Annotated in this window: 187 protein-coding genes and 2 tRNA genes (2 of these 189 running past the window's edge); 77 read left to right on the top strand and 112 right to left on the bottom strand. The window is 69.9% G+C overall.

Going from position 1 to position 229,851, the window contains the following annotated elements:
• Together ACH3VR_RS14115 and ACH3VR_RS14110 are read left to right on the top strand one after the other, a co-directional pair.
• Positions 1-281, top strand: partial view of a hypothetical protein gene (locus ACH3VR_RS14115; RefSeq protein ID WP_397556944.1) — the 3' portion only. The gene continues 190 nt to the left of window position 1, outside the view; the window shows 281 of its 471 coding nt (coding positions 191-471); its start codon lies beyond the left edge, outside the window; its stop codon occupies positions 279-281.
• 37 nt (positions 282-318) lie between these two features.
• Positions 319-765, top strand: coding sequence for a single-stranded DNA-binding protein (locus ACH3VR_RS14110; protein ID WP_397556943.1), 447 nt, complete (start codon positions 319-321; stop codon positions 763-765).
• Between the two features lie 84 nt (positions 766-849).
• On the opposite strand, the gene ACH3VR_RS14105 is transcribed toward ACH3VR_RS14110, so the two are convergent.
• Complete coding sequence (locus ACH3VR_RS14105) at positions 850-1,110, bottom strand: hypothetical protein (RefSeq protein ID WP_397556942.1); 261 nt, start codon at positions 1,108-1,110, stop codon at positions 850-852.
• Between the two features lie 115 nt (positions 1,111-1,225).
• Between ACH3VR_RS14105 and ACH3VR_RS14100 the strand changes: the two genes are divergently transcribed.
• A complete protein-coding gene (locus tag ACH3VR_RS14100; RefSeq protein ID WP_397556941.1) occupies positions 1,226-1,513 on the top strand; it encodes a hypothetical protein in 288 nt (95 codons plus the stop codon).
• A 13-nt stretch (positions 1,514-1,526) separates the two neighbouring features.
• On the opposite strand, the gene ACH3VR_RS14095 is transcribed toward ACH3VR_RS14100, so the two are convergent.
• Both ACH3VR_RS14095 and ACH3VR_RS14090 read right to left on the bottom strand, forming a co-directional pair.
• On the bottom strand, positions 1,527-4,544 hold the full coding sequence (locus tag ACH3VR_RS14095) for an AAA family ATPase (RefSeq protein WP_397556940.1): 3,018 nt from the start codon (positions 4,542-4,544) through the stop codon (positions 1,527-1,529).
• Positions 4,545-4,798: 254 nt separating this feature from the next.
• Positions 4,799-7,015, bottom strand: a complete 2,217-nt coding sequence (locus tag ACH3VR_RS14090) for a KAP family P-loop NTPase fold protein (RefSeq protein WP_397556939.1) — start codon at positions 7,013-7,015, stop codon at positions 4,799-4,801.
• 85 nt (positions 7,016-7,100) lie between these two features.
• Between ACH3VR_RS14090 and ACH3VR_RS14085 the strand changes: the two genes are divergently transcribed.
• The 3 genes from ACH3VR_RS14085 (at position 7,101) to ACH3VR_RS14075 (ending at position 10,433) form a co-directional block, all read left to right on the top strand.
• The gene (locus ACH3VR_RS14085) at positions 7,101-8,843 is read left to right on the top strand and encodes a DNA integrity scanning protein DisA nucleotide-binding domain protein (protein WP_397556938.1); all 1,743 of its coding nucleotides are present in this window, start codon (positions 7,101-7,103) and stop codon (positions 8,841-8,843) included.
• Positions 8,844-9,006: 163 nt separating this feature from the next.
• A complete protein-coding gene (locus ACH3VR_RS14080; protein ID WP_397556937.1) occupies positions 9,007-9,825 on the top strand; it encodes a GNAT family N-acetyltransferase in 819 nt (272 codons plus the stop codon).
• Between the two features lie 149 nt (positions 9,826-9,974).
• On the top strand, positions 9,975-10,433 hold the full coding sequence (locus tag ACH3VR_RS14075; RefSeq protein ID WP_397556936.1) for a DUF488 domain-containing protein: 459 nt from the start codon (positions 9,975-9,977) through the stop codon (positions 10,431-10,433).
• Here the strand turns inward: ACH3VR_RS14075 and ACH3VR_RS14070 are convergent.
• Entirely contained in the window at positions 10,430-11,254 is an 825-nt protein-coding gene (locus ACH3VR_RS14070) for a hypothetical protein (protein ID WP_397556935.1), read from the bottom strand. The two genes, ACH3VR_RS14075 and ACH3VR_RS14070, sit on opposite strands and share 4 nt — an antisense overlap.
• 123 nt (positions 11,255-11,377) lie before the next feature.
• Between ACH3VR_RS14070 and ACH3VR_RS14065 the strand changes: the two genes are divergently transcribed.
• Positions 11,378-12,346: a hypothetical protein gene (locus tag ACH3VR_RS14065; protein WP_397556934.1), complete on the top strand. Its 969-nt coding sequence runs from the start codon at positions 11,378-11,380 to the stop codon at positions 12,344-12,346.
• A gap of 111 nt (positions 12,347-12,457) precedes the next feature.
• On the opposite strand, the gene ACH3VR_RS14060 is transcribed toward ACH3VR_RS14065, so the two are convergent.
• Both ACH3VR_RS14060 and ACH3VR_RS14055 read right to left on the bottom strand, forming a co-directional pair.
• Positions 12,458-12,706, bottom strand: a complete 249-nt coding sequence (locus tag ACH3VR_RS14060) for a DUF2188 domain-containing protein (RefSeq protein ID WP_397556933.1) — start codon at positions 12,704-12,706, stop codon at positions 12,458-12,460.
• Positions 12,707-13,087: 381 nt separating this feature from the next.
• Positions 13,088-14,500, bottom strand: a complete 1,413-nt coding sequence (locus ACH3VR_RS14055; RefSeq protein ID WP_397556932.1) for a ParB/RepB/Spo0J family partition protein — start codon at positions 14,498-14,500, stop codon at positions 13,088-13,090.
• Between the two features lie 261 nt (positions 14,501-14,761).
• Here ACH3VR_RS14055 and ACH3VR_RS14050 point away from each other — a divergent pair, with 261 nt between their 5' ends.
• Positions 14,762-15,118 (top strand): hypothetical protein, encoded by a 357-nt coding sequence (locus ACH3VR_RS14050; protein WP_397556931.1) that lies wholly within the window; start codon positions 14,762-14,764, stop codon positions 15,116-15,118.
• Positions 15,115-16,122 carry a zeta toxin family protein gene (locus tag ACH3VR_RS14045; RefSeq protein ID WP_397556930.1) on the top strand — a complete coding sequence of 336 codons (1,008 nt, stop codon included), beginning with the start codon at positions 15,115-15,117 and terminating at the stop codon, positions 16,120-16,122. Before ACH3VR_RS14050 ends, ACH3VR_RS14045 begins: the two co-directional genes overlap by 4 nt.
• A gap of 32 nt (positions 16,123-16,154) precedes the next feature.
• On the opposite strand, the gene ACH3VR_RS14040 is transcribed toward ACH3VR_RS14045, so the two are convergent.
• The 4 genes from ACH3VR_RS14040 to ACH3VR_RS14025 all read right to left on the bottom strand — a co-directional run bounded on the left by ACH3VR_RS14040 (position 16,155) and on the right by ACH3VR_RS14025 (position 18,038).
• A complete protein-coding gene (locus ACH3VR_RS14040) occupies positions 16,155-16,364 on the bottom strand; it encodes a hypothetical protein (protein WP_397556929.1) in 210 nt (69 codons plus the stop codon).
• Positions 16,365-16,374: 10 nt separating this feature from the next.
• The gene (locus ACH3VR_RS14035) at positions 16,375-16,629 is read right to left on the bottom strand and encodes a hypothetical protein (RefSeq protein WP_397556928.1); all 255 of its coding nucleotides are present in this window, start codon (positions 16,627-16,629) and stop codon (positions 16,375-16,377) included.
• 112 nt (positions 16,630-16,741) lie between these two features.
• The gene (locus ACH3VR_RS14030) at positions 16,742-17,788 is read right to left on the bottom strand and encodes a hypothetical protein (RefSeq protein WP_397556927.1); all 1,047 of its coding nucleotides are present in this window, start codon (positions 17,786-17,788) and stop codon (positions 16,742-16,744) included.
• Positions 17,781-18,038 (bottom strand): glutaredoxin family protein, encoded by a 258-nt coding sequence (locus tag ACH3VR_RS14025; protein ID WP_397556926.1) that lies wholly within the window; start codon positions 18,036-18,038, stop codon positions 17,781-17,783. The genes ACH3VR_RS14030 and ACH3VR_RS14025 overlap by 8 nt, the downstream gene beginning before the upstream one ends.
• A gap of 110 nt (positions 18,039-18,148) precedes the next feature.
• On the opposite strand from ACH3VR_RS14025, the gene ACH3VR_RS14020 reads away from it, so the two are divergent.
• Both ACH3VR_RS14020 and ACH3VR_RS14015 read left to right on the top strand, forming a co-directional pair.
• The gene (locus ACH3VR_RS14020; protein WP_397556925.1) at positions 18,149-18,751 is read left to right on the top strand and encodes a hypothetical protein; all 603 of its coding nucleotides are present in this window, start codon (positions 18,149-18,151) and stop codon (positions 18,749-18,751) included.
• Positions 18,752-18,985: 234 nt separating this feature from the next.
• Complete coding sequence (locus ACH3VR_RS14015) at positions 18,986-20,143, top strand: tyrosine-type recombinase/integrase (RefSeq protein WP_397556924.1); 1,158 nt, start codon at positions 18,986-18,988, stop codon at positions 20,141-20,143.
• Positions 20,144-20,156: 13 nt separating this feature from the next.
• On the opposite strand, the gene ACH3VR_RS14010 is transcribed toward ACH3VR_RS14015, so the two are convergent.
• Positions 20,157-20,248 (bottom strand) — tRNA-Ser (locus ACH3VR_RS14010).
• 152 nt (positions 20,249-20,400) lie between these two features.
• Here ACH3VR_RS14010 and ACH3VR_RS14005 point away from each other — a divergent pair.
• Positions 20,401-21,264 carry a hypothetical protein gene (locus ACH3VR_RS14005; protein ID WP_397556923.1) on the top strand — a complete coding sequence of 288 codons (864 nt, stop codon included), beginning with the start codon at positions 20,401-20,403 and terminating at the stop codon, positions 21,262-21,264.
• Positions 21,265-21,307: 43 nt separating this feature from the next.
• Here ACH3VR_RS14005 and ACH3VR_RS14000 read toward each other — a convergent pair whose 3' ends face one another.
• A complete protein-coding gene (locus ACH3VR_RS14000; RefSeq protein WP_397556922.1) occupies positions 21,308-22,594 on the bottom strand; it encodes an LCP family protein in 1,287 nt (428 codons plus the stop codon).
• A 105-nt stretch (positions 22,595-22,699) separates the two neighbouring features.
• The gene (locus ACH3VR_RS13995) at positions 22,700-23,074 is read right to left on the bottom strand and encodes a DUF2255 family protein (RefSeq protein WP_397556921.1); all 375 of its coding nucleotides are present in this window, start codon (positions 23,072-23,074) and stop codon (positions 22,700-22,702) included.
• A 124-nt stretch (positions 23,075-23,198) separates the two neighbouring features.
• Between ACH3VR_RS13995 and ACH3VR_RS13990 the strand changes: the two genes are divergently transcribed.
• Both ACH3VR_RS13990 and panD read left to right on the top strand, forming a co-directional pair.
• Entirely contained in the window at positions 23,199-24,386 is a 1,188-nt protein-coding gene (locus tag ACH3VR_RS13990; protein WP_397556920.1) for an MFS transporter, read from the top strand.
• Positions 24,387-24,482: 96 nt separating this feature from the next.
• On the top strand, positions 24,483-24,863 hold the full coding sequence (gene panD, locus ACH3VR_RS13985; RefSeq protein WP_397556919.1) for an aspartate 1-decarboxylase: 381 nt from the start codon (positions 24,483-24,485) through the stop codon (positions 24,861-24,863).
• Between the two features lie 12 nt (positions 24,864-24,875).
• Here the strand turns inward: panD and ACH3VR_RS13980 are convergent, their stop codons facing one another.
• Together ACH3VR_RS13980 and ACH3VR_RS13975 are read right to left on the bottom strand one after the other, a co-directional pair.
• Entirely contained in the window at positions 24,876-25,613 is a 738-nt protein-coding gene (locus ACH3VR_RS13980) for an anti-sigma factor (RefSeq protein ID WP_397556918.1), read from the bottom strand.
• Positions 25,600-26,187: an RNA polymerase sigma factor gene (locus tag ACH3VR_RS13975; RefSeq protein ID WP_397556917.1), complete on the bottom strand. Its 588-nt coding sequence runs from the start codon at positions 26,185-26,187 to the stop codon at positions 25,600-25,602. The genes ACH3VR_RS13980 and ACH3VR_RS13975 overlap by 14 nt, the downstream gene beginning before the upstream one ends.
• Before the next feature lie 195 nt (positions 26,188-26,382).
• Between ACH3VR_RS13975 and ACH3VR_RS13970 the strand changes: the two genes are divergently transcribed.
• Together ACH3VR_RS13970 and ACH3VR_RS13965 are read left to right on the top strand one after the other, a co-directional pair.
• Positions 26,383-26,976 (top strand): fasciclin domain-containing protein, encoded by a 594-nt coding sequence (locus ACH3VR_RS13970; protein ID WP_397556916.1) that lies wholly within the window; start codon positions 26,383-26,385, stop codon positions 26,974-26,976.
• Positions 26,977-27,069: 93 nt separating this feature from the next.
• Positions 27,070-27,873: an LLM class flavin-dependent oxidoreductase gene (locus ACH3VR_RS13965; RefSeq protein WP_397556915.1), complete on the top strand. Its 804-nt coding sequence runs from the start codon at positions 27,070-27,072 to the stop codon at positions 27,871-27,873.
• Between the two features lie 4 nt (positions 27,874-27,877).
• Here the strand turns inward: ACH3VR_RS13965 and ACH3VR_RS13960 are convergent, their stop codons facing one another.
• Entirely contained in the window at positions 27,878-28,759 is an 882-nt protein-coding gene (locus tag ACH3VR_RS13960) for a hypothetical protein (RefSeq protein WP_397556914.1), read from the bottom strand.
• 212 nt (positions 28,760-28,971) lie between these two features.
• A tRNA-Ser gene (locus ACH3VR_RS13955) sits at positions 28,972-29,056 on the bottom strand.
• Positions 29,057-29,119: 63 nt separating this feature from the next.
• Between ACH3VR_RS13955 and ACH3VR_RS13950 the strand changes: the two genes are divergently transcribed.
• The 3 genes from ACH3VR_RS13950 (at position 29,120) to ACH3VR_RS13940 (ending at position 31,158) form a co-directional block, all read left to right on the top strand.
• The gene (locus tag ACH3VR_RS13950) at positions 29,120-30,142 is read left to right on the top strand and encodes an alpha/beta fold hydrolase (RefSeq protein WP_397556913.1); all 1,023 of its coding nucleotides are present in this window, start codon (positions 29,120-29,122) and stop codon (positions 30,140-30,142) included.
• 43 nt (positions 30,143-30,185) lie between these two features.
• Entirely contained in the window at positions 30,186-30,851 is a 666-nt protein-coding gene (locus ACH3VR_RS13945) for a class I SAM-dependent methyltransferase (RefSeq protein WP_397556912.1), read from the top strand.
• Between the two features lie 91 nt (positions 30,852-30,942).
• A complete protein-coding gene (locus ACH3VR_RS13940; RefSeq protein WP_397556911.1) occupies positions 30,943-31,158 on the top strand; it encodes a hypothetical protein in 216 nt (71 codons plus the stop codon).
• 47 nt (positions 31,159-31,205) lie between these two features.
• On the opposite strand, the gene ACH3VR_RS13935 is transcribed toward ACH3VR_RS13940, so the two are convergent.
• The 3 genes from ACH3VR_RS13935 to serS form a co-directional block, all read right to left on the bottom strand.
• Complete coding sequence (locus ACH3VR_RS13935) at positions 31,206-32,228, bottom strand: LacI family DNA-binding transcriptional regulator (protein ID WP_397556910.1); 1,023 nt, start codon at positions 32,226-32,228, stop codon at positions 31,206-31,208.
• A gap of 187 nt (positions 32,229-32,415) precedes the next feature.
• Positions 32,416-33,324, bottom strand: a complete 909-nt coding sequence (locus tag ACH3VR_RS13930) for an HAD family hydrolase (RefSeq protein WP_397556909.1) — start codon at positions 33,322-33,324, stop codon at positions 32,416-32,418.
• Positions 33,321-34,586, bottom strand: a complete 1,266-nt coding sequence (gene serS, locus ACH3VR_RS13925) for a serine--tRNA ligase (RefSeq protein WP_397556908.1) — start codon at positions 34,584-34,586, stop codon at positions 33,321-33,323. Before serS ends, ACH3VR_RS13930 begins: the two co-directional genes overlap by 4 nt.
• 48 nt (positions 34,587-34,634) lie before the next feature.
• Between serS and ACH3VR_RS13920 the strand changes: the two genes are divergently transcribed.
• Positions 34,635-36,026 (top strand): diacylglycerol kinase family protein, encoded by a 1,392-nt coding sequence (locus tag ACH3VR_RS13920; RefSeq protein ID WP_397556907.1) that lies wholly within the window; start codon positions 34,635-34,637, stop codon positions 36,024-36,026.
• Between the two features lie 130 nt (positions 36,027-36,156).
• Here the strand turns inward: ACH3VR_RS13920 and ACH3VR_RS13915 are convergent, their stop codons facing one another.
• From ACH3VR_RS13915 to ACH3VR_RS13895, 5 genes are all read right to left on the bottom strand, one after another.
• Entirely contained in the window at positions 36,157-37,122 is a 966-nt protein-coding gene (locus ACH3VR_RS13915; RefSeq protein ID WP_397556906.1) for a carbohydrate ABC transporter permease, read from the bottom strand.
• A complete protein-coding gene (locus tag ACH3VR_RS13910) occupies positions 37,119-38,090 on the bottom strand; it encodes a carbohydrate ABC transporter permease (protein WP_397556905.1) in 972 nt (323 codons plus the stop codon). Before ACH3VR_RS13910 ends, ACH3VR_RS13915 begins: the two co-directional genes overlap by 4 nt.
• A 91-nt stretch (positions 38,091-38,181) precedes the next feature.
• Complete coding sequence (locus ACH3VR_RS13905) at positions 38,182-39,549, bottom strand: ABC transporter substrate-binding protein (RefSeq protein ID WP_397556904.1); 1,368 nt, start codon at positions 39,547-39,549, stop codon at positions 38,182-38,184.
• A gap of 62 nt (positions 39,550-39,611) precedes the next feature.
• Entirely contained in the window at positions 39,612-41,279 is a 1,668-nt protein-coding gene (locus tag ACH3VR_RS13900) for a glycoside hydrolase family 13 protein (RefSeq protein WP_397556903.1), read from the bottom strand.
• Between the two features lie 252 nt (positions 41,280-41,531).
• Complete coding sequence (locus ACH3VR_RS13895) at positions 41,532-42,539, bottom strand: LacI family DNA-binding transcriptional regulator (RefSeq protein WP_397556902.1); 1,008 nt, start codon at positions 42,537-42,539, stop codon at positions 41,532-41,534.
• 109 nt (positions 42,540-42,648) lie between these two features.
• Between ACH3VR_RS13895 and ACH3VR_RS13890 the strand changes: the two genes are divergently transcribed.
• Positions 42,649-44,004 (top strand): cryptochrome/photolyase family protein, encoded by a 1,356-nt coding sequence (locus ACH3VR_RS13890; protein ID WP_397556901.1) that lies wholly within the window; start codon positions 42,649-42,651, stop codon positions 44,002-44,004.
• 88 nt (positions 44,005-44,092) lie between these two features.
• Here the strand turns inward: ACH3VR_RS13890 and ACH3VR_RS13885 are convergent, their stop codons facing one another.
• From ACH3VR_RS13885 to ACH3VR_RS13870, 4 genes are all read right to left on the bottom strand, one after another.
• The gene (locus ACH3VR_RS13885; protein ID WP_397556900.1) at positions 44,093-45,424 is read right to left on the bottom strand and encodes an ABC transporter substrate-binding protein; all 1,332 of its coding nucleotides are present in this window, start codon (positions 45,422-45,424) and stop codon (positions 44,093-44,095) included.
• Between the two features lie 71 nt (positions 45,425-45,495).
• The gene (locus ACH3VR_RS13880) at positions 45,496-46,395 is read right to left on the bottom strand and encodes a carbohydrate ABC transporter permease (RefSeq protein ID WP_397556899.1); all 900 of its coding nucleotides are present in this window, start codon (positions 46,393-46,395) and stop codon (positions 45,496-45,498) included.
• Entirely contained in the window at positions 46,392-47,321 is a 930-nt protein-coding gene (locus tag ACH3VR_RS13875) for a carbohydrate ABC transporter permease (RefSeq protein WP_397556898.1), read from the bottom strand. Before ACH3VR_RS13875 ends, ACH3VR_RS13880 begins: the two co-directional genes overlap by 4 nt.
• On the bottom strand, positions 47,318-49,330 hold the full coding sequence (locus ACH3VR_RS13870) for a beta-galactosidase (protein WP_397556897.1): 2,013 nt from the start codon (positions 49,328-49,330) through the stop codon (positions 47,318-47,320). The genes ACH3VR_RS13875 and ACH3VR_RS13870 overlap by 4 nt, the downstream gene beginning before the upstream one ends.
• Positions 49,331-49,465: 135 nt before the next feature.
• Here ACH3VR_RS13870 and ACH3VR_RS13865 point away from each other — a divergent pair, with 135 nt between their 5' ends.
• From ACH3VR_RS13865 to ACH3VR_RS13855, 3 genes are all read left to right on the top strand, one after another.
• The gene (locus tag ACH3VR_RS13865) at positions 49,466-50,494 is read left to right on the top strand and encodes a LacI family DNA-binding transcriptional regulator (protein ID WP_397556896.1); all 1,029 of its coding nucleotides are present in this window, start codon (positions 49,466-49,468) and stop codon (positions 50,492-50,494) included.
• Between the two features lie 126 nt (positions 50,495-50,620).
• Entirely contained in the window at positions 50,621-51,682 is a 1,062-nt protein-coding gene (locus tag ACH3VR_RS13860; RefSeq protein ID WP_397556895.1) for an LLM class flavin-dependent oxidoreductase, read from the top strand.
• A gap of 483 nt (positions 51,683-52,165) precedes the next feature.
• Positions 52,166-53,971 carry an HNH endonuclease gene (locus ACH3VR_RS13855; protein ID WP_397556894.1) on the top strand — a complete coding sequence of 602 codons (1,806 nt, stop codon included), beginning with the start codon at positions 52,166-52,168 and terminating at the stop codon, positions 53,969-53,971.
• Here ACH3VR_RS13855 and ACH3VR_RS13850 read toward each other — a convergent pair.
• Both ACH3VR_RS13850 and pheA read right to left on the bottom strand, forming a co-directional pair.
• Entirely contained in the window at positions 53,884-54,729 is an 846-nt protein-coding gene (locus ACH3VR_RS13850) for a PhzF family phenazine biosynthesis protein (RefSeq protein ID WP_397556893.1), read from the bottom strand. The two genes, ACH3VR_RS13855 and ACH3VR_RS13850, sit on opposite strands and share 88 nt — an antisense overlap.
• Positions 54,730-54,732: 3 nt before the next feature.
• Positions 54,733-55,692, bottom strand: a complete 960-nt coding sequence (pheA, locus tag ACH3VR_RS13845) for a prephenate dehydratase (RefSeq protein ID WP_397556892.1) — start codon at positions 55,690-55,692, stop codon at positions 54,733-54,735.
• 88 nt (positions 55,693-55,780) lie between these two features.
• Here pheA and pgm point away from each other — a divergent pair, with 88 nt between their 5' ends.
• Positions 55,781-57,424 carry a phosphoglucomutase (alpha-D-glucose-1,6-bisphosphate-dependent) gene (gene pgm, locus ACH3VR_RS13840; protein WP_397556891.1) on the top strand — a complete coding sequence of 548 codons (1,644 nt, stop codon included), beginning with the start codon at positions 55,781-55,783 and terminating at the stop codon, positions 57,422-57,424.
• A gap of 48 nt (positions 57,425-57,472) precedes the next feature.
• On the opposite strand, the gene ACH3VR_RS13835 is transcribed toward pgm, so the two are convergent.
• On the bottom strand, positions 57,473-58,342 hold the full coding sequence (locus ACH3VR_RS13835) for a glycerate kinase (RefSeq protein WP_397556890.1): 870 nt from the start codon (positions 58,340-58,342) through the stop codon (positions 57,473-57,475).
• A 13-nt stretch (positions 58,343-58,355) separates the two neighbouring features.
• Complete coding sequence (locus tag ACH3VR_RS13830) at positions 58,356-58,493, bottom strand: hypothetical protein (protein ID WP_397556889.1); 138 nt, start codon at positions 58,491-58,493, stop codon at positions 58,356-58,358.
• Between the two features lie 131 nt (positions 58,494-58,624).
• Here ACH3VR_RS13830 and galE point away from each other — a divergent pair, with 131 nt between their 5' ends.
• Positions 58,625-59,599: a UDP-glucose 4-epimerase GalE gene (gene galE / locus ACH3VR_RS13825; RefSeq protein ID WP_397556888.1), complete on the top strand. Its 975-nt coding sequence runs from the start codon at positions 58,625-58,627 to the stop codon at positions 59,597-59,599.
• A gap of 671 nt (positions 59,600-60,270) precedes the next feature.
• Here galE and ACH3VR_RS13820 read toward each other — a convergent pair.
• Positions 60,271-61,245: a LacI family DNA-binding transcriptional regulator gene (locus ACH3VR_RS13820; RefSeq protein ID WP_397556993.1), complete on the bottom strand. Its 975-nt coding sequence runs from the start codon at positions 61,243-61,245 to the stop codon at positions 60,271-60,273.
• Positions 61,246-61,329: 84 nt separating this feature from the next.
• On the opposite strand from ACH3VR_RS13820, the gene galT reads away from it, so the two are divergent.
• Positions 61,330-62,490, top strand: a complete 1,161-nt coding sequence (galT, locus tag ACH3VR_RS13815; RefSeq protein ID WP_397556992.1) for a galactose-1-phosphate uridylyltransferase — start codon at positions 61,330-61,332, stop codon at positions 62,488-62,490.
• Positions 62,487-63,659 (top strand): galactokinase, encoded by a 1,173-nt coding sequence (gene galK / locus ACH3VR_RS13810; RefSeq protein ID WP_397556887.1) that lies wholly within the window; start codon positions 62,487-62,489, stop codon positions 63,657-63,659. The genes galT and galK overlap by 4 nt, the downstream gene beginning before the upstream one ends.
• Positions 63,660-63,708: 49 nt before the next feature.
• On the opposite strand, the gene ACH3VR_RS13805 is transcribed toward galK, so the two are convergent.
• The gene (locus tag ACH3VR_RS13805) at positions 63,709-65,073 is read right to left on the bottom strand and encodes a DUF4190 domain-containing protein (RefSeq protein WP_397556886.1); all 1,365 of its coding nucleotides are present in this window, start codon (positions 65,071-65,073) and stop codon (positions 63,709-63,711) included.
• A gap of 149 nt (positions 65,074-65,222) precedes the next feature.
• Here ACH3VR_RS13805 and ACH3VR_RS13800 point away from each other — a divergent pair, with 149 nt between their 5' ends.
• Positions 65,223-66,077, top strand: a complete 855-nt coding sequence (locus ACH3VR_RS13800) for an alpha/beta fold hydrolase (RefSeq protein WP_397556885.1) — start codon at positions 65,223-65,225, stop codon at positions 66,075-66,077.
• Between the two features lie 175 nt (positions 66,078-66,252).
• Here ACH3VR_RS13800 and ACH3VR_RS13795 read toward each other — a convergent pair whose 3' ends face one another.
• Both ACH3VR_RS13795 and ACH3VR_RS13790 read right to left on the bottom strand, forming a co-directional pair.
• Positions 66,253-68,511: a glycoside hydrolase family 3 C-terminal domain-containing protein gene (locus tag ACH3VR_RS13795; RefSeq protein ID WP_397556884.1), complete on the bottom strand. Its 2,259-nt coding sequence runs from the start codon at positions 68,509-68,511 to the stop codon at positions 66,253-66,255.
• 20 nt (positions 68,512-68,531) lie between these two features.
• Positions 68,532-69,839, bottom strand: coding sequence for an MFS transporter (locus ACH3VR_RS13790; RefSeq protein WP_397556883.1), 1,308 nt, complete (start codon positions 69,837-69,839; stop codon positions 68,532-68,534).
• Between the two features lie 98 nt (positions 69,840-69,937).
• Here ACH3VR_RS13790 and ACH3VR_RS13785 point away from each other — a divergent pair, with 98 nt between their 5' ends.
• Both ACH3VR_RS13785 and ACH3VR_RS13780 read left to right on the top strand, forming a co-directional pair.
• Positions 69,938-70,549, top strand: a complete 612-nt coding sequence (locus ACH3VR_RS13785) for a TetR/AcrR family transcriptional regulator (protein ID WP_397556882.1) — start codon at positions 69,938-69,940, stop codon at positions 70,547-70,549.
• On the top strand, positions 70,542-71,999 hold the full coding sequence (locus ACH3VR_RS13780; RefSeq protein ID WP_397556881.1) for a carboxylesterase/lipase family protein: 1,458 nt from the start codon (positions 70,542-70,544) through the stop codon (positions 71,997-71,999). The genes ACH3VR_RS13785 and ACH3VR_RS13780 overlap by 8 nt, the downstream gene beginning before the upstream one ends.
• 66 nt (positions 72,000-72,065) lie before the next feature.
• On the opposite strand, the gene ACH3VR_RS13775 is transcribed toward ACH3VR_RS13780, so the two are convergent.
• The 3 genes from ACH3VR_RS13775 to ACH3VR_RS13765 form a co-directional block, all read right to left on the bottom strand.
• Positions 72,066-75,602 (bottom strand): S8 family serine peptidase, encoded by a 3,537-nt coding sequence (locus ACH3VR_RS13775; RefSeq protein WP_397556880.1) that lies wholly within the window; start codon positions 75,600-75,602, stop codon positions 72,066-72,068.
• Between the two features lie 169 nt (positions 75,603-75,771).
• Entirely contained in the window at positions 75,772-76,776 is a 1,005-nt protein-coding gene (locus ACH3VR_RS13770) for a DNA-methyltransferase (protein WP_397556879.1), read from the bottom strand.
• A complete protein-coding gene (locus ACH3VR_RS13765) occupies positions 76,755-77,804 on the bottom strand; it encodes a lipoyl protein ligase domain-containing protein (protein ID WP_397556878.1) in 1,050 nt (349 codons plus the stop codon). The genes ACH3VR_RS13770 and ACH3VR_RS13765 overlap by 22 nt, the downstream gene beginning before the upstream one ends.
• Before the next feature lie 293 nt (positions 77,805-78,097).
• On the opposite strand from ACH3VR_RS13765, the gene ACH3VR_RS13760 reads away from it, so the two are divergent.
• A complete protein-coding gene (locus ACH3VR_RS13760) occupies positions 78,098-79,705 on the top strand; it encodes a DEAD/DEAH box helicase (RefSeq protein ID WP_397556877.1) in 1,608 nt (535 codons plus the stop codon).
• 440 nt (positions 79,706-80,145) lie between these two features.
• Here the strand turns inward: ACH3VR_RS13760 and ACH3VR_RS13755 are convergent, their stop codons facing one another.
• The gene (locus ACH3VR_RS13755) at positions 80,146-81,699 is read right to left on the bottom strand and encodes a glycoside hydrolase family 6 protein (RefSeq protein WP_397556876.1); all 1,554 of its coding nucleotides are present in this window, start codon (positions 81,697-81,699) and stop codon (positions 80,146-80,148) included.
• 166 nt (positions 81,700-81,865) lie between these two features.
• Positions 81,866-82,714, bottom strand: a complete 849-nt coding sequence (locus tag ACH3VR_RS13750) for an alpha/beta hydrolase (RefSeq protein ID WP_397556875.1) — start codon at positions 82,712-82,714, stop codon at positions 81,866-81,868.
• Positions 82,715-82,803: 89 nt separating this feature from the next.
• Here ACH3VR_RS13750 and ACH3VR_RS13745 point away from each other — a divergent pair, with 89 nt between their 5' ends.
• Positions 82,804-83,280 carry a MarR family winged helix-turn-helix transcriptional regulator gene (locus tag ACH3VR_RS13745; protein ID WP_397556874.1) on the top strand — a complete coding sequence of 159 codons (477 nt, stop codon included), beginning with the start codon at positions 82,804-82,806 and terminating at the stop codon, positions 83,278-83,280.
• 5 nt (positions 83,281-83,285) lie between these two features.
• Positions 83,286-84,623 carry an MFS transporter gene (locus tag ACH3VR_RS13740; protein ID WP_397556991.1) on the top strand — a complete coding sequence of 446 codons (1,338 nt, stop codon included), beginning with the start codon at positions 83,286-83,288 and terminating at the stop codon, positions 84,621-84,623.
• Positions 84,624-84,752: 129 nt separating this feature from the next.
• On the opposite strand, the gene ACH3VR_RS13735 is transcribed toward ACH3VR_RS13740, so the two are convergent.
• A complete protein-coding gene (locus tag ACH3VR_RS13735) occupies positions 84,753-87,179 on the bottom strand; it encodes a glycoside hydrolase family 2 TIM barrel-domain containing protein (RefSeq protein ID WP_397556873.1) in 2,427 nt (808 codons plus the stop codon).
• 71 nt (positions 87,180-87,250) lie between these two features.
• Between ACH3VR_RS13735 and ACH3VR_RS13730 the strand changes: the two genes are divergently transcribed.
• From ACH3VR_RS13730 to ACH3VR_RS13705, 6 genes are all read left to right on the top strand, one after another.
• Positions 87,251-89,062: a sulfatase gene (locus ACH3VR_RS13730; protein WP_397556872.1), complete on the top strand. Its 1,812-nt coding sequence runs from the start codon at positions 87,251-87,253 to the stop codon at positions 89,060-89,062.
• 212 nt (positions 89,063-89,274) lie between these two features.
• Positions 89,275-90,810, top strand: coding sequence for an ABC transporter substrate-binding protein (locus tag ACH3VR_RS13725; protein WP_397556871.1), 1,536 nt, complete (start codon positions 89,275-89,277; stop codon positions 90,808-90,810).
• 79 nt (positions 90,811-90,889) lie between these two features.
• Positions 90,890-91,831: an ABC transporter permease gene (locus ACH3VR_RS13720; protein ID WP_397556870.1), complete on the top strand. Its 942-nt coding sequence runs from the start codon at positions 90,890-90,892 to the stop codon at positions 91,829-91,831.
• Positions 91,828-93,651 carry a dipeptide/oligopeptide/nickel ABC transporter permease/ATP-binding protein gene (locus tag ACH3VR_RS13715; RefSeq protein ID WP_397556869.1) on the top strand — a complete coding sequence of 608 codons (1,824 nt, stop codon included), beginning with the start codon at positions 91,828-91,830 and terminating at the stop codon, positions 93,649-93,651. The genes ACH3VR_RS13720 and ACH3VR_RS13715 overlap by 4 nt, the downstream gene beginning before the upstream one ends.
• Positions 93,648-94,541 (top strand): ATP-binding cassette domain-containing protein, encoded by an 894-nt coding sequence (locus ACH3VR_RS13710; protein WP_397556868.1) that lies wholly within the window; start codon positions 93,648-93,650, stop codon positions 94,539-94,541. The genes ACH3VR_RS13715 and ACH3VR_RS13710 overlap by 4 nt, the downstream gene beginning before the upstream one ends.
• 26 nt (positions 94,542-94,567) lie before the next feature.
• Positions 94,568-96,076 (top strand): sulfatase family protein, encoded by a 1,509-nt coding sequence (locus tag ACH3VR_RS13705; protein WP_397556867.1) that lies wholly within the window; start codon positions 94,568-94,570, stop codon positions 96,074-96,076.
• 214 nt (positions 96,077-96,290) lie between these two features.
• Here ACH3VR_RS13705 and ACH3VR_RS13700 read toward each other — a convergent pair whose 3' ends face one another.
• From ACH3VR_RS13700 to ACH3VR_RS13685, 4 genes are read right to left on the bottom strand one after another with little or no spacing between them, the layout of a single operon-like run.
• Positions 96,291-96,647 (bottom strand): DUF202 domain-containing protein, encoded by a 357-nt coding sequence (locus tag ACH3VR_RS13700; protein WP_397556866.1) that lies wholly within the window; start codon positions 96,645-96,647, stop codon positions 96,291-96,293.
• Entirely contained in the window at positions 96,644-97,006 is a 363-nt protein-coding gene (locus ACH3VR_RS13695) for a YidH family protein (protein ID WP_397556865.1), read from the bottom strand. Before ACH3VR_RS13695 ends, ACH3VR_RS13700 begins: the two co-directional genes overlap by 4 nt.
• Positions 97,003-97,974: a formylglycine-generating enzyme family protein gene (locus tag ACH3VR_RS13690; RefSeq protein ID WP_397556864.1), complete on the bottom strand. Its 972-nt coding sequence runs from the start codon at positions 97,972-97,974 to the stop codon at positions 97,003-97,005. Before ACH3VR_RS13690 ends, ACH3VR_RS13695 begins: the two co-directional genes overlap by 4 nt.
• On the bottom strand, positions 97,971-98,633 hold the full coding sequence (locus ACH3VR_RS13685) for a TetR/AcrR family transcriptional regulator (protein ID WP_397556863.1): 663 nt from the start codon (positions 98,631-98,633) through the stop codon (positions 97,971-97,973). The genes ACH3VR_RS13690 and ACH3VR_RS13685 overlap by 4 nt, the downstream gene beginning before the upstream one ends.
• A 252-nt stretch (positions 98,634-98,885) precedes the next feature.
• Between ACH3VR_RS13685 and ACH3VR_RS13680 the strand changes: the two genes are divergently transcribed.
• Genes ACH3VR_RS13680 through ACH3VR_RS13660 form a run of 5 tightly spaced genes read left to right on the top strand, consistent with a single transcriptional unit; the run spans position 98,886 to position 108,647 of the window.
• Positions 98,886-101,366, top strand: coding sequence for a beta-glucosidase H (locus tag ACH3VR_RS13680; protein ID WP_397556990.1), 2,481 nt, complete (start codon positions 98,886-98,888; stop codon positions 101,364-101,366).
• On the top strand, positions 101,363-102,490 hold the full coding sequence (locus ACH3VR_RS13675) for a serine hydrolase domain-containing protein (protein WP_397556862.1): 1,128 nt from the start codon (positions 101,363-101,365) through the stop codon (positions 102,488-102,490). The genes ACH3VR_RS13680 and ACH3VR_RS13675 overlap by 4 nt, the downstream gene beginning before the upstream one ends.
• A 27-nt stretch (positions 102,491-102,517) precedes the next feature.
• The gene (locus ACH3VR_RS13670) at positions 102,518-104,020 is read left to right on the top strand and encodes a glycoside hydrolase family 43 protein (protein WP_397556861.1); all 1,503 of its coding nucleotides are present in this window, start codon (positions 102,518-102,520) and stop codon (positions 104,018-104,020) included.
• Complete coding sequence (locus ACH3VR_RS13665) at positions 104,017-106,872, top strand: alpha-L-rhamnosidase (RefSeq protein WP_397556860.1); 2,856 nt, start codon at positions 104,017-104,019, stop codon at positions 106,870-106,872. Before ACH3VR_RS13670 ends, ACH3VR_RS13665 begins: the two co-directional genes overlap by 4 nt.
• 20 nt (positions 106,873-106,892) lie before the next feature.
• On the top strand, positions 106,893-108,647 hold the full coding sequence (locus ACH3VR_RS13660; protein ID WP_397556859.1) for a DUF5605 domain-containing protein: 1,755 nt from the start codon (positions 106,893-106,895) through the stop codon (positions 108,645-108,647).
• Between the two features lie 8 nt (positions 108,648-108,655).
• Here ACH3VR_RS13660 and ACH3VR_RS13655 read toward each other — a convergent pair whose 3' ends face one another.
• The 3 genes from ACH3VR_RS13655 to ACH3VR_RS13645 all read right to left on the bottom strand — a co-directional run bounded on the left by ACH3VR_RS13655 (position 108,656) and on the right by ACH3VR_RS13645 (position 115,283).
• A complete protein-coding gene (locus ACH3VR_RS13655; RefSeq protein WP_397556858.1) occupies positions 108,656-109,660 on the bottom strand; it encodes a LacI family DNA-binding transcriptional regulator in 1,005 nt (334 codons plus the stop codon).
• Between the two features lie 75 nt (positions 109,661-109,735).
• A complete protein-coding gene (locus tag ACH3VR_RS13650) occupies positions 109,736-112,564 on the bottom strand; it encodes an alpha-L-rhamnosidase (protein WP_397556857.1) in 2,829 nt (942 codons plus the stop codon).
• 37 nt (positions 112,565-112,601) lie between these two features.
• The gene (locus ACH3VR_RS13645) at positions 112,602-115,283 is read right to left on the bottom strand and encodes an alpha-L-rhamnosidase (protein WP_397556856.1); all 2,682 of its coding nucleotides are present in this window, start codon (positions 115,281-115,283) and stop codon (positions 112,602-112,604) included.
• Positions 115,284-115,539: 256 nt separating this feature from the next.
• Here ACH3VR_RS13645 and ACH3VR_RS13640 point away from each other — a divergent pair, with 256 nt between their 5' ends.
• From ACH3VR_RS13640 to ACH3VR_RS13630, 3 genes are all read left to right on the top strand, one after another.
• On the top strand, positions 115,540-116,865 hold the full coding sequence (locus ACH3VR_RS13640; RefSeq protein ID WP_397556855.1) for an ABC transporter substrate-binding protein: 1,326 nt from the start codon (positions 115,540-115,542) through the stop codon (positions 116,863-116,865).
• Between the two features lie 83 nt (positions 116,866-116,948).
• The gene (locus tag ACH3VR_RS13635; RefSeq protein ID WP_397556854.1) at positions 116,949-117,881 is read left to right on the top strand and encodes a carbohydrate ABC transporter permease; all 933 of its coding nucleotides are present in this window, start codon (positions 116,949-116,951) and stop codon (positions 117,879-117,881) included.
• Positions 117,878-118,786 (top strand): carbohydrate ABC transporter permease, encoded by a 909-nt coding sequence (locus ACH3VR_RS13630; protein ID WP_397556853.1) that lies wholly within the window; start codon positions 117,878-117,880, stop codon positions 118,784-118,786. Before ACH3VR_RS13635 ends, ACH3VR_RS13630 begins: the two co-directional genes overlap by 4 nt.
• Before the next feature lie 10 nt (positions 118,787-118,796).
• Here ACH3VR_RS13630 and ACH3VR_RS13625 read toward each other — a convergent pair whose 3' ends face one another.
• On the bottom strand, positions 118,797-119,579 hold the full coding sequence (locus ACH3VR_RS13625; protein ID WP_397556852.1) for a nucleotidyltransferase domain-containing protein: 783 nt from the start codon (positions 119,577-119,579) through the stop codon (positions 118,797-118,799).
• A gap of 160 nt (positions 119,580-119,739) precedes the next feature.
• On the opposite strand from ACH3VR_RS13625, the gene ACH3VR_RS13620 reads away from it, so the two are divergent.
• The 8 genes from ACH3VR_RS13620 (at position 119,740) to ACH3VR_RS13585 (ending at position 128,038) form a co-directional block, all read left to right on the top strand.
• Positions 119,740-120,126, top strand: coding sequence for an L-rhamnose mutarotase (locus tag ACH3VR_RS13620; protein ID WP_397556851.1), 387 nt, complete (start codon positions 119,740-119,742; stop codon positions 120,124-120,126).
• Positions 120,123-121,289: an L-rhamnose isomerase gene (gene rhaI / locus ACH3VR_RS13615; protein WP_397556850.1), complete on the top strand. Its 1,167-nt coding sequence runs from the start codon at positions 120,123-120,125 to the stop codon at positions 121,287-121,289. Before ACH3VR_RS13620 ends, rhaI begins: the two co-directional genes overlap by 4 nt.
• A gap of 5 nt (positions 121,290-121,294) precedes the next feature.
• Positions 121,295-122,314, top strand: a complete 1,020-nt coding sequence (locus ACH3VR_RS13610; RefSeq protein WP_397556849.1) for an alpha/beta hydrolase fold domain-containing protein — start codon at positions 121,295-121,297, stop codon at positions 122,312-122,314.
• Between the two features lie 24 nt (positions 122,315-122,338).
• A complete protein-coding gene (locus tag ACH3VR_RS13605; protein ID WP_397556848.1) occupies positions 122,339-124,375 on the top strand; it encodes a bifunctional aldolase/short-chain dehydrogenase in 2,037 nt (678 codons plus the stop codon).
• A gap of 91 nt (positions 124,376-124,466) precedes the next feature.
• Positions 124,467-125,906: a rhamnulokinase gene (locus ACH3VR_RS13600; RefSeq protein WP_397556847.1), complete on the top strand. Its 1,440-nt coding sequence runs from the start codon at positions 124,467-124,469 to the stop codon at positions 125,904-125,906.
• Entirely contained in the window at positions 125,903-126,877 is a 975-nt protein-coding gene (locus tag ACH3VR_RS13595; RefSeq protein ID WP_397556846.1) for a serine hydrolase domain-containing protein, read from the top strand. The genes ACH3VR_RS13600 and ACH3VR_RS13595 overlap by 4 nt, the downstream gene beginning before the upstream one ends.
• 63 nt (positions 126,878-126,940) lie before the next feature.
• The gene (locus ACH3VR_RS13590) at positions 126,941-127,144 is read left to right on the top strand and encodes a hypothetical protein (RefSeq protein ID WP_397556845.1); all 204 of its coding nucleotides are present in this window, start codon (positions 126,941-126,943) and stop codon (positions 127,142-127,144) included.
• Between the two features lie 48 nt (positions 127,145-127,192).
• On the top strand, positions 127,193-128,038 hold the full coding sequence (locus tag ACH3VR_RS13585) for a hypothetical protein (protein ID WP_397556844.1): 846 nt from the start codon (positions 127,193-127,195) through the stop codon (positions 128,036-128,038).
• A gap of 1 nt (position 128,039) precedes the next feature.
• Here ACH3VR_RS13585 and ACH3VR_RS13580 read toward each other — a convergent pair whose 3' ends face one another.
• From ACH3VR_RS13580 to ACH3VR_RS13520, 13 genes are all read right to left on the bottom strand, one after another.
• The gene (locus tag ACH3VR_RS13580) at positions 128,040-128,486 is read right to left on the bottom strand and encodes a hypothetical protein (protein WP_397556843.1); all 447 of its coding nucleotides are present in this window, start codon (positions 128,484-128,486) and stop codon (positions 128,040-128,042) included.
• Complete coding sequence (locus ACH3VR_RS13575) at positions 128,483-129,358, bottom strand: phage tail protein (protein ID WP_397556842.1); 876 nt, start codon at positions 129,356-129,358, stop codon at positions 128,483-128,485. The genes ACH3VR_RS13580 and ACH3VR_RS13575 overlap by 4 nt, the downstream gene beginning before the upstream one ends.
• Positions 129,348-131,909 (bottom strand): putative baseplate assembly protein, encoded by a 2,562-nt coding sequence (locus ACH3VR_RS13570; RefSeq protein ID WP_397556989.1) that lies wholly within the window; start codon positions 131,907-131,909, stop codon positions 129,348-129,350. The genes ACH3VR_RS13575 and ACH3VR_RS13570 overlap by 11 nt, the downstream gene beginning before the upstream one ends.
• Positions 131,910-131,911: 2 nt before the next feature.
• Positions 131,912-132,358, bottom strand: a complete 447-nt coding sequence (locus ACH3VR_RS13565) for a GPW/gp25 family protein (RefSeq protein ID WP_397556841.1) — start codon at positions 132,356-132,358, stop codon at positions 131,912-131,914.
• A complete protein-coding gene (locus ACH3VR_RS13560; RefSeq protein WP_397556840.1) occupies positions 132,355-132,699 on the bottom strand; it encodes a hypothetical protein in 345 nt (114 codons plus the stop codon). The genes ACH3VR_RS13565 and ACH3VR_RS13560 overlap by 4 nt, the downstream gene beginning before the upstream one ends.
• A gap of 1 nt (position 132,700) precedes the next feature.
• Positions 132,701-134,245 carry a phage baseplate assembly protein V gene (locus tag ACH3VR_RS13555; RefSeq protein ID WP_397556839.1) on the bottom strand — a complete coding sequence of 515 codons (1,545 nt, stop codon included), beginning with the start codon at positions 134,243-134,245 and terminating at the stop codon, positions 132,701-132,703.
• A complete protein-coding gene (locus ACH3VR_RS13550; protein ID WP_397556838.1) occupies positions 134,242-135,096 on the bottom strand; it encodes a hypothetical protein in 855 nt (284 codons plus the stop codon). The genes ACH3VR_RS13555 and ACH3VR_RS13550 overlap by 4 nt, the downstream gene beginning before the upstream one ends.
• Positions 135,096-136,097 carry a hypothetical protein gene (locus tag ACH3VR_RS13545; RefSeq protein ID WP_397556837.1) on the bottom strand — a complete coding sequence of 334 codons (1,002 nt, stop codon included), beginning with the start codon at positions 136,095-136,097 and terminating at the stop codon, positions 135,096-135,098. Before ACH3VR_RS13545 ends, ACH3VR_RS13550 begins: the two co-directional genes overlap by 1 nt.
• Positions 136,090-136,593: a phage tail protein gene (locus tag ACH3VR_RS13540; protein ID WP_397556836.1), complete on the bottom strand. Its 504-nt coding sequence runs from the start codon at positions 136,591-136,593 to the stop codon at positions 136,090-136,092. Before ACH3VR_RS13540 ends, ACH3VR_RS13545 begins: the two co-directional genes overlap by 8 nt.
• Complete coding sequence (locus ACH3VR_RS13535) at positions 136,590-137,864, bottom strand: phage tail sheath family protein (RefSeq protein WP_397556835.1); 1,275 nt, start codon at positions 137,862-137,864, stop codon at positions 136,590-136,592. The genes ACH3VR_RS13540 and ACH3VR_RS13535 overlap by 4 nt, the downstream gene beginning before the upstream one ends.
• A gap of 12 nt (positions 137,865-137,876) precedes the next feature.
• Positions 137,877-138,611: a carboxypeptidase-like regulatory domain-containing protein gene (locus tag ACH3VR_RS13530; RefSeq protein WP_397556834.1), complete on the bottom strand. Its 735-nt coding sequence runs from the start codon at positions 138,609-138,611 to the stop codon at positions 137,877-137,879.
• A gap of 159 nt (positions 138,612-138,770) precedes the next feature.
• On the bottom strand, positions 138,771-139,667 hold the full coding sequence (locus tag ACH3VR_RS13525) for a hypothetical protein (protein ID WP_397556833.1): 897 nt from the start codon (positions 139,665-139,667) through the stop codon (positions 138,771-138,773).
• Positions 139,668-139,716: 49 nt separating this feature from the next.
• Complete coding sequence (locus ACH3VR_RS13520; RefSeq protein ID WP_397556832.1) at positions 139,717-140,595, bottom strand: hypothetical protein; 879 nt, start codon at positions 140,593-140,595, stop codon at positions 139,717-139,719.
• Positions 140,596-140,697: 102 nt separating this feature from the next.
• Between ACH3VR_RS13520 and ACH3VR_RS13515 the strand changes: the two genes are divergently transcribed.
• The gene (locus ACH3VR_RS13515; protein WP_397556831.1) at positions 140,698-142,341 is read left to right on the top strand and encodes a DHA2 family efflux MFS transporter permease subunit; all 1,644 of its coding nucleotides are present in this window, start codon (positions 140,698-140,700) and stop codon (positions 142,339-142,341) included.
• 3 nt (positions 142,342-142,344) lie between these two features.
• Here the strand turns inward: ACH3VR_RS13515 and ACH3VR_RS13510 are convergent, their stop codons facing one another.
• Genes ACH3VR_RS13510 through ACH3VR_RS13500 form a run of 3 tightly spaced genes read right to left on the bottom strand, consistent with a single transcriptional unit; the run spans position 142,345 to position 145,932 of the window.
• Positions 142,345-143,190, bottom strand: a complete 846-nt coding sequence (locus tag ACH3VR_RS13510; RefSeq protein ID WP_397556830.1) for a transglutaminase family protein — start codon at positions 143,188-143,190, stop codon at positions 142,345-142,347.
• 55 nt (positions 143,191-143,245) lie between these two features.
• Entirely contained in the window at positions 143,246-144,178 is a 933-nt protein-coding gene (locus tag ACH3VR_RS13505; protein ID WP_397556829.1) for an alpha-E domain-containing protein, read from the bottom strand.
• On the bottom strand, positions 144,172-145,932 hold the full coding sequence (locus tag ACH3VR_RS13500) for a circularly permuted type 2 ATP-grasp protein (RefSeq protein ID WP_397556828.1): 1,761 nt from the start codon (positions 145,930-145,932) through the stop codon (positions 144,172-144,174). Before ACH3VR_RS13500 ends, ACH3VR_RS13505 begins: the two co-directional genes overlap by 7 nt.
• 58 nt (positions 145,933-145,990) lie before the next feature.
• Between ACH3VR_RS13500 and ACH3VR_RS13495 the strand changes: the two genes are divergently transcribed.
• The gene (locus tag ACH3VR_RS13495; RefSeq protein ID WP_397556827.1) at positions 145,991-147,577 is read left to right on the top strand and encodes a molybdopterin-dependent oxidoreductase; all 1,587 of its coding nucleotides are present in this window, start codon (positions 145,991-145,993) and stop codon (positions 147,575-147,577) included.
• A gap of 55 nt (positions 147,578-147,632) precedes the next feature.
• On the opposite strand, the gene rocD is transcribed toward ACH3VR_RS13495, so the two are convergent.
• The 5 genes from rocD to ACH3VR_RS13470 all read right to left on the bottom strand — a co-directional run bounded on the left by rocD (position 147,633) and on the right by ACH3VR_RS13470 (position 151,566).
• Positions 147,633-148,862 (bottom strand): ornithine--oxo-acid transaminase, encoded by a 1,230-nt coding sequence (gene rocD, locus ACH3VR_RS13490; RefSeq protein ID WP_397556826.1) that lies wholly within the window; start codon positions 148,860-148,862, stop codon positions 147,633-147,635.
• 11 nt (positions 148,863-148,873) lie between these two features.
• Entirely contained in the window at positions 148,874-149,746 is an 873-nt protein-coding gene (gene ddaH / locus ACH3VR_RS13485; protein WP_397556988.1) for a dimethylargininase, read from the bottom strand.
• Between the two features lie 144 nt (positions 149,747-149,890).
• Positions 149,891-150,910, bottom strand: a complete 1,020-nt coding sequence (locus ACH3VR_RS13480) for an NAD(P)-dependent alcohol dehydrogenase (RefSeq protein ID WP_397556825.1) — start codon at positions 150,908-150,910, stop codon at positions 149,891-149,893.
• 3 nt (positions 150,911-150,913) lie between these two features.
• Positions 150,914-151,132, bottom strand: a complete 219-nt coding sequence (locus tag ACH3VR_RS13475) for a helix-turn-helix transcriptional regulator (RefSeq protein WP_397556824.1) — start codon at positions 151,130-151,132, stop codon at positions 150,914-150,916.
• Complete coding sequence (locus tag ACH3VR_RS13470) at positions 151,132-151,566, bottom strand: hypothetical protein (RefSeq protein WP_397556823.1); 435 nt, start codon at positions 151,564-151,566, stop codon at positions 151,132-151,134. The genes ACH3VR_RS13475 and ACH3VR_RS13470 overlap by 1 nt, the downstream gene beginning before the upstream one ends.
• Before the next feature lie 216 nt (positions 151,567-151,782).
• Between ACH3VR_RS13470 and ACH3VR_RS13465 the strand changes: the two genes are divergently transcribed.
• Complete coding sequence (locus ACH3VR_RS13465; protein ID WP_397556822.1) at positions 151,783-153,345, top strand: alpha/beta hydrolase; 1,563 nt, start codon at positions 151,783-151,785, stop codon at positions 153,343-153,345.
• Positions 153,346-153,486: 141 nt separating this feature from the next.
• Here ACH3VR_RS13465 and ACH3VR_RS13460 read toward each other — a convergent pair whose 3' ends face one another.
• From ACH3VR_RS13460 to ACH3VR_RS13410, 11 genes are all read right to left on the bottom strand, one after another.
• A complete protein-coding gene (locus tag ACH3VR_RS13460; protein WP_397556821.1) occupies positions 153,487-154,497 on the bottom strand; it encodes a LacI family DNA-binding transcriptional regulator in 1,011 nt (336 codons plus the stop codon).
• Positions 154,498-154,512: 15 nt separating this feature from the next.
• Entirely contained in the window at positions 154,513-155,895 is a 1,383-nt protein-coding gene (locus tag ACH3VR_RS13455) for a glycoside hydrolase family 5 protein (RefSeq protein ID WP_397556820.1), read from the bottom strand.
• A gap of 46 nt (positions 155,896-155,941) precedes the next feature.
• Positions 155,942-157,447, bottom strand: coding sequence for an arabinosylfuranosidase ArfA (arfA, locus tag ACH3VR_RS13450; protein WP_397556819.1), 1,506 nt, complete (start codon positions 157,445-157,447; stop codon positions 155,942-155,944).
• A gap of 53 nt (positions 157,448-157,500) precedes the next feature.
• Positions 157,501-158,427, bottom strand: coding sequence for a carbohydrate ABC transporter permease (locus ACH3VR_RS13445; RefSeq protein ID WP_397556818.1), 927 nt, complete (start codon positions 158,425-158,427; stop codon positions 157,501-157,503).
• Positions 158,424-159,350, bottom strand: coding sequence for a carbohydrate ABC transporter permease (locus ACH3VR_RS13440; RefSeq protein WP_397556817.1), 927 nt, complete (start codon positions 159,348-159,350; stop codon positions 158,424-158,426). The genes ACH3VR_RS13445 and ACH3VR_RS13440 overlap by 4 nt, the downstream gene beginning before the upstream one ends.
• A gap of 75 nt (positions 159,351-159,425) precedes the next feature.
• Entirely contained in the window at positions 159,426-160,790 is a 1,365-nt protein-coding gene (locus ACH3VR_RS13435; protein ID WP_397556816.1) for an ABC transporter substrate-binding protein, read from the bottom strand.
• Positions 160,791-160,984: 194 nt separating this feature from the next.
• Complete coding sequence (locus tag ACH3VR_RS13430; protein WP_397556815.1) at positions 160,985-161,938, bottom strand: 3-hydroxyacyl-CoA dehydrogenase family protein; 954 nt, start codon at positions 161,936-161,938, stop codon at positions 160,985-160,987.
• On the bottom strand, positions 161,935-162,384 hold the full coding sequence (locus ACH3VR_RS13425) for a ribose-5-phosphate isomerase (protein WP_397556987.1): 450 nt from the start codon (positions 162,382-162,384) through the stop codon (positions 161,935-161,937). The genes ACH3VR_RS13430 and ACH3VR_RS13425 overlap by 4 nt, the downstream gene beginning before the upstream one ends.
• A 15-nt stretch (positions 162,385-162,399) precedes the next feature.
• Entirely contained in the window at positions 162,400-162,933 is a 534-nt protein-coding gene (locus ACH3VR_RS13420; RefSeq protein ID WP_397556986.1) for a DAK2 domain-containing protein, read from the bottom strand.
• Between the two features lie 54 nt (positions 162,934-162,987).
• Positions 162,988-164,250, bottom strand: coding sequence for a dihydroxyacetone kinase family protein (locus tag ACH3VR_RS13415; protein WP_397556814.1), 1,263 nt, complete (start codon positions 164,248-164,250; stop codon positions 162,988-162,990).
• Positions 164,247-165,224, bottom strand: coding sequence for a sugar phosphate isomerase/epimerase family protein (locus ACH3VR_RS13410; protein ID WP_397556813.1), 978 nt, complete (start codon positions 165,222-165,224; stop codon positions 164,247-164,249). The genes ACH3VR_RS13415 and ACH3VR_RS13410 overlap by 4 nt, the downstream gene beginning before the upstream one ends.
• A 169-nt stretch (positions 165,225-165,393) precedes the next feature.
• Between ACH3VR_RS13410 and ACH3VR_RS13405 the strand changes: the two genes are divergently transcribed.
• Entirely contained in the window at positions 165,394-166,419 is a 1,026-nt protein-coding gene (locus tag ACH3VR_RS13405) for a LacI family DNA-binding transcriptional regulator (protein WP_397556812.1), read from the top strand.
• Between the two features lie 95 nt (positions 166,420-166,514).
• Here ACH3VR_RS13405 and ACH3VR_RS13400 read toward each other — a convergent pair whose 3' ends face one another.
• Both ACH3VR_RS13400 and ACH3VR_RS13395 read right to left on the bottom strand, forming a co-directional pair.
• A complete protein-coding gene (locus ACH3VR_RS13400; protein WP_397556811.1) occupies positions 166,515-168,746 on the bottom strand; it encodes an alpha/beta hydrolase-fold protein in 2,232 nt (743 codons plus the stop codon).
• Positions 168,747-169,140: 394 nt separating this feature from the next.
• The gene (locus ACH3VR_RS13395) at positions 169,141-172,866 is read right to left on the bottom strand and encodes a bifunctional proline dehydrogenase/L-glutamate gamma-semialdehyde dehydrogenase (RefSeq protein ID WP_397556810.1); all 3,726 of its coding nucleotides are present in this window, start codon (positions 172,864-172,866) and stop codon (positions 169,141-169,143) included.
• A gap of 88 nt (positions 172,867-172,954) precedes the next feature.
• On the opposite strand from ACH3VR_RS13395, the gene ACH3VR_RS13390 reads away from it, so the two are divergent.
• Positions 172,955-173,875, top strand: coding sequence for a LysR family transcriptional regulator (locus ACH3VR_RS13390; RefSeq protein WP_397556985.1), 921 nt, complete (start codon positions 172,955-172,957; stop codon positions 173,873-173,875).
• Positions 173,876-173,963: 88 nt separating this feature from the next.
• Positions 173,964-175,370 carry a collagen-binding domain-containing protein gene (locus tag ACH3VR_RS13385; RefSeq protein ID WP_397556809.1) on the top strand — a complete coding sequence of 469 codons (1,407 nt, stop codon included), beginning with the start codon at positions 173,964-173,966 and terminating at the stop codon, positions 175,368-175,370.
• A 53-nt stretch (positions 175,371-175,423) separates the two neighbouring features.
• Here ACH3VR_RS13385 and ACH3VR_RS13380 read toward each other — a convergent pair whose 3' ends face one another.
• Positions 175,424-176,062, bottom strand: a complete 639-nt coding sequence (locus tag ACH3VR_RS13380) for a hypothetical protein (protein ID WP_397556808.1) — start codon at positions 176,060-176,062, stop codon at positions 175,424-175,426.
• Between the two features lie 119 nt (positions 176,063-176,181).
• Entirely contained in the window at positions 176,182-176,742 is a 561-nt protein-coding gene (locus tag ACH3VR_RS13375; RefSeq protein ID WP_397556807.1) for an acyl-CoA thioesterase, read from the bottom strand.
• Between the two features lie 173 nt (positions 176,743-176,915).
• Here ACH3VR_RS13375 and ACH3VR_RS13370 point away from each other — a divergent pair, with 173 nt between their 5' ends.
• The gene (locus tag ACH3VR_RS13370) at positions 176,916-177,422 is read left to right on the top strand and encodes a GNAT family N-acetyltransferase (protein ID WP_397556806.1); all 507 of its coding nucleotides are present in this window, start codon (positions 176,916-176,918) and stop codon (positions 177,420-177,422) included.
• A 61-nt stretch (positions 177,423-177,483) separates the two neighbouring features.
• On the opposite strand, the gene ACH3VR_RS13365 is transcribed toward ACH3VR_RS13370, so the two are convergent.
• The 6 genes from ACH3VR_RS13365 to ACH3VR_RS13340 all read right to left on the bottom strand — a co-directional run bounded on the left by ACH3VR_RS13365 (position 177,484) and on the right by ACH3VR_RS13340 (position 184,052).
• Positions 177,484-178,368, bottom strand: a complete 885-nt coding sequence (locus ACH3VR_RS13365) for a hypothetical protein (RefSeq protein ID WP_397556805.1) — start codon at positions 178,366-178,368, stop codon at positions 177,484-177,486.
• Positions 178,365-179,075 carry a LuxR C-terminal-related transcriptional regulator gene (locus ACH3VR_RS13360; protein WP_397556804.1) on the bottom strand — a complete coding sequence of 237 codons (711 nt, stop codon included), beginning with the start codon at positions 179,073-179,075 and terminating at the stop codon, positions 178,365-178,367. Before ACH3VR_RS13360 ends, ACH3VR_RS13365 begins: the two co-directional genes overlap by 4 nt.
• Positions 179,063-180,349 (bottom strand): sensor histidine kinase, encoded by a 1,287-nt coding sequence (locus ACH3VR_RS13355; protein ID WP_397556803.1) that lies wholly within the window; start codon positions 180,347-180,349, stop codon positions 179,063-179,065. The genes ACH3VR_RS13360 and ACH3VR_RS13355 overlap by 13 nt, the downstream gene beginning before the upstream one ends.
• A gap of 78 nt (positions 180,350-180,427) precedes the next feature.
• On the bottom strand, positions 180,428-182,086 hold the full coding sequence (locus ACH3VR_RS13350) for a cytochrome b/b6 domain-containing protein (RefSeq protein ID WP_397556802.1): 1,659 nt from the start codon (positions 182,084-182,086) through the stop codon (positions 180,428-180,430).
• Positions 182,087-182,289: 203 nt separating this feature from the next.
• Complete coding sequence (locus ACH3VR_RS13345) at positions 182,290-183,264, bottom strand: electron transfer flavoprotein subunit alpha/FixB family protein (protein ID WP_397556801.1); 975 nt, start codon at positions 183,262-183,264, stop codon at positions 182,290-182,292.
• A gap of 11 nt (positions 183,265-183,275) precedes the next feature.
• Positions 183,276-184,052: an electron transfer flavoprotein subunit beta/FixA family protein gene (locus ACH3VR_RS13340; RefSeq protein ID WP_397556800.1), complete on the bottom strand. Its 777-nt coding sequence runs from the start codon at positions 184,050-184,052 to the stop codon at positions 183,276-183,278.
• Between the two features lie 132 nt (positions 184,053-184,184).
• On the opposite strand from ACH3VR_RS13340, the gene ACH3VR_RS13335 reads away from it, so the two are divergent.
• Positions 184,185-184,721, top strand: coding sequence for a MarR family winged helix-turn-helix transcriptional regulator (locus ACH3VR_RS13335; protein WP_397556799.1), 537 nt, complete (start codon positions 184,185-184,187; stop codon positions 184,719-184,721).
• Here the strand turns inward: ACH3VR_RS13335 and ACH3VR_RS13330 are convergent.
• The 4 genes from ACH3VR_RS13330 to ACH3VR_RS13315 form a co-directional block, all read right to left on the bottom strand.
• The gene (locus ACH3VR_RS13330) at positions 184,654-185,787 is read right to left on the bottom strand and encodes a phosphotransferase family protein (RefSeq protein WP_397556798.1); all 1,134 of its coding nucleotides are present in this window, start codon (positions 185,785-185,787) and stop codon (positions 184,654-184,656) included. The genes ACH3VR_RS13335 and ACH3VR_RS13330 overlap by 68 nt on opposite strands.
• Entirely contained in the window at positions 185,784-186,968 is a 1,185-nt protein-coding gene (locus ACH3VR_RS13325; RefSeq protein ID WP_397556797.1) for an acyl-CoA dehydrogenase family protein, read from the bottom strand. The genes ACH3VR_RS13330 and ACH3VR_RS13325 overlap by 4 nt, the downstream gene beginning before the upstream one ends.
• Positions 186,965-187,732, bottom strand: a complete 768-nt coding sequence (locus ACH3VR_RS13320; RefSeq protein ID WP_397556796.1) for an SDR family oxidoreductase — start codon at positions 187,730-187,732, stop codon at positions 186,965-186,967. Before ACH3VR_RS13320 ends, ACH3VR_RS13325 begins: the two co-directional genes overlap by 4 nt.
• Before the next feature lie 199 nt (positions 187,733-187,931).
• Entirely contained in the window at positions 187,932-188,708 is a 777-nt protein-coding gene (locus ACH3VR_RS13315; protein ID WP_397556795.1) for an enoyl-CoA hydratase, read from the bottom strand.
• A 101-nt stretch (positions 188,709-188,809) separates the two neighbouring features.
• On the opposite strand from ACH3VR_RS13315, the gene ACH3VR_RS13310 reads away from it, so the two are divergent.
• Positions 188,810-189,868, top strand: coding sequence for a hypothetical protein (locus tag ACH3VR_RS13310; protein ID WP_397556794.1), 1,059 nt, complete (start codon positions 188,810-188,812; stop codon positions 189,866-189,868).
• Between the two features lie 83 nt (positions 189,869-189,951).
• Here ACH3VR_RS13310 and ACH3VR_RS13305 read toward each other — a convergent pair whose 3' ends face one another.
• The 3 genes from ACH3VR_RS13305 to ACH3VR_RS13295 all read right to left on the bottom strand — a co-directional run bounded on the left by ACH3VR_RS13305 (position 189,952) and on the right by ACH3VR_RS13295 (position 198,705).
• Entirely contained in the window at positions 189,952-191,124 is a 1,173-nt protein-coding gene (locus tag ACH3VR_RS13305; protein WP_397556793.1) for an acyl-CoA dehydrogenase family protein, read from the bottom strand.
• A gap of 149 nt (positions 191,125-191,273) precedes the next feature.
• On the bottom strand, positions 191,274-197,333 hold the full coding sequence (pulA, locus tag ACH3VR_RS13300; protein WP_397556792.1) for a pullulanase-type alpha-1,6-glucosidase: 6,060 nt from the start codon (positions 197,331-197,333) through the stop codon (positions 191,274-191,276).
• 193 nt (positions 197,334-197,526) lie between these two features.
• On the bottom strand, positions 197,527-198,705 hold the full coding sequence (locus tag ACH3VR_RS13295; protein WP_397556791.1) for a thiolase family protein: 1,179 nt from the start codon (positions 198,703-198,705) through the stop codon (positions 197,527-197,529).
• Positions 198,706-198,809: 104 nt separating this feature from the next.
• On the opposite strand from ACH3VR_RS13295, the gene ACH3VR_RS13290 reads away from it, so the two are divergent.
• Complete coding sequence (locus tag ACH3VR_RS13290; protein WP_397556790.1) at positions 198,810-199,301, top strand: Hcp family type VI secretion system effector; 492 nt, start codon at positions 198,810-198,812, stop codon at positions 199,299-199,301.
• 97 nt (positions 199,302-199,398) lie between these two features.
• Positions 199,399-199,626 carry a hypothetical protein gene (locus ACH3VR_RS13285; protein ID WP_397556789.1) on the top strand — a complete coding sequence of 76 codons (228 nt, stop codon included), beginning with the start codon at positions 199,399-199,401 and terminating at the stop codon, positions 199,624-199,626.
• Positions 199,627-199,629: 3 nt separating this feature from the next.
• On the opposite strand, the gene ACH3VR_RS13280 is transcribed toward ACH3VR_RS13285, so the two are convergent.
• The 5 genes from ACH3VR_RS13280 to ACH3VR_RS13260 all read right to left on the bottom strand — a co-directional run bounded on the left by ACH3VR_RS13280 (position 199,630) and on the right by ACH3VR_RS13260 (position 204,480).
• Positions 199,630-200,085, bottom strand: a complete 456-nt coding sequence (locus tag ACH3VR_RS13280) for a hotdog fold thioesterase (protein ID WP_397556788.1) — start codon at positions 200,083-200,085, stop codon at positions 199,630-199,632.
• Complete coding sequence (locus ACH3VR_RS13275; protein ID WP_397556787.1) at positions 200,082-201,254, bottom strand: bifunctional 2-methylcitrate synthase/citrate synthase; 1,173 nt, start codon at positions 201,252-201,254, stop codon at positions 200,082-200,084. Before ACH3VR_RS13275 ends, ACH3VR_RS13280 begins: the two co-directional genes overlap by 4 nt.
• 10 nt (positions 201,255-201,264) lie before the next feature.
• The gene (gene prpB / locus ACH3VR_RS13270) at positions 201,265-202,164 is read right to left on the bottom strand and encodes a methylisocitrate lyase (protein WP_397556786.1); all 900 of its coding nucleotides are present in this window, start codon (positions 202,162-202,164) and stop codon (positions 201,265-201,267) included.
• A gap of 121 nt (positions 202,165-202,285) precedes the next feature.
• Positions 202,286-203,812, bottom strand: a complete 1,527-nt coding sequence (locus ACH3VR_RS13265; protein WP_397556785.1) for an MmgE/PrpD family protein — start codon at positions 203,810-203,812, stop codon at positions 202,286-202,288.
• Positions 203,809-204,480, bottom strand: a complete 672-nt coding sequence (locus tag ACH3VR_RS13260; RefSeq protein WP_397556784.1) for a GntR family transcriptional regulator — start codon at positions 204,478-204,480, stop codon at positions 203,809-203,811. Before ACH3VR_RS13260 ends, ACH3VR_RS13265 begins: the two co-directional genes overlap by 4 nt.
• A 188-nt stretch (positions 204,481-204,668) precedes the next feature.
• Here ACH3VR_RS13260 and ACH3VR_RS13255 point away from each other — a divergent pair, with 188 nt between their 5' ends.
• Genes ACH3VR_RS13255 through ACH3VR_RS13235 form a run of 5 tightly spaced genes read left to right on the top strand, consistent with a single transcriptional unit; the run spans position 204,669 to position 208,855 of the window.
• Positions 204,669-205,235 carry a hypothetical protein gene (locus ACH3VR_RS13255; protein WP_397556783.1) on the top strand — a complete coding sequence of 189 codons (567 nt, stop codon included), beginning with the start codon at positions 204,669-204,671 and terminating at the stop codon, positions 205,233-205,235.
• A gap of 53 nt (positions 205,236-205,288) precedes the next feature.
• Positions 205,289-206,212, top strand: coding sequence for an ABC transporter ATP-binding protein (locus ACH3VR_RS13250; RefSeq protein WP_397556782.1), 924 nt, complete (start codon positions 205,289-205,291; stop codon positions 206,210-206,212).
• The gene (locus ACH3VR_RS13245; RefSeq protein ID WP_397556781.1) at positions 206,209-207,828 is read left to right on the top strand and encodes an ABC transporter permease; all 1,620 of its coding nucleotides are present in this window, start codon (positions 206,209-206,211) and stop codon (positions 207,826-207,828) included. The genes ACH3VR_RS13250 and ACH3VR_RS13245 overlap by 4 nt, the downstream gene beginning before the upstream one ends.
• Before the next feature lie 8 nt (positions 207,829-207,836).
• Complete coding sequence (locus ACH3VR_RS13240) at positions 207,837-208,295, top strand: GbsR/MarR family transcriptional regulator (protein ID WP_397556780.1); 459 nt, start codon at positions 207,837-207,839, stop codon at positions 208,293-208,295.
• 29 nt (positions 208,296-208,324) lie between these two features.
• Positions 208,325-208,855 (top strand): ribonuclease H family protein, encoded by a 531-nt coding sequence (locus tag ACH3VR_RS13235; RefSeq protein ID WP_397556779.1) that lies wholly within the window; start codon positions 208,325-208,327, stop codon positions 208,853-208,855.
• A 36-nt stretch (positions 208,856-208,891) separates the two neighbouring features.
• On the opposite strand, the gene ACH3VR_RS13230 is transcribed toward ACH3VR_RS13235, so the two are convergent.
• The 3 genes from ACH3VR_RS13230 to ACH3VR_RS13220 all read right to left on the bottom strand — a co-directional run bounded on the left by ACH3VR_RS13230 (position 208,892) and on the right by ACH3VR_RS13220 (position 211,391).
• Positions 208,892-209,374 carry an NUDIX domain-containing protein gene (locus ACH3VR_RS13230; protein ID WP_397556778.1) on the bottom strand — a complete coding sequence of 161 codons (483 nt, stop codon included), beginning with the start codon at positions 209,372-209,374 and terminating at the stop codon, positions 208,892-208,894.
• A gap of 111 nt (positions 209,375-209,485) precedes the next feature.
• Complete coding sequence (locus tag ACH3VR_RS13225; RefSeq protein ID WP_397556777.1) at positions 209,486-210,502, bottom strand: aldo/keto reductase family protein; 1,017 nt, start codon at positions 210,500-210,502, stop codon at positions 209,486-209,488.
• Positions 210,503-210,638: 136 nt separating this feature from the next.
• A complete protein-coding gene (locus ACH3VR_RS13220; RefSeq protein WP_397556776.1) occupies positions 210,639-211,391 on the bottom strand; it encodes an SDR family oxidoreductase in 753 nt (250 codons plus the stop codon).
• Positions 211,392-211,471: 80 nt separating this feature from the next.
• Between ACH3VR_RS13220 and ACH3VR_RS13215 the strand changes: the two genes are divergently transcribed.
• Positions 211,472-211,954, top strand: coding sequence for an RrF2 family transcriptional regulator (locus ACH3VR_RS13215; protein WP_397556775.1), 483 nt, complete (start codon positions 211,472-211,474; stop codon positions 211,952-211,954).
• Here ACH3VR_RS13215 and ACH3VR_RS13210 read toward each other — a convergent pair.
• The 3 genes from ACH3VR_RS13210 to ACH3VR_RS13200 form a co-directional block, all read right to left on the bottom strand.
• Positions 211,951-213,555, bottom strand: coding sequence for a DUF4407 domain-containing protein (locus ACH3VR_RS13210; RefSeq protein ID WP_397556774.1), 1,605 nt, complete (start codon positions 213,553-213,555; stop codon positions 211,951-211,953). The two genes, ACH3VR_RS13215 and ACH3VR_RS13210, sit on opposite strands and share 4 nt — an antisense overlap.
• A gap of 44 nt (positions 213,556-213,599) precedes the next feature.
• Complete coding sequence (locus ACH3VR_RS13205; protein ID WP_397556773.1) at positions 213,600-215,621, bottom strand: DUF4082 domain-containing protein; 2,022 nt, start codon at positions 215,619-215,621, stop codon at positions 213,600-213,602.
• 234 nt (positions 215,622-215,855) lie between these two features.
• Complete coding sequence (locus ACH3VR_RS13200; RefSeq protein WP_397556772.1) at positions 215,856-216,818, bottom strand: zinc metalloprotease; 963 nt, start codon at positions 216,816-216,818, stop codon at positions 215,856-215,858.
• Positions 216,819-216,920: 102 nt separating this feature from the next.
• On the opposite strand from ACH3VR_RS13200, the gene ACH3VR_RS13195 reads away from it, so the two are divergent.
• Together ACH3VR_RS13195 and ACH3VR_RS13190 are read left to right on the top strand one after the other, a co-directional pair.
• On the top strand, positions 216,921-217,508 hold the full coding sequence (locus ACH3VR_RS13195; RefSeq protein ID WP_397556771.1) for a dihydrofolate reductase family protein: 588 nt from the start codon (positions 216,921-216,923) through the stop codon (positions 217,506-217,508).
• Positions 217,509-217,559: 51 nt separating this feature from the next.
• The gene (locus tag ACH3VR_RS13190; RefSeq protein WP_397556770.1) at positions 217,560-218,975 is read left to right on the top strand and encodes an HNH endonuclease signature motif containing protein; all 1,416 of its coding nucleotides are present in this window, start codon (positions 217,560-217,562) and stop codon (positions 218,973-218,975) included.
• A gap of 18 nt (positions 218,976-218,993) precedes the next feature.
• Here ACH3VR_RS13190 and rlmN read toward each other — a convergent pair whose 3' ends face one another.
• Positions 218,994-220,253, bottom strand: a complete 1,260-nt coding sequence (rlmN, locus tag ACH3VR_RS13185; RefSeq protein WP_397556769.1) for a 23S rRNA (adenine(2503)-C(2))-methyltransferase RlmN — start codon at positions 220,251-220,253, stop codon at positions 218,994-218,996.
• 280 nt (positions 220,254-220,533) lie between these two features.
• Here rlmN and ACH3VR_RS13180 point away from each other — a divergent pair, with 280 nt between their 5' ends.
• Entirely contained in the window at positions 220,534-224,151 is a 3,618-nt protein-coding gene (locus ACH3VR_RS13180; RefSeq protein ID WP_397556768.1) for an adenylate/guanylate cyclase domain-containing protein, read from the top strand.
• Positions 224,148-229,851: the 5' portion of a hypothetical protein gene (locus tag ACH3VR_RS13175; RefSeq protein ID WP_397556767.1), read on the top strand. 1,337 nt of this gene lie beyond the right edge of the window; 5,704 of the gene's 7,041 nt are visible here — the first part of the coding sequence; its start codon is at positions 224,148-224,150; its stop codon lies beyond the right edge, outside the window. The genes ACH3VR_RS13180 and ACH3VR_RS13175 overlap by 4 nt, the downstream gene beginning before the upstream one ends.

The raw sequence follows: 229,851 nt of genomic DNA, 5'->3' as shown, positions 1-229,851 counted from the left end.
GCGTTCCTGCCAGCGTCGTGCCGAACTGCTGGTGGAAGCACGGACCTCTCGTCGAAGAGCTCTCCGCCCTTCATACGGCGCACCTCGCGGCCTTCGACTCGAGCGACAACGGGCTCGGGCCGATCAGCTGGCATGAGCGCCTCGCCCAGGCCCTTCCGCGTCTCAGCCGGTCCGGCGCCGGATGCACGAGCGTACACAGCGACACGAGACCCCGCTCTTGGACGGCCGCGACCGACGACGCGGAATGGGACGCGTGGACCAGCCAGGCCCACGCTCACTGAGACGCCACGCCGCGTCTCCCGACTGGAAGGAAGAAGGATGACCACAAGAATCCCGGTCACCATCGAGGGCAACCTAACCGGTGATCCCGAGCACGGCACGAGTGAGGGCGGCAACGACTACGCCCGATTCACCGTCGCCGTCAACGACCGGCGTCTCAACGAAACGACGAACCGATGGGAGGACGCTGGCACGGTCTTCCACCGCGTGGTGGTGTTCAGCCAGCAGTCACGACACGTCGCCGACTCGCTGCGCAAGGGCGACAGCGTGATCGTCGCCGGCGATCTCCGATTCGGCACTTACGTCGACAAGGAGACCGGTCAGACCCGCGAGACCCGTGATGTCGTGGCGGACAACGTTGGGGCGTCGCTCAAGTTCGCGAGCGTCGCCGTCGACCGCGCCCCAAAAGCCACGAGCCCCGGAGCTGACGCCTCGGGGCCGGTGGTAGCGCCGGTCTCTTACACCGGCGCTGGGATCGCTCGCTGACCCATCGCAACAGGGGCGGGCAGGAGTCACAGTACTCCTGCCCGCCTTGTCCTGTCTGCACGGGATGCCGCTGATCGGCCTGCGTCAGGCGTAGGCGTGATGAACATGCCAGTCGTCCTCGCCGCGGTAAACGTCGAAGACATACGACTCCCCCGCCTCATCGGTGCCCTGGAACCGCCATCCGTAGAGACCTCCGCCGCCGGACGACCCTGCACGCCAGATCGAATCGCGCAACCGCGTCGGCATGTCGGTGACACGCCACCGCCGGCCCGCGTAGAACATGCGCGCCGGGATGTCGTCGACCAGCCATAGGGTCACTTCGTGTTCTACCTCGACGGCGCTCATGTTTCGAAAGTGTAGAACATATCTTCGAGCTACTCTAGAGCCGTGCATAACCGGGTGAGGGGATGTCCGGGCGATGTCGAGCTCAAAGAGATACGCCGACCATTACGACCGGCTCATGGATGAGCGCATCCTTCGCCGCATCGCGTCCCAGAGCCCATTGCAGACGCTCACCGACAAGGAGCTGCAACGCGACGTTCTCCCGATCACCCGCGACCCCCAGCCCAAGCCCTGCAAGGCATGGGTGAGATTCGGCCCCCACGCGGTGCGAGTCGATGCGGTCGTCGTCGCATGGAATGACGTCGCGTGCGGCATCCAATTCTCGATCGGGGATCGCCCAGCTCGGTGCTGGGTCTGGGCCAATGCGGTGACTCCGGTTCCGCAAGCAAGAGCACCGGACGAGTAATGATGGCAGCGGGCTATAGCGAGCGGCTTGGGCCACCAACGCCGGTGGGGCCCGTGGACGGACCCGACGATTGCGCGAGCGACCTCGCTCGCTCCTCTGTCTGACAGCGCAAGGGATCCATCCTTCGTCGCGCTCCGCGCTCGGCCTCCGCGAGATCAGTCGCGCGAGTCTGCGATGTGTAGGTGCTGCCGAGGGCTTCGTACTCCGACCGCCTCAGCGAAAGGAGATCGGCAAGCCGATCGCGGGAGCCCGCAGGCGCCCTCTCGGGTCCCGGTTCAACTCCGCGACCGTGACCATTGGCGTCGAGAGCGGCGATCCTTGCGTCAACGCGAGCGAGAGCGCGCGCGCCGTCGATCAGCCAGTCCCTCAGATCGCCCAGGCGCTCGAGCGCATCCCGATCGCGCTCCCGGCTTGCGCTGACCAATTGGTCGATGGCAGTCACACCGCCGTATGGTCGACGGGTCCGATCATTCCACGCGGGCAGGTCCGGCTCTCCGATCGGCGCGCGCGCCGCGCGTCCGAGTTCGTTCCGTGCTGCTCGCATCGAGTCGTCGATGCTCACCTCGAGCGTGCCGCGCATCATGCTATCTGCCACGTGCTCCCGCGCCGCCCCAGCACTGCGAGCGATCGCGATCGCTTCGTTATGCGCGCGCCCGCGCGTCATGCCGACATAGAGCCCTGATGCATCCACCCCAGGACCGACGATCGAGGCGTCGGTGGTCTCTCCCTGGATGCCGTGGACAGTCGAGGCGTAGGCCAGGTGCACGTGGGCCGCTGCATACTCCAGGCTCACTTGGCGTAGATCACCGCTGTCGCTGATGCTTACGAGCTCCAGCGCGTCGGGGAGGATACGCCGGATCGTCCACAGCGCGCGGTTCTCGACATCCGCGTTCCGGTCGTTAAGTCGGGTCTGGACGATGTCGCCCTCGAGCAGACGCTGCTCGCCCTGACCGACTGCGAGTCGGACCTGCCTGAGCTGGCCGAGTTCGAGACGACGCTGCTGGATCGCCTCGTTGATCGCGTCCGCTTCTTCGTTGGTGCCCGTCACGATCGCGATGCGCTTGCGCTCATTCGCCCAGCGGAAGTACCCCTCGACCATCACGTCGCGCGCGTGCGCGGCATCCGTCACTCGGTGGATGAGCCCCTTCTCGTCGAGCTCCCGTGCAACAACGAGCGCTTCGTCCTGGGATGCCGGTTCGCGCATGCGGAGCGTCAGCGATGCATAGTCCGGGTCTCGGAAGCGGTGGACTGCCGTCAACTCCACGACCGCGCTCGCGCGCCTGGTCATGCAAGCCATCGCCCCCGCATGGCCCACCGGCATCGCCTGAAGGTGATCGCCAACCATCGCGATTCCTGCGCCGGTCTCTTCGGCGATCATGGCCAGCGCGCGCGCCGTGTGAAGATCGACCATTCCTGCTTCGTCGACGACCACGCGGTCGCCCTCGGCCAGCACGAAGCGACGGGGACCTTCGTAGAGGCGTCCGGTGACAGCATCCGCGTCTCCCGGGTAGAGGCGGGTCCACACCTCGGCGCCCGCTTCGTCTCTGCCCCATCGCCAGCCGTGGTCTGCGAGCAGCGCGTGCAGGCTTGAAGCCGGCGCGCCGATCTCGCGGCCGGCAACCGACGCGGCCTTCTTGGTGGGCGCGACGACGAAGAGGTGGCGTCCCTGTTGACTGAGTGCCACCCGCGCCACGCGTAGCATCGTCGTCTTTCCTGCGCCTGCGGGTCCCGTCACCGAGACGAGGCGATCCGTGCCGGCGATCGCCGAAGCTGCGGCAACCTGTCCGTCGTCGAGCGTGGTCTCGCCGTCGAGGACTTCAGCAGCGTGGTCGATGATCTCGCTCTGCTGGACCGGCCTTCCGGCCTGGGTGAGCGCGTCGAAATGGGCAGCGAGCTCGACCTTCAGCGCGGCGGTCGAAGCGGCCATAAAGCCTTTGATGTGCGAAGGACGATCCACCTCATCCCCGAGCAGATCAACGCTGAGCAGGTGTGCACGGGCGACGACGTCATCGATCAGCTCCTGAACAACGGACCGTTCTTCGACGATTCCGGATGTCGCGACCGCCCGAGTCGCACCGGCGCGGACGTCGTACAGGCTGAAGCGGCCACCACAACCTGTCGAGCGGGCGTTGGCGTCGACGATCGCCATCGCCGCGAGCAGGTCTCGATCGAGGACCCCGATCACTCGTCTCCGCGGCGCCAAGGCCGCTCGCGTCCGAAGCATTCCAAGATCGATCGCGAGGAGCTCCGCGCGGATGAGCTCTTCCCATTCCGACTCATCCAAGACGTCAGGCTTGTTCGGCCGATTCTTCGACCACGCGAGCCGATCGACCTGTTGCAGAACGTCGTGGTCGGGCTCCTGACCCGGGTGCTCCGCACGCCAGTCGAGAAGCAGCTTTGCCCGGTTCGCCTCTATCTGGTTCGACCTGCGGGACAGCGGACGCACAGCATCCGCAAGTTGAGCAATCTCGCCATCTTCGTTCAACGTGAAGCCGTGCTCGGCGAGCGCGCGCAGCCATCGCGGATCGGTTCGGGCGGCGAGTTCTCCCTCCGCGTTGATGAGCGTGTGGAGCTTCATCGCGACTCGCGAATCGACGTTCGACCACTTGCCGTCTTCGCCTTGCACCTTGACGTTGAGCCACAGGTGCCGGTGGATGTGCGGGTCGAGCGCCCGCGACCGTCGGTGCCGAAGTTCGACCACCTCGATCTTGTCAAGTGCTTCACGGATGCTGCCGCCGGCGCCGCGCCGGGCATTCAGCTCGCGCTGCCAGGTGGTGATGATGCGGTCTCGCAACCGGTCCTGAAGGGCCTCGAACTCCCTCGCGAGCTCGGGGCTGATCAGGGCCGCGATGCTGTACGACTTGGGCGCGTTGATGGTTCCGTCAAGGATGAGGTCGGCATTCGGCGACTTCAGCTCGCGGCCGCGCTGCTCGTCGGTGAGCGGGTCGTGACCATCGACCCATGCACGGAGTTGCTGGGCATTGAGCGCATCAACAGCGATCTCGCCGGCCGTAACCGTGAAGCGAGCCACTCGCGCATCGTCGGCTCCGCTGTACCCGGCGAGCGCCTCAACCCCCGTCGCCGTCCGGAGGTGTGAGTCGCAGCTCCCCTTGAAGGCGTAGGCCATCGCCTGCCGAACACCTTGTGAGTCGACACCCCGCTTCCACCGCTCGAGGCCTCCGCGCACGTGGCCAGGGTACGCCGATTCTGTCTAACTATCGAGTGCTTACACAGAAAGTGCCTGCGTGCATTGCTTCTATTGCTTCTCGCACTGCCCTCGTCCTGCTAGCGTGATCCGGTTTCGGTCTCGTCGAGGTTGGGCTCATGCAGAGCGGCCTCCTCTTCCAGCATCGTCGCTTGGAAGTGCGACTGTAGAGTCGCTAGAACGAAGGCCCGCCTGTTGTCAGGGGTTGCTGGGGCCTCCCGTTCTATCGAGGGCAGAGCCCGTTGGATTTCGTTCGCAAGGTCCGACTGCACCCTCGCCAAACCAACCACGCGATCAACGAACTGCAGATCCAGGCCGTCGATTCGCGCCACCGGATCGCGGACTCCCAACGGGATTATGGTCCCCACCATGCGGGCGAGCAGATCGAGGACGGGCCAGTCCCCTTGAGTCAAGCGGAGATCGGCCCACCGCTGCACCGCACCAGAATCCAACCGCTCCCAGGTACGAATGAGGTACCAGACGTCGTCCGGGTAGTCGAGGGGATTTGCCGCGGCCTGTGCCTCAAAGGCGCCTGCTATCAATCGGCCGAGGCGTTGTTCGGACGGGAGCGAGCCGGACGCACGAGCTTCGCCCTGTTCCTCACGGCGCAGGTGTGCCCCATCAACGAGGAACGCACAGAACTGCAGGATCTTTGGATCGCTCCCGACGCCCGCAATGAACGCGTCCGCGTTGCGCTCATCAAGACCGACATAGAGGTCCCGACCGAACCACCGAGCGCGCATCCTCGAGTCGGCGATCTCTTTGTGCTCCGGCAGTTTTTCGAACTGGCGTGCCAGCCACGTCAGCCCTGGTAGAACGGCGGTGTCACCCGGCCGCCAGAGCAGACTGAGCTTTCCAATTACTAGATTTGCGCGCTCCGGCCAAGCAGCCTCGACAATCTGCCGTTCCAGTCCATCGCGGCGCTCGAGGATTTGTCGACTCGCTTCGGCGACCACGCGGTCCGAAAGATCCTCTTCAGGAACGCCCAGCGCAAAGAACCTGTCAAAGTAGTCGGGATTGGAGATTCGTCCGGGCCCGGGCTTCCACCCCGAGAAGACTTGCGGCGTGTCTGACCACTCGTGCGCGAATCGGGGGAACAACAAACCGACCAGTTCAGCCACGCCGGCGGTGCGGCTCGGGTCAACACGTGCCGTCGAGAAGAAGTCGCGCCAATAGCGATGGTCCGCGTCCACATCGCGGCCCCGATTGCGGCTCCCCAAAGTAGCCCAATCAAACTCGCCGAGTAAACGGCTTCGGTTGTCGATAAGGCCGCGATAGATCAATGGCTCAGACGCGCGGAGCCAGCTCAACACGAGAAAGTCCACGAAGTCGACCTCGCCCCGCACCTGGCTCAAAAAGGCATCGACCTGAGCGAAGTACCTCTTGATGGCGCGGGGAGTGGTCAGCCGAGCTCGAAGGTGGCCGAAGTAGGCCCTTGAAAACCGCGACTCAAACTCGGAATCGATTTCGACGGAATGACGCTCCGCGAGCGCCTCAACCTCATGGTCGACCCACGTCGAGACCTGCTCGCCTCGTAGCGGGGGAACGTCGAGACGTATCTGGACAATCTTCTCCAGGTAGTCGATCGCCCTCCGCGGAGTATCTGCGCCGATCAATCCCGTACGTCCCAGTGCATCCAGGAGGGTGTCCTCGTCATAGGCGAGCAGGTAGTAGACGTTTTTCAGACGCCCGGCGAGTCGAATGAGCTTGAAGAGGAGCAACAGCTCGGCAGGGTCGAGGCGGTCGACATCGTCGATAACGACGAGGATCGGGCGGTCCGCCTTCCGCAGCTCAGACTCAACGGCAGTCTTCACGCTCTCGATGCTTGTTCCGCCCCGAATCAGTGAAGACACACCACCGATGGCACCGGACGCATCAACACCGACCACGGCGCCCAGACTTCCCAAGGGCGCAAGCGCGTCCCCTAGGTCGGCGACTCGCTGGCGAAACTTTCTCCATGATCGGTTGTTGGGCACCGAAGAGGAGAGCTCACGGAAGAATCCCGACTGCAACGACGCCAAGTCCTGGTAGTACCACGGGTTGAACTCCGTGATCACCCATCTCCGCTCTGTCCGCTCAGTCGACCGCATACGGTTGGCGATGCCGTTCAGGATGGACGACTTTCCGGAGCCCCAAGGCCCGATCAATCCGAGGACTGATGAATTCTGCTGACGTCCCACCTTCTCGAGCAGCGCCACGATTGATTCAACGAACGTCTCCCGGTTCAGATGACCGCCGTCACTGTCGGGGGGTAGCGGGTCATCGGAGAACCACGTTCCATCATCACGTTCTTCCACGTGGATTGCTTAGCAGGGTTCTCGTCAGCCCGTCGCTGAGGCGCGCTCGGTCCATCGATGCCCGGCCACTCGGTAACGTGTGGTGATGGCAAGGTTCGGCCCGGATGGCAATTGGTACATTGACCAGTTCATGTGGGGCTACCAGGGAATCTTCCGGCGGAATCTGGCCTACCGAACAGACCAGGCCTTCAAACAGATAGGGCTCAGCCTCGATCCCGAGGCAATGCTCGTTGGTTTCGCCGCTCCAGGTCGAGATGGGTACCCGATCTGCGTCGAGCCCGAAGATGGACCGTGGCAACCGGAGCATTTCTCGCAAGTCCTCCAAGCAGCCGACGACCTCTTCGCGACCGATGACGACCGCCGCCGGATCGTTACGGGCGATGGCCAGCAAGCAGCGTTCGATAGCTCGTCCTTGGACCGCGTTCGACGGGTCGCGCTGCATAGCGCATTGATGGCCGCCCAGATCTATCCGGATCGCCTCTACTTCGTGGGCGGCTCTCAGATCGTCGGCGGGTACCGAACCTTCCCGATACTCGCTGTTTCGGCGAGGGAGTGGGATGCCGTGCCAGAGCTGCCGCCATACGACCAGACGTCGATGCGCATCAGCAATTCCCTAGCCGACGAACTCATGTATCGCGTGCTCCAGAATGCTTCGATCAGTCTGTCGGTGGGAAGCAATCCGTCGGAGCTTCTCTCGATCGCTCGAAGGCCGGCCGGTGAACTGGCAGGCATAGCGGCCAGCGTCTTCGCCGATGGTGTCGCTACCCGTGTCGGTGGAATGCCAAGCGAGCTATTCGAGCATCTCACGGCGATTGCAATTGCCCCATACGAAGGCCGCCGTGCCGTAGGCCGCATTGCCTTCGTCAAGCCCGACGCGAGTCATTCAATGACCTTCCACTTCGGGTCACCGGTTCCCCTCAGCCGGACTCGATCCGCTCGCAAACTGCTCGAGATGAGCGGACGACAGACGGTGCTGCTAAGCGACGGGGCAGAGCTGTTTGGGGTGGTTGAGTCGATCGGCGAAGACCACTTCGAGGCGACGTTCGATGGCCGGGGTTCATGGACGCTGTCATATGCCGCAGTCGACTACCTAACTGTCAGCCAGGGTACGGGTCGTCTTCCCGCTCCACCGCTCGATCAGGAGCTCTTCTCCGATGTGCTCGCCCGCCTCTTTCCAGAAGCCGACACTGAGCCCGAGTCACTGTGGGAGTTGTCGCTAGTTGCGGCCCGTCAGGCTCACGGCACGATGCTCGTCATCCATCGCAGAGCCGACGAAGAAGCAGCACGATTGGCCGGGCAGTCGGTGCCGATCCAACCGATCAGGCTCGACAGCGCAGGCCTCGACGCCGCGTCCACAATCGATGGAGCCGTACTCGTAGCTCCCGACGCCAGATGTCACGCCCTCGGTGTCATCCTCGACGGCGTGGCGAGCGACCGCGGCGACCCGGGGCGCGGCGCTCGATTCAATTCGGCATCTCGTTACGTCGGAGAACATCGGCGCGATTGCGTGATCGTCGTTGTAAGCGAGGACGGCTCAATTGAGATGGTTCCGCCGCCGCGCCGACGCATCTCTCGATCGCTTCTCGCTCAGCTCGTGAGTGACGTCGTGGCCGCCAGCAGTGGCGATGTGGATTTCGAGCGATTTCACCGGCTGGAGCGGAAAGCCCTTGACTTTGCCTTCTATCTCAGTCAATCGCAGTGTGATGCACTTCATTCCGCTCGCGAGACTGTCGAGCGAACACGGTGGAGTCGATCTCAGATTCGGATGGGGGCTCCCACGCTCAGCCCCCACCCCGACATGGATGACTCATATTTCCTTGACGACTGACCCCAGCGCAACTCATACGCCGGGCGCCGTCCACCGCGCTCGCGCTCGTCGACTATGCGCAGTGCGCCGGCACCGCCTCATCCGTCTCGGTCTCGCGCGGTTCGCGGCAAGTGCCCTTGGGGCGCCGCTTGTCGGGCTGCCCGGTAATCTGGGGCGCTGCACGATGAGGGATCGTCAGCGGCCGCGGGACAACATCTGTGTCGGTGGTGTGGGTGACGATATCGGCGTGCTATTCAGTTCTCGTCCCAGGCCGGCAACTCCAACCGATCTTCCCTCCATCCTTGCCCTCGCGCGAGCGGAGTTCGATGATGCGAGCGCCGTGACGGCTCATGAAATTGCGGGGTGGGTCGACCACAAGACGCCCACGCTGGTCGTTCACGACGACACGGGGGACGTGATTGGCTACGCACGCGCGAAGCCAAATGAAGCGTTCGGCGTATCTCGATCGGCCGGCCAGACCGCCATCTTGGCTCACGTCGCGGTCGTCCCGAAGCACCGTGGCCTCGGGATCGGGCGATCGCTTCAGGAGCGAACTATTCGGACGTTGGCCATGCTGGGTTTCAGTCGAGTGTTCGCGCAGGTTCCGAATGAACTGGCGCCCTGGTACGCCGGACTCGGTTGGACGGTCCACCCGCCTGGCGAGGTCGTTGCCTGGGTCGAACCCCCCAACGTCCAGGACGACGAGCTCTTGCCCAGCGCCACATCGAGGACCTACGCGCCGATCTTGTGCATCGAACTTCTCCCCGACTACCCAGTGCTCGCCGAGCGGTGGATTGGGGATGGCCGACCTCTATTGAACTGGACTTTGGATGGACGCGTTAGTCCCGAAATGCTCCAGCATCGCGTTAGCAAAGCCCTGGCTGAACTGCTCGCGCTCGAGCCACAGCTGGCCGGGAGATTGCCGCAGGCGCTATGCGACGTGATTATTGATATGGACGCTGACAGTCCTCTGGCGAGGACCCTCGTGACGCTGGGGCGCTAAGGAGGGTCGAACGGGCTACTGCCCGGTTCCGGATCGGCATACCCCGCCGGCGGGTGGCCCGGACTACCCCCGTCCAGATGCGTCCGTTCTCGAATGAATCGGCCGACCCCGCTCCGATACCTTCCGGACGGCCCCGGTAGCCTGGGGGCATGTGGACGGAGCGCGGCGGAGCAATGGGCATCGGCTACGAAGGACGAACGATCGCCGAACTAGTCGGCGAGCTCCGAGGCCTTCGGGTGACGACCCTTGTGGACGTGCGCCTGAATGCCATCTCACGCAAGCGCGGGTTCTCGAAACGTGCGCTCGCCGAGGCGCTTCGGGCGGCTGGTATCGAGTACGTCCACCGCCCGGATCTCGGCAATCCCCAGGACAACCGGGCCGGTTATGCCGAGTCGTGGCAGTCCGAGACAGGCCGGGAGGCGCGCCTTCGATACACCGACTACGCCATCGCGACAGAGGCCGGCCACGCCGCGATCGCACAACTTGTCGACCTCGCAATTCAGCAGCGGATCGCGTTGCTCTGTTTCGAGGCGTCCGAGCTGCACTGCCACCGACGAGAAGTCCTCGCCGCTCTGCACGAGCGGCTCGAGCAGCTGGTCCACGCCTAGAACAGCGGCTGCTTGGATGCGACCTCAACGGGCGGGTAGTAGGTCCCAAGAACGCTGAACCGGCTCCGCTTGATCGCCGCCTCAAAGTTGCCCATGTAGAACGCGGTCGACCGCTTCGGATCGAACATCATCCGGCCGAATCGATCCTCGACCATCTCGCGTAGCCGCGGCATCGGGACCCGTGCATGCCTGTTCTGGAAGGCCGTAAGCTCCCAGTCCAAGTTCTGCCCCTGATGGCCGGGACATCCGGCCTCTTGGCATCGGTACCGGTACCGGAGCTTGAGCCGAGGCGCGCGCAGCGCGGGGGGCTTCGTTGGGGAACCGAACAGATCCAGCTCGCTCATGCTCATCGACTGCGCGATCTTCGCTCGCTCCTCCGCCGACCACCCCAAGTGATCCTCGAGCTCGATGCCGTCGAGGATCGCAACCCGGATGAGGCCAAGGGAGGGGGCGTCGTGGCGTGCCGCCGCAGCAGCCATCAACGCACACGTCGTTGTCGTCGGCACCAGGCCGAGGTAGTCACCACGGTGCGGCCACCCCTCCACCTTCTCGACAACGCGAATCGAGTCGACATCGGGCACATAGCTCTCGGGCCGACTGTCCTGCGTGCGCCGACGAACCGACGCTTCGATGATGTCGTACTTCGCGAACTGCCCGTCCGCCGGCATCCATCGAAACGGCACGGGATAGAGGCGGATCCACCGATAGGGCTGCACGTCGATACGGATGCCGGCGACGCAGACGGTGTCCCCGTACTTCGCCGAAGGCTGAGGTGTCGCCTTGACGACGACGAGGACCCGTGCGGACTCTGGGAGGGCCATGCCGCCGAGAGTAGTCATGGAGGCGCACATGGCCTGTGCGACGCGCCTCCGCGCCCATGACCACTGGCCGAGCCCTCCGCTATGGTCGCCATCATGACCGGCAGTCAACCGCCAGAAGTCGCAGTGACGCTCACCCTCGACGGCTTTGCCGAGGCGGATCACGAGCTGCTCGGCGGCCTCAAGGTGTTGCTTCTCGAGCAGGGGCTCTACGGGACTCTCGTCGCCGGCATCCTGGAACTCCTCCCGGACCCGTCCACGTGGCGACTCACCATTACGAACGACATTGTGGGCACCGTCAACCGCTTATCTGAACCAACCGAGGACGGCCCCTACACGACAGATCGAGGCGCGGGATACGTCGGAGCGATCACCGTCCCTTCCCCGGACGGTACCTTCGACATCGCGATGTCCGTGGAAGGTCTCCTTCTGACAGCACCAGAGAGCGCGAGCACTGTCGAGGAGTACCGCGACTACGTGCTCGAAGTCGCGCGTCACCTCAGCCGCCACGAAGCCGGACACGCCCTCCTCAGGCTCCGCAACGAGCACGCCACCGCCTTCAGCGACGCCGGTATCAGCGACCTCACCGAAGCATGGTGGGCGCTGCCACTCGCGAACCACATCGAGGAGAACCGGATCGAGCAGTACACCGCGACACATGCTCCGTCTCCGCGACTTCAGGTGGATCACCTCGCGGACGCTCTGGGACACCTCCGCGCCGAGCTCAACGAGGCGAAGCGCACCTGGTCCACCGATATCCGAGCGGCCGCCGACCGGACGAACATCGCGATCAACGACCTCATTCGGGTGCTCGCATACCTCGCGCCCGAGCTCGGGCTCGACGACAACGGTCGGCCAAATCGACCCCATCCACGGCCCGAAGGCTGGAACGAATACATCGAGGAAAGTTGGGATGCGTGGAGCCTCACGCTCCATGAGCTCAAGCCTGTCGACACTCCTATGACCGCACTCGAACTCCAAGGCATCCTCAAGTTGCTCTGCAGGCTGGTCGTGGTCTGGATGGACTCGATCGGCGTCGACGCCCTCATCACGGAAGAGGGTCAGTCGATGTACTGGACCGCGGACGCATACTGACAAGGAGACCCGAGCCGCACCGAGCTCGCCGGCTCCCGGCGCATCCCGGTCGCCGCTCGCCGCTGTCGAGTGCGACTGCCTCGACCCGGACGGGGCCGCTCGGCATGGCGCCTAATGTTCGCGGTCTCTAGGTGGGTTCGGGTCGTTGCCAGGCGCGACGGTGTCCTTACTTCGGATCCGCCCGTCACGCCCGTGCGTCACGACCTCCCCGCCTCCAGCGTTGCCCACGATCTGCTTCGCACGCCGCTCGGCATCCGCCTGCGTCCGCTCATGCCCCGACCGGCGCGCAGCCCCGGGCGCAGTGATGTCCCACCCGCCGTCAGGATTCGGCACGACATCCCGTCGATTGTTGTTCCCCATGATCAACCTCCTCGTCCGCCTCGACGCTAGCGGCCTCACACCACACCAACGAGGGGTTGACCGCCATGTCCGAAGCGCACGAAGATCCGCGCCCCGCCGCCAACGCTGCGCGAGCTCGGCGGCTGCGGTGGAGTGCAGCATTGCAGGTCCTGCCCCGGCTCCCGACTCGCCTCGGCCTATCCCGTACCCCGAGCCATCACGGTCGGCCACTACGTCGACGTCGGCGCACTCTACGCTCGCCTTGCCGCCGCGCTTCGGACCGCCTAGCACCAGTCGCTCCAGCTCCGGCCGCGCGGCGCACGCGACGTTCGCTCCGCAGCGAAGCCGGGAGAAGCGCAGAGGATGCGCGGCCCCCGTGGTGCCGCGCATCCTCTGCGACGCCTACTCGATCGACGCTTGCTCGACGTCGCCTTCCGGGTCAACCGATTCCACGGCTTCGACGGCGTCGCGGCCGTTGGCTTTCACGACGATTCGCTCCACGTCGCTGAGGGTGTATCCCCAGTCGGACAGCATGGCGAAGTAGTCCGCATCACGGCCGGTGGGGCGACGCCAGGTTTCGCGACTAGTGGCGGACTCGATGCCGCCGAGGATGATCGCCAGGGTGACGTGCTGAGCCCGCGTCGGGTGCTGCGCGAGGAGGTCGGCGATGTTGTCCTGGCCGGAGTAGGGCGCGGAGGGGTCGAGGCAGAGCAGGTCGTGCGCGAGGACGTTGCCTGCGCTGATCGCCGCGCCGATGGTGTGCCGGTGGAAGGTGAGCGCGCGCGCGACCCAGGCTGCGGCATCCTTCGGAAGCGTCTTCCGGGACAGCAATGTGGCCAGCCACTCGCGACGCACAGTTTCAGCGGATGCCCATGCCTTGCTGTTGGCGATCAGGGTGCGGCGTTCTTCCTTCTGCTCGTCGGTCAGCGGTCCGTTCCCGGAACCGGAGCCTGACCCCTTCTTGAAGCCGGCTGCTTTCGGGTCGGCGATCAGGTAGGTGACTTGCACTCCCCCGTCCCAGCCGGCCCACACTGACGCGGCGCGCCCGTCGGCGTCTGCGATGTCGTCGGCGGTGACCCGCTCTCCTTCGGCGGTGATCAGTTCGCTGATACGGGTGTACTCGCCGTCGTAGAAGTAGTCCTTCTCGAGGATCGTGAACCCGCGCGCGGTGAGGTCTGCTTCGGCGTCGGCCTTCGCCTTCGCCCGCGCCTTCTCGTCCCGGACCCGCTGCGCCGCATGCGCGAACTGCGCGGGGTCGGTGGTTGCCACCTCGATCAGCTTCTCGCGCGCGTCCGGGTCGTCGTCGAACTCGATGAGCATCGCGGCCTGGTCGAGGGTGAGGGCGTGCTGCTGAGCCGCGGATGCCGCGGCCGGATTGTCGGCGACGGCGAGGCCGGTCTTCACTTCGGCCTGCTTGGTCCCGGTGCGCTTGGCGATGGTGGCCACGCCGAGTCCTTCGAACACGAGTTGCTGGAACGCGGCCGCCCGGTCGGCGGCGTTGAGGGATTCGCGGTGGTCGTTCTCGACCATCTGCTGGATGATCCGCTCTGCCGTGGCGTCGTTCGCGTCGACCACGTACACAGGGATCGCCTCGACGCCGGCTTCGATCGCGGCGAGGGTGCGGCGCTGTCCCGCGCGGACGATCACCTGCTCCCCGCGGCGGCGGGCGAGGACCGGGGTGAGCACGCCGTTCTCACGGATGCTCTGCACGAACTCCTTGGTCAGGGGCGCGCTGGGCCGCACGTTCTCTTCGATCGCCAGTGTGTTCGGGTTGAGGTACTCGATGGTGCCCCGAAGGGCGGTGGGGGTGGACATCTGATCCTTCTCCGTTCAACTGTTCTTGTTCGCCTGTCTGGCAGGAGGATCGAGAGTGAGCGGAGGCGGCGGAGTGCCGGGACCGTGGAATACCGGACTGAGCGAAGCGAGGGAGGATATGCCGCGAAAGCCCGGCAGGGAGCCGATGCAGCGAACTATGATCGGCCGGCCAGGCAGACGGACACCGGCGACCTCGCTTGGTCTCGAACACTCACTGGTAACTAGCCATGAGTCGCCCGTCACGCGGATGGCGATGCGGGTGTGCTGGTCGGAGACCTCGGAAAGAACATCGCGCTCAAGGCCGAACCGGGCGCGGCAGGCGGCCTGCGCAACCTAAGTAGACTCCTGGTCGGAGGCTCGATGATTGCCGATCGATCGGCGTGGCGCGCGAACGACGCCGTCGCATACGACGCTCTAACCGATGCGGCGAGCGCGGCGATCGCGACGCTGTTTGAACTGGCAGACGAGGGCATCCTCGAACTCACTCAGGCCGTGCGCGAGGCGACAGATATCCGACGCGAAGTCTTCGACGTCGACGGGTACGACCGGGACGCAGTCGACGCACAGCGGGAGAGTCTCGAGCAGCGGACATCTGAGCTGAGGGGCAGGTCGTCATGACCGAATGGACTCCCTCGGAACCGGAGCAAGTGCGAATCTTCGAAGAACGCATTGCTCCCGTCGTGTTCGCTCATTCGACCGCTGATAGCCCCACGCTGGTCGTGCTCGACGGACAGGTCGGTAGTGGCGCGCCTGCAGCAGCATCCCGACTGGCGACTGAGTACTCCGACGGCATCGCGATCGTCAGCAATGAAGGCCTCACCGCCTTCCACCCTCACTTCCTGGAGCTCTCAAGATCACGTTCCCCCGAAGCGACGCGGCTGCTAGCTGAACCGACCGCGGGTTGGATGACGAGGTCCCTGCGTCATGCACGAACGACGGGCCGTTCCATGCTTCTGCAAGGCACATTCCATACGCCGAGCGCCGTACTGGCCGCCTGCGATGTCTTCGCGCAGAGCGGGTTCGCAACACGGGTGGTCGTTGTGGCTACGCCGCGCGCCGAGAGCCTTCTGGCCGCGGCATCCAGGTACATGCTCGATGTGCGAGCGGGTCGCGGAGGTCGGTTCACGAGCGTCGAGTCTCACGACGTCGGCTTCGATACCACGGGCGCACTAACGGCCACCCTTGAAACGTCACCGAGCGTGGATCGTCTGACGATCTTGGGGACCGGCGGGGCAGTGCTGTTCGAAGCGGAGAGGACGGATGCCTCGAGCTTTGCGGGCGCGACGCAAGCTCTGAGACGAGGTCAAGCTCAATCGATGTCGGCCCCTCGGTCGATGCGTTGGCTTTCGGAACTTCGGGCTGTGACCGACTTCGCACTCTCGATGGGCCGGCCATCCAGCCCGGTCGGCGAGCTGCTTATCGAGCTGCACACTGTCGCCCTGGCGGAAGTGCTGCCCAGGATGCCGCTCCCCACCGACTCGCAAGCAAGAACAGCCGGGGAGGCGACCCTGACACGTCAGCTCGTCGAGCTTCGCAGGACGGTTCCTGTCGAGCGGCCCGCAGTCGATGTCGCTGCACCGGTTGTCGCTCCGCCGGGTCCGGATCGCGGGATCTCGCGCTAGGAGTTCGCGACCTTCAGGGAACGCTCGCGGCTTCAGCGTCCGGTGCCCACGCCGAGAGGAGATCCGACTGCGAGCGCGGCAAGGAAGACGACCACGGCGACCACGGCCATGAGGGTGATGATCCGAACCACGGCGCGCGCGCTGCCGCGGATTGCCGCAGCGCCGAGAACGGGGAGCGAAAGGATAAGGACGACACCGCCGACAGCGGTGACAAGAAGTCCCACCGTATAGTCCATTCCCATTTCGCTCTCCTCAGTCGTCCGCAGCCACTGCGAGTCGGCGCACGAGTGCCTGGCGCGCGCGAGTCGGATCGACGATCGTCGCGCGGATGAGGCCCCGCAGGACTGATCGCTCAGGCTCTGTCACTCCGGCGAGGGGTTGCATGCACCAGTCGAGGTCCTCGTCGATCGTGTACCCCGGCTCGGCGTCCGCCCTCCCCTCGTAGTGCGTGACTGCGGTGACAGCGGTGCGGTAGAGCGCCTCTTCGGTGTGAGCTCGGTCGGTCATGAGGGTCTCCGTTCGTTTGTGATTCTGGTGCGCGCGGCTGAGATGCGCCGTCGATCTGGCGGCCGGTGGAAATGGGCGTCGAACCCGTTCCCGGGGAGGATTTGTGAACCGGTCATCGCGACAGCCCCGTGCTTGGACCTTGTCCGTCGAGGTGGAGCGGTGCGGCAGGATCTCTGACTGTGCCGCTCAGCCGCGGGAACTGGCGAAGCCGATCGTTGACTTGCCGACCAATCTCGTCCAGTCGCTCGTTCTCCACGCGGTCCCGCTCAGCGTCCAGTCGTCGGCGCAGCCGATCACGAATCCGATCCGCCGCGAGCCGGTCTGATAGGCGATTCGCCCGATCCCGCGGAGGGATCGTGTAATACGAGCGCGCCCGAGCACGAGCGCAGTCCCGCTCCCACGCGTCGAGCAATTCGGGTGGCGTAGGTGGGCCAGCGCTCATCCGCTCGATCTGCGATGCAGGAAGCTCCCGCTGGAAGAACTCGTCTGCGGCCTGCTTGTTGGCGAGCGCCTCATCTGCGGTCGTTCGATGCAGCCGCCGGGAGGGTAGTCCGTCACGGCGACGCTGCGCCTCGCGGGCCCGATACCGCCGCTGCTGCTCGCGGCTGCCTTCAGGGTCTTCTGCCCACTTCTCATGCTTGCGCTTGAGAATTGTTGCGGCGTTCTCGGCATAGTAGGCCCGCATACGGGCGGTGCGCTCGACGGCATTGGCGCGGTAGCGCTTGCGATCCTTCGCGTTCTGCTCTTCCCGATGGTTGTCGCGCCAGCGCTTCAGCGCCTCACGCTTCACGGCGCGGTAGCGCTCAGGATCCGCTTCGCGCCGCTTGGCGCGGTACGCACGTTGCCGATCCAGGACGCGCTGGGGGTCGTTCGCGTACTCAGCCCGCGACTTCTGTCGTCGCGCCTCCGCGCGTTCGAGTCGGGCAGCCTCCCGCTTCTCTTCGGCCTCACGTTGCGCACGTGCAGCATTCCGTTCCGCCTGCACACGGGCGTTGTAGTCGTGTTGCTGGGCCGCGATCTGCTCGCGATGCTCCGCGCGATACTTCGCGCGATACGCGGCGATCTCTTCCGCGTGAGTGCGGCGGTACTCGGCCTTATAGGCGCGGACCTCCTCCGCGCGCCGCCGGCGGCGCTCGTCGCTCGACTCGTCGTCAGCCATGACGCTGCCCGAGGCGTTGCGCGAGCCGGTCGATGAGATCGGGGCGGAAGCCCGACCAGTGGTCGTTCTCGTCCACGACGACGACCGGTGCTTGCGAGTAGCCCAAGTCATCGGTGACGTAGTCGCGGGCGACAGCGTTCACGGGGTCGGTCAGATCGACGTCGGCGAACTCAAGCCCCGCCGAGGTCATGACCTGCTTCGTCATCCTGCACTGCACGCACCCGGACCCGGTCGTATACACGGTGATCATCAGAGCCGCCTTGTCTATCCGAAAAGCCCTTCTACCTTAGAGAAGCACTAAGTGATACGCTTCCACAAGATCGACTGCAGAAGCGCCGTGCGGTTAGACAAACTAGGGAGGTGAAGGTCGACGTGAAGACACTCGATGGCGAAGACGTGACGGTCGCTCATGCCACCCAGCCGGTCGGGTCCGCACTGCGCATTGCGCCCGCATTCAGGGCAACGACGACCGATGCCGCGCTCGGCATCGAAACAGCCATCACGGCGCACTATCTGCGGCGCGATGGGCGGTACGTGATCAAGAGCGTGACGAACACCGCGACGCGCGACGATGTCCAACTGAACTACCTCACTGTTGCCAAGGTCGGCATGCAGGCCATCGTCCAGACGGCGGCGCCGCGTTGCATTTTCGTCACTCTCGACGACGAGCAGGATCCGCTCGCCACCTGGTTGAGCGTGGACGAATTGACGACAGCCGAAGGTCGCATTCTCCCGCCCTCGCTCGCGGCCGAGGTCGTTAAGCGAGGCGGCGGTGAGGCTCGCATGGAGGCGGTCGAACTGCTCTACGGCAGCGCAGCTCTCGCCGGGCTGCCGCCGGCACAACTCCTGCAGAAGGAGCTCGGCATCCCGCACCGCACTGCCTCCCAGTGGATCATCGATGCACGCAAGGCAGGACGGCTGGACGGAATGAACTTTCACGCCGGCCGACCCGCGAATGGCTAGGACGACAAGACGCCCGCTCCCCAGCGAAACGATCGCGCCGGCGGAGCCCGCTTCCTCGCCGCTGAAGTGTCTCTTCTGTTCCGAGACGGAAGCAGCGGAATTGCTCGGCATCCACCGAACAACACTGCGCGCACTCGCTCTCGCAGGGACCGCACCGGTCACACCCATTTCCATCACTGAGCATCGACGTCTCTACGCTCGAGCGGAGATCTTCCGGCTCGCGGGACTTGAACCATGAGCATTGAGCGCCGCCTGAATCGCGCAGGCGAGCCGCGCTACACGGCTCGGATCAAGCACATGGGTCGCTCGGTGGCGGCAGAAACCTTCGCACGAAAGGCGGACGCTGAGGCGTGGGAGCGAGAGCAGTACCGCGCCATCCAGTTCGGGGAGTTCATCGCCCCAACGCAGAGCAAGAAGACTTTCGCGGAAGTGATCGACGAGTTCCTCGCCGCTAGGGAAGGCCAGGTTGTCCCGCACACCTGGCGCACTGATCGAGACAACCTTGCGAACACGCCTGCATCGTGGGCGAGGATGCCCATCGGCACCATCAGTGAGTCAGACGTCCTGAATCATCTGACGGAGCAGCTGCGCACCAAGGCGCACTCCACGGTTTCTCGCGCTCGGACCACACTGAGCGCTCTGTTCCAGTTCACCGTGCGCGAGAAGATGCGCTTGCGAAATCCGGTGCGCGACGTCCCAATGCCGTCTGGTGAGCAACATCAGCACGTTCACGACGAGATCAACGCTTTCACCGAGGCTGAGCTCGCAGACACGCTCGAGGCCCAGCGCAAGCTGAACCCAGCGATGGCCGAGGTCACGGAGTTCCTCAGCCTCACTGGGCTCAGGTGGTCGGAGCTGCGGGCGAGCCGGATCGCTCACCTGCAGGACCTGCCTTACCCGCTCCTTGTGGTCACCCGGGCACAGTCCGACGGGTACGCGGAAAAGGGAACGAAGTCAAAGCGCAGCCGACGAGTTCCCCTGACCCGTCGCGCGTACGAAATCGCCAAGCAACGCGCCGGCGGCCGCCGACCGAACGAGTACCTCTTCGTCTCAAAGACCGGCCTCCAACTCCGCGGCAACCTGTTCCGTCGGTATGTGAAGTGGACGCACACGTCGAACGACCACACAATCCATGACCTCCGGCACTACGCAGCCTCGAGTTGGCTTCGCGCGGGCATCCCGGTGCACCAGGTCGCAGCCTGGCTGGGGCACCGAAACCCGAGCACGACGCTCCGCATCTATGCGCATGTTCTAGGCGAGGAACAGGAGATGGCGGCGATATCGCGGTTGGACGGCAAATCACCGGTACACAAGGAGTACACAAGCGATGGGGTCGATCCGAACCTGAGAGCCGCGCAGGAGATCGACCCGGGCGAGGAAAATGTCCTCTGATCAGGAATTCGTTTGGCGGAGACGGAGGGATTTGAACCCTCGGTCCCCGTAGGGGGACTCCACCTTAGCAGGGTGGTGCACTAGGCCTGACTATGCGACGTCTCCAGGTGTCCGCTCACCGAAGCACGCGGACACGCCCAGCAATCATAACCCGACGAGATGGTCGGTCCGAACGCGGAGCGGTCGGCAGAGTACGACTTCGAGCGCGCGATCACAAGCCCGGTGTCTGCACGCGCGGGCAGCGCGAGGCTTCAACCATGAGTACAGACATTCCTCCTCGACGAGAGACGGCCTACGACGCCGACGCGACGAGGCCGGTCACGCGGGCCGACGGCACAAGCGTCGCGGGCGAAGGCGACACCCGGGTGATCCGCGGCGATGACGACACCCGCGTCCTCCCAGAAGACCGAGCCACTCGAGACGCCGACGGCCATGTCGTCGAGGACGACGGGCTCGTGCGCGACTCCGACGGACGCATCGTGCGCGACGGCGACGTGCGGCGACCCGTGGCCGCCGAGAACGTGCGTCACGTGCGCGATGCCGACGGGCCCACGCTCCGCGAGAACGTCCTCGCTCGCGAACAGGAGCGCTTCGGCGGGATGAAGTTCGGCTCGGCGTTCTTCGGCTGGATCGCCGCGATGGGACTGGCTGTGCTCCTCACCGCCCTCGTCGCCGCGATCGGCGGCGCCATCGGTCTGACCTCACCGCAGACCGCCGAGGATGCTGCGAACGCCGCCACCCAGAACCTCGGCGTGGCGACCATCATCGGCGCCGTCGTCATCGCAATCGTGCTGTTCGTGTCGTACTTCGCGGGCGGCTATGTCGCAGGACGCATGGCGCGGTTCAACGGCGCCCGTCAGGGTCTCGCCGTCTGGATCTGGGCTGTCGTGGTCGCGGTGCTGGTCGCCATCATCACGGCGATCGCCGGAACGCAGTGGGATTTGCTGGCGACCCTCAACACGTTCCCGCGCATCCCGGTGTCATCCGACACCCTGACCATCACCGGCATCCTGACCGCCATCGGCGCCGCGATCGTCGCACTCGTGGGTGCAGTCCTCGGCGGCGCAGCCGGCATGCGGTACCACCGCCGCGTCGACCGCGTGGGCCTCGGCGACTATTGAGCGATTCGTGAGGGCCTCGCCGCGGCGAGGTCCTCACGCAGGCCTACTTGCTCTTGACGTTGCCGTTTGAACAGGTGTTCTGCGCCGCCGTCTGGCCTGCGATGGCAGAGGGCAGCTCGGCCGCCGTCTCGGTCGGGGCCGGCGTCGCGGCGTCCGTCGCAGCCGGGGTGGGCGTGGTGGCCTCCGGCGCAGCAGTGTCGGTGGGGGCGGACGGGTCCACGACCACGCCGCTCCCCTGGCTCAGGTCGCCCGTGAGCTGCAGCGGCTGGTTCGCGGCGAGCGCCGTCAACAGCGCCTCGGCCGCCGACTTGTTCGGCACGACGCGGTTCGCGTCGCTCGGGTCGTCGAGCACGGGGTACTGGATGAAGACGATCTGGTCGAACGGCACGTTCTTGACCGCGAGTGCGATCTGCACGAGCGTGAGGGGGTTCGTGAGGCTCTGCGACGGCGTGACGTTGTCGACGGCGGTCGTCGCGAGCTTGTAGAGCGTGCTCGGGTTCGAGAGCACCTCCTCGCTCACGAGCTTGCGAGCGAGACGAGACATGTACTGCTGCTGGTTCGAGATGCGCCCGAGGTCGCCGCCGTTGCCGACGCCGTGACGCGTGCGGAGGAATTCGAGCGCATCGATTCCCTGGATCGTGCGGTTGCCGGCAGGCCAGTCGATGCCCGTGTAGGGGTCCTTGATGCCGTTCGCGAGACACACCTCGACGCCGCCGATGGCGTTCGTGATCTCGATGACGCCGCCCCACGTGATCTTGGCGGCGTACTGGATGTCGAGACCCGTGAGCTGTTTCACGGTCTGCACGACGCAGTTCAGCCCGCCGTAGGTGTATGCCGTGTTGAGCATCTGCTTGCTCATGGCCGACGACTGCGAGCCATCCGGCTTCGTGCAGGACGGGATCGGGATCATGAGGTCACGCGGGAAAGAGATGACCGTGACGCGACGCGGGTTGTCCGAGATGTGCACGAGCATGTTGACGTCGTTGAGCTCGCCGCCCGCGTCTTTGCCTGTGCAACGGTCGCCGAAGTATCCCGCGTAGGCCGCCTCGCAGGCATCCGTTCCCGCGATGAAGAGGTTGACGCCTCCCTCGATCGCGCCGATGTCGGGCGGGACCGACTCCTGACCCTCGAGTGCGACGGCGTCCTTCGTGAAGTTCGAGGTGATGTCGTACGCCGCATAGGCGGCGACGCCCGCTCCCGAGACGAGCACGACGGCGAGCGCGATGCCCACGATCTTCATGACCTGGGCGAACGGATTCGGCGACTTCAGAACTCCGTGCCGCGCGACCGTGCGACGGCCGCGCTTAGCGGGCTTGGTCGTCTCGCTCACTCGGATCCTCTCGGACGGGGTACGGGGACAATCTCCCCATGCTCTCATGGGCGTCTGTGCCGCCGCTGAACGCCCCCGCCCCGGACCGAGCTGCCGGTTCCGCCGTCAGCGCGAGCCGACTGGATCGACGCGAAGCGTCGTCTGCTTCGCGGCGGCGCTCGTGATGGCGCGCGACGGCGAGCCGTTCCCGTACTTGGCGAAGTAGGCGGCATCGACTTCCGCGTCGCGGGAGCCGTCGCGCGTATAGGTGACGGGCCGCGCGCGACCGTTCCAATCGACGAAGCCCTCGAAGTGACGGGCGACGCCCTTGTACCACTCCCCCTCCGGACCCTTGACGGATCGCACGTAGAGGACGCCCTCGACCACCACCTGCCACACGATCACGAGAGTCCGCCACGATCCGTCAGCGCGCCGGCCGGCGACCCGCATCTGATACGCCGCCGCGAGATCACCGAGTTCGGCTGCCGTCCATCCACTCATGCTTGTCTCCTCCCGTTCCGGCATCCACTCCACTCCCCTCCCGTCGAGCGAGGAAGTCCCTGTCGTGCCCGGTACCGGCAGGGCCTCTCTCATGACGGGATGCGGCGCGTACGGTCGAAGCAGGATGCCACGATCACCACGCCACGCGACGATGCTCGCGCAAGCGGCCGCGCTGGCGTGGGGGCTTCAGTTCGCCTTCCTCACGCCCACCCTCGCGCTGCTGCTCACCGACCTGCTCGGCGCGACCGCCGCCCAGGTCGGACTCGTGCTCGCCCTCTACAACGCGAGCGGGTTCGTCGCCTCGCTCATCGTGCCGGCGTGGGCCGACCGCCGCCACGAGTACCTCACGCCCATGGTCGTGTGCGGCATCCTGACCCTCGCCCTGGCCGTGGCGCTCGCGCTGGCCGGCACGATCCCGATCGCCGCGATCGCCCTCATCGTGCTCGGCGGCCCGGCGGGCACCGGCGCATCCCTCTTCTTCGCGCACCTGCGCGCAGCCGGGTGGGGACGCTCCGCCGTCATGGGCGCCCGGGCGATGATCTCGGTCGCGTGGGTCGCGGGGCCTCCGCTCGCGATGCTCCTCGCCGGCACCTTCGGAACCCGGTCCATCCTGGTCGCGCTCGTCGTCATCGCGATCGCGGGAATCGTGCTCATCGTCGCGATGCGCCGGGGCGGCACCGATCCCGGCACCGCTGCCGTGCAGGCGGATCAGCAGTCGACTCCCCTGTCCCGCGTGCGCATCACGGGCGTCCTCGCCGCGTTCGTCGCTCTGCAGGCCACGAACGCCGCGATCACGTCGGTCATGACGCTGTTCGCCGTCGACGACCTCGGGCTGAACCCGATCTGGGGCGGCATCGCACTCGGCGTCGCCGCGCTCGCCGAGATCCCGGCGCTGTTCCTGCTCGGCCGCCTCTCCACCCGCTTCGGCCCCGTCGCACTCCTCATCGTCGGAAGCACAGTGGGCATCGCGTTCTACGCGGTCATGGCGGTGGTGCACGACCCCGTCACGCTCGTGCTCGCGCAGCTGCTGAACGCGTGGTTCTTCGCCACCGTCGCGGGCGTCGGGCTCACGTGGTTCCAGGACATCATCCCGAGACCGGGGCTCGCCTCGGGCCTGTTCACGAACACGCGGCGCATCGGCTCGATCCTCGCGGGCGGCCTCATCGCCCTGGCCGGCACGAGCGCGGGCTACTCCGGCACGTTCGTGGCCTGCGCGGCCGTCACCGCGACCGCGCTGGTGCTGATCGTCGCGGTGGGTCTGCGCCGGGCTCCGGGCCGAGATGGAGTTCCGGGCGAGCCGGCGACCGGCTGACTCCGTGTTGCACGCGATTTCTGGACTGGGTGCAGAAAGGCTAGCGTCGATGCGGCGCCCTGTCCCCTTCGTCGGCGCCGGGAGGCGAGACGAGCCATGCGCCGAACCATGCTCAAGTCGAAGATCCACCGGGCGACCGTGACCGGCAGCGATCTCAACTACGTCGGATCCATCACGATCGACTCCGACCTGCTGCGCGCCGCCGACATCCGGGAGTTCGAGCAGGTGCACGTCGTCGACGTCGACAACGGCGCCCGCTTCGAGACCTACACGATCGCCGGAGAGCCCGGATCCGGCCAGATCCAGGTCAACGGCGCCGCCGCGCGGCTCGTGCACTCGGGCGACACGATCATCGTCATCTCCTACGCCGACTACGACGAGTCCGAGCTCGACTCCTACGAGCCGCGGGTCGTGCACACCGATCGCGCGAATGCGATCATCGGCATCGACGAGGCCGTTGCGACGCTGCTGACGTGATCCGGCTCGCGCCTAGGCGAAGCTGAGCCGTCCTCGCACGATCGAGTCGCCGGAATGCGCGGGGTTGCCGTCGACGGGCTCGAACGAGATGTCGACGAGGTCGTACTGCGACAGGTCGACGCCGTCGGGGATCGCGAACGACCCTGACGACCCCTCGAGCACCCCGAGGCTGATGAGCGCGCCGCCGTCGTTGCGGATCAGCCACACCTCGCGGTACTCCGACGACTTCGCCTCGCCCTCGAGGGTCACGGTGAGCGTGCGCGCCCCGTCGCGGGATTCGTCGACCTGGGCGGTGCCCGACGCCTTCGGGTGGTCGGGGAACGCGTCGAGCGCCGCCGTCGCGATCGAGTCGGGTCGCAGCATCCCGATCCCGATCCACACGGCTCCGCCGATGGCGAGGACGAGGACGAGGGATGCCGCGAGCACCCAGATCCACCGCGATCGACGTCGGGGGGCGGAGGGTTCAGTGGCAGGTCGTTCCGGCGAGGTGACAGGGGATGCCGAAGCCGCCGTCTGTGCGGAGGCGCCGGCCAGGCCCAGTTCGGCGACGATGCCGTCCCACACGCGCGCGGGCGGAGCATCCAGTTCCAGCTCGTCCATCGTGGACCGCGCTACGAGGGCCGCGTGCGAGAGCTCGGCCAGCTCGGCGCGGCAGACGGGGCACGAGGCGAGGTGCTCGCGTTCCTGATCGGAGGCGACGGGCTCGCCGAGCGCGATCAGGGCGAGCTGTTCGGGATCAAGGTGTGACACGGGTCACCTCCAATCTGTTGCGCATGCGGGTGAGACTTCGCCGGATGTGGCTCTTGACGGTGCCGAGCGGCATCCCGAGCCTGCTCGAGATCTGCTCATGCGTCATATCGTCGAAGAAGGCGAGTCGCATGACGGCCTGGGCGTCGGGTTCGAGCTGCTGCAGCTCGTGGGCGACGAGCAGCGTCTCGGACAGGTCGGGCGGCTCGTCGACAAGGTCGTCGGGGTTGGTCAGACGCTCGATCTCGGCCTGGATCGCGCGCACCTTCGCGCGCGACTCGTGCATGTCGGCGATGCGGCGACGCGCGATCGCGACGAGCCACGTCGAGATCCGGGCCTTCGTGTGGTCGTAGGAGGCCCGAGACGTCCAGGCCGAGACGAAGGTGCGCTGCGTCACGTCCTCCGCATCGCCGCGGTCGCCCAGCGAACGCAGCGCGAGAGTGAAGACGACTGGTGACCACCGGCGATAGACCTCGGCGAGCGCGCGCTCATCGCCCGCGACGAACCGCGCATCGAGCAGCAGCTCGGCTTCGCGCGCCGGGTCGGGCTCGGCATCGCGTGCGGCATCCGGCTCCACGTGTCCTCGCCTTCCGTCCGGTCGTCGCGACCAGGCTAACCGCGCTGCGCGGCAACCCTCTCAAGTGCATTCCCTTCGCGGCGTGGATCCGGATGCAGCGACTTTTCTTCGGGATGCCTGCATCCGTGGAGCGCGTCGCCGTGGAACAACTCTTCAGCGCACCGATCCGGTGCGTCCCATCGAAGGAGATGAACGATGAACAAGATCACGCGCACTTCGATCGCACTGCTCGCGGCGGCGGCGCTCGCCCTCGCCGCCGCTCCCGCGCACGCCAACGGAGGGGGCTCTCCGTCCGGCAACATCGTCGACGTCGCCGTCGCGGCGTCCGGCGGAGGCACCGCCGACAACAACCCGTGGGACTACGACATCCTGGTGCAGGCGGTGCTCGCGACGGGCCTCGCTCCCGTCCTGTCCGACCCGGGCGCGACATTCACGGTCTTCGCCCCCAACGACCGCGCGTTCATGCGCACCGTGCAGGACCTCACCGGCACCGCGCCGGCCTCGGAAGCCGACGCGCTCGCGACCATCACGAGCGCGTTCACGCTCGATCAGATCAAGAACGTGCTGCTCTACCACGTCGTCGCAGGCAAGAAGCTCGGCCCGGTGGGCGTGCTGACCGCCCACCCGCTGACGATGGCCAACGGTGGCAAGGTCTGGCCGCGCGGCATCAACCTCCGCGACGAGACGCCGTCGGTCGCCGACCCGCGCCTCGTGCTCTGGAAGATCAACATCCAGGCGTCGAACGGCGTCATCCACACGATCGACCGGGTGCTGCTGCCGGCATCCTGACCCGCCCCTCGCCGGCACCGCCGTCCTCGTTCTCGGGGGCGGCGGTGTCATGTGATGGCGGCATCTCTCTTCGCGGGCGATACCCTGCCCCACGTGAGCGATGCGACTGTCGGAGAACTTGGAATCGGCCTTCCCGGGGAGACACCGCCCGGGACGGTGGCGCGAGTTGCAGCGCTCGCCGAGGAGCTCGGGTTCGCAAGCTTCTGGCTCAATGACACCCCGCGCGGAGATTCGCTGGCCGGCCTCCACACCGCCGCGGGTGCGACCCGTCGCATCCGGCTCGCCAGCGGCGTGATCCCCATCGACCGGCGCAGCGGCGCCGAGATCGCGGACGACGTTCGGAGGCTCGAGCTTCCCGACGAGCGACTGGTCATCGGGATCGGCTCGGGCGGTCTGTCCCGCCCCCTCGCAGCGGTCGCGAAAGAGGCGGCCGAACTTCAGTCGACCGTGCGTGCGCGCGTCGTCATCGGAGCGCTCGGTCCCCGGATGCGGCTGCTGGGGGCGACGGAGTCCGACGGCGTGCTCCTCAACTGGCTCACTCCCCCGATCGCCGCCGACACGGCGCGCGAGATCCGCGACGCTGCCGCCGCCGCGGGGCGCGACGGGCGCACGATCCTCTATCTCCGGACGGCGATCGACCCCGACGCGCAGGTGGCGCTCGAGCAGCAGACGGCGCTGTACGACCGCATCCCGGCCTACGCGAGCAACTTCGCCGCGCTGGGGATCTCCGCGATCGACGCGACGATCAGCCCTCGCGATGACTTCTCATCGCGGCTGGGCGAGTATCGGCGGAGCGTCGACGAGGTGGTGCTGCGCGTCGTCACGGCGGATGCGTCGGAGGCGAGCTACCTGGACTTCGTGAAGCGGGCTGCCGAGATGGCGCGGCCGGTGGCTTAGCGGATCAGCCGCAGTCCGAGGATCCTCGTGACCGCCAGCCGGTTGATGCGGTCGACGGCGAGTCGCACAGACTCGGACCGAGAAAGGCGTGCTGGTAGAGGTCCTCGACATAATCCGGTTCTATGCCCATCACCTGGACGGCCGCCGGCACGGCGACGGACGACTCCTCGCCAGCATCCAGAACGCGCAGAGAAAGGTGGACAGCGCAGGCGTGCACCTGGTTCGGATCGCTCCCTTCTTGGAACTCCGGCTCGAGCTTGATGACGACGACCACCTCCTCGTCCTGTGCGAGCTCGATCGTCCGATCAGGGAAGTACGCACTCGCGTTCCCGGACTCGTCATAGATGAGGGGTTCCGGGTCTGCGTCTTCGACATCGATCGTCATGCTCTCCGAGTCGACGCCGGCACCGCGGCCGGGAATCATCCGAACGAGCGTGCCGCGATCCGGCTCCGTGCAGTCACTTGTCGTGTCCACACCCGTGACGCGAACCGGATCGACCCTCTGACTGCGCAGAGTCAGCGTCAGCGTTCGGGTGCTGGTGATGACGCCCTTCTTGTGCTTGGCCAACCATGTCGTCGCAGCCTTGGGCGTCATGTCGTAAAGCGCGGCCAACTCGTCGTCCGACAATTCCTCGCCGGCCGGGATGCTGACGTCGTCCTCTGAAGGCTCGACCGAGACGTGGATGCCGATCGGGTTGGGGTCGGCCAATGCATCGTCGAGGAGATCGTTGGCCGGACCGCTGAGCCGAGGGACCAACACAGAGGTGGCGACACCCACGACTACGGCTGTGGCAGCGGCTGCGAGGGTCGTCACCAGCCAGATCGGCACTCGTCGCGGCTTGCGACCATTGCCGTCGGTTCCCGCTGGGGATGGTTCGTCCGCCATACGCAGCTCCTACCCGATCGTGGCTTCGATGGTAGATCTGGCACCGCGTCGCCGCGACTGATGCTCGCGCGAGCTCGCACTGTTTCCATCGGCTTCGCCACAATTGGCTTCTGCTGGGTGTGGTGGCACCCGTCGGGCACGTCAGGCCCGGAACGGAGCGCCTCGGCGCGGGTCAGCACGAGGACGACCAACGGATCTCGAGGCGTGTGAAGCGGAGGGTGTGGGATTCGAACCCACGGGACATTGCTGCCCACTGGTTTTCAAGACCAGGTCCATCGGCCGCTCGGACAACCCTCCCGGGCGGATGCCGAGGCATCCGTCGACCGGCGTCGAGTCTAGCCCGTCGCCTAGCATGGGGGCGTGCAGCAGCGCATCGGGCGCGTGACGACGGGCGACGGCGCCGAACTCGCGTACGCGTCGATCGGCGAAGGGCGCACGCTGCTCTACGTGTCGGGATGGCTCAGCCACCTCGAGCTGAGCTGGCAGCTGCCGGAGGAGCGCGCCTTCTACGAGGGCCTCGCGGAAGGCTGCCGGCTGGTGAGGTACGACCGCGCGGGATGCGGGATCTCGGCGCCGTCCGATCACGCGCCGTCGCTCGCGTTCGAGCTGGAGCAGCTCGACGCCGTCGCGGCGCTTCTCGCGCCGGAGCCGTTCGACCTCGTGGGTGTCTCGATGGGAGCGCTCGTCGCGGCCGCATGGGCCGCGGCTCATCCGGACCGCGTGCGGCGGCTCGTGCTGTACGGCGGCTGGGTATCGGGAGCGGAGCTCGCGCCGGCCGACGTGCGCGACCACGTGCTCGGGCTGATCGAGTCGCACTGGGGATTGGGCTCCGACGTGCTGACCGACATCTTCGCGCCCGACGCCGGAGCGGCGGCGCGTGCGCAGTTCGGCCGCTATCAGCGGGCCTCGTCGACGGCGGCCACGGCGCGAGCGCTTCTCGCGCTGAGCTACGAGCTCGACATCGGCGATGTGATCGACAAAGTGCGGACGCCGACGCTCGTCGTGCACCGGGAGCAGGATCGCGCGGCGCCCGTCGCACAGGCGGTGGCGCTGGCGGCAGGCATCCCTGGCGCGGGGCTCGTGCGGCTTCCCGGCCGCTCCCACCTGCCGTACGCGGGCGACACGCACGCCGTCGTGGCGCCGATCCGGCGCTTCCTCGGCCTCCGCGCGACGCGGAGCGGCGGTCGCCTGCTGACTCCGCGGCAGATCGAGGTCGCCGCGCTCGTGAGCGAAGGCCTCAGCAATCGCGAGATCGCGACGCGCCTGGGCATCGATGAGCGGTCGGCCGAGGGCCACATCGAGCGCATCCTGCTGCGCCTCGACGCGAGGTCGCGGGCGCAGATCGCGACCTGGTACGCCGCGCATCGCGACGAACTGGGGTAGTTCCACGCCTGGAATCTCGGATGCCGCCGCGCAGGCTGAAGGGATGACCCAGACCGACACCACCTCGATCCGAGAAGCAACGTTCGAGCAGCACGCCTTCCGGGGCTGGTTCAACGCGGAGTTCTTCCGCCGCATGGACCCGTACATCGAATCCAAGCTCGGCCCGCACAAGCAGCGCGTCTTCGCGGGGCTGCCTCGCGAGGTCGTCGAGATCGGCCCTGGCGCCGGCGCAAACCTCCCGTACCTGCCGGAGAACACGGCCCTCGTCGCGATCGAGCCCAACCGGGCGATGCATGAGCCGCTGCGGTCCGCCGCTGGACAGCACCACGTGACCATCGACCTGCGAGAGCGGATGGCGGAGCGCACGGGCCTCGCGGATCACAGCGTCGACGCCGTCATCTCGTCGCTCGTGCTGTGCTCCGTGCAGGATCCGCACGCTGCGCTGGCCGAGATCCGCCGCATCCTCCGTCCCGGCGGAACCTTCCGGTTCCTCGAGCACGTCGTCGCGCCGGACGGGACCGCGACCCGCGCTGCGCAGCGCATCCTTCGCCGACCATGGGCTTGGACGTTCGAGGGATGCTCGTGCGAGCGCGACCTCGAACGCGACATCCGCGCTGCCGGCTTCGCGGACGTGCAGGTGGAGAACTACCGGATCCGCAGTCCGTTCCTGCCGTTCAACACCCACATCGCCGGCGTGGCCACGGCGTAGCGCCTCCCGGGCGCATTGTTATCGGGTCGTTCCCAGCCGTCGGCCACTTTGTTCTCGCGAACATCTCCGGTGGCGGGCATAGCGTCCATCCATGCCCTTTCACGACGACAGTTCAGACCCCGAGGCGGAATGGATCCTCGCAGCCTCGGATCAGCTCAGAGCATGGGCGCTCGTCCTCGAGACGGACCGAGGAGCAGACGAGACGGGCACGCTCGCGCTGACCCTGCTCGCACTCTGCGAGGCGCAGTCGCGGATCATCGGCGAGCTGGCGTCTCGCGTCACCACCTTGGAGGTGGAGCACCGCTGATGCGGCTCACCGAGCCCCGCGTCATCCGTGCCGCACGAGTCTTCGCGCTAGCCGCCGACCGGTGCGACGGATTGACGCATGATGAGCTCGGCGTCGACGCGCACGCGGTCGGGGGTCGGGCGCCCCTCGATCAATCCGTGCACGACTCGGATGATCTCATGCCCGAGCCGATCGAAGTTCTGGTTGACGGAGGTCAGCGGGGGTGCGAAATGGCGCGCTTCGGGCGAGTCGTCGTAGCCGACGATGCTGATGTCGTCAGGCACGCGCAGCCCCCTGCTCTTGACTCCGTGGAGGAGTCCGAGGGCCATCTGATCATTGGACGCGAAGACGGCCGTCACTTCTTCGATGAGGGGATGCTCGGCACCGACCGTGAAGCCCACGTCCGAGGTCCAGTCGCCGATCAGGAGATTCGGCCGCAATCCGTGACCATCCATCGTCTGCCGCCAAGCCCGCTCTCGAGCAAGCGCGTCGACCCAGTTGAGAGGACCGGCCAGATGCAGGATCGAGCGATGGCCGAGAGCGACGAGGTGGTCGACCGCGGTTCTCGCTCCCTTCGCCTGATCGACGGCGACCGTCGTGATCGCCGACTGGGAGTCGTCATCGCCGACGACGACCGCCGGAACCCACAGCGGTCCCTTGGCAACCGCCCCGAGTGAGGAGAAGCGGGGGGCGACGAGGCACAGCGCATCGACGGCATGATCCCTGAGCTCGGCGAGTCCGAGGTCCACCGCTCCCGATCGGAAGCCCGGCACCGAATAGGCGGTCATGACGTGGCCGAGGTCGCGAGCGGCGCGCTCGATCGCCTGGAGTGTGCTCCTGGGCCCGTACTGCTCGGCTCCGTCGACGATGACTCCGATCCGGAGCCTGTCTTCGGACTCGAGCTGCCGAGAGGCACCTCGTGGCAGGTAGCCGATCTCGATCATGGCGTGCAGCACCCTTTGGCGCGTTCCGTCCTTGATGTGCGGATAGCCGTTGATCACCCGGGACACGGTCATGTGCGAGACGCCCGCGACCTGCGCGACGTCGTAGATGCTCGGGCGACTCTTCCCTGAGCCGCTTCCCTGCGTCATGGAAGCTCCAATCGAGCGCACGAGCGTTCGAACGAAGCGAGGGGATGGAGCTCGGCGAGACAAATGTTAGCGCGCACATTTCGCGATGGTCAACACGGGGCCCACCGGGCGGGCGCCCAGGCGTGCGGCGGACGGCGTCGAGTCCATCCGGCCGCGGGTCCGACCGGACGCGCGTGCCGCACCCGAGTCAGAGCTTGCGGAGCACCTCGGCCACGCCGCCGGCCTCGACCGACGCGGTCACCTCGGACGCGGCATCCCGGACCTCCTGCGGACCCTGCGCCATCGCGACGGCGCGCCCGCCGTGCTCGCGCGCCCACGCGAACATGCCGACGTCGTTGCGGCCGTCGCCGATCACCAGCACGTGGGCGGGGTCGAAGCCGGTCCACTCGCGCACGCGCTCGAGCGCCGTGCCCTTGTCGACGCCCATCGGGGCGATGTCGAGCCACGCGGTCCAGCCGATCGCGTAAGAGACCTGGTTGAGGCCGATGCGCGAGACGAGGTCGACGAAGTCGTGCTCGTTCTTGCCGGGCGAGACGACCACGACGCGGCATACGGGCTGTGCCGTGAGCTCGTCGAACGAGACGCGCCGGGCGTTCACGAGGTTCCAGTCGTCGAGGTACTCGGTGTACAGGCGGCTGCCGTCGGCGAGCTCGACCATGTAGCGCCCGTCGTCGAGGTGCTCGTGGAGGAGCCGCAGCACCTCGGTCGCGTCGAACGTCTCGACGTGGAACCGCTCGTAGTGCGCCTCGGAGGCGTCGACGCGGCGCATGATGACGGCGCCGTTGGAGCAGACGACGAACTCGGGCGAGATGCCGAGCACGTGCAGGAGGCCGCGCGTACCCTCCCACGAGCGTCCCGTCGCGAGCATCACCTCGTGGCCCGCGCGATGCGCGTGCTCCACGGCGTCGACGACGCCCGGCGACAGCGACTCGTCCTGCAGGAGGATCGTGCCGTCGATGTCGAGCACGATGAGCAGGCGCTCGGTCGCGACATCCGGATTCTCGGTGTCGCGCGCGATCTCCTCGACGAGCTTGGCCGCCTTCTTCGGTTTGACGACCTTGATGCTGCCGGTCGGCGGGAGATGCGCTTCCGTCACGCCACAGGCTCCAGAACTTCGAGTCCGCCGAGGTAGGGACGCAGCACCTCGGGTACGGTCACCGAGCCGTCGGCGCGCTGATGCGTCTCGAGGATCGCGACGATCCAGCGCGTCGTGGCGAGGGTGCCGTTGAGCGTCGCGACATGCTGCGTCTTGCCGCCGTCGGGACGGAAGCGGATGTCGAGGCGGCGCGCCTGATAGGTCGTGCAGTTGCTCGTCGAGGTGAGCTCGCGATACGCGCCCTGCGTCGGAACCCAGGCTTCGACGTCGAACTTGCGGGCAGCGCTGGAGCCGAGGTCACCGGCTGCGACATCGATCACGCGGTACGCGAGACCGAGATCCTGCAGCATCCCCTCCTGCATGGCCACGAGGCGATCATGCTCGGCTTCGGCATCATCGGGTGTCGTGTAGATGAACATCTCGAGCTTGTTGAACTGGTGCACCCGGATGATGCCGCGCGTGTCCTTGCCGTACGACCCCGCCTCGCGCCGGTAGCACGTCGACCATCCCGCGTAGCGCTTGGGGCCGCGCGCGAAGTCGAGGATCTCGTCCATGTGATAGCCGGCCAGCGGCACCTCGCTCGTGCCGACGAGGTAAAGGTCGTCCTCTTCGAGGTGGTAGATCTCGTCGGCGTGCTGACCGAGGAATCCCGTGCCCCGCATGACCTCCGGACGAACGAGCGTCGGCGGCACGACCGGTGTGAAGCCGTGCTGCAGCGCGCGGTCGAGCGCGAGCGTCATGAGCGCGAGCTCGAGGCGCGCGCCGATGCCGGTGAGGAAGTAGAAGCGGCTGCCCGACACCTTCGTGCCGCGCTCCATGTCGATCGCGCCGAGGATCTCGCCGATCTCGAGGTGGTCGCGCGGCTCGAAGTCGAACTGCGCAGGCTCGCCGTGCGTGCGGAGCGTGATGAAGTCGGCCTCGCCGCCGGCGGGCACGCCGTCGATGATGATGTTCTCGAGCTTCGCGAAGGCGGCGTCGGCGGCCTCCTCGGCTTCGGTGACGGCGCGCTGCGCGTCCTTCACGCGGTCGCTCAGGTCTTTCGCCTGAGCGACGAGCGCGGCCTTCTCCTCTTTGGGAGCCTGCGCGACCTTCTTGCCGTGCGCGTTCTGCGACGCCCGCAGCTCTTCGAAGGTCGTGATGGCGGTGCGACGAGCGCGATCTGCGGCGAGGGCCTCGTCCACCGAATCGGGCGACTCCCCGCGCGCCTCCTGCGAGCGCTTGACCAGCTCGGGCTTCTCGCGGAGAAGAACGGGATCGATCATCCCGCAAGTCTAGGCCGCGGCGGGATGCCGACCCCTATGGTGGTACCCATGGCAGCGGGTTCCCGTCGGGACGACGAAACGACTCAGCCGCCCGATGACCCGCCCCACCCGTCCGACGCGATCTACGCCGACGGGCCCGCGACGGGTGAGATCGCGGCATCCGAAGTGCGCCTGCGCGCCGAAGCCGAGCGGGTCGCCGCCGACGAGAGTGCGCCGGGCGCCGAAGCCGAGCGGGTCGCCGCCGACGAGAGTGCGCCGGGCGCCGAAGCCGAGCGGGTCGCCGATGAAGACGCATCGGCCACCGACGACAAGCCCGACCCCGCCGAGGCGGCCGAGCCCGACGACGTCATCCACCAGCCTGAGGACATCGAGCCCGACACGGCCGAGGACGAGTCCGGCGAGGCCCGACGGGTCGATCCGGGCGGCGAGACGGAGTCGATGGCCGGCGGCGAGAAGCGACCGAATCCCAAGGCCGCTCTCGTCTACAACCCGATCAAGGTGGATGCCGCAACCCTGCGCGCGACCGTCGAGCGGCTGTCGGCGGAGGCCGGCTGGGCCGATCCCCTCTTCTACGAGACGACGGTCGACGACCTCGGCGACGATGTGACCCACCAGGCCCTCGAGGCCGGGGTCGATGCCGTGCTGGTGGCCGGCGGCGACGGCACGGTGCGCGCCGTCTCGCAGGCGATGACCTCGAGCGGCATCCCGCTCACGATCGTGCCGAGCGGCACGGGCAACCTCCTCGCCCGCAACCTGCGGCTTCCCCTCGACAACCCGGAGCGGATGATCCGCGCGACCTTCGACGGCGACACCGTCGGCGTCGACATCGGCTTCGCGACGATCCGGCGCGCGAGCGGCGAGTCGGAGGAGCACGCGTTCGTCGTCATGGGCGGCATGGGCCTCGACGCCGCGATGATCGCGAACACCAACCCGCAGCTCAAGAAATCGGTCGGGTGGGTCGCCTACGTCGACGGCGCGGCGCGCTCGCTGCCCGGAGCCAAGCCGTTCCGCATCATGTACCAGATCGCGGGGCACCGTCTGCACTCGTCGCGTGTGCAGAGCGTGCTGTTCGCCAACTGCGGCTCCCTTCCCGCGGGGCTCGAGCTCATCCCAGAGGCATCCGTCACCGACGGCACGATGGACGTGGTCATCTTCCAGCCGAAGGGCCTGTTCGGCTGGCTCTTCGTCTGGCGCCGCGTCGCGTGGGACAACAGCTTCCTGCGCAAGTTCCGCGCGGGCCGGCAAGTGCTCGCGCTGCGCACGAAGGACAACGCCGTGCGCTACGCGCGGGGCGCCGAGCTCGAGGTGGGCGCCGTCGAGCCCCAGTTCGTGCAGCTCGACGGCGATGAGTTCGGCGAGGCGGTGAGCGTCCGCGCGCGCGTCGTTCACGGCGGGCTCGAGATCGCCGTGCCGACCGGCCACGACGTCGAAGGCCTGTAGCCGCCCCGGGGCCGCGGCTGCGCGGCGGGCACAACTGCGGACATTTCGCACGACGCGCCGCAGACGCCCGGCGCGTCGGTCGGAATCCCCGCAGCTGTGCACGCCCAGCGGCAGCGGAGCGCGGCATCCCTCACCCTTTGACGGCTCCCCCGAGCCCCGCCGAGCGCAGGAACACGCTCTGAAAGACCAGGAACATCGCGATCGGGATGAGCGTCGCGATCGCCAGCGCCGCGAGGAAGACGTCGAGCTCGGTCTGGCTCTGCACCGCGGGCAGCCGCACCGAGAGGGGCTGCACGGCGGGGTCGGGCAGGACGAGCATGGGCCAGAGGTAGTCCTTCCACGCCGCGATGATCGCGAAGACCGAGACGACGCCGAGGATGGGCTTCGACATCGGCAGCACGACCGACCAGAACAGGCGGAAGGGGCCGGCGCCGTCGGTCTTGGCGGCCTCGAACACCTCGCGCGGCAGATTGTCGAAGAACCGCTTCACCAGCAGGATGTTGAACGCGTTCGCCGACATCGGCAGCCACACGGCGAGGTAGTTGTTCAGGAGCGAGCCGCCGATGAGCGGCGGGTGCACGATCGTGAGGTAGAGGGGCACGAGCAGGACGATCCCCGGGATGAACAGCGTCGCGAGCACGAGCCCGTTGAGGATCGGCGCGTAGCGCGGCCGCAGCACCGACAGGGCGTAGCCCGCCGTCGTCGCGATGAACAGCTGCGACACCCACGCGCCGGCGGCGATCACGACCGTGTTGAAGAAGTACTGGTCGATGTGGATGTCGTTCCACGCCGTCGACAGGTTCGCCCAGTCGATGCCGTTGGGCCACAGGGCGAACGGCTGCGTCAGGGTGTCCTGCGTCGGAGTGACGGCCGACTTGGCGAGCCACAGGATCGGCCCGAGCCCCGCCACGACGAGAGTCACGAAAAGGAAGACGTGCGTGACGCCCATGCCGAAACGCGTGGCGGGGCGACGGCGCTCGGAATCGGAGACGACGGTGCGCACGCTCTCGTCGTCGACCGTCTCACGTCGGCGGCGACGCCGCGAGACCAGCCCGCGCACGCCTTCCTTCGATTCGGCGGTGATGATCGCGCTCAATTCGTGCTCCAGCGGTCGGTGAGCTTGAAGTACAGCCAGGAGAGGATCGCGAGGACGATCGCAAGGAGCACCGAGACGGCGGTCGCTTCGCCGAGGTCGCCGCCGAGGCTGTTCCGGAAGGCCTTGTCGTAGATGTAGAGGAGGATCGTCTTCGTCGCTCCGGCCGGGCCGCCGCCGGTGAACAGGAACGGCTCGAGGAACACCTGCGCGGTCGCGATGACCTGCAGGATCAGCATGATGAAGAGGATGCCGCGCAGCTGCGGGATCGTGACGTGCCACACCTTGCGGCAGATGCCGGCGCCGTCGACCTCGGCGGCGTCGTAGAGCTCGGGCGGCACCGAGAGCAGCGCCGCGAGATAGATGATGATCGACCCGCCGGCCGCGGCCCAGGTCGCCTCGAGCACGAGCGACGGCATCGCCTGCACGGCCGACTGGATCCACGGCTGGGGAGGGATGCCGAACCAGCCGAGGATCGTGTTGAAGACGCCGTTCGGGTCGGCGCTGTAGAAGAAGCGCCACAGCAGCACCGCCACGACGGGCGGGATGACGACCGGCAGGTACGCGAGCGCCGAGTAGAGGCCCTTCGCGCGGCGGACCTCGCTCATGAGCACCGCCATGAACAGCGGCAGCGGGAAGCCGAACAGCAGCGCGAGGAGCGCGAAGTAGATCGTGTTGACGACGGCGCGGCCGAGTTCGGGATCGGTGAGCACCGCGACGTAGTTGTCGAGGCCGACCCAGGACGAGACGATGAGGTTCGTCTTCTCGAAGCTCATGACGACCGACTGCACGATCGGCCGCCACGAGAAGAAGAAGAACACGAACACCATCGGCAGCACGAACAGCAGGTTCGCGAGGCCTCCCCCGCGGTACCAGGTGAGGGGCGTTCGGCGGCGCCGGCGCTTGGGTGGCGGAGCGTCGGCCGGTGCGGGGGATGCCGCGGCCGGACGCTCCTCGGTCGTCATGGTCATCGTTGGCCCTTGAGGTGGTCGGTCTGATTGAGATGGTGGATGCCGCGGCCCGGCCCCGGGGGGGGACGGCCAGGCCGCGGCATCCGCTGTCCTACTTGTCGAGGAGCGCCTGCGCGTCCTTCTGCGCCTGCGCGAGCAGGGCGTCGATGTCGGCGTTCTCGTCGGTGAGGACCGTCTGCACGACCGTGTCGAGGAGGGCGTAGATCTCCTGTGTCTTCTTCTTAGGCTCGCCCACGGGGGTCTGGTCCCAGATCGCGTCGGTGAACGGCTTCATCTGGTCGCGCGGCACGTTGATGTACGGCTCGATCCACTCGAGCGACTGCTCGTAGAGTTCGCGGCTCAGGACGGGGAGCACGGGCGTGCCGACGGCCTGGTCGGACTCGTTGAGCGTCTTGGCGTCCTGCACCGCGGCATCCTCGTTCAGCAGCTTCTGCATGTAGTACCAGTCGATCCACTTCACAGCGGCGGCCTTCGTCGTGTCGTCCACGGTGGGGCTGATGACGGCGATGTCGCCGCCGCCGAGCGTGCCCGGGTCGTCGCCCTCGGTCGGCACGACGGCAAGGCCGTAGATCGACGGGTCCATTCCGAAGTCGCGGACGAGCGCCGTGTAGACATCGGAGCCCGACGTGTACATGCCGATGTTGCCGGCGGCGAACTCCTGGTTGATCGTGCCCCAGTCGAGATCGACCTTCGAGCCGAAGGAGTCGTCCTCCCACTTCAGATCATGCAGGAACTGCAGGGCCGCCTTGGTGCCGTCGTTGTCGATCGTCGACTCGGCGGAGCCGTCGCCGTTGTCGGTCTGCGTGCGACCGCCGCGCGCGACGGTCTGCGCCGTCAGCTGCCAGCCGCCCGTGTTGTTGATGGCCATCTCGGCGTAGCCGGCCTTGCCTGTGGCATCCGAGATCTTCTTCGCGTACTCGCGCACTTCGTCCCATGTGGTCGGCGGCTGGTCGGGGTCGAGGCCCGCCTGCTCGAAGAGGTCGCGGTTGTAGTGCAGGCCCATCGCGTAGGCCTGACGCGGGAAGCCGAAGATGTGGCCGTCCGAATCCTTCACGCCGTCGAGGATGATCGGGTTGAAGCTGTCCTCGTAGCCGAGCGCCTTGACCTCGTCGGTCACATCCATGAGCTGGTCGTTCTCGAGCAGCGTCTTGGAGTCGGTGAACGGCACGGTGAAGACGTCCGGCAGGCTGCCGCCGGCGAGCTGCACGGCGAAGGTCGGGCCCTCCCACTCGTACTCGACCCCGATGATGTCGATGTCGGGGTTGGCCTTCTCGAACTGCTTCTCCTGCGCGGCGAACGCCTCGTAGGCGGCGGCGTCGGCGCCGGGCGGGAAGGTGGCGACGCGGAGCTCGGTCTTGCCGTCGCCGCTGTCGCCGCCGGCTGCCGAGCAGCCCGCGAGTGCGCCGATCGTCGCCGCGGCGGCGACACCGGCGAGCAGGACCCTTGCTGGTGACTTCATCGTCTTTCCTTTCGTGGTGAGGGATGCCGCGCCGGCCTCTCGGCGCGGTCCCCGGGGGGGGATCAGGGTGTGGGTCGGGTGCGCAGCCACGCGGCGGAGTCGCCGGCGAGGGCGCCTGAGTCGAGCGGGCTGCTCGTGAGCAGGACCTCTTCGTGGGCGGGCAGGTCGATGGGGATGTCGCCGGTGTTGACGACGCAGGCGAACGAGGCGCCCCGGCGGAAGGCGAGGACGTGCGGGTCGCGGGTCTCGATCCAGGTGAGCGGGCCGTCGGCGAGCATGTCGAGCTCGCGCCGCAGGCGCAGCGCCGAGCGATAGAGGGTGAGGGTCGACTGCGGGTCGTGCTCCTGCGCCTCGACCGTGAGGCCGGCCCAGTCCGCGGGCTGCGGGAGCCACGTCCGGATGCCCGGGGGGCTGAAGCCGAACGGCGCGTGCGCGCCCGTCCAAGGCAGAGGAACGCGGCATCCATCCCGTCCCGGATCGATGCCCCCCGACCGGTAGTGCATCGGATCCTGGATGAGCTCGAGCGGCAGGTCCTCGACCTCGGGCAGGCCGAGCTCATCGCCCTGGTAGATGTACAGGCTGCCCGGGAGGGCGGCGACGAGAAGAGCCGCGGCGCGGGCGCGGTGCAGGCCGAGCTGCGGATCGGTGGGCACGCCGAAACGCTTCTTGAGGAAGGCGAACGCCGTGTCCTCCCGGCCGTAGCGCGTGACGGGCCGGGTCACGTCGTGGTTGCTGAGAACCCACGTCGACGGTGCGCCCACAGGGGCGTGCGCGGCCAGGGTCGCCTCGATCGAGTGGCGGAAGGATGCCGCGCCCCACGGTCGCGCGAGGAAGTCGAAGTTGAACGCCGTGTGCATCTCGTCGGGGCGCAGGTAGTTCGTGAACCGCACGATGTTGGGCACCCACACCTCGCCGACGAGCACGCGCGTGCCCGGGTAGGAGTCGGCGACGGCGCGCCACGACCGGTAGACGTCGTGGAGCTCGTCGCGGTCCTCGGTGGGGTGGTCGGCCTTCTCGCCGACCTCGGGCAGCTCGGGGTCTTTCATGAGGAGCGCCGCCGAGTCGATCCGCACGCCCGCGACGCCGCGGTCGAACCAGAACTTGAGGATCTCCTCGTGCTCGCGGCGCACGTCGGGGTGGTTCCAGTTCAGGTCGGGCTGCTCGGGCGTGAACATGTGCAGGTACCACTCCCCCGGCGTGCCGTCGGGGTTCGTCGTGCGCGTCCACGTCGAACCCTGGAAGCTCGACACCCAGTGCGTCGGGATCTCGTCGCCGTTCTCGCCCTTGCCGGCGTGGAACCAGAACCGCGCGCGCTCGGGACTGCCGGGACCTGCGGCGAGCGCCGCCTGGAACCACTCGTGCTGGTCGCTGATGTGGTTGGGGACGACGTCGATGATGGTGCGGATGCCGAGGGCCAGCGCCTCCTGGATGAGCGCCTCCGCCTCCTCCAGCGTGCCGAACTCGGGGTGGATGTCGCGGTAGTCCTGCACGTCGTAGCCGCCGTCGGCCATGGGGCTCGGGTACCAGGGGTTGAACCAGATCGCGTCGACGCCGAGGTCTTTGAGGTAGCCGAGGCGGGCCCGCACTCCCGCGAGATCGCCCGTGCCGTCGCCGTTCCCGTCGGCGAAGCTGCGCACGTAGACCTGGTAGATGACGGCGGATCGCCACCAGAGCGGGTCGGTGTCGGCCGGGGCGGGCGCCTGCGTGGCGGTGAGGACGTCGGTGTCCAAGATCGGGCTCCTGAAGGTGGGAAGTCTCGTTGCGATGAATGTAGTTCGCTTCTGTAGTTCATGCAAGTCTTGAACGAATCTACGCAAGATTTCGATCTTGCGATGAGCGCGACGGCATGATGGAAGGGTCACGCCCGAACGTCGGAGATTTCCGAGAACGTCGGAGCATCGGCCGGGAATCGTCCGACGCGGGCCCAGATCTCCGACCTCGCGGGCGCTGCGAGATCGCGCGCGCTGCGGGATCGAGGCGGATCAGGCCGCGGCGGGGCCCGTCGACGAGCGGAGGACGAACTCGGGCTCGAAGAGCAGTTCGTCGCCGGGCTCGGTCGTGCCGGCGATCTGCGAGAGCAGGAGGTCGATGACGGTGCGGCCCATCGACTCGATGGGCTGCCGCACGGTCGTGAGCGGAGGCTCGGTGCAGCTCATCAGAGCCGAGTCGTCGAAGCCGACGACCGAGACGTCGTCGGGCACCCGCAGGCCTGCGCGCCGTGCGGCGCGCACGGCGCCGAGGGCGAGCGGGTCGCTCGCGCACACGATCGCGGTCGCCCCCTGCGCGAAGAGGCGCGTGGCGCCGGCCTGACCCGACTCGAGGGAGTAGAGGCCGCGCACGACGAGGGCGTCGTCGAGTCCCGGGCCCAGCCGTTCGAGCAGACGCCGCGCGGCCGCGAGCTTGCGCCGCGAGGGGATGTGGTCGAGCGGGCCCATCAGCATGCCGATGCGCCGGTGGCCGAGCTGATGCAGGTGCAGCACGGCCTGCTCGGCCGCCGCGGCATCGTCGGTCGACACCGTCGCGAAGTCGAGCCCGTCGATGCGGGCGTTGACGAGCACCGTCGGCAGGTTCACCTGCTGGAGCCGCTCGTAGTGGCTGTGCTCGGCATCCGCCTGGCTGTAGTTGCCGCCGAGGAAGATGACGCCCGACACCTGCTGCTGCAGCAGGAGGTCGACGTAGTCCGACTCGGTGATGCCGCCGGCGTTCTGCGTGCACAGCAGCGGTGTATACCCGTTCTGGCTGAGGCCGCCGCCGATGATCTCGGCGAGCGCGGGGAAGATCGGGTTCGTCAGCTCGGGCAGCACGAGACCCACCAGCCGTGCCCGCTCGCCGCGGAGCTTCGTGGGCCGCTCGTACCCGAGCACGTCGAGCGCGGTGAGCACGGCCTGGCGCGTGGCATCCGACACTCCGGGCTTGTCGTTGAGCACGCGGCTGACGGTCGCCTCACTGACGCCCACCTTGCGCGCCACTTCCGCGAGACGCTTCGACATGCGCTCAGTGTACGCAAGAACTTGCAACGCTGCGCAAGTCGCTGAAAGCGCGTCATCCATCGCGTGTCAACCCCGATGCCGGGCGCAGCGACGCGGTTACGATCCGACCATGCCTTCGCCGTCGATCGTGTGGTTCCGCGACGATCTGCGTCTCGCCGACAACCCCGCGCTGCGCGCCGCCGTCGATCGCGGCGAGCCGGTCATCGGGCTGTACGTGCTCGACGAGGAGTCGCCCGGCATCCGTCCCCTCGGCGGAGCGGCTCGCTGGTGGCTGCACGGATCGCTCGCGTCGCTGCGCGATCGACTCGCCGAGCGGGGCGGCGCCCTCGTGCTGCGGCGGGGTGCCGCCGAGCCGGTCGTGCGCGAGACGGTGCGGGATGCCTCGGCCGGCGCCGTCTTCTGGAACCGGCGCTACGGCGGCCCCGAGCGCGAGATCGACACGGCACTCAAGTCATCGTTGCGCGACGACGGCGTCGTGGCCCGGTCGTTCGCGGGCTCACTGCTGTTCGAGCCGTGGACCGTCAAGACGGGAGGCGGCACGCACTTCTCGGTCTACACGCCGTTCTGGCGTGCCGCCACGCACGGACCGGCGCCGCGCGCGCCGCTGCCCGAACCGCGCGAGATCGACGGGGCGTCCGCGGCGCTCGACAGCGAAGATCTCGACGACTGGCACCTGCTGCCGACGCGTCCCGACTGGGCCGGCGGGCTGCGTGAGACGTGGGAGCCCGGCGAACCCGCGGCGCGGCGACGGTTGCGCGAGTTCCTCTCCGAAGACCTCGACTCCTACGACCGCGCGCGGGACGAGCCGGCGGCCGGGGCGACGTCGCTGCTGTCGCCCCGGCTACGATGGGGCGAGGTGAGCCCCTTCACGGTGTGGCACGAGACCGTTCAGACCGAGGGCGGGGGGAAGTTCCTGTCCGAGCTGGGCTGGCGCGAGTTCGCGTGGCACACGCTGTTCCATTTCCCGGAGCTCGCGACGACCAACCTCCGCCCCGAGTTCGACGCGTTCCCGTGGCCGCGGCTGCATCCGACGCAGCTCGAGGCGTGGCAGAAGGGACGCACCGGCGTCGCCCTCGTCGACGCCGGCATGCGCGAGCTGTGGCGGACGGGCTACATGCACAACCGCGTGCGGATGGTGGCGGCATCCTTCCTCGTCAAGAACCTGCTCGTCGACTGGCGCCGCGGCGAGCAGTGGTTCTGGGACACGCTCGTCGACGCGGATGCCGCGAACAACCCGTTCAACTGGCAGTGGGTCGCGGGATCGGGAGCGGATGCCGCGCCCTACTTCCGCATCTTCAATCCCGAGCTCCAGGCGAAGAAGTTCGATCGCGATGGCCGCTATGTGCGCGAGTGGGCTCCTGAACATCTGTCGGAGCATCCGCCCGAGCCGATCATCGACCTCAGGGAGACGAGGAACGCCGCGCTCGACGCCTACGAGCACGTCAAACGCGCCGCGCGCTCGTGAAGAGGCCGAGCGCGGCATCCCGAACGGACGACGGCGCCGCGGGAGCCGGACTCGAAGCCGGCTCCCGCGGCGCGGGTGCGATGCGGGGCTATCCCGCGACGGGGATCGACTGCGCCTTGAGGGTCGAGATCGTCGACTCCTGCGCGGACTTCAGCGCATCCCGCAGCGTGCCCTGACCCGTCACGGCCTTCTGGAAGCCGTCCGAGACATCGGCGTAGGTCTGCGTCATGGTCGGGCCCCACACGAAGTCGGGGTTGACCTGCGACGCGGCCTCGGCGAAGACGTCGTAGATCTTCTGGCCGCCGTAGAACTCGACGCCCTCCTGCAGCGACGGCAGTTCGAGGCCCGCCGTCGTCGCGGGGTAGATGTTCGCCGACTTGTTGAGGGCCGTGAGCGCCTCATCCGACGTGTTGAGCCACAGGGCGAACTCGGCCGCCTCGTAGAGGTGCTTCGTGCCCTTGAAGACCGCGATCGACGAGCCGCCCCAGTTGCCCGCGCTCGTGCCGCCGGCCTCCCACTGCGGGGACGGAGCGACCGACCACTTGCCGGCCGTGTCGGGTGCGCCCGACGAGATCGAGTTGGCGCCCCAGACGGCGGAGTTCCACGTCCACACCTCGCCCGAGTTGTAGGCGTTGTTCCACTCCTCGGTCCAGGCCGGGTACGTCGAGACGAGGTCCTCGTCGAGCAGCTCCTGCCAGTACTCGGCGACCTTCTGCGACTCCTCGCCGGTCAGGTCGACCGTCCACTCCTTGCCGTCGTTGGCGAACCACTTGCCCTCGGCCTGCCACACGAACCCCGCGAACTGGTTGATGTCGGCGGTCGAGAAGTTGGTGATGTAGCCACCCTTGGCGCGGATGGCCTTTGCGGCCTCCTTGTACTCGTCCCACGTCGTGGGCACGGCGATGCCGTTCTGCTCGAACAGGTCGGAGCGGTAGAACAGCGCCATGGGACCCGAGTCCTGCGGAATGCCGTACACGCCGTCGCCGCCGAGCGTGACCTGTCCCCACGTCCACGGGATGAACTCGCTCTCGGCCTTCACGACGTCCTCGCACGCGGAGAGGTCTTCCAGGCCGTCCTGCACGCGGAAGCTCGACAGCGCGTCGTACTCGATCTGACCGAGGTCGGGGGCGTTGCCCGCCTCGAGCTGGCTGAAGTAGCTCTTGTAGGTGCCGCCGTTGCCGTTGGGGCCGGTCTGCACCTTCACCTGGATGTTCGGGTTCTCCTTGTTCCACATCGCGACGACGTCCTCGATGCCGGGGATCCACGACGTGAAGTCGAGCGTGACGTCGCCGTCCGACGGTGCGCAGGTCGCGGCATCCGCGCCGCTGTTCTCGCTGCTGGATGCGCCGGAGCATCCGGCGAGCGCAAGCGCGCTGAGCAGTGCGACGCCGGTGACGACTGCCCTCTTGGTGTGCTGCATGAGATTCCTTACTCGATGGGTGGTGATCGGGATTTACAGGGATGCCGCGGGGATCGCCCGGCGGCGTGGGCTCACTTCACGGACCCGGTGCCGAGGCCGTTGCGCCAGAAGCGCTGAAGGAGGAGGAAGGCGACGATGAGCGGCACGATCGAGAGGAACGACCCGACCAGGACGTAGGTGCGCAGCTCGGGGATCTGGTTGAGCTGCGTGTTCCACGTGTAGAGGCCGTATGTGACGGGGAAGAGCTCCTGGCTGCGCAGCATGATGAGCGGCAGGAAGAAGTTGTTCCAGATCGCCACGAACTGGAAGAGGAAGACCGTGATGAGCGCGGGCGTCATGAGCCGCGCCGACACCGTGAAGAACGTGCGCACCTCGCTCGCGCCGTCGATGCGGCCCGCCTCGATGAGCTCGTCGGGCACCGACGCCGAGGCGTAGATGCGGCTGAGGTAGACGCCGAAGGGGCTGACGATGCTCGGCAGGAGCACCGCCCAGAAGGTGTTCGTGAGGTTCACCTGGCTGAACAGGAGGAACAGCGGGAGCGCGAGCGCCGTCGCCGGCACGAGCACGCCGCCGAGCACGATGTTGAAGTAGGCCTCCCGTCCGCGGAACCGGTACTTCGCCAGGGCATAGCCGCACATACCCGAGAAGATCGTCGCGAGCAGGGCGCCGAGTCCCGCGTAGGCGAGGCTGTTGCCGATCCAGCGCAGGTAGATCCCGCCGTTGTACGACAGCAGGTCGCCGATGTTGGCGAAGAAGTTCCAATCGGCGAACCACAGCGGGTTCGTCGTCAGCAGGTCGCCGCGGTCCTTCGTCGAGGCGATGAACAGCCACCAGATCGGCACGAGGAAGTAGAGCGTGAAGACGCCCATGATGAGGAACGCGGCGCCACGGGACAGGATGCTCTCGCGCGGCCCCCGCGCGGGGGCGAGGTCGTCGGCGGTCGCTCCCGCGGTACGGGTGAGGAGGCTCATTGCTCGGCCTTCCGCTGGGTGATCTTGAGGAACGCGAACGACACCACGAACGTCGCGGCGGCCAGGACGACGGAGAACGCCGCGGCCAGGTTGGGGTTGGGGATCGAGCTCGTCGCGTAGATCGTCATGTTCGGCGTGTACGTCGACGACACAGCGGCGCTGAACGAGCGGAAGACCTGCGGCTCGGCGAGCAGCTGCAGCGTGCCGATGATGGAGAAGACCGCCGTGAGGATGAGTGCCGGCGCGACCATGGGGATCTTGATCGACCACGCGATGCGGACCTGGCCCGCACCGTCGAGGCGCGCCGCCTCGTAGACCTCGGAGGGGATGGCGAGCAGCGCCGAGTAGATGATCAGCATGTTGTAGCCGATGAACACCCAGGTCACGACGTTCGCGATCGACCACAGCACGAGCTGCGGCGAGAGGAAGTCGACGGCCTGCGTCACGTTCGTGAAGGGCGAGAGGTTGGGCGAGTAGAGGAAGCCCCACATGATGGCGGCGATGACGCCCGGCACGGCGTAGGGCGCGAAGAACGCGAGCCGGAAGAACTTCTTACCCTTGAGCGCCGGCGAGTCCAGCAGCAGCGCGAACAGAAGGGCGAGCCCGAGCATGACAGGAACCTGGACGATGCCGAACAGCAGCACGCGTCCGACCGACTCCCAGAACGGCCCGCTCTGGAAGACGAGTCCGTACTGCGTGAGCCCGCCGAACACCTCCGTCGGCTTGCCGTACAGCCCCTCGCGCTGCACGACCAGGAGCGACTGCCAGACGGCGTACCCGATCGGGATGAGGTAGAAGAACAGGAAGAGCACGCTGAACGGACCGGTGAAGATCGCGATCGCACCCTTGTGCGGTGTCTTGCGGCGCTTCGGACGGGGCTGCGCACTGCGTGGGCCCGCAGTCACGAGGACTTCCGTGGCGGTCATGCGGCCGCCTCCTCTCGGATGATGCGCACGGCGCCGCCGGGCACGTCCGCGTGCCCTTCGACCGTCGTGCCGGTGATGAGCTCTGTGCCCGTCGCGTCGATGACGAGCGGCGCGGAGCCGTGGTTCACGACGAAGAGGTATGCGGCATCCGCTCCCCTGCGGCGGACGATCTCGACGACGGCGCCGTCGCCGCCGCGCACCGTCGCCGCGGGGCGCACACCGGCCTCGCCGGCGATGCGGGCGACCAATGCCCGATAATCGGCGGCGGACGGGAGGGTCGCGAGGTACCACGCGGCGCCGTTCCCCCACGCGTTGCGCGTGACGGCAGGATGCCCTGCCGAGGGCCCGTCGACGAAGGATGCCTCGACCTGCGCCGTCATGACGCGCGACCGCTCCGACCAGAGGCGGGCCGTCGCGCCGTCGCTCAGGCGCAGGCACGCGTCGGGGGCGATGGGCGCGAACTCCTCGATGCGGATGCCGAGGGCCTCGCGGAACGGGCCGGTGTAGCCGCCCGTCCAGACCCGGTCATCCTCATCGACCGTGCCGGTGTAGAACGTGACGAGGGCCGTGCCGCCCGCCGCGATCCAGTCGGTGACGACGGCGGCCTCCGCGGCCCGCACGAGGTGGAGGCCGGGGACGACGACGAGCTTGTAGGCCGACAGCTCTGATCCGGGGGCCACGATGTCGACCGTGAGGCCCTCGGCGTGCAGGGCTGCGTACGCGGCGTGCACCTGGTCGAGGTAGCCGAGCGCCCTGCTCGGCCGCGACTCGTTCTGTGTCGCCCACCACGACTCCCACGAGAAGACGAGCGCGACGTCGGCCTCGACGCGCGACCCCGCGACCTCGCCAAGGCGCTCGACGATGCCGCCGAGCTCGACGACCTCGCGCCACACCGCCGAGTCGGTGCCGGCGTGCGGAAGCATCGCAGAGTGGAACTTCTCGCTACCCTGCACCGAGGCGCGCCATTGGAAGAAGCACACGCCGTCGGCGCCGCGGGCGACGTGCGTGAGCGAATTGCGCAGGATCTCGCCCGCGGCCTTCGGCTTATTGAGGGGCTGCCAGTTGACGGCGCCCGTCGAGTGCTCCATGAGGATCCACGGAGCCCCGCCGCCGAGGCCGCGGGACAGATCGGCGGCGAACGCGAGCTCGGCGTTCGGGTCGTCGAGCCGGTGGTCGAGGTAGTGGTCGTTGGCGACGATGTCCATGTCGGCCGCCCACGACCAGTAGTCGAGGTTCTCGATGTGGGCCGTCACCATGAAGTTCGTCGTGATCGGCACGTCGCTGAGGCGCCGGATGACGTCGGCCTCGGCGCGGTAGTAGGAGAGAAGCTCGTCCGAGCTGAACCGGTGGAAGTCGAGCAGCTGGCCCGGGTTGCGAGTGGACAGCGTGGCGCGCGGCGTGCCGATCTGCTCCCACTCGGTGTAGGTCTGGCTCCAGAAGGCGGTCCCCCACGCGCGGTTGAGGGCGTCGATGCTCTCATACTTGGCGCGCAGCCAGGTCTGGAAGGCGGCGGCGCTCGCTCCGCAGTGACACAGCGCGTTGTGGCATCCCAATTCGTTCGACACATGCCACAGCGCAACCGCCGGATGATCGCCGTAGCGCCCCGCCACGGCTTCGACGAGGCGGAGGGCCGCGGCGCGGAAGGCGGTGCTGCTGGGGCACCACGCCTGACGGCCGCCCGGGTAGCGGCGTGTGCCGTCCTCGGCCACGGGGAGGATCTCGGGGTGGGCGCAAGTGAGCCACGCGGGCGGCGATGACGTGCCCGTGCCGAGGTTCACGCGGATGCCTGCGGCGTGCAGCCGGCCGATGACGTCGTCGAGTGCACGGAAGTCGTACTCGCCGGCACGCGGCTCGATGTGCGACCAGCCGAAGATGTTGACCGCGACGAGGTCGACGCCGGCCTCCTGCATGAGCGCGATGTCTTCGTCCCAGACGTCGGGCGTCCACTGCTCCGGGTTGTAGTCGCAGCCGAACGCGATGCCGTCGTGTGCGAAGGGGCGGGGGGCCATGGTCTCCTCGGATCTGTGAACGTGCACAGATCCGCGCGTTGTTCCTCAGCGCTGAGTTTCTGTGAACGTGTACAGAGTAGGACCGGCGCAATCGTGCTGTCAATCGCCGATCTGGGATGTGTGCGTGCACATACGATGGGTCGCGTGGAGACGAACGGCCGACGGAAGCGCGCCACGGTCAAGGACGTCGCGACCGAGGCGGGGGTCTCGCGCGGCACCGTGAGCCGCGTGCTCAACGGCCAGCCCTACGTCTCGGACGAGGCGAGGGCGGCGATCGACGCGGCGATCGCCAAGGTCGGCTTCGTGCCCAACCGCGCCGCGCGCAGCCTCGTGATGCAGAGCTCGCAGGCGATCGGGCTCATCGTGCACGAGCCGCACTCGCTCTTCGTCGAGGACCCCAACATCGGGTCGATCCTGCTCGGCGCGAACGCCGCGCTGTCCGACGCCGACTACCAGCTGTCGTGCCTCATCGCCGACAGTCAGCGCGACATCGACCGCCTCGCCCGCTACCTCAGCGGCGGCCTGATCGACGGCGTCATCATCGTCTCGGCGCGCGTCGGCGACCCCATCACGCGCGCCGTGGCCGACCTGGGGCTCCCCGCCGCGTTCGTCGGGCATCCGCGCGATATCGGCGAGGCCGCCTACGTCGCGATCGACAACCGCGCCGGTGCACGCGAGATCACGACCCGGCTCGCGGCGACGGGGCGCAGCCGCATCGGCATGATCGCGGCCGCGCTCGACCGCGACTCGGGCTCGGACCGGCTCGCCGGATTCGTCGATGCCCTCGGCAACCGCTTCGACCCGCAGCTCGTGGAGCGGGTGCCGTTCTACTCGTACTCCGACGGCCAGGCCGGAATGCGGGCACTCCTCCAGCGCAGCCCCGACATCGACGGCGTCTTCGCGTCGAGCGACGCCGTCGCCGCGGGCGCCCTGGACGTCCTGAGGGATGCCGGGCGAGTCGTGCCGGACGACGTCGGCGTCGTCGGCTTCGACGACAGCTCCTGGGCACTGCGCTGCGACCCTCCCCTCTCGACGGTGCACCAGCCCGCCGACGAGCTCGGCCGCGCCGCCGCGAGGGCGGTGCTGGCCCAGCTGCGGGGCGAGGATCCGCAGGCGGGCGGACGCGTGCTCGAGTGTCCGGTCGTGTGGCGGGGCTCGGCCTGATGTTCGACCGCAGGTCGGCCTGAGCCGTCTCGCCGTGCCACCCCGCCGGGTCCCCGGCGTCGCTCGGCCCCGTTCGCAGTCGCCGACCCGGAATGGATGGGCCGAGACCGAGGTTGGCTTGAAGCGATGAGCGCTGCCACCTCCGCCCCGGCCCTTTCCGTCCTCGACCTCGTGCCCGTGCGGGCGGCCCAGACGAGCGCACAGGCCGTCGCGGCATCCCTCTCCCTCGCGAAGCGCGCCGACGCGCTCGGGTATCGCCGCTACTGGTTCGCCGAGCACCACAACATGCCGGCCGTCGCATCGACGACGCCGCCCGTGCTCATCGCCGCCGCCGCGGCGCGCACCGACCGCATCCGTGTCGGATCGGGCGGTGTCATGCTGCCGAACCACTCGCCCCTCGTCGTCGCCGAGCAGTTCGCGGCACTCGAGGCGCTCGCGCCCGGGCGGATCGACCTCGGCCTGGGCCGCGCTCCCGGGAGCGACCCCGTGATCACGCAGCTGCTGCGAATGTCGGGCACGACGAGCGACGTCGAGCGGTTCCCCGAACACGTGCGCGACATCACGCGGCTCGTCGGCGCCGAAGGCGCGACAGTGCAATTCACTTCGGGCGGCACCTACGACGTGCACGCGACACCCGCCGCGACGGGGGCGCCCGAGGTCTGGCTGCTCGGGTCGAGCGACTATTCGGCGCAGCTCGCAGCATCCCTCGGCCTCCCCTACGTGTTCGCGAACCACTTCTCGGGCGAAGGGCTCGAGCGCGCTCTCGGGCTGTATCGCGCGCAGTTCCAGCCGAATGAGGAATACCCCGAGCCTCGGACATTCCTGACGGCCAATGTCATCGCGGCTCCGTCGCTCGAGGAGGCGGAGGAGCGGGCCATCCCGCAGCTGAGGATGATGGCGCGGCTGCGCCAGAACCGCCCGCTCGTCGCGCTCGAGACCGTCGAGCAGGCGCGCGCGGCGGCATCCGAGTTCGACTCGCTGGGCGAGCAGATCATGGCCGGCGCGCGGGCGAAGTGGTTCGTGGGCACCGGCGCCTCCGTGGCGACCGAGCTCGCGGCGTTCGCCGCTCGCTGGGAGGTGGACGAGGTCATGATCTCCCCCATCGCAGGCTCTTACGACGGCGAGCCGATGGATGCCTCACCCGGCCGCGTGCAGACTCTGGAATTGCTTGCGACCGGGCGTTCCTGAGCGCACGCCGTGCGTTCGCCCGAGCGGGCTGGGAGTCCGATCGGCCTGGTAAGCGATCCTATAGCATCTTCATAGAGCCTGGATAGGGGTAAATGCTCCGGAGACACATCTTTGGGGAGACCTCCTCAGCACGCTCCGCCGACGCTGTCGGCGGAGCGAGGCCCCGACGGGTGCGCCGCCTTGGGAACGGCGCCTCGCCCTGGGCTCTCCGCTTCGCCGGAGACGGCGACGCGGAACCGCGCGGGGGCCCGGGGGCGGGGCCGGCGAAAGTCGGCTCCGCCTCTTGCGGCGCGCCCGGCCGTGGTTCGGTGCGCACTGAACACCGGATCAGCGCTCGCGCACCGAGCTGATCAGCCCCGCGACCCGGCCCAACGACGTGTCGGATCGCGGGGCTGGTCTCGATGTCGGAGGCTCTCCGTAGAGTCGAAGCAGCAACAACGAGAGACGTGCCCACTCTCACGAGGTTCGTGAAAGGCATGCGCGTTGGCGACGATCATCGAACGCCTCACCGAGGCGACGGGACGCATCGAGGCCGTGATGGGCGCCAGCGAAGTCCCCTCCGCTACGGCGGTCGACGATGAAGCCCTCCTCGCTGGGTTGCACGCCGTAACGGATGCGCGGCGGGCACTCGACGTCGTCGCGGCTGCACTCTCAGCGGAGATCGAGCGGCGGTCGAAACGTGAGCTCGGGTATTCGGGGCTCGCGCAGCGGACCGGTCATCGCACGGCGACGACGCTGATCCAGACAGTGACCGGCCAGACGGCCGTCGAGGTCAGGAAGGCCACGGATGCCGGGCGAGACCTCATCGCGGGCGTTATTGCGCCTCAGGCGCGGGGCGACGCTCCCCCACCGGAGCCGTGGTTCGCTCCACTGACGCGGGCGCTCGGGGACGGCGCGCTGTCACGTGATCAGTTCGACGCCATCAGACGTGGGCTCGGTGAGCCACCGATCGATCGATACCCCCATGACGACCCCGATCGCCTGCGCGAAGGGTGGCGCGAAGCGGCCGTCATCCTGATCGAGGAGGCTGCGGACCGCGTCGTCGAAGACCTCCGAGCAGCGGCGCGCCTCGCCCGGGACACCCTCGATCCGCTCGGAACGCAGCTGCGATTCGAGGAGCGGTTCGAGCGACGCTCGTTCACGATGTGGGTCGACGAGAACGGCCAGCACTGCGCGCGCATCCGGTTCGACGACGACGGCGCCGCGTGGGCTCGCACCCTGCTCAACGCGGCGCTCCGCCCGCGAAGAGGGCCCCGGTTCGTCGCACCGGCGGATGGGGCGCCCGCCGAGCCTGACGCCGACCGCCGCACGAACGAGCAGCTGCAGTACGACAGGATCTTGGCCGTGCTGAAGACCGGAGCCCAGGCAGATCCCGCGCAGGCGTTCGGTGATCGTCAGCCCGGAGTGCGGATCGTCGTCAGTCGCGACGATCTCGAACGCGAGCGCGGTGTGGGCTATTACGAGGAGACCGGTCAGGCCGCACCCGCGGGCGTCGTCGAGACGTATCTCTGCGACGCCGGCGTGTTGCCCGTCATCGTCGACGGTCAGGGCTCTCCGCTCGACGTGGGTCGCGAGAAGCGACTGTTCACGCGCCGCCAGCGCATCGCGATGGCGATCCGGGACGGTGGATGCCTCGACTGCGGCGCCGAGCCATCACGCTGCGAGGCGCACCATCTCGATCACTGGCACGAGCATCACGGACGCACCGACACGGCCGACGGCGTGCTCCTGTGCCGCAACTGCCACATGCGATTGCACAACCTCGGCTTCCGGATCATCCGCGACGAGTTCGGCTATTGGCTCCATCCGCCGGCGGGGTCGGAGGAGAAGCCGCGGCTCCTGCGGCCGCGGAGCCTGCTGCGCTTCACCGGGCTCGCGCGGAGTCCAGTGAGGGGCGCCGACCAGGTCGTGCGCGCCGGACCAGCTCGGGATCGGGCGAACAGAGTCGAACCGGCGCGCGTCGGACCGACCGGAGGCGAGTCGGCTCGGGGTCAGATGGGTGCAGACGAACCCGCTCGCGATCAGGTGGTCGGCGGCAACCTGGTGACCGATGAGGCGGTGGGAGCCACGCGTGCACAGGGTCAGACGAAAGTGGTCGCACTCACCCGGGATCAGTTGATGGCGGACGATCCTGCTCGCGATCAGATGGTCACTGGCGAACGGGCTGCCGACGTGCCCATCGGAGTCGAGCCGGCACGGGGTCAGCCGATGGGCGCGGCCCCGCCCGAGACGGTGATCCCGCCATCGGCAGGGATCTGGACGCGCAGCACACTGGGGCGGCCGACGTGACGGCCTTGGTGGATCACGACCTTGCCGCTCGCCGGCACGCGGTCGAACGCGCGCAGATACGCGCCGAAGGCCGCGGCCGCGGAACCCGTCGCGGGATCCTCGGTGATCTCACCGACCGGAAAGGGGTTGCGAGCTTCCCATTCCTCGTCAGTACGGCGGTGCATGACGGTGACCGTGCCGGCCCAGTCCTCGGCGTCCATCAGTGCGCGAAGTGCGGCGGGATCGAACGTGAACGCGTCGAACGTCTCGATGCGCTCGACGGCGAGGATCGGGTGACGGTTGCCCGCGAACGAGATCCGCGGCGGGAAGTCGATCGCAAGGGCGTCGGGTGCGAGCCCGAGGATGTCGAGCAGCCGGTCGAGGGTTCCGGGCTCGACCTCGTCCACGTCCGGGTCGACGCTGGTGAACGACGCCTCGACGCCGCCGCCCGCCGCGGCGCGCGTGTCGATGACGACCTCGCCGACGGGGGTTGCGAATCGGAACTCGCCCGTCCCCTCCCGCTCGGCGAGCGCGACGGCGGTCGCGATCGTCGCGTGGCCGCAGAACGGCACCTCGGCGATCGGCGAGAAGTATCGGATGCCCCGTCGGCCGTCGTCCGCGGGTCCGGTCAGGAACGCCGTCTCGGAGTAGCCGACCTCGGCCGCGATCGCCAGCATCTCGGCATCGGTGAGGGCGCCGGCATCCGGAACCACACCGGCGGGGTTGCCTCCGCCCTCAGCGCCGTCGACGAAGGCGGCGTACCGCAGCACCTCGGTCATGGATCAGGACTCGGGCTCTCCGCTGATGAGCCCGCGAAGCCAGTCCCGCGCCTCGATGAAGACGTCGTCCGAGTACCGATCGGGGTACCGCACGATGACGCGATCGGCCCGCGGATACGAGCCCAGGAAGATCACCTTCGGGCTGAAGCGGCGAAGTCCGAGGAGCGCGTCGGCCATGCGCTCGTCCTCGATGTGGCCATCGGCGTCGATGACGAAGCGATAGCGTCCCAGCTCGTCGCCGATGGGCCGCGAGGCGAGAAGGGACAGGTTGATGCCCCGCGTCGCGAACTGCTCGAGCATCTCGAGCAGCGCGCCGGGGTGGTCGTCGGGCAGCTCGGCGATGAGCGAGGTCTTGTCGGCGCCCGTCGGAGGCGGAGGCGCGACGGGACGAGATACGAGCACGAACCGGGTGACCGCGTTCAGGTTGTCGCCGATCTTCTCGGCGAGCAGCTCGAGCTCGTGATGGTCGAGGATGCCTGGCGGGGCGATCGCCGCATCCGCATCGCTCGTCCCGTCGATCAGGCCCATCGCGCTCGCGACGTTGCTCGACGCGGGGATGTGCGCATGCCCGGGGAGGGTGCGCGACAGCCACTGGAGGCACTGCGAATAGGCGACGGGGTGCGCGGCGACCAGCGAGACGTCTTCGAGCTTGGTGCCGGGTCGCGCGACGAGCACGAAGTCGACGGGAACGAGGTACTCCCCCACGATCCGCAGTCCGGGCATGGTCGCCAGGGCGTCCTGAGCGGTCGAGACACCACCGTCGACCGAGTTCTCGATGGCGATCATGGCGGCGTCGGAACGGCCTTCGACGACGTCGGAGAGCGCCTCGCCCACGTTGCGAACCGGCCGCCAGATCTGGGCCCGCGCCTCAGGCACCTGCGCAAGCGCGGCCTCGGTGAAGGTTCCCGCGGGTCCGAGGTAGCTGTACGTGCGGCGGTCGGCGTCCTCGGGCTGGGAAGTCACGGAAAGAGCCTAGCCGCGGCACCCCGACGTGGCTTCGCGTTTCAGCCTGGCCGCGACATCCGCCGCGCGATTGGGCAGACTGGGACCCATGAGCCGCGCAGGACAGCCCGCCGAAGCATCCGACCTCATCGACGTCGACGAACTGATCGCCGCCTACTACGACCTCAAGCCCGACGCCACGGTGTCCGGGGAGCGGGTCGCGTTCGGCACGAGCGGCCACCGCGGCTCGTCGCTGAGCACGAGCTTCAACGAAGACCACATCCTCGCGACGACCCAGGCGATCGTCGACTACCGCAACGAGCAGGGGATCGCCGGCCCGCTCTTCCTCGGCCGCGACACGCACGGGCTGTCGCTGCCCGCGGAGCGGACGGCGATCGAAGTGCTCGTCGCGAACGGCGTCGACGTCCGCGTGGACGCGCGCGACTCGTGGGTGCCGACGCCGGCGCTGAGCCACGCGATCCTCGCCTACAACAAGGGACGGGCGCTCGACGATCCCGGCCGCGCCGACGGCATCGTCGTGACCCCCTCGCACAACCCGCCGCGTGACGGCGGCTTCAAGTACAACCCGCCGAACGGCGGCCCAGCCGACACCGACGCGACGGGCTGGATCGCCGACAAGGCCAACTACTACATCGGCGAATCGCTCGACGGCGTGAAGCGCACCCGTTATGCGGATCTGGATGCCGAAACCCTCGGCCAGTACGACTTCCGCGATGCCTACGTGCGCGACCTCGAGAACATCATCGATGTCGAGGCGATCCGCAAGGCCGGCGTGCGCATCGGCGCCGATCCGCTTGGCGGAGCATCCGTCGACTACTGGGCACTCATCGGCGAGGTGTACGGGCTCGACCTCACCGTCGTGAACCCCGACGTCGACCCGACGTGGCGCTTCATGACGCTCGACTGGGACGAGAAGATCCGCATGGATCCGTCGTCGCCGTCCGCGATGGCTGGACTGATCGGGCGCCGCCACGAGTACGACCTGCTGACGGGCAACGACGCCGACGCCGACCGGCACGGCATCGTCACCCCCGATTCGGGCCTCATGAACCCCAACCACTACCTCGCCGTCGCGATCGACTACCTGTACTCGCACAGGCCGGAGTGGCCCGCGGATGCCGCGGTCGGCAAGACCCTCGTCTCGTCGATGATCATCGACAAGGTCGCGGCGTCGCTCGGGCGCGAGCTGCTCGAGGTCCCGGTCGGGTTCAAGTGGTTCGTGCCCGGCCTGCTCGACGGATCCGTCGCCTTCGGCGGCGAGGAGTCTGCGGGTGCGTCGTTCCTGCGCAAGGACGGCACTGTCTGGACGACCGACAAGGACGGCATCCTGCTGTGCCTGCTCGCGTCGGAGATCCTGGCCGTGACAGGCAAGACGCCGTCGCAGCGCTACGCCGAGCTCGAGGCGGAGTTCGGCGCATCGGCCTATCAGCGCGTCGACGCCCCCGCCACCCCCGCGCAGAAGTCGGCGCTGTCGAAGCTTGCACCGGAGGCGGTCACGGCGACGGAGCTCGCTGGCGAGCCGATCACCGCGAAGCTCTCACACGCGCCGGGCAACGGCGCCGCGATCGGCGGGCTGAAGGTGCAGACCGAGCACGCCTGGTTCGCCGCACGCCCGTCGGGCACGGAAGACGTCTACAAGCTCTACGCCGAGTCGCTGCGCGGCCCGGAGCACCTCGCCGAGGTGCAGGAGGAGGCGCGCGCCGTCGTGTCGGAGGCACTCGGCGGAGCCTGACCTGTCACCCGTTGCTCGGCCGCGCGAGCGGCCGAGCAACGGGTCGGCTCAGTGAGCCTGCTCGATCTCTTCCCGCAGATCCATCAGCTCGGCGATGCCGACCGCGCACGGAACGAGACGCGCCCCCCACGCGAGAAGCGCGAGCCCCGTGCCGCCGGCCGAGCCGGCGCCGGGCGTGCGGTAGTCGACGGGCAGTCGACCGGCCAGCCGACGGAGTCCGTCCTCCACGGCGGGGACGTCGCGAGCGTCGAGTCCCGCCTGCGGACCGACCACCGCGCAGGCTCCCGCGGGACCCAGGAGCGGGTTCATCGAATCGGTGAGCGCGAGGACGCCGCGGTGCGGCAGCGCGCGCAGACCCTCGAGTTCGGCGTGAGCGACGTGCTCGAGGCCACGCGCGCCCGGTAGGATGATGCGGCACGACGAGTCGGTCAGCACGGCGCCGAGCGCAGTGAGCATCCCGGCACCTCCGTCGATCGAAGCGGCCTGATCGAGCGACAGCACGAGGCGGCCGACTCCGTGGTCGAGCGCGGCGGCGATCGCCTCGCCGAACCCGACTGTGCCCGCGTCCCACGGAACGCGCCGATCGCCGAGCAGGCCGATTCCTGACGTCGAGGCCAGCTCGACGACGGCGGTGCCACCCGGCGTCTCTGCCGACGCAGGAAGCGATATCCAGGTGGCTTCGATCGGCTCCCCGTCGGGTCCGGTCACGACGACAGACATCCGACGCGCGCCGGGCAGGTCTGTCGCGAATTCGTAGAGCGCGCCCCTGGGTTCATCCACAACCGGACGAGGATTGGTCTGTGCTGCTCGGCGGGACGCAGTCCGACCCTCCGTGAGACCGGATCCCGCACCCGCGGCGGCGATCGGGGAACCAAGTGCGTCCACAGCCGCGGCTGCTGAACGACGAATCGGAGCCATCAACGGTCCCCCTTCACTTCGCGCCGAACATGCGGCATGTTTCCGCATGTTTCCGGCGTGTTTCGCCTGTAGACGAGGTGCCGACCGCCGTCGTGACGCCCTGCAGCAGCCGTGCTGAGGAGCGAACCCGCTCGACGGAGAGACCGGTCATGTGCAGAGTCTAAGCTCACGTTCGCGGCGTCCCGAAACGATGCGCAAATAGATGGCGCAAACCGGACAATCGCAACCTTCAGGACCTGGTTCGTTCCCCTTCCGTTCAGGCGACGGGGCAGAATGGGTGCCATGTCCTGGCTTGTGACCGGCGGTGCCGGCTATATCGGCGCGCACGTGGTGCGCGCCCTCGCTGCAGCAGATCTCGCCCCGGTCGTGATCGACGACCTCTCCAGCGGCCACGAGGCCTTCGTGCCCGACGGCGTGCCGTTCGTGCGCGGCACCATCCTCGACAGCGACCTCGTCGAGCAGGCCCTTCGCGACCACGCCGTCGAGGGCGTCATCCACGTCGCCGGCTACAAGTACGCCGGCGTCTCGGTGCAGCGCCCCCTGCACACGTACGCGCAGAACGTGGAGGCCACCCGCATCCTGCTGGAGGCGATGCACGCGGCCGACGTCGCGAACATCGTGTTCTCGTCATCCGCGGCCGTGTACGGCACGCCCGACGTGCCGCTCGTGACGGAGGACCTCCCCAAGCGGCCCGCGTCGCCGTACGGCGAGTCGAAGCTCATCGGCGAATGGCTGCTCCGCGACCAGGCGACCGCGACGGCCGGGTCGGAGCATCCCCTCCGCCACACCTCGCTGCGCTACTTCAACGTCGTCGGATCCGGCGACCCCGTCGTCTACGACACCAGTCCGCACAACCTGTTCCCGCTCGTGTTCGAGGCGCTCATCGAGGGCCGCACGCCCCGCATCAACGGCGACGACTACGACACCGAGGACGGCACCAACGTGCGCGACTACGTGCACGTCGCCGACATCGCCGCCGCACACGTCGTCGCCGCACAGCGCCTCGCCGCCGGCCAGCCCATCGAACCCGCCTACAACCTCGGGTCGCAGAACGGCCTCTCGGTGAAGCAGATCATGGATGCCATGGCCCGCGTCACCGGCATCGCCTTCACGCCGGAGATCGGGCCGCGCCGCCCTGGCGACCCCGACCGCATCGTCGCGACCGGCGAGCTCGCCGCCCGCGACCTGGACTGGGCCAACCGCTACACCGTGGACGAGATGGTCCGCACCGGCTGGGAAGCCCGGCGAGCCCACTAGCCCGACACCGGCGAGGTCGCACGCACTCGCCGAGAACACATGTCGTTCGCGTCAACAGCGTGTGCGCTCGGCGAGAGCATACGAACTCGACGCAAGGGATGCCCCGGGAAGCATCGCGGACGGGCACGAGTCGCCGCAGCATCGGACGGCCTCGATCGCGCGGCCGACGGGCGGCGAGAGCCTAGGTACTCGCTGAGAATACCCGCCGTTCGCGTCAGCAACGTGTGCGCTCGGCAAGCGCATGCGAAGTCGGCGGGTGGATGCAGTGGGCAGCCTCAGACGGGCACGGATCGTCGCTGTATCCGCTCGATGCTCGCACTCGCAGGATTGGGTCACGGCGAGAGCCCGTGCTCTCACCGAGCGCACACGATATGCGCGTCAACAGCGGGTGGTTTCGGCGAGAGCACGGGCTATGGACGGCTCGACGCGGCGCGCAAAGCCGGGCGATGAGGGATGCCGGGCGACGAGATGGTCCGTACCGGCTGGGAAGCCGGGCGCGCCGTGCGTCAGCCGGGTGCGCCGAGCGCGCACATCGTGCGCGTCGACAGCGTGCGCGGCCGGCGGCGAGATCGTAGGCACTCGCCGAGCGCACACGTTGCGCGCGCCGACGACGTGTGCGCTCGGCGAGAGCATACGAAGTCGACGGAAGAAGCCCGCCTACCGGACGCGGCTCAGCGCGCGGGCGAGGCCGTGCTGGCGCGAAGCACGAGGGCGGCCGGGATCAGGTCGAACGCTGGATCGCGGCGGTCCTCGATCTCGGCGACGAGCCGCTCGAGGGCTCGCTCGCCCAGCGCGTCGAAGTCCTGGCGCACCGTGGTGAGCGGAGGACGGAAGTCCGCCGCATCGGCGACGTCGTCGAAGCCCACGACGCTGACGACCTCGGGCACACCCCGCCCCGCATCGGCGACGGCGCGCAGAACGCCGAGCGCCATCTGATCGTTCGCCGCGAACACGGCGGTGACCGCCGCGTCCTCGGCGAGAGCGACGCCGGCGACGTGACCCGAGGCCGCGGTCCAGTCGCCCCGCATCACGGCCGGCGGAACGATCGCCGCCTCCTCGAGCGCCGAGCGCCAGCCGCGCTCGCGCTCGGCGGCTGCGAACGAGCCGGCGGGACCCGCGACGTGATGCACCGTCGCGTGGCCGAGACCGAGCAGGTGCTCCGTCGCGGCGCGCGCTCCCCCCGCGTGATCGGTCGCGACGACGCCGAAGCGGTCGTCGCTCGGGGAGTCCACGACCACGAGCGCAAGACCGGCGGGGGTGTCGGCATCCCGAACCAGATCCGTCGCCTCGTTCAGCACGATCGCGCCGTCGACACCCTGATCGCGGAGGCGATCGAACGCGCCGGCGATGTCGGACCCGACGCCGAGCGTCACGACGACGAGGGCGTACCCGCGCGCGGCCGCCGCATCGGCGACGGCCTGCAGCATGCGGGAGTTGCCGACGGTCGCGAGCGTCGAGGCGATGAGCCCGATCGTCTGCGTGCGCCCCGTGCGGAGGGCGCGCGCGGCGCGATGCGGGCGATAGCCGAGCCGGGCCATCGCCTGCTCGACCCTGCTGCGTGTGGCGGGATCGACGCGCGGGCTGTCGTTGACGACGCGCGAGACGGTCTGGCCGGACACGCCGGCGAGGGCCGCGACATCCGCCATCGACACTCGCCGATCCACGATCCACCTCCGAAAAGTTCCGTGTTGACGATAACACGGATGCCGCTCTACCATGTTGACGTGAACATGACTGAGATCGCCCCCGAGGTCCTCGGCGCCGACGTCGTCAAGCGGTCGACCCGCCTCGCCGACGGCCGCGAGCTGATCTACTACGACGACCCCGACACGACGCTCGGTGCTGAGCGCGCGATCGATGCCCGCACGCTCGACCCGCGGCCCGCGACGGCGACGATGCGCCTCGACGTCCTGACGGGCGACTGGATCTCGGTCGCGGCCGCCCGCCAGAACCGCGCGTTCCTGCCGCCCGCCGAGCTCGACCCGCTCGCACCGCAGACACCGACGAACCCCAGCGAGATCCCGTCGCTGTACGACGTCGCGGTCTTCGAGAACAAGTCGCCCTCGTTCGGCCCTGCGCTCACGACAGCGCACGGCGACGCGCCCGAGGCATCCAACCCGCCCCGCGGACTCGACGACCTCGCAGCACTCGGCCTCGGCCGCACGCGCACGAGCGTCGGCCGGTGCGAGGTCGTGTGCTTCAGCCCCGAGCACTCCGGGTCGTTCGGCACGCTGTCGACCACGCGCGCGCGCACCGTCATCGAAGCGTGGGCCGACCGCACGGCGGCACTGTCGGCGCTGCCCGGCGTCGAGCAGGTGTTCCCGTTCGAGAACCGCGGCGAGGCTATCGGCGTCACGCTCCCCCACCCCCACGGCCAGATCTACGCGTACCCGTACATCACGCCGCGCACGACGCGGCTCCTCGACTCGATCGACCGCACGGCGCCAGACCTCTTCCAGCGCATCCTCGACTTCGAGCGGGGCTCGGAGCGCGTCATCCTGCAGGGCGAGCACTGGACGGCCTTCGTGCCGTTCGCCGCGCGCTGGCCGCTCGAGGTGCACCTGCTGCCGCACCGTCACGTCGCGGACTTCACGGAGACCACGGACGCCGAGCGCGACGAGCTCGCACCGCTCTACCTGCGGCTGCTGCGCGGCATCGACGCGCTCTACGACACACCCACGCCGTACATCGCGGCGTGGCACCAGGCCCCCGTAGGCGCGGGCCGCGACACCGTCCGGCTGCACCTCGAGCTCACGAGCCCGCGGCGCGCAGCCGACAAGCTCAAGTACCTTGCGGGCTCCGAGGCGGCCATGGGCGCCTGGATCGGAGACGTCCCGCCCGAGACCTCGGCCGCGCGCCTGCGCGAAGCCGTCGAAGGAGTTTCCCTGTGACCACCACCACCCTCGCGCCCGAAGAAGCCGCGCGAACCCTCTTCGCCGAGCTGACAGGCACCGAGCCCGCCGGCGTCTGGTCGGCACCGGGCCGCGTCAACCTCATCGGCGAGCACACCGACTACAACGACGGCTTCGTGTTCCCCTTCGCGATCGAGCACCGCACCTTCGTCGCGCTCGGGCAGCGCACCGACGGCCGCATCCGCGTCGCTTCGACCTTCTCGTCGGAGGTCGTGGACGTCGCGCTGGACGACCTCGACTTCCCGGCGCTGCGGGCGGAGGTGCCCGAGTGGGCGACCTATCCGCTCGGCGTGGCGTGGGCGCTGCTGCAGGTGGGTGAAGGCACGGGCGTCGACCTCGCCCTCGCCTCAGACGTGCCGGTCGGCGCGGGTCTGTCGTCGTCGGCCGCGATCGAGGGCGCGGTCTCCTCGGCGCTCAACGACACGTGGGACCTGGGTCTGGACCGCGTCGCCCTGGCGAAGATCGGGCGCAAAGCCGAGAACGAGGCCGTCGGAGCCCCCACCGGCATCATGGACCAGATGTCATCGATGCTCGGGCGCCCCGACGCCGCGATCTTCCTCGACTGCCGCTCGCTCGAGGCCGACGTCGTCGACCTGGGCTTCGCCGGAGCAGGGCTCGAGCTGCTCGTCATCGACACGGGCGTCAAGCACTCCCACGCGACGGGCGGCTACGGCGAGCGCCGCGCCTCATGCGAGCTCGGCGCTCGTACGCTGGGCGTGTCTGCGCTGCGGGACCTGTCGATCGAGGACCTCCCGCGCGCCGCAGAACTCCTCGACGAGGTCACGTTTCGCCGCGTGCGGCACATCGTCACGGAGAACGCGCGCGTCGTCGAGACCGTCCGCACGCTCCGCGCGGAGGGACCCGAGGCGATCGGCGACCTGCTCGTCGCATCGCACGTCTCGATGCGCGACGACTTCGAGATCTCGGCGCCCGAGCTCGACACGGCGGTCGACGCCGCACTCGCCGCAGGCGCGATCGGGGCCCGGATGACCGGCGGCGGCTTCGGCGGTGCCGCGATCGCACTCGTCTCGCATGATCAGGTCGACGGGGTGGTGGATGCCGTCACGGCGGCGTTCGCGGCATCCGGTTTCGGCGCCCCGCACATCTTCACGGTCACACCATCGGAGGGCGCGCGGCGCGACGCCTGACGCAGCGTGATGAGGGGTCGACGCCCACGGCGTCGGCCTCTTCGGCGGATCAGGGCAGCGGCGTGAGCTGCTCCACCTGGTGGATCTCGAGCGACAGCAGATCGTCGGCCGTGCCGTCGTCGAACTCGACGGTGGAGACGCCCAGCACGCGAGCCCAGATCTCGAGATGGTCGAGCTCCGAGACGCCGGCGAACTCGGGGCATCCCGCAGCCTGCGAGGCGCCGGACGCGGCGAAGGCGATCGCGTACTCCTCGTAGGCCTCCCAGTCGCTCTGCTGGGAGTTGTCGACGTTGATCATGATCTGGCACTCGCCTGTGATGTCGTCGAACTCGTACACCTCGCCGTAGAGGATGTACTCCTCGCCGTAGTGCGCACCCGGGTCAGCGACGAGCGCCGCGAACCCGGCGTCGTCGAGGGTCGTGAACGTCGAGACGTCCACGTCGCCGGAGTCCTGCCCCGTGCCGGGGTCGGCCGGCGCCGGCGACTGCGCAACACCCCCGGAGAGACCTTCCAAGAAGCTCGGGACGTTCGCGACCAGGAAGACGAGGACGATCCACACGACGATCGACGCGACGATCCCGGTGCCACCCGTCGCGATCCCGGTGATCGCGAAGCCCTTCCGCTGCCGCCGGGCGAGCGCGACGCTGCCGAGCACGACGCCGACGATCCCGAGAATGATGCCGAGGAGCGGCAGCCAGCAGAGGACGAGCGACAGGATGCCGACGACCAGCGCCGCGATCGCGAGACCTGACGATCCGCGCGGCGGCTCCGTCGGGTAGCCGTACACGGGCTGAGGCCCGTAGCCGTTGCCAGGCTGGACGGGATATCCGCTCGGCTCTGCATACGCGCCAGGCGCGGGGTATCCGCCCGGGGCCGCGTAGCCCCCCGGGGCCGCGTAGCCCCCCGGGGCCGCGTAGCCCCCCGGGGCCGCGTACCCTCCGGGCGCCACGTAGGCCGGATATGCCGGTGCCGCGCCGGGTGCACCTGGCGCTGCTGCCGCATCCGCTGCACCGGCGTATTCAGGCGCCGCCGGATAACCGGGCACCTCATACCCCGGCAGCGCGGGCGTCTCATACCCCGGCTGCGCCGGAACCCGATACCCCGGCTGCGCGGGCACCTGATACCCCGGCTGCGCGGGCACCAGATACCCCGGCTGAGCGGGCGTCTCGACGGGAGCGGGAGCCCCGGGATACCCGGGCAGCAGGTAGCCGGCGGGCGCGTGCGGGATGGGAGGCACCTGGTCCGGGGGAATCGGCAGGGTCGGCTTGTCGTCCTCCGGGTCGGCGCGCGGGGCGGCGGCCGTCGGGTCGGTGCGCGGGCCGACAGCTGTCTCGGGAGGCACGGATCCCGGCGGAATCGGCAGGGTCGGCTTGTTGTCCTCCGGGTCGGCGCCTGCGGAGGAAGGGGTGGACATGCCGCAAGTATGGAACACCCCGCCTCGGCCGACCAGTCACACCGGTAGACCTGTGGATTCGAGGGCGCAAGGCCTGGCGGTCGCCACCACCGCACGCCTATCGTCGGGACCGAGTCGGGGCATCCGTCCCCCGTCCGGAAGGAACGATCGTGGCTTACATCACCGTCGGCACCGAGAATTCGGTCGACATCAAGCTCTTCTACACGGACCAGGCGCCGCCGTCGGGCGGTCACACGGCGCAGCCGGTCGTGCTCATCCACGGGTTCCCACTCAACGGCGAATCGTGGGGCAAGCAGGCTGCCGTCCTGCTCGAGGCCGGGTACCGCGTCATCGCATACGACCGCCGCGGGTTCGGCGCCTCGACGAAGGCCGGAAGCGGCTACGACTACGACACGTTCGCGTCGGACCTGAACGCCCTCATGGTCGAGCTCGACCTGCAGGACGCGATCCTCGTCGGCTTCTCGATGGGCACGGGCGAGGTCGCACGCTACATCGCCAACCACGGCAGCGACCGCGTCGCGAAGGCCGCATTCCTCGGATCGCTCGAGCCCTACCTCCTCATCACGGACGACAATCCCGATGGCGCCGGCCCCCAGGATTTCTTCGACGGCATCGCGGCCTCCGTCGCGGGCGACCGTTACGCGTTCCTCAGCGGCTTCTTCAAGGACTTCTACAACCTCGACGAGAACCTCGGCTCGCGCATCTCGCAGGAGGCGCTCGACGGGAGCGTCCAGGTCGCGAACCTCGCCGGCAACCGCGCGATCGCGGCCGCGCCCCTCACCTGGCCGACCGACTTCCGCGCCGACATCCCCAAGGTCGACGTGCCAGCGCTCATCGTGCACGGCACGTCGGACAACATCCTCCCCATCGACAAGACGGCCCGCCGCTTCCGCGAGCTGCTCCCCGGCGCGACCTACGTCGAGATCGACGGCGCGCCGCACGGGATGCTGTGGACCCACGCCGACGAGGTCAACAAGGCCCTGCTCGCCTTCCTGAACAGCTGATCCTCCTCTCCTCCCGACCAGCGGAGGAGAACCGACGGGCGGAGGGCGATCCGAGCGCGATCGCCCTCCGTTCATTGGCTGCCCTCCCTCCGTCGCCAGGACGAGAGGAATCGACGACGGCGGGGAAATCGGACGGTGGATGCCTCGGCACCGCGCGCGCCGAGGCATCCAAGCGTCACATCTGCGGGGCGTTCGCCGCCGCGATGAGGCCGTCGATCATCTCGGGCGAGATCTGGCCGTCCGCCATCATGCCGATGCGCCCGATGGGGAACGAGGCCATCATCTTCTCCATCGACACGCCCTCCGGCATGATCGACGCCGCGCCCTCCATCATCTGCGCCATGCCGGCCATCGCGGCCTGCACCATCGGCCCTGCGACGGGGTGCGCGAACACCTCGCCGAGCGACGACTCGCGGGTCAGCGGCAGTCGCACGACGTCGCCCTCGACGACGACCGGCACCGACGAGCGGAGGTCGCGGCTGGAGGCGCCCACCTCGACGAGATACGAGCCGCCCTCGACGACCCAGCGGTCGGCGGGGACGTGCCAGTACGCGAGGTCTGCGCGGCGCACCGTCAGCACGACCTCGCGCGACTCGCCGGCCTCGAGCTCGACCGACGCGAACGCCTTGAGCTCGCGCGGAGCGCGCTGCACAGTCGAGCCCGGCAGCGACGTGTAGACCTGCACGACCTCGCGTCCGGCGCGGTCGCCCGTGTTGGTCACGCTGAGTGAGACCTCGACGTCGCCGTCGGCGTCGACCTCGGCCGAGGCATCCCCGTACGCGAACGTCGTGTACGAGAGGCCGTGGCCGAACGGGAAGGCGACGTCCATGCGGCGCGCGTCGTACCAGCGGTAGCCGACGAACAGGCCCTCGCCGTAGCGCACGTGCCCCTCCTCGCCCGGGAAGTTGAGGAACGCCGGGGTGTCCTCGAGGCGGTGCGGGATCGTCTCGGCGAGCTTGCCCGACGGGTTGACCGCGCCGAAGAGCACGTCGGCGGTCGCGCCACCGCCGGCCTGGCCGAGGAGCCACGCCTCGACGATCGCCGGCACGCGCTCGGCGAACGGCAGTGCCACGACCGAGCCGTTGGAGAGCACGACGACGGTGCGCGGGTTGGCCGCGACGACGGCGTCGATGACGGCGAGCTGCTCGGCGGGCAGATCGATGTCGTCGCGGTCGTAGCCCTCCGACTCGAGTCGGGCGGGAAGGCCCGCGCACACGACGGCGACGTCGGCGGTGGATGCTGCGGCGACGGCCTCCTCGCGCAGGCGCGCGGTCTCGGCGGGGTCGACGTCGGCCGACAGGCCGAAGCCGGCCGAGTACGAGGCATCCGGCACGACGGCACGGATCGCCGTCAGCGCGTCGTCGAGGCGGGTCGGGTGGATCATCGACGACCCCGCGCCCTGATAGCGCGGCTTCTCGGCGAAGGCGCCGATGACGGCGATCTTCGCGTCGGGCGCGAGGGGCAGCACCGAGTCGTTCTTCAGGAGCACGATCGAGCGCGCCGCGGCCTCGCGGGCCAGCGCGTGGTGCGCGTCGACGTCGAGCGGACCCTCGACCCGCGGCGTGGCCGCCCAGCGGGTCGCGAGCGTCGCGATGCGCTGGGCCGAGGCATCCAGCACCTGCTCGTCGAGATCTCCCGAGGCGACGGCGGCGACGAGCTTCGCGTCGGTCTGGCCGCCGTTGCCGGGCATCTCGAGGTCGAGGCCGGCCTTCAGCGCCGCGATGCGGTCGTTGACGGCGCCCCAGTCCGAGACGACGAGCCCCTCGAAGCCCCACTCGTCGCGGAGCACCGACGTGAGCAGCCACGGGTCCTCCGACGCGAAGACGCCGTTGATGCGGTTGTACGAGCACATGACCGTGTACGGCTGGGCGTCCTCGACGACGCGCTGGAACCCGCGCAGGTAGATCTCGCGCAGCGGTCGCGGGTCGACGTCGGAGCTGGCCCGCATGCGGTCGTGCTCCTGGTTGTTCGCCGCGAAGTGCTTGAGCGAGGCCCCGACACCCTGGGACTGGATGCCGCGCACGAGGCCCGTGCCGAGCACGCCCGAGACGATCGGGTCTTCCGAGAGGTACTCGAAGTTGCGGCCGCACAGCGGCGAGCGCTTGATGTTGACGCCGGGGCCGAGGATGACGGCGACGTCTTCGATCGACGACTCGACGCCGAGCGCCGCGCCGAGGCGCTCGGCGAGCTCGACATCCCACGACGAGCCGATCGCGACGGCGGGCGGGAAGCACGTCGCCGGCACGCTGTCGCCGATGCCCAGATGGTCGCCGCCTTCGCGCTGCTTGCGGAGGCCGTGCGGGCCGTCGGTCAGCATGACGGACGGGATGCCTGTCACGGCCTTCGTGCGCCAGAAGCTCGCACCGCTCGTGAGTCCGGCCTTGTCCTCGACGGTGAGGCCCTCGAGGGCCGCCGTCGTCTGCGTGATGGTCATGTCGTTCCTTTCGAGGATGGTCAGCGCGTCGCCTTGATCGGCCACACGGCGAACGCGCCGAGGATGCCGAGGACGATCGCGACGGGGAAGAGGCCCTGGTAGCCGAACGCCAGCACGATGAGACCGGCGACGCCGGGGGCGAGGGTCTGGGGCAGCGTCGCGGCGATGTTGACGACGCCGAGGTCTTTCGCGAACGACTTCGCCGAGGGCAGCACCTCGCTCATGAGGGCCGTGTCGACGGCCTGGAACATGCCGAAGCCGAAGCCGGCGATGAAGGTCATGAGGTACCAGGCGGTGAGGTCCTGCCAGAGCCAGGGCAGCAGGAACGCGAGGCTCACGACGGCCGCCGACGCGAACACGAAGGGCTTGCGGCGTCCGATCCGGTCGGAGAGCGGACCCGACACGACCGTGGAGATGAGGATGCCGACGAGGCTCAGGAGGCCGAGGACCGGGATGACCTGCTCGGGGTGCTCGACACCGAAGTAGTCGGTCAGGAGGAACAGCTGGTACCCGGTCACGGCGAAGTAGCCCGTGTAGAGGAGGAGACGCCCCGTGAAGGCCCAGAAGAAGTCGGGGTGCTTGACGGGGTTGACCCAGAACGTCTTGAGGAACTCCACGAGCGTGAAGGGCTCCGGCTGCAGCTTCTGGCTCGAGTAGTCGGGGTTCAGGATCACGAACAGGCTCAGGATGACGAGTGCGAACACCGCGAAGACGATGTAGCCGAGCGTGATGCTGTTGAAGAACATCGATCCGACGATCGAGCCGCCCAGGGCGCCGACCATGAGGCCGATCCCGGAGAGGGCTGCGAACGTTCCGCGCCGCTTGAGCGGCACGCGGTCGGGCATGACGGCCGACAGGGGTCCCTGCGCGAAGTTGTAGGCGACCTGCACGAGCGTCCAGGCGATGATGACGCCGACGAGCGAGGTCGAGAACGCGAGGCCCGTGAGGGCGAGGGCGCCGGCGAGGGCGCCGATGATGATCCACGGCGCGCGGCGGCCGAAGCGCGAGCGCGTGCGGTCGGACACCTGGCCCGCGATCGGCTGGGCGAGCATCGCCGCGAGCGCGCCGATCGTCGCCACGATCGCGAGGTTGGCGACCTTGTCCTCCTCGCCGAAGAGCACCGTGATCTGCTGCGGGAGCAGGATGCCGGGCACGGCGCCCCAGATGAGGAAGATCCCGAGGTTGGCCGGGATGATCCACCACATCAGGCGGCGCAGGCCCTTGACGGGAGTGGGCGGGTCGTCGTTGCCGGACGCGGTGGCGACGAAGGTGTTCTCGGTGATCGGCGCGATCGGGTCGCCGGTGGGAACCGAAGTGTCTGACGTCATTGTCGGTGTTCCTCTCGGCATCCTCCATGGATGCCCCACGCGAAAACCATACGACATTTGGTTTTGAAATCACAAGCATCATTCGGTTTACTCGTTTCATGGCACAGCGAGGTTCCTACGCCAAGGGCGTGGCCAAGCGCGAAGAGATCCTCGAGCGCGCGCTCGAGGTGATCGCGCGCGAGGGCTATCGCGGCGCATCCGTCAAGGAGCTGGCCGAGGCTGTGGGCCTCAGTCAGGCCGGGCTCCTCCACTACTTCGACAGCAAGGAGGAGCTCTTCACGGAGATCCTCCGAAAGCGCGACGAGGTCGACTCCAGGCAATTCGGGCCGATGCCCGAAGTCGCCGAGGCCACCCATCTGCGCTCCGGGTTCGTCGGCATCATCCGCCACAACGCCGAAGTGCCGGGCCTCGTGCAGCTGTTCTCGCGCATGGCCGTCGATGCGGCCGATCCGCAGCATCCCGCGCACCGCTATTTCCTCGATCGCGGCGACAGCCTCCGGGAGACGTTCGTCGAGGCGCTCCGCGAGCTTCAGCGCCGCGGCGAGCTCACCGACGTGGTCGACGCCGGGGTCCTGGCCCGCATCTTCCAGGCCGTCGCCGACGGCATGCAGCTGCAGTGGATGCAGGACCCCTCGATCGACATGGCCGGCACCGTCTCCGCGCTCTTCGACGCCCTCGACCCCCGCAATCGGAAGGACCCCGATGAGTGACCCTGTCGTCCGGACCACGTCTGGAGAGGTGCGCGGCCTGCAGCGCGGCGAGCTGTCGGCGTTCCTCGGCATCCCGTTCGCGAAGGCTCCCGTCGGCGACCTCCGCTTCGCCGCGCCCGTGCCGCCCGAACCCTGGAGCGGCGTGCGCGATGCGCGTGAATACGGGGCGACGGCGCAGCGCGGCGAGACGGGGCCGACCCTCATCCCCGAGCCGTCGATCCCCGGCGAGTCGACCCTCAACGTCAACGTCTTCACTCCGCGGCCGGGCGAGCCCGAGGCGAAGCTGCCGGTGCTCGTCTACATCCACGGCGGCGGCTACGTCGCCGGCTCCCCCGCGAGCCCCTGGTACGACGGCCGCGCCTTCAACCGCGACGGCATCGTGACGGTGTCGATCTCGTACCGGCTCGGCTTCGACGGCTTCGGCCACATCGCCGGCGCGCCCTCGAACCGTGGCATCCGGGACTGGATCGCGGCGCTCGAGTGGGTGCAGGCGAACATCGCGGCGTTCGGCGGCGACCCGGCGCGTGTCACGATCGCGGGCCAGTCGGCCGGTGGCGGCGCCGTGCTGACGCTCCTCGGGCTCCCCGCGGCGCAGCACCTCTTCCATGCCGTCTGGGCGCTCTCGCCCGCCGTCGTGAGCGTGCCCGCCGAGCGCGCCCGCACGCTGGCGGCCAAGCTCGCGAACCTCGCCGGCGTGACGCCCACGAGGGAGGGGTTCGCCTCGCTCCCCGAGGAGCGCATCAAGGAGCTTCAGGATGCCGCGGGCCGGCACGACTCGAAGGATCGGCTGGCCGGCGTGCAGGCGTTCCTCGACGACGGTCTCGCGTGGGGCCCTGCCGTCGACGGCGACCTGCTGACGCAGCCGACGCTCGAGTCGATCCGCTCCGGGGTCGGCGCCGACAAGCCGCTCGTGCTCGGCACGACCGACGACGAGTTCACCATGATCACCGATGGCGCCAAGGGGAAGCTGCGGCTGGTGCCGGCGGGTGTCGCCCTCGGCATGCTCGGCCTGTCCCGCGATGTGCGACGGGCCTACCTCGCGGCCAACCGCGCGCAGCACCGCAAGGGGACGGCGGCCATGCTCGGCCGATTCACGACCGACCACGTCTTCCGGACGGGCGTGGTGCGGGTGGCCGATGCGCGGGGGGATGCCCCGACCTGGGCGTACCGGTTCGCCTGGGCGTCGCCCACCCGCACATGGGCGCTGCACTGCCTGGACGTGCCGTTCTGGTTCGACTGCCTCGACGATCCCGCCGTCGCGTCGATCGCGGGCGACGCTCCCCCGCCGCGACTGGCCGATGCCCTGCACGGCGCGGCCGCCGCCTTCATCCGCGACGGCGATCCCGGCTGGCCCGAGTGGCGGGGCGGCGCGACGCGCGTCTTCGGCGGCGACCCGTCGGCACCCGACGTCCTCGCCGACGGCTACGCGAGCGTGCGCGCGCTGGTCTGAGACCCACCGACACGAAGGAGAGCGGATACCCCCAGGCCGGGCATCCGCTCTCCTTAGCTGTGTCGGCTACTTGACCGTGATCTTCGTCTCCTCGATCGGAACCGTGCGGAGGGCGTCGGAGCGGAGCGTGACCGTCGTCGACCAGGTGCCCTTCACGAGGCCCTTGAGGGTGTAGTCGAACGAGACCGACCCGCCCGCCGTCGGAGGCGTCGTCGACACGAGCACCTCGTCGCCGGCCTTGGGCAGCGCCGCGAGCGAGCCGACGCTCGTGCCGTCGCGGTTCTCGGCTCCGACGAACCACGGGGTGCCCGGGTCCGCCTTCGCGTCCTTGCCGTAGGTCATCGTGACGTCGTCCGTTCCGTTGAGCCCGATCCACACCTGGAAGGTGTCGGTCGCCGTGGCGCCCCACGTGGAGATGCCCTCCCATTCGACGACGAGCCAGCTCATGCCGCCTCCGCTCAGGACGTTGGCGAGGACTCGGCCGCCCTTGCTCATGTCGAGGTCGGTCCACAGCGGCGCGATGATGTTGTTCGGCGGCGCCGTTCCCGTCGACGTGCTCGGGTCGAACTTGACGTCCGCCGAGGTGGCTCCGCCGACGACGAGGTAGCCGTTGGACGTGATGCCGACCGACGTGTACGCCTCGGAGCCGTACGTGAACTGCGGCACGTTGAGGTTCACGAACCCTTCGTCGCCGAGCCCGCTGTTCACGTAGTTGCCTCCGAAGCCCGCGAGCGCGAGGTACCCGGCCGGTGAGCTGTTCGGTGTGACGGCGACGCTCGCGATCTGCGCGGGCAGAGCCGGTGTCAGCGTTCCGCTCCAGGTCGCCCCGAGCGCCTGCTTCTTGGCGGGCGCCGTGACGCTCGTCGTCTGCAGGAGCGGGTTCGACAGGACGTCGATCCTGGCGTTGACCGGCACGGGCATGAAGTTCGTCGCCGCGACGGAGCACGTCGTCGTCTTGCCCTTGAGGATCGTCGTCGGATCGCACGACTGGGTCAGCGACACCTGCGCCTCGCCGATGTCGGCGGCGACCGGCAGTACGACCGCGCTCAGCCCCGACTTCTTCGGCGTGATCGTGATCTGCCCCTCGAGCCATCCGTCCGGCGCGCTGATGCCGTCGAGGATGATCGTGAGGTCCTTCGACTTGCCCGCCGCGAGCGTGAAGGTCGACGGCAGCACCGCGATCTTCAGGCCGGTCTCGCTCTTGGTCTTGACCGTGAACGTCTGCGACGCGCCGCTCACGTTCGTCACCGTGCGCTTGACCGACACCGCTCCGGGGAGCGGGTTGACCTGGATGCTCGGGATGTTGAGGTCGATGCGGCTGTTCGGGTCGGCGGCGCTGGCGAAGAAGTCGGCAGCGGTGTCGCTGATCGTCAGCACAGGCGAGATCGCGCGGTCGGCGCGGATCGAGCCCGCACCGCGGTCGAACACGCCGGCCGCGGATCCGTCGACGTTCACGACGCTCTGCAGCGACGACGTCATGAGCGCCGACTTGATCTGGCCGGGCGTCCACGTGGGGTGCGCAGCCTTCACGAGCGCCGAGACACCCGCCGCGTGCGGCGACGACATCGACGTGCCCGCGATCGCCTGGTAGAGCTGACCCGGGGCGCCGCCCGCGACATCGGTCGGCGTCGGCGTGTTGCCCGCGAGGATCTGCACGCCCGGCGCCGTGATGTCCGGCTTCAGGAAGTCGTCCACGGGGCCGCGCGACGAGAAGCCGGCCATGACATCGCCCTGCGCGACGGTCGCCTCGCCCTGCGCCCACGTCGCCGTGGCCTCGGGGTGCGCGGCGAGGAACGCCAGGAAGTCGTCGTTCGGACCCTCGAGGTGGATCGCCGGGAGGAAGTGGTTGTCCGTCTCGACGTCGGAGGCGACGGGGTTGATGAGGATCATCCCCGCGGCGCCGCCCTGCGCGGCGTTGAAGCCCTTCGCGATGCGGCCGTTGACACCGCGCACGCAGACGACGACCTTGCCCGCCACCGAGCTCGGCAGCGGCCGCTCGCAGAACTCGTCGCCGAGCGACTTGGCCGTCACGACGCCCTTGTCCGTGACGCCCTGCGTCAACGTGGCGCCCTGCTTGACGTAGGTGCTGCCGTCGCCTGCGGTCAGGACGAGCGCCGACGTGAACGCACGGTCGAATGTGGATGCGCCCACCGTCGTCACCCACGGGCTCGCGTGGTCGAGCGTCGAAGCGCCCGGCCCGGAGTTGCCCGCCGACGCGTTGACGGTGACACCCGCTGCGAAGGCATCGAGGAAGGCGAGCTCATCCGCGGCGTACGGGTCTGCGCTGCCCGAGATCGAGTAGTTGAGCACGTTCACCCCATCGAGCACCGCCTGCTGGATCGCCGCGACGAGGTCGCCGGTGAAGCCGCCGAGCGGGCCGAGCGCACGGTACATGATCACCGACGCACCCGGTGCGACGCCGCTGGCAGGTCCGCGGTCGACGCCGAGAACGGGAGCGGACTCGACGTAGTCGCCGACGGCGGTCGTGGCGGTGTGCGTGCCGTGCCCCTCGGAGTCACGGGCCGAGCAGACGAGGCCGGAGCAGTAGTCCTCCGCGCCCGCCGGCTGCGACGAGTGCTGGTAGGTGTCGAGGAATGCGTAGGCGCCGACGAGCTTGTCGTTGCAGGAGAAGGCAGGTCCGACGCTTCCGTCACCGAACTCGCAGGCCCAGGGTCCGCCCGCCGGTGCGGACAGGCCCTTGTCCTCGAGCATCGGGTGCTCGGGCCAGATGCCGGTGTCGATGACGCCGACGATCACGCCCGCGCCTGCCTTGTCACGGCCGCCGAGCGACGGCCAGACCGCGTCCGCACCGATGAAGGTCGTCGCGTCGTGGTCGGGGGCGGGCGTCGTGGGCGGCAGCGTCACATTCGGCGTCGCGGTCTGCGGAGCGGTGCTCGGCGTCGTCGCGTCCGGCGTCGTGGCGTCGGGCGTTGCCGGCGGGGTCGGGGTCGCCGTCTCTGTCGGGGCCGGCGTCGCGGTCTCGGTCGGAGCGGGCGTCGCCGTGTCGCTGGGCGCCGGCGTCGCAGTGTCTTCTGCGATCTGCTGCAGCTCGTTGCCCTGGACCGCCGCCACACTGCCGAGCTTCGCGACGTCCTTGGCACGGTTGGCCGGGATCGCCACCGAGTAGCCGCCGTAGACCGCCACGTAGGTGTCGATCATCGTCGCACCCGGGATCAGGGCGGCGACCTGGGCCTGCGAGGCCGCGATCTTGTCCTGCACGTACTTCGTGTACTTCGCGACCGCGTCGCCGCCCTTTGCGAGCGAGGTGCCCGTCACGCTGGGACTCGTCGCGGCGTAGCCCTTGATGCCTCCCGCGTACGACGCGACCGAGTCGACGTCGACCTTCACCATGATCGGGGTCACCGCCGCGTCGGAGCGTGCCAGCAGCTCCTGGTCGTCAGTGGCCAATCGGCCGGACGCGGACTTCGCGCCCGTCTCGGTGCCGCCGTCGGGCGTCACCGTGGCGGAGGGGTCAGGAGTCAGATTCCCGACGTCTCGAGCGTTCGCCGGGGCTGCGGCCCCGGCGACGAGCACGGCGGCGACGGCGATGCCCGTCAGCCAGGTGCGAGGAATTCGAGACGTGCGGCTGCGGGCTTTGGTCATGACGCTCCTTGTGGGATGGACATGCGGACGAGCACAACCCCCATCGCACGCGACGGGGAGCGCCGAGGTGGACTCGGCAGATGGACGCGAGATTAGCGCTGCCTGTGGGTCCGGCGAAAGATCTTGAAGGATCGCGAGGGCACAGGTAGAGTGCGGGGCTCCGTGAGACTCAGTCCGCCTCTTCGCGAGCCTCGGTGCCGTGCGGAATCCGGGCCCGCATGACGGCGATCGCGGCCGGATTCACGTCGACGAGCACGGCGTCGCGACCGAGCGCCGAGGCCACGGCGCCCGTCGTGCCGCTGCCCGCGAAGAAGTCGAGAACACGATCTCCGGGTCGGGTGGATGCCTGCACGATGCGCCGCAGGATCCCCTCGGGCTTCTGCGTCGGATACCCCGTCTTCTCGCGCCCCGTCGTGGGCACGATCGTGTGCCACCACACGTCGGTGGGGAGCTTGCCGCGCTCCGCCTTCTCCGGCGTCACGAGCCCCGGTGCCATGTAGGGCTCGCGGTCGACGGCCTCCGAGTCGAACCAGTACCGCGCCGGGTCCTTGACGTAGACGAGGATCGTGTCGTGCTTGGTCGGCCACCGCCGACGGCTCTTCGCACCGTAGTCGTAGGCCCACACGATCTCGTTGAGGAAGCGTTCGCGCCCGAACAGCGCGTCCATGAGCACCTTGGCGTAGTGCGCCTCGCGGTAGTCGAGGTGCAGGTAGAGCGTCCCGTCGTCGGCGAGCAGGCGCCACGCTTCGGCAAGCCGCGGCTCGAGGAAGCCCCAGTAGTCGTCGAACCTGTCGTCGTACGCGCGGAGGTCGCCCTTCAGCCGTTCGTACTCGCGCCCGTGGAATCCGCGCCGCACGACGGCATCCCCCCGCCCCCCGCCGTCGTCCGGACCGTGAGCCTCCACCTCCCTGCCGAGAGCCTGGGTGGCACCCGCGTTCTCGGCGGTCCCGTGGAGGCTCACCGTCTCCGTGGAGGGAGCGGGGGTGACGGGATGCCGCGACCGGGCCGTCTCGACGCTGCGCTCGCGCACCCGGCCCGTGTTGAAGGGCGGATCGAGGTAGATCAACGTGAACGAGGCGTCGGGGAAGCCGCGCACGACCTCGAGGTTGTCGCCCTCATGGATCCATACGCGGCCGGGTGGCGGCGCCTCGCTCACGGCACGCGGTGCAGCCACGCGTCCGTCGCGAACTTCGACTCGACAAGGGCCTCCGCCTCGGCGTATTCCTCCTCGGTGATATGCCCGGGAACGGCGCCGTACAGGTGCGCGAACGTCTCTATGAAGCGCTCGATGATGGCCTCGCGCGGCAGGCCGGTCTGGCGCCGCAGCGGATCCACCCGCTTCGCCGCCGACGCCGTGCCCTTGTCGCTGAGCTTCTCCCGACCGATGCGGAGCACCTCGGTCATGACCTGCCCGTCCATGTCATAGCTGAGCGTCGCGTGGTGGAGCACGCCGCCGTTGGCGAGCCGCTTCTGCGCCGCACCGCCGATCTTGCCCTGCGGGCTCGCGATGTCGTTGAGGGGCTGGTAAGTCGCCTCGATTCCGAGCGAGCGCAGGGCCTGCAGCACCCAGTCGTCGAGGAACGCGTACGAGTCGGCGAAGGTCATGCCCGCGACGAGGGCGGCCGGCACGTAGAGCGAGTACGTCACGATCGAGTTCGCGCCCATCATCATCGCGCCGCCGCCGGAGATGCGGCGGACGACGTCGAAGCCGTGCTTCGCGGCGCCCTCCGGGTCGACCTCGTTGCGGAAGGACTGGAACGACCCGATCACGACGGCGGACTCGTCCCACTCCCACAGCCGGAGCGTGGGCTTGCGCCGGCCGTCGCCGACGCGGCCCGTCAGCACCTCGTCGAGGGCGAGGTTCATCCGCGGCGAGACGGGCTTGTCGTGCACGATCTCCCACTCGAAGTCGCGCCAGCCCGGCGCGGTCACGAGTGCGCGGCGAACCGCCGTGCCGACGGATTCGGGCGTGAAGCCGAGCAGCTGCGCCCCCTCGGGAAGGGCCGAGCGCACCGCTGCGGCGATGGCCGCGACATCCGCCTCCTGGGGAAGGCCCGTGACGGCGGCGTCGATATCGTGCAGCGCGTCGTCGGGCTCGAGGAAGAAGTCGCCCGCGAGGTGGAAGTCGGCGATACGGCCGCCCTGCACCTCGAGGTCGACGACGACGAGCTTTCCGCCCGGGACCTTGTATTCGCCGTGCATCGTCCCAGCCTATTCAGGCGGCGCGTCTCGGGAGCCTCGCTTCGGCCGACCACGCCGACAGGGCCGGTTTCGCGAGCGCGGGCTGCCCGAAGAGCATTCAGGATGCGGCATCCCGGGCCTGGTAGCCTGGAGATGCGGCCCCTGTGCCGCTGCGTCGACGTCTTGATTCCCCGGCCTTCCGTGCTGTGACGTCCTTACGATCGGCGAACTTCAGCGCCGGCCCCATCGTTCGCGGCCCGCTGTCGCCCGTTCCGCGCCGGCCATCGCCGTGCGCCCTTCCCGAAAGCACAACCATGCCCTCCTTCCTCGATCTCGGCGTGCCGGCGAACCTCGCGGCCGTCCTCGCCGCCGACGGCAAGACCGAGCCGTTCGCCATCCAGCGCGACACCCTCCCGGACGCCCTCGCGGGCCGCGACGTGCTCGGCCGCGGCCGCACGGGCTCGGGCAAGACGATCGCGTTCTCGCTCCCCCTCGTCGCGCGCCTGTCCGGAGCTTCGGCCGCCCGTCGCACCCCCGGCCGTCCCCGCGGCCTGGTTCTCGCGCCGACGCGCGAGCTCGCCACCCAGATCGCCGCGACGATCGCCCCGCTCGCCGAGGCGACGGGCCTCACGGTGACGACGATCTTCGGCGGCGTGAGCCAGAAGCCGCAGGAGCAGGCGCTGCGCGCCGGCGTCGACATCGTCGTGGCCTGCCCCGGCCGCCTCGAAGACCTCATGAAGCAGAAGCACATCGACCTCTCGGCCGTCGAGATCTCGGTGCTCGACGAGGCCGACCACATGGCCGACCTCGGCTTCCTCCCCGGCGTCACGCGCATCCTCGCGGCCACGCCGCAGGGCGGACAGCGGATGCTGTTCAGCGCGACCCTGGACCGCGGTGTCGACGTGCTCGTCAAGAAGTTCCTCCGCGACGAGGTGCTCCACGAGGTCGACGAGGCGAGCGTCCCGCAGGGCGTCATGACGCACCGCGTCTTCGTCGTCGCAGGCACCGACGAGAAGACGGCGCTCGTCCGTCACCTCGCGTCGGGCCGCGGCCGCCGCATCCTCTTCACCCGCACGAAGCACCAGGCCAAGAAGCTCGCGAAGCAGCTCACGGCGTCGGGCATCCCCGCCGTCGACCTGCACGGCAACCTCGGCCAGAACGCGCGCGAGCGCAACCTCGCGGCCTTCGGCGCGCCGATCGAGAGCGGCGGCGTGCGCGTCCTCGTCGCGACCGACGTCGCCGCGCGCGGCGTGCACGTCGACGAAGTCGAGCTCGTGGTGCACGTCGACCCGCCGGTCGAGCACAAGGCATACCTCCACCGCTCGGGCCGCACGGCTCGCGCCGGCGCCGAGGGCGTCGTCGTGACCGTCGCGCTCGACGCGCAGCGCGGGGAGGTCAAGGACCTCCTTCGCAAGGCCAAGGTCTCGGCCGCCCTCGAGCCCGTCGTCGCGGCCGACGCCGCCGTCGCGGAGCTCGTCGGCGAGCCTGCTCCGCGCGTCGCGCCGTCGGCGGCTCCCGTGCAGCAGCGCTCGGCGGCGCGGCCGGCGGGTTCGGGCTCCGGCTCGCGCGGCTCCGGTGGAGACTCGGGCTCCGGCGGTGGTTCGCGTCGTCGGCGCGGCGGACGCTCGGGCGGCGCGGGTGCTCAGGATGCTGCGCCCCAGGCCGGCGGCGGCCGTTCGGGGCAGCAGGCCGGTCGTTCGGGCCAGTCGGCGGGCCGTTCCGGTCAGTCGGCGGCCCGTTCCGGCCAGTCGGCGGGCCGTTCGGGGGGTGCCCAGAGTGGCGCGAAGCAGCAGCCTGCGAAGCAGGGCGGCTCGGCCTCGGGCGCGAACCGCCAGCAGGCGTCCAAGCAGCGCTTCACGACGGGCAGCACGGTCGCCGAGATCCGCGGCACCCGCACGCCCGGTCGCCGCGCGCGCGGCTGAGCCCGGGCGAGGCATCCCTCCCCGTGCACAACTGCGGGAAGATCGACCGACGCGCCGCACGACCCCGGCGCGTCGCGCGATCAGCCCGCAGCGGTGCACAGGCCGGCTGAGGCCGGGCGAGGCATCCACCCATGCACAAGCGCCCGGCCGCCGCGCGCGCGGCTGAGCCCGGGGAGGCATCCGCCCCTGTGCACAGCCGCGGGGAAAACGACCGACGCGCCGCACAGCGTCGGCGCGCCGCGCGATCGGCCCGCAGCTGTGCACGCATCGAGCGCAGCCGACGCTGCGGCTGAGCCCGGCCGAGGCATCCCTCCCCGTGCACAACTGCGGGGAGATCGACCGACACGCCGCGCAACGCCGGCGCGGCGGGCGATCGACCCGCAGCGGTGCACGGCACGGGGGAACGGGCGGCGACTGGTGCCCGCTCCCCCGCGCCCGGGTCAGTCGGAGGTGCAGGCCGCGCCGTCGAGCCAGAAGATCCACGGCTGCTCGGCCGCGCCCTTGACGCTCAGCACGACGTCGGGCGCATTGCCGGGCTTCGCGCCGCTGCCTGCGACCGCCACGGCGTGACCGGACTGCGTGACCGTCCCGTGCGTGGCCTTCGTGATCCTCTGGTCGCCGGCGAGCACGAACGACACCGTCCACGGCGCGCCCGGAGCGGCGCCGTCGAGCCGCAGCTTCGCCGACGACGCGTTGCCCGCACCCGAGGCATCCCACGCCACGTGGCAGTCGAGCGGGACGAGCGGCGGCTGGGCGAACTCGATGAGCTCGCGCGCCTGCTCGGTGAACCACTGCCCCGCCGCGGGATCCTCCATGCCGCGCTCGGGATCGAGCGGTCCGGCGGTGCCGCGGTAGCACTTGCCGTCGGACTCGCCGGGCACCTTGACCCACAGGTACGCGTCGATGAACGGATCGCCCGTCGTGGTCGTCGGCAGTGCGCCGAGGCCGCGGTCGGGCGGGTTGCACCACACCTCGGGGTCGGCTCCGGCCGGGGCTCCGGGGTACGGCGCCGCGGGGCCCGCCCACGGTCCCTGGCCGTTGCGGCTCGTGTCGAGCACGAAGTGCGCCTGCGCGGCCGGGTCGCGCGTCACTCCGGTGTCGGAATAGGCCTGCTGGTAGGCGGCATCCGTCAGCCCCCACGTCGAGAAGTCGTTCGGGTTCGCGGGGTAGTACTGGCTCGCGCACCACGCCGGCTCCCACCAGGAGTTCTGCGAGAGGTTGATGCAGTCCGAGATCCACGTGCCGTACTTCTGCAGCTTCGCCGTCTCGACGTAGTTCGACACGTTGAGGAAGAAGCCCGCGGCGCGTTCGACCCCCGCCTTGATGAGGCGGTCGGAGATGTCGCCGACACCGAGCCAGCCGCTGTGCGTGCCGTCGAGGTAGACGGCCGTCGCGCCGAGGGCTCCCAGCGCGTCCACGGCGTGGTTGAGCTGCGTGTACCGGTCGGCGGCGGCCGTCGCAGGGTCGAGCTCGGCGGGGCGGCACCACTCGACGTTGCCGTTGATGTCGGTGTTCCACGGGATGATGCCCAGACCGTCGGGCTCGAGGATGACGGTCGCCGCGCGGTCGCCGATGCCGGCCGCGAGGCCGTCGATCCATGCCTCGTACGCGGCGGTGTCGGCGGCTCCGCCCGCCGAGTACTGGGAGCAGTCGCGGAAGGGGAGGTTGTAGGCGACGAGCACGGGCATCTCGCCCGCCGCCGTCGCGCCGTCGACGTAGGTGCGCGCCGCTGCCTCGACCTCCGCGGGCGTGCCCTTGGTGAACCACGTCGCCGAGGCGATGCTGCCCAGCAGCTGTGCGTCGTCGCGCGCCTGCCCGCTGAGCGACTGGGCAGCCTCGAGGGTCGTGCTGAACGGGTCGACGTAGAGCGTCGACCCGGCGAGGCCACCGGGCTCGTACGCCTGCGCGGGGGCGAGGGCGAGGAGGGATGCCGCGGCCAGCGCCGCGACGGAGACGCCGGCAGCGACGCCGCGTCTCGTTCGGGATGAGGACATGTCACTCCAGGGGGTCTTCGTCGACTCCGGTCGCATCATCGCGCCCGGTCCTGCGGTCGTCCTCGGGAGCACCTTGCGGAGGCTCCACGGCGGAGACCCGGGTGGGAGCGCTCCCACGAGACCGACTGACGCCAGGATGCCCGCCCGGGAGGCGCGGGGTCAAGAGTCAGTCGCGCGCGGGGAACCGCTTGTCGAGCCACGCGATCACATCGGCGCGCACGTCGGCCTGCATGACCTCGTTGAAGATCTCGTGGCGCGCGCCGGGATAGACGAGCGTCGTGATGTCGGTCAGTCCCGACCGCGTGCGGTAGGTGTCGGCGAGCTTGTGGACGCTGCGCGGTCCGCCGACGGTGTCATCCCTGCCCACGAGCAGAAGCAGCGGGATGTCGTGGCCGAGGTTCTTGCGCGGGCGCCCGAAGACCTTCATGACCTCGATGGGACCGAAGAGCTTCATGGGCGAGTCCTCGGTCGTGAGCGGGTCGGCCCGGAACTGCGCCCCCACGGCGGGATCGGAGGCGAGCCATTCGAGGCCCGAGGCATCCGGCCCGTCCCAGGGCTTGTTGTGCCCGCCGGTGCGCAGCCACCCGGGCATGCGCAGCGCGGACCCGGAGAGGATGAATCCGTCGAACGCCTCCGGATGGTCGTTGACGACGATCTGCGTGATGAACGAGCCTCCGGAGTGGCCGAGGATCACGAGCGGCAGGTCGGGGTTCTCGTCGCGGATGATCTCGGCGAGCCGCCAGATCGCGTCGACCGTCGCGCCGAGGCCGCCCGGTCCCAGGCGTCCGAGCTTCGCCGCGTCGCCATGCTGCTTCATGCCCGTGCGGCCGTGGCCGCGAAGGTCGCCGGCGTAGACGGTGCAGCCGTTCGCGGTCAGCGCCTCGATCAGCGCGCCGTAGCGCCCGCTGTGCTCGCCGACGCCGTGGATGAGCTGCACGACCGCGCGGGGCACGGTCGTGGCGGGGTGGACGTCGTAGACGATCGCGATGCCGTGTGCATCGGTGAACTCGGGCATGCGCATGAGTCTAGGACGGTGGGATGCCGCATCCCGGCCCATCGCGCGGGTTTACTTAGCAAGGCTAATGAGCTAGGCTAAACAATCTCATGAGCCCTGCGACCGCCGCCCCTGCCGAAGCCCCGTCCGATCCGCTCGAGCCCGCCGAAGATCTCGCCGCCGAGGCATCCGATCTGCGCATCGCGACATTCCGGCTCGCGCGACGCCTGCGCGCGGAGCGCGCCGTCGACACGATGAGCGACGGGCAGTTCGCCGTCCTCGCGACCCTCAAGATCCACGGGCCGCACACCCTCGGCGAGCTCGCCGACCGCGAGCGGGTCTCGGCGCCGTCGATGAACCGCACCGTCAACTGCCTGCAGGAGTCGGGGTACCTCACCCGCACGCCCGACGACGAAGACCGCCGCAAGGTCAACATCGCCCTGACCGACGCGGGGCTCGACGTCGTCGAAGAGACCGTGCGCCGCCGCGACGCGTGGCTCGAGGAGGTACTCGCAGGGCTCGCCCCCGAGCAGCGGGCTCTTCTTCATCAGGCCGGCGAGATCATGCGGGAGGTGGCGGGGCTGTGAGCGCGATGTTCCGCTCATTCTCCGTCTTCAACTACCGCGTCTGGTTCTTCGGCGCCCTCATCTCCAACGTCGGCCAGTGGATGCAGACCACGGCCCTCAGCTGGGTCGTGCTGACGGAGCTCACCGACAACGACCCCGCTGCGATGGGCATCACGATGGCGCTGCAGTTCGCGCCTCCCCTGCTGCTCGTCGGTGTGACGGGCTGGGTCGCCGACCGCTTCGAGCGCGGGCACCTGCTCATGGTCACGCAGAGCCTGCTGCTCGTGCTCGGCATCGCGATCGGCACGCTGCTGCTCATGGACGTCATGACACTGCCGCTCATGTACGTCTTCGCGCTCGCCCTGGGCCTCGTCGCCGCCTTCGACAACCCCGCGCGTCAGGCCTTCGTCTCGGATGTCGTGACGCGCGAGTACGCCTCCAATGCCGTCGCGCTCAACGCCGCCTCGTTCAACGGTGCGCGCATGATCGGGCCCGCGGCGGCGGGGATCGTGATCGTCGCCGTCGGCACCGGCTGGGTGTTCTTCATCAACGCGGCGACGTTCATCGCGATGCTGGTCGCGCTCCTGATCATCCGACCGCACGAACTCGTCGCCCGCGCCAGCGCGCAGAACGCGGGCCGGCTCGCCGACGGATTCCGCTACGTCGGCAAGCGCCCCGACCTTATGGTCGCGTTCGCGATGGTGTTCCTGCTCGGCGCGTTCGGCATGAACTTCCCGATCTTCGCATCGACGATGGCGCTCGAATTCGGTCAGGAGGCCGACGGCTACGGGCTGCTCAGCTCGATCCTCGCGATCGGCTCGCTCACGGGCGCGCTGCTCGCGGCGCGGCGCGATCGGGCCCGCATCCGTCTGGTCATCGTGGGCACGGCCCTGTTCGCCGTCGCGGGCGCGGTGTCGGCGTTCATGCCGACGTACTGGCTGTATGCCGTCACGCTCATGGTCACGGGCTTCTCCATCGTCACGACTCTGACGACGGCGAACGGCTACGTGCAGACGACGACCGATCCCGCGCTGCGCGGCCGCGTGCTCGCCCTCTATATGGCGATCCTCATGGGCGGCACCCCCATCGGCGCCCCCATCGTCGGCTGGGTCGCGGCGGAGTACGGACCGCGGGTGGCGATCCTGCTGGGTGCCGTCGCCGCGCTCGTCGCGTTCGCGATCGGAGCGACGTGGATGCTGGCCTCCGGCCGCGTTCGCCGGCACGAGTCGCGACGGTTCCGCCTCACGATCGACGAGACCGTGCCCGTCGCGATCGTCGCGCCGGCGCAGTTCAGCGACGAGGTCGCCGGCACGACGCCGATCCGCCTTCCGCGTCAGGCCGCACCTTCCGCCGCCCACCGCTGAGCCTCCGGCCCCGTTCGCTTGCGGCGTTGTGCAGAAGCGAGAGCCATTCGACGCAAGCGAACGGGGCGCGTTTCGTTCACTTGCGCCGTTCGGCAGGGCCACAAGCGAAAAGGCGCAAGCGAGGTCGCGTCAGGAAGCCGTGAGGGTGACGGATGCCGGGGGCACGCCCTCGGCGGAGACCGTCAGGGTGATCTCGCCGGGGCCGGTCGGGCGCACGATCGCGAGCGCGCGGCCATCGTAGGTCGTGACGGACGGGCCCGCGAAGGGCTCCTCCGTGCGGGCGCGACCCGTGCCGAGACCCGCGAGGACCGCGGGACCCTCGACCGAGACGGACACGACGCGGTCGGCGTCGCAGGGCACCGTGCCGTCCGCGTCCTCGAGCGTCAGCGCGACGAATCCGAGCGCGTCGGAGTCGGCCGAGATCGCGGCTTCCTCCGCCCGCGCCGCGAGCGACAGCCGCCCCGACGCTGTGCGCAGCGCGTGCCGGCCGGTCTCGACGCCCGCGGTGCGCCCGACGGCGACGAGCTCGCCAGGGCGGTACTCGGTCTCGAAGCGCGCGCGGAAGCGGTTCCCGGGCCCGGCCGGAGCGATGCCCAGCGAAACCCCGTCGAGCAGGAGTTCGACCTCGTCGGCCGATGCGAAGACGTCGACTGTGACGGGCGCGCCGGGCGCGGCATCCCATGTCCATGACGACACCGAGTCGTCCCACGACCACGGCGTGCGGGCGGTCGGCCTGCCGTGATGCTGCGGGCGGTGCACCGCGAGGTACGGCTCGGCGCGCAGGCCGAAGACGATCTCACGCCAGTACGAGATCGTGCGGCGGTGCCCCGTGATGTCGATGTCGCCGGACTCGGCGAGCAGGTACGGGTACGGGCCCGCGGTGCCGGTCGGGGTGTAGCCCTCTTCGTCGGTGTAGTCGACACGACCGATGCCGGCCTCGCCGAGGTAGTCCCAGCCGGTCCACGTGAAGTCGCCGATGACGTGCGGGAGTCGCTCGACCAGCGCCCAGAGCGCGTCGATGCGCTCGGGGAAGGTCTCGGAGCCCACGATGACGCGGTGCGGGTAGGCCTCCGCGTCGGGCTCGTAGCGCGAGTCGCCGTAGTTGAAGCCCACGACGTCGAGCACCGAGGCGGATTCCTCGATCGAGCGCGAAACGAGCTCCGACGCGTTCATGAGCGCCATCTGCTCGCCCATGCCGGCCATCATCGTGTTCGGATCCTTATCGGACAGCTCGGTCTGCGCCTCGGCCATGCGGTCGAGATTGGCGATGATGCCGTTGATCCCATTCGTGACGAACCGCGTCGGATCGAGCCGCCGCAGCTCCTCCGCGAGGCGACGGCCCCACGCGGAGCCGATCGGCGTGCCGAGCTCGAGGATCTCATTCCCGATCGAGTACATGATGACGCTGGGGTGGTTGACATCCTTCGCGACGAGGGCCGCCGCATCGGCCTGCCACCAGTCCGGAAACGCGAGCGAGTAGTCGAACGCCGTCTTCGATTCGGTCCACACGTCGGTCAGCTCGTCCATGACGAGCACGCCGTGCCGGTCGCACGCGTCGAGCATCGCGCGACTGACGGGGTTGTGCGCGCTGCGGATCGCGTTGAACCCGGCGGCCTTCAAGAGGCGGATGCGACGATCCTCGGCGTCGCCGATCGTGGCGGTACCGAGCGGTCCGTTGTCGTGGTGCACGCATGCGCCGCGCAGCTTGACGGTCTCGCCGTTGATCCGCAGGCCCCGCAGCGGGTCGAGTTGGAGGGTGCGGATGCCGAAGCTCGTCGTCGCCGCGTCGAGCTCGGCGCCGTCGGGCGCGGTGAGCACCGCGCGCAGCGTGTAGAGCGACGGCGTCTCGGTGCTCCAGCGCCGGGGATCGACGACGGCGATGCGCACGCGTGCCGTCGCGGGCTCGCTCGGCAGCGCCGTCACCGGCGCGGTCGCTGTCGCGACGGCGAGGCCGTCGGGATCCTCGATCGTCCACGAGACGCGCGTCTCTCGCGTGTGCCGGGTCGTGTTGAGCACCGTCGTGGCGACCTCGACGACGGCGAGTCCGTCGTCGACGTCGGGGGTCGTGACGACGACGCCGTCGAGCGGGATGTGCACGGGGTCGCTCACGACGAGGTGGACGGGACGATAGATGCCCGCTCCGGAATACCACCGGCTGTCCTTGTGCGACCGGGCCTCGACGGTGATGCGGTTGGGCTCGCCGAAGCGCAGATATGCGTCGGCGTCGACCGTGAATCCCGCGTAGCCGCTCGGCCGATGCGCCGCGAATTCACCGTTGAGGAAGACGACGGCGTCGCGGTAGACGCCCTCGAACTCGAGCCGCACGGTCTTCTCACGCCAGTCGGCGGGAACGTCGAAAGTCTTCGCGTACTCGAACACGCCGCCCGGGTAGTACCCGGCGTGCACCCCCTGCACGGAGTCGGCTGAGCGGTCGAGGTCGCGGACCGCGTCGTGCGGCAGGGTGACGGGCTGCGGTGCCGCGCCTCCCGCGAGCGCCTCGAACGCGCCCAGTTTGGGGCCGACGGTCCAGCCGTCGGCGAAGGGAAGGCGGATCATGAGTTCCGTTATATACAGAAACCCGAGTGACCGCTAGATTTTAGGGACATCGACAATCATCGGAGATTCTCATGCGAGCCATCATGGTCATGTTCGACAGCCTCAATCGGCGTCTTCTGCCGAACTTCGGCGCGAGCGAGATCGAAGCACCCAACTTCGAGCGATTGGCGCGCCTCAGCGTGACCTTCGACAACTGCTACGCGGGCAGCATGCCGTGCATGCCCGCTCGGCGGGAGCTCCACACCGGCCGCTACAACTTCCTCCATCGCTCGTGGGGGCCGCTCGAGCCGTTCGACGACTCGATGCCCGAGATCCTGAAGAACAACGGAGTCCACACTCATCTCGCGACCGACCATCAGCACTACTGGGAGGACGGCGGAGCGACCTACCACGCCCGCTACAACACCTTCGAGTTCTTCCGCGGACAGGAAGGCGACCCGTGGAAGGGCCACGTCGGCGGCGTGACTCCGCCGCCGACCGGCAACGGCGACAACTTCCTCACCCGCCAGGACTGGGTCAACCGGCTCTATCTCACCGACGAGGCCGACCACCCGCAGACGCTCACCTTCGATGCGGGACTGCACTTCCTCGAGACGAACGCCGACAAGCAGGACTGGTTCGTCCAGATCGAGACCTTCGATCCGCACGAGCCGTTCTTCAGCTACGAGCGGTACCGCGAGCTCTACCCCGACCGCAACGACGAGCGGATCTACGACTGGCCGTCGTATCGGCGCGTCATCGAGGACGACGAGACCGTCGACGCGGTGCGGGCCGAGTACTTCGCGCTGGTCACGATGTGCGACCGGTCGCTCGGGCGCGTGCTCGACTTCATGGACGAGCACGACATGTGGGACGACACGATGCTGATCGTCAACACCGACCACGGCTTCCTGCTGGGCGAGCATGGCTGGTGGGGCAAGAGCGTCATGCCCTGGTTCGACGAGAGCATCCACACCCCACTGTTCGTCTGGGACCCCCGGGCGGGCGAGAAGGGCGAGCGCCGCTCGAGCCTCGTCGCGACGATCGACATCGCGCCCACGCTGCTCGACTTCTTCGGCGTCTCGCCGACGCCCGACATGCAAGGCCGCCCGCTGCGCGAGGTCGTGGCCGACGACTCCCCCGTCCGCGACTCCGCCCTGTTCGGCGTCCACGGGTCGCATGTCAGCGTGACGGACGGGCGCTACGTGTACATGCGGGCGTCCGTCACCGACGAGAACCAGCCGCTCTACGAGTACACGCTCATGCCGACGCACATGCGCAGCAGGTTCTTCGTCGAGGAGCTGCGCGATCTCGACCTGGCGGAGCCGTTCTCGTTCACGAAGGACGTCAGGGTCCTGAAGATCCCCGCGGGCCCGGCCGGAAGTCCTGCGGCCTACGGCACCCTCCTCTACGACCTCGTCGAGGATCCCGACCAGCGCAATCCCCTCTCGGATCCCGCGCTCGAGAAGCGGATGGTCGAGCTGCTCGTGCGCGACATGCGGGACAGCGATGCGCCCCTCGAGCAGTACGAGCGGCTCGGGCTCCCGGCAGAGGGCCCCGTGACCGACGACCACCTGCTGGTGGAGCGGCAGTGGGACAGCGTCCAGGCGTCGTCCTCGCCCGTCCCGCTCGTGTCCGACTTCCCCCGCGGCGCTCATGTCGTGAGCACGCCGATCGGCCGCCTCCTCGACGACGAGCGCACGCGGGATCTCATCCGCGAGGCGTTCCCCGCGACGCGCAACGACTCGTTCGGGCGCTACTTCTCGGGAATGACTCCGATCATGCTCACGGCGGCGATGCCCCAGGTCAAGAGGGAGCGGCTCGACCAGCTCGAGTCGCAGCTCGTGGCGGCGATCGGGCCCTCGCAGGGCGCCGGTGACGACGGAGCCATACCGGCGCACTGACCGGACCAGCTGCCCGCCCTCGACATGAGGGCGGGCAGTTTTCTTGACATCTACCGGGACTTTTCCGAGCGCGCGGTCGGCCGCGACGCCCAGCGGACGACGCGTTTCATAACGACTTGGCGCTAAAACCTTGTGGTCACTCGGATTTCCCTCTAGAGTCTCACTCACAGCAGCCCGACGGTGGACTGCACACAGCATGTGGAAGGACGAGGATGTTCAAGTTCAAGCGGATGGCGGTGGCGACGCTCGTTGCCGCGGCGCTCGCGCTCGCCGGCTGCAGCGCCGGCGGTGGCGGCGGCGCGACCGGCAGTGGCAGCACAGGCGGCACGCTGACGTGGGGCGTCATCGCCCAGGCGACGACCTTCCAGCAGAAGGACATGCGGTGGGCGAACGAGTCGCCCTACGGCCAGGCCGTCTACGACTCGCTGCTCATCACGAACCCCGACTTCGAGGTGCAGCCGAACCTCGCCACGAAGTGGGAGTACAACACCGACAACACGGTCCTCACGCTCACCCTTCGCGACGACGTCAAGTTCACGAACGGCGAGACCCTGACGGCGAAGGATGCCGCAGCGAGCCTCCTCGCGTTCCGTGACGGCAACTCGCCGAACAAGTCCCTGCTGCGTCTCGTGACCGACGCCAAGGCCGTCGACGACACCACACTCGAGATCACGCTGTCCGAGCCCGACCCCGGACTGCTCACCGCGATCACCCAGAACGCGGGCCTGGTGGCGCCGGCCGACAAGGTCGACGACCCGGCGACGGCGACGGATCCGGTCGGCTCCGGCCCGTACATCCTCAACACCAAGGAGACGGTCGTCGGCAGCAGCTACGTCTTCGACAAGAACAAGGACTACTGGAACCCCGACCACCAGCACTACGACAAGCTCGTGCTCTCGGTCTACAACGCTGCGCCGGCGCTGCTGAGCGCGGTCCAGGGCGGCCAGGTGAACGTCTCGAACGTGATCGACCGCACCACACTGCCCCAGATGAAGGCCGCCGGCTACACGCTCAACGAGTCGCAGCTCGACTGGCAGGGCTTCCTGATCATGGACCGCGCCGGCACGATCGTTCCCGCGCTCGGCAACGTGAAGGTGCGTCAGGCGATCAACATGGCGCTCGACCGCGAGGCGCTCCTCAAGACGCTCATCAGCGGCTACGGCGAGGTCACCGACCAGATCTTCGCCCCCTGGTCGCCGGGCTACGACAAGAGCCTCGACACGCACTACAAGCACGACGTCGCGGGCGCCAAGAAGCTCCTCGCCGAGGCCGGGTACCCGGACGGCTTCGAGGTCACGATGCCGCGTGTCGGCTCGCTCCCCGCGGCGCAGTGGACCCTCATGGCCGACCAGCTCGCCCAGATCGGCGTCACCGTCAAGTACGACGACGTCCAGCCTGCCGACTTCATCAGCGCGATCCTCGGCGCGAAGTACGCCATGACGTGGTTCCAGCTGCAGATGGGACCGACCGACTGGCAGCTGGCGCAGTTCCAGATCGCGGAGAATGCGACGTGGAACCCGTTCCACTACACGACGCCCGAGGTCAAGGACTGGATCTCCACGATCCAGACCGGCACCGAGGACGAGGCGAAGAAGGCGGGCGCCGACCTGAACAAGTACCTCGTCGACAACGCCTGGAACGCCCCGTTCTACCGCCCGACGAACGTCTTCGTGAGCGACGCCAACACGAAGGTCCAGCCGCAGACCGGCAACGTGGTTCCCTACCTCTGGAACGTCCAGCCCAAGTAGGCCTCAGGTGCTGGGCCGGCCTCGTCGCCGGCCCAGCACCCATCCACTCAACCCAGGCTCTCCTTAAAAAGGACCACCGATGTTCCGCTTCATCCTCCGCCGCGTGCTCGCCGGCATAGTCCTCCTGTTCGTCGTCACGAGCATCGCCTTCATCCTTCTGTACCTGGGCGCCGGCGACACCGCGCGGCAGATCCTCGGGCAGGATGCCACGCAGGAGCAGGTCGCCCAGCTCAACGCACAGCTGGGATTGGACCAGCCCGTCCTCGTCGGCTACTGGAACTGGCTCACCAAGGCCCTCACCGGCGACTTCGGCACCTCCTGGTTCACCCAGCAGCCCGTCATCGACGCCATCTCGTCCCGCGTGGCCGTCACCCTCTCGCTCGTGATCGGCACGGTCATCGTCACGGCCGTCGTGGGCACCGCCCTCGGCGTCTGGGCCGCTCGCAAGCGCGGGGCGGCCGACCGGACGGTCCAGGTCGTCTCGGTGCTCGGGTTCGCGATCCCGGGATTCCTCATCGCGATCTTCCTCGTCAGCATCTTCGCGATCCAGCTCGGGTGGTTCAAGCCCACGGGCTTCGTCCCGCTCACGACATCCTTCACAGGGTGGCTCAGCACGGTGACGCTGCCGATCATCGCCCTTTCGGTCGGCGCCGTCGCCGCCATCGCGGCGCAGATCCGCGGCGGCGTCATCGACACGATGCGCCTGGACTGGGTGCGGACCCTCCGCAGCCGGGGCCTCTCCGAGAACAAGGTGCTGTACAAGCATGTGCTGCGCAACGCCGCCGGACCCGCACTCGCCGTGCTCGGCGTGCAGTTCATCGGCCTCATCGGCGGTGCCATCATCGTCGAGCAGATCTTCGCGATCCCGGGCCTGGGCCAGATCGCCACCACGTCGACGGCGCAGGGCGACATCCCCCTCGTCATGGGTCTGGTCGTCGTGACCGCCCTGATCACCGTGATCGTCGGCATCATCCTCGAAATCCTCCACGGATTCCTCAACCCGAAGGCGCGCGTCTCATGAGCGAGTCCGCAACCACCCCCACGATCGACATCCAAACCGAGGAGCGCGCCGCGCGCTCCCACGTGATGGCGCGCCTCCTGCGCAACCCGATGGGCCTCACGGCACTCATCATCCTGGTGATCGTCTTCCTGATCGCCGTGTTCGCCGACTTCCTCGCCCCCATGGATCCGAACAAGGCGGACATCAATCAGGTGATGGCGCCGCCGAGCGCCGACCACCTCCTCGGCGCCGACAGCGCCGGGCGCGACATCCTCTCGCGACTCCTCTTCGCGACGCGCTACAGCGTCGCCGGCGCACTGTGGGCCGTGCTCATCGCCGCCCTCATCGGCGTGACGAGCGGCCTCATCGCCGGGTACTACCAGAAGTGGTTCGAGACCACCTCGGTCGCCGTCATCAGCGTCATCCAGGCGCTGCCGGGCCTCGTCATCCTGCTGGCCGCACGCTCCGTCGTGGGTCCGTCGCTCTGGATCATCATGGCCGTCTTCGGTGTCATCCTCTCGCCCGCGTTCTATCGGCTGACATCCGCCGCGGTGGTGGGCGTGCGACATGAGCTGTACGTCGACGCGGCCCGCGTCGCCGGAGTGAGCGACGCGAGCATCATCGGGCGGCACATCCTCGCCGTCGTGCGCGCGCCCATCGTCATCCAGGCCGCGCTCCTGGCCGGCATCGCGATCGCCGTGCAGTCCGGACTGGACTTCCTGGGCCTCGGCGACCCCGACATCCCCACGTGGGGTTCGATGCTGTCCGACGCGTTCTCGCGGATGTACGAGGCCCCGCTCATGCTCGTGTGGCCGTCGGCAGCGATCGCCATCACCTCCATCGCCCTCGTGCTGTTCGGCAACGCCCTGCGCGACGAGCTGGAGCGCGCCGCCGCGAAGCCCAAGCGACGTCGGCGTAAGACGGTCGCGCCCTCCGCCCCGGAGCGGGCGGAGGCCACCGTGGTCCACCCGGAGCCGGAGGACCTGCGCCCCGCGCTCCTCGAGGTGACCGACCTCGTGGTCGGCTACGACCAGCCGGACGGCAGCGTCAAGCAGGTCGTCAACGGCGTCTCGCTGAAGGTCCGCAAGGGCGAGGTCCATGGCCTCATCGGGGAGTCCGGGTCCGGCAAGACGCAGACCGCCTGGAGCATCCTGCGCCTGCTGCCGGGCGGCGGACGCATCGTCTCGGGCACCGTCATGTTCGACGGGAAGGATCTGGCACACCAGTCCGACCGGGCGATGCAGAAGATCCGTGGCCGGAGGATCGCGTACATCCCGCAGGAGCCGATGTCGAACCTCGACCCGTCCTTCACGATCGGCGCCCAGCTCGTCGAGCCGATGCGCGCGACGCTCGGCATCTCGGCCGCCGAGGCCAAGAAGCGGGCGATCGCCCTGCTGGCGCGGGTCGGCATCCCGAACCCCGAGCGCACATTCGCGGCGTATCCGCACGAGGTCTCGGGCGGCATGGCCCAGCGTGTCCTCATCGCCGGCGCCGTCTCGTGCGAGGCGGACCTCATCATCGCCGACGAGCCGACCACGGCTCTGGATGTCACCGTGCAGGCCGAGATCCTGGATCTCCTCCGCGAGCTGCAGGGCGACCTCGGTGTGAGCGTGCTGATCGTGACGCACAACTTCGGCGTCGTCGCCGACCTGTGCGATCGCGTGTCGGTCATGCAGAACGGGCTCATCGTCGAGACGGGCACGGCGCGGGCCATCTTCGCCGACCCGCAGCATCCCTATACCCAGTCCCTGTTCGCCGCGATCCTCGAGGACGGCGCGGCACGCGGAGCGCTCGGCACGCCGACCGGTACCCGCACGCTCGAGGAAGGTGCAAGCCGATGACCACCGAACCGCTTCTCGTCGTCGACGACCTCGTCGTCGAATACCCCGCGAAGGGATTCCGCAAACAGCCCTTCCGCGCCCTCAAAGGGGTCTCGATCGACATCCATCCCGGTGAGTGCGTCGGGCTCGTGGGCGAGTCGGGCTCCGGCAAGACCACGCTCGGCCGCGCCGTGCTGGGTCTCGCGCCCGTCAGCGGGGGCAAAGTCGTGTACAAGGGCAAGGACATCGGACACCTCAGCCGCAAGCAGCGCCGCGCGCTGTCGGATGAGATCCAGGTCGTCTTCCAGGATCCGTACTCGTCGCTGAACCCGTCGCTCACGATCGAGCAGACGCTCGCGGAGCCCCTGCGGGTCAAGAAGATGTCGTCAGCCGACGCGTCGCGCCGCATCCGCACCCTGCTCGATCAGGTGGGCCTGCCGGCGAACTCGGCCACGCGGCTTCCCCGGGAGTTCTCGGGCGGTCAGCGGCAGCGCATCGCGATCGCACGAGCGCTCGCCCTCTCGCCCGAGCTCATCGTGTGCGACGAGCCGGTCTCGGCGCTCGACCTGTCGACACAGGCCCGCGTGCTCGACCTGTTCAAAGACATCCAGGAGGCCACGGGGGTGGCGTACCTCTTCGTCTCGCACGATCTGGCCGTCGTGCGCCACCTGAGCCACCGCGTCGCCGTCATGTACCACGGCGAGATCGTGGAGTACGGCGACGGCGACAAGGTCACGAGCAACCCCGATCACCCGTACACGCAGCGGCTGCTCCTGGCCGCGCCGGTCCCGGATCCTGCGCGTCAGGAGACACGCCGGATCGATCGCCGGCGGCTGCTGGACGAGCAGCGGAAGCAGGATCTCGAGTTCAGCATCACACGGACCGGCACGTCGCTCGTCGTCGGCGAGTGAGCCGCAACAACACGGAAGGACGTCCTGTGACGCGCCCCAATCTCATCTTCATCATGTCCGACGATCATGCGGCGCACGCGATCTCGGCATACGGAAGCCGTGTGAACAGCACGCCTCACCTCGATCGCATCGCGAACGAGGGGGTTCGGATGGATGCCGTCTACTGTACGAACTCCATCTGCAGCCCGTCCCGCGCGACGATCCTCACGGGGACGTACAGCCACATGAACGGGGTCTCCTCGATCTGGACCGAGATGGACTACCGGGTGCCGACGTTCGTCGAGGTCCTGCAGCAGCGGGACTACCGCACGGCGATGTTCGGCAAGTGGCATCTCGGCGAGCACGGCCAAGCGCTCCCCCGCGGATTCGACGCGTGGAAGATCTTCCCCGGTCAGGGCGACTACGTCGACCCGGAGATGATCGACGAGTCGGGTGCCGCCGTGGTCCCCGGCTATGCGACGGACATCGTGACGGATCTCTCCCTCGATTGGATCGAGAGCCTCGATCCCGACGACGCCTTCTGCATGCTCGTGCATCACAAGGCCCCGCACCGTCCGTGGATTCCGGACGAGAAGCACAAGCACCTGTACGCCGACGGCAGCATCCCCGAGCCGGACACCTTCTTCGACGACTACGCGACCCGCAGCAAGGCGGTTCAGGGCGTCCACATGACGATCGCCGACGACATGGGCGCCGACGATCTCAAGGAGGAGGTGCCCGAGCACCTGCGCGGACCGGAGAACCGCGAGGCCCGCATGCGCTGGAAGTACCAGATCTACATGCGCGACTACCTCCAGTGCATCCAGTCGATCGACGACAACGTCGGACGCCTGCTGGACTACCTGGAGGAGAAGGGCCTCGCCGAGAACACTCTGGTCGTCTACACGTCGGACCAGGGGTTCTTCCTCGGCGACCACGGCTGGTTCGACAAGCGCCTGATGTTCGATCAGTCGCTGCAGATGCCGATGCTCGTACGCTGGCCCGCCGAGATCGCAGCGGGCGGCCGCTGCGAGGCGATCATCACCAACGTGGACTTCGCCGCGACCTTCCTCGACGTGTGCGGCGTCGACGCCGCGGAGGCCCTGCCGACGTCGCAGGGGCGCAGCTTCCGGGCGCTGCTGCGCGGCGAACCCGCGGAGGACTGGGCGGATGCCGCGTACTACCGCTACTGGGAGCACGACGACCCGATCCACGCGGCGCCGGCGCACTACGGCATCCGCACGGAGACGCACAAGCTCATCTACTACTACGGAGCGGGTCTCGGCGTGCCGGGCGCGTCGGAGCGGATCTTCGAACCCGAGTGGGAGCTCTACGATCTCGTGGCCGATCCGGCCGAGCTGCGCAACGTCGCCGACGATCCCGCGTACGCCGACGTCCGCGCCGAGCTCGAGCGCAAGCTCGCCGAGTACCAGGCGCGGTACGAAGACCTGCCGTACACCGGCCCGGACACCCCGCGCCCCAAGTGGGGACCCCACGACGAGCAGCTCCTCGAGATGGTCGAGAAGTACGTCGCGGACGTCCGCAGCTCCAGCTGATCCATCATCCAGACGGCGTCGGCCGCTCCGCGATCGCGGGGCGGCCGACGCCGTCTCAGCGGGAACCCGCCACGTGCGGGGCGACCGCGAGCACGACCGTGAGGCTCGTGATGCCGATCGCGAAGATGAACAGCGCGAGGGCGAGGAGGACGCCCGCGCCCGGCAGGCGCGCCCGGTCCCCCTCGCGGNCCCCCCTCCCCCCCCCCACGCCGTCTCAGCGGGAACCCGCCACGTGCGGGGCGACCGCGAGCACGACCGTGAGGCTCGTGATGCCGATCGCGAAGATGAACAGCGCGAGGGCGAGGAGGACGCCCGCGCCCGGCAGGCGCGCCCGGTCCCCCTCGCGGCTGAGGAGGTCGTTGACGCGGCGGTAGCGTCGCCGCGCGGCGAGGTAGAGGGCCGCGGTCACGATGAGGCCGGCGACGCCGCCGAGCGACCACCAGGCATTGCCGAGCACGGCGGGCAGGAGCCGGAACGCGACGAGCGAACCGGCGGCCAAGGCGAGCGCCGTGCGCCGCCAGGCGAGCTCGGTGCGCTCGGGCTGGAGCCCGGCGTCGAAGAGAGTGCTCATCGCAGCAGGATCGCGAGCAGGACGAGGATTCCCGCGAGCGTGACCGAACACCCGAGGACGACGCCGAGCAGCGACGTCGGCAGAGGGCGGCCCTCGCGCAGAGCGAGTTCGGTGCGCATCCACCCGACCCAGGCCAATGCGGGCGTGAGGATGCCGACACAGACGAGGGTGAGCGAGGCCGCGAGGCGGAGGCCCGCGTGCAGGTCGAGCCCGAGCACCTCGAGCGCGACGCCGCCCGCGATCAGCGCGAGCGACGTGCGGATCCAGGCCAGGAAGGTGCGCTCGTTGGCGAGCGTGAAGCGGGCATCGGGCTCCGTCCCGCGGGAGAAGACCGAGCGGGGGAATCGCCGATCGCTCATGCCGCGACCGTCCGGAAGCCGGCGTTGCCCATCGAGGAGTCGGGAGTGTTCCGCGACCGTGCCGAGTTGCGGTAGCGGTTGCAGTACGAGATGTGGCAGAGATAGCTGCCTCCGCGCAGCACGCGCACCGACCCGGTCTCCGGCCCGGCCGGGCTCTCCGCGGGTGAGCGCGCGTAGTACGCGGGATCCATCCAGTCCTGGCACCACTCCCAGACGTTGCCGACGGTCTGCCACAGGCCGTAGCCGTTCGGCTCGAACGTCCGGACGGGCGCCGTGGTGAGGAATCCGTCCTCCTGCGTGTTCACGCGGGGGAACTCGCCCTGCCAGATGTTCGCGCGCCAGCCGCCCGCGTCGACCTCGTCATCGCCCCAGGGGTACTTCGCCTGATCGATTCCGCCGCGCGAGGCGTACTCCCACTCCGCCTCGGTGGGCAGGCGCCGGCCCGCCCACGCGCAGTAGGCGACCGCGTCGTTCCAGCTCACGTGCACGACCGGGTGGTCTTCCAGGCCGTCGATAGACGAGTCGCGGCCGCCCGGGCGTCGCCAGTCGGCGCCGCGCACGCCGAACCACCATGGCGTGCCCGACGCGGGCCCCATGACGTCGCCGGCGGGCGCCTGCACCGCAAGGTGGAACACGGCCGAATAGCCGAACGTCTCGGCCTCGGTGCGATAGCCCGTCGCCCGCACGAAGTTCTCGAACGCGGCGTTCGTGACGCTCGTGGCGTCGATCGAGTACGCGTCCAGCGTCACGCGATGCTGCGGCACCTCGCCGTCGGCGGCATTGCGATCGCCAGACGAGTCGCCCATGACGAATTCGCCCGCGGGGACGAGCGCCTGCTCCACCGAGTGAAGCGAGGTCCCCGAGACGGCATCGGGCGCGAGCGAGGGGCGCGCCCCGATCTGCACGAACTGCGAGCGCTCGGGCGCGCCGCACGCACACCCGTCACCGCAGCCGGCGTCGGTGCTCATGAGAGCTCGGCGAGATCGGCGCCCGGCTCCACGTCAGCATGGAACTCCTCGACGAACGACCCGAAGAAGTCCGCGAGCTCCTGCGCCATGTCGACGACGTCGCGGTCGAGCAGCCACTGGACCTGCAGTCCGTCCATGAGGGCGATCGTCGAGATCGCGGCCCGCACCGGATCGACGTCGACGCTGAGGCGCCCCGCCTCGCCGAGGCGACGGAACGCGTTCGCGATCGAGGACCGCGTGTAGTCGTAGCGCCGGATGAAGTACTCGTGGGCGGGGTGATCGGGCGAGGTCGCCTCGGCCGACAGGGTGCAGTAGAGCTCCACGACACCAGGGACGCTCGCGTTGTACGCCGCGAGGTCGACGAGACCGCGGAGGGTCTCCGCGCCGTCGGGAGCGTCCATGGGCACGAATGTGCGTGCCTGATCATCGCGGTGTTCGAGGACGGCTTCGAGCAGCTTGACCTTGTTCGGGAAGTGGTGCAGCAGCCCTGCCTCGCTGATTCCGACGAGGGTCGCGACGTCCCGGATCGAGCCCGAGCGGTACCCGGACTGCGCGAAGACCTCGAGGGCCGCATCGAGGATCGCGACCTTCCGCGCGCGTGTCTTGGCGTACTCGCCGCGCGGCTTGCGCACGGGCCGTGCATCGGTGGAGTTGGTCATCCTCGTTCTCCGCGTCCTGCGCTCACCGGATCGTGGTGAGACGTTCGAGAGCCGTTCCGTTCATTCTGGGGCACCGCATCGCGGAAACCTAGCGATCAGTCGGATTTCGCGTGACATCCGGTGCCGATCCTGTTGGGACTCCTGACCACACTATGCCCCCGTCGATCTAAAACCTAGCGATCACTAGGAATTGGTGCTAGCGTGACGTCAAGAGGATCCACGGTCGTGTCGCTCGCAGGCGAATCCGCATCGATGAATCCTGTCGAGCCGCCTCCGCAACCGAAGGACTGTCCCGTGACCTCGAATACGACGACACATCCGTCTCACCAGCCCGAGACCGTGCAGCACCTCATCCCGCTCCTCGAGAAGCTGACCCTCGAGCAGAAGGCGGCGCTCATCCAGGGTGCCGACTTCTGGACCACGGTCTCCATCCCCGAGATCGGCTTGCGCGCGATGACCCTCTCGGATGGCCCCGCGGGCGTGCGAGGCCCGAGGTGGGACGAGCGCGAGCCGTCGCTCAACCTCCCGTCGGGCTCGGCCCTCGCCGCCTCGTGGGACGTCGAGCTCGCTTACCGCTACGGTGCGGCCGCGGCCTCCGAAGCCCGTCGCAAAGGCGTCGACGTCGTGCTCGGCCCCACGATCAACCTGCACCGCTCCCCCCTCGGCGGCCGCCACTTCGAGTGCTTCAGCGAGGACCCCGAGCTGTCGGCCGAGCTCGCGGCCGCCTACGTGCGCGGCCTGCAGGACAACGGCGTCGGAGCGACGCCCAAGCACTACGTCGCCAACGACTCCGAGACCGATCGCTTCACGGTCGACGTGCAGGTAGACCCCCGCCCGCTGCACGAGCTCTACCTCGCGCCGTTCGAGCGCGCCGTCGAGGCGGGCGCCTGGACGATCATGAGCGCCTACAACTCCGTGCACGGCGCCACGATGACCGAGCACGACCTGCTCGAATCCCCGCTCAACTCGGTGTGGGGCTTCGACGGCGTCGTGATCAGCGACTGGACCGCGGTCCGCTCGCTCGGCGCGATCCCCGCCGCCCAGGACCTCGCGATGCCCGGCCCGGCCCCCGCGTTCGCGGGTCTGGTCGATGCCGTGCGCGACGGCCAGGTCGACGAGGCCGACATCGACCGCAAGGTGCTCCGCCTGCTCCTCCTCGCCGAGCGTGTCGGCGCCCTCGCGGGCAGTGAGCCGAAGACGCCCAGCGAGATCGACGGCGTCGCCTTCACGCGCGAGGCCGAGATCGCCGGCACCGTGCTGCTCGCGAACGACGGCGTGCTCCCGCTGAATGCCTCGTCCCTCGCCCGGATCGCCGTCATCGGCCACAACGCGCGCGAGGCGCGCACGCAGGGCGGCGGCAGCGCGACCGTGCTCCCGGAGCGCATCACGTCGCCGCTCGACGGCATCCGCGCCGCCTTCCCGGGCGCGCACGTGCGCTACGAGCTGGGCGCCGTCGTGCAGGAGGGCGTGGCCGAGATCCCGCTCGACCGGCTGACCAACCCCGTCACGGGCGAGCCGGGCGTGCGCGTCACCTTCTACGACGCCGACGGCGCCGAGATCTTCGCGGAGGACCGCCGTTCGACGGCGCTCGTCTGGTTCGGCGGCGACGCCCCCATCTCCGCCAGCCGCCGAGTCGTGATCGACGGCATCTACACTCCTGCGGAGTCGGGCGAGATCCTGCTCGGCTTCGCGGGTGCCAACCCCGGTCGCCTCTACATCGATGATGAGCTGGTCGTCGACGACGTGCCGGTCATCGAGGGCACCGACCTCGGCGCCGCCTTCCTCAACCCGCCGTCGCTCACGGCGGCCGTGCCGGTGGAGGCGGGTGTCGCCCGACGCTTCCGCGTCGAGCTCACGCTCGAGCAGGGCGGCGCGCTCGCCGGTGCGCTGTCGGCGACGGTCGGGATCGCGCCCGACGACTCCGACCCGGAAGGACTCATCGAGCGCGCCGTCGAGGCCGCCGCGGGCGCGGACGTGGCGGTCGTCGTCGTCGGGACCAACTCGAAGGTGGAGTCGGAGGGCTACGACCGCCCCGACCTCGACCTGCCCGGTCGCCAGGACGATCTGGTGCGCGCGGTCGCTGCGACCGGCACGCTCACCGTCGTCGTCGTGAACGCGGGCGCGCCTGTGGTGCTGCCCTGGGCGGGTGACGTCGGCGCTGTCGTGCAGGGCTGGTTCGGCGGCCAGGAGTTCGGATCGGCCCTCGCCGATGTGCTGTCGGGCGCGGCCGAGCCCGGCGGGCGCCTGCCCACGACGTGGCCCGCGACCCTGGCGGACGTGCCCGTCACCGACGTCACCCCCGACGAGGGCGTCCTCCGCTACACGGAGGGCCTGCACATCGGCTACCGCGCATGGCTGAAGGACGGCGCCGCGCCGGCGTTCCCGTTCGGGCACGGCCTCGGCTACACGACGTGGTCGTGGGGCGTCGCCCAGCGTGACGGCGACGTGCTCGAGGTGACCCTCGCCAACACGGGCGAGCGCGCCGGCAAGCAGGTCGTGCAGGTCTACGCCGAGCGCGCCGAATCCGAAGTGGAGCGCGCCGAGCGCTGGCTCGTCGGCTTCGCCGCCGTGCAGGCGGGGCCCGGCGAGACCGTGACCGCCCGCATCCCGCTTCCCGCCCGCCGCTTCGCGCACTGGGCCGACGGCTGGATCGTCGAGCCCGGCGCCTACACGCTGCGGGCCGGGGCCTCGGTCTCCGACCTTCCGCTCTCGTTCGAGTGGGAGCTCGCGTGACCGCACCCGTCGACGGGCTGCTCCAGGGCACGGCCGACGCGCGCCTCGACGAGGTCGTGACCCGGCTCGCGGGCTTCCTCGCCGCCGATCCCGACCTGTCGTTCCAGGCCGCCGCCTTCCACGACGGCATCGCGGTCCTCGACGTGTGGGGCGGGCCCCACCTTCGCGACGACTCCGTCATGGTGCCCTACTCCGTGACGAAGAACACGATCGGCCTCTCGATCGCGCTCCTCGTCGAGCGCGGCGAGCTCGATCTCGACGCGCTCGTGGCCCTGTTCTGGCCGGAGTTCGCCGCACACGGCAAGGGCGGTGTCACGGTGCGTCAGCTGCTGTCGCACCAGGCCGGGCTGCCGCAGGCGACCCCGGCACTGGAGTGGGACGAGCTGCTCGACCACCACCGCGCCGCCGAGCGGCTCGCCGCGAGCCCGCCCTTCTGGGAGCCCGGCAGCGCCTTCGGCTACCACGCCGTCACGATCGGCAACCTCGCGTCGGAGCTCGTGTTCCGCGTGACGGGCCGCACGCTGCACGAGTACTACGAGCAGGAGATCCGCGCACCGCACGGCATCGACTTCTTCCTCGGCCTGCCGCCCGAGCTCGATGCCCGGCGCTCTCCGACGCTGCCGATGATCCGGCCCGTCGCCGACGCATCCCCGGCGTTCGACTCGATCCTCGGACCCATCGTCTTCGGCGACCTCGGGTCGTTCGACCTCGCCAACGACGAGCGCAGCTGGCGCTTCGGGCATCCCGCGGGATCGGGCATCGGCACGGCGCGCGGCCTCGCACGCCTGTTCGCGGCCGCCGTCACGGGCGTCGACGGCGCGGAGCCGTTCCTCTCGGCCGACACCGTCTTCGCGGTCGGAAGCCAGCAGGTGAGCGGCTACGACCAGGTGCTCGGCCAGCCGCTGCGCGCGCACTCCATCGTGTTCCAGAAACCGACGCCACAGCTCGCCTTCGGCGGGCCTCGCGCCTTCGGGCACGACGGCGCGATGGGCGCGCTCGCGTGCGTGGACCCCGACACGGGGGTTGCGTTCGCATGGACGATCGCCCGCGGCCCCTGGCCCGGCGGCGCCGATCCCCGAGCCGTCGGGCTCGCCCGCGACCTCGGCCGCATCCTCTCCTCCTGACCCCCCCCGACACGCGAAGGACTCCCGATGACGACGCTGTACAACCCGCTCCTGGGCGGCTTCCACCCCGACCCGTCGGTCGTGAAGGTCGGCGACGCCTGGTATCTCGCCACGAGCACGTTCGAGTACCTCCCCGGCATCCCGATCCACCGCTCGACGGATTTCGAGACGTGGGAGCTCATCGGCCACGTCGCGACGCGCGTCGGCCAGCTCGCGGTCGAAGAGGTCCCGACGGCCGGCGGCGCGTGGGCGCCGACGATCCGGCACCGCGACGGCGTCTTCCACCTCGTCATCACCGATGCCATGGGCCGGGGGATGCTGCACTTCACCGCGACGGACGCCGCGGGACCGTGGAGCGACGGCGACCTCATCCTCAAGGCGGACGGCTCGGGAAGCGTCGATGGCATCGATCCCGACATCGCGTGGGATGCCGAGGGGAGCGCCTACATCACCTTCTCCGGTCTCGTTCTGAGCGGTCCCGAGATCGGCGCGCACCGCGGCATCCAGCAGGTGAAGGTCGACCTCGAGACGCATGTGGCCCTCGAGGAGTCCCGGTCGCTGTGGTCGGGAACGGGCGGCGGGTTCCCCGAGGCGCCGCACCTCTACGAGGTCGACGGGCGGTGGTACCTCATGATCGCCGAGGGCGGCACGGAGCGCGGCCACGGCATCTCGATCGCCCGCAGCGCCTCGCCCGAGGGTCCGTTCGAGACCGCACCGCAGAATCCGCTCGTGTCGGCGCGCTCGACGACGCGCCCCATCCAGAACACCGGTCACGGCGACCTCGTCGTGGGCCCCGACGGCGAGTGGCTCTGCGTGCTCCTCGGCGTGCGTCCGCGCTCGATGACCCGCGCGTTCTCGGCGCTCGGACGCGAGACGTTCGTGACGCCCGTGCACTGGGAGGACGACGGCTGGCCCAGGATCGAGCCCGTCCTGCTCAACGCACGCCCCGGTACGCGCGTCGAGGTCGTCTTCGACGAGCCCCTCGACGGCGAGTGGATCGCCGTGCGGGCGCTGCCCACGGCTGTGTCCCAGATCGCGGAGGGGTCGCTCGTCCTTCGCGGGGACGGTTCGACGCTCGACGACCCGCGGCCCGTGTTCGTGGGCCGCCGCCAGGAGCACCTCACGAATGCCGTGACGGTGACGATGGATGCCTCGCGCGGTGTCGGCGGACTCGCGGTGCGCTACGACGAGCACTTCCACGTCGAGGTGGAGGCGGGAGCGGGGTCTGTGACGGCGCGCGCCGTCGTCAGCGGCCTCGTGCAGGAGTGGACGACGCCGTTCGAGGGCGACGTGCTCGACCTGCACATCGACTCGCGCAAGCCCGCGCCGACGGGCGGCTTCCCCCGCACGTCCGACGAGTTCGACCTCGCGGCGACGATCGACGGCGAGCGGATCCACCTCGCGACGGTCGACGGCCGATTCCTGTCGTCCGAGACGACGGAGTCCTTCACTGGTCGCGTGATCGGCGTCTACGCTGTCGATGGCGTTGTATCGTTTCAGCGCTGGATCGCCGAAGGAGACGATGAATGACCGGATGCCGGGTCTCGGCACTGCTCGCCGAACTGCGTGACGACACCCCGTTCGTCGCAACCTCGACGCCCCGCCTGACGTGGCGGGTCGAGGCCGACGAGGGCGACTGGGTGCAGGCATCCGTCGATCTCACCGACGGGATCGACTCGGTGACGCTCGACGGCGACGCGAGTGCCCTCGTGGCATGGCCCTTCCGGCCGCTCGCGTCCGGTGAGTCGCGTGACGTCACGGTGCGCGTGCGTGCCCTGTCCGGCGCCGAGACCGAGTGGAGCGACCCCCTCCGCGTCGAGGCCGGCTTCCTCGCCGACGGCGAGTGGATCGCGCAGCCCGTCGGGCTCGCCGAGCCCGACCGCGAGGCGCAGCCCGCGCTCGTCCGCACGACGTTCACCCTCGACCGTCCCGTGCGGCGCGCCCTGCTCTTCTGGACGGCACTGGGCGTCGCCGAGCCCGAGCTCAACGGCACCGCCGTGTCGGACGACGTGCTCTCCCCCGGCTGGACGGCCTACCGCGACCGGCTCGTGCACGAGACCGTCGACGTCACGGGCCTCATGCGCGAGGGCGAGAACGTGCTCGCGGCGACGATCGCGGGCGCCTGGTACACCGAGAAGTACGGCTTCTTCGTGTACACGAACCGCCTGTACGGCACGCAGCCGTCGTTCCTCGCGCAGCTGCGCGTCGAGTTCGCCGACGGCACCGTCGAGACCGTGGCGGCGACGGACGCCTCGTGGGAGGCGAGCGGCGACGGTCCCGTCGTCGACAGCGGGATCTATCCGGGCGAGCACCAGGACCTCCGACGAGTGGCGCCAGGATGGTCGAGCCCGGCGTCCGACCCCTCGACAAGCTCGGGGACCGAGGGTGCGACCGCGGGTGCCGCCCCGGCATGGACGCCGGTGCGGGTCGGCGCCGCCGCGAACCCGGGGTACGAGCACGTGCCCGTGCCGGAGGCGCGCATCGCCGCGCCCGTGCGCCGCATCGAGACCCTTCCCGTCCACGGCGTCATCGCGACGCCGTCGGGTGGCACGATCCTCGACTTCGGGCAGAACCTCGTCGGTCGCCTCCGCGTGCGGGTGACGGCGCCCGCGGGAACCCGAGTCACGGTCCGTCACGCCGAGGTGCTCGAAGACGGCGAGCTCGCGACCCGGCCCCTCCGCAACGCCGCCGCGACGGCGACGTTCGACCTCGCCGGCACGGGCGAGGAGGTGCTCGAGTCGCGCTTCAGCTTCTACGGCTTCCGGTACGCGCAGATCGAAGGCGTCGACCTCGACCCCTCCGCCGTCGAGGCCGTCGTGCTGCACTCCGACATGACGCGCACAGGCTGGTTCGAGGCATCCGATCCCCTCCTGTCCCGCCTGCACGACAACGTCGTGTGGGGCATGCGCGGCAACTTCCTGTCGATCCCGACCGACTGCCCGCAGCGCGACGAGCGCCTCGGCTGGACGGGCGACATCCAGGTCTTCGCACCCACGGCGAGCTTCCTCTACGACTGCGCCGGGTTCCTCACCTCGTGGCTGCGCGACCTCGCGCGCGAGCAGGCGCGCAACGACGGCGAGGTGCCGCTCGTCATCCCCGCGGCGCTCCCCGCGTTCGGCGGGGTCGGGCCGACGGCCGCGTGGGGGGATGCCGCGACCGCCGTGCCGACCGTGCTGCACGCACGCTTCGGCGACCTGGAAGTGCTCGCGGCGCAGTATCCGAGCATGAAGGCGTGGACAGACGCCGTCCTGCGCGACGCGGGACACCACGGCCCGTGGGCCGGCCGGATGCAGCTCGGCGACTGGCTCGACCCGTCGGCGCCGCCGGACAAGCCGGGCCAGGCCAAGGTCGACGGCGACATCGTCGCGACGGCCTACCTCGCGCAGTCGCTGCGCCAGGTCGCCGACGCCGCCGAGCTGCTCGGATTCGAAGACGACGCGGCGACCTACGCCGAGCTTTCCGAGCGCAGCCGCACCGCCTTCGTCGCGCACTACGTGACCCCCGCGGGCCGCATGATGAGCGACGCGCCGACCGCCTACGCACTGGCGCTCGAGTTCGACCTCGTCACCGACCCCGAGGTGCGCCAGGCCCTCGCCGACCGCCTCGCGGCCCTCGTCCGCGAAGGCGGCTACCGCATCGCCACCGGGTTCGTCGGCACCCCGCTCGTCACCGACGCGCTGACGTCGGGCGGACACCTCGCCGAGGCGGAGCGGCTGCTGCTGCAGACCGAGTGCCCGTCGTGGCTCTACCCCGTCACGATGGGGGCGACGACCGTCTGGGAACGCTGGGACAGCCTCCTCCCCGATGGCTCGGTCAATCCGGGCGAGATGACGTCGTTCAACCACTACGCGCTCGGCGCGGTCGCCGACTGGCTGCACCGCACCGTCGCCGGTCTCGCGCCCGACGCCCCGGGCTACCGGCGCCTGCGGATCGCTCCGCGCCCGCTCGCGGCGCTCTCGCACGCCTCGGCGCGGCACGTCACGCCGTACGGCGAGGCATCCGTCTCCTGGCGGCGCGACGGCGACGAGCTCGTCGTGCACGCGGCCGTCCCGGCCAACACGACGGCGGTCGTCGACCTGGCGGGACTCCCCGCGACGACCGTCGGATCGGGCTCGCACGAATGGCGCGTCGCCGCACCGGCGGCCAGCGCGCGTCCGCCCCTGCCGGGACTCGACGCCTCTCTGGCCGACGTCATCGACGACCCGCGCGCGTATCGGGCGGTGCTCGACACGCTCGCCGAGTTCGACGCCGACCGCGCCGAGGCCATCCGCGCCGAGACCGTCTGGGGCGCGGGCCGCTCGCTGCGCTCGGCACTCATGTTCACTCCCCCGCCCGTGCTCGCCGACGTCGATCGCGCCGTGCGCGAGGCCACCGAAGCCTGAACCCCCTGGAAGGGACTCTCATGTTCGACCGCCGCTCCACGTTCGGCGAAGCGCTCGACCACCCCGGTGCGCGCGCCATCCTCGAGCGCTACATGCCGGGCATCGCAGCCTCGCCGATGGCGACGCAGTTCCGCGACGGCCGGCTCGGCTCGCTCATCGCGATCGTGCCGGCCCTGGAGGACGAGTCCGAGCGCCAGAAGCTCTGGGATGCCCTCGCGGAGGTCGGCGACGACGTGCAGCGTCCGCCCTACGCGCCCGCGATCGCGCCGCGCGCCGACTACGAGGGCGACGAGGTGCAGCGCGGCTCGGCATCCGTCATCCTCCCCGCCGACGTCGTCGCGACGTGGGACGTCCTCGAGGTGCGGTTCACCGGCCCGTCGCACGGCAATCCCTTCGTCGACGTCGAACTCGACGCCGTCTTCACGCGCCCCGACGGCTCAGAGGTGCGGGTCGGAGGCTTCTACGACGGGGACGGCGCCTACGCGGTGCGCGCCCTCGCCGACGCCGAGGGCGAGTGGTCGTTCGTCACGCGGTCGACGGCACGGTCGCTGGACGGGCTGACCGGCGCCGTGGCCGTCGGCCCGGCGCGCGAGGGCGCGCACGGACCGGTCCGTGTCGACGGCTTCCACTTCCGTCATGCCGACGGCACGCGGCACCTCCCGCTCGGCACGACGGCCTACGCGTGGACGCACCAGCCCGACGAGCTGCAGGAGCAGACCCTGCGCACGCTCGCCGCGTCCGCGTTCACGAAGATGCGCATGTGCGTGTTCCCGAAGTCGTACCTCTTCAACGCGAACGAGCCGGCCGACTTCGTCTTCGAGGGGTCGCTCGACGACGGGTTCGACTGCACGCGGTTCGACCCGGCGCACTTCCGTCGCCTCGAGCAGCGCATCGCGCAGCTCGCCGAGCTCGGCATCCAGGCCGACCTGATCCTCTTCCACGCCTACGACCGGTGGGGTTTCGCCGACCTCGGCCCTGCCGTCGACGAGCGCTATGTCCGCTACGTCTTGCGCCGCCTCGCGGCGTTCGCGAACGTGTGGTGGTCGATGGCCAACGAGTACGACCTGCTGTGGGCGAAGGACACCCCCGACTGGGAGCGGCTCGCGGCGGTCGTCGGCGAGGAGGACCCGGTCGGGCACCTCAACTCGATCCACAACTGCCGCCCCTTCTACGACTACTCGAAGCCCTGGATCACGCACGTCAGCGTGCAGCGCGTCGACGTCTACCGCACCTCGGAGAACACCGACGAGTGGCGCGAGCGGTGGGGCAAGCCCGTCGTGATCGACGAGTGCGCCTACGAGGGCGACATCGACCAGGGCTGGGGCAACATCACGGGTGAGGAGATGACGCGCCGCTTCTGGGAGGGCGCCATCCGCGGCGGCTACGTCGGTCACGGCGAGACCTACCTCCCCGACCCCGGCGGCGACGAGGTGCTGTGGTGGTCGAAGGGCGGCGAGCTGCACGGCTCCTCGCCCGACCGCATCCGGTTCCTCAGGCAGCTGCAGGAGGAGACGCCCGGCGGCGTATGGAACCCGCTCCCCTCCGACTGGGATGTCCCGTGGGGCGGCACCGACACGCACCGCGTGGCCTATTTCGGCTTCAACCGCCCTCGGTTCCGCAACATCGTGCTGCCCGAGGGCGACTGGACGGTCGACGTCGTCGACACGTGGAACATGACGGTCGAGCGTCTCGACGGCACGAAGTCGGGCACGGTGCGGGTCGAGCTCCCGGGCCGCCAGTACATGGCCGTGCGCCTCATCCGCGTCGGCGGCTGAGTCCCGCGTCAGCCGGCCGTCGACTCGCGGACGACGAGCTCGGGCTGGAACCGCACGGCGCGGTCGTGGCTTCCGCCGGGGTCGTCGAGCTCCTTGAGCAGCAGGTCGACGGCCGAGTAGCCGATCGCGTGCGCGGGCTGGCGCACCGAGCTCAGCGGCACGACCGTCGCGGCGGCGAAGTCGATGTCGTCGTAGCCGACGAGGGCGATGTCGTCGGGCACGCGCACGCCGCTGAGCAGGCTCAACGCCTGCAGCACGCCGACGGCCAGCAGGTCGTTGGCGGCGAACACGGCGTCGGGCCGCTCCGCGAGGGGTCGCTCGCGCAGCCTCTCGCCGGCCGCCCGACCGCTCAGCACCGTGAGCGCGGGCACCTCGACGACCTCGAGCGTCGCGCCCTCGACATCGGCGACGGCGCGGCGCGCGCCCTCGAGCCGGTCGGCGACCTGGCGGATCGACAGCGGTCCGCCGACGAACGCGATGCGCCGGCGCCCGATCGCGGTGAGGTGCGACGCAGCGAGGTAGCCGCCCTCGACGTCGTCGACGGCGACCGACGCGAAGTCGTCGCCGGAGACCTCGCGGTCGACGAGGATGACGGGGATGCCGCTGCCCTGCAGTCGCTCGAGCGGTGAGAGGTCGTCGGACGAGGGCGTCACGAGCACGCCGTTCACCCGCTGCTCGCGGAACAGTTCGAGGTGCGCGTTCTGCCGCTCCACGCGCTCGTCGCTGTTGACGAGCAGGACGCTCATGCCCTCCTCGGCGGCACGGTCCTCGGCACCGCGGGCGACCTCGGCGAAGAAGGGGTTGCCGACGTCGAGCACGACGAGCCCGATGCTGCGGCTCCGGCCCGCGCGCAACTGGCGCGCCGCGTCGTTGCGCACGAAGCCCAGTTCGTCGATCGCCGCGAGCACGCGCTCGACCGTCGCCGGCGATACCTTGCCGGGCCGGTTGAGCACGTTCGAGACGGTGCCCACCGACACGGATGCCGCCGCCGCGACGTCACGCACGCTGACCATCACCTCGTCCTCTCGTCCCCCTGCCGATGACCGTGAGTGTAGGGCACCGGCCGCGGCCCTGCTCCGCACACCGACTCACGGCCGCGCATTCGCGCCCGCTCGCTGGGCCGACAGCTCGGCCAGACGCTCCGCGACCGCCGACCGCAGCGCGGGGTCGGTGTCGCGGGAGATCGCCTCCCCGAGCTCACGGCCCGGCAGCCATTCCATCGTCCTGCGGAACGCGGTCGCAGCGGCCGGCTTGCCGGTCTCGAGCAGGTCGAGGATCGCCTGGTAGGCCTCGGCGTCGTCGATGACGGCGGCGAGACTCGAGTCGAGACCCACGTGCGCGGGCGGCGCGGGCGTCGCCGCGTCGGCGACCTCCCACGCGTGCGAACCCGACCCCACCTCGTGCGTCGCGCCGTCCGGCAGCACGACGGTCGCCGTCGTGTTGGGCGGCACGAGCGCCTCGACCCGCACGACGCCGTCGGCGCGCGACCAGCCCGCCGCGGCCCGCCCGTAAGGGGTGAGGTGCTCGGCGCGCGCCGAATCGAACCCGGCGAGGGGCCGCGGCTCGATGCGGAGGCGCGCATAGCCCGGTGCGTCGGGTGCGAGGCCCGCGACGACGCGGTGCAGCCAGTCGCCGATGGCGCCGAAGGCGTAGTGGTTGAAGGAGGTCATCTGCCCGGGGTTGATCGTGCCGTCGGGCAGCATCGAGTCCCAGCGCTCCCAGATCGTCGTCGCGCCCATCGTCACGGGGTACAGCCACGACGGATCCTCCGTCTGCACGAGGAGGCGCCGCGCCGTCTCGAGGTGGCCCGTGCGGGTGAGGGCGTCCTGGATGATCGGCGTGCCGACGAAGCCCGTCCCGATGCGGTAGCCCGACCGGCGGGTCAACTCGGCGAGCCTGTCGCCGAGGACCGCGTGCTTCTCGGCGGGGGCGATCTCGAAGACGATGGCCATCGCGTACGCCGTCTGGGCGTCCGAGACCATGCGTCCCGACGGCGTGACGTACTCTGCGAGGAACGCGGCGCGCACCTCCTCCGCGACGGCCGCGTACTCGGTCGCCTCGTCGTCACGGCCGAGCAGGGCCGCGGCGCGGGCCACGGCATCCGTCGACCGGAACAGGTACGCGCTCGCGACGACGTCGGCGTCGGTCTTGGCCTTCGCCGGGGAGTCCGGCGGCGCGTCGGGGTCGAGCCAGTCGCCGAACTGGAAGCATCCCTCCCACAGGCGCCGGGGACCGGCGATGCCGAGCAGGAGGTCGGTCCACGCCTTCATGCTGTCGTACTGGCGCGCGAGGGTCGCGGTGTCGGCGTAGCGCTCGTGGAGCACCCAGGGCACAATCGTGGCCGCGTCGCCCCAGGCCGCGGCGGGCCGTCCCGGGATGACGTTCGGCACGACGAACGGCACGACACCGCCGGCATCCTCCTGCTCGAGCGCGAGGTCGCGCAGCCACGAGTCGAGGAATCCGCGCACGTCGTACAGGAAGCTCGCCGTCGGCGCGAAGACCTGGATGTCGCCCGTCCAGCCGAGGCGCTCGTCGCGCTGCGGGCAGTCGGTCGGCACGTAGAGGAAGTTGCCGCGCAGGCCCCACACGACGTTCTCGTGCAGCTTGTCGACGAGGGGGTCGGATGCCTCGAACCAGCCCGTGCGCTCCATGTCGGAGTGGATCACGACGGCGGTGATGTCGGCGGGATCGAGCTCGCCCGGCCATCCCGACACCTCTGTGTAGCGGAATCCGTGGAAGGTGAACTCGGGCTCCCACTCCTCGACGCCCGAGCCCGCGAGCATGAAGCGGTCGGTCGCCGCGGCCTTGCGCAGCGGCCGGGTGCCGAGCTCGCCGTGCTCGAGCACCTCGGCGTGCCGGAGGGTGACCTCGGTGCCGGCCGGACCGCTGACACGCAGGCGCAGGCGCCCGACGAGGTTCTGTCCGAAATCGAGCACGGTCCGGCCGCTCGGAGTCGTGATGACATCGACGACGGGAACCTCCTCGATCCGTCGGACGAAGGGCGAGACGCGCGCCTCAGGTTCGACGAGAGGCTCCTGCACGGCGACGGGATGCCACGCCGCGGCGTCGTAGCCCGCCTCGGCGAAACCGCGCCCCTCCGCGTCGACGAGCGCGCGGCGCGCGTCGCAGGTCTCGCCGGCATACAGCCCGCTCGCGACGATGGGGCCCGTCGAGGCGCGCCACGAGGCATCCGTCGTGACGAGCTCGGAGCGCCCGTCGGCGTACTCGACGAGCAGCTGCGCGGCGAAGCGGGGCTGGTCTCCGTAGTGGAGCCGGGAGTTCTCGCGGAAGCCGAAATGCTCGGTGCCCCACGCCCCCGCGAGCCGCACGCCGATCGCGTTCACGCCCTGCGCGAGCAGCGCCGTGACGTCGGTCGTCTCATGGATCGTGCGGCGCAGGTAGGGCGTCCACCCCGGCTTCATCACCTGGTCGTCGACGTCTGCGCCGTTGACGGCCGCCTGGTAGACGCCGACCGCTGTCGCATAGAGCGTCGCGCGCCGCACGTCACCGGTCACCTCGAACTCGGTGCGCAGGTACGCGGGCTGCCCCTCCGATCCGGGCGCGGCGAGGCCGATCGTCGCGGCCCGCCACTCGCCCTGGCCGAGGAAGCCCCCGACGATGCGGCGGGGTGCGCTCCATTCGCCCGCGGCACCGTCGGCACCCGTCACGCGCACGCGCAGCGACACCTCCTCGCGCGGCGCGAGCGGCGCGAAAGGCCATGCGACCTGCGTCGAGGCGCGTCCCTCGACGAGGTGCGATTCGGCGCCGCCGGCCCGATCCAGCGTGAGCTCGGCACGCGCCTGCACCCAGTCGGAGGCGTCGGTGTCGGTGATCCAGCCGATGACCGGCGCCGGCGAGGCGACGACGTCGCTGCGGTATGGGGCGTCGATCACCACGCGGGCGGTCGGAAGACTCATGGCACTCCTCTGTGCAGATCGCGGCGGGACGAGAGGATCAGGCGGCGACGACGGCCTCCGGCCGGGCGACGGTGGGCGCCGTCACGGTGATCCGGTGGGTGCCGTGGCCGAGCTCGGCGGGCGCGGGCGAGCCGTCGACGGTCACGGTCGAGGCATCCGTCACGGGAAGGTCGAGCACCGCGACGGCGCCGAAGGGCACCTCGAGCGTCGCCGTGAAGACGTCCGACTCGACGATCCAGTCGATCGCGAGGCGGCCGAGGCGCGTCTGGATCGCGGCGGCCGCGTGGTCGAGGGACGCCGCGGGACGCGGTGCGACGCGCACACGGCGATATCCGGGCGCGTCGGGTGCGAGCCCCGCGACCGTGCGGTAGACCCAGTCGATCATGGCGCCGTAGGCGTAGTGGTTGAACGACAGCATGCTGCCCTCTTCGGGGTCGGCCTCCTCGGTCGGCAGCGCGTCCATCGCCCCCGAGTGGATGCTGCCGTCGGGCTTGATCGCGTCCCAGCGCTCCCACACGGTCGTCGCCCCCTGGTCGACCTGGTAGAGCCACGACGGGGCGTCGCGCCGGAGCAGCATGAGGTAGGCCTCGTCGAGGTGTCCGCTGTGGGAGAGGGCGAACAGCACGAGCGGCGTGCCGAGGAAGCCCGTCGCGATGCGCCCGTGCTCACGGCGCACGTCGGCGGCGAGCGCGTCGGCGATCTCGCCGCGCCGGGCGGCGGGGGCGAGCCCGAACTCGAGTGCGAGCGCCGCGCCGGTCTGCGTCGCGATCGCCTCCTCACCCCAGCGCTCGAAGGTCGCGAGAGCGACCCGATCGGCGAGGGCGTCGTACTCGTCTGCGCGACCGGTGTCGCCGACGATCCGCTCCGCCCGCGCCAGCAGGCGGGCCGATCGCACGTAGAACGCGTTCGCGACGTAGTCGCTCGAGACCTTCGCCTCCCACGGCCGATCGATGGGTGCGTCGGGGTCGAGCCAGTCGCCGTATTGGAACGGCTCGGTCGGCAGCACGACGTCGTCGCCCGCGCGGCGGCGCAGATGCTCGACCCAGCGCCGCATGCTGTCGAGCTGGCGCTCGAGCACCTCGGTCGAGCCGAACGCGTCGTACACGGCGAGCGGCACGATGGTGGCGGCATCCGCCCATCCCGCGCGGCCCATGTTCTCGGTCTGCACGCCGCCCATGAGCATGTCCTGCTTGCGGATGATGTCGGGCACGACCGACGCGACGCCGCCCTCGTCGGTCTGGTCGATCTCGAGGTCGCGCAGCCACGAGGTCCAGAACGCCTCGGTGTCCATGAGGGTGTTGGCCGTGGCGGCGAACGCCTGGGCGTCACCGGTCCAGCCGAGGCGCTCGTCGCGCTGCGGGCAGTCGGTGGGCACCGAGACGAAATTGTCGCGCTGCGACCAGAAGACGTTCGAGTGGAACCGGTCGAGCACTTCGTGCGACGACGTGAAGGAGCTCCGCGGGGAGAGGTCGCTCGAGAGGGCGACCGCGACGGCCGAGACGACGTCGGCGCCGTCGACGTCGGCGTAGCGGAAGCCGTGGAACGTGAACGCGGGCTCGAGCGTGTGCTCGCCGTCGCGGTCGAGCGTGAACACGTCGGTGGCCTTCGCCGTCCGCAGCGCCTTCACATGCAGGTCGCCCGACGGCTCGAGCACCTCCGCGTGACGCACCGTCACGACGTCGCCGGCGCGGCCGGAGACCACCAGGCGCACCCAGCCCGAGATGTTCTGGCCGCTGTCGAGCTGCGTGCGGCCGTCGTGCACCGATGCCGTCATCGGCAGCTCGGCGACGATGCGCACCGGCGGGGCCGAGCGCGGCTCGAAGAGGGTCTTGTCCACGTCGAGCACGTCGACGCTCGTCCACCCGTCCCCGGCGAATCCGGGCTCGTGCACGCCGGGGTCGTCGAGGTTCAGGTCGATCGTCGTGCCGTCGTAGTGGCTCGCCGACCGGATCGCGCCGAAGCCGCCCTGCCACGAGGCATCCGTCGCGAGAATCGTCTCGCCGTCGGCTTCGAGCTGGGCGAGGGCCCCCGAGCGGTCGCCGTAGATCTCGATGCGACGCGCGAAGCCGAAGCTGCCGCGGAACCAGCCGTCGGCGACGGCGAGCACGATGACGTTCTCGCCCGCACGCAGGAGCGGCGTGACGTCGAGCGTGTCGACGAGGATGCGCCCCTGGTACGACGTCCACCCCGGCGTGAGGTGCGCGTCGGTCGCGCGCACGCCGTTGATCCACGCGTCGACCAGTCCGAGCGCGGAAAGCCGGAGGCGGGCGGATGCCGGCACCTCAATCAGAGAGAACTCCCGGCGCAGGAGCTGGGCGGGACCGTCGACCGGGCTCGGGATGCCGATCACGTCGGCCTCGAGCGCGGCGCCCGGGACGCCGGCTTCGACGGTGAACGGCTCGCTCCACTCGGTCCACCCCGCCGGCGTCGCGATGCGCACCGCGAAGGCGCGGCGCTCGCGCGGGTCGAGGTCGACGCCTGCGGTGATGCCGATCGCTTCCTCCGAGGCGACGGGCTCGCCGGGCTCGAGCTCCGATCCTTCCGGCGCGGATGCGAGCTGATAGCCGATCTGCCGCGCCGCGGGGTCGTCGCTCTCGACGCGCCAGCCGAGTCGGAGGCGTTCTGCGGGAACGCCCAGGAGGCCGTCGCCGTGCTGCGTGCTGATGCCCACAACCCGCGTGCGCGGGTCGCGGTCGGTAGTGGCGGGAAGCAGCGTCATCGGTACCGTTTCGTCCTTTCGAGCGGCTCGCGTCGTCGCCCTGCCGCGCGTCAATCCTGAAACGATTCACGGTGACTGTCAACCACTTTGTAGACCGTTACACAATCGTGACCGCGAAGCGGCTCGGAGCCATTGACGATGGATCCGGCGCGACGTACCTTACGAGGGTTGAATGGTTTCAATCGTTCAAAAGGCAGCACCAGACATTCCGGCAGCGTGGGCGGATGGACCGCCCGGCCTTACAAGGAGGTAAAGGATGATGAGCTCTTCTTCGCGGAGGCTGATCACGATCGCGGCGGGCGCCGTCGTGCTCGCGGTTCCGCTCGCCGCGTGCAGCGGCGGCGGCGGATCGAGCAGCAGCGGCAAGACCGAGATCACGTACCTGACGCAGAGTGACGACCTCAACACGACGCAGGCCAAGGCCCTCATCGAGGCGTTCGAGAAGGCCAACCCCGACATCAGCGTCAAGCTCGACACACAGCCCGGCGGCACCGAGGGCGACAACCTCATGAAGACCAAGCTGTCCACGGGGTCGATGGACGACGTCTTCCACTACAACTCCGGGTCGCTCCTGCAGGCGCTGAACCCCGATCAGACGCTCGTCGACCTGAGCAAGGAGGACTGGGTCAAAGACCTGACCGATGACTTCAAGCAGGTCGTGTCGACCGACAAGGGCCTCTACGGCGCACCGTGGGGCACCTCCTTCGCGGGTGCCGTGCTCTACAACAAGCCGGTATACGAGAAGCTCGGTCTGACCGTGCCCACCACGTGGGACGAGTTCATCTCGAACAGCGAGAAGATCAAGTCCGCCGGCGGCGGGATCACCCCGATCCTGCAGTCCTACGGCGACACGTGGACGAGCCAGCTCTTCGTCCTGGGCGACTTCGCGAACGTCACGGCGCAGAACCCCGATTGGGCCACCGAGTACACCGACAACGACCCGAAGGCCAAGTACGTCGAGGAGCCCGCGTACGCCGGCTTCGCCAACCAGGCCGAGGCGTTCCAGAAGGGTCTGTTCAACGAGGACTTCGCGTCGATGACCAACGCGCAGGCGATGGACGCACTTGCCAACGGCACCGGTGCACAGTACCCGATGCTGTCGGGTCAGATCGCGGTGATCCAGCAGAACGAGCCGGACAAGGTCAACGACATCGGCGTGTTCGCCCTGCCGGCAGCCAGCGCCTCTGACACGTCCATCACGATGTGGCAGCCCAACGCCCTCTACATCGCCAAGACGACCGAGGGTGACAAGCTCGACGCCGCCAAGAAGTTCGTCGCGTTCGCGAACTCCAGCGAGGGCTGCGACGTGCAGAACAAGACGTCTCCCCCCTCGGGCCCGTACGTGACCACCGCCTGCACGGTCCCGTCCGACGCTCCCGCGATGATCGCCGACATCCAGAAGTACTTCGACGACAAGAAGACCGGGTCGGCGCTCGAGTTCCTCTCCCCCATCAAGGGCCCGAACCTCGAGAACATCACGGTTGCGGTGGGCTCCGGCATCACCCAGCCGAAGGACGGCGCGCAGCAGTACGACGAGGACGTCAAGAAGCAGGCCCAGCAGCTCGGCCTCAAGGGCTGGTGAGCCCCGTCCGGAACTGCTGAACTCACATTGACCGGGGCCGGCGGCGCACCGCCGCCGGCCCCTCCACTCGAAGAGGAGTGATCATGACGACCGCCGTCGCACCCACCGGAGCGGCCCCGCCCGCCGACACCCCACGGGCCTCCGCGAAGAGGCGGAAGGGCGTGAAGAGCCCCTACCCGTCGTGGTTCTACATCCCCGCCGCCGTGCTGTTCCTCGTGTTCTTCGCGGTTCCCACCTTCGCCTCCTTCTACTTCTCGCTCACGCGCTGGACCCTGTTCGACGTCCAGTTCATCGGCTTCGACAACTTCGTCCAGTTCTTCCAGGAACCGCAGCTGTCCCAGGGCTTCATCAACACCTTCATCTACGGCTTCACGACCTCGGCCGCGAAGGTCGTGCTGGGCCTCGCGCTCGCCCTCCTGCTGACCGGGCCCACGCTCGGGCGCGGCTACCTGCGCGCGGTCGTCTTCTTCCCCGTGCTGGTCTCCACGATCGGCGTCGGGCTGACGTTCAAGGCACTCCTCGACCCGTTCCACGGGATCGTCAACAACGTGCTCGGCTTCCTGCACCTGCCGCAGCCCGGCTGGTATACCGATCCGAACCTGGCCCTTCTCACCGTCGCGGGTGTCGACATCTGGAAGGGCGTCGGCATCGCGACGCTCATCTTCATGGCCGGCATCGTCGCCATTCCGCAGGAGTATTTCGAGGCGGCGCGCATGGACGGCGCAGGAGCATGGTCCGTGTTCCGCAACATCACGCTCCCCCTCGTGCGCCCTGCGACGGCCACCGTCATCATCCTGTCGCTCATCGGCGGCCTGCGTGAGTTCGCCATGATCTGGGCGATCACCAAGGGCGGTCCCGGATTCACGAGCGACGTCATCGCGTCGGTCATCTACAAGCAGTACCAGGCGGGCTTCTTCGGCCTCTCCACCGCCGGCAACGTCATCCTGTTCCTCGTCGTGATCGCGGTGATGCTGCCGGTCAACTGGTTCCTCAATCGAAGGGAGGCCGAGCTGTGACCGACACTCGAGTGCTCACCACCGCCGACCAGCGCGTCCGAGCCGCGCGCAAGGCCGACCGCCGTCCGCTGACCGTCCGCATCTTCCTGCGCAAGTACCTCGTCGGGATCATCGCGATCCTCGTCTCGATCGTGGTCTTCCTCGTCCCCTTCGCGTTCGTCGTCCTCGAGGCGTCGAAGAACCCGAAGGAAGCTGGACTCGTCGAGTTCTCGCTGCCCTCCGAATGGCTCCTCTGGCAGAACCTCACCGAGGTGCTCGAGAAGAACGACTACCAGGTCGTGTGGGCCTTCATCTGGAGCGCGACCATCACGATCTTCTCCTGCGCCATCATGGTCGTCTGCGCCGCGATGGTCGGCTATCTCCTGCAGCGCAAGCGCACCCGGCTCAACCCCTTCGTCAACTTCCTCGTGCTGGCCGCCCTCATCGTGCCGCCCGCCGTCGTCCCCACGATCTGGGTGCTGCAGGGCATCGGCCTGTTCAAGACGATCCCCGGCATGATCCTCATCGAGGCGACCTTCGGGCTCGCGTTCTGCATCCTGCTCTTCCGCGCGTTCGTCGCCACGATCCCCCGCGAGCTCGACGAGGCCGCGATCATCGACGGAGCCGGGCCCATGCGCCTGTTCTTCGGCGTCGTGCTCCCGCTGCTCAAGCCCGTCATCGTGACAGTCGTCGTCGTGCAGGCGGTGTTCGTCTTCAACGACTTCCAGAACCCGCTGTACTTCCTGCCCGGCAGCGACTACCCCACCGTGCAGCTCGGCCTGTACAACTACCAGAGCCAGACGCTCAGCCAGTTCAACCTGCTCTTCGCGTACATCCTGCTCACGACGATCCCGATGCTGATCATGTACATGATCTTCAACCGGCAGATCGTCGCGGGCATGACGAGCGGCGCCATCAAGGGCTGACGTGCGTCGCTCACCAGAACTCCGCGGGCACCGTCCCCCGGAGCCATGCGAGTTCGTTGTCGCGGATGAAGGTCGAGAGCGACTCGTCGGCCGACAGCCCGTCGGGGACCAGCTGGTCGAGCAGCCGCAGGATCACGTCGGCATCGTCGACGCGTGGGTCGGACACGACGCCGTCCCACGCCTCGAGGAAGCCGTCCGGAGTCGGGACGGTGTGCACGAGCTTCGAGACGTACTTCGGACCGGGCATGAGCACGTGGGATGCCGCGAGCACGGCGCGCGCCGCGGCGAGGGTCAGGTGCAGCCCCGCGTGGCGGCGCAGGAACTCGTCGCCGCGCTCGACGGCCTGCCGGAGGAAATAACCGCCGTAGAGGCGAGCCTGCGCGACGTGCGAGCGCACGCGCTCGCTCCACGCGTCGTCGGGGAGGACGGCGATGCGCTCGATCGTCTCGGCGAGGTCGGGCACGATGCTCCACGCGACGCGGGCGTCGAGGAACGAGGCGCGCGTCGGGTCGTCGGCGTGCTCGACGGCCCGGGCGAGATAGCGGGGACTGGCGAGCTTGACGTCGATGTAGGAGCCCGCATAGTCGAGCCCCACGCGGTCGACCCAGGCGAAGCGGCCCGCGGCCGTCTCGGCCGCGAACCGGTCATCGTCGACCACGAAGTACACGTCGACGTCGGAGTCCTCCCGCTCGCGTCCCTGCGCGACGGAGCCCACCAGGATGACGGCGAGCGCGCCGCCCTCCCCGCGCACGGCGTCGACGTAGGCGGCGAGGGCGTTCTCCTGGTGCTGCACGCGTGCTCCTTCGCATCGAGCGGTTCGGGCCCACGCTACCGACGGCCGCGGACCGGTTTGCGCAAGAGCGCCCGGCAACCGCCTTCCAGTTGCGGAGGCGGAAGCATTGCCCTATCGTTGAAACGATTCACGACCCATGGACCACTCTAGGAGCACCTCGATGACGAGCACCGGCCCCACCCGCGTGTGCTTCGAACTGCGCGTCGCACCGGACCTCCTCGACGAGTACGTCGAGCGCCACACTCCGGTGTGGCCTGAGATGCTCGCCGAGATCGCCGCGGCGGGCCGCCGCAACTACTCGCTGTTCCTCGGCGACGGCGGCCGGCTCATCGGCTACTACGAGACCGACGACGACGCGGCCGCGCAGGCCTACCTCGCGGCATCCCCGGTCGCCGCCCGCTGGGAAGCCGAGATGGCACGGTTCTTCGTCGGCCTCGAGGGCCGCCCCGACCAGGCTGCGACGCCCCTCGCCGAAGTCTTCAACCTCGAAGCCCAGCTCGCCAGCGCTGGCGAGACACCCTCCACAGAAGAAAGCGACGCACCGTGAGCATCCTCACTCCTGACATCCAGTCCGAGCTCGAGCAGCAGGGCATCGAGCTGCCCTCGTGGGCGTTCGGCAACTCCGGGACGCGATTCCGCGTATTCGCGACGGCCGGCACGCCGCGCGACCCCTACGAGAAGATCGCGGATGCCGCGAAGGTCAACGAGTTCACGAAGCTCGCGCCGAGCGTCGCCCTGCACATCCCGTGGGACAAGGTCGACTCGTACGAGGACCTCCGCAAGCACGCCGAAGACCTCGGCGTCGAGCTCGGCACGATCAACTCGAACACGTTCCAGGACGAGGACTACAAGTTCGGCGCCCTGACGCACCACGACGACCGCATCCGCCGCAAGGCGATCGACCACCACCTCGAGTGCATCGACATCATGGATGCCACGGGCTCGCGCGACCTCAAGATCTGGCTCGCCGAGGGCTCGAACTACCCGGGTCAGGGCGACATGCGCGCCCGCCAGGACCGCCTCCAGGAGTCGCTCCAGACGATCTACGCGCGCCTCGGCGAGGAGCAGCGCCTCGTGCTCGAGTACAAGTTCTTCGAGCCGGCGTTCTACCACACCGACGTTCCGGACTGGGGCACCTCCTACGCGCAGGTCGCCTCGCTCGGCGACAAGGCGATGGTGTGTCTCGACACCGGCCACCACGCGCCCGGCACGAACATCGAATTCATCGTGATGCAGCTGCTGCGCCTCGGAAAGCTCGGCTCGTTCGACTTCAACTCGCGCTTCTACGCCGACGACGACCTCATCGTGGGCTCGGCCGATCCGTTCCAGCTGTTCCGGATCATCTTCGAGGTCGTGCGCGGCGGGGGCCTCAACAACCCCGACGTCGCCTTCATGCTCGACCAGTGCCACAACATCGAGGACAAGATCCCCGGCCAGATCCGCTCGGTCCTGAACGTGCAGGAGATGACGGCGCGCGCGCTCCTCGTCGACCGCGACGCGCTCGCCGCGGCGCAGCAGGCGAACGACGTGCTCGCGGCGAACGCCGTCTTCATGGACGCGTTCTACACCGACGTGCGCCCCGCCCTCGCGGAGTGGCGTGAGTCGCGCGGACTCGCGGCCGACCCGATGGCCGCGTACGCGGCATCCGGCTACCAGCAGCAGATCGCGGCCGACCGCGTCGGCGGCGTCCAGGCCGGCTGGGGAGCCTGACCCGCATGGCCGATCCGTACTCCGCCGCCGAGGGGCTCGTGCGCGTCTACCCCGCGCGCGAGCCTCGCGGCACGGGCCTGGTCTGGGCGCACGGCGGCGGGTTCGCTGCCGGCGACCTCGACATGCCCGAAGCCGACTGGGTCGCGCGCTCGATCGCGGCGCGCGGCACGACGGTGGTGTCGATCGACTACCGGCTCGCGCCCACGCCGGCCGAGTGGACCCCCGACGGCGCGACCCGCCCCGGCCACCGCTTCCCGGCAGGCTCGGACGACGTGCTCGCAGCCTGGTCGTGGACGGTGGACAACGCGGCGCGGCTGCGCATCGACCCGGCGCGGATCGCGATCGGCGGCGCGAGCGCCGGCGCCAACCTCGTGACCGGCGCGGTGCTGCGGATGCCGTCCGCCGGCGACGCGACGCTCCCTGCGCTCGTCGTGCTGGCGTATCCGACGCTCCTGGCCGAGCAGCCCGCACCCGGGCCCGATCTGCGGGCCCTGCTCGACGCCGATCCCGAGGCCGACCACTTCGGTCCAGACGCCGTACTCGGCATGTACGAGAACTACCTGGGCGGACCCGTCGCCGGCGCGCCGCTCGCCGCGATCCCGGGCCTCGCGACCCCCGACGACCTCGCGGACTTCCCGCCGACCCTCATGATCAACGGCGAGGTCGATGAGCTGCGCGTCTCGGGCGAGCACTTCGCCGCGACGCTCGCCACGGCCGGCCGCGACATCGAGACCGTCGTCGAGCCCGGCACGACGCACGGCCACCTGAACCGCCCCGCCGAGGCCGCGGCATCCCTCTCCATCGACCGCATCGCGGCGCGCCTGGCCGCCCTCCCGACCGCCTTCTCCGCTCGCCCGCTCTCCTCGAGCACTCCTGCTCGCCCGCGGCAAGACGTGGGTGCCCCCGCCGCGCACCCGCAGGATGCCGCGGCCGAACTGACGACCACTCCCGCTCCCCCGCGGCAACACGCGGGTGCAGCATCCGTCCACTCGCACATCGCCGCGGGTGAACCCACTTCCCTCTGACCCCACACCAAGGACTTCACGAACATGACGAACCCCGCAGCCGCCGAGCTCATCGCGCGCAGCAATCGCCTGGGCGCCGACCCGAAGAACACCAACTACGCGGGCGGCAACACGTCCGCGAAGGGCACCGAGACCGACCCCGTGACGGGTGAGCCCGTGGAGCTGCTGTGGGTCAAGGGCTCGGGCGGCGACCTGGGCACGCTCAAGGAGGCAGGCCTGGCCGTGCTGCGGCTGGACCGCCTCCGCGCGCTCGTGAACGTCTACCCGGGTGTGGACCGCGAAGACGAGATGGTCGCCGCGTTCGACTACTGCCTGCACGGCAAGGGCGGCGCGGCCCCCTCGATCGACACGGCGATGCACGGGCTCGTCGACGCGCCGCACGTCGACCACCTGCACCCCGACTCGGGCATCGCGATCGCGACCGCCGCAGACGGCGAGGCGCTGACCTCGACGATCTTCGGCGACAAGGTGGTGTGGGTGCCGTGGCGCCGCCCGGGCTTCCAGCTCGGCCTGGACATCGCCGAGATCAAGGCGCAGAATCCGCAGGCGATCGGCTGCATCCTCGGCGGCCACGGCATCACGGCGTGGGGTGCGACGTCTCAGGAGGCCGAGCAGAACTCGCTGTGGATCATCGACACCGCCGCCGCGTACATCGAGAGCAACGGCAAGGCCGAGCCGTTCGGCGGAGTCGTCGCGGGCTTCCAGGCCCTCCCCGAGGCCGAGCGCCGCGCGAAGGCGGCCGCCCTCGCGCCGACGATCCGCGGCCTCGCGTCGCACGACAAGCCCATGGTCGGGCACTTCACCGACACCGGCGTCGTGCTGGACTTCCTGGCCTCCGAGAAGCTCGCCCCGCTCGCTGCGCTGGGCACGAGCTGCCCCGACCACTTCCTCCGCACGAAGGTCAAGCCGCTCGTGCTCGACCTGCCCGCGAGCGCGACGGTCGAGGAGTCGATCGCCCGCCTGCAGGAGCTGCACGAGGCGTACCGCGCCGACTACCAGGCCTACTACGACGCGTACGCGACGACGGAGTCCCCCGCGATCCGCGGCGCCGACCCGCTCATCGTGCTCGTGCCCGGTGTCGGCATGTTCAGCTATGGCGCCAACAAGCAGACGGCCCGGGTGGCGGGCGAGTTCTACGTCAACGCGATCAACGTCATGCGCGGCGCCGAGGCCCTCTCGACCTATTCGCCGATCTCCGACGAGGAGAAGTTCCGGATCGAGTACTGGGCCCTCGAAGAGGCCAAGCTGCAGCGCATGCCCAAGCCCAAGACCCACCAGGGCCGCATCGCGTTCGTCACGGGCGCCGCCTCCGGCATCGGCAAGGCCATCGCTGTCCGCCTCGCCGCCGAGGGCGCATGCGTCGTCGTCGCCGACCTCGACCTCGCCAAGGCCCAGGCCGCCGCGGCCGAGCTGGGCGGCACGGACGTCGCGATCGGCGTCGCCGCGAACGTCGCCGACGCCGACGGCGTGCAGGCCGCGATCGACGCGACCGTCCTCGCTTTCGGCGGCATCGACCTCGTCGTCAACAACGCCGGCCTGTCCCTCTCCAAGCCCCTCCTCGAGACGACCGAGAAGGACTGGGACCTGCAGCACGACGTCATGGCGAAGGGCTCGTTCCTCGTCGCCAAGGCCGCCGCGAAGGCGCTCATCGAGCAGAAGATGGGCGGCGACGTCATCTACATCTCGTCGAAGAACTCCGTCTTCGCCGGCCCGAACAACATCGCCTACTCCGCGACGAAGGCCGACCAGGCCCACCAGGTGCGCCTCCTCGCCGTCGAGCTCGGCGAGCACGGCGTGCGCGTCAACGGCATCAACCCCGACGGCGTCGTGCGCGGCTCGGGCATCTTCGCCGCCGGCTGGGGCGCCAACCGCGCCGCGACCTACGGCGTCAAGGAAGAGGACCTCGGCCAGTTCTACGCCAACCGCACGATCCTCAAGCGCGAGGTCGTGCCCGAGAACGTCGCCGACGCCGTCTACGTGCTGACGGGCCCCGAGCTCAGCCGCACGACCGGCCTGCACATCCCGGTCGACTCCGGCGTCGCCGCCGCCTTCCTCCGATGATGGGTGCGGCCTATCGGCCAGAGCCCGTGCTCTCACCGAAAGCCCCCGTCATTTCCGTCCACAGCGTGGGCGCTCGGCGAGAGCACGGGCTATGGACACTCGAGCAGCGGGGTCTGCGATGACGGCGGGCGTGGTCGCCGCGATCGACCTCGGTGCGACGAGCGGCCGGGTCATCGTCGGGCACGTCGGCCCCGACACGCTCGACGCGACGCCCGTCGCGCGATTCGCCAACGACCCCGTGCAGATCTCGGACGGCCTGCACTGGGACATCCTCTCCCTCTACGGCGCCGCCGTGAAGGGACTCCGTGAGGCGTTCCGCGCCGCGCCGGCCATCGCGAGCATCGGCGTCGACGCGTGGGCGGTCGACTACGGCCTGCTGCGCGGCGGACGCCTCCTCGGCGACCCGTTCCACTACCGCGACGCCCGCACGGCTCGCGGGGTCGAGGCGGTGCATGAGCGGATGCCGCACTCCGAGCTGTACGCGCACAACGGTCTGCAGTTCCTCCCGTTCAACACGCTCTACCAGTTCGCGGCCGAGCCCCGCGACGTGCTGGAGTTCGCCGACACGGCGCTGCTGATCCCCGACCTCGTCGGCTACTGGCTCACGGGCCAGGCCCGCGCCGAGCAGACGAACGCCTCGACGACGGGTCTGCTGCGAGACGGAGCGTGGAACGACGACCTCGTCTCGGCGCTCGGGCTGCCCCGCGGCATCCTTCCCCCGCTCATCGCGCCCGGCGAGCCCCTCGGCGCCCTCCTGTCCGAGGTCGCCGCCGCGATCGGCGCCGCCCCGGGCACCTCGGTCACGGCGGTCGGCTCGCACGACACGGCATCCGCGGTCGTCGCGGTGCCCATGCGGGCGGATGCCGCCGCCTACATCTCGTGCGGTACGTGGGGGCTCGTCGGCGTCGAGGTCGACCGCCCCGTGCTCACGCCCGAGGCTCTCGCCGCCAACTTCACGAACGAGGGCGGCGTCGACGGCCGCGTGCGGCTGCTCCACAACGTCATGGGACTGTGGGTGCTGAGCGAGGCCGTCCGCACGTGGGAGCGCCAGGGCCACCCGATCGACCTGCCGACGCTCCTCGACTCGGCCGAGGAGGTCACGGCGCCCGTCGCCGTCTTCGACGTCAACGATCCGCGGTTCCTGCCGCCCGGCGACATGCCCGCGCGCATCGACGAGTGGTGCGCCGAGCACGGCGTCGCGGCGCCCCGCACGCGCGCCGAGTACGCGCGGTCGATCGTCGAGTCGCTCGCTCAGGCGTTCGCGGACGCGTCGCGTGAAGCCGGCCGCATCGGCGGCGTCGACGTCGAGACGATCCACATCGTCGGCGGCGGGGCGCTCAACGAGCTGCTCTGCCAGCGCACCGCCGACCGGTCGGGCCTGTCCGTGCTCGCCGGCCCCGTCGAGGCGACGGCGCTCGGCAACGTGCTCGTGCAGGCTCGCGCCGCGGGCCTCGTGACGGGATCGCTCGAGGCCCTCCGCGACCTCGTCGCACGGACGCATGCACCGCGCCGCTACGCTCCGAAGGCATGACCTCTCCTTACTCGGCCGCCTTCGACTGGACTCGCCGACACGTCGACGCGGGGCACCTGCCGTCGGCGGTCCTCGGCATCGCGACGGCCGACGGCGTCGTCGCGCTCGACGCCTTCGGCGCAACGGACGGCCGGCCCGCCGACGTCGACGACCACTACCGGCTCTTCTCGATCACGAAGCCGCTCCTCGGGCTCGCGGCGGCGCGCGCGATCGAGCGCGGCCTGCTGGGAATGGGGACGCCGGTCGCAGCGGCCATCCCCGACTTCGGCCCCGATCGCGACGACGTCGTGCGCCTGAGGCACCTCGTGAGCCACACCGCAGGCATCCCCGAGCCGCCGATGGACCGTCCGGACCTCGAGGCACTCTTGCGCACGCCGGGGCGCGACTTCGCGGCCGGCACGGTCTCGCGCTACTCGACGATCGCCTTCCAGGGTGTCGCCGAGATGGTGGCGCAGGCCACGGGACGAGCATGGGATGCCGCGGTCTCGGACTGGGCGGACGGCATCGGCGCCGACGGGCTGACGCTCGACGAGGCATCCGATCCGCACACCGTCGTCGGTGCCGCCGAGGCGGGACTCGACATCGAAGCCTTCGCCGCGAATCGCCATCCCGGCGCCGGGCTGCTCGGGCGCGCGTCCGACCTGCTCGCCCTGGGGTCGGCGCTCCTGCGCGACGACGGCGCGGTCGTGCAGCCCGTGACGCTCGCCATGATGCTCCGCCCGCTCACGGGCGACATCCCGCGCCTGGAGCCGTACATCGCCGAGGCAGGCCAGGACTGGGGCTTCGCCTGGAACCTTCTCACCCGCGCTCCCAGCCGTCTCGACCGGGACGTCTTCGGCCACAGCGGGTGGTCCGGCACGGAGTTCTGGGTGCACCCGACGGCCGGTGTCGCGTGGGTGCTGCTCACCAACACCGCCCACAGCCCGGTCAACCCCGACGAACTCGACAACGCGATCGTCGCAGGACTCTGAAGGCGACGCGGCATCGTGTCAATCCCGTGACGCGCGGCGGGGCACCGTCGTAGCGTCGGCGGCATGGACGACGCACGCGCGAACGACGAGCCCATCGAGCAGTCCGCCCCGGGCACCGACCGGCCGGCCTCGGACCTCGACGACGGAGAGCAGTCCGAGGACCTGCCGACGGGCGGCGACGAGACGACCGAGGAGCAGCTCGAGGCCGACAACCCCGCCGAGGAGGAGACCCTCAAGGCGCTCGATCCCGACGCCACGTCGGCCTGACCCGCACGGGGCCTGGCGCCGCGCGACCGGCGCCTCCACACTGGACGCATGCGGGAGCTCCGCAAGTGGGCACTGTGGGTCGCGTTCGCCGCGATCCTGCTCGCGGTGCTCGCGTGCGTGGGTGCCGGCATCCTGATCTCCCCGCCTCCGCTGGGCGACCGGATCAGCTCTCTGCAGTCGAACCCCGGCGGCGCCCCCGACGGCGTGTCGATCGAAGACCTCGCCGACCTCAGCCCCGCCGACTTCGGCGAGAGCGCGCAGGATCCGCCGGGTCTCTCGATCCCCTACCTCGCGCTTCCGCTCGGGCTGCTGCTGATCGTCCTCGCCCTCATGGTGCTGCCACTCCTGATCGGGGCGAGACCCGTGCCCCTCATCGGCGGGATCGTCAGCGTGCTCGGCGGGCTCGTCGCCGTCATCGCAGGCATCATCATGGCGATCATCGCGTTCGTCCTGCTCATCACGATGGTGTCGCTGTTCCTCGCGGCGCCGTTCGGCACGCTCGCGTACCTCGCCATCTTCGGATTCTTCGACATCTGGGCCTCGGCCGCCCTGCTCGGCGTGCTCATGTTCCTGCAGCTCGCCGCGATCGTGTTCCTCCTCGTGGCGCAGCAGAGCATGCTCGGCAACAAGCGGCTCGTGTTCTTCCTGCTCCTGTGCGTCCTGCTCACCTTCGTCGTGATGATCCTGCACTCGATCGTCCCGATCATCCTCGTGAGCATCACGGACGCGCTCGGCGCCATCATCATCGCGCTCGTCGGCGCCATCTGGGGGCTGCTCATGCTCATCGGCGGCATCATCGCGCTCGTCAAGCAGCTGCAGCTCGGCCGCCAGGGCGGCGGACCGCTCCGCGAGCGCGAAGAGGGCCAGCCCGCGACGCCGACGACGGGCGGCTGATTCAGTCGCGCACGAGCACGACGCACTGCGCGAGCACGAGGCAGCGGATCGTCAGCACGGTGTCGGTGTCGTAGATCGCGACGGGCTTCGGATCGGCGCACGACAGCGACGACGCCTTCACGGGCTGCGCCGGGTACTCGCTCCCGTCGGTGGAGATCGCGACGGTCGAGGGGTCTTCGACGCACAGCGCGATCTGCGACGGAGCGGGAAGAGGGATGCCGCACGCGCCGTTCGACGGGACGACGAAGCCCTGCACGGTCGGGTCAGCGCAGGAGGCGTCGGCGACGTCGGCGAACGCGAGCGTCGGCCGCGGCACGAGCCAGCCGAAGCCGCCCTCGACTCCTCCCTGCGCGGCCCCGGCGTCGCCCTCAGGGCGGACGGCGCCGTAGAACAGCACGAGCACGACCGCGACGGCGATCGCGACGAGCACGACGATCATGACCTTCACGTCGTGTGCTCCCCCGTCTCGGGAGCCGGTGGGACGGGTGGTGGCGGCGCCGGCGCTGGCGCAGTCGGAGCCGGGGCCGGTGCAGCCGGAGCCGGAGCCGGCGCGGCCGGAGCGGCCGGAGCCGGCGCGGCCGGAACGGGGGCGGCCAGAACGGGCGCGGCCGGAGCCGTGCCGGGCGGAACCGGTGGCGGCGGCGCGGGGGGCTCCGGCACGGCGGTGAGCACGGGCGCGGGCTCGCTGCCGGGGAACGACGGCTCGGCCGGCGCGGCGGGACCGCCGACGGGGAGGACCGGGGGCTTGTCGGCAGGCGTCTCCGGCTCGGGCGGCGACGCCGAGGACGACGCCGAGGCGGGGCCGTCCTCGAACACGACCTCCGCCGTCACGTGCGCGGGCTTCTCCTGCGCGACGATGCGCTCGACGAGCGGCCGGTGGGCGACCGCGTCCTTGGGCAGCGTCACGACGACGTGGAACGGACGGCGGCGGCCGGCGGCATCCCGGACCTCCTCGTCGATGCGCACCCCGGCGACGCCCGTCGCCCATTCGAGGGCTTCGCGAAGGCCCTCGGCCGTCCCGCGCAGGCGCGAGAGCTGGGCCGAGGCCGCGACGACCTGGCGAAGGCGTCCGACGCCCGAGTCGAACTCGCCCGAGGTGTCGTCGAGCCAGCGCGCGAGGTCCACCCAGCGGGCGAGGAACGGCACGAAGCGATCGGGCGTGAGCTGCGGGTCGAAGTAGTCGGGCAGGTCTGCGAGCACCGCCTCGACGGGACCGTGCAGCTGGTCCATCACGTCGAGGAGCGTCGCGATCGGCGTGCCCGGCACGATCGTGCGCTGGTAGACCTCCGGCAGGAGCCGCGCGATGCGCTCAGCCCGCATCGTCGTACTCGACCTTGATGTCGTGGTCGCCGGGCGCGAAGAGCCAGTCGGGCGGAAGCGACACCTCGTCGGTGAACTCGGCGGGCGACGCGAGGCGCCACGTGCGTCCGTCGCCGCTGCGGAAGATGCCGTCGGGGCCGCCACTCAGCGCGAGGGGCGGGTTGGTGTCGCTCGCACCGACGGTGTGCAGCACCTGGAACGTGCCGTCCTGGCGGAGCGGAAGCCCGCAGTCGCGCGTCGGCGTGCGCCACGCTCCGCTGTCCTGGCGCGGGTTCGCGACCGCGACGCCTGCGCGCTCGGTCGCCGCGAGCACCGTCTCGCCAATGAACGAGATGTCGCGACAGCTGCCGCCGGTCCACTTTCCGCCCGCGGGCTCCCAGCCCTTCGCGTCGAGCTGCACGGCGAGCACTTCGACCCGCGACACTCCGGCACCCTCCTCGGCCCCGGTCGCGTAGGCGCCCGCGTACAGGTATCGCCGGTTCGCCATCTCGAGCGTGCGGAGCACCCGGATGTCGACACCCTTGAGCCCCGACTGCGCGAACGTGCCCGGCCGCCCCTCGCCGAAGGACACGTACACGCCCTTGAGCTCCTGTGCGGCGGCCGCGACGCACAGCGCGCCCGACGGGTCGACCGACGTCGTGACGGCGTAGAACCCCATCGCGGGATCCTCCGCGACGACGAGGATGCGGTCGCCCACCGTGTCGCCCTGAAGGGGTTGGCGGAACAGCCCCGCGTCCGACGCGAGGAAGGCGTGCGGCTGCCCGTCGACGAGCGCGAGTGCGACGTCCTCGACGTGGGAGTCGAATTCGCGGATGCGCGTCCACGTCTCGCCGTAGTCGAGCGACGCGTGCACGACGCTCGACTCGGTCTCGCCGACGCGCGCGACCGCGACGAGGCATCCCGGCGCCTCACGGAGCACCGCGAGACGCTCGACCGACTCGCCCTCGAACCGCGACACCGCGACCCAGCCCGCCGCGTCGTCGACGGTGCGGAACACCTGCTCGCCGCTCGCCGCGAACCACGTGCGTCGCTGGTTGGGGTCGCGCACGAGCGAGGGCACGAGCCCGGGAACATCCTCCACGACGAGCGTGACGTCTTTCACGTACCGCACGCCGCGCTCGCTCTGCAGCACGTCGTACACGCGCGCGACGCGCAGATGCTCGCCGAAGGGCCAGCCGGTCTCGGTGTCGATCGGCACCGGCGACAGCACCCGGTCGAGCCGCTCGTGCAGGCGCTTCTCGATCGCGACGCGGTCCTCCGCGCGGTGCACGACGACGGACGCCCGCACGAGGATGCGCTGGAACCCCGTGTACGACACGCGCACGCGCGTGCCGATCGGCTGCCGCGAGCGCAGCGCGTCGGCGAGGCGATCGAGCACCTGGGGGCTCATCGCGGCTTCGAGGGCGGCTCGGCTGACGGGCGTGCCGGAGTCGAGGCCCGGCACGACGTACACCTGCACCTCGCCCGGTGTCGCGCCCACCCACGCGTCGGCCCGCGTCACGGCGCGGGCGCGCGAAACGCCGCCGCTCGCAGCCACGGCGAACTGCTCGTAGTCGCGGGCCGTCACGACGCGGTCGAGCGTGTGGATCGACTGCGGGCCGCGGATCATGGCGTTCTCGAGCGTCTCGCGATCGCGGCCGCCCGTCGCGGCGGCCGCGTTCGTGACGGTGACGCCGGGCACGGCATCCTTCAGGGTCGTCAGGGCACCCGCCGCGACGTTGCCGTTCGCTCCCCCGCCGTGCCGGTACCAGGCGACGATGCGGCGCCCGTGCGGCGGGACATCGGCGAGAGCGACCGGCTGCGCCGTGAGCTCGCCGCCCGGATCGGACAGCTGCGCCGCGGGAGCGAAGACGATCACACCCTCGGCGCGGTCGACGGTGTACAGGTGCGTCTCGGACTCGGGTCCGGGCGGGGCGCCGAAATGCTCCACCTCGGTCCAGATGCGGTACGTCACACCGTCGAGTTCGCGCGCGGGCTCGCGGTTCTCGAGCTCGCCCGGCTGCGCCTGCACACCGACGACGAGGTCGAAGACGTCGCCCGTCGGCAGCGAGATCGGCGGGCGGGCGACGCGCACGACCTGTCCGGGCTTGCCCGTCCCGTCGCCGAGATGCTCGCCCTCGACGACCTCGCCGGCGTAGGCGCGGACTGTCGTCGACTGCTTCCCGACGGCGATGCGGGCGTCGTCGGCGGTCGCGAACACGGGGGAATCGGCATCCGATCGCGCCGTCGCGACCCGGCTGCCGCGCGGGATGACGACCTCGCTCGTCGCGGGTGCCGTGAGCGAGAAGGTGACGTCGACGGATGCCGCGGCCGGGGGCATGACGCGCACGCCGATGAGCTCGAGGAACTGCACGAACGCCTTCTCCGGGATGCGGTTGACGCGGTAGAGCAGGGTGTCGGTGAGGTAGGCGAACGCCTCGAGGAGGGTGATGCCCGGATCGCTCGGACTGAGATCGGTCCACTCGGGGCTTCGTGCGGCGATGAGGGCCCGCGCGTCGGCGACGAGCCGGTCGAAGTCGCGGTCGTCGAGATTCGGAATCGGCAGCGGCATGATCACGCACCCCCTTGCAGCGGAACGGCGGCGACGAGGCGGTCGGCGGGACCGCCGAGCTTGGGTCGGTAGTCGAGGGTCACCTCGAGGCGGTCGGGAGCGTCGGGCGCGGGCCCGGCGTCGATCGCGATGATCACGACACGCGGTTCGAATCGCTCGACCGCGCGCCGCACGTAGTGCATCGCGAGCCCCGCGGTCGTGTCGTCGTTCGGCCAGAAGATCAGCCGCGCAAGGTCGCAGCCGTAATCGGGGCGCATGATGCGCTCGCCCGGCCGCGTCGACAGGAGGATCATGAGCGCCTGCCGGATCGCGTCGGCGTCGCGCACCAGCTCCAGGCGACCGCTCGGCGCGACGGTGAGCCCGGGCAGCCCGCCGTCGAGATCGGGGTGCCCGAACCGCCAGGCGGTCCAGCGCGGGGGTGTGCGCCTCGTCGGGACCGGGATCGTCATGGCACCTCCGTAACGAGCGTCTGGCCCGGGTGCTCGACCCGGTACTTCACGAGTCCCTGGGGCGTGCCGTCGGTGAGGCCCGCGAGATCGGCGCGCACGACCGGCTTGCCGCCGATCGTCACGAATCCCGACTGCCCGCGCTGCACGTTGACGGTCTTCGTGCACGGCTTGATGCCGACGCTCACGTTGGGGCAGCCGCCGATGTCGCGGCCCCGCGGCTCTTCGTCGACGACGACGGGATGCCCCGACACGAACACGAAGTCCTCCTTCGCGATGAGCTGCACGCGCCCGAGCTTGTGGTCGCATCGCACGTCGCCCTCGAGGCTCAGCCAGTACCACATGTCACTTCTGCTCCAGTTCGATGCGGTCGGCCTGCAGGCGCAGCAGCCGTCCGGGCGCCTCGAGCACGAGGTCGCCCTCGGCGTGCACGATGATGCCGGCGTCGGTCAGCTCGACCCGGCTGCCCGTGTGGTTGCCCACGATGACGCTGTCGCCGTCGGCGCTGAGCCGCAGCGCCTGCCCCGTCGGCAGCTTGAGTCCGTAGACGCCGACCGCGCCGTCGACGACGCCGACACCCGGCTCGCCCGCGTCGGTCGTGCGCAGCCCGCCGAGCACGACGCCGCGTCCGGGGTCGTGCGCGTCGTGCGCCACGACGACGTGGTCGCCGACGTCGGGCTGCAGTGCGAGTCCCTTCGCCTCGCCCGCACCGAGAGCGAGCACGGGAAGCCACTCGGACTCGAGTCCGTCGTAGGCCGACAGCGCGACCCGCACACGGCCGCGCCCTTCGGGATCGTCGATGCGCAGCACCTCCCCGAGGGTGATGGCGGATGCCTCCGCCCCACCCTCCCCGTCGAGCCGTCGCAGCAGGCGGAGGTGGTCGGGAGGAGCCGACGTGACGGTGCAGGTGTAGCCGCCGTACCGGTCGATGACGTGGTCGGCGCCGAGGAGCACGAACGTGCCGCTCGCGCCCGGAGTGAGCCCTTCGATCGTCAGCGCCGTGCCGGGCTGGAGCGTCGGGTCGCCCTCCACGACGGCGCGCAGCGTGCGGCTCGCGGCGATGTCGTCGTCCGCGAGCCCGCGCGCGAGGGCGTCGAGGTGGTCGGTGCCGGGCGTCATGCCGCCGCCGCGCACGCCTTCGCCCGCACCGGGGGCTGCGGCCTCCCCGTCGGCCGTGCCGGTCGCGACTTCGCCGGTCACAGGATCCCAGCCCATGACGCGCCAGCCCGAGCGGTTCGCGAGAGCGGATGCTGTGACGGTCGCCTGCAGGAGCGTCTGGCCCCAGACGGCCGTGGCCTCCTCGCCGGCGCCGTCGTCGTCGAAGAGCTCGAGGGTGCCGCCCGACAGGTCGACGCGCCACCACAGTCCCGCGCGGCGCGTGACGGCCGTCAGCAGGTCGAGCGCCGACCGGCCGTTCTGCACGAGCCGCGGAAGGCGCGGCCCCTCGTCGGGCGAGGAGACGTCGAGGCCTGCGCTCGACGCGAGCTCGCGGGCGAGCTCCGCGACCGAGACGTCGACGAACACCCGCAGCTGCGAGTCGGCGCGCAGGCCGTGGGCCGCATCGTGGCAGCGGGCCGTGATCTGCAGCGTGCCGCCGGGTCCGTACTCGTGCTCGACGGCGACGATCTCACCCGTGAAGAGCTCGTCCGCGAAGCCGTCGACGGATGCCTCGACCGACGCCCCGAGCGCGAGCAGGTCCTCGAGCGCGGCGGGATCGGCGGGATCCTCGAACACGAGCGCGCAGGCGGCCGGCGCGCTCGCTTCGCGTCGGACGCGCAGCGCGGACAGCAGCGCCGTCGACTCGGCGTCGAGCTCGTCGCCGTCGACGAGCAGCGTGACACCCGGCACGCGGTGAGGTCCGAGGGCGGCCGCGGCGGCGGGATCGGTCATTGCGATCCTCCCCCCGGCAGGTCTTCGGGGGCGGGCGGGATGATGAGCTCGCGCCCCGGCTCGGGCCAGACGACGTCGTCGAGCAGGTTGACGTCGGCGAGCCACCGCCACAGCGCCGCGCGGCCGCTGAAGAAGCGCGCCGCGATCTCGGGGAGCGTCTCGCCGCCCGCGGCCGGCTCGCCGTCGGCCGACGGCCCCGCGCCGATCACGGGGTGGATCGCGGCGGGCGCGGCTGCCGCGGCGGCCGCGGCCGCGGCATCCGGAATCGTCACGGCGAGGGGAGTCTCGGGTGCGGGCGGATTCGGGTCGGGCACCCGCACGAGCCGCATGCTCAGCCACGAGCGCCCGGGCGTGCCGCTCGCGTCGAACTTCTCGAAGCGCTCCGCGATCGCCTCGACGACGGCGAGCACGTTGAGCTTCTTGCCGAGCACGACGCGCACCTCCTCGACGCCTCGCCCGTCGCCGGCCGAGTTCTCGGCCAGCTGCCACAGCGGTCGCGTGTGGTCGCGCACATCGCGGCTCGGCGGAGGCGGCGCGACGGGGGCGGCCGGCGCCTCGGGCACGATCTCGTCGACGCCTTCCGTCACGGCGGCCGGCACGGGGGGCGGGGCCGGCGGCAGGACGGGCGCGGGAACGAGGTCGACGTCGAAGAGCAGCTGCAGCTCGAGCTCGGTGCGTCCGCCGCCGGTGTGCAGGAGCGGCGCGTCGGACTGCGCCGGTCCCGACACGATCCCGGCTCCCGTGCGCCGGGGCGCGAGCCCCGCGACGCGGCGCTGCACGATGTGCTCGGGGTTGAGCATGCACGAGATGCGCTCGCCGGTGGATTCCACGATGAAGGCGACCCGTTCCATCACATGCTCCGCTGCTCGCCCACGAGGGCGTCATCGGTCCACACGATCGCCGCGACGGGCTCTTCGCCCAGCCGCGACGGCGGCAGCTCGGGCCACGGTGCGGGCGTCGGGTCGGGGGACGCTGCGGCCGGGAACGGGGCGGGGCGGATGCTTCGCCGCACCGTCGACGGCGGCTCTTGCGGTGACGGGGGCCGGCGAGCCGGCACCTGCGCGGCCGGCGTCGCCGCGCGGTGCGAGGTCGGCGCGAGTTCGCTCGGAGCCCGCTCGACGATCTGCGGAGGCACGACCGGCGCGAAGGGACTCGCCGGGAGGTTCTGGCGCAGCGGCGCAGGGGCTTCCCGGGGATCCGGCCACGGCGCGGAGGCCTCCGGCGGGCGGAAGGGGACGGACTCATGCCGAGGCGGGACAGGCGACAGCGAGTAGTCCTGGTCCGGCGGGCCGGGCGCCGGGGACGGAGCGATCGGCTCGGGCTCCGCCGCCGCACGCCGGAACGACACGGCGGCGGACGGCCGCGGCGCCGCCGGCGGAGCGGGCGCCGGCGCGGCAGCCGCTGGGCGGACCACCGGCCTGGGGTCAGGGCGGCTCGAGGGGTGCCCGTCGGCGCGCGCGAGCTCGGGCGTTCCGGCCGCCGCGGCCTCGGGCGCGGACGGCATAGGAATCCCGGCCGGCTCCTTCGTGCGCTCTGCCCGCATCTGCGGCTCGCCGGGCGGCGCCGGAAGGCTCGCGGGCGGCGCGCTCGGCTCCGCGCGCCGGGTGGCGGCATCCATCCCCTCCGGCACATCGAGGGAGAACCACTCGGGATCCCGCGACGCGACGTAGGCCGCGATGGCGGGGTCGACCCCCGCGAGGCGCGGATCGTCGGGCCGGGCGGGCGCGCGCTCGCGCGCGACGGCGCGCATCCCGTCGGCGAGGGCGTCGGCCCCGTCGGCGAGACGGACGAGGGCGGCACGGGCGACGGCGACCAGCCTCGTCCAGAGGCGCGGCCGGCGTCGGTCAGGCATCCCGCGACCCGACCCTCTCGATGCCCTCGTACTTCAATCCGAACTCCTGGATGTACACCTCCCGCGCCGTCGCGCGGAGGTTCGCCCCGACCCAGCGCACGGGGAGGGCGTCGAACAGGTCCCACTGCACGACGGGCACGGTGCCCCGCGAGTCGAGGAGGATGATCGACACGGCGTGCCGCTGGATCTCGCCGTGCACGGTCGCCATGAACCAGTCCCAGAGCTCGGTCGTGCGGGTCAGGCCCTGCCGCAGCGTGATCTCGCCGTACGACGTGATCGTCGGGATGTGATGCACGACCTGCGACTGACCCGCTTCGCGGTACTCGACCGTGTCGATCGTCACCTGCGGGCCCGAACACTCCGTGAAATGTCCGACGGCCAGCCCCGAGATCATGAGCTTGAAGTTGTTCGCCCCGAACGGGTCGACCCACGTGTTCTGGGCGGCCGCGGCACCCGCGCCCGGTGCCGTGGGGGTCGTGGCAGATGCGTCGCTCACTGTGACTCCTCTCCGCCGGCGCCGCCGGCCGCGTACTGGCTGACCTTGAAGACGATGAACTCGGCGGGCTTGACGGGGGCCATCCCGATGAGCGCCGTCACGATGCCGGCGTCGATGTCCTCCTGCGGGTTGGTCTCCTCGTCGCACTTGACGAAGAACGCCTCGCGCTCGGTCGCGCCGAACAGCGCCCCGTCGCGCCACAGCCGACGCAGGAACGCCCGGATGTCACGCCGGATCGCGTTCCACAGCGTGCGGTCGTTCGGCTCGAACACGACCCACCCGGTGCCCTGCTGGATCGACTCCTCCGCGAAGGCGAAGAGCCGGCGCACCGGAAGGTAGCGCCACTCGCTCGCACTCCCCGCGAGGGTGCGCGCGCCCCAGACCTTGATGCTGCCGTTGATGCTGCGGATCGCGTTGACGCCGGCCGAGTTGAGCAGGCCCTGCTCGCTCGGCGTGAGCGCGTAGGTGAGGTCGAGCGCACCGCGCACCGTCTCGTTCGCGGGTGCCTTGTGCACGCCGCGGCTGCCGTCCGTGCGCGCCCACACCCCCGCGACGTGCCCCGACGGCGGCGCGTCGACGAGCCGGCCGGTCAGCGGGTCGACGATGCGGATCGACGGGAAGTACACGGCGCCCCAGTCCGACTGGCGGGGTGCGGCGCCGCCGCCGCTGCGCCGGGAGCCCGACGAGGAGCCGGACGACGAGCCCGACGACGCTGCGGCGGCTCCGCCCGAGCCGTCGTCGCCTTCCGCCGACGTGGCAGCGGACGATCCGCCCGCCGACGAGGACGTGGACGAGGACGCGGTCGCGGGCTTCGTGAGCTCGTTGAGGTCGTCGACGGTCGGCGGCGCGTCGAGCACCGCGACGCGGTCCTTCATGAGTTCGCAGTGGCTCAGCACGGCGTCGTACGACGCGGCATCCGTGAATCCCGGCGCGCCGACGATCGCGATCTCGTCGATGTGCTCGAGCGAGCCGAGCCCCGGCTTGCCGGCCAGCGTCCCGCCCTTGCCGAGGTTGAGCACGTAGCAGCGCTGCCCGCCGTTGAGGAAGAAGCCGTGCACGGCGAGGGTCAGCGGCGAGCTGGGCCCCTCGTTCTGGAACAGGTTGGTGTACTGCGTCCAGTTGTTGACGGCGGTCGGGATGCCGACGAGCGGCGGCTCGGGCGAGTCGATCAACCCGACGAAGGCGGCCACGTTGGTGCCGACGCCTTCGATCGGCTTGGTGCCCGCGAGGATTTCTTCGACGTAGACGCCCGGAGTGAGGTATTGGGGCATTGTCGGCCTTTCTCAGCGTGTGGATGAGGATTCGGGCACGGGGACCGTGAGGTCCCCGAGGTCGCCGCCGGCGTCCACGGAGGGCGCGTCGAGGGCGAGCGTGACGGACGTGCCCCGGGCCGAGATGCGGAGGGCAAGCGGCACGTCCGGGGCGAGGGAGACGGGAAGACGGAACCTCCCGCGGCTGTCGGAGGAGACGGCGATCGAGCCGACGTCGGCGACGGCGACGCGTGCGGCGCTGAGCGGCGTGCCATCGGACGCCACGACCCGGCCGACGACGATCCGCGGCTGAACCATGGTCGTGCGCAGCGGTTCGCGCACGAGCGGCGTCGCGGGCCGCTCGATGAGCCGGCGCACGGGCACCCGCAGGATGAAGGCGGGGGCGGGGGGATGCTGCAGCGCCTGCCAGAGCTCGAGGCTCGGGGCCGCGGCATCCATCACCCATTCGCCCTCGGTGCGCGCAGCCAGCGCGAGCGCGCTCGTGACGCCCGCCGCCTCGAAGGCCGGCAGACCGAGCGTCGTGACGAGGAGGCCGAGGGTCAGCTCCGCGCTGCTGATGTGCCGCAGCACGGGCCCGGTGGCGGAGGCGAGCTCGAATTCGAGCGGCCGCAGCAGCACGGCCCCCTTGCCGTCGTGCTCCTCGTCGAAGTCGTGCACGACCGGCAGCCCCGAGGCGGCAGCCACCCATTCCCGCACCGGCTCCACGGCGCGGGCGAGATCGTCCCGCGGCTCAGGGTCGTGTGCCATCCGCGCACAGCTCCGCACTCGCCCCGTGCGTCTGCACGGCGCTCCGCATCCACGGCCCGCGTGCGTCAGACACCCGCTCGCGGCGTCGCGCCCCCTTCGTCGCCACGGCCACAACGTAGCAGTGCGCACGGGGCCGCACCAGGGCGCCGGAGCGTCGCCTCAGTCGCGCTCCCACGTCGTGAAGGCCACGTGCAGTCCGGTGCCCTCGGCGGGGCCGATCGTCATGACGGCGCGCCGCTGCTGGTCGGTGAATCGCACGCACACGTACGTCTCGCGGTCGGGCAGCAGCACGACGTTCTGCGCGTTGATGTCGTCGTAGTCGGTCGCCGCCTCGCAGTCCGCGAAGGTGGGCTCGTCGACGACCGCGAGGCGGGGAGGGCCCTGCCCGACGACGCCGAGCTCGCCCGATCCCCCACCGGGATAGAAGTAGACATCTTCACCCGATCCCGAGACGGCGATGACCGTTCCGGTGTCGAGGTCGAAGTAGGTGTTCGGCTCCGCCGTGAACTCGCCCGACGCGAAGACCGGCGGTCCCGCAGGCGTCGGGCTCGGCGAGGAGGTGGGTTCGGGCGCGCCGGAACGGGTGAGATTCCAGATGAGGAGGCCGCCGCCCGCCAGGAGCAGCACGGCGACGACGACGATCACGATCCACCACGGGAACCGGCGACGCGCCGCGGCCGGGATGTCGAACGCGACGTTCGGGCCCGACACGGCGCGGTCGGGCGCCTCCTCGAGCGCGGCGCCGAGGGTGAACGAGGCGGTTCCCGCCGCGGTCTTCTCCGGCACCGTGACGGTCACGTCCACGGTCGCCGTCCCGGCGACGGGCAGCGCGCGTTCCGATTCGCCCGCGACGGCGAACCAGGAGGCATCCGCCCCTGCACCGGGCTGCACGATGAGCCGTGCGCGCACCGGCCTGCCCGTCGTGTTCGACACCGTGAACGAGGCCGTGCCCGTGCGCGAGGCACCGAGCCGCAGCTGCGCGGGCCCCGTGACGGAGAACGGCGCCGCCTCGGCCGCACTCGGACCGACCGGACCGAACCCCTCGCCACCCGACACGCGCACACCGTATCACCGGGCTCGCGGAGCGGGGCAGCGCCCTGCGGCGCTACTCCCAGAGAGTCACAAGCACCTTGCGGGTCTCGTCGTCGAGGGTCGGACCGAATTCGAGGATGCCGGAGTGCTCTCCGCTCGTGAAGACGCACACGAAGACCCCGGAGGCGTCCTGGGCGATCTGCACCGAACTCTCAAGGACGACGGCACGGCACGCCTCGCGGGTCGGCTGGTCGACGATCGCGACGCCGCGGTTCACGCCGAACACCGTCGTCGGCCGGTCTGCCGGGATAGCAGGCCCCAGGTCGGCGTCGTCGACCTGCACGTCGGCGGCGCCGTCGCCGTCGAGGTCGACGCTCTTCGACGACGTGTCGACGAGGAAGTCGTCGGAGAGGAACACCGTCGAGGTGGGTGTGGGGGTCGAGGTGGGCGACGGCTCGGGCGCGCCGGGTCGTGTGAGGGTCCAGATCAGGATGCCGCCTCCCCCGAGCAGGACCAGCGCGACGATGACGACGATCACGATCCACCACGGGAAGGGCTTCCGCTTCGACGGGGGGATCTCGAACGAGACGGTGGGGCTCGGCACGACCTCGTCGGGCTCCTCCTCGAGCGCAGCGCCCAGCGTGAACGATCCCGACCCGGCGGCTGCCGGGTCCGGCACCGTGACGGCGACGTCGACCGTCGCCGTGCCGGCGACCGGGAGCGGCCGCTCGGCGTCGCCCGCGATTGCGAACCACGCGGCATCCGTCCCCGCCCCGGCCTGCACCGCGAGACGCACCCGAACCGGCCTGCCCGTCACGTTCGACACCGTGAAGGATGCCGTGCCCTTCCGCGTCGCCTGGTCGAGGGTCAGCGCCGCCGGCCCCGACACCGCGAACGGCGCGGACTCCGCACCGGCTTCCCCCTCCGGCCCGAACCCCTCAGCACCCGACACGCGCACAACGTACTTCCGGCCCGAGAGCGTGCGCAACCGGCGCGCGGCGCTTCGCCCGCACCGACCGCTTGCGCGATGAATTTCGCTAGATAAGCTAGCGATATGTCGGACACCTCGAGCAGACGCCGCTGGGCGGGCCTCGTCTTCATCAGCGTCGCCGTCGCGCTGATCATCGTCGACTCGACGATCGTGAACGTCGCGATCCCCTCGATCGTCGACGACCTCGGGATCACATCGACCGAGGTGCAGTGGGTGCAGGAGGCGTACACGCTCGTCTTCGCTTCGCTGCTGCTCGTCTTCGGGAGCATCGCGGACCGGGTCGGACGACGACGGATGCTGCTCGTCGGCGTCGTCATCTTCACGCTAGCGTCGGTGGGCGCCGCCATGGCCCCGACCGGCACGGCGCTCATCCTCGCGCGGTTCGTGCAGGGCATCGGCGGCGCGATGATCCTGCCGACGACGCTGTCGCTGCTGAATGCGACCTTCCGCGGCCGCGAGCGCGGCATCGCCTTCGCGGTGTGGGGGTCGACGATCGGCGGCATGGCCGCCGTCGGACCGCTCCTGGGCGGATGGCTCACGACCGACTTCTCGTGGCACTGGGCGTTCCTGATCAACGTGCCGCTCGGCATCCTGATCATCGTCGGAGTGCTGCTCACGATCGACGAGTCCCGCGGCGCGGCCGCGCGCGTCGACGCCGTGGGCGCCGTGCTGTCGGTCGTCACGATGGGCGCCCTCGTCTTCGCGCTCATCGAGGGCCGCACCTACGGCTGGTGGCTCACCGACAAACCGCTCACGATCGGCGACTGGGAGTGGCCGTTCGCGCTGTCGCCGATACCGATCGCGTTCGCCGTCGCCGCGCTGGGCGTCGTGGCCTTCATCTCGTGGGGTCTGCACCGCCGCCGGATCGGACGATCGACGATCATCGCGTTCGAGCTGTTCCGCATCCCGTCGTTCCGCAATGGCAACATCGCGGCGCTCATCGTGTCGCTCGGCGAGTTCGGCCTCATCCTCGCACTGCCCCTCTGGCTGCAGTTCGTGCTCGGGTTCGATGCGCTTCAGACGGGGTTCATCCTGCTGTCGCTCGCGATCGGCTCGTTCGTCGCGAGCGGCTTCGCGGGCGCGTTCAGCGGCCGCGTGGCGCCGGTCTGGATCGTACGCGCCGGCATCGTCGCTGAGATCATCGGCATCGTCGGCGTCGGGCTCGCGATCGCCCCGGATGCCTCGTGGGTGCCCCTCGTGCCGGCGCTGTTCGTCTACGGGTTCGGCGTGGGCCTCGCGACGGCGCAGCTGACCGGAGTCGTGCTCGTGGACGTGCCCGCCGCGGAGGGCGGCCAGGCGTCGGGCACGCAGTCGACATCCCGGCAGCTCGGCGCGGCGCTCGGCATCGCGATCCTCGGCACGATCCTGTTCTCGACGACGTCCGCCGTGCTCGACGCCAAGCTCGACGACCGCGGCCTCACGGCCGATCAGCGCGACCAGGTCGTCTCGGCCGTCGTCGACAGCGCCGGCGGGGCGATCGCGGGGCTCGCGGAGTCGCCGCAGACCGAGGCGCTCGCCGACGACGCGAAGGCCGCGTTCTCGCAGGGCACGCAGTACGCGACGTTCGCGGCGGCGGGCTTCCTCGTGCTCGGGCTCGCCGCGACCCTCTCGCTCGGCAGCGGACGCCGGTCGGAGAATACGGGCGAAGCCGGAGCATCCGAGGAGATTCCTCCGACGATCGCCGAATCCTCCGACGAGCTCCGGTAAGCCCTACGCCTCGCGCGTGATGGTCACCTTCACGTGCAGGTGGCTCTTGAACGGGCCCGCGTAGACGCCGCGCAGCGGCGGCACGTCGTTGTAGTCGCGGCCCCGCCCGACGAGCACGTGGCGGTCGCCGATCTCGATGTTGTTGGTCGGATCGAAGCCCTGCCAGTCGCCCGCGAACCACTCCACCCACGCGTGCGACTCGCCCGCGACGGCCTGGCCGACCTCCGCGTTCGCCTTGGGGTGCAGGTAGCCCGAGACGTAGCGGGCCGGGATGCCGACCTCGCGCAGCGCGCCGAGCGTGATGTGCGCGATGTCCTGGCAGACGCCCTTGCGCGCCTCCCACGCCTCGCTCGCGGTCGAGTGCACGCCCGTGATGCCGTGCATGTACTCGACGGCGTCGCCGATCGCCGCGGCGATGGCGTGCGCGGCGCGACCGGGGTGGTCGTGCTGGCCCGCGATCGACCGCGCGATCTCGGCGACTTCGGGATGCGGCTTCGTGCGGTGGCTCTGGCCGAGCTGCTCCACCGTCTCGAGCGACCGGGAGACTTCCTTGCCCAGCTTGTCCCACGTCGCGTCGACGTGCTCGATCGGGCGCGGTCGCACCTCGACGAGCGAGCGCGCCGTGATCTTGAGCTCGGCGTGGGGCGAGAGCACGTCGAACGCCGCGACGCGCGTGCCGAAGTAGTCGACGTACTGGTTGACCGACGTCGAGGGGTCGATCTCCAGCGCGGAGCTGAGCACGAACTGGCTGTCGGTCGAGCCCGGCAGCATCCGTGCCTCGTTGTACGAGGCCGAGACGTCGCCCTGGTAGGCGAATCCGGTCGCGTGCTCGATTCTCAGACGTTTCATGAACATCCTCCCCGCTTGCGGGGACCAACTACCGGTCCCTGAGCCTGTCGAAGGGTCACGAGATCTCTCCGATCCAGCTGGGCTCGGCCTGCGTCGGGAAGAACCGCGAGCGGATGGCCTCGGATGCCTCGCGCGTGACCTTCTGCACGCGGTCCATGTGCAGCGGCAGTTCGCCGAGGATCTCGCCGATCGGCCGGTACTCCAGGTCGTTGCGGATCTGGCCGAGCGCACGCAGCACCGTGTTGGAGTGCCCGACGCGGTCGGCGCGCGGATCGATGGCGCTCATGCAGTCCTCCGCGCGCTGGATCGAGTAGATGATCGACCGCGGGAAGAGGCGGTCGAGCAGGAGGAATTCGGCCGCGTTGCGCGCGCTGGGCATGCCGCGGTACGTGCGCAGGTAGGCCTCGTACGCGCCGCACGATCGCAGGATCGTGGTCCACGACGGACCGGATGCCTCGGTCAGCGACCTCGTCGCCAGCATCCGCGCCGTCATGTCGGCCCGCTCGATGCTGCGGCCGAGCGTGAAGAACTGCCACGCCTCGTCGCGGCTCGTCGAGGAGTCCACGATGCCGACGGCGAGCGCCGCGCGCTCGCGCACCCACTGGAAGAACTCGTGCACCTTCTCGGTCTGCAGGCGTCGCGGCATGCGCGAGTTCGTCGTGTTGAGGCACTCCCACAGCTCGGTGCTCACGATCTCGCGGGCGCGACGCGCGTTCTCGCGCGCCGATGTCAGGGAGTAGGCGATGCTCGAGGGATTCGTGCGGTCGACGGCCAGACGCGCGAGGACGTCCTCGCGCGACACCTTGTCGACCTGCGCGGGCGGGAACGACCCCATGACGGCCAGGAGCGACCGGCACGCGGTGTCCTCGTCGATCCACGGGTCCTCCAGCAGCAGCTGCAGGTGCACGTCGAGGATGCGCGCGGTGCCATCGGACCGCTCGATGTAGCGCCCGATCCAGAAGAGCGATTCAGCGATGCGACTCAGCATCCCTCGTCCTTCCTTTCCCCGTGACCCTCCATCTGACTGCCGAGCGCGCGGGTGGCACCCGCGTTCTCGGCGGTCCCGTGGAGGCTCACCGTCTGGCGGGCCTGCTGCTGCTGCTCCTGCTGCTCGACGCGCGAGCGGGGGCGGTCCTGGGGCGAGTGCGACACCGCGGGCTGCCCGTCGTAGATGATCGGGATGGCCGCCGTCACGGTCGCGGCCTGGTCGGCGACGAGGCCGGGGAGGCCCTGGCCCTGTCCGTATTCGACGTGGCCAGGAGCCGAGCCGCCGACGATCCAGGTGTCCTTCGACCCGCCGCCCTGGCTCGAGTTGACGACGAGCTGCCCCTCGGGCAGCGCGACGCGGGTGAGGCCGCCCGGGAGCACCCAGATGTCCTCGCCGTCGTTGACCGCGAACGGGCGCAGGTCGGCGTGCCGCGGGCGCATGCCGTCCTCGACGAGCGTCGGGATCGTCGACAGCATGACGACGGGCTGCGCGATCCAGCCGCGGGGGTCGGCGAGCAGGCGCTGGCGGAGCTTGTCGAGCTCCGCGCGCGAGGCATCCGGTCCCACGACCAGGCCCTTGCCGCCCGACCCGTCGACGGGCTTCACGACGAGCTCGTGGAGCCGGTCGAGCACCTCTTCGAGCGCGCCCGGGTCTTCCAGCCGCCACGTGTCGACGTTCTTGAGGATCGGCTCCTCGGCGAGGTAGTACCGGATCAGGTCGGGCACGTACGTGTAGAGCAGCTTGTCGTCGGCGACGCCGTTGCCGACCGCGTTCGCGATCGTGACGTTGCCGAGGCGCGCCGCGAGCATGAGCCCGGGGGCGCCGAGCATCGAGTCGGCGCGGAACTGCAGCGGGTCGAGGAAGTCGTCGTCGACGCGACGGTAGATGACGTCGACGCGCTTGGGCCCGCGCGTCGTGCGCATGAAGACCTTGCCGCCGACGCAGAGCAGATCGCGGCCCTCGACGAGCTCGACGCCCATGAGCCGCGCGAGCAGCGTGTGCTCGAAGTATGCGGAGTTGTACACGCCGGGCGTCAGCACGACGACGTTGGGGTCGTCGATGCCGGCAGGCGCCGACGCGCGCAGCGCCGCGAGCAGCTTGTTGGGGTAGTCGCCGACGGGACGCACGCGCATCGAGACGAACAGCTCGGGCAGCGTCTGCGCCATGACCCGGCGGTTGGAGATGACGTAGCTGACGCCCGACGGGACGCGCACGTTGTCCTCCAGCACGCGCATCTCGCCGTGCTCGTCGCGGATGAGGTCGATGCCCGACACCTGGATGCGCACCCCGTTGGCGGAGTGGATGCCGGCAGCCTGGCGGTAGAAGTACTGCGACGACGCGATGAGCCCCGCCGGGAGCACGCCGTCGCGCACGCAGTACTGGTGCCCGTACGCGTCGTCGAGAAACGCCTCCAGGGCGCGCACGCGCTGCTTGACGCCGGCCTCGACGCGCGACCACTCGTCGTACTCGATGATGCGCGGCACCGCGTCGAGCGGGAAGGGCCGCTCCTCGCCCGCGAAGTCGAACGTCACGCCCTGCGCGAGGTAGGAGCTGGCGAGCGAATCGGTGCGACCGCGCAGCTCCTCCTGTGTCATCTGCGCAAGCGCCTGGTACAGCTCTCGGTAGGCATCCCGCGACTCGACGGGTGCACCGGGGTGCGTCGGCGAACCGAACATCTCGTCGAACGCGGGAGTACCGGACGGCGTCTTGCGCGGCGCCAGAGTGGAGCCGTAGCCGTCGAACAGGTCACCCATGCCGACGAGCCTAGTCGGGGCCGTGTTGCGTCAGTGTTTCCGAGATTAGGCTCACGATATGGCGCAGGAGGTGGATGCTCCGGCCCGCACCGGATCGCGCGCGCCCGTGCTCGCGGGCGCGGCCGCAGGCGTGGCCTCCGTCGTGCTCGGAGCGGGCATCGGAGAGCTCGCCGCGGCGGTCGTCGCGCCGGCCTCGAGCCCCTTCTCGGTCGTCGGCGGAGTGGCGATCGACCTCGCGCCGGCGTGGGCCAAGGAGACCGCGATCGCGCTGTTCGGCACAAACGACAAGGCCGCGCTGCTCGTCGGGATCGCGATCGTGCTGCTCCTCGCCGCCGCCGGGTTCGGCATCCTCGAGCTGCGCGAGCCGTGGTTCGGTGTGACGCTCTTCGCCCTGATGGGCGCCGTCGTGGCGGTGCTCGCCATGACGCGCGCCGAGGCGACGGGGCTCTCGTGGCTGCCGTCGCTGCTCGCCGGCCTGGTCGCAGCAGCGGCCGTGCGGTTCCTCACGATGCTCGCGCGCGGGGCCGCGGATGCCGCGGTCGCCAGGGCCGCCGACAGCTCCGCGCCCGCCGACGAGGCGCGCCGCCGCTTCCTCATCTGGACGGGCGCGGCCGTGGGGGCCGGCGTCGTCGCCCTGATCGTGGGCACCGCCGTGCGCGCGGGCACGCAGACCGTCGATGCCGTGCGCAAGGCCCTTCACCTGCCGACGCCGGCGGTCGCCGCGGCGCCCGTCCCGGCGGGCGCGCAGCTCGACATCGTGGGGATGACGCCCGTCGTCACACCGAACAAGGGCTTCTACCGCATCGACACGGCGCTCATCGTGCCGCAGGTCGATCCAACGACGTGGAGCCTGCGCATCCACGGGCTCGTCGACCAGGAGGTCACGCTCACGTGGGATCAGCTGCTCGCGCTTCCTCTCGAGGAGAGCTGGACGACCCTCACCTGCGTGTCCAACACGGTCGGCGGCGAGCTCATCGGCAACGCGAAGTGGCTGGGCTACCCCGTGCGCGAGCTGCTCGCGCGCGCGGGACCGCAGGCGGGAGCCGACATGGTGCTCTCCGTCTCGATCGACGGGTTCACGGCATCCACCCCCCTCGAAGTGCTGATGGAGCAGGGCCGCAACGCGATCCTCGCCGTCGGCATGAACGACGAGCCGCTGCCGCCCGAGCACGGCTTCCCCGTGCGCATGGTCGTGCCGGGCCTCTACGGCTACGTCTCGGCGACGAAGTGGGTCACCGAGCTCAAGGTGACGCGGTTCGCCGATTCGTCGGCCTACTGGACCGACCGCGGCTGGTCGCCGCGCGGGCCGATCAAGCTGCAATCGCGCATCGACGTGCCCAAGCGCGACCAGGGCCTGAGCCCGGGCAAGACGATGATCGCGGGCGTCGCGTGGCAGCAGCACGTCGGCATCTCGAAGGTCGAGGTGCAGATCGACGGCGGCGAGTGGCGCGAGGCGCAGCTCGCGACCGCCATCTCCGACGACACGTGGGTGCAGTGGTCGATCCCGTGGACGGCCGAAGCGGGCAATCACGCCATCCGCTGTCGCGCCACGAACAAGGACGGCGAGACGCAGACCGAGGTGGATGCCTGGCCCATGCCCGACGGTGCGACGGGCTGGCAGCAGCTCAACGTCAACGTCGCCTGACCCGACCTAGGTCCCCGAGCTTGTCGAGGGGTCGAGGCGGAACCGGCGAGCGACGTCAGGCGTCGAGCACGAGCTTGAGCTGCTCGATCGCCCAGTCGAGCTCGGTCGCGCGCACGACGAGCGGCGGCGCGATGCGGATCGTCTGGCCGTGGGTGTCCTTCACGAGCACACCGCGCCCGAGCAGCCGCTCCGCGATCTCGCGGCCCGTGCCCCGCGCAGGGTCGACGTCGACGCCGGCCCACAGGCCCGCGACGCGCACGCCTGTGACGCCGTGGCCGACGAGTTCGGCGAGCTTCGCCTCGAGGTGCTCGCCGAGAGCCTTCGCGCGGGTCTGGAACTCACCGGAGGCGAGCATCTCGACGACCCGCAGGCCGATCGCCGACGCGAGCGGGTTGCCGCCGAACGTCGAGCCGTGCTCGCCGGGGCGGATGACCCCGAGCACGGCCTCGTCCGCGACGACCGCCGAGAGGGGCAGGATGCCGCCGCCCAGCGCCTTGCCGAGCAGGTACACGTCGGGCACGACGCCCTCGCGGTCGCACGCGAAGGTCTCGCCGACGCGTCCGAGTCCGGACTGGATCTCGTCGGCGATGAGGAGCACGTTGTGCTTCGTGCAGATGTCACGCACCTCGCGGAGGAACCCGTCGGGCGGGATCACGACGCCTGCCTCGCCCTGGATCGGCTCGATCAGCACGGCTGCCGTCTGGGGCGTGATCGCCGCTTCGATGGCCGCGGCGTCGCCGTAGGGCACCGACACGAAGCCCGGGGCGAACGGACCGAAGTCGTCGTGCGCCTGCGGGTCGTCGCTGAAGCCGACGATCGTCGTCGTGCGCCCGTGGAAGTTGCCGTTCGCGACGACGACGGTCGCGGCATCCTGAGCCACGCCCTTGACCCGGTAGGCCCACGCGCGGGCGACCTTCAGGCCCGTCTCGACCGCCTCCGCGCCCGTGTTCATGGGCAGCACGAGGTCTTTGCCGCACAGGCGCGCGAGCGCCTCGGCGAAGGCGCCGAGCTGGTCGTTGTGGTACGCGCGGCTCGTGAGGGTGAGGCGTCCGAGCTGTTCCTCGGCGGCCGCGACGAGCGCGGGATGCCGGTGCCCGAAGTTGAGCGCCGAGTACGCCGAGAGCAGGTCGAGGTAGCGCTTGCCCTCGACGTCGGTGACCCACGCGCCCTCACCGCGCGCGATGACGACGGGCAGCGGGTGGTAGTTGTGCGCGACGTGGCGGTCTTCGGATCCGATGATGCGGATCGTGGACGTATCGAGTGTCGGCGTCTGCGAGGGGGTCATGGCCGGACCTTTCAGCGTCGGAGTTCGAGCGTGCAGCACTTGATGCCGCCGCCGCCGAGCAGGAGCTCGGAGAGGTCGACGAGCACGGGGTTGTAGCCGCGCTCGCGCAGCTGCGCCTCGAAGCCCTTGGCGCGCGGCGAGATGATGACGTTGAGGCCGTCGCTCGCGGAGTTGAGGCCGAACACGGCGCCGTCGGCGTCCGAGACGCGGATCGCGTCGGGGTAGCGCTCGGCGAGCACCGCCTGGCTGCGCTCGTCGAACGCGTGCTCGAGGTATGCGATGTTGGCGCTCTCGACGCCGCCGGGGCCCTGCACGGGGTCGAGCACGGCGATCGCGGTGTCGAGGTGGTAGAAGCGCGGGTCGACGAGGGTGAGCGAGACGACCTCCTTGCCGAACACGTCGCGCAGCTCGCTGTGGCTGTCGCCGGTCGAGCGGAAGCCGGTGCCTGCGAGGATCGTGTCGCCGACGAGCAGGAAGTCGCCCTCGCCCTCGTTGACCTCGCGGGGATCGACGACCTCGTACCCGTTGTCGCGGAACCACTCCATGAACGCGGGGCCCTCGGGGACGCGCTCCTGGAACCGGAACTTCGCCCCATATGCGACGCCTGCGATCACGAAGCCGCCGTTGGCCGTGTAGACCATGTCGGGGAGACCCTCGATCGGATCGATGAGCTGCACCTCGTGGCCGAGCGCGAGGTACGTGTCGTACAGCGCCTGCCACTGCCGCACGGCGAGCGCCGTGTCGGTCGGGTTGGCCGGCTCCATCCAGGGGTTGATCGTGTAGCTGACCGTGAAGTGCTCGGGACGGCACATCAGATAACGGCGATGCTGCTGGATGCGGGCCTCGACCACGGTGGCCTCCGGTGCGGGCGCGGTGTTCTGCATGGACTTCATGCTCCTTCGAACGGGGCGGCGGACGCTGTCCAGAGGCCCGGCGGGGCTTGAGAAGCCATCAACACGGGCACGCCTCAGTCATTGTCTCACGCGGTCCCCGCCTCACGCCGGATTGTCCACGCCGACCCCGGGCCGCTACGGAACGACGACGACCTTCCCCACGGTGTGGCCGGCGTCGACGTGCGCGAGCCCGTCCCGCGCGTCGGAGAGCGCGAAGGTCCGCTCGACCACAGCCTTCACAGCGCCGGTCTCCACGAGTGCGAGCAGTTCCTGAAGCGCGTGTGGGTCGGCCTTCGCCGCGAGGGGACGGATGCCGCGGCTCGAGCCGATCGAGAGGACGGCGGCGCGCAGCATCCGGCCGACGGGCCCGAGGACGCGGCCGCCCTCGCCCGCCACGAGCACGACGCGGCCGCCCGCGCGCACGAGTCGCTGCAGCGCGCGCAGGGGTGCGGTGCCGGCGATGTCGATGACGGCGTCGAGGGAGTCCGGGGCCAGCTCGGGTGATCCCGGCCCCACCGCCTTGTAGTCGAACGCGTGCGACGCGCCGAGCGACGTGACGAGGTCGAGCGACCGGGCGCCGGTCAGCGCCCACACCTCGAGCCCGCGGTGCGCGGCGAGCTGCACCGCGAACGTCCCCACGCCGCCAGATGCGCCGATCACCAGCACGCGGCCGCCCTCGAGCGCGCCGGCGAGGGTGAGCGCCTGCCAAGCTGTGCCGGCCGCGATCGGCAGGGCCGCGGCATCCACCCGCGACACGGCAGCGGGCCGCCGCACGAGGCGCGCGACCGGGGCGACGGCGAACGGCGCGAGCCCGCCGCCGGGGAGCTCACCGACGACCTCGTCGCCGATCGCGAGGTCGGAGACGTCGGGGCCGCGCGCGACGACGGTGCCCGCGACATCCATGCCGCGCACGGCATGCTTCGGCCGGCGCAGTCCGAAGAGCAGGCGCACGAGGAGCGGATCTCCGCGCAGGAGCCGCACGTCGCCGGCGTTGAGCCCGGTGGCGCCGACACGCAGCAGCACCTCGCCTGCGCGCGGCTCGGGAACGTCGATCGTCTCGGCGGCGACGACCTCGGGCCCGCCGTAGCGGTGCTGCGCCCAGACGGTCATCGTGGCGGGAACGGCCGCGGTCGCGGCATCCTGCTGTCCGTTCATCTCTCAGCCCTCCTCGGGGAACTGGAACAGATCGTCGAGGCCCACGCCGAAGACGCGGGAGATCTGGAACGCGAGTTCGAGCGTGGGCGAGTACTTGCCCTGCTCGATCGCGATGAGGGTCTGACGCGTGACGCCGATACGGCGGGCCAGATCGGCCTGCGTCATGCCGGTCGCCTCGCGGACGGCGCGGATCGAGTTGGTGACGCGCGTGGGCTTGACCATCACTGGAACCCGCGCCGGTAGGCGATGAGGCGCGCGACGCCGCCGAGGGACGCCGAGAGGTAGAAGCCGAGGAACAGGGCGTTGCCGATCCAGAACCACTCCGCCTCGACCATCGCGAGCACGAGGCCCGCGAGAGCCCCGATCACGAGGAACGCCTGCCCGATGCGGTCGCCGAAGTGCTCGATCTCGCGGTCGCGCTGATCCGAGCGGTGCTCGAGCTCGGGGTCGAGCATTCCCGCGACGATCCCCCACGCGATGCTCAGCACGATCGACAGCACGATGGCGCCGAGGATCGTCCACACCATGGGCCAGACCCAGTCGATATCGCCGACCGCCGTGTGCGAGAGCTGGGGCAGGACGATCACGAGGTACACGACCAGGCCGATCGTGCTCGCGATGAGCTGCGACCACGTGATCCGCTCGGAGTATCCCATCGGACCCACCTCCTCGATGTCTAAAATCTTTGACATCGACGACAGTACGCCGGTGTGGCACACGTGTCAAGAATTCTTTACATGGGACTCAATGGTCGGGGACCGAGTCGATTTACAACGTCGTAGAGAATTTCTTTACAACGTCGTAAACCGTCGCTACCCTGGCCGTGTCGGAGCCGCCTCGGGCGCTCGGCAGCTATTCAAGGAGGAACAGTAATGAGCGTTTTCCCACGGAGGAGCCACGCCGCGGAAGGCCCGACGGAAGGCATCTCCCGTCACCGCCACCGGCTCGTGAATCCTCTCGCATCCCTCGGACTGGCCGCGGCGATGGTGCTGGCCACCGTGCCGCTGACCGCCCAGGCCGAGGAGAACCTGACGCCCGGACCGACCGTCTACGCCGACCCGAACTCACCGACGGGTTACACGGGGCACTTCGTGTACTACAACCCCACCGCGACGAGCGTGCGCTTCGTGGCCGACATCCTGCTGCGCAACTGGGCAGACCAGAGCGACCCGACGGTCTATCAGCCGTCCCAGTACAAGCCCGGCCTCATGCGCGGGGGCGGCGGGTACGACGTGCAGATGACCAACGCCGGCAATGGCTACTGGGTGACCGATGTGCCGCTCGCCGCCGGCGCCAACCAGTACTGGTTCTACGTCGACAACAACACCAACCTGTGGGTCGCCGACCCTGCCAACTCGCCGATCTTCGCCCCCGACGGGCTGCAGGGCACGGCTCGGCGCGCGTTCAACAAGGTGTTCGTCCCGTACGACGCCGCGAAGCAGGACTTCGCCCCTCTCGAGGCGCGGCAGATCGAGCTCCCGCGGGAGGACTCGGCGAAGGGCACCTGGAGCTACGTCCCGATCGACATCCCCAATCAGACCGGACGCACGCTCGGCGTGTACCTCCCGCCGAACTACGATCCGAACCGGGCCGAGCCGTACAAGACGATCTACATGCAGCACGGCGGCGGTCAGGATCAGTCCGACTGGCTGAACATGGGCAACGTCCCGGTCATCATGGACAACCTGCTCGACGACGGCACCACTGAGCCCGCGGTCGTCATCGCGACGAACACCAACTACCTCGGACCCGTGGGGAGCCAGGCGGTCCTCGGCGACGCCTATCCGAACCTGCGCAACGTCGTCATCCCGTTCGTCGAACAGAACTACAACGTCTCGACCGCCCCCATCGACCGGGCGTTCGCGGGCCTGTCGGCCGGTTCCGCCGTCACCCAGAACCTCATCAGGGATGACGCCGACCTGTTCGGCTACTACGGCCCCTGGAGCGGCGGCGCGAGCGTCCCCGCCACGACGCCGGACCTGGTCGAGCCGTACATCCTGTTCGGCGGCGGGCGCTGGGACTTCGGTCTGCCGAACGCCAACACGGTGGCGAACCTCGACAACTTCGGTTTCATCGAGAACGTCGTCGTGGCCGGTGCGCATGACTTCAACACCTGGAACCAGATGTTCTCGATCTGGGCGCGCGACTACCTGTGGCACCCCGAGGCGTTCATCCAGGACGAGATCGGCACGTTGAAGACGAACGTGGCGGCGACGGACCTGAACAAGGGCAACAAGAACGCCCTCACGGTCAAGCTCGACCAGGCTCTCAAGCTCGTGGCCAAGGGAGACTCGCAGGGCGCCCTCGATGTGCTCGCGGGCTACCTCACGCAGGTCGGCGAGTTCCAGACGGCGGGCAAGGTCACCCCGGAGCAGGCTGCCGCGCTGACCTCGGACGCGCAGAAGATCAGGACCAACCTGAGCGCGTGGCTCTGATCGTCAGCGGCTGAGCCGGGAGGTTGCCGGCGGGGTCTTCTCTCCCCGCCGGCAGCCTTTTCCGTGCGCCGGAGTCACGCACGGCCGGAGATGAGGGATGCCTCGACCCGGCGCAGCGCTCGGGTCGAGGCATCCGTCCGCTCACGCGACGTTCGGCCGGGCCGTCGAATCGCGCACGACGAGCGACGTCGCGAGCTCGACCCGCGTCACCTCGGGCTGCGGGCCCTCCAGCAGCTGCAGGACGAGCCGGGTCGCCTGATCGGCCATCTCGCGCAGCGGCTGGTGGATGGTCGTGAGCCTCGGGCTCGCCAGTTCCGCGATCGCGAGGTCGTCGAATCCGACGACCGACAGGTCGCGAGGCACGACGACACCCTGCGCGGCGGCCGCGTGCAGGACGCCGAGCGCCTGCAGGTCGTTGCCCGCGAAGATGGCGGAGGGCGGATCCGGGAGGCGAAGGAGCTCCATCGCGTGACGCTCGCCGCCGTCGCGCTGAAGGTCGCCGTACCGGACCCATTCCGGGTCGACCGGAAGGCCGGCCGACGTCATCGCCGCACGATAGCCGTCGAGCCGGGCAAGGGAGCACATCACGTGCGCGGGACCGGTGATCGCGGCGATGCGCCGATGGCCGAGCGAGATCAGGTGCCTCGTCGCGGTGACGCCGCCCGACCAGTTCGCCGCGCCCACCGCGGGGATGCCGGGTGCGGGGTCGCCTGCCGGGTCGATGATGACGAACGGGATGCCGCGCGCCTTGAGGGTCGCACGCCCTTCGGGCGGGACGTCGGCGAACAGGAGGATGATCCCCGTCGGACCACGCCGCACGACGGCATCCAGCCATTCCGGTCCCGGCGCATGCCTGTCGCCGCTCACCGACAGGGAGACGGCGAGCCCCACCTCGGCCGCGCTCTCGCGCACGCCTTCGATGATGGCGAGCGCCCAGTCGCCGTCGAGCTCCTGCAGCACGACCTCGATGTACTCGCGGCGCTGCTTGCTCTTGCGTCGCCGGTAGCCGCTCTCGCGAAGCTGCTCCTCGACGAGCTCACGCGTGGCCGACGACACGTCGGCGGCCCCGTTGAGCACCTTGGAGATCGTCGTCAGCGACACGCCTGTCCGAGCGGCGACCTCCTTGAGGGTCACCCGCTTCGTCTGAGCCATCTCACCACCGCGGGCTCAACGCGCTGTGCGGCGCAAGATCGTCGCCAGGTCCTCGCGGACGCGGCAGTTGCGGAACGAGAACGCGTCGGCCAGGCGCTCGGCGGCGTCGGGCGCGACACCCGCGAACGAACGCGCGAACTCATCGACCATCGCCTCTGCGAGCATCACGTGGCGGATGTGACCATGGATCCAGCGGCGCGCACCCCACGGATAGGGCTGGAAGTCCGGGAACTCCTGCTCGAAGAGGCGCTCGATCGGCTCGAGGATGTCACGCACCCCGGCATCCGTCGATCCCCACGAATCCACCCCGAGGCGGGCCTTCTTCTCGAGGATCGGAGCGATCCGGCGGAGGTATTCGGAACCGGGGTCGACGGTGACGACGCCCTGCAAGCCGATGTCCTTGTAGGTCCACAGCGCCCAGCTCGCGTCATGCCGGTCGAAGATCTCGAGCTGATCCTCCAGCAGCCGGTAGCGCTGGGCGTCGCGTGCGGGATCGCCCGTGTACACCGGCCCGAACTCGCCCACCCAGATCGGCGTGCCGGTCTCGCGCATGTACGCCGTGCGCTCGAGGAACGTCTGCTCGACGCGGTCGCGATCGACGTACTGGCCGCGCGAGACGCCCGGATAGGGTCCCCCGTCGACGAACCCGGGCAGGGCGTAGTCGTGCGCCGTATAGACGCAGTTGGGAAGCGGATCTCCGAGCTGGTCGAACTGCGTCGAGTAGCGATTGCCGTCGAGGAACAGGATGTGGTCGGGATCGACGGCGCGGATGGCGGCCTCCAGCCGCCGGTAGAAGGGGCCGATCGCCGACCCGTGCGCGTCGGCCGGCTCGTTCACGGGGTTGTATCCGGCGACCCACGGGTTGCCGCGGTAGTGCTCGGCGATCCGCTCCCAGAGATGGACGACGCGATCCTGGAACTGGCGCTGAGACCAGAACGACGCCCACTGCGTCGGGTTGTCGCTGTGCCAGTGCTGGTTCTGCGCACCGGGCAGCGCGTGCAGATCGAGGATGGTGAAGATCCCGTGCCGGGCACAGGCATCCACGACTCGATCCAGCACCGCGAAACCTTCGTCCTTGATGACGAAGGGCTCGTCGTCATCCTCGAAGTGGCGATAGTTGAAGGGGATGCGCAGCGAGTTCAGGCCGAGCTCCTGAAGGAACCGGGCGTCGTCGTCGGTGAAGAACTCCTCGAGGAATCGCGTGAAGAACCGCTCGTACCCCTCGTCGCCCAGCACGCGACGAAGCGCACGACGCTGCTGCGACTCGGCACCGGCATAGCCGGTGATGAAGTTCTCCATGTTCATCCAGCCCCCGAGGCCGAAGCCTCTGAGGGTCACGGGGGTCTCTCCCGCCACGATGCGCGTCCCCTCGACGCGAAGCAGGCCTGGCTGGGTCATCCTCTTCCTCTCTGAAACCGCTCTCGACGCCGGGCGCTGCAGCCGCTCAGGCCAGAGTCAGCACGGTCCACGACACCGGCGGCAGAGTGACGGTCACAGCGCCTTCGCCGATCGCCACCGACGCGTTCGCCTTCGGCGTGACGCGGTCCTGGTCGTCGAGCGTGTTGGCGGCGTGGATGTCGTCGTCGAAGAGCGAGATCGCCTCCGCGTGGCTCACGCCGGCGAGAGCGCGCGTGTCGACCTCGAACGTGACCTCGTCGGTGAGGCTGCGGTTCACGGCGAAGATCGTCGTGCCGTTCTCATCGTGCGTCGCGACCGCATCGACGAGCGACACGTCGCCGTACTCCGCGGTCTCGTAGGTCGGGCTGTCGAGCTTCAGCTCCAGCGCCGTGCCCCGCGCGAGCTGCGACGTCAGCGAGAACGGATAGAAGGTGGTCTGACGCCATGCGGGCCCTCCCGGCTCGGTCATGATCGGCGCGATGACGTTGACGAGCTGGGCGAGGCTCGCGGAGGTCACGCGGTCCGCGTGCCGGATGAGCGAGATCATGAGGCTCCCGAAGACGACGGCGTCGAGCACCGAATACGAGTCCTCGAGCAGGCGGGGTGCGACGGGCCAGGTCTGGACGTCGGTGATCTTGTCGACGTCGTTGTAGCGCGACTGGTACCAGACGTTCCATTCGTCGAAGGAGATGTTGATCGTCTTGTCGCTGCGGATGACGGCCTTGACGGAATCGGCTGTGGCGACGACGGCTTCGATGAAGCGGTCCATGTTGACGCCCGAGGCGAGGAAGCCTGCGTAGTCTCCGCCCTTGGGCTCGTAGTACGCATGGCACGAGATGAAGTCGACGTTCTCGTACGTCTTCTCCAGCACGACCCGCTCCCATTCGCCGAACGTCGGCATCCCCGCGCCCGAGCTGCCGCACACCACGAGTTCGAGGTCGGGATCGATCTGGCGCATCGCCGCGGCCGTCGTCCCCGCGAGCCGCGCGTACTCCTCCGCCGTGCTGTGGCCGAGCTGCCACGGACCGTCCATCTCGTTCCCCAGGCACCACATGCGGATGTCGTGCGGCTCCGTGTGCCCGTTGGCGATGCGCTTGTCCGACCAGAAAGTGCCGGACTTCAGGTTCGCGTACTCGAGCACGTCGAGCGTCTCGAGGACTCCTCGGGTCCCGAGGTTGACCGCGTACATGAGCTCGCCGTCGACCTTCTTCAGCCAGGTCGCGAACTCGTCCAGGCCGATCTCGTTGGTCTCGGTCGAGTGCCACGCCAGGTCGAGCCGGCGGGGTCGCTCGTCGCGGGGGCCGACGCCGTCCTCCCAGCGGTAACCGGAGACGAAGTTGCCTCCCGGGTATCGGACGGTCGAGACACCCAGTTCGCGCACGAGCTCCACGACATCGGTGCGGAAGCCGTCCTCGTCGGCAGCGGGGTGCGCGGGCTCGTAGATTCCGTCGTAGACGCAGCGACCCAGGTGCTCGACGAAGGAGCCGAAGAGGCGCCTGTTGATCGGGCCGACCGTGAAGTGGGGGTCGATGGTGAGGTGTGCTCGGATCATTCTTCTCTTTCGGGTGAGGCGGGACAGGGCGAGGGAGCGCTTCGATCCTCAGGTCACTTGAGGCTTCCGATGGCGAGGCCGCCACGCCAGTACTTCTGGAGCGTCAGGAACGCGATGATCAGGGGGATCACCGAGACGAGCGAGCCGAGGATGATGATGCTCCACAGGCTCTGGCCGCCCGCCGCGCCGTACGTGGAGGCGGTCGACTGCCACAGCCCGATTCCGACGGTCACCGGGAAGAGCCGGTTGTCCGAGAGCATGACGAGCGGAAGGAAGTAATTGTTCCACGACGCGACGATCGAAAGGAGGAGGACGGTCACGATCGCGGGGCGCAGCAGCGGGAGCGCCACGACCAGGAACGAGCGGAACTCGCCGGCGCCGTCGACTCGCGCCGCGTCCAGCAGCTCGTCGGGGACCGCGTCGCGCGCGTAGACGTTCATGAGATAGACGCCGAACGGGTTGAGCAGCGTCGGGAAGATGACGGCCCAGATGGTGTTCGTCCAGCCCACCTGTGCGAACAGGACGAAGGTCGGGATCACGAGCGTCGTCGTCGGGATCATGACGGCGCCGAGCAGGACCGCGAACGAGAGTCGCCGGCCGGCGAACTGGTACTTCGCGAAGCCATAGCCGGCGAGCACGGCGAGCACCGTCGCCCCGACGCCTCCGACGATCGCGTAGAGGGCCGAGTTGGCGAGCCAGCGCGCGTAGATGCCGCCGCTGTAGGTGAAGAGGTCGACCAGGTTCTGGACGTAGTCGATGTCGTCCGCGAACCAGAGCGAGCTGCCGCCGCCGAACAGGCCCGCGGAGTTCTTGGAGCTGTTGACGATCAGCCACCAGAACGGAATCAGGAAGTACAGCATCAACAGCGCGAGCACGATGTTGAGGGGAACGCGGCCGCGCTGGCGAGGAGCGGGCCTGCGCTCGATGAGGCTCCGCGGCTTGCGACGGGTGTTCGTGAGCTCGACAGGGGTGGCGCTCATGAGGTGAAGCTCCCTCGCTTGCGGGTCGCGAACAGGAAGATGTACACGCAGACGAAGACGACGGCGCCGAGCGCGAACGAGATCGCCGCGCCGTAGTTGGAGTTCGCGAGCGAGAAGGCCTGCTGGTACGCGTACATGTTCGGCGTGAAGTCGTTGGGGATGGCCCCCGCGGCGAGCTGCTGGAGGATCTTCGGCTCGTTGAAGAACTGGAGAGTTCCGATCAGGGCGAACACGAGGATCAGAAGGAGAGCGGGAGCCACCAACGGGATCTTGATCCGCAGCACGATCTGCCACTGGGAGGCGCCGTCGATGCGCGCGGCCTCGTAGAGGGTCGGATCGATGCCCGGCAGGGCGGCGTAGATGATGATCATGTAGTAGCCGGCCCATTGCCACGTCACGATGTTGAGCAACCCGTAGAAGATCAGGCTGCTGCTCAGGAAATCAGGGGCCTGACGGCCGAAACTTTCGAAGATCTCCGCAAGCGGACCGAAGTTGTCGCTGTAGAGGAACCCCCACATCAACGCGCCGATGACCGTGGGGATCGCGTACGGCATGAAGATCATGAGGCGCGAGAAGCGGGCGAAGCGCGTGATCACGATGTCGAGGATCAGGGCGATCGCGAGCGACAGGGCCATCTGCAGCGGGATGAGCACGAGCGAGAAGCGGATGACGAATGAGACGCCGCTGAGGAACGACGGGTCGCTGAACGCCTTGGCGTAGTTTTCGAAGAGGACGAACCTCGTCCCCCCGATGAGCGACTTCTGGAACAGGCTCAGATAGAACGCATAGCCGATCGGGAGCACGAGGAGCGCGAGGAAGATGATCCCGAACGGTGCGACGAAAGCCCAGCCGGTCAGATTCTGACGCATGGCGGTCGAGCGGCGACGCTTCGACGAGACCGTGCGGTCGATGGTGGCGGTCATGATTTCTCCGGGTCTGTGAAGGGGTGACCGAGGGCCGGTCCGCGCGAGGACGACGGACCGGCCCCCTGGCCGGGGTCACTCCTTTACGGTGAACCCCTGCTCCTTCGCGTACGCCACGACGTCCTTCTGAAGGGCGTCTGCCGCCTCGGAGCCGGTCGCCTTGCCCTCGTTGATGGCGGCGATCTGCTTGGTGAGGGCCGAGTAGTAGTACTGGCCGATCGGCGTGTACGTCATGCCCTTGTACGCGTTGGCCGCCGGCACGTACACCTCCTTGTTGGCCTGCTGGCCTCCGAAGAAGGGCACCTCGTAGTTCTGGAACTCATCGGACTTCAGCACGTCCTGGTTCAACGGGAAGATGATCTGGTTCTGCCAGCCCTCGTCGAGGGACTTCTTGTCGGCGTAGACGCCGAACGCGACCTTCGCGGCCAGTTCGGGGTCCTTCGCCTGCTTCGTCACGCTGAAAGCCGATCCGCCCCAGTTGATGGCGACCGGGTTGGCGGTATCCCACTGCGGCATCGGGGCGGTTGCCCACACTCCCGCATCGGCGCCCTCGCCGACGCCCGCACCCTGGAGGTAGCCGGGCGCCCACGCCGCCGACAGGTATGTCGCGTAGTCGCCCGCGATGACGGCCGAGATGTACTCGGGTGTGAACTGGTCCTCCGTGCCCACGAGACCCTTCTGGACGAGGCCCGCCCAGTAGTCGAGCACTTCCTTGACCTCGGCGCTGTTGAGCTTGATCCCGATCTCGCCCTTGTCCGAAGGGTCGTAGGTGAAGGGCTGCGCGCCGTTCTGGTACATCAGCGCCGTGACCTCGGCGGGCTGGTTCGCGGCGAAGCTCGCGAAGACCGGTCCCCCGGCGTCCTTCACCTTCTGCGCGGTGGTCTCGAACTCCTGCCACGTGGTGGGGGGAGTGACGCCGTACTTGTCGAACACGTCCTTCCGGTAGATCATGCCCATCGGGCCGCCGTCGATCGGGGCGCCATAGACGCCGTCGCCCACCGAGACGTCCTTCCATGCGCCGTCGCTGAAGTTGTCCTTGACGTCCTGGTAGCCGAGATCCTTGAGGTCGACGAGGGCGTCCTGCACCTGGAAGGGCGCAATGCGGTCCGCCTCGACCATGACGACGTCGGGAGCGCCGCTGCCGGCGGACACGGCCGTCTGGAACTTGTCGTACTCGGCTCCACCCGCGCCTGCGTTCGTCCAGCAGACCTGGACGTCGTCGTGCGCCTCGTTGAAGTTGTCGACGACGGCTTCCGAGTTCGGGTACCACGCCCACAGGGTGACGATGGGTGCGTCCTTCTTCTTGATCGTGTTCGAGCAGTTGGCGTCGGCATTCCCGCCACCCGTGCTCGCACCGCCGTCTCCTCCGACGGAGCAGGCGGCGAGGGCGCCCGCCAGGGCGAGCGTCGTGATCGCAGCTAGGACAATCCTTGTCTTCACTGGAGTTCCTTTCGGTTTGCTGGACTTCTTCGTCGGTGCGCGACCGTTCCGGATGCCCTGAGCCCCTTCGGGAGCGACTCATCGTCCGGTTGGTCTACAACGTTGTAGAGCAACGTTGTAGTTACCTTTGCATCGCGGCATCCGCGTGTCAAGAGAGGAGCGGGATTTTCTCCCCCGCTCCCGAAACTTGCGACTCAGTAATCGACCGGCGCCGGCCCCAGCTGTCGCAGCAGAGCCGAGAGCGCGGCGTACGCCTCGTCGCGGTAAGCGGCCAGTTCGGGGGCGCGCTCGGCGGGAGTCGCGAGGAAGCCCCTGCCGGACTTGACGCCTTTGTCGCCGCGGTCCACGCGCTCGCGCAGGACGGCCGGAGCGGTGAAGCGCTCCGGATATGCGTCGTGGAGGGACCGGTAGCAGAAGTCGTAGACGTCCAGACCCGCGATGTCGGCGATCGCGAAAGGTCCGAAGAAGGGCAGCCGGAATCCGAATGTCGTCCGGGCGATCAGGTCGACGGCTTCGGGGGTCGCCACCCCTTCGTCGACGAGCCGTGCTGCTTCGGTGAACAGCGCGTACTGGAGGCGATTGAGCACGAAGCCCGTGACGTCGGTGATGGGAACTCCCACCTTGCCGCACTCGCGCAGGAGCGCGACGACGGCCTCGACGGCGTCTGGATCCGTGCCGGAGTGCGGGATCACCTCGACTCCCGGGATGAAGGGCGCCGGATTGCTGAAGTGCACGCCGAGGAAGCGCCCGCCCCCGTCGACGGCCTCCGCGAGCGTCCCGATCGAGATGGTGGACGTGTTGCTTCCGATGACCGCGTCGGGCCGCGCGGCACGGTCGATGCGGCGCAGCGTGTCGTGCTTGAGCTCGAGGATCTCGGGCACCGCCTCCTCGACGAAGTCCACGTCGGCGACGGCGTCCTCGATCGACGGCGCGGACGAGATGCGCTCGGCGACCGTCTCGGCGGCGTCCGAGGGGAAGATCCCACGCTCCGCGTAATCCGCCGCCTCGCGGATGAGCCGCTCGCGATTCGAGGCTGCGAGCTCGGCGCTCGCGTCGGCGAGCACGACCTCCTTGCCGGCGAGGGCGAGCACCTGGGCGATTCCGCCGCCCATGTATCCGGAGCCGATCACGGCCGCCTTCGAGATCATCGGGACTCCTCTTCATAGTCGTCGATCAACCGGACTTTCGCGGCGGACGCCGATCCCGGATCGAATCGGTGCTCAAGCCACTCGTCGACGAGCTTCTTCGCCAGCTCGAGACCGATGACGCGCGCGCCGAGCGTGAGGACCTGGGCGTCGTTGCTCATGACCGACCGCTCCACGGAGTAGCTGTCGTGCGCGGTCACCGCCCTGATGCCGCGCACCTTGTTCGCCGCGATCGCGACGCCGAGACCCGTTCCGCAGATGAGGAGGGCCCGCTCGGCCTCGCCTCGCGCGACCATCGTCGCGGCCTTCACCGCGACGCGGGGATACGGCGTGGCGTCGGCGCTCGAGACCCCGATGTCGATGACGCGGTCCACACGAAGATCACCGTCGAGCAGGTCTCGCAGGGCCTCCTTGTACGCGAAGCCCGCATCGTCGGCTCCGATCACGATCGTCCATCCCACCTGTCACTCCACTTCGTCGGATGCCGCGACCGCACGGGCGATGTCGTCGGCGATGATCCAGAACGAGGTCGCACCCGGGTCGGCGTACCCGAGGCTCCGCTCGGCGAGGGGTCGAGCGCGACCGCGGCGCGGAGTCATGGCCGATGTCGCGTCGGCTCCGCTGCGAGCGGCCGATGCCGCGTCGGCGAGCGCGACCGCCAGCTCGGTTCCCGCGCCCACTCCCGCACTGAGGGCGTGGTCGAAGGGCACCATCGCGTCGAGCATGGTCTTGTCGCCGGGCGCGGCGCCGCCGAGCTCGGCGACCCTCGCACTCGCGGCGGCGACGGACGCGGCGACATCCGCAGGAGTGAACGCGTCCGGCGATCCCAGCGACTCCCCGAGCTGCGCGAGCGCAGCGCCCCACAGCGCGCCGGATGTCCCGCCCGCGGTCTCGGACCACGCGTCGCCGGCGAGCTGCAGCAGCTCCCGCACTCCCGTCCCTTGCACGGCCGCATCGGCCGCTTCGACCGCCGCCGTCAGACCGCGCACCATTCCGATGCCGTGGTCGCCGCCGTCAGACCGCGCACCATTCCGATGCCGTGGTCGCCGCCGTCAGACCGCGCACCATTCCGATGCCGTGGTCGCCGCCGTCAGACCGCGCACCATTCCGAGGCCGTGGTCGCCGTCGTCGGCGACGGCGTCCAGCTCGCCGAGAGCTTCCGCCTCCGCCCCGACGGCCTCCCGCGCACTGCGCAGCAGCCGCCGGGCGACACCTGCCGCTTCGATGGCCGCCGGAGTCGCGGGCGCGGGTCGTTCCGGCGCGGCCTCGTTGCTGCGCGGCTCGTCGGCGACGCGCAGGCCGGCAACCCCGCCACTCGTCGACGCGATGCCCTTGCGGAACGCCGGCGACGATGACGGAGCCTTCCACAGCTCCTCGAGCTCATCATCGAGCCACATCACGGTGAGCGAGACACCCGCCATGTCGAGGCTCGTCACGTACTCGCCGCACAGCGGTTCGACGATCTCGATGTCCTGCGCCTCGAGGTGCTCCACGACGAAGCCGAAGAGGACGAACAGCTCTTCGTACTTGACGGAGCCCAGTCCGTTCACGATGACAGCGGCGCGCCGGCATCCTTCCGGACGCTCGTCGAGGAGAGGCTCGGCGAGCGTGACGGCGAGCTCGGGGGCGGACTGCATGGGCACGTCGCGGACACCCGGCTCGCCGTGGATACCGAGCCCGATCGACATCTGTCCCGCAGGCACCTCGAAGAGGGCGTGGTCGGCGCCGGGAAGTGTGCAGCCGGCGAAGGCGACTCCGTGGCTTCTCGTTCGGCTGTTCGCGTGGGCGGCGAGGCGCTCCACCTCGCCAATGGGGTCGCCGCGCTCCGCCGCAGCCCCGGCGACGTGGAAGACGCAGACGATCCCCGCAATGCCGCGTCGCTCGTCCGCCGAGTCGGCGGGCGCGCTTGCGACGTCATCCGTGATCAGCACGGTGCGGGCATCGACCCCTTCCTCACGCAGTCGCCGCTCCGCCTCGCCGAAGTGGATGACGTCTCCCGCGTACTTTCCGAAGGTGAAGAGGACGCCCCCGCCCGCGTCCGCCGCGTGGGCGACGCGCAGCGCCTGCGCCGTGGACGGTGAGGTGAAGATGTTGCCGCACACGGCGCCTGCCGCCAGCCCCGCACCGACGTAGCCGGCGAACGCCGGGGAGTGCCCCGAGCCGCCGCCGATGAGCACCGCGACCTTGCCCGATTCCAGCGGAATCGCGCGCACCACCCCGCCGTCGACGAGCGCGATCTCGTCGCCGTGCGCACGCACGAACCCGCGGAGGGCATCAGCGACGAAGGCGTCCGGGTCACCGAGGATCCTTGTCATCGCTCATCCGCCGATCCATGCGACTGCCCGACCCTGCTCTCGCCGAGGGAGTACCCCCGCCGGGGCAGCACGCGCCCGCGCAGGTAGTCGCGGTTCGTCGCGCTGACGCTCAATCCGTCTCCGCCGTAGTGCTCGACGCAGATGACGCCCTGGAATCCATTGCGCAGCGCGATCTTGACGGCCTCGCGATAGTTGATGACGCCGAGCTCGAGCGACGTCGGAACCGTGGAGAACAGCCCGGCTGCGGCATCCTCATCGCGTGTGTAGTTCTTGACGTGCCAGAAGTTGGCATAGGGCATCGTCGCCTCCGCGATGGCCCGCCAGTCCTCGACGGGCTCGTGGAGCCGGATGAGGTTGCCGATATCGGGGTTGAGGCCCACGACGTCCAGCCCGATGTCCTCCACGAGCCGGACGGATGAGTCCGAGGTGCCCAGGAACGTGTGCTCGTACAGCTCGAGAGAGAGCAGGAGCCCGACCTCTCCGGCGTGCCGGCCGAGTTCGCGCAGCCGGTCCACCGCGAGCGACCAGGCATCGTCGTCGCCGACGGGGTCACGATGGCCCTCGACGGTCCAGAACCACAGCTCCTCGCGCTGAGCGGCAGTGAGCGCCCGGTGCAGACCGACCGAGACGACCGGGATTCCGAGCTCGGCCGCGAAATCGATCGTCCGATGCGCATAGGCGAGATGAGCCTCGCCGTGCTCCTCGTCGATCACGCTCCGCCGGATCGCGGAAAGGGAAGCAGCCGACAGCCCGGACGAGCGGAGGCACTCCCCGAGCGACTCGGCCTGCTGCCGGTCGAGGTCGCCGTAGCGGATCCACGAGTCGGTGAGGTCGACATCCGTGAATCCGGCATCGCGCACCTCTGCGAGGTCGGCGAGCCAGCGCTCTGCCGGAACCTCGGATCTTCCGGCGGGGTGGGCATCACCGAGCGGAAGCATCGCAGCCGCGATCGGCCAATCGTCGGCGCTCAGCATTCTCGGTCCTCGATGACGTGCACACCGGCACGATACACTAGTTTTACAACGTTGCATTTCGACGTTGCACGAACGATGGGACAGTGTGCGGCGCGTCCGTGGCGACCTCACGGCGGCAGTAGAGTACAGGGGTTCCGAACGGCAGGCGGGAGCATCGATGGGACCGACGATGCATGACGTCGCGCGGGTGGCCGGCGTCTCCATAAAGACTGTGTCCAACGTCATCAACGACTATCCGCACGTGCGCCCTGGCACCCGCGACCGGGTCAATGAGGCGATCGAGCAGCTGGATTACCGCCCCAACCTCTCCGCGCGCGGTTTGCGTTCGGGGCGCACCGGCGTCATCGGCCTCGCCGTCCCCTCATTGCGCGAGAACTATTTCGCAGAGCTCGCCGACTCGGTGATCCGGGCCGCCGAGAAGCGCGGCCTCGGTGTCATGGTCGAGCAGACGAGCGGACAGCGGGATGCCGAGCTGCGCGCCGTGTCGACGAGCCGTCCCCGCTTCCTGGACGGCCTGCTCTTCAGTCCCGTCAGCCTCGGACAGGACGATGCCCAGGCGCTCGCCGTCGACGCGCCGCTCGTCCTCCTGGGCGAACGCATCTTCGGCGGACCGACCGACCACGTCACGATGCACAACATGTCGTCGGCGGAGGCCGCCGTCGAGCACCTTCTCGAGATCGGCCGCCGAAGGATCGCGCTGATCGGCGCCGACCTGCATGGCGGCGACGAGGCCAGCTCGGCGAATCTGCGCCTCAAGGGGTACCTCCGTGCGCTCGAGCGAGCGGGCATCGAGCTCGACCCGACGCTCGTCCGGCCCACCGAGATGTCGCGGTGGAACCGCGCGGGAGGTGCTGCGGCCGCCCATCTCCTCGTTCGCGAGGGGGTCGAGTTCGATGCCGTGTTCGCACTGAGCGACACCCTCGGACTCGGTGTCCTCCGCGCCCTCGGCGAGGAGGGCCTGAGCGTCCCCGACGATGTCGCGATGATCGGCTTCGACAACATCGACGAGAGCAAGTACTCGCTCCCCTCGATGACGACGGTCGACCCCGGCCGCGACGAGATCGCGGCGATCGCCGTCGATCGGCTCGTCGAGCGCATCAACGAGAAGGGCGAGCGCCAGCCCCCTGTGACGTTCAAGCCCGACTTCCGGATCGTCAAGCGCGAGTCGACCGGCTTCACGAGCACCGACGACTGAGCGCCGGCGAGCCTGGGGCTGACAGCGCCGGGACAGCATGACACCGTCGCCGAAGTCGACGACGGTGTCACGCTGCCGGAGTGCCGGATGAGGCGTCAGTCCTTGAACAGACGCGGCAGCAGATCGATCAACGCCTTCTGCCAGACGTCCCAGCTGTGCGGGCCGGGGATGATCGGAGCGAACTCGTGTTCGATCCCGCGGTTGTTCAGCGCGCTGATGAGGCTCAGCGTGTTCTGGTAGGTGAAGTCCTGCATGTCACCGGAGTAGATGCGCAAGAGCTTCGTGCCCCCGTTGATCGCCGCCACGTTCGCGTTCGCAGGAGGGTTGGTGAACGCCGACATGGCCCCGATGTAGGCGAACGTGCCGGGCATCGCGTACAGGGTGCTCAATGCCGCCTGCGATCCCATCGAGAGGCCTGCGAGGGCGCGGTCTTCGGGGTCGCTGCTGACGTTGTAGGTCGCCTCAGCGGCGACCGTGATGCGCTGCGTGATCTCGTTGGGGAAGTTCACGCCGTTGCCGTTGGCCATGACGACCACCATCGGGACGATGTCGCCCTTGAGGTAGTGGTTGTCCAGGATCTGGGCGGCGAAGCCGACCTCGATCCAGTCCGTCCACGTCTGCCCGCCGCCGTGCTGGAGGTAGAACACCGGGTAGGCCTCTGCGCGCTCGGGATCGTACCCCGGGGGCGTCCACACGTACGCGGAGCGAGTGGGGTTGCCGCCCGCGCTGCTCGTGTAGTTCATGATCCCGACCTTGCCGCGCGACTCGGGCGCCACGGGGGTGGTGTACTCGCCACGGAGCGTGTCGTCCCCGGGCACCTGGAAGGTGCTCCAGTTCGGCTCCGAGAAGACCGTCGTCGGGTTGGTGGTGTCTTTGCGGTCCGAGCCCTCCACGACGAACTTGTAGTAGTACGAGCCCGAGTCGACCGGCATCGTCAGCCGCCAGCGGCCGTCAAGCTGCTTGGTCATCGGCGTGCGCGGCCAGCTGCCGCCGGGCCCGAAGTTGCCCCAGACCGTCACGTTGTTCGCCCCCGCGAACTCGGTGCCGGTCTCGAAGGTCACGACGCCGTTCTCATCGATCCACGGCGTGGGGGTCGTGCCGGCCGCGGGGAGCGAGTGCGGCTCGAGCGCGAGGTGACCTTCACTCGGTCCGGTGTCGCCCGGCGTCCGGAACACACGCTGCGCGAAGTCGCGCAGGTTCTTCTGCCACGTGTCCCATGTGCCGCCGGTCTCGGGGTCGGAACCGTCCGACTGGAACTCGACGCCCGCTCTGCCGAGCTTGGCGGCGAGGTCCACCGTCGAGTCGTAGTTCGGATCGGTGACGTTGCCGGCGTACAGACGGATGAGGTCGGTCGCGTCGTTGATCTGCTGCGCCTTGCCCTTGCCGACGTTCTGCTCGAGGTAGCCCGAGAACGCGCCGACGTCCGAGAACTCGCCAGTGGCACTGACCAGAAGGCTGAGAGCCTGCGAGGCCCCTCGGCCGATACCGGCGAGCGCGCGTTCCTGGCCGTCGCTGGAGATGTTGAACGCCTTCTCGGCGGCCGGGAGGAGGTTCTTGACGACTTCGCCGCGGATCTCGTCCGACTCGCCGTCACCCATCACGACGACCATCGGCTCGACGTCCCCCTCGACCGTCAGATTGTCGAGGATCTGCTTCAGCCGCCCGAGCTCCACCCATTCGCGATAGCTCTGGCCCTTGTCCTGCACGAGGTAGAGCACCGGGTAGGGCTCGGCGCGGTTGTCGTCATAGCCCGGGGGCGTCCAGACCAGCGCCGATCGCTCCGCACCTGTGACGGAGCTCTGGTACGTGAGATCGTCCAATGCCCCTCCGTTCGGGACATCGGCGAGCCACTCGGCTCCCGGTCCGTCGACGAACAGCGTGCTCCACGTAGGCTTCGACGTCACCTCCTGCGGGCTCGCCGGGTTGCGGAACGGGATGGCATCCTGGTTCCAGGCCGGACGGGCCGAGTACTGGTAGTAGTACAGTCCCGGCTCGAGCGGTCCGATCGTCGAGGACCAGTTCCCGCCGCTCAGCCCCATGTTCAGGGTGGTCCATGTCTTTCCGGGAGCGAAATTGCCCTCGACGGCGACGACGCTCCCGTTGATGCCCGTCGCCGGCTGGATGGCCGAGTTCGGCACCGTGAAGCGATAGACGTCGTCGACCCCGCTGGCGTTCGGCGGCAACGACACCCACGGGTCGCTGTCGGCGGCGGCCGCGGGTGTCGTCGCGACCAGGGCGCCCCCGACCACCGCGGCGACGGCGATGACGGCCGCCAGCGTCCTGCGACGGTGCGCACTGCCCCGTCGCCTCTGTTCCTTCACACTCATTCGATTTGTTCCTCACTGCGTCGTGTGCACATTGACATGCGCGGTGGACTCGTATTGCAGAGGGTCGCCCCTCATCACTGCGGACGGTCACGACGTGTGCGATTCGCACGGTGCGGGTGCGATTTACAACGTCGTAAATCCTTCCAGGCTCCATGCTGGCGACGGGGCACAAGGCCTGTCAAGGAGGAATTGCAACGTTGTGTATTTCGTCAACGAACGCGCAGCGCGGGCGTCGCTCACGACCCAGGAGGATCGTCAGCCTCGTCGGCCCTCCCACCTGGGTGCAGCCGGCGTCGGAGAATCCGGCTCCCGTCGGAGGATAGGGCGCAATCGCCCCGACATCGCCTCGAACCTCCGACGGTCAGGGGCGGACGCGTCGAGACCGACGCACCAGTCAGATGATCTCGTCGCTCCAGGGGTCGGGGTTGCCGAATCGGTGCGCAGTGATCGTGATCGACTGCTCGTGCAGGAACGGCAGCAGCTCGAGCCGGCCCGCCGTCGTCACCTCGTTGTCGTAGACGGCGAGGTCGGGGTCGCCGGTGACGGCGTCGGCGAGGCGGCGGTGCAGCTCGGCGGTCGGCTCGGACGGGCCGACCAGCCGCGCCCGCGCCGGACGCGATGCCCCCTCGGCGGGGTGCGAGACCCGCTCGATCCACTGCTCGTCGGTCTCGACAAAGACGTGCACGTGCTGCTCGGCGAGGGCACGGCGCACCGGCGCCGGCAGCCCGACGGGAGCGCTGATCGTGAGCCCCGCGCCCGAGCGGAGTCCCGCGATGGCCACGCGCAGCAGCGACTGCCACGAAGCGTCCTTGGTCGCGCGCACCGCGACCTGCGAGATGGGGCGGTAGCGGAACAGGTTGCGCTCGACGCCCAGGTGCGAGGCATCCTTCACCTGACCGAACTCGCGGTCCCACGCGACGGCGTCGGAGAGCGCGGCACGGCGCAGCCACTCGAACGAGTCGTAGTCCAACGACGGCTGGGCCGCCTCGATGACGTCGGTGATGCGCGAGTCGAGGCCGCGCAGGTGGAGCGTCTGGGAGACCGTGGCGCCGCTCGACGCGCGCCACGACCCGAGGCCGACGAGATAGTTCGGGCCGCCGGCCTTCGTGCCCGCGCCGACCGATGAGCGCTTCCAGCCGCCGAACGGCTGGCGCTGCACGATCGCGCCAGTGATGCCGCGGTTGACGTAGAGGTTCCCTGCCTCGACGCGGTCGAGCCAGGTCGCGAGGTCGTCGGGGTTCTGCGTGTAGAGGCCCGCCGTGAGGCCGTAGGCGACGGCGTTCTGCAGTTCGATCGCATGCGCCAGCGACGACGCGTGCATCACGCCGAGGACCGGGCCGAAGAACTCCTCGCGGTGGAAGCGGGAGCCGCCGTGCACGCCGGTGCGGATGCCCGGCGACCAGAAGCGGCCTGACGTCTCAGGTCCGAAGTCGAGCGGCTTGGGCTCGATGAGCCACTGCTCCCCCTCCTCGAGGGTCGTCAGCGCCCATTGCAGCTTGCCGTGCGGCACCTCGATGACGGGGCCCACCTCCGACAGCGAGTCGGACGGCGGGCCGACGCGCAGCGACGCGGTGGCGTCGACGAGCTGGCGGGCGAAGCGCTTGGAGCGCCCGACCGGGCCCACGAGGATCGCGAGCGATGCGGCGGAGCACTTCTGGCCCGCGTGGCCGAAGGCGCTCTTGATGAGATCGGATGCCGCCAGGTCGAGGTCGGCCGACGGCATGACGATCATGGCGTTCTTTCCGCTCGTCTCGGCCAGCAGCGGCAGCTCGGGGCGCCACGAGCGGAACAGCGCCGCCGTCTCCCACGAGCCGGTGAGGATGACGCGGTCGACGTCGGGATGCGACACGAGCTGCTGCCCGAGTGCCCCCTCGTCGATGTCGACCAGGGCGAGCACGTCGCGCGGCACGCCGGCCTCCCAGAGGGCCTCGGCGACGACGGCGGCGCAGCGCCGTGCCTGCGGCGCCGGCTTGAAGACGACGCCCGAGCCGGCCGCGAGGGCCGCGAGCACGCCTCCCGCGGGGATCGCCACGGGGAAGTTCCACGGCGGCGTCACGACCGTCAAGCGGGCCGGCACGAAGACGGCGCCGCTCACGCGGTCGAGCTCACGCGCCGTCGCGGCGTAGTAGTTCGCGAAGTCGACGGCTTCACTGACCTCGACGTCGGCCTCGGCGAAGACCTTGCCCGTCTCCGACGCTGCGACCTCGATGAGCTCGCCGCGACGCGCCTCGAGGGCGCGCGCGGCGGCAAGCAGCACGGCCGAGCGGTCGGCCGCGGGCAGTGCGCCCCACGCCACCGCAGCATCCCGAACCGTCCGCACGATGCTTTCGAGGGTCTCGGAGTCGGTGACGCGGGCCTCGCCGATCGTGGCGTCGCCCGCCGTCGACACGTCGACGCGGGAGAGGATGCCGTGCGCCCAGTCGCGGTTGGCGGGCAGTGCCGGGTCGGTGTCGGCCGTGTTGCGGAAGCCCGGCGCGCCCATCGCGCGCGTGCCCGACTCGCGCCGCGAGAAGACGGCGGTCTCGACGAACGCCTGGCCGCCGAAGAGCTGCTCCTCGACGCTGGGCTGGATCGAGTCGGCGTCGGACTCGTCCGGGAGCTCGTCGTCGGTCGCCGCGGAGCGCGCGATGCCGATGACCTCCTGCGTGAGGCCGGTGTCTTCGCCGTTCGGCGCATCGCGCACGAGGCGGCTCGCGGCGCGCGCACCCGGCTCCGGGGCCTGCGCCGTGCGGTCCTGCGAACGGTTCGGACCGGCGGGCAGTGCGGGGTCGACCGCGCGCTCGAGCGAGGCGAGGAAGCGGTCGCGCTCGCGGTCGAACATCGTCGTGTCGTCGGCGAGGTCGAATGCGGCGGAGAGGAAGTTGTCGCTCGACGCGTTCTCCTCGAGGCGGCGCACGAGGTAGCTGATCGCGACGTCGAACTCGTCGGGACGGACGACGGGCACGTAGAGCAGCACATGGCCGACCTCGCGCGTGACGGCCTCGACCTGGCCCTGCGCCATGCCGAGGAGCATCTCGAACTCCACCGAATCCCGCACTCCGCGCTCGCCGGCGAGCAGCCACGCGTAGGCGATGTCGAAGAGGTTGTGACCGGCGACACCGATGCGCACGGCCCCCGTACGGTCGGTCTGGAGCGCCGCGTCGAGGCAGCGCACGTAGTTCGCGTCGGAGTCGAGCTTGGAGTCGTAGGTCGCGAGCGACCAGCCGTGCATGACGGCATCCACCCGCTCCATCGCGAGATTCGCGCCCTTGACGAGCCGCACCTTGATGCGCGCCCCACCCGTTTCGACGCGGGCCTTCGCCCACGTCGTCAGCCGGTCGAGCGCGCCGAGCGCGTCGGGCAGGTAGGCCTGGAGGACGATGCCTGCTTCGAGGCCCTGCAGCCGCGGGTCGGAGAGGATGCGCGTGAAGACCGCGATCGTCAGGTCGAGGTCGCGGTACTCCTCCATGTCGAGGTTGATGAAGGTCCGGTCCTCGGCCGCCGTGAGGTACAGCGGCAGGAGGCGCTCGACGACCTTGTCGACGACCTCGTCGAACGCCCACATCGAGATGTGGCTCGCGATCGCCGACACCTTGACCGAGACGTAGTCGACGTCGGGGCGGCGAACGAGCTCGTGGATGCCTTCGAGCCGGCGCAGCGCCTCGCGCTCGCCCAGCACCGCCTCGCCGAGCAGGTTGAGGTTCAGGCGAGCGCCGTTCTCGCGCAGCGTCGCGATCGCGGGGCCGAGCTTGTCGGGACGGGCGTCGACGACGAGGTGCCCGACCATCTCGCGCAGCACCTTGCGCGCGATCGGCACGACGGGCGTCGGCAGCACGGGTGCGACGGCCCCGCCGACGCGCACGGCGCCCTGCAGGTACCAGGGCAGGAAGTCAGGGACCAGCGGCGCGACCCGGCTGAGATTGGATGCCGCGGCCGACAGGCTCTCGGGGCGCATGACGCCGTCGACGAACCCGATCGTGAAGGGAAGGCCGTTCGGATCCTTCAGCACGCCCGCGAGCCGCTCGGCCGAGGCATCGACCTCGACGGCGGCGGCCTCCTGGACCCATCGGCGGGCGAGCTCGATGGCCCGGTCGGCGAGGGTGGCAGCGGGCGCGGCGGACGGCAGCGGTGTCGACGGCATGCTTCCAGCATCCGTCATTCGATCGTTCATGAAAAGCGACTGACTATGATCAGTACCGATCACGTTCATCGATGAATAGAGGATGCCGGTGTTCGAGCTGCGTCGCCTGCGGCTGCTGCACGAGCTCGCCCTCCGCGGCACCCTCGCCGCCGTCGCCGAAGCCCTCTCCTACAGCCCCTCGACGATCTCGCAGCAGCTCGCGCAGCTCGAGAAGGATGCCGGTGTCGCGCTCCTCGTGCCCGATGGCCGACGCGTGCGGCTCACGGAGCACGGCATCGCGCTGGCGGCGCACGCGGCCCGCGCTCTCGAGCTCGAGGAGCAGATCCGCGGCGAGCTCGAGGCCCTCGAGCCCGGCGTCGCCCCCGTGCGGGTCGCGATCATGCAGACGGCCGCGCAGGCGATCCTGCCGCGGGCGCTCTCGCTGCTCGCGGAGCGCGAGCCCGCGCTGCGCGTCGAGATCGCCGAGATGCCGCCCGAGGAGGGGCTGTTCGAACTCTCGGCGCGGGGCTTCGACCTCGTCGTGGCGGAGCAGTATCCCGGTCACACGCGCGCGCATCGCGCGGGGCTCGACCGCGACCTCCTGGGCGGCGATCCCATCCGGCTCGCGGTCGCGCCCGACGACCCGGCGTCGACCCTCGCCGAGCTGCGCGACCGTCCGTGGGTCATGGAGCCGGGCGGCACGGCGGCGCGGCAATGGGCGACGCAGCAGTGCCGGGCGGCGGGGTTCGAGCCCGATGTCCGGTTCGAGCTCGCCGATCTGACGGCGCACGTCCGGCTCATCGCGGCGGGCCATGCCGTGGGCCTCCTGCCCGACCTGGTGTGGGCGGGGCAGATGCCGACCGTGCGGCTGCACGGGCTTCCCGGCGATCCGACGCGCGAGATCTTCGCCGCGGTGCGGCGATCGTCGGCGTCGCATTCCGGCATCCGCGCCGTGCGGGATGCCTTGCGCGATGCGTTCGCGGATCGGGGACAGCTCGCGCCGACTCGGGCCGAGACCGCGCCCGAGTGATCCCGGCCGCCAGGAATGGGAGCGCTCCCGCGAGGTGAGCACGCCCACCGCCATCCGTGTCCGGATGGCGGTGGTGCAGGATGGACGCATGCCCGCGACTGACAAGACGCGCCTTGCCGCGATCGGCGGCACTGCCGCCGTCGTCGTAGGGATCGCGACCATGACCGCCTCCATCGGCGCCTCAGCGGCGCCGGGCGACACGATCGGCCCTTTCAATCCGGTGACGAACCCGATGGGCCAGCTCGTCGACGGGCACAACGCGAACAGCGACTTCCTCATCTTCATCGAGGGCGACGTGCAGCTGAACGCCGACGAGGCGGAGGGCACGCTCGCGCTGGGTGGCGACCTCCTGTTCGGAGCGAGCTACAACGTGATGAGCCCGAGGCCCACCTTCACGGTGCCCGGCGACTCGCAGCCCGTCTCGCTCTACGTCGGCGGCGGCATCGACTGGAGTGGTGGCCAGACGGTGCTGAAGGTGCTCGGGAACGGCTACTCGAAGGTCGGCGATACGTCCACGTACGACGCGCTGAACCGCGACAGCAACAACGCCGCCGTGAACTACCGCATCGTGCAGCCCGGCGCCGGCTACGACAGCGTTCCCCGCATCGAGGGCACGAGCCAGCAGCCGCCCGAGTCGATCGAGGCGCCCGTTCCGGCGGGGCTCATCGACATCGATGCCGCGTACGCCCTCTACCGCGAGGCATCCACGACCCTCGGCACGTGCACGCAGACCGTCGAGCTGCAGAACCGGGACGACGGCACGCCGCTCCCCCGGCCGATCATGCCGGGCGCCAACGCCCGGTTGCCGCTCACGGCCGGCCAGACGAACGTGCTCAACCTCACGACGACCGAGCTCGAGAACCTCGACTCCGTCACGTTCACGACTCCGCCGAGCGTGGACACCCCTCTTCTCGTGAACATCACCGGCTCGAGCTTCGCAGGCACGCTGCCGCAGCAGGCGGGCATCGGGGAGATCAACGCGACGTCGATCCTCTACAACTTCGTCGATGCCACGTCTGTCGTCGTGAACGGCGGCGACAGCCTCAACGGCACGATCTACGCGCCCCGCGCCGCCGTGAACTGGACGGGCACCAACAACATCTCGGGCAACGTCATCGCGGCGTCGTTCATCCACGGCATCCCCGCGATCGCGCCCGTCGGATCGCCGCGCGAGGTGCATGACTGGCCGTTCTCGTCGAACCTCACCTGCGTGGAGGAGGGCGACGTCACGCCGACCCCGACGCCGACGGACACCGTCACGCCGACCCCGACCCCCACGCCCACCGTCACCCCGACGCCCACGCCGACGGTGACGCCGACGCCGACGCCGACGCCGACCGACCCGGATGAGGGCGGCTCGACCCCCTCGGCCACGACGCTTCCCGCGACGGGCGGCGCGGACGTCTCGTGGATGGGCTTCGCCGCGGGCATCGCGCTCGCCGCGGGCGGGCTCATCGTGCTCGGCGATCTGGCTCGCCGGCGCAAGAGCAGCTGACCTGACACGCGGGGACCCCGGCCGAGTGATCGGCCGGGGTCCTGTGGTGCGGGTCAGTGCCCGTCGCGGCGTCGCGTCGTGGCGGCCGTGTCGGCGACGCGCGGATCGTCGCGTGCGTCGGCGTTCGCGGCGTCGTCGCGGGCGGTCGCGTCGCGGCCTGCGTCGGTCGTGTTCGCGTCGCGGTCCGCAGCAGTGGTGTTTGCGTCGCGGCCGACGACAGTGGGGTCGTTCGCGTCGCGCGCGGTCGTGTCATCGACCGGCCGGCGGGCCGCGGCATTCGTCGTGGCGCCTCCGGGCATTCGGGCGTTGCCGTCCTCGTCGACATACGGGTCGAGGTCGTCGGCCTTGCGCCGCAGCTCGTCGGCCTTCGCCGAGTGCTCGTCCAGCTCCGACCGGTGCTCCTCCGCGTACCGCTTGGCTTCGACGTCGGCCTGGGCGGCGCGGGCCTTCGCGCGATCCGCCTCGGCCGCGGCAGCGGCCGCGTCGGCCTGGGCCCGCTCGTGCTGTGCGTTGATCTGCTCCGCGGCGACAGCGGAGCGACGGGACTGTGCGCGCAGCGCCTCCGCGCGCTCGTGGTGCCTGACATCTCGCCGCTCGTTGTTGCGGCGATACATGACGAGGCCGACGACGATCACCGCGACGAGGGCGATGGCGATGACGACGATGATCCAGATGACTGTGGTGGTGTCCACGGACCCTCCTCCATGGCGTCGAGCCGAGTGGGTCTGCGGCCGCGCCGTCTTCGACGCAACCCGAACGGCGCATCGCCGACAACACCCTTGCGGGGCGCGGGGCGGTGCGCTACCCGCCGTCAGTCCCACACACTGGGAGCCTCGGAACGCGTCGAGGGAAGAGCGGATGCCGCGGCCCAGTCGTGCACCCACGGCGCGACGTCGGGCAGACCGTCCGGTCGGCCGATGGCGGCGAACAGCTCCTCGTGGGGCAGCGTTCCACCCTTGCGCCGCATCATGCGGGCGCGGATGATCGCGCGGGCGTAGACCTCGCCGTCGACGACGGCGCGGTGCTCGAGGTAGAGCGCCTTGTCGTCGTGTCCGAGGAAGCGCGACTCGACGACGAATCGCTGCCACAGCTCGAGCGACTTGCGAAAGGTCACCGTCTCGCTCGACACGACGGCGTACCAGCCGTTGTCCCGCATGGCGTCGGCGAGCCCCGTGCGGATCAGGAGGTCCCAACGCCCGAGGTCGAACAGCGACAGGTAGCGGCCGTTGTTCATGTGCCGCAGCAGGTCGATGTCCGTCGGGAGGGTCGTGAGCCGGATGCGCCCGACAGCCGTCGGGGTGAGTCGCCCGCCGAGCCGCACGCGCACGCGCGCACCGACGATGACGAGGAAGGTGCGCCAGATCACGTTCACGAGGTGCGATCGTAGCCAATCGCACCCGAAGGCCCGATTCGGTTGTCGATGCTGAACAGTCCGTGGCCGCCTTCCGACGCCCGGATGACGAAACCGGAAACCGGACACGCGCGGGCCCGGCCGCGGCATCCCCTCGATTTCGCGCCTTGCGATGCCGCGCGTAGAGTCTGGCCATGGAAGCCGAACTGCAGACCGACATCGTCGTCCGTCCGGTGCGGGACGTCGACGCCGAGGCCCTCGGTCGCGTGCACGCGACGTGCTGGCACGAGACGTACGACCACCTCATCAGCAAGGCCGCGCTCGAGAAGATCTCGCCGCGCCGGATGGCCGAGCTCTGGACCCACTGGGCTGTTCAAGGCCCCGAATTCAAGATGTTCGCCGCACTCGTCGACGGCGAGATCGTGGGATTCGCCGGCTCCGGCCCCGCACGCGACAAGGACGCACCGCGGTTCCGCGAGCTCTACTTCATCTACCTGCTCGACGCCTGGCACGGCACCGGAATCGGACAGCGCCTGTTCGACTCGGTCGTCGAGACGGGCGAGGGCCTCTACCTCTGGGTGGCCGAGGACAACCCGCGCGCGCACCGCTTCTACACGCGCAACGGCTTCACCCTCGACGGCGCCTCGCACACCGAGCCGTTCCTCGGCGAGACGCTCACCGAGGTGCGCTTCGTGCGCTGACACCGTTGCGTCACAGGGAAGAGCCCGGCCGATCGGCCGGGCTCTTCCCTTTTTCACCGAGTCATCCGGCCCGCAGCACGGCTTGCCCCGCCGACACCTCGACGCGGATGGTGCTGTCGGCTCCCGGCACCGAGCCGAGCTTGTTGTCGAGCTGGCCGGCCGAGACATCGCTCGTCACGTCGTACTCGCCCTGCGGCACGGTCAGCCGCGCCGACCCCGAGCTCACGTCGAGCTCGACCGAGCTGGGCTGCTGTCCGCTGAAGTCGGCGGTCAGCGAACCCGCCGACACCGAGAGCACGGCCTTGTCGATGCCTTCGAGGTCGAGCTCGCCGGTGCCCGCGCTGATCTGCGCGTCGATCGAGTCGGCAGAGCCGGCGATCGTGGCACGGCCCGCACCGAGGTCGAGCTGCAGGTCGCCGAAGTCGCCGTCGGCGTTCAGCTCGCCCGCCGCGAGCGACAGGTCGGCGTTCGCGCCCTCCATCGCCTGCGGGAGCCGCAGCACCGCGTCGCTCCGCGCGCCGAAGATCCATCCGTTCCAGAACCCGTCGCTGAACCAGCCGGACGGCGTCGAGACGGTCAGGGTGTCGTTCGAGGAGTCGAGGGTCCAGCGGTCTGCGCCGGACGTGCCGGTCACCTCGAGCTCGGCGTCGGAGACGTCGGCGTAGACGATCCGCAGCGACCCGGCCGACACGTCGACCTTGAGGTCGTCGACGCCTGAGACGTCGACGGTGCGGGTGGTCGTGTGGATGGATGCCGCCGCGATCGTCGTGAAGATCGCCGAGATGACCGCGCCGAGCACGACGAACACGCCGAACACGATGAGGAGGATCGCGACGACCCGCGACGATCCGCGGGTGGGCGGGCCCGCCGGCGGCTGCCACGACGGCGGCCCGGGAGGGGGCGGGACGTCGGTGCCTGCGGGAGGCGGAGTCATCGTGGTGCTCATCGGTTCGCTCCTGTCTGCGGCGTCGTGCCGCCGGGGAAGGTCTGCTGGGGGGCCTGCGCCCCGCCGTGCTCGAGGTGGGCGAGCGCTGCGAGCACCCGCCGATTGCCGGACTCGTCCTGTTCGAGGTCGAGCTTCTGGAAGAGGGAGGTGACGTGCTTCTCGACGCTGCCCTCCGAGATGAAGAGGGACTTCGCGATCGCCTGGTTCGACTTGCCCTCGGCGATGAGCGACAGCACCGCCCGTTCGCGGTCGGTGAGGCGCAGCATCCGCTCGTCCCTCGTCCGCCGGCTCAGCAGCTGTGCGACGACTTCGGGGTCGAGCACCGTCGCACCCGCGCCGATGCGCTCGATGGCCTCGAGGAAGTCGGCGACGTCCGCGACGCGGTCCTTCAGGAGGTAGCCGAGAGCCCCGCCCTTCGCCGCGATCAGGTCGGACGCGTACCGCTCCTCGACGTACTGCGACAGCACGAGGAGGGGAAGCTGGGGCTGGGTGGCCCGCAGCGCGAGCGCCGCGCGGATGCCCTCGTCGGTCCACGACGGCGGGAGCCGCACGTCGAGGATGCAGAGCTCGGGGGACGACTCCGAGGCGACCTCGTCGAGCCGCGTCGCGTCGGGGAGCGCTGCGACCACCGTGTGGCCCGCGTCCTCGAGCACGCGCACGAGTCCTTCGCGCAGCAGCGCCGAGTCCTCGCAGATCAGGATGCGCATGGGATGCTCACCTCCACCGTCGTGGGTCCGCCCAGAGGGCTGTCGATGCGGGCTTCGCCGCCGGCCGCGATGACGCGGTGGACGATGCCGTCCAGGCCCCCGCCCGGCATGACCCGGGCGCCGCCGATGCCGTTGTCCTCGACGCGGGCCCACAGCGTGTTGCCGTCGCGGAATCGCGCCACGACCCGCACCTCGGTGCCGCGGGAGTGCTTGGCGGCGTTGGTCAGGGCCTCGGCGATCGCGAAGTATGCGGCCGCCTCGGTCTCGCGGCTGCACCGTCCGTCGAGGCGCACGTCGAGGTGCACGGGCACGACTGAACGGGCGGCGAGCGCAGAGAGGGCGGCGTCGAGTCCGCGGTCGTCCAGGACGGAGGTGTGGATGCCGCGGGCGAGCTGCCGCAGCTCGGTGATGGCCGCCTTCGTCGAGGTGTGGGCCTCGGAGATGAGCTCCTTCGCGGCATCCGGATCGCTGTCGATCTTCTGCTGGGCGAGCCCGAGCGTCATGCCGACCGACACGAGCCGGGGCTGCACGCCGTCGTGGAGGTCGCGCTCGATGCGCGTGCGCTCGACATCGGCAGCGTGCACCGCACCGGCGTGCCGCACGCTCGAGGCGCGGGCGGCCTCGGCGGACGTGCGCGCCTCCTCGGCCAACTGCGCCTCTCGCGAGGGCACCATGATGGCGCGGCACAGGACGCCGTGCAGCAGCGCGAGGCCGATGATCGCGGCGATCGAGACGATGGCGGCGAGGATGCCGACCGGCACGGTCCACGCGACGGGGAACTCGAGCCCCGTGCGGGCGAGGGGCACGGTCTCGCTGCGCGCGTAGAGGGGGGCGAAGGCGAGCACGATGCCGGACGACATGACGCCGAGCAGCAGCACGACGATCCACCCGAGGATGGTCGACACCGCGAGGTTCGCGATGCCGCGCCATGTCGCCGGGTCGATCGTCTGCAGCCACAGCGTGCGCATGAAGCCGCCGAAGCCGGGGCGGCCGCTCGTGCGCAGCCGGCGCGGGGGCAGGCCGAAGTCGTAGAGCCCGTCGACCCGCGCCGCCTCGACCCACGCGACGGCGAACAGCGCGTACAGGAGCGCGAGGAGGAAGACGACGCCGATCAGCAGGACCGGGAGGAGGCCGAGTCCGAGACCCAGCAGAGTGAACAGCACCGTGAAGACGGCGGGCCCCAGGATGCCGAGGGCGGCCAGTTGGGCGACGGCTCCGGCGACGCGGGGCGGCGACGCGATCGATGGTGCGGGGGCGGGGGTGCCTGAGGTCATGCCTCCAAAGTAGGACCGCGCCCTCGCGGGCGCGCCAGAGGCATCCGGAAGCTTCTCTTCGGGTTATCCCCCGGTCGCCTACCGACCGGAGACCTTGCCGAACAGCCGCGCGATGGGGGCGAGCACGAGCGGGCGGGCGGCGATCCAGCCGGCGGCGATCACGACGAGGCTGGCGGTGAAGATCCAGAACCCGACCCAGTTGACGGCATCCTGCGACGCGTACATGTGGTTCAGGTTGCGCAGCGCCCCGGTCGCGAACACGAGCGTGACGTGCACGATGATGAACAGCACGAAGTAGAGCATCACGGGGAAGTGCACGGCGCGCGCCCACTCGACGTTGTAGGCCTTGCTGAGCCGGACGGCGTTCTTCGGCCACACGTGGCTCATGCGCACGCCTGTGATGATGGCGAGCGGCGCCGCGATGAAGACGGTCGCGAAGTACGCGAGCTGCTGCAGCGAGTTGTAGTTGACCCAGCCGTTCTCGGTCGGCCAGTCCAGTGACACGTACTGCAGCGCCGCCGACAGGGCGTTGGGGAAGACGGTCCAGCTCGTGGGCACGATCTTCATCCACTGGCCTGTGACGAACAGCAGCACGATGAAGATGACGCCGTTGACGATCCACAGCACGTCCAGCGCCTGGTGGAACCACAGCGTCAGGCTCATCTTGCGGCGCCCGTTGCTGCGCGGCGACCAGAACACGCTCGGCCGCTTCTCGGAGCGCACCGTGAGCCCCGACCGGATGATCAGCACCATGAGGAACACGTTGAAGAAGTGCTGCCAGCCGAGCCACGGCGGGATGCCGACGGGCGCGCCCGCGGGAAGCTCGTACTCGCCGGGGTAGGTCGCGAGGAACTCCTGCATCCCGGACAGGCTGAGCAGCCACCGCGTGAACAGCACGACCATCCCGGCCGCGAACAGGAGCCCCGCGCCGCCGACGATGACCGCGCCGGCCCACTGGCCCTTCGTGAACGGTCCGATCCGCGTCGGCTCGGGCTTCGGCTCGGGGCGGACCTGCGCGGCGGCGCCGGGCCAGACGGTGCGGGTGAACGGCAGCGGCGCGCGCTCGGCCACCTCGGTCCCCGAGCTTGTCGAGGGGTGGGATGCCACGACCACGACCGCCGTCTCGGCGGGCGCGTCGGCGGATTCCGTCACCTGAACCTGAGTGGGCTCGGCCGTGCGCGGGAGGCCGCGGCGCACGGGACGCTCGGGTGCCGCGTCCTGCGGGGTCGCGGGCTCGGAGGCCGCGTGTTCCGCCACCTCAGTGGTCGCGGGCGCAGCCGCGGCTGTCGCCGTTGCCGCCGTTGCGGCGGCGCCCGCCGTTGCGGCGGCTGCCGCCGTTGCGGCGGCGCGGGTCGCGGATGCCGAGGGCCAGGCCTCGCCCCCGGCGACGCGCGGGAGGCCCCGACGCAGATCGCCGCCTTCCCCCGCGGCGATCTGCGGGTCGGCTGCGGCGGCACCCGCAACCTCCCGCGGGGGAACGACAGGCGTCGGTGCTTCAGCCGCGGCGATCTGCGGGTCCGCGGCGGCTGCACCCGCAACCTGCCGCGGGAGAACGGGCTCGGCGACCGCCGCAGGTCCAGCCCCGTTGCCCGAAGGCCAGGGCTCGCCGCCCGCGACGCGGGGAAGGCCGCGGCGGAGCGACGTTCCGACACTCCTCGCCGGTGCGGAGTTCGACGCTTCGACAGGCTCAGCGACCGGGTTGGGGTCGGCGGCCGCGGGCGGGTTCGTGTCGGTCACCGCCGAAGCAGGCGCCGCGACCGCACCAGGCGCAGCGGCCACGGCAGCCGCAGCCTCCCCCACGGTCCCCGAGCTTGTCGAGGGGTCGAGCTCCGAATCCGCGACAGACTCCGAGCCGTCGCCACCATGAGCCGGCCATGCGTCACCGCCCGCGACGCGAGGCAGACCGCGGCGCACAGACCCCGTGAAAGTCGCCACCGCCGCTAGGCCTTCTTCGCCTCGAGCGCCGCGATCAGCTGCGGCACGACGGTGAACAAGTCGCCCACGACGCCGAAGTCGGCGATCTCGAAGATCGGGGCATCCGCGTCCTTGTTGATCGCGACGATCGTCTTGGCGGTCTGCATGCCGGCCTTGTGCTGGATCGCGCCCGAGATGCCCAGCGCGATGTACAGCTGCGGCGACACCGAGACGCCCGTCTGCCCGACCTGGTACGACTGCGGCACGTACCCCGCGTCGACCGCGGCGCGCGAGGCGCCCACGGCGGCGCCGAGCACATCGGCGAGCTGGTCGACGAGCGCGAACTTCTCCCCCGATCCCAGGCCACGGCCGCCCGAGACGACCTTCGCCGCTCCGCGCAGCTCGGGACGCGACGAGGCGACGACGGCTTCCTGGACGGAGTCGACGGATGCCGCGGGCCGGCCCGACGCCGTGACGGTAAGCGCCTCGACCTCAGGGGTCTGCGCCTCGGCGCGGGCGTCGATCGAGCCCTGCCGCACCGTGATGACGGGGGCTCCCCATGTGACGGCGGAGTCGACGTTGTACGCGCCGCCGTACACCGAATGATGCGCGACGATGCCCTCGGCGTCGCGCGAGACGCCGACGGCGTCGACCGCGAGGCCCGAGCGGCTGCGGGCGGCGTAGCGTCCCGCGACGTCGCGGCCCTCGATCGAGTTGGACACGAGGACCGCATCGGGCCGCACGAGATCGGCGGCCGCCGTGAGCGCGTCCACGCGCGGCACCGTGAGCAGGGACGCATCGCCCTCGGCGGTCAGCACGACGGCGGCTCCCAGGTCGCCGGCCTGCGACGCGAGGGACGAGGCATCCGCCCCCACGATCACCGCGACGGGTGTGCCGACGGATGCGGCGGCGCCCAGCAGGCCCGCCGAAGACTTGGCAAGCTCGCCCGAGGGCGTGACATCCAAGAGGACCAGGATCGAATCCGCAGCGAACTCCGTCATGTCGCCCTCCCTCACGCGAGCCGGTTCTGGATGAGGAACTCCGCGAGCTGCTCGCCCGCGTCGCCCTCGTCGACGATCTTGACGCCCGCCGTGCGCGGCGGTTTCTCGCTCAGCCCGATGACGATCGAGTGCGACGCGGAGTGATCCTCGGCCTCGACCTGCAGGTCGGCGAGCGACAGCGTCTCGAACGGCTTCTTCTTGGCCGCCATGATGCCCTTGAAGTTCGGGAACCGCGCATCGGGCAGCGCCTCGGTGATCGAGATCACGGCCGGAAGCGTCGTCGACACCGACATCGTCGCGCCGTCCGACGCGCGCTCCCCCGACACCGTGCCGTCGCCGATCACGACGGAGTTCAGCGCCGTCACGCTCGGTACGCCGAGCAGCTCGGCGACCATCGCCGGGATCACCCCGCCCGAGCCGTCGGTCGACAGATTGCCCCCGATGACGAGGTCGAAGCCGACCCGCTGCAACGCCGCCGCGAGCACCTCGGCGGTCAAGCCCAGATCCGCCCCGAGCAGCCCTGGGTCGACGACCTGCACGGCCGACGCGGCCCCCATCGCGAGGCCCTTGCGCACCGTCGCCGTCGCCGACTCGGGAGCCATCGACAGCACGACGACCTCCGTGCCGTGGTTGTGGTCGGCATAGGACAGCGCGACCTCGAGCGCCCGCTCGCCGATCTCGTCGATCACCGCCTCGCTCGCGGCGCGGTCTGCCAGTCCCGTCTCGAGGCTGAGCTTGCGATCCCCATAGGTGTCCGGGACTTCCTTGACCAGGACCACGATCTTCATAGGCTTTCGCTCCTTCTTCGTGTCGAGTCTATGCGGCGGGCGCGAAGCGCCCCTCCCCGCGATGCGCCCGCCGCAGCGGCTTGTCGCGGGGCTGTCGCGCTACCGTGGAGATCGCGAGGAGGGAGGCGCCGCATGGCCCGTTCCGGACCGCTCCCGATCGACCCGATCGCCGAGGCGAAGCGCCAGTGGGTCGCGCACGGGTGGACGGATGCCGCCGCCGGCATGTCGGCGGTGACGTCGATCATCCGCGCGCAGCAGCTCATGTTCGCGCGCATCGACGCCATCCTGCGCCCGTTCGACCTCTCGTTCGCGCGCTTCGAGCTGCTGCGGCTCCTCGGCTTCACACGCACGGGGCGGATGCCGATGGCCAGCGCCATCGCGCGTCTGCAGGTGCATCCGACGAGCGTCTCGAGCACGGTCGACCGCCTCGTGCGCGACGGCCTCGTGCTGCGTGAGCCGCACCCGATCGACGGCCGCGCCGCGATGCTCGTGCTGACCGATGCCGGTCGCGAGCTCGTCGAGCGCGCGACGACGGCGCTCAACACGGAGATGTTCGAGGACCCTGGACTGTCCGCCGCCGACACCGCCGAGCTCGTCGGCATCATCGCGCGGTTCCGGAAGGACGCGGGCGACTTCTCGGATCCCCGGCCGGCGCCGGATCCGCTGTGACGCCCGCGACCCGCGCCGCTTCGCGCAGCAGGGCGGGGACTCCGCGCTCGAGCGTGGGGGCGAAGGCGTCTCCGGGGCGCTCGCCGTCGAGCCAGCGCGTGTGGATCGCCTCGCAGAAGACGGCGGCCTTCCACAGCGCGAGCGTCTGATACCACTCGAGCGCACGCACGTCGGCGCCCGTGCGATCGACGTAGCGCGCGACCAGCCCGGTGCGGCCGGGGAACCCGGAAAGACGCGTGACCGGTGTCAGCTCGAGGGGCGTCGTGGCGGCCCCCGGCTCTGCGTAGGTCGCGACGAAGTAGCCGAGATCGGCGAGCGGATCGCCGAGCGTCGCCATCTCCCAGTCGAGGATCGCCTCGACGGTCGCGGGCGCCTGCCTCCGGAACATCAGGTTGCCGATGCGGTAGTCGCCGTGCACGACGCTCGTGCGCGCCGACGCCGGCAGGTTGGCCCCCAGCCACCCGGCGAGCGTCTCGACGGCGGGGATGTCGCGCCGCGAGACCGTTCCCCATAGCGACGCGAAGCGCTCTACCTGGCGCGCGAGATAGCCCTCCGGCCGGCCGAGGGTCGCGAGCGGCGGGACTGACACATCGACGGCGTGCAGGTCTGCGAGCGCATCGATCGTCGCCTCGGCGACGCCCCGTCGCTCGGTCTCGCCGTCGAGGGCGGCGGGAAGCGCATCGGTGATGACGTCGCCGTCGAGGTGCTCCATGACGTAGAACGGCACGCCGAGCACGGCGGAATCGTCGCACACCGCGAGGATCTGCGGCACCGGGATGCCGGCATCCCGAAGCAGCCGCTGCACCCGCGCCTCCCGCAGCATGTCGTGGGTCGTCGGCGGCAGCGGCGGCCGCGGGCCGCGCCGCAGCACGAGGCTGCGCGTTCCGACGTCGATGAGGTACGTGACGTTGGAGTGTCCGTCGCCGATGCGCCGCCAGGCGCGCACGTCGTCGCCCAGTCCCGTCTCGGCAAGGTAGGCGGCGAGCGCGTCGAGCACCAGGAGCGGCGGATGCGGCATCCCCTCCGCCTCCGCACGGGTCGCGGCGACGTCGGGGTCGGCGGTCACGGGGTCACCACGTCGAGCCGGGGCGCACCCGCCTGCACCGCGCGCTCGCGGGCAGATGCCGCGCGCCGCGCGATCGCCCAGCGGTGCGACTCGCTCGAGCCGTCATAGATGCGGAAAGGCCGCACCTCGTTGAGGAACTGGATGAGGGGCAGCCCCGAGCTGACGCCGTCGCCGCCGCACAGCTGCACGGCACGGTCGATGACCCGGAAGACAGCCTCGGAGCAGTGCACCTTCGCGATCGACGACAGCGTCGACGCGGCGCGCGTGTCGCCGGAGTCGACGGCGGCAACGGCGGCGTCGATCATGGCGTCGGAGGTCGCGAGGTCGATCTCGCTGTCTGCGATGAGCGCCTGCGCGACGCCGAGGTCGCGCAGCCGCTCGCCGAACAGCTCGCGGCCGTTCGCGCGGTCGAGAGCCGTGTCGTGCGCGCGGCGCGCAAGCCCGAGCCAGCGCATGCAGTGCGTCAGGCGCGCGGGCGCGAGCCGCACCTGGGCGTAGCGGAAGCCCGCTCCGGGCTCGCCGAGCACGTCGGCGTCGGGGACGAAGCATCCGTCGAACGTGACATACGGATGCCCGCCGCCGATCGCCGACTCGATCGTGCGGATCGACGGGCCGACGGTGATCCCGGGGGCGTCGAGGCGCGTGAGGAGCATCGTGGCGCCGCCCACCTCGTCGGTGCGCGCCATGACGATCGCGAAGTCGGCCGTCTCGGCGCCCGAGATGAAGCGCTTGCGGCCCTCGATGATCCAGCCGCCGTCGACGCGTCGAGCCGCCGTCGCGAGTGCGGCCGGGTCGCTGCCTGCGCCGGGGTGCGGCTCGGTCATCGCGAAGCTCGACCGCTGTTCGCCGCGCACGAGCGGGGCGAGCCAGCGCTCCTTCTGGTCGTCGTCCGCGACGAGCTCGAGGAGCCGCATGTTGCCCTCGTCGGGCGCCATGCAGCCCAGGGCCGCCGCGCCGACGGGCGAGTAGCCGGCCTCCTGGAAGACGCGCGACCACTGCGTGATCGGCAGTCCCAGGCCGCCGTATTCGACGGGCGCGTGCGGCGCGTACACGCCGGCATCGCGCGCGGCGTCGCGAAGGCGCTCGAGCGCGTCGGAAGCGATGCTCTCGCCCCAGCCCGGCTCGGCCGGCATGACGACCTCGCGCACGAAGGCGCGGGTGCGCGCGACGAGATCGGTCATGCCGTGCCGCCCGCCGCGAGCAGGCCGCCGTCGAGGGTGAGCGTCTGGCCCGTCATCCACGACGACTCGTCGCCGCACAGGAACGCCACGGTGCCGGCGACGTCATCGGGCAGGCCGAGGCGGCCGAGCGGATACGTCGCCGCGACCTGGTCTTCGCGGCCCTCGTACAGCGCGCGGGCGAAGCGCGTCTTGACGACCGCCGGCGCGACGGCGTTGACCCGCACGCGCGGTGCGAGCTCGACCGCGAGCGTCGCCGTGAGGTGCGCGACGGCGGCCTTGCTGATGCCGTACCAGCCGATGCCGGGTGCAGGGGTCAGGCCGCTCACCGATGAGAGGTTGACGACGGCGCCGGGGCGCTCGCCGGCGCCGAGCCCGTGCCGCAGCGCCTCCTGCGTCCAGGCCAGCGTGCCGACGACGTTGACCTCGAGGATCTTGCGGGCGGCGTCGAGGTCGAGGTCGCGCAGCGGTCCGTAGACCGGATTGATGCCCGCGTTGTTGACGAGGATGTCGAGGCCGCCGAACTCGGCTCGCGCGCGGCCGAGCGCTTCGGCGCGATGCGCGGGGTCGTCGGCACCCCCCGCGACGCCGATCGCCGTGCCGGCGGGGAAACCCGCGACGACCTCGGCGAGCGCGTCCGCATGGCGCGCCGTGAGGCACACCGACGCTCCGTCGCGGGCGAGCCGCTGCGCGATGGCGAGTCCGATGCCCCGGCTGGCGCCGGTGACCACGGCGACGCGGCCGGCGAAGGGCGGGTCTGCACTCATGTCGTCTCCTTCGATCGACTGATTCTTCAATCCTGCGCCGAGCCGAGGGGTTTCGCCGAGACGAGGCATCCCGATCCCCCGTCTCGGCGGAATCCCCTGCCTCGTCGAAACAGGGGATGCTCGGCGAGGCCCCGGGCGCCGCTCTCGGTCTCGCCGAGAACCCTGGGGTTCGGCGCGCGGCGGAGTGACGGGGGTCGGGTCAGCGGTTGGTGAACTCGGGCGGGCGCTTCTCGCGGAAGGCGGCCATGCCCTCCTTCTGGTCGGCCGTGTCGAACAGCGACGCGAAGACGTGGCGCTCGAAGCGGAGGCCCTCGGCGAGGGGCGTCTCCATCGCGGCGTCGAGTGCAGCCTTCGCGGCGTAGAGCGACGGCAGCGACTTCGACGCGATCGTGTCGGCGACCTTGCCGACCTCATCGAGCAGGTCGGCGGCGGGGACGACGCGCGAGACGAGTCCCGCGCGTTCGGCCTCGGCGGCATCCATCGTGCGCCCCGTGAGGATGAGGTCAGCCGCCTTGTAGTAGCCGACCGCCCGGATGAGACGCTGCGACCCGCCCATGCCCGGCATGACGCCGAGGTTGATCTCGGGCTGCCCGAACTTCGCCGTGTCGGCCGCGATGATGAGGTCGCACATCATCGCGAGCTCGCAGCCTCCGCCCAAGGCGTAGCCCGCGACGGCCGCGATGACGGGTGTGCGGACGGCGGCGAACGTCGTCCAGCCCCCGAAGTGGTCGCCCATGAGCATGTCGAGGCCCGACTTCGCCTCCATCTCCTTGATGTCGGCGCCCGCGGCGAAGGCGCGCTCCGACCCCGTCAGGACGATCGCGCCGATGCCCTCATCGGCGTCGAACCGCGTCGCGGCGTCGACGATCTCAGCGCACACCTGCGTATTGAGGGCGTTGAGCGCCTCAGGGCGGTTGATCGTGATCCAGCCGACGCGTCCTCGCGTCTCGACGATGATCGTTGCGTAGTCGGTCATGGTCCTCATGCTTTCACCTCTGCAGCCCGTCGATCCGGCCGCAGCCCGAGCGGAGGGCTATCATGCCGCTCAGGCGGGTCTCCTTTGGGGAGGGGGCGTTCGTGAACACGGGTCCACAGACGCATCGTCGCGCCGTGATCACGCTCGCGTTGGCGGCCATGTTGGCGACCGGCTGCTCGGCGCAGGCGGCGGACCCGCCCGCGAGCCCGACCGCGACAGACGCCCCCGCAGTCGAGGGCGTGACGGCGGAGGCCGAATTCCAGACGGATGCCCCGACCGGGACCTTCGTCGAGGCCGACGGCGCCGTCTGGCTCTTCACGCGGAAGGGAGTCACCCGCGTCGACTCGAAGACGAACGAAGCCACCGACATCCCCCTGCTCGACGCCGACGGCAACGAGGCGTCGGGAGACTACGGCCCGTTCGGGGCCGTCGGCTTCGGCTCGCTGTGGGTCAGCGACTTCCCGAACGACGAGATCCGCCGGTATGCGATGACGGGAGGCCGCCCTACGCAGATCATCCCCTCGCCGAACTCGACCACGATGCTCGTCCTCGGTGACGACCTGTGGGTCGCGCATCATCTCGACGGCACCGTCACGCGCCTCGATCCGACCTCGGGCGAGGTCATCGCCACGGTCGCCGTCGGGAAGGCGCGGAAGGGCGGACCGGAAGGCCTCGCGGAGCTCGACGGGAAAGTCTGGGTGTCGGTCGAGAACGAGGGCTACGTCGCGGGGATCGACCCCGCCACCGATGCCGTCATCGGCACCATCGACGCGCTGCCGCCCGCCACCCCGTGCGGCGACATCGGGACGATGGGCACCCGGCTGTACTCCGCGGCGTGTCCGCGGGAACACGCCCTCGCGGTCGTCGACACGGCATCCATGTCGCCCGTGGGCAGCCTCTCGTTCGACGGCGTGGTGCTCGCGCCCGCCGCGATCGGCGACGGCCTCTGGCTGTGCGTCGCTCGCCCCGCGAGCGGTCCGTGGACCGAGGGTGAGGTGACCCGGCTCGATCCCGAGACGCTGGAGGTGGGCGCGACGAAGACCGTGACCGGGGGCGCCCCCGTCGCGATCTTCTCGGCGGGCGGATCGGTGTGGGTCGCCGTCGAGGAAGGCGAGGCCGACACGGCCTGGCTGCTCCGGCTCCCGAAGACCGACTTCTGAGCCCTTCCGCGAAACCATGCCCTCGTACGCGAAACCACCGACGCGAACAGGTGGTTTCGCGTACAAGGGGTCGTTTCGCGGGGTCAGGAGTGCAGCAGCTCGCGGCCGATGATGACGCGCATGATCTCGTTCGTGCCCTCGAGGATCTGGTGCACGCGCAGGTCGCGCACGACCTTCTCGATGCCGTAGTCGGCGAGGTAGCCGTAGCCGCCGTGCAGCTGCAGCGCCTCGTTCGCGACGCGGAAGCCCGCATCGGTCGCGAACCGCTTCGCCATGGCGCACTGCATCGCGGCGTCGGGGGCCTTCGTGTCGAGGGCGAGCGCGGCGTCGCGCACGAGGGCGCGGGCAGCGCGCAGCTCGGTCGCCATGTCGGCGAGCGCGAAGACGACGGCCTGCTTCTCGGCGAGCGGCTCGCCGAACGTGAAGCGCTCCTGCACGTACTGCAGGGCGCGGTCGAGCGCCCATTGCGCACCGCCGAGCGAGCACGCGGCGATGTTGATGCGGCCGCCGTTGAGCGCCGACATCGCGATCTTGAAGCCCATGCCCTCGCCGCCGAGGATGTTCTCCGCAGGTACGCGCACCTCGTCGAGGATGACCTGGCGCGTCGGCTGCGCCTTCCAGCCCATCTTCTCCTCCTCCGGCCCGAACGAGAGTCCGGGAGTGCCGTCGGGCACGAGGAAGGCGCTGATGCCGCGCGCACCGGGCTCGCCGGTGCGGGCCATGACGATGTAGACGGATGCCTCGCCCGCGCCCGAGATGAACTGCTTGACGCCCGTCAGCACGAACTCGTCGCCCGACCGGATCGCGCTCGTCGTGATGGCGGCGGCATCCGATCCGGCACCGGGCTCGGTGAGGCAGTACGACCCGACGTCGCGCATCGTGACGAGCCGCGGCAGCCACTCGTGACGCTGGGCCTCGGTGCCGTACGTGTCGATCATCCACGCGACCATGTTGTGGATCGTGATGTAGGCGGCGATCGCGGGGTCGGCCTTCGCGAGCTCCTCGACGATCGCGACCGAGTCGGACCGGGACAGACCCGATCCGCCGACGTCTTCCCGGATGTAGAGGCCACCGAGTCCGAGCTCTCCGCCGGCGGCGAGCGCCTCGCGCGGGAAGATGTGCTTCGCGTCGCGCTCGAGCGCCTGCGGCGCGAGCTCTGCGGCGGCGAACTCCTGCACGGCCTCGAGAATGGCGGCGCGCTCGTCGGCGGTCAGGGTCTGGTCGTGTGCTGCGGCGACCGGGATCTCCATCGTCATTGTGCGACTTCCTTTTGGGACGGCTTTGTCACTGTGATCAGTTTACATGGAAGTCCTACTATCTGAGAGGACTCCCGCTGAATGCACAGCCGGCACAGAGCGGAGGGCGCCGCCCGCGATGCGGACGACGCCCTCCTTTGAGCGCATTCTCAGAGGATGAGCACCGGAAGCGGCGCGACCGACCGCGAGTCGGCCCAGCCGTCCGCCCCCGCGAACGTCACCCGCAGCACGTGGGTCCCGCGCGAGAGCTTCGGCAGCGCGATGCTGATCGCACCCTTCGCCGATGCCGCGAGCGGCGCGGTCTGGACGACCTTGCCGTTCTCGGTGACGGTCACCGTGCCCTGCGGCGCGGAGCCGTCGTCTGCGACGACCTTGCCGACGATCTTGACCGTCGTGCCCGACTTGGCGACGAGCGGGTTCGGGGCGGCGAACACCGACGTCGCGACGGGCTGCTTCTCGACGAGCACCGCGACCGAACGAGCGGGCACCGTGACCGCGCCGTTCGAGGCGTTCCACGTCGTCGCCTTCACGACCGCGTCCGAGCCCTTCGCCTGCGCCGGCGTGAGCGCGAAGCCGCGACCCTCGAGCGACGCGATCGTCTGCGTCGTCGCGGTCGGCGACGCGTTGAAGACCACGAGCGCACCCCTGAGCGACGGGTCGACGTCCTTGCCGACCAGGTCGTCGATGAGCATCACGATGACGCCGGGCGTGGCATCCGCCCCGCTGTTCGGGAAGGTGACCTTCTGCTCGATGAGGTCGGCCGAGCCGAGACGGAGGAGCCCCACCTCGTTGCGCACGCGCAGCAGGTCGAGCGCGGATGCCTCGGCCGCGGCCATGTCGGATGCCCCCGGCTTGAGGGCCGGGTTCGCCAGCAGGGGCTTCAGGATGTCCCACCGGTCGCCGTTGTCGGCCTGCATCGGCAGACCCGAGCCGAACGTCGACTCCGTGCCCGTCCAGTCGATGCGGTTGAACCAGTCGCCCGAGTTGTAGCTGTTGTCGTCGAGCGACTTCGACCGCAGCAGCTCCGTCCCGGCGTGCCAGAACGACGGCGACTGCGAGAGCGTCGCGGTGGCGAGCTCGAGCGTGTTCATGCGCACGCGATCGGCCATGCTCGTGCCGACCGGCAGCTTCAGCACCGACAGGTCGTAGAGCGTGTTGTTGTCGTGCGCGTCGACGTAGTTGATCGTCTCGTCGGGCTCGTCGGCGTAGCCCGCGCCGGGGTTGCCGTTGTAGGGGACCTCGGCGCCCGACTTGACCGATCCGTCGGCTGTCGTGAGCCTGTAGTCGCGCAGGTTGCCCGTGAGCCCGAGCTTCACGAGGTCGGTGAGGCCTCCCAGCTGTGCGAGCTGCTCCGCGTCCGTACCGCTGTGCCCGTTGGGGTCGGTCCCGAGACCCGTGCCGAAGCCCTGTTCGTACGTCGAGTCGCGCACAGGGCTGCCGCCGTGCACGCCGTCGCGCAGCCGGTCGTTGAACGTGCCGATGCCCGTGTCGCCGAGCTGACCCTGCGTCGCCTGCTCGAAGAGGGCGTTGTTCGCGACCTCGCCGAAGTTCCAGCCCTCGCCGTAGAGGTAGATCGCCTTGCCGTCGACGCCGTCCTTCCCCCGGGTCAGCTTGTCGAGCGCGGCACGGATCGCGAGCATGTTCGCCTTCGACGCATGACCCATGAGGTCGAATCGGAAGCCGTCGACCTTGTACTCGCGGGCCCACAGCACGACGGAGTCGACCATGAGCTTCTGCGCCACCTCGTGTTCGGTGGCGACGTTCTGGCAGCACGTCGAGGTCTCGACGTTGCCGGCCGCATTGAGCCGCTGGTAGTAGCCGGGCACGACCTGGTCGAGCACCGACCGCTCGCCCTGGCCGGACTCGGCGGTGTGGTTGAACACCTCGTCGAGCACGACCTGCAGACCGAGGCCGTGCAGAGCACCGACCATCGAGCGGAACTCGCCGACGCGCGCTCCCCCGTCGGGATCGGTCGCGTACGAGCCCTCGGGCGCCGAGAAGTGGTACGGGTCATAGCCCCAGTTGAAGGCGTCCGTCGCGGCCACCGCGCCGACGCACGCCTGCTGCTGGTCGGAGTCGGCGGGGAGCGACGCGAGATCGCAGCCGGGCGCCTGCTGCGCCGCCTTGTCCTCCTCGATCGAGGCGATGTCGAACGAGGGGAGGAGGTGCACCGTGTTGATGCCCGCATCGGCCAGCTGCTTCAGCTGCGCCGTGCCCGCGCTCTTCTGCGTGAAGGCGAGGTAGGTGCCCCGGAGGTCCTCCGGCACGGTCTTGTCGTTCGCTGAGAAGTCGCGGATGTGCAGCTCGTAGATCGCACGGTCGACGGGCCGGGCGACGACGGGCGCCGCCGTCTTCTCCCACTGCTTCGGCTTCCACTGCTTGTCGTCGAGGTCGACCGCGACCGAGCGCGTCGAGTCCTCCGTGAGCGCGACCGAGTAGGGGTCGGTGACGTCGTTGGTCTCGATCTTCGCCGTCGTGGGTGCGTAGACGACGACCTGCCAGAGGTACTCGTCGCCCTTGAGGTCGGTCTTGCCCTTGACCGTCCAGGTTCCGGATGCCGCATCCCACGTGGCCGTGTGGCGCGTGGGGTCGCCTGCGCCTCCCGCGGGCCACGTGAGCAGCGTCGCCGTCTGCGCCGTCGGCGCCCACAGCCGGAAGGTCGGCTTGTTGCCCTGGAACGTCACCCCGAGGTCGAGCTTCTCGACCGGTGCGGCGTACAGATCGTCGAGCACGCCGGGGAGCTGCACGCCTGTGAACGCGGTGAGGGCACCGGCGGCGCTGCGCTGCGCGACCATGAGCTGGCCCTTCAGCAGCGAGGCGACGGCATCCCGATCCTGCCCCTCGACGTGGAGCGCGATGTACGACGCGAGCGCGGGGAAGGTCTGCTTCTGCGCGGCCGTGAGACCGCCCGCGATGCGGGTGAGGGCGATGGGGTCACCGCCCGTGACCTCGCGATCGGGTGAGACCGCGAGCGCGGCATCCTTCGAGCCGTACAGCTGCCACGCGGCGTCGGCGGCCGTCGACCCCAGGTCGGCGGGCCACGCGATCGTCGAGGCGTCGATCCAGTGCGCGCGCAGCTCGCCCGTGCCGGCGAGCGGCGGATCAGTCGAGGTCACGGTGAGGATGTGCGTCGCGATGTCGTAGCGGAAGGTCGTGACCTTGCCCGCCGTCGCGCTGAACGAGATGTTCGCACCGCCGGGGGCTCCACCCGCGCCGTAGTTCTCGTCCCACGAGCGGTTGTGGGCGACCTTGACCTCGTACGAGCCCGTCGGGAGGTCGTCGGTCGTGAACTGGAACGTGCCGTCGCCGTTCTGGTCGAACATCATGCTCGCGAGACAGTCGGGCTGCCAGTCGCCGGGGCAGCCGAGTTCGCTCTGCAGCGAGCCGGGCAGCGTGATGACGGGGCCCTGGTCGGTCGAGGTGATGTTCTTCGTGCGGGGGTCGAAGAAGAACTCGACGGAGCCGCCCGCGTGCGTGAGCGAGATGTTGGAGCCGTTCGGCGTGCCGCCGGCGCCGTAGTTCTCGGTCCAGCTCTTCTCGGTCGCGATCTTGAACTCGTACGTGCCCGCGGCGAGGTCGTCGAGCTTCAGGCGCCAGATGCCGTCCTTCTCAGCCATCTGCACGTTGTCGCAGTCGGGCTGCCAGTCGCCGGGGCATCCCGCCTCGCTGTTGAAGCTGCCCGGAACGCTGACGTTCGTGTAGTTCGTCGGCTCCTGCGGCTCGGGCTCCTCCGGGTCGACCGGCTCTTCGGGCGTCGCGGCGAGGTCGACGCGGTTGCCGACCGACGCGTACGTCGATGCGGCGGAGCGGTGGCCCGCGGCATCCGTCGTCACCGCGCGGTACTCGACGAGCGTGCCCGCCGCGAGGCCCTTCACGTCGTGGAAGACGCCGGGCTGGGTGTCCTCGGCCGTGCCGAGGGCGTGCCATGCGTCACCGCCCGCGACGCGCCACGCGAAGCTCGTCTCGCGCCACGAGTCGTCGACATCCGCGGAGACGGCGGCTGAGCCGGTGAGCGCCGCACCCGCTGCGGGCGCCTTCACCGTGATCGGGGTCGCCTCGGCGGGAGCCGTCACGGGCCGGTCTGCCTTGAACACGCGGGTCGAGAGAGCGGGGACGGTGAGGGATGCCGCAGCAGAGGCATCCGTCGTGACGGCGCTTCCTCCGCCGTAGATCGGCGTGAGCGTCGCCCCCGCCGTGAGGGTCTTCAGCGACACGGTCTGATCGGTCGTCTGGTTGTTGGTCGCGACGAGGTACTCGATCTTGTCGCCGCGGTCGACGCGCGAGAAGGCGTACACGCCCGCGCCGTCGGCCGCGTACCGCTCGATCTGGGCGCCGCTCACGAGCGCCGGGTTTGCGTCGCGCAGCGCCGAGAGCTCGGCGATGTGGTCGTAGACGGGAGCGCTCGTCGAGTAGCGGTCCTGCGAGCCCAGACTCTCGCCCGTCACGAGCGGCTGGTTCTCGTACTCGGGCACCTGGCTCGCGAAGAGCGTCTGCCGCGCGGCGCGGTCGCCGCCGTTGCCGGCGAAGCCCTGCTCGTCGCCGTAGTAGACGACGGGCTGGCCGCGGCTGAGGAACAGCAGGTCGTGGGCGAGCTCGTCGCGCTGCAGCTGGCTCGACTTCCCGTTCAGGAAGTAGCCGATGCGGCCCATGTCGTGGTTGCCCAGGAACGTCGGCAGGGCCGTCGCCGACGAGTCGGGCGTCGTGTAGTGGTCGTCGCCCGCGAAGAGGTTCGCAAGGCCCTTGGCCGTGCCGCCCCCCGCGTACGAGCTCGCCGCCGATTGGAACGTGAAGTCGAGCACCGAGTTCATGTCGGTGTCGCGGATGTACGGCGCGAGCTTCGTCGGGTCGGCGTCGTAGACCTCGCCGAACATGAAGAAGTCGGGCTTGCCGTGGGCGTGCGCGTAGTCGAGCACCTGCGTCGTCCACTTCTGCCAGAACTCGAAGTTGACGTGCTTGGCGGTGTCGATGCGGAAGCCGTCGATGCCGAGGTCGATCCACGAGTCGTAGACGTCGACGAAGCCGTCCACGACCTTCGGGTTCTCGGTCATGATGTCGTCGAGCCCGACGAAGTCGCCGTACGTGACGGACTCACCGGCCCACGTCGAGTCGCCGCGGTTGTGGTACAACGTGGGGTCGTTGAGCCACGCGGGCACTTTGACGTTCTTCTCGGCGTCGGAGATCACCGGCGTGTACGGGAACGACGTCGCGGGATCCATCGTGGGGAACGAGTCGGTGCCCGCGTAGGTCGCGGGGTCGAAGGCCTTGCCGTCTGCGTCCTTGTAGGGGCTCGTCTTCTGGTCGATGTAGGTCGTGGCGCCCTGCGCGTACGAGATGACGTCGGCGGTGTGGTTCGTGATGATGTCGAAGTAGACCTTGATGCCCTTGGCGTGGGCGTCGGCGATGAAAGACTCCAGCTCCGCGTTCGTGCCGAGGTGCGGGTCGATCTGCGTGAAGTCGGTGATCCAGTAGCCGTGGTATCCCGCCGACACGTCGGCGCCCGAGCCCTGGACGGGTTTGTTCTTGAAGCTCGGCGTGAGCCAGATGGCGCTCGTGCCGAGGCCCGCGATGTAGTCGAGCTTCGACCGCAGGCCGGCGATGTCGCCGCCGTTGTAGAAGCCCGTGCTCGTCGGATCGAAGCCCGTCGTCAGGCGGTCGCCGTTCAGGCCCCCCTGGTCGTTCGAGGTGTCGCCGTTGGCGAAGCGATCGGTCATGACGAAGTAGAACTGCTCGCCGCTGCCCTTCTGGCGCACAGGCTTCGCGACGAGCGCGTCGTCGTCCGACGTGTAGCCCGCGCGCAGCGATTTCACCTCGATGCCGATGCGGTGCGAGACGTCGTCGAACGTGAACTTGAGCGTCGAGGGACCGCCAACGGTGAGCGGGATGTTCGATCCGCCGCGCGCGCCGTCGGCGCCGTAGTCCTCGTCCCACGAGTCGTTCACGGCGACCTTGTACTCGTAGGAGCCCGCCGGCAGCGTGAACTCGGCGGAGTAGAGGTTCGCCTCCCCCGTGGGCGCGAGCTCGGTCTTCGCGCACTCGGGCTGCCAGTCGCCCGAGCATCCGAGCTCGTCCTGCAGGCTGCCGACGAGGGCGAAGGTGCGGTCGGCGGCCACTGCGGGGGCGGCGGCGGTGATGGCGCCCGTCAGGGCGAGTGCTGAGGCTGTGAGGATTGCGAGCACGCGGCGGCGGCGTGCGGTGGTCGTCTTCGACACTTCAGTGGCTCCCGGGGGAATGGCGGGCACGACGACGTACCCGGCTGCGTGCCAGCGACGCTATCGGCCATCTCATAGGAATGCAAGCGCTTGCACAATGAGGAGCCGCTCATCTACGCTGAGCACACCACGGATGCCTCACAGCTCCGGAGCCTCTCCGGAAGCGCTTACAGCTGCGCGCGAAGAGCTGCTCTCAGAGCCGCTCGATGATCGTCGAGTTCGCCATGCCGCCACCCTCGCACATCGTCTGCAGGCCGTAGCGGCCCCCGGTGGCCTCGAGATGGGCCAGCAGCGTGCCGAGCAGCCGCGTGCCCGAGGCGCCGACGGCGTGGCCGAGCGCGAGCGCACCGCCCCAGGGGTTGAGCTTCGCGGGGTCGCCGCCGAGCTCCCGCAGCCACGCGAGCGGCACCGAGGCGAACGCCTCGTTGACCTCGTACGCGTCGAGGGCGTCGATCGTCAGGCCGCTGCGCTCCAGGATGCGCCGGGTCGCCGGAATCGGCCCCGTGAGCATCATGACCGGGTCGTCGCCGACGACGGCGAAGGAGTGGAAGCGCGCCCGGGGCATGAGCCCGAGCTCGGTCGCCTTCTCCTCGCTCATGATGAGCACACCGGATGCCGCGTCCGTGAGCGGCGACGACGTGCCGGCCGTGATCTTCCAGTCCAGTTCGGGGAAGCGCGCCGCGAGGGCGTCGGTACGGAACGCGGGGGCGAGGCCCGCGAGCCCCTCGGCCGTCGTCGCTGCACGCACGGTCTCGTCGTGGCCGATGATGCCGCCGTCGGTCGGAACCGGAAGCACCTGCCCGTCGAAGCGGCCCTGGGCCCAGGCATCCGCCGCCCTCCGGTGCGACTCGGCGGCGAAGGCGTCGAGCTCCTCGCGGCTCATCCCCCACTTCTGGGCGATGAGCTCGGCAGAGACACCCTGGCCCACGAGGCCCTCGGGGTAGCGGCGGGCGATGCCCGGCGCCGTGCTGCCGCCCTGGCGCGACGAGCCGAGGGGCACACGGCTCATCGACTCGACGCCCGCCGCGATGACGATGTCGTAGGCGCCGGCGATGACGCCCTGCGCCGCGAAGTGGGCGGCCTGCTGGCTCGACCCGCACTGCCTGTCGATCGTCGTCGCGGGCACGCGCTCGTCGAACCCGGCGGCAAGCACGGCGAGGCGCCCGAGGTTCATCGCCTGGTCGCCGATCTGGCTCACGCAGCCCACGATCACGTCGTCGACCTGCGTCGATTCGAGACCGCTCCGCGACAGCAGCGATGACAGCACGAAGGCGGCGAGGTCCACGGGATGCTCCGTCGACAGCGCTCCCCCGGGCTTTCCCTTGCCCGACGGGGTGCGGATGGCGTCGACGATGACGGCGGTGCGTGTCATGCCTCCATGATCACCCCCCACGGCGGTCTCCGGGCCTGGTGCGCCCGGATCGCACGTGGGAGGCTGGCGCCGGGAACGGGGCTTGCGCGCCGAGAGGACGAGACATGGCGGTCGACATCTACCTGGAGCTGCCGGGAATCCCCGGCGCTTCCACCGAGCGTGACCACGAGGACTGGATCGAGGTGACGAGCGCGACGTGGGGCGTGGAGCAGTCCGGGGCGAGCCCCGGCGCCGGGCCCGGCGGCGGGGCGGGGCGCGTTGGCAGGGCGACGCAGCATCCGCTCGTCGTCACCGCCCCGACGTCGATCGCGACGCCGCTCATCTTCGAGGCGATCGCGAAAGGGACGAGCCTGCCGACGGCGCAGCTCGACGTCGTGCAGGCCTCGGCAGGACGCGGCGCCGTCGTGGTGCGGTGGGAGTTCGCCGAGGTGCGCCTCATGCGACTCGACATCTCGGGTGCGGAGCCAGGCTTCGACGACGTGTTCGAGGTCGTCGCCAAGCGCGCCCGGCTCTCGGTCGTTCGGATCGACGATCGCGGCGGGGCCGGGCAGCCCGTGACGCGCGGATGGGACTTCGCGGCCCACCAGGCCTGGTGAGCGACGGGCTCCTGCACAGCCGCGGGAATCACGGCACTTTGCACCGCGGCCACTGGCTTTGTGATCGCCCCATCCCCAGAATGGGAGCGTGGGCCTCATGAACGAACCACAGGTGTGGGTGCTGATCGGCGTCTTCACGACGATCATGCTCGGCGGCATGACCCTGATGACGACGCTCATCACGAGAGCGACGTCTGTCGCGGTCGAGGGGCTGCGCGGAGAGATGAACGCCCGCTTCGACACTGTCGAGACGAAGATCGATCACCTCGACCGCGACGTCACGTTCCTCATGCGCCGCGCCTGGGGCGAGCCCCGCGGCGAGTAGCCGTCAGCCCCGCGACTCCGCCGTGCCGTAGGTCGAGCGCTGCTCGATGACGGCGAGCGTGCAGCGCGAGATGCACACGAGCTTGCCCGCGTCGTCGACGATGCGCACCTCCCACACGTGGCTGCGGCGGCCGATCGCGGCGGGCGTCGCGGTGGCGGTCACCCAGCCGGAGAAGACCGGCCGGATGTGGTTGGCGTTGATCTCCTGCCCCACGACGTGGAATTTCTCGCGGTCGACCGCGAGATAGCCGGCCCACGACGCGATCGTCTCGGCGAGCGCGACCGAAGCACCGCCGTGCAGCACGCCGGCCGGCTGCACCGTGCGGTGGTCGACCGGCATGCGGGCGACGAGCGCGTCCTCTCGCAGCTCGACGAGCTCGATGCCGAGCGTCTCGATGAGCGTGCCGCCGGCCATCGAGTCGAGCTCGGCGACAGCGATATCGCTGTGCCAGATGCTCACACCGCGGCCTCTTCCGCGCGCTCCGCGGCCTCGACCTGCGCGGCATCCGCCACGTAGCCCTCGATGTGCCGCTCGTCGGGACCGTTGTAGGCCGACAGCGGGCGGATGAGCGCGTTGGACGCCGTCTGCTCGATGATGTGCGCCGTCCAGCCGACGACGCGCGCCGCGACGAACAGCGGTGTGAAGGTGAGCGTGTCGAACCCCATGAGGTGGTACGCCGGACCCGAGGGGTAGTCGAGGTTCGGGTAGATGCCCTTACGCGCCACGAACTCGCTCTCGAGCTCGTTGTAGAGGTCCGCGAGGTCGCGCGCGTCGTAGTGGTCGACGAGCGTGGCGAGCGCTGCCTTCATCGTCGGCACGCGCGAGTCGCCCTTCTTGTACACGCGGTGGCCGAAGCCCATGATCTTCCGCTTCTCGGCGAGCGCCTCGTCGAGCCATGGCCCGACGTTCGCAGCGCCGCCGATCTCGTCGAGGGTGTGCATGACGGCCTCGTTGGCACCGCCGTGCAGCGGACCCTTGAGCGCGCCGATCGCTCCGACGACGGCCGAGTAGAGGTCGGCCATCGTCGAGGTGATGACGCGCGCCGTGAAGGTCGACGCGTTGAACGAGTGCTCGGCGTAGAGGATCATCGACACGCTGAACGCGGCCGCCACGATCGGGTCGGCCTCCTCGCCGAAGGTCATCCACAGGAAGTTGTGCGCGTAGTCCAGGTCGTCGCGCGGCTCGACCGGCTCCTGCCCGCGCCGGCGACGCTGGTCGTACGCGACGATCGCCGGCAGCTTCGCGAACAGTCGCCGCGCCTTGCCGAGATCCGACTCGCGCGAGATGTCGAAAGCAGCGGGATCGGATGCCCCGAACACCGACACGGCCGTGCGCACGATGTCCATGGGGTGCGCCTCGAGCGGCAGCAGGTCGATCGCCTGCTTGACGTTCTCGTCGAGCCCGCGATGCGCCCGCTCCTCGGCGACGAACTCGGCGAGCTGATCGTCGCTGGGCAGCTCGCCGTACCAGAGCAGGTAGGCGACGGCCTCGACCGGCTGCGTCGCCGCGAGCTCCTGCACGGGATACCCGCGGTACAGCAGCGAGTTCGTGTCGGGGTTGACCTTGCTCACGGCCGTGTAGTCGACGACGACTCCGGCGAGCCCCTTCTTGATGTCGGCATCCGTCATGTCGTTCTCCTTATCGAGCGATCTGGAAGTTGAAGACGTCCTGGTCGAAGTGGTTGTACGCCTCGTAGTCGATGAGTTCGTACAGGTCGGCGCGATGCTGCATCTCGCCGAGCTTGGAGGTGAGGTGTCCGTCATCCTGCAGCGTGTCGAGGGCGCGGGATGCCGCCCCCATTGCGATGCGCAGCAGTGAGACGGGCCAGATCACGATGTTGACGCCGACGCTGCGCAGCTGCTCGACGCTGAAGAGGTCGGACTTTCCGAACTCGGTCATGTTGGCGAGGATCGGCACGTCGATCGCGGCGCGGACGGCGGCGAACTCCTCGAGCGAGCGCATCGCCTCGGGGAAGATCGCGTCGGCCCCCGCATCCACGAGCGCCTTCGCGCGGTCGATGGCGGCATCCATCCCCTCCACGGCGCGGATGTCGGTGCGCGCCATGATGAGGAAGTTCGGGTCGCGGCGCGCGTCGGCGGCGGCGCGGATGCGCTTGATCGCGGTGTCCTCGTCGACGACCGCCTTGCCGTCGAGATGCCCGCAGCGCTTCGGGTTGACCTGGTCCTCGATGTGCGTGCCCGCCAGGCCCGCGTCTTCGAGCGTCTGGATCGTGCGGGCGACGTTCATGGGCTCGCCGAAGCCCGTGTCGGCGTCGATGATCGCCGGCAGGTCGGTCATGCGCGCGATCTGCTGTCCGCGGCCGGCGACCTCGGTGAGGGTCGTCAGGCCGATGTCTGGCAGGCCGAGGTCGGCCGACAGCACGGCGCCCGAGATGTAGACCCCCTCGAAGCCCTTCTGCTCGATGAGCCGCGCCGAGAGCGGGTTGAAGGCGCCGGGGAAGCGCAGCAGCTCCCCCGACGCGAGCCGCTCGCGGAACGCGCGACGCTTTTCGGCCGCCGAGACGGTGGAGTAGAGCATCAGCCCCTGCCCCCTTCGCCAGACCCGGGCGAATCCACCCAGATCGGATGGATCCGGCGCGGTGATCCGAGTTCGGTGGAATGGCCCGGGATTGGTGAGCCGGAGATGGCGTTGCGCAGCATCAGAAGAGGCCCTTCGGCGCGGGGGCGCCGGCCAGGACGCCCAGCTGCGCGACGATCGTGAGCTGCTGCACCTCTTCGGGGCTCAGCTCGGGCAGGCGCTGGGCGAGGTCGAGGAAGCGCTCGATCTCGTCGGCCGACAGCACGGGCTCGGCAAGGAGGCGGAACTTGCGCACGTAGTCCTCGCGTGCGAACGGGCGGGCCCCGAGCGGGTGCGCGTCGGCGACGGCGATCTCTTCGACGAGCTCGCCGCCGTCGGCGAACGTGATGACGACGCGGCCGCCGAACGCCTTCTCGTCCGGGTCGTCGGAGTGGTAGCGGCGCGTCCACTCCTCGTCCTCGGCCGTGGTGATCTTGTTCCACAGCTCGACCGTGTCGGGACGCGAAGCGCGCTCGGGCGTGTACGAGTCGACGTGGTGCCACCCGCCGTCCTGCAGCGCGACGGCGAAGATGTACGGGATCGAGTGGTCGAGCGTCTCCCGGGATGCCGTCGGGTCGTACTTCTGCGGGTCGTTCGCGCCCGACCCGATGACGTAGTGCGTGTGGTGGCTCGTGTGCAGCACGATCGAGGCGACGTTGTCGGGCGCGAACGCGTCGGGGTGCTCGTTGTGGAGCTTGCGGGCCAGGTCGATCCACGCCTGCGCCTGGTACTCGGCCGAGTGCTCCTTCGTGTACGAGTCGAGGATGCCGCGCTTGGCCTCCCCCGGAGCGGGCAGCGGCACGTCGTACGAGGCGTCCGGACCGTCCAGCAGCCACGCGATGACGCCGTCCTCGCCCTCGTAGATCGGGCTCGGCGACGTCTCGCCGCGCATCGCGCGGTCGACGGCCTCGACCGCCATCTTTCCCGCGAACGCCGGAGCGTGCGCCTTCCACGTCGAGATCTCGCCCTTGCGCGACTGCCGCGTCGCGGTCGTCGTGTGCAGGGCCTGCCCGACGGCCTGATAGATCGTCTCGGCGGCAAGACCCAGGAGCGTGCCGATGCCGGCGGCTGCCGACGGCCCGAGGTGCGCGACGTGGTCGATCTTGTGCTTGTGCAGGCTGATGGCGCGCACGAGGTCGATCTGGATCTCGTACCCCGTCGCCAGGCCCCGCACCAGCGCCGCGCCGTCGGACCCGACATGCTGCGCGACGGCGACGATCGGCGGGATGTTGTCGCCCGGGTGCGAGTACTCGGCGGCCAGGAACGTGTCGTGATAGTCCAGCTCACGCACCGCGACGCCGTTCGCCCACGCCGCCCACTCCGGCGACGAGCGCCGCTCGATCGGGCACCCGAACACCGTCGCGCCGTTGCCGCTGATCGACACCGGGTGGTCGAGGGCCTGCTGGCGGGCCGCGCTCACGGGCGCACGGGTGAGGGATGCCGCGGCGACAGCCGCGTTGTCGATGACGCGGTTGATGATCATCTCGACGACGTCGGAGTCGACCTCGACGGGGTCGACCGCGACCTCCGCGATCTTCCAGGCGAGCTGATCCTCGCGCGCGAGATTCTCCTCGCTGCGGTGGACGCGGACGTGATGCGTGACGGTCATGCTGCTCCCTGGTGGTGGTTGCCCGTGGTCGAGCCCGTCGAGGCGTCGAGCGAGCCGAGGATGCTGGCCAGTGCGTTGTGAAGATGCACGTGCGTCGCGTGCGCGGCGAGGTCCGCATCGCGCGCGGCGATCGCCGAGGCGATGAGCCGGTGCTCGGCGACTGATGCGGTGAGCCGGCCCGGGTTGTCGCGCGCGAGCCGGCGGACGCGGACGAGATGCGTGCGCACGGTGCGCAGGGCCGAGGTGAGGTAGTCGTTGGCGACGGCGGCGTCGAGCGCCTCGTCGAAGCGGGCGATCAGCGCGTAGTAGTCGTCGGTCGCGGCGGCGCCGTCGAGGGATGCCGCGGCGAACTCCCGCGCGAGGAGCGCGAAGTCCGCGGCATCCCCCCGCTCCGCCGCGAGGCGCGCCGCCGTCTCCTCCAGCGCGCGCCGCAGCTCGAAGAGCCCGCGGATGTCGCCCGCATCGACGTCGCTGACGACCGTGACGCGCGGCGACTGCTGCACCACGAGCCCGTCGGCGGCCAGCCGGCCGAGCGCTTCGCGCAGCGGCGTGCGGCTCACGCCGAGCCGTGACGCCTGCTCGACCTCGCCGATGACGGCGCCCGGTGCGAGGCGCCCCGACTGGATCTCGTCGAGGAGCGTCAGATAGGCGCGATCGCTTGCCCGCATGTACGCACCTCCTCGCTCGCCACCGAAGACAGTGTATACATAATCCGTTCTTGTCAGCACTGCGGGGTCGGAAAACAGCGGATGCGTATACAGACGCATCGGTCCCTAGGGCATTCGCCCGATGGTCCGTGTCCGGCGCGCCGGTGTACGGTCCGGAGCAGCGGGGGCCCGAACAAGGGAGATCCACGATGCACACTCGCACGACCGCCGCGATCGGATCGATCGCCGTCGTCCTCCTCGCTCTCTCGAGCAGCCCTGCGATGGCCGTGGGACTCACGGAGATGGGCCATTTCGACGACCTCAACCACGAGAGCTACACAGCGCACGATCCGAACCTCTGCGACGGGATGCTGTCCTTCCCCGTCGAGTGGAACGAGAACGCTGTCGGCACGTATCGCATCGTCGAGCGCAAGGGCCAGCTGTATGAGTCGTTCAACGGATCGTTCATCGGAACCTGGACGAACGTCGACACGGGGCTGGGCTACCACTACAACCAGCGGCTGAACAGCGGCGACCAGAACCTCGTGCCGAACGACATGGGCGGCTTCACCCTCACGTTCACGGACCGGTTCAACGTCTTCTGGACCGACGACCTCGGCCGCGCCAACCTCCACGACGCGGGCGCCAACACCGTCACGATCGAGGTCGACCAGAATCGCGACTTCGTGAGCTTCATCGACAACCGCGGGCGCGGGCGCGCCGACACCGAGGGCCGCGACTTCTGCGCCGACCTGATCGAGTTCACGACGCCGTGAGGATAGCGTTAGGAATCTTCACAATATTGTGAATTCGGCGTAGCGTGCGGGGCATGACCGAAGTCATCCGCACGAGCGGCCTCACCAAGCACTACGGCCGCGTCCACGCTCTCGACGGGCTGGACCTGGAAGTCGAAGAGGGACAGATCCACGGATTCCTGGGACCGAACGGCGCAGGGAAGTCCACAACGATCCGGGTCCTGCTCGGGCTCGCCCGCGCGACAGGTGGCGAGGCATCCGTCTTCGGGATGCACCCGTGGACCGATTCCGTCGCCATCCATCGCCGTGTCGCCTACATCCCCGGAGACGTGAGCGTCTGGCCGAACCTCTCCGGCGGCGAGGCGATCGACCTCCTCTCGCGGCTGCGCGGCGCCGACCGCCGCGACACCGTCTACCGGTCCGAGAAGGAGCGCCTCATGGAGGCGTTCCAGTTCGACCCGCGCAAGAAGGGCCGGACGTACTCGAAGGGCAACCGGCAGAAGGTCGCGCTGATCGCCGCCTTCGCCGTGCCGGCCGATCTCTACATCCTCGACGAACCCACGAGCGGCCTGGATCCCCTGATGGACGTCATGTTCCGCCGCGAGGTCGCGCGCGTCCATGCCGCCGGCGGGACGGTGCTGCTGTCGAGCCACATCCTGTCCGAGGTCGAGCAGCTGTGCGATCGCGTGTCGATCATCCGTGCGGGCCGCGTCGTCGAGACGGGCACCCTCAGCGACATGCGGCACCTCACGCGCACCGAGGTCTCGTATGAGGGCACGGATGCCGCGCCCGTCGCTGCGCTCACCGACGTGCACGATGCGCTCGTCGATGACGGACGCGTGCGCTTCACGGTCGACAGCGACCGGATCGCCTCCGTGCTCCCCGAGCTCGGCCGGCTGGGCGTCGCCGGCCTGCGCGTCGCGCCCCCCTCGCTCGAAGAGCTGTTCCTGCGGCACTACGGCGACGACCTCGCCGTACTGGAGGGGAACCGGCGATGAGAAGGCTCTCCACCCTCCTCGCACAGCGGCTGCGGCGCGACTGGCTGCAGCTGACGCTGTGGATCGTGGGCACGATGGCTCTCGCGCTCGCGGGCCTGAACGGTGCCGCCAACACCTACGGCTCCGAGACGGAGCGCACCGCGCTGCTGGCGACCGTCATGGCCAATCCCGTCATCCTGCTCTTCCGCGGCCTTCCCTCGGGGCCCGACGAGTCGGCGTTCATCGTGTTCCTGCTGATGCCCTTCCTCGTCATGATGGCGGCGTTCATGAGCACGTTCCTCGCGGTGCGCCACACGCGCGGCGACGAGGAGGCGGGACGGCTCGAGATCGTCGCCGCCACGACGGCCGGGCGAACCGTCCCGACCGTCGCCACGATCGTGCACGGAGTGCTGGCGAACGTCGTGCTCGGCGTGCTCGTCGCCGGCGCGTTCCTGGCCGGCGGCTCGCCGACCGAGGGGTCGCTCCTCGCCGGATTCACCGCGGCGTGCGGCGGGCTCACCTTCCTGGGAGTCGCCCTGCTCGCCGCGCAGCTCATGCGCACGTCGCGCGGTGCGAACTCCCTCGCGGTATGGGTGCTCGTGGTGAGCTTCTTCATCGCGGGCATCGGCAACGCCGTCGGCACCCCGAGCGACGACCTGACGCACATGGAGAGCTCCTCGCTGACATGGCTCTCGCCCTTCGGCTGGGCGGAGAACACGCGCGCGTTCGACGAGAACCTGTGGTGGCCCGCGCTGCTGTGCCTCGGGGCGTTCGTCGTGCTCGCCGGAGCCGCACTCGCACTGCAGACGGTGCGCGACCTCGGTGCGAGCATCCTCCCCGAGCGACTCGGCCGCTCGAACGCGCGACCTGCGCTGTCGTCGACGACGGCACTCGTCACGCGGCTCGCGACGCCGTCCCTGATCGGCTGGGCCGCGGGAGCCTTCTTCGCAGGCGCACTTTCGACCTCGCTGGGCTCCGTGGTGAACGAGATGGGCTCGGACAATCCGGCCGTCGCGGACATGCTCAAGGCGCTCTCGGCCGAGGCAGACCTCGAGCAGGCGGTCGTCGTCGTCTTCTTCACGATGGTGGGCCTGCTCGCGGCGTGCGCGGCTGTGCAGACCGTCGCCCGCGCACGCCAGGAGGAGGCGCACGGCACGGCAGAGCCGGTGCTGGCCACTCCCGTCGACCGGGTCCGGTGGCTCGCCGACTTCGTCGTCATCGGGCTCGTGTCGGTCGTACTGACCTGCGCCGCCGGCTTCGTCGGCGCGTGGGCGGGCGGGGCAGGCTCGGACAGCGGCGCGGACCTGACCCGCAGCGCGTTCATCGCCGCATCCGGGCAGGTGGTCGCGGCATCCGTCTTCCTCGTGGCCACGGCGCTCATCTTCACGGTCGCGCCGCGGTGGACGATCCCGCTCGGCTGGACCCTCGTCACCGCCGCCATCGTGTTCGGCCTTTTCGGCCCGCTGCTCGGCATGCCGGAGTGGGTCACGAACCTCTCGCCGTTCTCCGTCGCACCCGTGCCGAGCGGCGACGAGGTGGATCTCCGCGGGCTGTGGTGGCTGCTCCTCGCCGTCGCGGCGGGCGCCGTGACATCCTTCTCCCTCATGCGCCGCCGCGAGCTGGCCTCGGCGGGATAGGACGCGACGTGGGGGCCGAGCATCCCGGAATCGAACCTGCTGAGCAGGCGGCCGCGATGATGACGGCGGCCGGGATGCCGCGCATGCCGGCGCGCGTCATGATGGCTCTCGTCGCGGCCCCGGCCGATGGCTACACGGCTGCCGATCTGGGCGAGCGCCTCGGGGTCTCGGCGGCCGCGATCTCGGGAGCCGTGGGCTACCTCCAGCGCGTGCACTTCATCCGGCGCCGATCTGTGCCGGGCGATCGACGCGATCGCTACGAGCTGGTGCCCGAGGTGTTCTACGGGTCCATGACGAGCAACACCACACTGTACGAGCGCACGGCAGACCTGATGGACCGCATCGCGGAGGAGGCGGGCGACGACTCGGCCGCACACGACCGATCGCGGGAGATGGCCTCGTTCTTCCGGTTCCTTGCGAAGCGGATGCCCGAGCTCGTCGCCGAGTGGGTGGACGCACGCCGCTGAGCGCACCGGTGCCGGGTAGCCTTGCCCGAGTGACTTCCGACGCTCCCTACATCGTGGCCACCGACGGCGCCTGCAAGGGGAACCCCGGACCGACAGGATGGGCGTGGGTCGCCGAGGACGGCCACTGGGCCGCGGGCTCGCTCGTGACGGGCACCAACAACATCGGCGAGCTGCTCGGACTGCTCAAGGCGATCGATGATCACCGCGACGTCGCGAACCTCGTCGTGCAGGCCGATTCGAAGTACGCGATCGACACCTACACGAAATGGATGGACGGCCACCGCCGCCGCGGCTGGAAGACCTCCACGGGCGCCCCCACGAAGAACGTCGACCTGCTCGAGCAGCTCATCGAGGCGCGCGACGCGCGCCGCGCGGCGGGGCTCCCCGACGTCGTGCTCGAGCACGTGCGCGGGCACTCCGGCCACGTGCTGAACGCCTGGGCCGACGAGCGCGCCGTGCGCGCCTCGGAGCACGCCGCGAAGGGCATCGCGTCGGCGTGGTCGTCGCTCGGCGCGCAGGATCGCATCGACGTCACGACGCGCCCCAAGAACGGGCGGTGACCCTTCGACAGGCTCAGGGACCGCCCTCCGACAGGCTCAGGGACGGGAAACCTCGGCCAGGTGCTTCTCGAGGGCGTCGAGGGCGGGGCGCTGGCCCTTCACGAGCTTCTCGCGGGCGGCGGGGAGAGGCATCCACTCGACCCGGTCGACCTCGGGGAACGACTGCCGGCGCCCCGAGCGGGGCGGCCACTCCAGCTCGAACTCGCCGAACACGAACTCGACCGGCGTGAACGATGAACCGTCGGCGACGAAGACCGTGATGCGCTTGCCCGACGAATAGGCCCACGTGCCGAGCTCCGCGAGCGGGCCGCCCGGCGGTGCGACGCCGAGCTCCTCGAGGAACTCGCGCTGCGCCGCCTCGACCGGCGACTCGGAGTCGGGGTCGTACTCGCCCTTCGGGATCGACCAGGCGGCTTCGTCCTTCGCCGCCCAGAACGGACCGCCCATGTGCGCGATGAGCACTTCGGGCGCGGCATCCGTCACCCGATAGAGCAGCAGGCCCGCGCTGTGAACCGGCATGTCTCCCCCTCGAACGACGGAACGTCGGAGATTCGACCGTCCGTCGGAGGAATCACCGGGATTCCTCCGACACTAGGCCGTATCTCCGACGTTGCGTCTGTGGGCGTCGAGTCAGGCGCCCGGACGGCCCTTCGGCGAGACCTCGTACGTCTTGGCGCCGTCACGCTCGGCGACGTCGTGCAGCGCGTCGTTGATGGCGGCCATCGTGTCGGCGTCGAGCTTGACGCCCGAAGCCTTCACGTTGTCGGCGATCTGCTCGGGACGGGATGCTCCGACCAGCGCCGCCGCGACGTTGGGGTTCTGCAGCACCCACGCGATCGCGAGCTGCGGCATCGTGAGGCCCGCGTCCGAGGCGATGGGCTTGAGCTTCTGCACGGCTTCGAGCACGTCGTCGCGGAGGAGGCGCGAGATGAACTGGGCGCCGCTCTTGTCGTCGGTCGCGCGCGAGCCCTCGGGCACGGGCTGCCCGGGCAGGTACTTGCCCGAGAGCACGCCCTGCGCCATGGGCGACCACACGATCTGCGAGATGCCGAGCTCCTCCGAGGTCGGCACGACCTTCTCCTCGATGACGCGCCACAGGGCCGAGTACTGCGGCTGGTTGGAGACGAGCTGGAATTTCAGCTCCGCAGCAAGCGCGGCGCCTTCGCGCAGCTGCTCGGCGGTCCACTCCGAGACGCCGATGTAGAGCGCCTTGCCCTGCCGCACGATGTCGGCGAACGCCTGCATCGTCTCCTCGATGGGCGTCTCGTAGTCCCACCGGTGCGCCTGGTAGAGGTCGACGTAGTCGACGCCGAGACGCTTCAGCGACCCGTTGATGCCGTCCATGATGTGCTTGCGCGACAGGCCCTGGTCGTTGGGCCCCATGGGTCCGATCGGCCAGTAGACCTTCGTCAGGATCTCGAGCGATTCGCGCCGCTGGCCCTGGATCGCCTTGCCCAGCACGACCTCGGCCGCCGTGTTGGCGTACGTGTCGGCCGTGTCGAACGTCGTGATCCCCGCATCGAGGGCTGCGTGCACCGTCGCGACGGCGGCGCCGTCGTCGACCTGCGAGCCGTGGGTGATCCAGTTGCCGTAGGTGATCTCCGACACCTTGAAGCCGCTGTTGCCGAGGTAGCGATATTCGACCATTCCCTGATCTCTCTCCTGATCTCCGTGCGCAGCGCAGCACACCAGACGGTGCCGCCGTCACTGCTCTGTCACCCTAGGCATGCGAGCGGTGAGAAGTCCAACAACTCCAGGCGATGGGATTCAGAACTCTCGGCGATCAATCGGTGGAGGTCGCAGCGAGCCACTCCTCGAGCGTCTCGGGGTCGATGACGGCCTCGCCGACCGGCACCAGACTGAGCTCGCCGACCTCGCGCCCGAAGTAGCCCGCGCCCGCATCGGCGACGACCTCACGCCCGTCGCCGGCGGCGACCAGCACGCGTGCGACGAGATCGGAGATCGGCGCACGCTCGGGTCCGGCGATCTCGACGCTGCCTGCAGGTGCCGCGGTCGCGGCATCCGCCACGGTCCGCGCGACCGCCGCGGCGGCGACGGGCTGCATGGGGCTCGGCGTGATGCGGACGACGCCGTCGACCGTGCCGGCCTCGGCGATGTCGGCGAGGAACTCGAAGAACTGCGTCGCACGCACGATCGTGAAGGGCACGCCGCCCTCTTCGATGAGCCGTTCCTGCACGACCTTTCCCGCGAGGTAGCCGCGCGCGGCGGGATCGCGGTCGACGCCCACGATCGAGAGGGCGACGTGGTGCCCGACGCCCGCACGCTTCTCTGCGGCCAGCTGATGGCGCGTCGAGGCCTCGAAGTAGGCGATGGATGCCTCCTGCGCGAAGTCGCGGGGATTCGTGACGTCGACGACGGCGTCGGCGCCCGCGAACGCCTCGTCGAGGCCCGCCCCTGTCGCGGCATCCACCCCCGTCGACGGCGACGCGGCGACAGCCTCGTGACCGCGCTCTTCCAGCAGCGCGACGACCTGCCTGCCGATGAGACCCGTTCCGCCCAGTACGACGATCTTCATGCCCGCTCCTTACTCGGATAGCTTCTGTCCGAGTTCAAGATACTCGGACATGTCCTATCCGGGTCAAGTACCATTTCGGCATGAGGATGTCGGGCGGCGTCGAGTGGGCGGTGCACTGCTGCGTCGCGCTCACCGACGTCGACAGGCCCGTGCCGGCCGCGACCCTCGCGAGGCTCCACGACGTGTCGATGAGCTACCTCGCGAAGCACATGCAGGCCCTCGCCCGGGCGGGACTCGTGCGGTCGGTGCAGGGCAAGGCCGGCGGCTACGCGCTGACCCGCTCCCCCGGCGACATCACGGTGCTCGACATCGTCATCGCGATCGAGGGCGCTGATCCGCAGTTCACGTGCACCGAGATCCGGCAGCGGGGTCCGCTCGCCGCCTCGCCCGAGGACTGCCTCCGAGCCTGCGCCGTGCATCGGGCCATGCTCGCCGCCGAGCAGGCCTGGCGCGAGTCCCTCCGCGGCGTGACCGTCGCCGATCTCGCCACGACGGTCGACCGGGACTCGGGCCCCGACGTGCTCCGCGGGGTGCGCGCCTGGCTGACGGCTTCTGCGAGCTAGGCCTCGGCACCGCGGGCGATGTCGGCCCGCTCCTGCCAGCTGCGCGCCGTGACTCGGTCGAGCGCGACCTGACGGCGCAGGGCGTCGGCCTGCTCGTACAGCGACGGCGGGCCCCAGCTCGTCAGCACCTTCACGATCACGGGCAGGAGCTCGATCATGAAGAACAGGATCGCGATGAGCCAGTGCGCCCACGCGAGCGTCGGCTCCTTGGCCGACAGCCGCTCGAGGCCGCTGATCTGGCTGAGCAGGCCCACAGCCCCGGCGTTGCCGCTCGCGACCTCGGCGGCACGGGCGTCGTACGCCGCGAGCGCGGCCTTGTACTGCTCGCGCGCCGCGGGCAGCTCGTCCTCGGCCTGCTTCTTGTTCTGCGCTTCCGACGCGCTCGCGTTCGCCGTGCCGTCCGCCTGCGCGTCGGCGAGCGCGGCCTGCGCGGCGGTGAGCTTCGCGGCCAGGTCGTCGTAGGCGGCCTGCGCGGAGGCGAGCTGGTCCTTCGCGGCCGTCGAGCTCGCACCCTCGCCCGCGACGCCGGTGCAGCCTGCGACCTCGCCGGACCCCTGGCCGGTGAGCTCGCACTGGTACATCGCGCGAGCCTGGTCGATGACCTGCTGCTGGGCCGCGAGCTTCGCGGTGAGGTCGTCGACCGTGGCCTGCGCCGAGGTGGTCGCCGCGGAGGTCGTGTCGGCCCCCGCGACCACGCCGCTGGCGGCCTGGCTCTCCAGCGCCGAGACACGCTCGCTCGCGGCATCCAGCGCTTTCTTCTCAGGGCCGCTGGTGACGGCATCCTGATCCGACTGCGCCTGCACGAGGTTCGTCGCCGTCACCTCGCGCGCGATGTCGTTGTGGAACACCTGCAGGACGAGCGGCTCGGCGACCACGATGCCGATGACGGCCGCCATGATGATGCGGGGGATGGCCAGCCCGATGAGCCGGCCGATGCTGTGCGTCGAGCGCATCGTCGAGGTGAGGAAGCGGTCGAGGTTGAAGATGATGAGCATCCACACGATCGCGAGGGGCAGCGCGCCCCAGGCGACGATCCGCACGCCGGTGGTGAGGGCGAAGTACATCGAGATCGCCGAGATCAAGGCCGTGCCGGCGATCACGAAGAACATCTGCACGAAGCGCGGCTGCTCCGTGGGCACCTGGTCGAGCACCGAGCCGTCGGCGCCGCCGAGGATCGCGAGCCGGCGCCAGCCCGACCCGCGCGGGCTCTTGGCGCGTTTGACGCGCTTCGCGCGGACGGGAGCAGGGGATGCCGCAGGCACGGCCTCTTCGGCGACGTCGCCTGAGATCGGCTCGTCCGCCATCGGCTCGTCGAAGGCGCCCCACTCGCCGATCGTCGGCTGCTCCTCGGTGGTGGGCTCGGCGGCGATCGCGACGGGCTGCGTCGGATTCATCGCGAGCGCGTCCTCGAGGAGGTCACGGGTCATGGGGTACGGGTCCTCAGGGCCTTCATCGTCGTATCGGTCGTCGCGGGGCTCGCCCGCCGCCTGCTGTGCGCGCACGTCGTCGAGGTAGAGATCCTCCGGCGTCTCGCCGTCGATCCCGAACTCGATGCGGCCGTCGGAGCCGAACCTGCCCGGCCGGTGTGCGGAGAAAGACATCCCGACAGCCTAGGAAAGGGAACCTGTGCGCCAGGTGTATCCCGTCACTTGATCGTCGAGTTCGTGAAGACCGGAGTGCCACTACCCAGGTAGAAGATGCCGGGGTAGTTCTCGAAGCTCTGCGGCGTCGGCTGCCCGCTCGGGGCGTAGGTGTTGCCCGAGCTCACGGAACTGTCGATGTAGAGCTTCCCCGTCAGGCTGTTGCTCACGAAGAAGATCGCACTGCCGCCCGCCTTGGCACTGTTGGCCTGGATCCGCGAACCCGAGATGCGCAGGTCGTAGGTGCCGCCGTCGGTGTAGATCGCTCCGCCGCTGCCACCGCCGACTGTGCCGGCATGGGGCGGGTTCGCGCAGCATCCCACCGCATCGTTGTCGGTGATGAGGGTGTTGACGACCGTGATCGGCGTGCGCAGACCGCTGATCGCGCCGCCGTTCGAACAGTCGTTGCCGAGGCCGTCGGCTCCGCCGAAGGTGCTGTGCACGATCGCGACGGGATCCTGATTGCGAGCGGCCAGGGACTCGTCGAGGTCGTTCGGGGTCGCCGAGTGCTGGGCGAGCACGCGGATCGCGCCGCCGCCGATGTCGGGACCGGTCGGGTTGCACGTGTTGCCTGTGAAGACCGAGTCCACGACCTTCAGGCGACCGCCCAGCGCGAAGATCGCGCCGCCGCCGTTCGATCCCTTGCCGTCGCTGCCCGGCGAGACGTAGGTCTCGTTCGTCGCATTTCCGTCGGCCATCGTGATCCGCTGCACCGTGACGCGCGGCCACTGCGGCGCGTAGAGGCAGTTGCCGGCTACCGAGCCGAGCGACGTGTCGCACGTGTCGATGTAGAGGATGCGCCGAGCGTCACCGCCTGAGAGCGTGACGAGCCCGCCACCGTCGATCACGAGGTTCTGAACGCTGTTGCGCACCTTCAGCGTCTGCGTGAGCGTGATCGTGACGGGATTCGGGCCGCAGTTGAACGTCACGACGCCGCCCGCCGAGGCGGCCGCGACCAGGGCCGCAGACGTGCAGCTCGCCGGCGTGCCGGTTCCGACGACGTGGTCGGGACGGCTCACGTCCTCCAGCCCCATCCCGGCCGGCACCGTCGCCGTGCCGTCCGGATTGCCGGGCTTGAACCCGGTGGGCGTCGGTGTGGGCGTGGGGGTCGGGGTCGGCGTAGGCGTAGGCGTCGGGGTGGGTGCCGGTGCGGCCGTGGTCGTGAACGTCCGGTCGACGGTGGATGCCGAGCTGTTGCCCGCCGCGTCGACCGAGCGGACGCGATAGTGGTAGGTCGTGCCGGCCTGAAGGCCCGTGATCGTCTGGCTGTGCGCCGTCACGCGTGTCTGATCGAGCGCCGTCGAGGTGCCGTACGCCGACGTCGTGCCGTAATCGACCTGCGTGGTCGCGGCCTCGTTCGTCGTCCAGGCGACGGTGGCGGAGGTCTGGCCGACACCGGATGCCGACACGGCGCTGATCACGGGCGCCGTCGTGTCCGTCGCCGCCGTCGGCACGAAGAGCACATCCACGTAGTAGTTGGAGGCGTTGTAGCTTGCTGACGGGAACGCCGATGCTGTGCCGTAGCGGTACACGCCGCCGTTGGCCGGCACCGTGAGGGAGCCGCGGGTCTGGGTGGCCGTCAAGGCAGTCGTCGCGACGGCGTAGTGCCCGAGCGGTGCGTAGTACGAGGCGACGTACCGAGTGCCCTTCGTGACCGGGACGGGAGTCGCGAATCGGACCGTCTGCCACCCCGACGCCGTCTCGCCCTGGAACGTCGCCTTCGCGAGGCGGGACCCGGATGCGGACCACAGGCTGCCCGTGTGCGTCCCGCTGTTGCCCGTGCCCTTATAGAAGCGGACGCCCGTGATCGTTCCGCTCACCTGCGGAACGATCGTCAGCCCGAGTTCGACCGCCCCCGAGTCGGCGAATGACGTGATGAGGGGCTTCTCGGAACCGAAGAAGGTCGTCTCCGTGGCCGCCGACGCGGACGTCGCAGCCCCGATCGCGAAGAACGCCATCACCGCCGCGAGGAGGATCGCCACCCCCCGCGCGAAGGGTCCGGTAAGGGGAGGGTTGCCTCGAGCCATGTCACATCCGTTCTGGGCGGCATCCAGCGGCCTCGCGGGGCAGCGGAACACTGCTCCGCGCGAAGAAGGCGAGCGTGGGGTCGCCAGCGGTGCCTTCGACAGACTGACATGCGCACGCACAGGCACCCGGGGTGTGAGAGAAGTCTCATGCCCGGACCCGCGGCGCCCCGCGGGGTGTGAGAGAAGTCTCATGTCCGCGCGGACCTGGAGCATGCGGTCCGCGCGGCGCTCGGGTCAGCCGGCTCCGCCGGCGCGGAAGTCGATCCACGCGTCGTTCATGCGCTCGACCTGACCGGCCGTGAACATGTTCATGCACGAGTCCTGCGTGTAGTCCATGAAGTTGTGGATCGGGTCGAGCCCGGGGGCGGAGCAGGTGTCCGCGCCGATCGGGCAGTCGAACTGCGGGAAGGCCTCACGGGGAGTGTCGGTGACGAAGTCGTTGCTCGCGGAGCAGCCGGACTTGAAGGTGTGCTCGAGCATGAGCCAGTGGCCGACCTCATGGGTCAGGGTGTCGCCTTCGGAGTACTTGCCCGCCGTTCCGCCCGGCATCGATTCATCGAGCATGACGACCCCGTCGATGAAGTCGCGGCCCTTGTTGTAGCCCTTGGGGAAGTACGACCAGCCGAGGAGGCCGCCGCCGATGTTGGCGGTGTAGACGTTGAGCGTCGTCGAGTCGCCCTCGTAGAGCGCGGCCTTCATGTCGCGCTCGCCCTTGCCTGGTGTGACCACGTACCACGCCGGATTGACGGTGTAGGTGATGTGGGTCAGGTCGAACCGGAAGGGCGAATCCGAGGCATCCGGTGCCGTCTTCCCCGAGTACGAGTCGTTGAGAACGGTCATCTGAGCGCTGATGAGCCTCTCCCATCGAGCCGTCTCCTGCGCGGAGAGCTGATGGTCGGACACCACGTGGAACACGGTCGGGATGTGGACGCTCCCGTTCGGCATCCGCGGCGCGTCTTTGATGACGCCGTAGGCGTTGGCCTCGTTGTCGGGGTAGAGCTTCGGCTCGCTGACACCGGTCGCGCCGTCGCGCACGCGGGCGCCGTCGTTCGTGGATGAAGCATCCGTCGCGCAGGCGGCCGCACCCGCCGACGGCGCGGCGGTGGCCGGTCCGGGTGACCCGACGGCGGGAATCGTGATCGTGATGAGCGCTGCAGCGGCGATGATCGCCCAGCGGACCTTGGTGAGGCGTCGCATGGAAGTGGCCTTTCGGGTAGACCGTAGCTGGCGCCAATCTAGCCACGGTCTCGTCCGGGGTCGAGAGCCCTCGGCGTCGATGAGCGATCCGAAGGAGCAAGGATGACCGGCGAAAGCACGGACCGAGGTCGACTCATGGTCGACTTCATCACCTCGCTGGACGGCTATGCATCGGCCGAGGGGTGGCCCGGTTGGTGGGGCCTGGAGGGACCGGAGTACCTCGCCTGGCTCGACGAGCAGCCCGAGCGCGACCACACGATCCTGATGGGCGCCACGACCTACCGGCTCATGTCGGGCTTCGCCGTCGAGGGCGCGGAGGGTGAGTCGATCGACTTTCTGGCCCGCACCCCGAAGGTCGTCTTCTCCTCGACGCTCGAGGCACCGCTGTCCTGGCCGAACAGCCGTCTCGTGACGACGGATGCTGTCGAAGCCGTCCGGGCCATGAAGGCCGAGGGCGAGTCCCTGCGCACGATCGGCAGCCTGGCGCTGTCCCGGTCCCTCCTCGAAGCAGGCCTCGTCGACCGGTTCCGGGTCGTCCTCTTCCCCGTCATCACAGGAGCGACGGGTCGTGAGCGCATCTACGACGGCTACCCCGATGTCGGTCTCGAGCTCGTCGAGACCCGCACCTTCGACGGACGCATCCAGCTGCTCGACTACATCCCCTCGCTTCTTGTGAAGAAGGGTGTTTGACCGGCTGTTTTTCGGGTCGGGAATGTCGGAACCCCTCGGCAGAATAGGGGCATGGACTTCCCCACTGCAGACCTCCGGGCGCTCGCCGATGCCCTGGGCGATGCAGTGGGATCGGCGCTCGCCGGTGATGCGCAGCAGGGCCTTTCCGATGCCGAACTGGTCGCGGCTGTGCGAACCGCGGAGGATCTGGGGCGAATCGTGGATGCCACCCGACTGGCGCTCGCGGGCGAGATCGGTCGACGCGCCGACACAGAGTACGGCGATGACCGCATCACGGCATCTTTCGGCTGCGGTTCGGCCGCCGAACTCATCGAGCGCGCGACGCTCGTGTCGGGTGCGACGGCTCGTGCGCGGCTGCGCACCGCGAAGGCCGTCACGAGCCGGCTCACTCTGACGGGCCAGTCCCGTCCTGCCCCGCTCGAGCACGCACGCATCGAGATGGCAGCAGGAAGGCTCAGCACCGATGCCCTCACCACTGTCGTCGATGCGCTGCGGCCTCTGCTGGGCCGGTGCTCGGCCGACGAGATCGCCGCCGCCGAGTCCGAGCTCGTCCGCGCGGCCGTGGGTGACGACGAGACCCCGGCCTGCGGCATCCATGAATTGCAGATCATGGCCACGACGTGGGCGCTGTTCCTCGATCCCGACGGCACCTTGCCGGATCAAGAGCACGCCGAGCGCAACCGAGGACTCCGGATCAGCCACCGGTCCCACCGGGGGCTCCGCCGAGTGCATGGCGATCTCACGGAGGACGTCGCCGCGCAATTGGATCGCCTGCTCGACGCGCACCTCAACCCGCGGGTGCAGGATCGCGGCCCTCGGTTCACCGACGCAGACGACAGCGGCGCCCCTGACGAGCACGTGCACGATCCGCGCACTGTCGATCAGAAGCGCCACGACGCGCTCGCGTCAATCCTCTCGGCAGCGGCATCCTCAGCCGAGACCCCGACGCTCGGCGGAGCCGCACCGACCTTGATCGTCACGGCCACGGAGGCGGATCTCGCGGCACCGGACGGCGTCGCGTTCATCGAGAGCGCCGGCGGACCGGTGGCCGTCCCGGCGTCGTTCGCTCGACACGCCGGGTGTCACGGAACCATCCACCGGCTCACGCTCGCCGAGAACGGCTCGATCGTCTCGCTCCGCATCGAAGACCGGGTTTTCAACCATCGACAGCGCAAGGCACTCGGCGCCCGCGACGGCGGCTGCATCATTCCCGGATGCTCCGTCCCCGCCGCCTGGTGCGAGGTGCATCATGCGATCGACTACGCGAACGGCGGCCCGACCGACACGGCGAACGGCGTCCTGCTGTGCTGGCACCATCATCGGGGAATCGAGACCAGCGGATGGGAGATCCGCATGGTCGACGGCGTCCCCCAGGTGAGACCACCCGCATGGGTCGACCCGCAGCGAAGATGGCGCGGCCCGAACCGCCTGCTCAGACAGGAACTCGAGAGGGCCAGATCGGCGTAGACCTGCAGCGGCGCGCGATCAGTCCTCGAGAGGGGTCGCGGCAGCGACGCGCTCGTCCTCTTCCGTCGCGACGAGCTGGCCGCACGCGCCGTCGATCTCCTTGCCGCGCGTGTCGCGGAGGGTCGTCGGGATGCCGGCGTCATTGAGGCGACGCACGAACTCGTTCTGCGCGGCCTTCGTCGACGAGGTCCAGATCGAGCCCGGCGTCGGGTTGAGCGGGATCGGATTGACGTGCACCCAGCCGCGTCCGCGCGCGTTGAGCTTCTCGGCGAGGAGGTCGGCGCGCCACGGGTGGTCGTTCATGTCCTTGATGAGCGCGTACTCGATGGAGACCCGGCGACCCGTGCGGTCGAAGTAGCCGCGGGCGGCGTCGAGCGCCTCGTCGACCTTCCACCGGGAGTTGACCGGGATGAGCTCGTCGCGCAGCTCGTCGTCGGGCGCGTGCAGGGAGAGCGCGAACGTCACGGGGATGTCCTCTGCAGCCAGCTTGTGGATCGCCGGCACGAGGCCGACGGTCGAGACCGTCACACCGCGCGCGCTCATGCCGAGCCCGTGCTTCTTGTCGGTCATGACGCGGACGGCCTGCATCAGGCGCGCGTAGTTGGCGAGCGGCTCGCCCATGCCCATGAAGACGATGTTGGTGACGCGCTCGTCGGGATGCTCGGCGGGGCCGAGCCCGCCCTCGCGGATGAGGCGGTTGGCCCGCACGACCTGCTCGATGATCTCGGCGGCCGACATGTTGCGCGTGAGGCCCGCCTGGCCGGTCGCGCAGAAGGGGCAGTTCATGCCGCAGCCCGCCTGCGACGAGACGCACAGCGTGATGCGACCGGGATAGCGCATGAGCACCGACTCGACGAGGGCGCCGTCGTGCAGCTTCCAGAGGAACTTGATCGTGTCGCCCTTGTCGGTCTGCAGCCGCCGCACTTCGGTCAGCAGCGCCGGCAGCATGCCGTGCACGAGCTCTTCGCGCCCGGCCGACGGCAGGTCGGTCATGAGCGCCGGGTCGTGCGTGTAGTGCTCGAAGTAGTGCTTCTCGAGCTGCTTCGCGCGGAAGCCCGGCATCCCCAGTTCCTTGACCTTCTCGACGCGCTCGTCGGGCGTGAGGTCGGCGAGGTGCACGGGCGGCTTGCCGCGCTTGGGCGACGCGAACTGAAGCAGGGGCCGCCCCTCGGCATCCTTCTTCTGCGTCCATCCTTCGGTCGCAGGCCTCACCTGCGTCACGGGGCCGAGAGTCGACGCGGAACGCGCCGGACGGGCGGGAGGGCGCGTCGAAGTCATGCCTCCAGGGTAGGCGACCCGTCTGCGCGAAGTCTGGTGGCCGCGGCGGGAAGATCGCGGCGCGTTCCCTGGCGTGGCGCGGAACCACGATCCGTGAGAGTCTTCTCATCATCACGACGCCGCGTTCCGGCATCCCCCCGCCCGGCCGGGTGCTGGCGTCCCCGAAGGAGGGTTTTCGCTGAACGCGCACGTCGCCGCCTCGGCGCTGAGCCCGCGCCTTTTCCATGGGCTCGCCGACGACGCGGACGGGATCGTCCGGGTCGAGGGCACCGCTGTGGTCGTGGACATCTCCGGCTTCACGACGCTGTCGGAGCAGCTCGCCGCCGCGGGTCGGGAAGGCACCGAGCAGCTCATCGCGACGCTGTCGCGTATCTTCACGGTGCTGCTGCCCGTGACCGACGACGGCGGCGACGTCGTCAAGTTCGCCGGAGACGCCCTCTTCGTGCTGTTCACCGGCCCCGAGCACGCCCGCCACGCGGCTCACGCGGCGTGGAACATGAACCGCGTCCTGACCGCGATCGGCGACATCCACCTGCCTTCGGCACGCGCGAGACTGCGGATGTCGGTGGGCGTACACACCGGCACGTTCGACTTCTTCGTGACGGGCGACGGCCAGGTCTCCGTGGTTCTGACCGGCCGCGACACGTCGCGGGTGATCGAGCTGCAGTCCGCCGCGGAGGCGGGGAAGATCCTCGTCAGCGAGGAGACGGCCGCGCAGCTGCGCCCGGCGCAGGTCGCGAAGGAGGAGTCAGCCCCGGGCGCGCGGCGGCTCCTCAAGGCGGGCACGGTCGCCTCGACCTCCCTCATGGCGCTCAGCGTCGGGCGCACACAGGCGGCCGAGCGGTTCCTTCCGCGCGCCTTCGCGCAGCGCCCCGACCTGCTCGGCGCAGAGCCCGATCACCGGTGGGCGGCGATCGCGTTCATCCAGGTGTCGGGCGTGCCCGATCGTCCCGATCTCGACGACCTCGCGCGCATGGACGCGCTCACCCGCCTCGTCGAAGAGGTCGCCGCCGAGACGAACGTGACGCTCCTCGACGTCGACCCCGCCATCGGCGGCTACCGCTACTTCCTCACGGCGGGTGCTCCGACCACGATCGAGGATCCCGAGGGCCGTCTCGTGAGCGCCGCGCTGCGGATCGTCCAGTCCGGCGGCGCCTACGGGCTGCGCGCGGGCGTGACGTCGGGCCGCGTCTTCGCGGGCTTCGTCGGCGCGATGTACCGGCAGACCTATACCGTCATGGGCGATCCGACGAACCTCGCGGCGCGCCTCACAGCGCGGGCCGAGCCCGGCACGGTGCTCGTGGCGCGCGCGGCGCTCGAGCGCACGAGCCGCGCGTTCGAGTCCGACGACGCCGGCACGATCACCGTCAAGGGCAAGTCGCAGCAGATCCCCGTCGCGGTCGTGACGGGGCACGGCGGCGCGACGAGCCTCGCGACGCAGCAGACGCCGTTCGTCGACCGGATCGCCGAGCTGGAGCGCCTTCGCACCCTCCTCGCGGACGCCTCGGCCGAGAAGGGCCGAGTGCTCACGATCACGGGCACGGCGGGCGTCGGCAAGACGCGCCTGCTCGAGCACATCCTCGACGAGACGCCGCTGCCGGTGCTGCGGGCATACGGCGATCGCTACGGCGTCAACACGCCGTATCGCGCCCTGCAGACGCTGCTGCGACCCCTCCTGCGCATCCCTCCCGCCGCGCGCCCCGCCGAGGCCGGCGAGCGGCTCGCACAGGTCGTCGCAGATCACTTCCCGCAGCTCACGCCGTGGCTGCCGCTCCTCGCACCGGCGGCGGGGGCGCACGCCGAGCCGACACCGGAGTCCGAGGCCCTCGACGACGCGTTCCGCGCCGAGCGCACGGCCGAGGTGATCTCGGAGTTCCTCCTCGCGCTGACGGCGGGACCGGGATGCCTCGTCCTCGACGACGCGCAGTGGGTCGACCCCGCATCGGCCGCCGTGCTGGCCGAGCTGATCCAGCGCGACACCCGGCATGCCGTGCTCATCGTCCGGCGCCCCGGCGACGGCGGCGTCCAGCCGCTCGGCGAGGAGCTCGCACTGGCGGGGCTCCCCGACGACGGCATCCGCGACATCATCGAAGCGGTCGCGGGCCGTCGCCTGCTGCCGGCCGATGCCCGCCCGCTCGTCGCCCGCGCCGAGGGCAATCCGCTGTACGCCATCGAGCTCGCGACGGGCCTCGTGTCGGGCGACGACGCCCTCGGCATCGAGCAGCTCATCGGCGAGCGCATCGACGCATTGACCGAGAGCGAGCGCACGACGCTCCGCCGGGCGGCCGTGCTCGGCATCCGCATCCCCCTCGGCCTGTACATCAAATGCGTGGGGATGCCACTCATCTCGGGCGGCCTCGGATCGTTCCTCGAGCTCGGCGCCGACGGGGTGTCGTTCCGCAGCGAGCTGTTCCGCGACGTCGCCTACGACCAGCTGACCTTCCAGGCCCGACGCGAACTGCACCGCGCCGCGGCGGCAGCTCTCGAGGCCGATCCGGCCCTCGGCGGCTCCGCCCGCAACGTCATGCTCGCGGCCCATTACGAGGCGGCGGGCGACTGGGATGCCGCGCACCGCGCCGCCCTCGCAGCAGCCAAGGCCGCCGAGCAGGCGTACGCGCTCGAGGAGGCCGTGCGCAGCTACCGGCTCGCCGTCGAGGCGGCTCGGCGCTCGGCCGGCGACGAGGACCTGCCCGCGCTGCTGGAGGCCCTCGGACGCGTCTCGATCGCGGGAGGCTGGGCGAAGGAGGGCCTCGAGGCGTTCTCGAGCGCCCGCAAGCTCATCTCGGACACCGTGCACCGTGCCCGCATCGACCACGAGCGCGCCTACGCGCTCAACATCCTCGGCCGGCACGACGAGGCTGTGCGCGCCCTGCGCGCGGCACGCCGCGCGCTCACCGGAGCCGGCCCCGACGGGCAGCGGGTTCTCGGCGCCGTCGCGGTGACCGAGGCAGGTCTGCGTCTGCGCCAAGCGCGCTGGGCGGACGCGCGCGGGCTCGCGGCCGAGGCGATCTCGCTGCTGGACGGACTCGCCCACGACGACACGGCCAAGCGCGTGCTGGCCGACGCTCTGCGCTACCAGGACATCGCGGCAGGCGAGCTCGAGGGCGATGCCGCCATGGTGAACCTCGCCCGCGCCCTCGAGCTGTACGACCAGACGGGCGACGAGGTCTCCAAGGCGAAGGTGCTGAACATCCTCGGCGTGCGGGCGTACTTCCGAGGCGATTGGACGACGGCGGCGACTCTGTACGACCAGAGCCGGATCGCCCTCGAAGCGGCCGGCGACGTCGTCGGCGCCGCGATCTCGTCGGCCAACGCCGCCGAAGTGCTCGTCGACCAGGGCCGCATCGCCGAGGCGCGGCCGCTCGTCGCCGACGCGCTGCGCGTCTTCGAGGCATCCGACAATCCCTACCTCATCGCGTTCGTGACGGGATTCGCGGGCCGCATCGCGCAGCAGGACGGCGACAGCGACGCGGCGCGCGCGGCTTTTCGATCGGCCGCCGACGGGTTCGCGGCCCTTGAGGAGTCGGATGCCGTGCTCGATGCCCGTGTGCGCCTGTTGGAGGCGACACTCGACGCGCGAGACCGACCCGCCGCGGAAGGCCTCGCGGAAGCCCTCGCCGGTGTCGACGGCGGCCCCCGCCACACACGACAACGGGCACGCCTGGCGGCTCTCGCCGGCGATGACAACGAGGCGCTGACCCTGACGCTCGCAGCGGTCGAGGATGCCTCCGCGACGCCGCTCGAACGGGCGCTGTCGCTCGCGCAGCTCAACCACCTGCGGCCGGATGCGGCGGTCCGCGGCGAGGCCGAACGGCTGCTCGCGTCGCTCGGCATCGTGAACGCCGCCCAGATCCTGGATCGCTCGCCCTTGCCCTCCGAAGCGGAGCATGCCCGATGAACCCCGCTCCCCTGCCCCGACGGCGGATGCGCTTCGGCGCCACCGCGGCCATCGGCGCCCTGCTCGTCTCCGGCCTGGCCGTCGTCACGCCCCCGGTCACGCCGTCCGCAACGGCCGCCGTGACGCCGCCCGACGGCTCAGAGGTCTTCCGCGTCTCGCAGACCGACGCGGGCTCCTCGACCCAGCCGTATCTCACGCCCGACGGCCAGCGCGTCTTCTTCACGTCGACGGCAGGCGATCTCGTTCTGGGCGACACCAACGGGGTCTCGGACGTCTTCGTCTCGGTCGCCGCGCAGGGTGGCGACGACCCCTTCTCGGGCGCACCGGCCCTCGTGAGCCTCCCCGACGACTCGCTCGCGGCGACGCGCGCCGACGGCGCGAGCTCGGAGCCCGTCTCGAGCTCCGACGGCCGCTACGTCGCCTTCACCAGCAGCGCGACGAACCTCGTCGCCGCAGGCGGAGCACCCGGCCGCACGAGCATCTACGTGCGCGACACCCTGCTCGGCAAGACGTTCCGGGTGCAGGGCGCGAGCGAGCCGGACGGCCCGTCGTACGACGCAGATCTGAGCGACAGCGGCCGGTACCTCGTCTTCACGTCGGACGCGACCGATCTGACGCCGGGCGACACCAACGGCGCTCCCGACGCGTTCTTCGCCGACCTCGACGCCAACGGCGACGGCATCCTCGGCGACCTCGCGATCACCCGCTTCTTCGGCGACGTGGCGGTGGAGGGCGGCACCACGCAGGCCCGGATCAGCGGCAACGGCGCCGACGTCGTCTTCACGGCGCACACCGATGCGCTCGCGGGCGGCGGCACGGCCGGCAACTACGTCTATCACGCACCTGTGCAGAGCCTGCCGAGTCTCGGGTCCGGCGGATCGAACCTCGTGGGCCGCAACGCGCACAACCCGACGATCGACGCGACCGGCCGCACGTTCGCCTTCATCGACGACAGCCAGTGCGACAGCAAGCCGGCCGTCATCGCCGGCACGATCGACGGCAATCTCTACTACGCCGCCCTCGGCACGATCCTCACCTACCGTGACGTGGGCTACATCGCCGACCCCGTCCTCTCGGCCGACGGCAGCCGCGTCGCGTGGACGACCACGGTCCCCGAATACGATTTCACCGGCCCGGCCGCGGAGCTCGCCACCCCCGTCGTCCGCACGCAGGAGATCGCCTGGAACGACTCGCGAATGGCGATCGACTGCTTCGGGATCATGCACGAGTGGCAGGACCTCGCGGAGGGCACCGAGGCCTCGGTCTCCGCGTCGGCCCGCACTGTCGCGTACAGCGCTGCGGCGCCCGCGGCATCCACCGTCTTCGCGCTCGACACGCACCGCCACGAAGGCCTCTCGGTCTCGAGCACGCAGGGTCAGCTCATCACTCCCGGCTTCATGACCTCGGTCGAGATTCCCGACATTCCGCTCACGTCGCTGCGCGGCTACGCATCGGCGATCGCGAACGCGCCGATCTACCATCTGCCGATCTACCACCTGCCGATCCGTCGCCTACCCATCTACCACCTGCCGATCTACCACCTGCTGCTCTCGGATTCGCCGATCTACCATCTGCCGATCTATCACCTCCCGATCTACCACCTGCCGATCTACCACCTGGCCTATCCCGGCGGCTGGGACGACGTTCTGGCCGACACCCCCTTCGCGGGTGAGCTCATCCAGAGCGTGACACTCGACCAGATCCTCACGTGGGCGCAGCAGACCCTCGCGCCGGGCTCGACCGCCACCGACGCCGAACGCGCCGCCGCGACCCGCATCCAGAACCTGACGCTCGGCGACGTGGAAGTCGACGGCAGCGCCCTCGATTCGCTGACCCTCGCGGCGTACGTCCTCGGCGACGCGCCTCTCGAGGAGGTGCCGCTGGCGGGCGACGGCGGTCCCCTGGCGCGGTGGCAGGCTCTCGTGGACGGACAGGGGCTCGGCTTCCAGGTGGAGGCGGGCATGTTCCTCGCCGACCTCGACGCCGCGGGGCTCGACATCGAGCGCTCGGGCGTCGACGCCGTCCCGCTGCGGGCCCTTCCCGTCGCGAGCACGATGATGAAGTACCTCGACCCGTCGGATCTCTTCCTGCCCGACACCCCGCTCGGCGCCGTCGACGTCTCGACCTTCGACGAGTCGGCGCGCATCGCGCTGTTCGGCCGAGCGGACGTTTCGGGGCCGCTCTCGGGCTACTCCGGAGCGTTCCTCCCGGACGCGACGGTGGCCGACCTCGCCGCCGGGGCCCCCGCATCCGTGACCCTCGGCATCCTGCTGATGTCGATGCTCGATCGCGAGAGCTACCCGTGGGAGCAGATCGCGGCGTCGTCGATCGACCCGAACCTCGCCGAGGCGTCGACCGAGTCGACGGGCTGCGACGATCGCGTCCGCTGCGACCGGGCGGCGCAGTTCCAGTACACGTTCGACCCGGGCCCCGGTGAGCCGGCGACCTTCGCGGCGCCGACGGCGACCCTGACCTCGCCGGCGGGCACGGCCCCCTACCTGTCGTACATCTCCTGGACGGGCCCCGATCAGTTCGACGGCGGACCGAACGGCGGCACCCGGCAGGTCGACGCGGAGCGCACTCGCGTGCCCCTGCCGGAGACCTCCGGCGGCACGGTGGTCACGATCCGGACGTACTATTCGGCCACGACTCAGCCGGGCGAGACCCATGCCCGGGGCGAGCTCACGAGCGGTTCGCTGTCGGCTTCCGCCGACCTCTTCGGCGACGCGCCGCTCGAATCGTTCGACAACCCCGCGCACAACCTGGACGGCGACCGCCCGGCCTCGGCGATCCCCCTCAGCCCGAGCGAGATCTACTACGAGTGGATCTCGCCGCAGTGGCGAGCCCTCGACGACGACGGCAAGCGCGTCCACGGCCCCGCGCAGGACGAGGACTACTACGTCGTCGACGCGCCACCGGCGGGCAAGCGCCTCGTCGTCTCGACGAACGCGTCTGACGGGCAGATCTCGCTCTCCCTGTACACCAAGCCGAGCGATCAGGGCTCGCTCGGCGTCGCCGACGCCGGTCCTGCGCCCGGCACCGCCGTCGCCGAGCAGAGCGGTCCCGTGGGCCAGGCGGCGCAGGCCGGCCCCGACGCCGCCGTTCCGATCGCGGGCCAGACGCTCGTCGACCAGACGGTCGTGGGCGGCGACGGCGCCGCGCAGGTGGAGGCCGCGCCGACGGATGCCGCCCCGGGCCAGCAGATGCTGGTGCGCGTCACGAGCGGCAACCACCAGCCGAGCTCGGCGCTCTACTCGCTGCGGGTGCAGTACCTCGACGAGACGCCCGAAGTGCAGTGCACGCCGTGGGCGCCCGCGCAGACCGACGACCCGGGCGTCACCGGCTTCAACGACGACATCACCGACACGACGAACACGCTGTACCTGTTCGATGCGAAGCGCTACGGCGACACGTACGGAGCCGGAGAGTCCGACCGCGTGCGCGACGCGCTCGTGACGCTCACCGGCGACGGCCACGTCGGCGCCGACCGCGTCGACGGAGCCGTTCTCTCCATCGACACCGACCCCGACGTCGAGACGGCGCGGAGCGCGCTCGACGGCAACCCGTGCTCGATGTCGGCGCGCGAGCAGCTCGCATCGGCCATCAACCGCTTCGTGGGCCGGCAGCTCGGCGACCATCGCTCGCAGATCACGTCGATCGTGGTCGTGGGCGGCGACGACATCATCCCGCTCGCGCCGGTCGCGCAGAACACGGCGCAGTTCACCGAGGTCAGCCACGCCGACGACCTCCGGCTGAAGCAGACGCCCGCCGGCGAGCCGTGCCCGCCGCCGAACGGCGTCGAGGACCCCTGTGAGACGCCGCTGTCGGCAGCCGCCCGCACGTCGCACATCCTGACGGACGACCCCTACGGACTGGCGAAGTCGTACGACACGCTCGGCGGCCACCTCTACGTGCCGTCGGTCGCGCTCGGCCGCCTCGTCGAGACCCCCGACCAGATCATCGCCACGGTCGACCGCTTCGTCGCCTCCGACGGCATCGTCTCGGCCGACTCGACCCTGACCGGCGGCTACGGCGCCTGGGCGGAGCTGCCCGGGGAGGTGACGCAGTCGCTCGCATGGCGCTCGTCGGTCAACCAGCAGTTCACGACGCCGTGGACCGCGACCGACCTCGAGAGCAAGCTGTTCCCGACCGACACCGACGCCCCGAAGGTCGTCTCGGTCAACACGCACGCGAACGAGACCCAGATGCTTCCGGGCGTGCCGGGGGCGGAGTCGGGACGCTTCTCCGACAACGACCTCTTCCTCGCCGCCGGCCACGAAGACGCGGCGTCGCTCGCAGGCTCGCTCATCTTCGGCATCGGCTGCCACGCGGGCAACAACCTGCCGACGTCGTACTACGGCGCCGTCACCGACTGGGTCGACGTCTTCTCGCAGGCGGCCGGCTACGTCGGCAACACGGGCTACGGCCTCGCGAACAACGTGACGACGGCGCTCGGCGAGCGGCTGCTCAGCCTGTACTCCGACTGGCTGGGCGTCTCCGTCGACGGTGATCAGGTCTCCTCGGGCGCCGCGCTCACCTACGCGAAGCAGTCCTACCTCGGCGGCCTCGGGCTCTATTCGGGCTACGACGAGAAGGCGCTCATGGAGGCGGTGTACTACGGCCTGCCGATGTACACCTTCACCGACCCGGTCAAGACCGAGATGCCTCTTCCCGAGGCCCCCGACCTGCAGGTGTCCACGAGCGGCGGGATCACGACGGCGGCGCTGACCTTCCAGCCCGTGTATCAGCAGCAGACGACCACCGACGGCGGCTCGTACTACACGGTCGACGGCAGCGCCGTCGCCGTGCCGACTGCGCAGGGCATCCTGCCGAGCATCGTGCGGGTCCTCCAGCCACAGCCCGGCCTGGTGCCGCGGGGCGTCATCCTCACGTCGCTCACGACGCAGACGCAGCTGGGCACGCCGGCGCTCGCGGCGCCCACCGTCGGCGTTCCGCAGCAGACCGCGACGGCCGCGGGGTCGGCCTTCCCGTCGTCGTACGCCACGATCACGCACCAGGAGACGCCGGCGGGCCCCGTCGACCTCCTCGTGATCACCCCGGCGCGCGTGCAGGTGTCGCAGGCGGGTCAGGGTTCGACCGAGCTGTTCACGGACTTCACGGCCGAGATCGTCTACGGGCCCGACACCTCGACCGACACGACCCCGCCCGTGATCGACGCGGTCGGCGTCCGCGGCACCGGTCTCGAGGTGCACGCCTCCGACACGAGCGGTGCCATCGCGTCGGTCATCGTCCTCGTCCAGCCTCAGGGCTCGGACGAATGGCAGCGCGCGACGGTGCGCGCGGTCACCGACGACGGCGCTCCTTATTGGGTGGCCGACGTCCCCGACGGGCCGTTCCGCTGGATGGCTCAGGTGGTCGACGCCGCGGGCAACGTCGCCACCGACACGTCGCGCGGGCACCTCGACGTCGAGAACGCGGCGCCGCCGACGCTCGGCGATCCGGGCCCGGACGCCACGGTCCCGCTCGGCCAGCGGCTCCTCCGCGGCGTCGAGGTCACCGACGCCGTCGCGGGTGAGCGGCTCACAGCCACGACGACGGTGATGGATGCCGCGGGCCGGCCCGTCGCGTCGGCGCCCGCGACCGTCGAGGCCGGCTCCGACGGCACGACCCGCGCCCTCGTCGACCAGCCGATCACGAGCCCCGGCTCGTTCACCGTGACGCTCAGCGTCTGCCGCGGCG

This window comes from Microbacterium alkaliflavum (assembly GCF_044325405.1).
In the GTDB taxonomy this organism is placed as follows: Bacteria; Actinomycetota; Actinomycetes; order Actinomycetales; family Microbacteriaceae; genus Microbacterium; species Microbacterium alkaliflavum.
This window is presented reverse-complemented; position numbering and strand designations above follow the sequence as displayed.

What these genes read in the sequence shown, in the direction of transcription:
- ACH3VR_RS13320 (WP_397556796.1), bottom strand. Translation starts at nt 187,732, where the DNA reads ATGAGTGCAGACCCGCCCTTCGCCGGCCGCGTCGCCGTGGTCACCGGC.
- ACH3VR_RS13460 (WP_397556821.1), bottom strand. Translation starts at nt 154,497, where the DNA reads ATGGCTCAGACGAAGCGGGTGACCCTCAAGGAGGTCGCCGCTCGGACA.
- ACH3VR_RS13665 (WP_397556860.1), top strand. Translation starts at nt 104,017, where the DNA reads ATGACCGGATGCCGGGTCTCGGCACTGCTCGCCGAACTGCGTGACGAC.
- ACH3VR_RS14060 (WP_397556933.1), bottom strand. Translation starts at nt 12,706, where the DNA reads ATGGGGAACAACAATCGACGGGATGTCGTGCCGAATCCTGACGGCGGG.
- ACH3VR_RS13220 (WP_397556776.1), bottom strand. Translation starts at nt 211,391, where the DNA reads ATGAAGATCGTCGTACTGGGCGGAACGGGTCTCATCGGCAGGCAGGTC.
- ACH3VR_RS14015 (WP_397556924.1), top strand. Translation starts at nt 18,986, where the DNA reads ATGAGCATTGAGCGCCGCCTGAATCGCGCAGGCGAGCCGCGCTACACG.
- ACH3VR_RS13195 (WP_397556771.1), top strand. Translation starts at nt 216,921, where the DNA reads ATGACCGGCGAAAGCACGGACCGAGGTCGACTCATGGTCGACTTCATC.
- ACH3VR_RS13570 (WP_397556989.1), bottom strand. Translation starts at nt 131,909, where the DNA reads ATGCCGCTGCCGATTCCGAATCTCGACGACCGCGACTTCGACCGGCTC.
- ACH3VR_RS13755 (WP_397556876.1), bottom strand. Translation starts at nt 81,699, where the DNA reads ATGTCCTCATCCCGAACGAGACGCGGCGTCGCTGCCGGCGTCTCCGTC.
- ACH3VR_RS13470 (WP_397556823.1), bottom strand. Translation starts at nt 151,566, where the DNA reads ATGGGATACTCCGAGCGGATCACGTGGTCGCAGCTCATCGCGAGCACG.
- ACH3VR_RS13355 (WP_397556803.1), bottom strand. Translation starts at nt 180,349, where the DNA reads ATGACCTCAGGCACCCCCGCCCCCGCACCATCGATCGCGTCGCCGCCC.
- ACH3VR_RS13475 (WP_397556824.1), bottom strand. Translation starts at nt 151,132, where the DNA reads ATGGTCAAGCCCACGCGCGTCACCAACTCGATCCGCGCCGTCCGCGAG.
- ACH3VR_RS13945 (WP_397556912.1), top strand. Translation starts at nt 30,186, where the DNA reads ATGACCCAGACCGACACCACCTCGATCCGAGAAGCAACGTTCGAGCAG.
- ACH3VR_RS13415 (WP_397556814.1), bottom strand. Translation starts at nt 164,250, where the DNA reads ATGACAAGGATCCTCGGTGACCCGGACGCCTTCGTCGCTGATGCCCTC.
- ACH3VR_RS13765 (WP_397556878.1), bottom strand. Translation starts at nt 77,804, where the DNA reads ATGCACGGCGAATACAAGGTCCCGGGCGGAAAGCTCGTCGTCGTCGAC.
- ACH3VR_RS13695 (WP_397556865.1), bottom strand. Translation starts at nt 97,006, where the DNA reads ATGAGCGATCGGCGATTCCCCCGCTCGGTCTTCTCCCGCGGGACGGAG.
- ACH3VR_RS13885 (WP_397556900.1), bottom strand. Translation starts at nt 45,424, where the DNA reads ATGCAGCACACCAAGAGGGCAGTCGTCACCGGCGTCGCACTGCTCAGC.
- ACH3VR_RS14070 (WP_397556935.1), bottom strand. Translation starts at nt 11,254, where the DNA reads ATGGCCCTCCCAGAGTCCGCACGGGTCCTCGTCGTCGTCAAGGCGACA.
- ACH3VR_RS13595 (WP_397556846.1), top strand. Translation starts at nt 125,903, where the DNA reads ATGACCTCTCCTTACTCGGCCGCCTTCGACTGGACTCGCCGACACGTC.
- ACH3VR_RS13440 (WP_397556817.1), bottom strand. Translation starts at nt 159,350, where the DNA reads ATGACCGCCACCATCGACCGCACGGTCTCGTCGAAGCGTCGCCGCTCG.
- ACH3VR_RS13835 (WP_397556890.1), bottom strand. Translation starts at nt 58,342, where the DNA reads ATGGCTCCGATTCGTCGTTCAGCAGCCGCGGCTGTGGACGCACTTGGT.
- ACH3VR_RS13635 (WP_397556854.1), top strand. Translation starts at nt 116,949, where the DNA reads ATGACGACCGCCGTCGCACCCACCGGAGCGGCCCCGCCCGCCGACACC.
- ACH3VR_RS13850 (WP_397556893.1), bottom strand. Translation starts at nt 54,729, where the DNA reads ATGACCGAGGTGCTGCGGTACGCCGCCTTCGTCGACGGCGCTGAGGGC.
- ddaH (WP_397556988.1), bottom strand. Translation starts at nt 149,746, where the DNA reads ATGCAGAACACCGCGCCCGCACCGGAGGCCACCGTGGTCGAGGCCCGC.
- ACH3VR_RS13645 (WP_397556856.1), bottom strand. Translation starts at nt 115,283, where the DNA reads ATGACGCTGCTTCCCGCCACTACCGACCGCGACCCGCGCACGCGGGTT.
- ACH3VR_RS13510 (WP_397556830.1), bottom strand. Translation starts at nt 143,190, where the DNA reads ATGAAACGTCTGAGAATCGAGCACGCGACCGGATTCGCCTACCAGGGC.
- rlmN (WP_397556769.1), bottom strand. Translation starts at nt 220,253, where the DNA reads ATGACTTCGACGCGCCCTCCCGCCCGTCCGGCGCGTTCCGCGTCGACT.
- ACH3VR_RS13745 (WP_397556874.1), top strand. Translation starts at nt 82,804, where the DNA reads ATGAGCCCTGCGACCGCCGCCCCTGCCGAAGCCCCGTCCGATCCGCTC.
- ACH3VR_RS13395 (WP_397556810.1), bottom strand. Translation starts at nt 172,866, where the DNA reads ATGCCGTCGACACCGCTGCCGTCCGCCGCGCCCGCTGCCACCCTCGCC.
- ACH3VR_RS14085 (WP_397556938.1), top strand. Translation starts at nt 7,101, where the DNA reads ATGGCAAGGTTCGGCCCGGATGGCAATTGGTACATTGACCAGTTCATG.
- ACH3VR_RS14040 (WP_397556929.1), bottom strand. Translation starts at nt 16,364, where the DNA reads ATGGGAATGGACTATACGGTGGGACTTCTTGTCACCGCTGTCGGCGGT.
- pgm (WP_397556891.1), top strand. Translation starts at nt 55,781, where the DNA reads ATGAGCCGCGCAGGACAGCCCGCCGAAGCATCCGACCTCATCGACGTC.
- ACH3VR_RS13295 (WP_397556791.1), bottom strand. Translation starts at nt 198,705, where the DNA reads ATGACACGCACCGCCGTCATCGTCGACGCCATCCGCACCCCGTCGGGC.
- ACH3VR_RS13875 (WP_397556898.1), bottom strand. Translation starts at nt 47,321, where the DNA reads ATGACCGCCACGGAAGTCCTCGTGACTGCGGGCCCACGCAGTGCGCAG.
- ACH3VR_RS13250 (WP_397556782.1), top strand. Translation starts at nt 205,289, where the DNA reads ATGACCGAAGTCATCCGCACGAGCGGCCTCACCAAGCACTACGGCCGC.
- ACH3VR_RS13265 (WP_397556785.1), bottom strand. Translation starts at nt 203,812, where the DNA reads ATGACCGTCACGCATCACGTCCGCGTCCACCGCAGCGAGGAGAATCTC.
- ACH3VR_RS13670 (WP_397556861.1), top strand. Translation starts at nt 102,518, where the DNA reads ATGACGACGCTGTACAACCCGCTCCTGGGCGGCTTCCACCCCGACCCG.
- ACH3VR_RS13530 (WP_397556834.1), bottom strand. Translation starts at nt 138,611, where the DNA reads ATGGCACACGACCCTGAGCCGCGGGACGATCTCGCCCGCGCCGTGGAG.
- ACH3VR_RS13905 (WP_397556904.1), bottom strand. Translation starts at nt 39,549, where the DNA reads ATGAAGTCACCAGCAAGGGTCCTGCTCGCCGGTGTCGCCGCCGCGGCG.
- ACH3VR_RS13465 (WP_397556822.1), top strand. Translation starts at nt 151,783, where the DNA reads ATGAGCGTTTTCCCACGGAGGAGCCACGCCGCGGAAGGCCCGACGGAA.
- ACH3VR_RS13565 (WP_397556841.1), bottom strand. Translation starts at nt 132,358, where the DNA reads ATGACGATCCCGGTCCCGACGAGGCGCACACCCCCGCGCTGGACCGCC.
- ACH3VR_RS13215 (WP_397556775.1), top strand. Translation starts at nt 211,472, where the DNA reads ATGAGGATGTCGGGCGGCGTCGAGTGGGCGGTGCACTGCTGCGTCGCG.
- ACH3VR_RS13365 (WP_397556805.1), bottom strand. Translation starts at nt 178,368, where the DNA reads ATGAGCACCACGATGACTCCGCCTCCCGCAGGCACCGACGTCCCGCCC.
- ACH3VR_RS14045 (WP_397556930.1), top strand. Translation starts at nt 15,115, where the DNA reads ATGACCGAATGGACTCCCTCGGAACCGGAGCAAGTGCGAATCTTCGAA.
- ACH3VR_RS13750 (WP_397556875.1), bottom strand. Translation starts at nt 82,714, where the DNA reads ATGCCCGAGTTCACCGATGCACACGGCATCGCGATCGTCTACGACGTC.
- ACH3VR_RS13715 (WP_397556869.1), top strand. Translation starts at nt 91,828, where the DNA reads ATGAGCGAGTCCGCAACCACCCCCACGATCGACATCCAAACCGAGGAG.
- ACH3VR_RS13505 (WP_397556829.1), bottom strand. Translation starts at nt 144,178, where the DNA reads ATGCTGAGTCGCATCGCTGAATCGCTCTTCTGGATCGGGCGCTACATC.
- ACH3VR_RS14080 (WP_397556937.1), top strand. Translation starts at nt 9,007, where the DNA reads ATGAGGGATCGTCAGCGGCCGCGGGACAACATCTGTGTCGGTGGTGTG.
- ACH3VR_RS13880 (WP_397556899.1), bottom strand. Translation starts at nt 46,395, where the DNA reads ATGAGCCTCCTCACCCGTACCGCGGGAGCGACCGCCGACGACCTCGCC.
- ACH3VR_RS13990 (WP_397556920.1), top strand. Translation starts at nt 23,199, where the DNA reads ATGCCACGATCACCACGCCACGCGACGATGCTCGCGCAAGCGGCCGCG.
- ACH3VR_RS13830 (WP_397556889.1), bottom strand. Translation starts at nt 58,493, where the DNA reads ATGACCGGTCTCTCCGTCGAGCGGGTTCGCTCCTCAGCACGGCTGCTG.
- ACH3VR_RS13290 (WP_397556790.1), top strand. Translation starts at nt 198,810, where the DNA reads ATGGCGGTCGACATCTACCTGGAGCTGCCGGGAATCCCCGGCGCTTCC.
- ACH3VR_RS13210 (WP_397556774.1), bottom strand. Translation starts at nt 213,555, where the DNA reads ATGTCTTTCTCCGCACACCGGCCGGGCAGGTTCGGCTCCGACGGCCGC.
- ACH3VR_RS13335 (WP_397556799.1), top strand. Translation starts at nt 184,185, where the DNA reads ATGGCCCGTTCCGGACCGCTCCCGATCGACCCGATCGCCGAGGCGAAG.
- ACH3VR_RS14025 (WP_397556926.1), bottom strand. Translation starts at nt 18,038, where the DNA reads ATGATCACCGTGTATACGACCGGGTCCGGGTGCGTGCAGTGCAGGATG.
- ACH3VR_RS13710 (WP_397556868.1), top strand. Translation starts at nt 93,648, where the DNA reads ATGACCACCGAACCGCTTCTCGTCGTCGACGACCTCGTCGTCGAATAC.
- ACH3VR_RS13245 (WP_397556781.1), top strand. Translation starts at nt 206,209, where the DNA reads ATGAGAAGGCTCTCCACCCTCCTCGCACAGCGGCTGCGGCGCGACTGG.
- ACH3VR_RS13585 (WP_397556844.1), top strand. Translation starts at nt 127,193, where the DNA reads ATGCGGGAGCTCCGCAAGTGGGCACTGTGGGTCGCGTTCGCCGCGATC.
- ACH3VR_RS13405 (WP_397556812.1), top strand. Translation starts at nt 165,394, where the DNA reads ATGCATGACGTCGCGCGGGTGGCCGGCGTCTCCATAAAGACTGTGTCC.
- galT (WP_397556992.1), top strand. Translation starts at nt 61,330, where the DNA reads ATGACTGAGATCGCCCCCGAGGTCCTCGGCGCCGACGTCGTCAAGCGG.
- ACH3VR_RS13260 (WP_397556784.1), bottom strand. Translation starts at nt 204,480, where the DNA reads ATGCGGGCAAGCGATCGCGCCTATCTGACGCTCCTCGACGAGATCCAG.
- ACH3VR_RS13495 (WP_397556827.1), top strand. Translation starts at nt 145,991, where the DNA reads ATGGCGCAGGAGGTGGATGCTCCGGCCCGCACCGGATCGCGCGCGCCC.
- arfA (WP_397556819.1), bottom strand. Translation starts at nt 157,447, where the DNA reads ATGATCCGAGCACACCTCACCATCGACCCCCACTTCACGGTCGGCCCG.
- ACH3VR_RS13940 (WP_397556911.1), top strand. Translation starts at nt 30,943, where the DNA reads ATGCCCTTTCACGACGACAGTTCAGACCCCGAGGCGGAATGGATCCTC.
- rocD (WP_397556826.1), bottom strand. Translation starts at nt 148,862, where the DNA reads ATGACCCCCTCGCAGACGCCGACACTCGATACGTCCACGATCCGCATC.
- ACH3VR_RS13360 (WP_397556804.1), bottom strand. Translation starts at nt 179,075, where the DNA reads ATGCGCATCCTGATCTGCGAGGACTCGGCGCTGCTGCGCGAAGGACTC.
- ACH3VR_RS13430 (WP_397556815.1), bottom strand. Translation starts at nt 161,938, where the DNA reads ATGATCTCGAAGGCGGCCGTGATCGGCTCCGGATACATGGGCGGCGGA.
- ACH3VR_RS13895 (WP_397556902.1), bottom strand. Translation starts at nt 42,539, where the DNA reads ATGTCGAAGCGTCTCGCGGAAGTGGCGCGCAAGGTGGGCGTCAGTGAG.
- ACH3VR_RS13285 (WP_397556789.1), top strand. Translation starts at nt 199,399, where the DNA reads ATGAACGAACCACAGGTGTGGGTGCTGATCGGCGTCTTCACGACGATC.
- ACH3VR_RS13740 (WP_397556991.1), top strand. Translation starts at nt 83,286, where the DNA reads ATGTTCCGCTCATTCTCCGTCTTCAACTACCGCGTCTGGTTCTTCGGC.
- ACH3VR_RS13780 (WP_397556881.1), top strand. Translation starts at nt 70,542, where the DNA reads ATGAGTGACCCTGTCGTCCGGACCACGTCTGGAGAGGTGCGCGGCCTG.
- ACH3VR_RS13790 (WP_397556883.1), bottom strand. Translation starts at nt 69,839, where the DNA reads ATGACGTCAGACACTTCGGTTCCCACCGGCGACCCGATCGCGCCGATC.
- ACH3VR_RS13785 (WP_397556882.1), top strand. Translation starts at nt 69,938, where the DNA reads ATGGCACAGCGAGGTTCCTACGCCAAGGGCGTGGCCAAGCGCGAAGAG.
- ACH3VR_RS13620 (WP_397556851.1), top strand. Translation starts at nt 119,740, where the DNA reads ATGACGAGCACCGGCCCCACCCGCGTGTGCTTCGAACTGCGCGTCGCA.
- ACH3VR_RS14030 (WP_397556927.1), bottom strand. Translation starts at nt 17,788, where the DNA reads ATGGCTGACGACGAGTCGAGCGACGAGCGCCGCCGGCGGCGCGCGGAG.
- ACH3VR_RS13345 (WP_397556801.1), bottom strand. Translation starts at nt 183,264, where the DNA reads ATGACGGAGTTCGCTGCGGATTCGATCCTGGTCCTCTTGGATGTCACG.
- ACH3VR_RS13230 (WP_397556778.1), bottom strand. Translation starts at nt 209,374, where the DNA reads ATGCCGGTTCACAGCGCGGGCCTGCTGCTCTATCGGGTGACGGATGCC.
- panD (WP_397556919.1), top strand. Translation starts at nt 24,483, where the DNA reads ATGCGCCGAACCATGCTCAAGTCGAAGATCCACCGGGCGACCGTGACC.
- ACH3VR_RS14110 (WP_397556943.1), top strand. Translation starts at nt 319, where the DNA reads ATGACCACAAGAATCCCGGTCACCATCGAGGGCAACCTAACCGGTGAT.
- ACH3VR_RS14075 (WP_397556936.1), top strand. Translation starts at nt 9,975, where the DNA reads ATGTGGACGGAGCGCGGCGGAGCAATGGGCATCGGCTACGAAGGACGA.
- ACH3VR_RS13590 (WP_397556845.1), top strand. Translation starts at nt 126,941, where the DNA reads ATGGACGACGCACGCGCGAACGACGAGCCCATCGAGCAGTCCGCCCCG.
- ACH3VR_RS13720 (WP_397556870.1), top strand. Translation starts at nt 90,890, where the DNA reads ATGTTCCGCTTCATCCTCCGCCGCGTGCTCGCCGGCATAGTCCTCCTG.
- ACH3VR_RS14005 (WP_397556923.1), top strand. Translation starts at nt 20,401, where the DNA reads ATGAGTACAGACATTCCTCCTCGACGAGAGACGGCCTACGACGCCGAC.
- ACH3VR_RS13225 (WP_397556777.1), bottom strand. Translation starts at nt 210,502, where the DNA reads ATGGTCGAATATCGCTACCTCGGCAACAGCGGCTTCAAGGTGTCGGAG.
- ACH3VR_RS13205 (WP_397556773.1), bottom strand. Translation starts at nt 215,621, where the DNA reads ATGGCTCGAGGCAACCCTCCCCTTACCGGACCCTTCGCGCGGGGGGTG.
- ACH3VR_RS13340 (WP_397556800.1), bottom strand. Translation starts at nt 184,052, where the DNA reads ATGAAGATCGTGGTCCTGGTCAAGGAAGTCCCGGACACCTATGGGGAT.
- ACH3VR_RS13760 (WP_397556877.1), top strand. Translation starts at nt 78,098, where the DNA reads ATGCCCTCCTTCCTCGATCTCGGCGTGCCGGCGAACCTCGCGGCCGTC.
- ACH3VR_RS13935 (WP_397556910.1), bottom strand. Translation starts at nt 32,228, where the DNA reads ATGACGCAGGGAAGCGGCTCAGGGAAGAGTCGCCCGAGCATCTACGAC.
- ACH3VR_RS14055 (WP_397556932.1), bottom strand. Translation starts at nt 14,500, where the DNA reads ATGTCCACCCCCACCGCCCTTCGGGGCACCATCGAGTACCTCAACCCG.
- ACH3VR_RS13610 (WP_397556849.1), top strand. Translation starts at nt 121,295, where the DNA reads ATGGCCGATCCGTACTCCGCCGCCGAGGGGCTCGTGCGCGTCTACCCC.
- ACH3VR_RS13385 (WP_397556809.1), top strand. Translation starts at nt 173,964, where the DNA reads ATGCCCGCGACTGACAAGACGCGCCTTGCCGCGATCGGCGGCACTGCC.
- ACH3VR_RS13555 (WP_397556839.1), bottom strand. Translation starts at nt 134,245, where the DNA reads ATGACCGATCCCGCCGCCGCGGCCGCCCTCGGACCTCACCGCGTGCCG.
- ACH3VR_RS13370 (WP_397556806.1), top strand. Translation starts at nt 176,916, where the DNA reads ATGGAAGCCGAACTGCAGACCGACATCGTCGTCCGTCCGGTGCGGGAC.
- ACH3VR_RS13865 (WP_397556896.1), top strand. Translation starts at nt 49,466, where the DNA reads ATGGGTCGCGTGGAGACGAACGGCCGACGGAAGCGCGCCACGGTCAAG.
- galE (WP_397556888.1), top strand. Translation starts at nt 58,625, where the DNA reads ATGTCCTGGCTTGTGACCGGCGGTGCCGGCTATATCGGCGCGCACGTG.
- ACH3VR_RS13275 (WP_397556787.1), bottom strand. Translation starts at nt 201,254, where the DNA reads ATGACGGATGCCGACATCAAGAAGGGGCTCGCCGGAGTCGTCGTCGAC.
- ACH3VR_RS13910 (WP_397556905.1), bottom strand. Translation starts at nt 38,090, where the DNA reads ATGACCATGACGACCGAGGAGCGTCCGGCCGCGGCATCCCCCGCACCG.
- ACH3VR_RS13305 (WP_397556793.1), bottom strand. Translation starts at nt 191,124, where the DNA reads ATGACGATGGAGATCCCGGTCGCCGCAGCACACGACCAGACCCTGACC.
- serS (WP_397556908.1), bottom strand. Translation starts at nt 34,586, where the DNA reads ATGATCGATCCCGTTCTTCTCCGCGAGAAGCCCGAGCTGGTCAAGCGC.
- ACH3VR_RS13400 (WP_397556811.1), bottom strand. Translation starts at nt 168,746, where the DNA reads ATGAGTGTGAAGGAACAGAGGCGACGGGGCAGTGCGCACCGTCGCAGG.
- ACH3VR_RS13480 (WP_397556825.1), bottom strand. Translation starts at nt 150,910, where the DNA reads ATGAACGGACAGCAGGATGCCGCGACCGCGGCCGTTCCCGCCACGATG.
- ACH3VR_RS13545 (WP_397556837.1), bottom strand. Translation starts at nt 136,097, where the DNA reads ATGCCTGACCGACGCCGGCCGCGCCTCTGGACGAGGCTGGTCGCCGTC.
- ACH3VR_RS13200 (WP_397556772.1), bottom strand. Translation starts at nt 216,818, where the DNA reads ATGCGACGCCTCACCAAGGTCCGCTGGGCGATCATCGCCGCTGCAGCG.
- ACH3VR_RS13550 (WP_397556838.1), bottom strand. Translation starts at nt 135,096, where the DNA reads ATGGAACGGGTCGCCTTCATCGTGGAATCCACCGGCGAGCGCATCTCG.
- ACH3VR_RS13315 (WP_397556795.1), bottom strand. Translation starts at nt 188,708, where the DNA reads ATGACCGACTACGCAACGATCATCGTCGAGACGCGAGGACGCGTCGGC.
- ACH3VR_RS13560 (WP_397556840.1), bottom strand. Translation starts at nt 132,699, where the DNA reads ATGTGGTACTGGCTGAGCCTCGAGGGCGACGTGCGATGCGACCACAAG.
- ACH3VR_RS13655 (WP_397556858.1), bottom strand. Translation starts at nt 109,660, where the DNA reads ATGGTCAGCGTGCGTGACGTCGCGGCGGCGGCATCCGTGTCGGTGGGC.
- ACH3VR_RS13970 (WP_397556916.1), top strand. Translation starts at nt 26,383, where the DNA reads ATGAACAAGATCACGCGCACTTCGATCGCACTGCTCGCGGCGGCGGCG.
- ACH3VR_RS13690 (WP_397556864.1), bottom strand. Translation starts at nt 97,974, where the DNA reads ATGAGCACCGACGCCGGCTGCGGTGACGGGTGTGCGTGCGGCGCGCCC.
- ACH3VR_RS13325 (WP_397556797.1), bottom strand. Translation starts at nt 186,968, where the DNA reads ATGACCGATCTCGTCGCGCGCACCCGCGCCTTCGTGCGCGAGGTCGTC.
- ACH3VR_RS13725 (WP_397556871.1), top strand. Translation starts at nt 89,275, where the DNA reads ATGTTCAAGTTCAAGCGGATGGCGGTGGCGACGCTCGTTGCCGCGGCG.
- ACH3VR_RS13535 (WP_397556835.1), bottom strand. Translation starts at nt 137,864, where the DNA reads ATGCCCCAATACCTCACTCCGGGCGTCTACGTCGAAGAAATCCTCGCG.
- prpB (WP_397556786.1), bottom strand. Translation starts at nt 202,164, where the DNA reads ATGCTCTACTCCACCGTCTCGGCGGCCGAAAAGCGTCGCGCGTTCCGC.
- ACH3VR_RS13775 (WP_397556880.1), bottom strand. Translation starts at nt 75,602, where the DNA reads ATGACCAAAGCCCGCAGCCGCACGTCTCGAATTCCTCGCACCTGGCTG.
- ACH3VR_RS13920 (WP_397556907.1), top strand. Translation starts at nt 34,635, where the DNA reads ATGGCAGCGGGTTCCCGTCGGGACGACGAAACGACTCAGCCGCCCGAT.
- ACH3VR_RS13500 (WP_397556828.1), bottom strand. Translation starts at nt 145,932, where the DNA reads ATGGGTGACCTGTTCGACGGCTACGGCTCCACTCTGGCGCCGCGCAAG.
- ACH3VR_RS13680 (WP_397556990.1), top strand. Translation starts at nt 98,886, where the DNA reads ATGAATCCTGTCGAGCCGCCTCCGCAACCGAAGGACTGTCCCGTGACC.
- ACH3VR_RS13795 (WP_397556884.1), bottom strand. Translation starts at nt 68,511, where the DNA reads ATGACCATCACGCAGACGACGGCGGCCCTCGAGGGCCTCACCGTCGAG.
- ACH3VR_RS14105 (WP_397556942.1), bottom strand. Translation starts at nt 1,110, where the DNA reads ATGAGCGCCGTCGAGGTAGAACACGAAGTGACCCTATGGCTGGTCGAC.
- ACH3VR_RS13605 (WP_397556848.1), top strand. Translation starts at nt 122,339, where the DNA reads ATGACGAACCCCGCAGCCGCCGAGCTCATCGCGCGCAGCAATCGCCTG.
- ACH3VR_RS14035 (WP_397556928.1), bottom strand. Translation starts at nt 16,629, where the DNA reads ATGACCGACCGAGCTCACACCGAAGAGGCGCTCTACCGCACCGCTGTC.
- ACH3VR_RS13515 (WP_397556831.1), top strand. Translation starts at nt 140,698, where the DNA reads ATGTCGGACACCTCGAGCAGACGCCGCTGGGCGGGCCTCGTCTTCATC.
- ACH3VR_RS13410 (WP_397556813.1), bottom strand. Translation starts at nt 165,224, where the DNA reads ATGCTGAGCGCCGACGATTGGCCGATCGCGGCTGCGATGCTTCCGCTC.
- ACH3VR_RS13190 (WP_397556770.1), top strand. Translation starts at nt 217,560, where the DNA reads ATGGACTTCCCCACTGCAGACCTCCGGGCGCTCGCCGATGCCCTGGGC.
- ACH3VR_RS13995 (WP_397556921.1), bottom strand. Translation starts at nt 23,074, where the DNA reads ATGAGTGGATGGACGGCAGCCGAACTCGGTGATCTCGCGGCGGCGTAT.
- ACH3VR_RS13255 (WP_397556783.1), top strand. Translation starts at nt 204,669, where the DNA reads ATGCACACTCGCACGACCGCCGCGATCGGATCGATCGCCGTCGTCCTC.
- ACH3VR_RS13960 (WP_397556914.1), bottom strand. Translation starts at nt 28,759, where the DNA reads ATGGCGGACGAACCATCCCCAGCGGGAACCGACGGCAATGGTCGCAAG.
- ACH3VR_RS13445 (WP_397556818.1), bottom strand. Translation starts at nt 158,427, where the DNA reads ATGAGCGCCACCCCTGTCGAGCTCACGAACACCCGTCGCAAGCCGCGG.
- ACH3VR_RS14100 (WP_397556941.1), top strand. Translation starts at nt 1,226, where the DNA reads ATGGATGAGCGCATCCTTCGCCGCATCGCGTCCCAGAGCCCATTGCAG.
- ACH3VR_RS13600 (WP_397556847.1), top strand. Translation starts at nt 124,467, where the DNA reads ATGGACACTCGAGCAGCGGGGTCTGCGATGACGGCGGGCGTGGTCGCC.
- ACH3VR_RS13455 (WP_397556820.1), bottom strand. Translation starts at nt 155,895, where the DNA reads ATGACCCAGCCAGGCCTGCTTCGCGTCGAGGGGACGCGCATCGTGGCG.
- ACH3VR_RS13640 (WP_397556855.1), top strand. Translation starts at nt 115,540, where the DNA reads ATGATGAGCTCTTCTTCGCGGAGGCTGATCACGATCGCGGCGGGCGCC.
- ACH3VR_RS13735 (WP_397556873.1), bottom strand. Translation starts at nt 87,179, where the DNA reads ATGATCCGCCTTCCCTTCGCCGACGGCTGGACCGTCGGCCCCAAACTG.
- ACH3VR_RS13890 (WP_397556901.1), top strand. Translation starts at nt 42,649, where the DNA reads ATGCCTTCGCCGTCGATCGTGTGGTTCCGCGACGATCTGCGTCTCGCC.
- ACH3VR_RS13870 (WP_397556897.1), bottom strand. Translation starts at nt 49,330, where the DNA reads ATGGCCCCCCGCCCCTTCGCACACGACGGCATCGCGTTCGGCTGCGAC.
- ACH3VR_RS13860 (WP_397556895.1), top strand. Translation starts at nt 50,621, where the DNA reads ATGAGCGCTGCCACCTCCGCCCCGGCCCTTTCCGTCCTCGACCTCGTG.
- ACH3VR_RS13575 (WP_397556842.1), bottom strand. Translation starts at nt 129,358, where the DNA reads ATGCGGGCTGAGCGCATCGCGCGGCTCCTGCCGGAGGTCTACCAGCGC.
- ACH3VR_RS13685 (WP_397556863.1), bottom strand. Translation starts at nt 98,633, where the DNA reads ATGACCAACTCCACCGATGCACGGCCCGTGCGCAAGCCGCGCGGCGAG.
- ACH3VR_RS13820 (WP_397556993.1), bottom strand. Translation starts at nt 61,245, where the DNA reads ATGGCGGATGTCGCGGCCCTCGCCGGCGTGTCCGGCCAGACCGTCTCG.
- ACH3VR_RS13650 (WP_397556857.1), bottom strand. Translation starts at nt 112,564, where the DNA reads ATGAGTCTTCCGACCGCCCGCGTGGTGATCGACGCCCCATACCGCAGC.
- ACH3VR_RS13730 (WP_397556872.1), top strand. Translation starts at nt 87,251, where the DNA reads ATGCGAGCCATCATGGTCATGTTCGACAGCCTCAATCGGCGTCTTCTG.
- ACH3VR_RS13805 (WP_397556886.1), bottom strand. Translation starts at nt 65,073, where the DNA reads ATGTCCACCCCTTCCTCCGCAGGCGCCGACCCGGAGGACAACAAGCCG.
- ACH3VR_RS13660 (WP_397556859.1), top strand. Translation starts at nt 106,893, where the DNA reads ATGTTCGACCGCCGCTCCACGTTCGGCGAAGCGCTCGACCACCCCGGT.
- ACH3VR_RS13700 (WP_397556866.1), bottom strand. Translation starts at nt 96,647, where the DNA reads ATGAGCACTCTCTTCGACGCCGGGCTCCAGCCCGAGCGCACCGAGCTC.